Genomic DNA, 224,738 nt, shown 5'->3' with positions numbered 1-224,738 from the left:
CGGTCGGGAAGACCACCGACGTCGCCACGACCCCGCCCTGGTCGTTCCGGAGGACGTCGACGGAGACCGGCTTGCCCTGGTCCGTCGTCGCGGCGTCGTTCTGGGCCGCACCACGGTAGGTGACCGCGACCTGGCCCTGGGTGGTGTTCCGACGGGTGTCCTGCACCGTGTAGGTGACCGGGCTCGGGTTCTTCGTGAAGCCGTCCTCGGGGGTGAAGGTCACCACGCCGGTCTTCGGGTCGACGGTCCAGACGCCCTGCCCGGGGACGGTGAGGGTCTTGCCGCCGTCGCTCACGACGGAGCCGGGGACCCCCGCGTCGGTCAGTTGCACCGTGGTCGGGTCGATGTCGCCCTGGGAGCCCTGGAGGACGTCGACCGTCGCGGGCTTGCCGGGGGCATTGGCCGTCGAGGAGCTGTTCACGACCTTGGGCTTCAGGGGGTTCGAGAACGCGCAGCTCACGTCGCCGCCGGTGGCGGGCACGGTGAAGGGGGCGGTGGTCCCGGCGCCCTGGGAGACGATCGCCTTGCTGACGAGGTCGGTGCACACGTACGACGTGTCGTAGTCGTTCGGGTCTGTCGATCCGTTCCCGGGGCTCTGGGTCACGGTGTACGAGCTCCCCGGGAGCAGGATGATCGGTCCCGCGGTCACGCTGTCGTTGCCGTCCGAGGTCGTCGCGGTCGCCGGCTTCGGCACGTCACCGCCGCCGACGCTGATCGTGAGTTGGTCGCTCGGCTTGGCCTTGCCGCCGGTGAAGCCGCCCGTGGCGGACCCGGTGGACGGCACCGCACGGGAACCGAGGTCGGTGAGGGCCACGCTGGAGCCGCTCTGCATCACCGTTGACCGGCTGAGGATGTCACCGGTCACCGGGTTGACCTTGAGGAAGCCGTTCGTGCCGCCCCCGGCGACGTACAGGTAGCCGTCTGCTCCGAACGCGAGAGAGTTGAGGGTCGGGGTGTCCTCGATGGGCGGACCGACGGTCACCGCATCCGCCGTGGACTGCGTCAGGTCCGCGGCATCGACCCGGTACAACTGCGCCAGGTTCGTGCCGTCGTCGGCCTGCTTCGCGCTCGAGATGAAGTACATGTTGCCCTGCCGGTCGAAGGCGAGGTCTCCATTGCCTCCTGGTGCGTTCGTCGGCGTGCTCACGACGAGCTGATTCGCGCCGAGGGCACCCGTCGCCGGGTCGTAGGAGCGGAACCGGAAAACCTGCTCCCCCGTGGTCTGCCCACCGAAGTAGAAGCGCTGCGACTTGGGGTCGACCCCGCCCATCGTCGTCGTGACCTTGTTGGTGGTCGGGCGGTCGACGGTCGACCACTGGTCGGTGTCGGTGTCGTAGATGTACACCTTGTTCGGATCGGTGGCGTACACCTTGCGACCGTCACCGGAGATGCCGATCTGATTCAACACCGAGTTGCCGCTGGGTGCCGTCAAAGCCGTCGTCGCGGTACCCGAGGACGGATCGATCCTGACGATGTTCGGCGATCCGGTCCCGTCTGCTTGTCGCTGGGTGGCGAGCATGTCGGAGGCAGCGAACGGCTCTGCAGCCATCGCGCCGGCAGCGTCGACCAGGATCGCTCCGGTCGCGACGAGCGCAGCGGCCGTGACCCCTGCGAGGAGCTTGCGGGAGATCGATGGGAAGTGGGCGCGGTGTTTCGCAGACACGGTTGTCCTTCGGGTCGACAGGCGACCCACGGACAGCACGACGACACCTCGCGGGCAGGGGCCAGCGCGGGGAGGAAGGGCGGCGTTCGGGTCACCACACGGGACCGCTGTGGTCCCGCGACTCGACGGTATCGACGTGCGGGCAGCCGCAACACGCCCCGACAGGGGTACAGCGCGTCCCACCTTGTGGGGACAGGTCCCAGGCGGGTCACGCGGCGGACGGGAGGCGCCGCTCACGTGGTGAGCCGTGCCTCCCGTCCGGCGGGTGGTCGCGTGGGTGGGGCGCTACGCGCCCGTGCTGTCCCCGTTGTTCCCGATCTTGTCGTCGAGGTTCTCGGCGGTCTTGTCGATCTGCTCGTCGAAGCGACCGCCGGTCACCTTCTTCAGACCGTCGGCGAGACCGTGGATGATCTTGTCCGAGACCTCCTCGGCCTTGTCGCTCTTCAGCGCTTCCTCGATCTTGTCGCGATTCTCGTCCACGAAGGCCTTCGCCTTGTCGGTGACCTCCTCCGCCTTGGCGGAGACGTTCTTCTGCACGTCGTCGAAGCCGGCCATGGTGCTCTCCCTGTCCGGCCGGCACAAGCCGACCACTCGGTGGCCGGTCCCTCCGGCCGCGTGCCGTACATGGTGCACGAAACCTCACGTCCTGTCCGGTCTGCGCGGGAGAACGGCGGTTGAACACCACGTCGGAACGACCACAGCGGGGCCGGGCCCGAAGGCCCGACCCCGCTGCAGCAGGTAACCGGAGTTACTTGATGATCTTCTCGACCGTACCGGCGCCGACCGTACGACCACCCTCACGGATGGCGAAGCGGAGGCCCTCCTCCATGGCGATCGGCTGGATCAGCTCGACCGACATGTGCACGGTGTCACCGGGCATGACCATCTCGGTGCCCTCGTCCAGGGTGATGACACCCGTGACGTCGGTGGTGCGGAAGTAGAACTGCGGGCGGTAGTTCGCGTAGAACGGGTTGTGACGCCCACCCTCGTCCTTGGTCAGGATGTACGCGTTCGCCTCGAAGTTCGTGTGCGGCGTGACCGTACCCGGCTTGACGACGACCTGGCCGCGCTCCACGTCCTCACGCTTGAGGCCACGGAGGAGCAGACCCGCGTTGTCGCCGGCCTCAGCCGAGTCGAGCAGCTTGCGGAACATCTCGATGCCCGTGACGGTGGTCTTCTGCGTCGGGCGGATGCCGACGATCTCGACCTCAGCGTTGACGTTGAGCTGACCACGCTCGACACGGCCGGTGATGACGGTGCCACGACCGGTGATCGTGAAGACGTCCTCGATCGGCATGAGGAACGGCTGGTCGGTGGCGCGCACCGGGTCCGGGACGTTCTCGTCGACAGCGGCCATCAGGTCCTGGACGGACTTGACCCACTTCTCGTTGCCCTCGAGCGCGCCGACGGCCGAGACCTGCACGACCGGGGCGTCCTCGTCGAACTCCTGCGAGCCGAGGAGCTCACGGACCTCGAGCTCGACGAGCTCCAGGATCTCCTCGTCGTCCACCATGTCGGACTTGTTCAGCGCGACGACGATGTAGGGGACGCCGACCTGGCGGGCGAGCAGGACGTGCTCACGCGTCTGGGGCATCGGGCCGTCGGTGGCGGCGACCACGAGGATCGCGCCGTCCATCTGCGCCGCACCCGTGATCATGTTCTTCACGTAGTCGGCGTGACCGGGGGCGTCGACGTGCGCGTAGTGACGCTTCTCGGTCTGGTACTCGACGTGCGAGATGTTGATCGTGATGCCGCGCTGGCGCTCCTCGGGAGCGTTGTCGATCTGCGCGAAGTCGCGAGCCTCGTTGAGGTCCGGGTACTGGTCGTGCAGAACCTTGGTGATCGCCGCCGTGAGCGTGGTCTTGCCGTGGTCGACGTGACCGATGGTTCCGATGTTGACGTGCGGCTTGGTGCGCTCGAACTTGGCCTTGGCCACTGTGGGTCCTCCTCAGGACTCGGATCGCATGCCCCCGGTCGTGGACCGTTGGCCTGCAGGGTGTGTGTCTTTACTGTACTTGGTGACGAAGGGCCCGTCGCCGGGCACCCTCGCCTGTGGAGCAGCGCTGGAGCGCTACTCCCCCTTGCTCTTCGCGACGATCTCCTCGGCGACCTTGGCCGGGACCTGTGCGTAGGTCTCGAAGGTCATCGAGTAGACGGCGCGACCAGAGGTCTTCGACCGGAGGTCGCCGACGTAGCCGAACATCTCGGACAGCGGCACGCTCGCGCGGACCACCTTGACGCCCGAAGCGTCCTCCATCGAGGCGATCTGGCCACGACGGGAGTTCAGGTCACCGATCACGTCGCCCATGTACTCCTCGGGCGTACGGACCTCGACGGCCATGATCGGCTCGAGGATGACCGGGCCCGCCTTGCGGGCGGCTTCCTTGTAGGCCATCGAACCGGCGATCTTGAACGCCATCTCGGAGGAGTCGACGTCGTGCGACTGACCGTCCTTGAGGATGGCCTTCACGCCGACCGTCGGGTACCCGGCGAGGATGCCGACCTGCATGGCGTCCTGGATACCGGCGTCCACCGACGGGATGTACTCGCGCGGGACGCGGCCACCGGTGACGGCGTTCTCGAACTCGTAGACCTTCTCCGCCGTGACCTCCATGGGCTCGAGCGCGATCTGCACCTTCGCGAACTGACCGGAACCACCGGTCTGCTTCTTGTGGGTGTAGTCGTAGCGCTCGACCGGCTTGGTCAGGGTCTCGCGGTAGGCCACCTGCGGCTTGCCGACGGACGCCTCGACCTTGAACTCGCGCTTCATGCGGTCGACCAGGATGTCGAGGTGGAGCTCGCCCATGCCCTTGATCGTGGTCTGACCGGTCTCGGCGTTGAGCTCGACGCGGAACGTCGGGTCCTCTTCCGCGAGCTTCTGGATGGCCGTGGAGAGCTTCTCCTGGTCGGCCTTCGTGTTCGGCTCGATGGCGACCTCGATGACCGGCTCCGGGAACGTCATCGACTCGAGGACGACCTGGTTGCTCGGGTCACAGAGGGTGTCACCGGTGGTGGTGTCCTTGAGGCCGATGACCGCGTAGATGTGACCGGCGGTGACGTTGTCGACCGGGTTCTCCTTGTTGGAGTGCATCTGGAAGATCTTGCCGATGCGCTCCTTCTTGCCCTTGGTCGAGTTGATGACCTGGGCACCCGACTCGATCGAGCCCGAGTAGACGCGGACGTAGGTCAGGCGACCGAAGAAGGGGTGCACCGCGACCTTGAACGCCAGGGCCGAGAACGGCTCGGTGGCGTCGGGCTTGCGGATGATCTCCTTCTCCTCGTCCTTGACGTCGTGGCCGATCATCGGCGGGACGTCGAGCGGCGACGGGAGGTACGAGATGACAGCGTCGAGCATCGGCTGGACACCGCGGTTCTTGAACGCCGAGCCGCAGAGGACCGGGTAGACCTCGGACGCGATCGTGAGCTTGCGGATGCCAGCGCGGATCTCGTCCTTGGTGAGCTCCTGGCCGTCGAAGAACTTCTCGAGCAGGGCGTCGTCGGACTCGGCGACGCGCTCGATCAGCTTCGCGCGGTACTCCTCGGCACGGGCCTGGAGGTCCGCGGGGATCTCCTGGACCTCGTACTGGGCGCCCATGGTGACATCACCCTTGGCGTCGCCCGGCCAGACCTTGGCGTGCATCTCGATGAGGTCGACGACACCGACGAAGTCGTTCTCGGCACCGATCGGGAGCTGGAGCACGAGCGGCTCCGCACCGAGGCGGTTCACGATCGTGTCGACGGTGAAGTAGAAGTCAGCGCCGAGCTTGTCCATCTTGTTGACGAAGCAGATGCGCGGGACGTCGTACTTGTCCGCCTGACGCCACACGGTCTCGGACTGGGGCTCGACGCCCTCCTTGCCGTCGAAGACGGCGACCGCACCGTCGAGGACGCGGAGCGAGCGCTCCACCTCGACCGTGAAGTCCACGTGACCGGGGGTGTCGATGATGTTGATCTGGTTGTTGTCCCAGAAGCAGGTCGTCGCGGCCGACGTGATCGTGATGCCGCGCTCCTGCTCCTGCGCCATCCAGTCCATCGTCGCAGCGCCGTCGTGGACCTCACCGATCTTGTGCGTGATGCCCGTGTAGAACAGGATGCGCTCGGTCGTCGTGGTCTTGCCGGCATCGATGTGCGCCATGATGCCGATGTTGCGGACCTTGTTCAGGTCGGTGAGCACGTCCTGTGCCACAGGGTTCCTCCGGAAGAGTTGTAGGAGAGATGGGCGTCCGTTCCGGGGCGCCGGGGTTCTTGACCGCCGACGCCCCGGAACGGTGCCGGGACTACCAGCGGTAGTGGGCGAAGGCCTTGTTCGACTCGGCCATCTTGTGCGTGTCCTCACGGCGCTTGACCGCGGCACCGAGACCGTTCGACGCGTCGAGGATCTCGTTCATGAGACGCTCGGTCATCGTCTTCTCGCGACGGGCCTTGGCGTAGGAGGTCAGCCAGCGGAGCGCGAGGGTGTTCGCGCGGTGCGGCTTGACCTCGACCGGGACCTGGTAGGTCGAGCCACCGACACGGCGGCTGCGGACCTCGAGGGTCGGACGGACGTTGTCGAGCGCCTTCTTGAGCGTCGCGACGGCATCCTGCTGGTTCTTGGCGGAGACGCCCTCGAGTGCACCGTAGACGATGCGCTCGGCGAGGCCCTTCTTGCCGTCCAGCAGGATCTTGTTCACGAGCTGCGAGACGATCGGCGCGCCGTAGACCGGGTCTGCGACGACGGGACGCTTGGGAGCGGGACCCTTACGAGGCATTGACTCAACCCTTCTTCGCGCCGTAGCGGCTACGCGCCTGCTTACGGTTCTTCACGGCCTGCGTGTCGAGCGCACCGCGGATGATCTTGTAGCGGACACCGGGCAGGTCCTTCACACGACCGCCACGGACGAGCACCATCGAGTGCTCCTGGAGGTTGTGGCCCTCACCGGGGATGTAGGCCGTGACCTCGGTGCCGTTCGAGAGCTTGACACGAGCGACCTTGCGCAGTGCCGAGTTCGGCTTCTTGGGGGTGGTGGTGTAGACGCGGGTGCACACACCACGCTGCTGGGGGTTCGCCTTCAGGGCGGGCGCCTTGGTCTTGGTGACCTTCGGCGTACGACCCTTGCGAACCAGCTGCTGGATAGTAGGCAACTGTTCTCCTGGTTCTTCGCTCGTGCTCTCCGGCCGGCGCGGACCGCCGGCTTCCTCGTCCCACACCGAGGACCGCCTGTCGGCGGACGGTTCGGTGGGGGACGGAGTGGCCCGGATGCGGCCGTCGGCCGTCCGGACTTTCGGGCGCGCCCGAGGGCGCACACCCGGTAGAGCCTACCCGCGGCACCACGCGAAATCAATCCGGGCGCGTCGCCCTGGAGGCCCGTGGGGACCGCCCAGGGCGAACGCCGGTCCGGCGGGTCCTCCCGCGGGCGGCGGGGCCGCATCCGAGGTGGGCTGCCCGGTCGGGGCGCCCCGCATCGCGTCCGGAGCGGGCTGCCCGGCCAGGGCGCGACCCGCACCGCGTCCGGATCGGGCTGCCCGGCCAACCGCGCGACCCGCACCGCGTCCGACGTTGGCTGCCCGGTCAGGGCGACCCGCACCGTGTCCGACGTTGGCTGCCCGGTCAGGGCGACCCGCACCGCGTCCGACGTGGGCTGCCCGGTCGGGGGGCGACCCGTGCCTCCAGGCCGGACGCCGGGCGTCAGGAGCCGGACTCGGACGACGACGGGGCGACCGCGGAACGGAAGGTCGCCCCGTCACCGTCGAACCCCGTGATGTACCCGCTCGCATTGACGTTCATGGGGCCGGCGGAGGCCGTGCCGACGCCACCCGGACCGGAGATGTCCGCGGTGAAGGTCGCGCGACCGTAGGTGGTCGTCGTGACGAGCCAGCCGCCGGACGACCACTCGCCGACCGAGACGACCGGGCGGGTGCCGAGCGTCCAGCGCTCGTTGGTGTACGTGTAGGACGGGTCTTCGCCGTAGGCGTAGAAGCTGCACCCGGACGGCGCCGGGTCGTGCGACGCGATGCACCAGTCGACCCAGGTGTCCACTGCCTTCGTCGCCGCGCTCCTGCCCGCCGACGTGAGGGTGGCCGTCATCGCGACCGGGCTCGACGCGGTGCCGCCGAACCCGCTGACCGTGGCGGTCTCGCTGCCGGACTCGACCCACTTGCCGCCCCTGATCACGACGTCGTAGCTGCCGGGGAGGGCGGTGAGCGTCGCCGTGCCGTCCTTCGACGTCGTGACGGACCTGCCCGCGACATCGAGCGGGGTGCGGGCCGGGCCGCGGACCGACACGTCGACGGCGCCGAGCCGGGGCGGCTGCAGCTGCCAGACCGGGAACACGCCCCAGTCGGTGCCGGTCCGGCTCAGCTCGAACGTCGCCGGGACGTCCTGTCCGCCCTGTCGGAGTGCGGTCGTGACGGCAGCGCTGTCACCGCTCGTCCGGACCGCGGTGATGCGGTAGCCGGTGATCGTCCGCTTCGCCTTCGCGTAGGCGGCGTCGGTCAGCAGGGCGTCCCCCTTCTCACGCTCGATGCCGGCGGAATCGAGAGCGGCCTCGGCCTTGCCGGCCACGAGGTCGTCGAGGAAGGCACGGACCGGCCGGTCGGCCGCGTGCGTGCTCATGCCGTTCGCGTAGCCGATGCCGCCGCCCACCACGAGGAGGACGAGCGCAGCCGCGCCCGCGAGGATCCCGATGAGCGCGCCGCGCCGCAGGCGCCGACGGGGACGTGCGGGATCCGGGACCCGGGTGCCGCGGATGGAGTCGACGGGCGGGACCGCTCCCCAGCCGTGGTCGTGGTCGGTCATCGTGCCCCCGGTCGCCGTGCGTGGTCGTCGCACGGCGCGGCTCGCGGTGTCGCGTCGTGCGGGGCGATCCTACCGCGGACCGCCGTCACTCCCCCGGGCGTCGGGGGCCGGTGCGGACGTGCGGCCAGGGCCTCCCGGGACCGGGCCGGGGCCGCTGCCGGAGCCTTCCGGGGCCGCCCCCGCCGCTCGCGCCTGGTGTCGGACGACGGCGATCCCCCCGACGACGCAGACCAGGGCGACCACGACGGTCCCGACCACGAAGGGCCCGAGCGCAGAGCCCGCCGGGAAGACGAGGAGCTCCGTGGCGTCACCCCGGAGCAGTGCGTACCCGACGGCTCCGACACCGAGCATCACCAGGTACGAGGTCGCTGCGGCGACCAGGCCCGTGACGCCGGGGTTGCCCTCGCGGGCTCCGGCGGCGGTCGCGAGGAACACCACGATCGCGACCGAGACCACCATCGCGGGGCCGAGGTACGGGGTCGCGTCGGGCTGGGTGATCGGTTCGACGTCGGCGAGGAGCGCCTCGAAGCCGGACACCGCGACGACGAGCGCGATGAAGAGCACGGACGTCATCGTCGCGATCAGCCACCGGGACATGGAGCGATCGTATCGCCGGGGTCGGCTGCGCGGGCGGGTCCCGCGGGGTTCGGCTCGGTTCGGCTGTCAGCCGTCAGGCCAGTTCGGGCTGCTCGGGCACGTGGTCCTGCTGCTGGTGCTCATTGTCCTGCTGCTTGCGCTCGTTGCCCTGCCGCTGGCGCTCGTTGTCCTGCTGCTTGTGCTCGTTGCCCTGATGCTCCCGCTGTGCTGCCGCGACCAGGGCGAGGGCGATGGTCGCGGTGATCACCGGGACGGTCTCGGTCATGGGGGCCGGGGCAGTGGGCGCCCCGGCCGCGGTGTGGACGCGCGCCCCGTCGTGCGCCTCGGTGCCCACGTGCGATCCGGTGTCCGGCTCGGTCGTGTCGCCGTGGTCGGTCGTGTCGTCGTGGTCGCGGAGGGCCGGGCCGACGACCGGCAGGACCGCTGTCGTGGTCGGTGGCTCGACGAGGATCGGACCCGTCGTCGCCGCCACCGGCTCGCCGCGCCTGGCCGCCCGTCGCGTGCGCAGCATCTTCGTCAGGACCACCACGGCGACGATCGCCCAGATGCCGTTGACGATGAGCGACGGGATCGCGTGGTGAGCTCCGACGTTGACGGCGATCGCGAGGCCGCCGACGAGGTTGAGCAGCTGGTAGACCGGCCCGTTCGGTAGCTTGCCGGTCGAGAAGAGAATGTAACCAGCCAGGACGGTTACGGCTCCGAACCAGCCGAGGAACTCCACGATTCCGTTCAACACGCGCGACTCCGGGCACGACGAGGAACAGCCCGCGAGCGGGGCCGTTCGAGAGGGGGATGAGCAGCCACGAGCGCGGCGTCGCGAGCATCGTACGCAGACGAGGACCCCCGACGGAAGAGGGTGTGGCGTGGCGCGTCACACCCCAGTCTGCGGGGGTCCTGCGGAGGGGGTCGGTCAGCCGTTCGAGGGGCTGGCGGTCGCCGCCGCCGAGGGGGTCTCCATCGCACGATCGAGCACGTAGATCGAGCCGCCGAAGGTCCACGTCGAATCGGCCGTCGCAGCGCCGTCGTCCCCACTCTGCTCGGCGGAGGTGATCGAGGTGATCAGGAAGAGCCGTGTCCCGCCCTGCACGCCCTTGACGAACTGCAGCGCCTGGTCGAACGTGCCGTCGACCGCCACCGTGACCGGGATGACCGAGAAGTTCTGCCCCGTGATCGCCGCGTTCGTCACGACGCTCGGCGCAGTCGGGGTCGTGGGTGTCGGAGCAGCCGTGGCGGTCGGCGTCGCCTCGGGCGCCGCCGTGGCGGATGGGGACGTCTCCGCGCTCACGTTCGACGTGGCGGGCGGGTTGTACGCCGTGGCATCACTCGCGGTGAATGCCGACACCTGCATGCCCGCGCGCGCCGCGACCGCGTCGAGCTCGTCGATGAACGCTGAGGTGGACGCCGTTTCGGGTATCGAGCCGGTGAGCGTGCCGAGCTCGCGCTGCATCGCGGGCAGCTTCGCGGCCTGCTCGCGCAGACGCGCGAGTTCCGCGCGGCTCGTCGCGTTGGTCTGTTCGACCGTGGCGGTCTGTTCCCTCGCCGACGCCGCCAAGGCGAGCTGCGGTTGCACGGCGAGGAAGAACCCGCCGACGGCGACGATCGCCATCGCAACGAGGGCGAGCAGCATGCTCAGACGGTTCCTGGTCATCGCTCAGTCCTTCTTGGCGGCGTAGCGGTCGTCGAACGCCTTCTCGTCGAGGTGGATCGTCATGTTCACCGCGTAGCCGGAGCCGTCCTCCGACCGGGCGACCGAGTTGGCGTTCGCGTCCACGAACCCGGGTACTCCGCGGACAGCCGAGAGCCAGTCGGGAACTGACGGAAGCGTCGCGCTCCGCGCGTCGAAGGTCAGTGTGGCGATCCGCTGGCCTTGCAGCGGGTCGTCGGACTGCGCGTACGCCTCGGTCGCGGACGCGGAGTCGACGGTCACGCCGGTGATCTGCACGCCCGACGGCAACTTGCTCTGCACCGATCGCAACGTCGCCGACCAGTCCACCTCGGTGGCGCCGCCGACCTGCTGCGCTGCCTCGAGGAGCGTGGTGGCGGACTCCGTGGTCCGGACGTCCCGGAACTGGCCCTGCTGCTGCGCGAGGCTCGTCGTCTCGTCCTGCGCCGACCGCAGGTCCTGTTCCGCGGCGCTGCGGTCCATCACGGCCCAGCCCGTCACGATCCCGACACCGACCGCGACGACGACGACACCCGCCCAGACGCGTCGAACCACTGCACGCTGGCGCCGTGCGACGTGTACCTCACGCGGCAGGAGATCGACCCGCGGCGAACCGCCGACGACGAGTGCGCGTCGTTGGTCGTGACCGGCTTGGGTGGGGGTCGGTCCCGCGGGGCGACGAAGGGCGCCTGCACGCCGCTTGCTCGACGTGGTCGTGGGGTCGAGTGTCTCGGTCATGCCGCTCGACCTCCGACGGCCAGGCTCCAGGCGACGGCCATCGACGCGGATCGCTCACGGAGGACCTCCGGCGCGATGCCCCGGGAGGTCCGGGCGGTCACGAAGGGGTCCCCGATCGCGACGGGGAGACCCGTCACGTCACCGAGGCCCTCGCGGAGGCCGGGGAGCGCCGCGCCACCACCGACGATGAGGACGCTCCGCACCGGGTCCTCCGGACGGGTGTTCGCGTAGTAGTTGACGGTGTTGCGGATGCTCGTCATCAGCTCGCCCACGGTCTCACGGGTGACCGCGACGGCACGCACGTCGTCGGGGGTCTGCGTCCTGCCGACGAGGCCGAAGTGGCGCTTCACCGCCTCGGCTTCGGGCAGCGGCACCTCCAGCCGGGCGGCGATGGACTTCGTGACGTCGTCCCCACCGGTGGGGATGATCCGGACGAAGCGCGGCACGCCGTCATGGGCGATGACGACCGACGTCGTGTTGCCGCCGCAATCGACGATCGCGACGGTCCCGGCTCCGCGGACCCGCGGCGCGAGGACACGGGTGAGCGCGAACGGGATCAGGTCGACACCCACGGGCTTCAGCCCGGCGAGTTCGGCTGCACGGACGTTGGCGAGGACGGCGTCCTTGATGGCCGCGACGAGGAGGCCGTGCACGACGGGCCCGTTCTCCTCGACACCTTCGGACGTGGGGTAGAAGTCGAGGATCGCGTCTCCGACCGGCACCGGGAGCATGTCCTGGACCTGGAAGGGCAGCGATTCGCGGATCTGGGCGATGGGTGCCTTCGGCACCGTGAGGTCGCGGGAGAGCACGCGCTGGTTGCCCATCCCGAGGACGACGTCCCTACTCCGGAACCGACCGAGTGTCCACAGACTGCGGAGCGCCCCGGCAACGGTGTTCGCCTCGAGCACCTCGCCGTGCTTGGTGGCGTCCGGCGGGACGGGAACCTCGGCGACTCGGACGATCGTGGGCTGCGGTTTGTCCGCGTCCGCGACCTCCACCGCGCGGATGGCATCAGCACCGATGTCGATGCCGACGATGTTCTTCGCCATGTCGTGTTCCTTCGGATCGCTTCGGTCGGGCCCTGCTCAGAGCCCGAGCAGACGGAGGTAGGCGTCCCAGACGGGAGCACCGGCGAACGCGCCCACCCACGCGCCGAGGAGCATCCAGGGGCCGAACGGGATGCCGGTCGAACGACCAGCCCGTCGGACCAGCAGGAGGACGATGCCGAAGGTACCTCCGAGGAGGAAGGCGCCGAAAGCACCCACAGCGAGGGGTCCCCATCCGAGGTACGCCAGCACGAGGCCGAGCGCGCCAGCGAGCTTGACGTCGCCGAAGCCCATCCCGCGGGGTACCGCGACGGCGAGCGCAAGGTACGTGCCGCCGAGGACGACGAGGCCGACGGCACCGCGCACCAGAGCTGCCCAGTCACCGCTCGACGCGCTCGAGGCAGTCAGCATCACGGCGAGCACCGGGTAGAGCGGGAGCACGATGCGGTTCGGCAGGGTGTGGGTGTCCAGATCGATGAGCGCGAGCGCGACGCTGCAGGCCATCAGGACGAGGAGCGCGACGAGCAGCAGTACAGCGCCCGTGACTTCGCGTCCGGATGAACCGGCGGCTGGGAGGAAGCGGACGGCGACGAGCACGAACAGCACGGCGGTCGCCCCCTCGACGAGGGGGTACCGGGCCGAGATCGGCATCGCGCAGTCGCGGCAGCGCCCTCGGAGGACGAGCCACGAGAGGACCGGAACGTTGTCCCGACCGCGGATCGGACGATCGCAACCCGGGCAGGCCGACGCCGGCGCGACGACGGAGCGTCCAGCCGGTACGCGGTACACGACGACGTTGAGGAACGAGCCGATCGCGAGGCCGAGCGCCGCGCCGAACGCGGCGGCGAGGGTGGCGAGGGTCGGGAGCGCTGCGGTCACGATCGGGGAGCTCCGTTCGCGTCGTACGCGGTCTTCGACTCGACCTGGGTCGCGACGCGGTAGGTCGTGACGGTCGGCTGGGGGAACTTCGGTGGGGTGTAGGTCGCCAAGCTCGAGTCGAACTGGTACGACTTCGTGTACCCCTGACCGCTCGACAACCCCACGGCGCCACGGAAGTTCTGAGCGATCGAACCGTTCACGGTGAGCGTTCCGCGGCCGGACGTCGAGCCCCTCGTCCAGTTCTGGACGACGAAGGTCCCGGTGTTGGAGAGGATCGCGGCGTCGATCTCCCGGTTCGCGGCGAGGATCGTGGTCCCAGCCGACGTGATCGGGTTCCACACCCAGACCGCTCGCTGCCCGATGAGGCCGAGGACCGTCGACGCGGTCCGGGTCGCGGGGTAGGTCACGTCGCCCGTCACGTACAGGTAGTTCTCCGCGGCGATCGTGACCGCCTTGTCCACGATCCCCTGCACGAAGGCGTCACCTCGATCGCAACCGTACGGCGCGGCGACGGCCACGCCGTCGCCCGCGGTCGGGTCGGCCTCGGACGCGCTCTTCGTGGCGCCGATGAAGGGGTAGCCCACGCCGTTCTGCTTGAACGTCGAGGCGCTGGTCGACGGCGGGCCGGTGGCGGTGCACGCGGTTGCTACGTTCTTCAACGTCGCGTTCCCGTTCCAGTAGTTCGGGTCCTGTGTCGTCCCCGTCGGCCGCGCTGCAGGCTCGTTCTGGACGTAGACGATGTTGTTCTTGGGCACGGGGACGACCGCCCCGGAAGCGCTCCGGAGCGTCGCCGGATCCCCGCACTTGGCAGTCGAGTCCGCCGTCTGCACGGTCGGGCCGGTGAGCTGCGCACCCGCGGTCGGCGTCCCTCCGGTGACCTGGGTCACGATGGTCATCGGCGATCGGACGGTCATCGTGCCGTCCCCGTTGAAGACGATCTTCGTCGGTCCGGTGTACAGGCAGCCTGCCTTCTCGACCGTGTTCATCGTCGAGGGCAGGTCCGTCCGGGTGAAGTCCCGGAGGTCGCCGATGGTCGCCGGCGGAGTCAGGGTCGACGACGTGGTCGGGCTCGATGCGTACGTGCCGTTCGTGCACCCGCTGCTCGTGACGCCGTAGACGCTCTGGACCGTGCTCCGGAAGCGCGCGCCGCAGACCTTGATCTGGTCGTTGGACCGGACGGGGCCGGCCAGGACGTCTCCCGAACCGAACTGGATCTGGTCGCAGGACGTCGAGGTCGCGACGGGACGGTAGGCACTCGTGCAGGGCGTCGTTCCGCCGGAAACGGCCTTCTCGTTCGTCACGGTCGGGTCACCGGACTCGTAGTTCGTGAAGTAGAGGTAGTTCGAGAACCCGTCCGGCCGCACGTTGGCGATCACGGATCGGGTGGTGCTCCCGGATCTGCCGGTCGACTGCAGACGGATCACGCCCTGCGAGGACAAATTGCTGTTGTCGACTGCGTACCGGAAGGAGGCGCCGCTCGCGGAGCCGTCCCCGGTCGGCACCGTCACCCACGGCTGGCCCGCCTGGTAGTTGAAGGCCGGGTTGCTCCCGACTCCCTTGGAGAAGGTGCTGCTCGATGCGAGGCTGAACGGGGCGTACTGCTGCCCGTAGTTGCCGTAGGTGTTGTCGGCGTTGAGCCGCGACTGGTAGTCGGCGATCCCGGCGTACGCCGCGGCGATCGCACGGTTCCAGTCGCGGTCCGTCGACGTCACGCGTGCCCCCGAGGTCGCGATCGCGACCATCGTCGCCACGAGCAGCATGACGACCGTGCCGATGCCGATGACGGCGACGAGTGCGATGCCGCGTTCGTCGTCGTGCGACCGGATCGCCCTCAGGAGTCGGATCACGAGGAGGCCCCCATCACGATGTTCGGCATGCTGGCGGTGTTCGAGAGCGTGACGGCGTTCGCGTCGCTCGCGCTGGAGCCGACGGTAACGGTCACGCCGACCGATCGGATGTTCAGCAGATCGGTGGCGGCGACGGCCGACGTCGGGGTTCCGAGGACGTTCCCCGCGGCGTCCCTGAAGCTGAACAGCGACCCGTTCACCGCGGCCGACGTCAGGACTCGTGTCGACGTCGGAGCGGCACTCAGGGAAGGCGCACTCGAGAGCGGGAACGCGTAGTACGACGAGTTGCCCGCAACGGCCGTCCCGGCCCACTTCGTCTCGGTGATGCGCTTGGTCGACGGGTCGAGCGTGAGTTGCACCTCGACGGCCTGGGACAGCGTCGAGTCGAGGTTGACGTAGGCGAAGAACCGGACCGAGGTCGCACTCGCGTACTGGAACGCGTACTGCGGGTCGTCCCCGGTCGGCACCGGGTTGTCCGTGGCCGCGCGGAGCACACGACCGATCTCGTTCATCGCGGCGGACGCAGCTCGCGTGTTCTGACTGACGGAGCTCGCGGTCACGGAGGCCCTCTGCGAGGAGATGAGGAACGAGCCGGCGACCGTCAACACGATGAGGGAGAGGCTCATGGCCACGAGGAGCTCCACGAGCGTGAGCCCTGTCTGATCTGCGCGCAGCCGCTCGAGCAGCCGGTGCGCTCGGGCGATCACGAGGTGGGCACCGTTCGCGGGTCGAGGGTGACGACGTTGCCGCTGGTCGAGACCTTGAGGTTCGACGTGTCGGGGTTCGCCTTCACGTCCTGCGAGTTGCTGCTGAGCAGGCCACCGATGGTGGTCGTCCCACGGAGCGTCCAGGTCCCGAACGGCAGCGCGATGGTCGTCGCCTTCGACGGGGTCATGCCGGTGAAGTAGTAGGTCGTGGACGGAGAGCAGCCCGGATCACCGCCGACCACGGCGCTCGTGTTCTTCACCGTCGCGACGAGGACGGTGTCGATGCCGCCCATCTTCACGTCGATGACGCCCATCGGAGCACGGGCGGTCGCCGTCGTCGCCGTGGTGGGGAGGAACCCCGGCGTCGTGCCGTCCGCCGCGTTGAAGATGTTCGGCGAGGTCGCGAGGTTGTTCGCGGTCGGCCAGTTCGTCGGGTCGACGTCGGTGCAGTCCGTGGTCAGCGCACCCGCGATGACCGTCCACGGGTAGGGGAACAGCGTTGCGGTGCTCGTCGTCACGGTCTTGACCGTGTCGTTGTACTCGTACGAGATCGGGAGGCTGGTCGGCAGCTTCGCCGTCACGCCGTCCTTCAGGTTCAGCGGAGCACCAGCCGTCGCCGTGATCGCCTGGTCGTAGAGGAACGTCTTGTTACCCACGCCACCGGCGACCGTCGCGACGGAGTCGTACGGCGCCGCGACGCCCTTGGGATCGATGTTCCCCGCCTTGGCGATCGTGACCCTGTACGTCCCCGGGGTCACCCCGACCGCGTAGCTGCACCCGTTCGAGTCCGTCGCCGACGGCGGATTGGCCAAGCTGCTCGCGCCACCGGACACCGGGGTGATCGTCACCGACACACCGGAGTTCGGTCCGCCGTTCGCGGTCCTGACGCCGACGACGATGGTCGAGGCCGTGGCGCTCGACACCGCGGAGGACGGGGAGATGAGCGTGTCGAGGACGACGCTCTTCTGGCGCGGTGAGGTGCCGCTCGTCCAGGACACCGTGACGGAGACACGCTTGTAGGCGAGGACACCGGAGCCGGCTCCGCAGGAGTTCGGGGTGTCGGTGCCGTCGGAGTTGATCCAGTTCGTCGTCTGCTTGATCGTGAACGGCTGGTTCCCGACGGTCTGGTTCGAGGTGTCGTCGTCGAGGGTGAAGACGTCTTTGGTGCTGCGGGCCAGGTCGATCGCCTGGTTCGCGAGGTTGAGCGCGGCCTCGCGGGAGCGGTTGTCCTGCGTGAGGTACATCGTCGAGACGATGCCGGCCGCGACGCCGGCGGCGATCATCGCGAAGATCGTCATCGCGACCATCACCTCGATGATCGTGAAACCGTCTTCGGCTTCGCGTGCCGCGCGAAGGCGGTCGACGATGCGCAGCAGCACGACGTTCCTCTCAGTGTCGGACGAGTGACCGGCTGACGACGGAGTGAATCGTCATCAGCCGGTCCGAGGGTCACGGCGTGGTCGTAGGAGCGACGAACCCGCCGGAGGAATTGCAGGTTCCTGCAGCGACACCAGAGGTATCGGTTGCAGCGAACGTCTTGCTGGTGGCGGTGCTCGTGCCCTGGATGCAGAAGGCGGTCTTGGTCGAGTTGGTGGAGTACGTAAGCGTCGTGTCCCCGCCCTTCGTGGCTCCCGCAGCCTTGTAGTCGGACGTAGTGAAGTCGGCGACCGAAGCCGGGTAGGTGGACGTGCCGCCCGACGTGGTCATGCTCACGACGGCGGTCTTCGCGTTCGTGACGTCGGACTTCACGGCCGAGTCCTTCGCGTTGTTCTGCACCCCGATGTAGACCGGGATCGCGATCGCCGCGAGGATGCCGATGATGATCACGACGACGAGGAGCTCGATGAGCGTGAAGCCCTTCTCCTTGTCGGCGAGGAGACCCTTGCGGCGAGCGTCGAGCTTGCCCATGAGAGCGAAGTACATGTTGTTTCCGTTCTTCGAAAGAATGCGTGGGATTGAATTTCGGGGCTTGCTCGGCCGCCGCTGATCAGCGTATTCGCGGCTTTTCCGAGGTGTAATCCCGAGAACGGGGGCCAATCCGGGTACAACTCACCCCCAGTGCGAGGGGCGCAGCAATTGCGGAACACCCTCGCTCTGGGGGTGGATGATCAGGAGGCGTTCTGGACGACGTTGGTGATCTGGAAGATCGGCATGTAGAGCGCGATGATCATCCCACCGACCACCACCCCCAGGAACGCGATGAGCAACGGCTCGATCAGGGAGGTGAGGGCATCAGTGGTCGCTTCGACCTCGGCGTCGTAGAACACCGCGATCTTCTCGAGCATCGTCTCAAGGGATCCGGCATCTTCACCCACCGCGACCATCTGCGTCACCATTGCCGGGAAGACATTCTCGCGTTGAAGTGGGTCAGCGATCGACTCGCCTTTCCGCACCGATTCCGCGACATTGTCGAGAGCACGTTTCACGACGATGTTGTTCGACACTTCCCCGACGATCCGCAATGTCTGGAGAATCGGGACGCCCGCGCCGATCATGTTCGAGAAGTTGCGGGAGAACCGCGCGATGACGATCTTCTTCTGCAGGGGTCCGAACACCGGGAGACGCAGCACCAGTGGATCGACGACCGCTCGCACTCGCTCGGTGTTCTTGTTCACTCGCCACCAGAGCCAGAACACCAGGATCGCGATCGCCAACGGGATCGCGATGTACCGCATCGCGTGGGAGAGGTACACGAGCATCATCGTCGGGAGCGGGAGCTTGCCGCCGAGCGACGAGAACATGTCCTGGAAGATCGGCACGATGAAGATCAGCATGATCGCGACGGCCAGGAGCGACATGACGAGCACCACCACCGGGTACGTCATCGCCGACTTGATCGTCGACCGGAGCTTGTGCTCCTTCTCGAAGTTCGTCGCCACCGAGTCCATGGCCTGGTCCAGGAAGCCGCCCGTCTCCCCCGCCCGGATCATGTTGATCATGATCGGCGGGAAGTCCACCGGGTACTTCGCGACCGCGTCCGAGAACGAGACGCCCCGCTCGACGTCGTCCCGGACCTTGCCGAGGATGTCCTTGAGCTTCTTGTTCTCCGTCTGGTCCGCGAGGATCGTGAGCGCGCGGAGCAGGGAGAGCCCGGACGTGAGCATGGTGGAGGCCTGCCGCGACATGATCGCGAGGTCCTTCAGCCCGACGCCCTTCTCGAACCCGGGGATCTTGATCTCGGTCTGCAGGCCGGTGCCGGGCTTCGCCTCTGAGATGGCGATCGGCGAGACGCCCATGCCGCGGAGGCGCTGGACGACGGCTCCTTCGGACGCGGCGTCGAGCCGCCCCTTCACGAGCTTGCCACTGCCGTCGCGGCCGCGGTAGTCGAAGGCGAGCGACATCAGTGGCCTCCCGAGTACTTGTCGCCGAAGTCGATCTCGGACGCGGCGATCGCGGCGGCGGAGGAGTCGGAGGGCGACTCGACGCGCTGCACGAGCCGGTCGAAGCCGTCGTGGTCGTGGACCTTCTCCATCGCGGCACGGCGGGTGATGGTGCCGACGTTGACGAGCTCGGCGAGGTCCTGGTCCATGGTGTGCATGCCGGCGTCGCGGCCGGCCTGCATCGCCGAGGTGATCTGGTAGGTCTTGCCCTCGCGGATGAGGTTCCCGATCGCGGGGGTGGTCTTCATGATCTCGGTGGCGACGACGCGGCCGGCACCGTTCGCCTTCGGCACGAGGGTCTGGCAGACGACCCCTTCGAGCGTCGATGCGAGCTGCGTCCGGATCTGCCCCTGCTGGTGCGGCGGGAAGACGTCGATGACGCGGTCGATGGTGCCGGGTGCGCTCTGCGTGTGGAGGGTCGCGAACACGAGGTGGCCGGTCTCGGCGGCGGTGAGCGCGACGGAGATGGTCTCGAGGTCGCGGAGCTCGCCGATGAGGATGACGTCGGGGTCCTGCCGCAGCACGTGCTTGAGCGCGGCGGCGAAGGAGTGCGTGTCGGCCCCGACCTCACGCTGGTTGATGATCGCCTTCTTGTGGTCGTGCATGAACTCGATCGGGTCCTCGACCGTGACGATGTGGTCGGCACGGGTCTCGTTGACGAGGTCGATGAGCGCGGCGAGGGTGGTCGACTTGCCGGAGCCGGTGGGTCCGGTGACGAGGACGAGCCCGCGCGGCAGCTTCGCGAACTCACCGACGTGCTCGGGGATGCCGAGCTGCTTGAGGGTCTTGATCTTCGTCGGGATGATGCGGAACGCGGCGCCCCAGTTGCCACGCTGCTGGTAGAAGTTCACGCGGAACCGGAAGTCGGGCGAGAGGGAGTACGCGAAGTCGAGTTCCTGCTCGTGGTCGAACTGGCCGGCCTGTTCGACGGACAGCATCGTCTTGAGCGCTGCGATGACCTTGTTGCGCGACCACGGGCCTCCCGGCACGGCGGGGCGGAGCGACCCGTCGACGCGCACCGTCGGTGGTGCGTCGGCGGTGACGTGCAGGTCGGACGCCCCCTGGTAGACGACCTGCGCGAGCGCGGTGATCAGGTCGGGGTCCGCGACCTCGCGCGCGTGGCGGGTGAAGTTGATGACCTCGCTCCCGGCGGACGCGGCTCCGGCCTGGAGGCCCGTGGGGACTCCGCCGGGCACGACCGGCAGTTGCCGGGTCGCCTCTTCGGCGTACCCGTAGGACGCGGTCGACGGCGGGACGGCTGCGGGGGGCGTCGCGGGCGCAGCCTGCGGCTGCGCGACGGGCACGGCGACGGGGTCACCCGACGGGGCGGGCCACACGGCGGCCGTCCCCGGGGCGGCGTCGACGGGCGTGTCCCAGGCCGGAGCCGGGGTCGTGGCGGTGCCGAGGGGCGCGTCCCACGCAGGGGTCGGCGTCGGCGCGACGGGCGCGGGCCAGGCGGCGTCGTCGGTGAGGTCGTACACCGGCGACGCGGCGGGCGGCGGCACGACCGCTCCGGCGACGTCCGGGGAGGTCGGGTGGGATGCGGCGGCAGCCGCCGCGGCGGCCAGGCGGGCTGCTCGGCGTCCTCCGCCGACCTCGTTGCCGGGGGCACCGGGGTGCCAGCCGTGGACGGGGCCGTCGGCGGGGGTGATGTCGTACACGGAGTCGGTCATCGGTGTGCTCCCGGGCCTTCTACGCGACCACGCGCAGGATCTCGTCGACGCTCGTCATGCCGAGCTTGACCTTCTCCCACCCGTCCTGGCGGAGGGTGAGCATGCCCTGCTCCTGGGCGACGCGGCTGATCTCGGCGCTCGAGGCCCGAGCGACGGCGAGGCGCTCGATCTCCTCGGTCACGGTCATGACCTCGTGGAGGGCGATGCGCCCGCGGTACCCGGTGTTGGAGCAGACCGAGCAGCCGACCGGACCGAAGAACTCGGGGACCTGGTCGACATCGGACGGCAGGAACCCGAGCGCCTGCAACTGGGCCGGGGCGTACTGGGCCGGGGCCTTGCAGCGGTCGCAGAGCCGGCGCGCGAGACGCTGCGCGACCACCGAGTCGAGCGCGGACCCGACGAGGAACGGCTCGATGTCCATCTCGGTGAGCCGGGTCACGGCGGACGGGGCGTCGTTCGTGTGCAGCGTGGAGAGCACCAGGTGGCCGGTGAGGGACGCTTCGATGGCGATCTGCGCGGTCTCGTGGTCGCGGATCTCGCCGAGGAGGACGACGTCGGGGTCGGAGCGGAGGATCGACCGCAGCGCGGACGCGAACGTCAGCCCGGCCTTCGGGTTGACCTGTACCTGGTTGATGCCGGCCATCCGGTACTCGACCGGGTCCTCGACGGTGATGACGTTGATCTCGGGCTTCGCCACGGCGTTGAGCGTCGTGTACAGCGTGGTCGACTTGCCGGAGCCGGTGGGTCCGGTGACGAGGATCATGCCGTAGGGCTTCGAGTAGGAGCGCTGGTACGCCTGGAAGTTCTGCTCGAGGAGGTTGAGGTCCTTGAGGGACATCGACGTGTTCGTGTTGTCGAGGATCCGCATGACGACCTTCTCGCCCCACACGGTCGGCAGCGTCGCGACGCGGAGGTCGATCTGCCGACCGCCGTGGCGGACCGACATGCGACCGTCCTGCGGCTTCCGACGCTCGGCGATGTCGATGTCGCTCATGATCTTCAGACGGCTGATGACGCCGTTCTGGATGTTCTTGGGTGCCGGGGCCATCTCGTGCAGGACCCCGTCGATGCGGTACCGGACACGGACCTCGTGCTCGCCGGGCTCGATGTGGATGTCGGATGCGTGGTCCTGGATCGCCTGCGAGACGAGGAGGTTCACGAACCGGACGATCGGCACGTCGTCGAGCGAACCGTCGGTCAGGTCGGCCTGCTGCTGGGTGTGCTGCGAGGCTTCTTCCTCGAGGGACGACGTGAGGTCGTTCAGCTCGTCGTCGGCGCGCAGGTAGCGGTCGAGCGCCGCGGCGAGGTCGCGCTCCTCGACCTGGAGCGGCTTGACGCTCCGGCCGGACGCGGTGCGTGCGTCGTCGATCGCGAGGACGTTCGTCGGGTTCACCATCGCGAGGACGAGCACGTCGCCCTCGAACCCGATGCCGAGCACGCCGTGGCGCCGACAGAGCGCGGCCGGGAGCATCGACACCGCGGTGCCGTCGACCGGGTAGTCGGTCAGCGGCACCGTGCGGGAGTTGCTCGATGCGGCACGGGCGGTGATGTACTGTGCCTCGCTCACGATGCCCTGGTCGACGAGCGCTCGGATGGACCGGTCGTCGACGTCTTCGTCGCCGGTCATCGAATCGAGGTGCTCGATCGGCAGGGCGCCGTTGAGGATGAGGATCTCGGACAGCGTGGCCATGGGCTCCGAGCCTCCTTCGGTTCGCGCGCGGATCGGGGGTGGCGCCGTGCGGGGAACGACGCTCGACCACGCTACGGTCGCGCCGGAGGGCCGCCGCAGTCCCAGAAAGAGGGGGCGGACGGGCATCGGGTGCCCCCAGTGCGAGGGTGCCGTCCAGCGGACACGACCCGGACGACCCGCGTCAGAGGGACACCGACGACGTGACGTGCACCGCACCCGCGACGAAGCCGAGGCGCTGGTAGATCCGGCCTGCTCCGCTCGGGTTCTCCGCGTCGACGTCCAGCACCGCGGCCGCGAGCCCGTCGGCCCGGATCGCGTCGAGGGCGGCACCCAGCACGAGCGGCGCCAGGCCCCGGCCGCGCGCACCACGGACGACGCCGACCCAGTGCACGTACCCGAAGCCGTGGCCGCGGGCCTCGAATGCGGACGGTTCGACCTCGACGATCGCGAACGCGCGCACGGCGCCGGTGTCGTCGACGACGACCCGGGACAGGTCGAGCCGGCTCTTGGCCGAGGTGAGGAACCCGCGCCAGTCCGACGCGACCATCGGCTGGGAGCCCCAGTGGTCGCGGAAGGCGTCGTTCTTGGCCGCCCGCAGCGGCTCGATGTCGTCCTCCGTCGCGGGCCTGACCACGAGCCCGTCGGGCGGCACCGGGAGCGCTTCGCGGGGACCGTCGTCGAACACGAGCTCCATGTCGAGCCAGGTCCGCACGGGCGCGAACCCGGACCGTGCCGCCAGCCGCAGGACCGAGGAGCCCTCCGGCCCGCCCACGTCGAGCGTCGCCGGCAGGTCGACGTCGAGCTGCGCCAGTCGCTGCCGTGCCCGACCGACCTGCCACGCGAGGACCCTCCTGCCGACGCCGCGACCACGGACCTCGGGGTGGACCGCACCCTCGAGCACCGCCCGGGCCGCGGTGACCCGGGACGGGATGTCGATGACGATTCCGTACGCCTGCACATGCCCCTCAGCATCGACGCCCACGAGGGTGTCCCGCGCGACGTCGAGGCCCTCCGTGGACAACGTCCGCTCGATGTCCGCTGTGGAGGGACGGCTGCGCGGGTCGTCCACCGCCGCTGCGGCGACCGCCACCGCGAGCATCCCGGCGGTGTCGTCCGCGGTCGCCGGCCGGAACGTCAGTCCCCCGGTCCGCACCGGCGGCTCGAGGCGGGCCGGTGCCGTGATCCGTTCGCGCAGTGTCGCCATGTCCCCAGCCTGCCAGCACACCAGGAAACGCTCGACGCGCCCGACCCCGTCGGGCCATGATGAGTCATGGACATCACGAGCGTGACCGTGGGGCTGCCCGTCACCGACATCGAGGCGTCCTGCCTCTGGTACGGCGCGGTCTTCGAGCGCACCGAGCCGGACCTCGAACCCGAGGACGGCGTCGCCGAGTACGAGGTCGGCGGCATCTGGATCCAGCTCTACGAGGACGAGCACGCCGAGGAGAACCCCGTCACCGTCCGGTTCGGTGTCGACGACGTCACCGCCCAGCACAGCCGCATCGGTGCCCTCGGCATCGACATCGGCCCCGTCGAGTGCATCGACGGCGCCACGAACTGGTTCGACGTCCGCGACCCCGACGGCAACGTGCTCAGCCTGTACTCACTCGTCGACGAGAAGGGCCGCACCGCCTGACACTCAGGAGCGGACGACCCACGCGACCACGGCGACGGCCAGCACACCGACCACGATCAGGAACGTGTTCGGCGCTCGGCCACCGTCCCGGTCGATCCGGCCGATCGTCCCGGACAGGAGGACCGCACCGCCGCCAGCTGCCACTGCGAGCGGTCCGCCGGTCAGCACCAGGACCAGCGACGTCACCGCCAGTCCCACCGACGCGACCCCGACCGCCAGGGCGGCGCGACGCCGCCGCGGACTCAACTGCTCTGTTCCGGATCCCACCCGACCAACACATCGCGTACCAGTGACGAGACGGACGGGAGGCCCGTGGCGGGCCCGCCCCGCGCCTCCAGGCCGACCCGTGGTCGCGAACGCGACCCGCAACGGCGAAGGGCCCCGCATCCTGACGGATGCGGGGCCCTTCGTGGATCACTTCAGACTCAGTTGTAGGTACCCGGGGTGAAGTCGTCCGACGAGAAGCTGTCGAAGTCGACGAAGCTCAGATCGGCGTCCGAGAACGACGAGTCGTCCGCGAAGATGCGGTTGGGGTACCGCTCGGCCTTCGCTTCCTCGGTCGCGTTCACGTCCACGTCGCGGTACCGGCTGAGGCCCGTCCCGGCGGGGATGAGCTTACCGATGATGACGTTCTCCTTGAGGCCGACGAGGTGGTCCTGCTTGCCCTCCATGGCCGCCTGCGTGAGGACGCGGGTGGTCTCCTGGAAGGACGCGGCGGACAGCCACGACTCGGTCGCGAGGGACGCCTTGGTGATGCCCATGACCTCCTGGCGAGCGGAAGCGGTCTTGCGACCCTCCTGCAGCGCCGCACGGTTGAGCTCGTTGTACCGCGAACGGTCGACGAGCTCGCCCGGGAGCAGGTCGGTGTCGCCGTGGTCGACGACGGTGACCTTGCGGAGCATCTGGCGCACGATGACCTCGATGTGCTTGTCGTGGATCGGCACGCCCTGCGAGCCGTACACGTCCTGCACACCGTTGACGAGGTGCTTCTGGACCTCACGGACACCCTTGACGCGGAGGACTTCCTTCGGGTCGACGGTGCCAGCGATGAACTGCTCGCCGAGCTCGACGTGCTGGTTGTCCTCGATGAGGAGCGTCGCACGCTTGAGCACCGGGTAGATGAACGGCTCGTCGCCGTTGTCCGGCGTGAGGATGATCCGACGGCCCTTGTCCGTGTCCTCGATGACGACGCGGCCGGGGGCCTCGGCGATCGGGGACGCGCCCTTCGGGGTGCGGGCCTCGAAGAGCTCGGTCACGCGGGGCAGACCCTGCGTGATGTCGTCGGCCGACGCCGAACCACCCGTGTGGAAGGTACGCATCGTCAGCTGGGTACCGGGCTCACCGATGGACTGGGCGGCGATGATGCCGACCGCCTCGCCGATGTCGACCAGGTTGCCCGTGGCGAGCGAACGGCCGTAGCACTTCGCGCAGACACCGATGGCCGACTCACAGGTCAGGACCGAGCGCACCTTGATGCTCTCGACACCGGCCGCGATGAGCTTGTCGATCAGGACGTCACCGACGTCCTCACCGGCCTCGGCGACGACCGTGCCCTGCGCGTCCACGGCCGGGGTGGCCAGGGTGCGCGAGTACACGGTGTTCTCGACGCGCGGGTCGCGGACCAGGGCGCCGTCGGCACCCTTCGTCGCGATCGGCAGCTCGAGACCGCGGGTCGTGCCGCAGTCGTCCTCGCGGATGATGACGTCCTGTGAGACGTCCACGAGACGACGGGTCAGGTAGCCCGAGTCGGCGGTACGGAGAGCCGTGTCCGCCAGACCCTTGCGGGCACCGTGCGTGGCGATGAAGTACTCCGCCACGGTCAGGCCCTCGCGGTACGAGTTGATGATCGGGCGGGCGATGATCTCACCCTTCGGGTTGTTCACCAGACCACGCATACCGGCGATGTTGCGCACCTGCAGCCAGTTACCACGAGCACCCGACGAGACCATGCGGTTGATGGTGTTGTCGACCGGGAAGTTGTCGCGCATCTCCTGCGCGATCTCGTTCGTGGCCTCGGTCCAGATCTTGATCAGGTCGGCGCGGCGCTCCGCGTCGGTGATCAGGCCCTTGTCGAACTCGCCCTGGACCTTGGCGGCCTGGACCTCGTAGCCCGCGATGATCTCCTTCTTGCGAGGAGGCGTCACGACGTCCGAGAGCGCGACGGTCACACCGGAGCGGGTGCCCCAGTAGAAGCCGGCGTCCTTGATCCGGTCGAGCGCGGCGGCCGTCTCGGTCTTGGAGTAGCGCTCTGCGAGGTCGTTGACGATCGCGGAGAGCACGCCCTTGTCGGTGACCTTCTGGACGAACGGGTAGTTCGCCGGGAGGGTCTCGTTGAAGAGCGCACGGCCGAGCGTGGTCTCGAGCAGCACCGGCTCGCCCTGCACGTAGCCCTCCGGTGCCTCGCCCTCGGCGAAGTACACGTCGGACATGCGGATCTTGACGAGCGCGTTGAGGTGCAGCGTGCCCTGGTCCTTCGCGAGGATCGCCTCGGCGACGGACGAGAACGCACGGCCCTCACCCACGGCGCCCTCGCGGACGGTCGTGAGGTGGTGCAGACCGATGATCATGTCCTGTGCGGGCAGGGTCACCGGGCGGCCGTCGGACGGCTTGAGGATGTTGTTCGAGGCGAGCATGAGGATGCGGGCCTCGGCCTGGGCCTCCACCGAGAGCGGCAGGTGCACGGCCATCTGGTCACCGTCGAAGTCCGCGTTGAACGCAGCACACACGAGCGGGTGGAGCTGGATGGCCTTGCCCTCGACCAGTTGCGGCTCGAACGCCTGGATGCCCAGACGGTGCAGCGTCGGCGCACGGTTCAGCAGCACGGGGCGCTCGCGGATGATCTCCTCGAGGACGTCCCACACCTGCGGGCGCGAACGCTCGACCATGCGCTTGGCCGACTTGATGTTCTGCGCGTGCGACAGGTCGATGAGGCGCTTGATGACGAACGGCTTGAACAGCTCGAGGGCCATCTGCTTCGGCAGACCGCACTGGTGGAGCTTGAGCTGCGGGCCGACGATGATGACCGAACGGCCCGAGTAGTCGACGCGCTTGCCGAGCAGGTTCTGGCGGAAGCGACCCTGCTTGCCCTTGAGCATGTCGCTCAGGGACTTGAGGGCGCGGTTGCCGGTACCCGTGACCGGACGACCACGACGACCGTTGTCGAACAGCGCGTCGACGGCCTCCTGCAGCATGCGCTTCTCGTTGTTCACGATGATCTCGGGGGCACCGAGGTCGAGCAGGCGGCGGAGACGGTTGTTGCGGTTGATCACACGACGGTAGAGGTCGTTGAGGTCCGACGTGGCGAAGCGGCCACCGTCGAGCTGCACCATCGGGCGGAGCTCCGGCGGGATGACCGGGACGACGTCGAGCACCATCGCGGCCGGCGAGTTGCCGGTGGCGAGGAAGGAGGAGACCACACGCAGACGCTTGATCGCGCGGATCTTCTTCTGGCCCTTGCCCTCGGCGATCTGCAGGCGCAGCGACTCGGCCTCGGCGGCCAGGTCGAAGGCCTCGAGACGGAGCTTGATCGCCTCGGCGCCCATGTAGGCGTCGAAGTAGATGCCGAAGCGGTCCTGCAGCTCGTGGAAGACGGCGTCCTCGGGCTTGAGGTCGCCCACCTTGAGGTTGCGGAAGTCCTCCCACACGCGCTCGAGGCGGGTGATGTCCTCGTCGAACGACTTGCGGACCTGGGACATCTCCTTCTCGGCGGTGTCCTTGGTGCGGCGCTTGACGTCGGCCTTGGCGCCCTCCTCCTCGAGCGCTGCGAGGTCGTCCTCGAGCTTCTTGAGGCGGTCGGCGATGATCGAGTCGCGCTGGCCCTCGAGGGTCTTGATCTCGAGACGCATCTCGTTCTCGAGCCCCGGGAGGTCGGCGTGACGGCCCTCTTCATCGATGTCGATGATCATGTACGCGGCGAAGTAGATGACCTTCTCGAGGTCCTTCGGCGCCATGTCGAGCAGGTACCCGAGGCGCGACGGGACGCCCTTGAAGTACCAGATGTGCGTGACGGGCGCGGCGAGCTCGATGTGGCCCATGCGCTCACGGCGGACCGAGGACTTGGTGACCTCGACGCCGCAGCGCTCGCAGACGATGCCCTTGAACCGGACGCGCTTGTACTTGCCGCAGGCACACTCCCAGTCGCGGGACGGACCGAAGATCTGCTCGCCGAACAGACCGTCCTTCTCGGGCTTGAGGGTGCGGTAGTTGATGGTCTCCGGCTTCTTGACCTCGCCGTACGACCACTGGCGGATGTCCTCGGCCGTGGCGAGACCGATCCGCAGTGCGTCAAATGAAGTTGCTTCGAGCAATGTTCTTCTCTCTAGCTGGATTCGTTACGAGTACGGGCGGGATCAGATGTCGTCGACGGACGACGACTCGAACCGCGAGGAGATGTTGATGCCGAGCTCTTCGGCGGCACGGAAGACCTCGTCGTCCGTGTCGCGGAGGCTGACCGCCTGGCCGTCGGCCGAGAGGACCTCGACGTTCAGGCAGAGCGACTGCATCTCCTTCATGAGGACCTTGAACGACTCCGGGATGCCGGGCTCCTGGATGTTCTCGCCCTTGACGATCGCCTCGTAGACCTTCACGCGGCCGAGGATGTCGTCGGACTTGATCGTCAGGAGCTCCTGGAGGGCGTAGGCGGCGCCGTACGCCTCGAGCGCCCACACCTCCATCTCACCGAAGCGCTGTCCACCGAACTGCGCCTTACCACCCAGCGGCTGCTGCGTGATCATCGAGTACGGACCGGTCGAACGCGCGTGGATCTTGTCGTCGACCAGGTGGTGCAGCTTGAGGATGTACATGTAGCCAACCGAGACGGGCTCCGGGAACGGCTCGCCGGAGCGACCGTCGAAGAGCTGCGCCTTGCCGGACGAACCGATCAGGCGCTCACCGTCGCGGTTCGGGAGGGTGCTGTCGAGGAGGCCCTCGATCTCACGCTCGTACGCACCGTCGAACACCGGGGTGGCGACCTTCGTGCCGGGCTCCGCGTGGCGGGCGGCCTCGGGGAGGGCCTCGGCCCACTCCTGGATGCCCTCGACGTTCCAGCCCTGCTTCGCGAGCCACCCGAGGTGGATCTCGAGGACCTGGCCGAAGTTCATGCGGCCGGGGACGCCGAGCGGGTTCAGGACGATGTCGACCGGGGTGCCGTCCGCGAGGAACGGCATGTCCTCGACCGGCAGGATCGTCGAGATGACGCCCTTGTTGCCGTGACGACCGGCGAGCTTGTCACCCGCGGTGATCTTGCGCTTCTGGGCGATGTAGACGACCACGCGCTGGTTGACGCCGGAGCCGAGCTCGTCGTCGCCGTCCTGCGCGTCGAACACCTTGACGCCGATGATCGTGCCCTCTTCACCGTGGGGCACCTTCAGCGAGGTGTCGCGCACCTCGCGCGACTTCTCGTTGAAGATCGCGCGGAGCAGGCGCTCCTCGGCGGAGAGCTCGGTCTCGCCCTTCGGCGTGACCTTGCCGACCAGGATGTCGCCGGGGCGGACCTCGGCGCCGATGCGGATGATGCCGCGCTCGTCGAGGTCGGCCAGGAGGTCCGGGCTGACGTTCGGGAGGTCGCGGGTGATCTCTTCCTTGCCGAGCTTGGTGTCGCGGGCGTCGACCTCGTACTCCTCGATGTGGATCGAGGAGAGCGTGTCGTCCTTCACGAGGTTCTGCGACAGGATCATCGCGTCCTCGTAGTTGTAGCCCTCCCACGGCATGAACGCGACGAGGAGGTTCTTGCCGAGCGCGAGCTCGCCGTTCTCCGTCGCGGGGCCGTCGGCGATGACCTCGCCCTGCTCCACCCGCTCGCCTGCGGAGACGATGACGCGGTGGTTGTAGCTCGTGCCCTGGTTCGAGCGGTCGAACTTGCGCAGGTAGTAGGTCTGCGTGCCGCCCTCGTCGAGCTGCAGGGTCACGGCGTCGGCCGAGACCTCGGAGACAACACCGGCCTTGTCCGCGGTGACGACGTCACCGGCGTCGATCGCGGTGTAGCCCTCCATGCCGGTGCCGACGAGCGGCGACTCGGAACGGAGCAGCGGCACGGCCTGGCGCTGCATGTTCGCACCCATGAGGGCGCGGTTCGCGTCGTCGTGCTCGAGGAACGGGATGAGCGACGTCGCGACCGACACCATCTGGCGCGGGGAGACGTCCATGTAGTCGACCTCGTCCTTGCCGACGAGCTCGACCTCGCCGCCCTTCTTCCGGACGAGCACCTTGTCGTCCTGGAAGTGGAAGGAGTCGGTGAGCGGCGCGTTGGCCTGGGCGACGACGAAGTCGTCTTCCTCGGACGCGGTCAGGTAGTCGATCTGCGTCGTGACCTGGCCGTCGACGACGCGACGGTACGGGGTCTCGATGAAGCCGAAGGAGTTGATCCGACCGAACGACGCGAGCGAGCCGATCAGACCGATGTTCGGGCCTTCCGGGGTCTCGATCGGGCACATGCGGCCGTAGTGCGACGGGTGGACGTCGCGGACCTCGACGCCGGCACGCTCACGGGACAGACCACCCGGGCCGAGGGCGGAGAGACGACGCTTGTGCGTCAGGCCCGCCAGCGGGTTGTTCTGGTCCATGAACTGCGACAGCTGGGACGTCCCGAAGAACTCCTTGATCGCGGCGACGACGGGGCGCACGTTGATCAGGGTCTGCGGCGTGATCGCCTCGATGTCCTGCGTGGTCATGCGCTCGCGGACGACGCGCTCCATGCGGGACAGACCGGTGCGGACCTGGTTCTGGATGAGCTCACCGACGGCACGGATGCGACGGTTGCCGAAGTGGTCGATGTCGTCCACGTCGAGGCGGAGCTGCACCGGCTCGCCGTCGCGGACACCGTCGATGGTGGTGCGCTCGGCGTGCAGCGAGACGAGGTACTTGATCGTCGCGACGATGTCCTTGACGGTCAGCACCGAGTCGCTCAGCGGCGCGTCGATGCCGAGCTTGCGGTTGAGCTTGTACCGGCCCACCTTCGCCAGGTCGTAGCGCTTCGGGTTGAAGTAGAAGTTGTCGAGGAGCGCACGCGCCGCCTCGGCCGCCACCTGCTCGCCCGGACGGAGCTTGCGGTAGATGTCCTTGAGCGCCTCTTCCTTCGTGAGGATGGCGTCCTTCTCGAGGGTCGACTCGATCGAGGCGAAGCCCTGGAACTCGTCGAGGATCTCCTCGCTCGTCAGGCCGAGGGCCTTGAGGAAGACCGTGACGGACTGCTTGCGCTTGCGGTCGATGCGCACGCCCACCTGGTCGCGCTTGTCGATCTCGAACTCGAGCCAGGCACCGCGCGACGGGATGACGCGGGCGGAGTAGATGTCCTTGTCGGAGGTCTTCTCCTGCGCGCGCTCGAAGTACACGCCCGGGGAACGGACGAGCTGCGAGACGACGACGCGCTCGGTGCCGTTGATGATGAACGTGCCGCGCTCGGTCATGAGCGGGAAGTCGCCCATGAAGACGGTCTGCGTCTTGATCTCACCGGTCATGTGGTTCATGAACTCGGCGTTGACGTAGAGCGGCGCAGCGTAGGTCTTGCCACGCTCCTTGCACTCGTCGATCGAGTACTTCGGGTCCTCGAGCTCGGGCGACGTGAAGCCGAGCTGCATGGTCTCGCCGAGGTCCTCGATCGGGGAGATCTCCTCGAAGATCTCCTCGAGCCCGGAGTGCAGCGCGAGGTCGGTGCGACCCTGCTCCTGCCCCTCTGCGAGTCGGGCCTTCCACACGTCGTTGCCGACGAGCCAGTCGAAGCTCTCCGTCTGGAGGGCGAGCAGATCAGGAACCGTGAGGGTGTCCGTGATCTTGGCGAACGAGAGTCGCGAGTGGTTGCGACCGTTCTTGGGGTTGGTGGATGCGTTGGGCGCAGCAGCCAAGGGTGTGACCTCCGGTAGGCCCCGTCGGGCCGGTACTGACGAGCAGCACGTTGGTGGGTGGATTGACGCTTCAGCGCGACCTGGTGACCAACACACGGGGAACGGTGCGCATCCGTGGGATGCGACCTGTGCGATGATCGGAGTGAGCGGGACCCGCCGCCATATACGGGTCCGGCGTCACCAGGCGGGTTCGATGTGAACCGACGGTCGACCGCAATATGACGACACGACGAGCCAGGGAGCGCGAACTGTCATCATAGGTCGGCTTGTCCCCCGGTGTCCAGTCCTGGCTTGACCTTCTTCGTCGATGACGTGTATAAGCCGGTGGACCGGTCGTTCATTCCGCCGTGGTCAGGCCGCGAGCGCGCGGTACGTCGCCTCGGGGCGCGCGGTCCGGACGAACGTCACGCGGCCGCGTTCGTCGGTGATCTCGACGCCCAGTCCCGGCGTCAGGAGCAGGGCGCGCACGCCGTGCGCGCGGCGCAGCCCGATGCCGCCGAACGTCGACGCGTCCGCCTCGACGAGACGCACGTCCACGATCCGGGAGCGGTCGATCCGCCGTGCGGGCAACGGGCGGAAGCGCAGCACCACGTGGTCGTCGGTCACGGTGACGCCGGTCCGGGCGAGCACGAGCAGGAAGCCGGTGACGACCGCCACGACTCCCGGGACGAGGAGCGCGGCCTCGGGTGCGTCACCGGGCCAGGCCAGCACCGCGCTCGACAGCGCGAGGCCGCCGAGCAGCAGGACCGCACCGGTCGCGCGCATCCAGGCGGGTGCGACATCGTGGTCGCCGTGGACCGGCCGGGAGGCACGGGTCGCCGTGCGGGGTCGGGTCGCGGTGGTCAGTCCCAGGGTCGGGACGCTCAGGGTGTCGGTCATGCGGGGGCTCCTGCTGGCACGGGACGGCGTGCTCTGCGCACGCGGCGGGCGGCCCGGCACGCAGGGCGCACCGGACGGCGGCGCAGCGACGCGCCGACGACGTGCGGGCACCGGTCGGTGGGGTCGGCCGGGCGGGCACGTCGCGGTCACGGCGGAGGGTGGACGCGGGCGGTGTGGGGCCGCTGGCATCGACACGGTCCGGGTGACGACCGGGTGAACGGTACGTGACGTCCCTTGGCGCGGGCTGGGCGGACGGCGACGGTGGCCGGGGAGCGCGGTGCAGCGTCAGGAGCGCAGCACGAGGGCGACGGCCTCCGCTCGACTGCGGACCCCGATCTTCGCGAACACCTGGTTCACGTAGGACTTCACGGTCGGGACCGTCAGGAACAGCTCGGCGGCGATCTCCGGGTTCGACCGGCCCGCGGCGATCCGCTCGAGGACGTCCGCCTCACGTGGGGTCAGGTCCGGGAAGCGGTCGCGCACGCCCGGCGACGGCGCCGCCGATGCTGACGGAGGGCCTCCCAGCTGCGCGACGAGCCGCGCCCCGACCGAGGCGTCGAACGTGGCCTGGCCGGACGCGACCGCTCGGATGGCGGTGGCGATCTCGGTCCGACCCGCGTCCTTCGTCAGGTACCCGCGGGCTCCGGCCCGGAGCGCCGTCACGATCGAGTCGTCGTCGGCGAAGGTGGTGAGCACGAGCACGCCGACCTCCGGGTGCGCCGCCGTGATGCGTGCGGTCGCGGTCGGGCCGTCGACCCCGGGCATGCGGAGGTCCATCAGCACGACGTCCGGGCGGTCGCGCCCGACGGCCTCCACGGCCTCGGCACCGTCGGCGGCTTCGCCCACGACCTCGAGGTCGGGCACGAGCGACAGCACCGTCACCAGCCCGTCGCGGACGATCGCCTGGTCGTCCACGACGAGCACCCGGATCGTCACGACGACTCCCCCGCCCGGTCCGCGACGGGCACGCGCACCGCGACGACGAACGCCCCGTCGCGGATCCCGGCGTCGACCGTCGAGTCGTCGCCCAGCTCCGCGAGGCGCTCCCGCATGCCCGTGATCCCGTGGCCGTCGGAGCCGAGCGGGTTCGTGACCGTGACGGACACGGCGGAGCCGTCCCGGACCACCGACAGGGCCACGGGGCGGCCCGGGGCGTGCCTGCGGGCGTTGCTGAGGGCCTCCCGGCAGACCTGGACCACGGCGGCGCGGTGCGCCGCGTCGAGGTCGGCGAGCGCCTCGTCCCCCTGCGCGTGGACCGTGCCGCCGAACGACCGGTGGTCCTCGAGCAGCGTCTCCAGCCGGGAGGCGCGGCTCGGCGCCTCGACGTCGGCCTGCGGCTCGGTGTCCGCGTCGTCGCGGAGGGCGTGCACGGCCCGGCGGGCCTCGGCGAGGCCGTCCGCGGCGAGCGTCCGCGCCTCGCCCGCGCGGCGGGCGGCCTCGTCGACGCGGCCGGCCTCGAGGAGGGCCTCGACCGCGTCGAGTTGGAGCACGAGCCCGCCGAGGGAGTGCGCGAGGACGTCGTGGATGTCCCGCGCGGCGCGGGAGCGGTCCGCGAGGAGGGCGGCGCGCTGCTGCTCGGCGAGGGCCTCGCGGGAGCGCTGCTCGGCCACCCGGAACTGCCGGCGGCTGAATCCGATGAGGACGCCGAGGAGGAGGCCGGCGCTCGTGCCGAGGACGAACTGGACGGACGCGTGCAGCACCGTGGCGGACACGGCGATCACGGCGAGGGACACCACGGCCGCGACGGCACCGACCCAGACCGGGACGGTGAGGGTGGCGCCGAGCAGGACGATGCCGACGATGACCGGCACGATGAGGAGCGAGTCGGTCGGCACGACCACGACGGACCCCGCGAGGACCATGAGCGCGCCGGTAGCGAGGACCGTGCGGGTGGAGCGGCCGAACTCGCGGAGGACCCAGGCGGCGAGCGCCACACCCCCGACGACCCACACCCACGCGGGGTGGTGGAGGCCGGTGCCGTTCTTGACGAACCAGAAGCCGACGACGGCGACCCCGAGCGCGTTGAGCCCCCACGCGACACCGGAACGGGGCCGGCCGCCCCCGGCACCGCGGGGGAGGTCGGCCCGCTCGGGCTCGGCGAGCATGGTCACCGGACCATCATGCCGCTCGTGCGACGGGCGCTGCCGCCGGGGATCCGCTGGTCGACGACGACGGCCCGGGCGGCACGGTTCAGGGCGAGGACGAGCAGGATCGTGCCGGTCGAGGTGAGCAGGTGGGCGCCGAGGTGGCCGCCGAGGACGTCGAGGCCGATGCGCACGACGATGAGGACGACCCAGAGCGCGGCGCCGGTCCAACCGGTGCGGGACTGGAGCGTGCGGCCCTTGCTGTCCGGGGTCGACACGGTGCGGAACCGGGTGATGCTCCCCATGGTCAGGCCGACGCCGATCGTGACGAGGGCCTCGATCGCGAGGAACACGACGTCGGCCGTGGTGACGGTGACGCCGGAGTTCGCGAGGACCACGACGCCGACGACGCCCATGACCAGCGGCGTGCGCCAGATGCGGGTCGGGTCGAGGTACTGCCAGGTGGCCTGCCGGTAGGCGAGGAAGCCGACGAGGGCGAGACCGAGGAGGACGTTGACGACGAGCTGGGCGGACATCGGGTGGACCTTTCCGTTCGGGGTCCGGCGGGGGGTTCCCGTCGGCGTCCGGCGGGGTTCCCGTCGGGGTGTCCCCAGCCTCGTTCGCTGGCGTCCGCGGGCACACCAACCAGGGGTGGGGGTGCGGGTGGGGATCCGCGGTGGTGTTCCATTGGGGCATGGCTGATGCGTTCGACGGGTTCCGGATCGGTGCGGGGTACGCGGTCGTGGAGCCGGACAAGCACCGGCCCGGGTCGTACACGCTCGTGGTCGACGGGACGCCGCAGTCGCACGTCGACCTCGAGGACCCCACGCACCTGGCGTTCGAGTACATCCGGCGCATCGGGCACGCGATCGACCTGCTGCCGGCCGGCCCGATCACGGCGCTGCACCTCGGGGCGGGGGCGCTCACGCTCCCCCGGTACGTCGCGGTGACCCGGCCGGGCTCGCGGCAGCAGGTGATCGAGCTGGAGCGGGACCTCGTCGACCAGGTCCGGGCCGTGCTGCCGTTCCCCCGCGGCGCCTCCATCCGGGTGCGGTACGGCGATGCGCGCGAGGTCCTCTCGAAGCTGCCCGCTGGTCTGCGGGGTTCGGTCGACCTCGTCGTGGTGGACGTGTTCGGCGGGTCGCAGATCCCCGCGCACGTGACGAGCGTCGAGTTCTACCGCGCGGTGGCGGCGTTCCTCTCGCCGACGGGGATCGTCGCCGTGAACGTCGCGGACGGCGCGGGTCTCGCCTTCGCGCGAGGGCAGGCGTCGACGCTGCAGTCCGTGCTGCCGTCGGTCGCGGCCGTCGCGGACACCGGGATGCTCAAGGGCCGTCGGTTCGGGAACATCGTGCTGCTCGGCTCCCCGACGGACCTGCCCGTGGCGGACATGCCGCGGCGGTACTCCTCGGACCCGATGCCGGCGAAGGTCGTGCACGGCGCGGAGCTGCGGGCGTTCGTGGCCGGGGCGCCGATCGTCACCGACCAGACGGCGGTGGCGTCGCCCGAGCCGAACCGGAGCGTGTTCGGGGGCTGACGCCGGGGCGGTGCACCCTCCGGCGGCGTTGTCGGGCGTTCAGCGGACAGGACGGGCAGGATGGGCTGAACGACCGTGCAGGGCACGACCGAGCGAAGGGACCGCACGCCATGACGAACGACGACCGGAGCAACCAGGACCGGCCGGCCGACGGCCAGGCGCCGAGCTGGGGGTCCGCGCCGGACGCCTCCTCCGCTGACGCCCCGCGGTACGGCGAGCAGGGCGACACCACCCCGCGGTACGGGGAGCGCGCCGAACCCGCGTCCTCGCCGCAGTACGGGGAGCAGACGGCCGCGCCGCAGTACGGCAGCGAGCAGTACCGCGAGCAGCAGGGCCAGTACGGCCAGTCGCAGTACGGGCAGGGCCAGCACGACGACCGGTCGGGCGCACCCGCGTGGAACCACGACCACCAGCAACAGCCCTACGCCGCCGCGGCAGCGACGAACCACGGCGGACCCTCGTGGCAGCAGTACGACGAGCCGAAGCCCGCGAAGAAGAAGACCGTCGGCGTGGTCGCGTTCTTCCTCGGGCTGGTCTCGCTCATCGTGGGTGTCGTCGGCGGGTACCTGATCGGCGCGGCGCTGGCGAGCAGCGACGCGATCAAGGACCTCGTGCCGACCGACGGATCGACCCCGGACCAGTCGCAGCTCCAGCAGCAGCTCATGAACGACCCGACCGTGACCGGACAGTTCGCGGTCGGCGGCATCGTGATCGGCATCGCGGCGATCCTCGGCCTCTGGGCGCTCGTGCAGGGCATCATCGCGATCGTCACGAAGCGCGGGCGGGGCTGGGGCGTGTTCGCGGTGATCCTCGCGGTCGTCGCCACGATCGCAACCTTCGCGACGTACATCGGTGTCGCTGCAGCGGCTGCAGTCGGCGGTGGGAACTGACGTCGAGTGCGACGTCCGTCGACGGCCCGTCGTGCTCCGGCACGGCGGGCCGTTCCACGTCCGGGTGACCCCCGTGCGCGTGGCACCGCTCGCTCTCGGCGGAGCGCGGTTACCCTCGAACCGATGTCCCTCCCGCCCGAGAACCCGCAGCCGCACGACCGGACCGACCGCGCCCGTGACGGCCGCCACGCGGCGCCCGTCACCGCCGGGGTGAGCCCGGGTTCGACGTTCGCGCCGATCAGTCTGCGCCCCGCGGTCGACGCTGAGGCCGTGCAGCAGCGCCTCCGTGACCTCGGGCAGAGCCGCAGTACCGAGGCCCTCGCGGAGCGGGCCGAACTCCTGCGCCTGCTCGGTCGGTTGGACGAGTCGCTCGTCGTCGCGGAAGAGGTCTTCCGCCTGACGATGTTCACCGGGGAGCGTCAGGACAAGGTCGCCGCCCGGATCCGTCGCGCGCACGTGCTGCACGACCTCGGTCGCCACGAGCGCGCCGCCACCGAGGCCGCCCTCGCCCGGGACACCGCACGCACCGAGGAGTGGCCGGAGCTCGAGGGCGCCGCCGCCGAGCTCGAGGGCTGGTCGCTCTTCGAGAGCGGCCGCTTCGAGGAGGCCCGCTCGGCCCTGTCCCGCGCCTACCAGGCGTTCCGCCAGGCCGGGGCGCCGTCGGAGCGCACCGATGCCCTGCGCACCGCGGTCGAGGCAGCGATGCGCGCCGCCATCTCGACCACCGACGACCAGCCGGAGAAGCCCCGAACGGCCCGCGACGTTGCCGCCCGCCGGGCGGAGGACGACGTCGAGGCGGCGCCACGGGCCTCCCGTCCGGAACCGCAGGTCGCGGAGCAGGAGCCGCGGGTCCGACGTCGGGTGCTGGGTGCGCCGGACGCGGCCCGCACCGAGGCGGATGACATCTGGGGACGCATCGCGGCGCGTGCCGCGCGGAAGGGCCAGGCGGACCCGCGCCCGGAACGATGACGGAGCGGCTCGACGCCGTCCGTCAGCGCGCCGCCGGGCTCATGGCGGAGCACCTCGACCCGACCTGGACGTTCGCGTTCGACCACGCGAAGACGCGGGCCGGGCAGTGCGACTTCACGAAACGGCGCATCACGGTGAGCCGGCACCTGGCCGCGCGGTTCTCGGACGAGGACGCCGACCAGGTGCTGCTGCACGAGATCGCCCACGCGCTCGCCGGGGCACGGGCTGCCCACGGTCCGGTGTGGCGGCGGACGGCCGCGGCGATCGGGTACACGGGTTCGCGGCTCTACGACGGCCCCGTGGCGACCGAGCTCGCGCCGTGGGTCGGTGCGTGCCCGGCCGGGCACGAACACGTCCGGTACCGGACGCCCACCCGGCTGTTGTCGTGCGCGAAGTGCTCCCGGCGGTTCGACGCCCGGAACGTCATCACCTGGCAACGGCGGTCGACGGCTCCCGCTGGTGCGGAGGCGGTAACCCGTTAGCCTGGGCGGATGCACACGGGGCAGCACATCCGCACGGACGCCGGATCGTCCTGGTTCTTCGACGCCGGACGGATCGCCCTCGACTTCGCGCACACCGGGGGCTTCGCGGACGACCCGGACGGACGCCGCCCCCGCTCGCAGCTCGGTGAGCTCCTCGCGACGCCGGCCGACCTCGACGAGTGGCTCGGTGACCACACCGAGCCGATCGACGTCGGCGCCACAGCGCGCGAGCTGCAGGACGCCCGAGCACTGCGGGCGGCGATCGCCCGGCTCGCGGTGGCCGCTGCCCCGGCTCCCGCGTCGACGGCCGCCGAGCGGACCGCGGTGGCGGCGGGACTCCGCGCCGGGACCGGGCGGACCCGGCCGGCTCCCGACGACATCGACACGGTGAACCTGTTCGCGGCGCTGCCGGACGTGCCGCCGAGCCTCCCGGGTGGTCGCCGTCGCGCCGGGGCGAACCGGGTCCGCCTGGCGCAGGCGTTGTCGAGCGTCGCGCGGGACGCCGTCGCGCTCCTCACCGAGGTCGGGTTCGACGACGCCGAGGCCGACGGACGACCGACACGGCTGAGCCGGTGCTCGGCCGAGGACTGCGGGCTCGTGTTCTACGACTCGTCCCGCGGGGGCACCCGTCGGTGGTGCTCGATGCAGCGGTGCGGCAACCGGGCGAAGGTCCGGGCGCACCGGGCGCGGCGCGCGGCGGGCTGACGCGCGGCGGGCTGACGGGCGGCGGCGGGAGGGGCGACGGCCGCCGCACCCGCAGCACCGCGCAGGGGCGCACTGAGCTGTCGCTGCCACGCCGCGACGCGCCCGGTCAGCCGGCTCGGGTCAGCAGGCCCGGACGACGTCGTCCGGGTCCGGCAGCTCGAGGTCGGCTCCCCAGGACCGGAAGGACATCGACACCGTGCCCGTCCCGTCCGCGGCACTGAGCGTGTAGGGGACCGGCTCCCCCACCGCCGACACCTCGAGTGCGCCGACCGGTGACGATCCGCTCGCGACGACGACCTGCGCCCGGGCGTCCTCCCCGGTGCCGCTCACCGCGCCGGGGTGCAGCGTCACGTCACCGTCCGCCCCGAGGACGGTGCGGAGCAGGTCGTCGGGTTCGGTGAAGGGCGCGAAGGTCCGGAGGGTCGCCGACCCCGCCGGGACGCACACCCTGCCGGCGGTCGCCTCGTCGAGTCCGGTCCGTTCGGCGAACGCCGCGTTGCCGCGCACGTACACATCGTCCCCACGGCGTCGGGCATCGAGGGTGACCCCGCCGACGCTGAGCTGCAGCGAGGAGTCGTCGGGCACACCACGGTAGGTGAAGCGCACCGTGCGTCCGGGGACGGTGTCGCCGGAACCCTCCCGTGCCTCGGGGTCCGGGACGAGTTCCGTGACGGTGCCGGTCGCGACGACGGACGACGACCGGGCGGCCCGCAGGACCTCCCGCAGCGCGGTGCGGCCGTCGACGGTCTCGATGCCGTTGCGGCTGCCGTCGACGGGCGCCTGGCCGCCGAAGCCGGTCGCGGTCGGGGTGACCGCGACGTCCGCGGGGTCCGCACCCGAGCAGCCGGTCAGGGTGAGGACCGCGGCGAGCGCCGTCCCGACGAGCGCGACGGTCCCACCGCGCGGCCGCACGCCGGGGGACCGTCCACGGTCAGCCCGCATCGCCCAGGCAGACCTGGTCCGCTCCCTGCGACGACCGGGTCCCGGCGTCGGTCGGGACGGCCTTCCCCTGGTTCGCGGCGGTGGCACGGACGACGAAGCAGGAGTCGGCGTCGTACAGCCCGCCCGAGGTCGGCAACCACAGCTCGGTACCCCGTGCCTGCGCGGTCACGTCCACCGGCTTCGTGCCCGGTTCGACGACGTAGACCGACCACGCCACGTCCGGCCCGCTCCACGAGACGTGGACGTTGCCGGAACCGGACTCGATCGCGAGGTCCCGCACCTTCGGGGGCCCCTCCGCGGTCACGGCGTGGACGATCATCACGACCGCCATCGCGACGGCGACGAGGGCCAGCACGGCCGAGACGATGAACGCGGGGTGCTTCCACAGCGGCCGCCGGGTCGTCTCGGTCTGCTCGAGTTCGGGGAGCACCCCGATGTCCGATCCCATCGAGCGCTTCGGCGCCGGAGCGGGGACACCCCACTGCTCGTAGAGGGTGGGCTGACCGGGGTCCCAGCCGAGCCGGGCACCCGAGGAACGCTCCCGACGGTGCTCGGGCGACGGAGCCGACGGCACGGGCGGGATGACGGGGACGTCCGGCACGCCGGGACGCGACGACGTCGTGCTCATGCGGCGATCCTCCCCGTGGACGGTGCGCCGCCTATCATAAGGGCGTGTTCCGGGGGCAGCAGGAAGCAGGCGGTCGGGTGCGGCGCCGCGTCGTGGCCGGCTCGGTCGCGCTGGTCGCGCTGGCACTGGTGCTGCCGCAGACCCTGCCGGGAGGCACGTCCTCCCCCGCCGTCGCCGCCTCCGCCCGGCAGGCGGCCGGTCCGGACCAGGACTCCCGGTCGGGCCAGGGCGCCGACGACCCGGTCCGGATCGCGGTCCCGTACGTCGGGAAAGCCGAGGTGTCCCTCGGTGACGGCTGGTCGGTGTCGGACTGCGGCCGCGTGAACGTGCCGACGGGCCTCACCGCGGCGTGCTCGTCGGACTCCCTCAGCCTGACCTCGAAGGGGTTCCGGGCAGACTTCGGAACGGTGACGATGACCGTGCCCGAACGCAACGGAGCGATCGACCTCGACGTCACGTACCTGGTGTCGCTGGAGCCCCCGTCCGCTCCCTCGTTGCAGGAGCAGACCTACGACCACCCGTTCGAGCAGGGCACGACGGCGACCGTGCCGTACAGCGACCTCGGGATCCGGTGCGACGGCTGTGCAGCCGGTCCGGCGATGCAGGTCGTCTCCGCGAAGCCCGCCGGGGTCGTCGCCACCGTGACGAGCACCGGCCTCGTGGTCCGTCCGCCGTCTGAGTGGACCGGCACGGCGTCCGTCCGGCTGCGCGCGACCGACGACCAGGGCGGCAGCGGTTCCGCGACCGTCCGGCTCGTGTTCGTCGAGGCCGGTCGCAGCGACCTCGCCGCGCAGGACACCGTGCGGCGCCTCGGTGCGGACGGCACGCTCCGCATCGACCTGTCCTCCCTCGCCTCGGCCCGGAAGGGACGGGTGCTGTTCTCGGACTGCGGTTCCGCGGTCACGGGCACGGTCGTCTGCACCGACCGGGGCGTCGCGACCTACCGCCCCTCGGGCACCATGACCCGCGCCGACCAGTTCTCGTTCCACGTCCGCACCGCCTCGGGCGACCAGGCGACCGGCAGCGTCACGGTGCTGCCACGCTCCGGGAGCCGCACGGCGGCGACCGCGACCGGCACCCTCGCGCCGGAGGAGGGCGAGCCGACCGCGACCGGCGCGCGGTACCCGGCCACGGGCCTCCAGACCGGCCTCGGCACCCGGAGCACCCGGAGCGTCGTGGCGACCCTGCCGTCCGAGGACGACGCCGCCGACCGCGGGCAGACCGGCCTCCTCACCCCGCTCCTGACCGACCTCGACCGCATCACGGAAGGCAGCCGATGACGCTCCGCCTCAGCCTGCAGGACCCGACGCGCCGCGGCGCCGACACGACCTTCGTCGTGGACGCGACCGACGTGACGAGCGTCGGCGAGGTGGCGGCCGGGCTCGGCGTCGACCCCGCCGCGGTCGCACCCGGTGCGGGACCGTCGGCGTCGCTGGCCGAGGCGGGCATCCTCAACGGCTCGACCCTGCCCGCGCGGACACCGAGCGACCTGCCCCCCGGGCGCCCGCGGCTCGAGGTCGTCGGCGGCCCGTTCGCGGGCGAGACCGTGCCGCTGCCGCTCGACGGCCCGCTGCGCATCGGCAGCTCGGGCGACACGGAGCTGTGCGTCGCCGACCCGTACCTCCGACCGCACCACGCCACGGTCTCGGTCGACCAGGGAGCACCGGCCTCGACGCCCACCGGGATCGCGCCGGTCGGCGCTGGGCCCCTCCGCGCCGTCCTCACCGTCATCGACGACGCGCCCGGGGTCGCCGTGAACGGCCGCGACGTCACCGGCAGCACGGACATCGTGCCCGCCGACGTCGTCCAGATCGGCAGCTCGGTGTTCCGCATCGGGATCGAGCCGTTCGCGGACGCGGACCTCGCGCCGGACGAGGTCGGGATGCGCGGCTTCAACAGGACGTCACGGATCATGCCGCCCGCCGTGCCGCCGACCGTGGTGCTCCCGGGTGACCAGCCCGACGACGTCGACAAGACCCCGATGCCGTGGCTGTCCGCGGTGATCCCGGTCGTCCTCGGTGTCACGATGGCGATCGTCTTCGCCCGCCCGATCATGCTCATGATGGCGGCCGCGTCGCCCGTGATGGTCGTCGGGACCTTCCTCACGCAGCGGTCGCGGGCGAAGAAGAAGGGGATCAAGACGTTCGAGGAGTGGCGGCAGGACATCGCCGACACCCGGGTGCGGATCGCCGGGCTCGTGAAGGAGCAGCGCCTCGACTCCTGGTACCGCAGCGTCGACCCGGTGGTGGTGCGTGACATCGCCACGCGGCCGCTCGCGCGGCTGTGGGAGCGACGGAAGCGCGACGCCGACGCCCTCCACGTGCGCGTCGGCGTCGCCGAGGTGCCGCTCGCCGCGAACTTCCAGGGCGGAGTGTCGAAGCACACCGGTGCACACCACGTCGGCGTCGCTCCGGCGCCGGTGTCGATCGACCTCGGCGCCGGGGTCGTCGGGATCGCCGGACCCACGGACGTGACGCGCGCGGTCGTCCGGTCGGCGCTCGCCGCCGTCGCCACGCTGCGGTCCCCGCGCGACACCGCCGTCGTCGTGGTCTGCGGTGACGACGCGGCCCCGGAGTGGGCGTGGACGCAGTGGCTCCCGCACACGCAGCAGGCCGAGGACGGTGCGCTCACGCTCATCGGCAACACGGACGACTCGCGCCGGGAGCGACTGCGCGACCTCGCCGCACTCGTGCAGGTCCGCACCCGCGCCGGGTCGACCGTGAGCGCCGGCGACTTCGACACCGACGTCGTCGTCGTGGTCGACGGCGCGCGCGAGTACCGGACGCTGCCGGGCATGGTGCAGGTCCTCGAGCAGGGCGCCCGCGTCGGCGTGCACGTCATCGCGCTCGACACCGACCGTGCCCGACTGCCCGAGGAGTCCCGGACGGTGCTCGCCGTCGACCCCGACGACCGGTCGCTCGCCCGGCTGGAGTCCGACGCCGCGTACCACTCCTCCGTCCTGCTCGACGGCCTGTCGGTCCCGACCGCCGAGCGCATCGCCCGCAGCCTGTGCTCCATCCGCCACGTCTCGGGCGTCGGCGACGAGGGCATGCTCCCGACGAGCGTCCGCTACGTCGACCTGCTCGGCGTGGACCTCGAAGACCCCGCGCCGATCGTCGCCCGGTGGGAGCGGTCGCCCCGCCGGACGCACGTCGTCGTGGGCGCGAGCGCAGACGGCGAGTTCGCGATCGACATCGCCGCGGACGGGCCGCACGCCCTCGTCGCGGGGACCACGGGGTCCGGCAAGTCGGAGTTCCTGCAGGCGCTCGTCGTGTCGCTCGCGATGGCGAACCGACCGGACGCGCTGAACTTCGTGCTCGTCGACTACAAGGGCGCGTCGGCCTTCGCGGACTGCTCCCGCCTGCCGCACACCGTCGGCATGGTGACGAACCTGGACGCCCGCGAGACCGAGCGCGCCCTGACGTCGCTCGACGCCGAACTGAAGCGCCGGGAGACCGCGCTGCGGATCCCCGAGCTGAACGTGAAGGACGTCGACGCCGCGTGGGCGAAGGACCCCGACGCCGCGGCGCGGAACGGTCTCGCACGGCTCATGATCGTGATCGACGAGTTCGCCGAGCTGAAGACCGAGCACCCCGACTTCATCGACGGCCTCGTCCGCATCGCACGCGTCGGCCGGTCGCTCGGCGTGCACCTCGTCCTCGCCACCCAGCGTCCGAGCGGTGTCATCACGCCCGAGATGCAGTCGAACATCAACCTCCGCGTCGCGCTCCGCGTCACCGACCGTGCCGACTCCACCGACGTGCTCGGCTCCCCCGAAGCCGCGCTCATCAGCCAGTCGACGCCCGGCCGCGGGTTCGTCCGCGCCGGGCTCGGTGCGCTGCCGAGCGGCTTCCAGACCGCACGCGTCGCCGGCATCCGGCAGGGCGTCCAGCGGGTCCAGCGCCAGCTGCCGAAGGTCGCCTCCGTCGACTGGGAGGGGCTCGCCTACCCGCCGCGGTTCCCCGTGAAGCGGCACGCGGCGGCACCGGTCGACCACGACGACACCGACCTCCGTGCGCTGGTGGACGTCGTCACCCGCGCCACCGAGGCGATGGGCATCCCGAAGAACGCCTCGCCGTGGCTCATGCCGCTGCCCGCGCTGCTCCCCCTGGCACAGGTCGCCGGCGGCACCGGGGCGCCGACCACGATCACGCTCGGCATCGAGGACGTCCCCGGCCAGCAGACGCAGCGTCCCCTCGTCTGGGACCTCGAGGCCGGCACGCACCTGCTCTTCCTCGGAGCGGCGCTCTCCGGCCGCACCACCGCGCTCCGGACCGTGCTCGCGCAGGCCGTCGAGCGGATGAGCCCGGCCGACCTGCACCTCTACGTCATCGACCACGGCAACGGCGGGCTGCTCCCGCTCGCGCAGGCACCCCACACCGGCGCCGTCGTGACCCCGCTCGAGCCGTCCCGCCTGCCCCGGCTCACGGACCGCCTCGTCGCCGAACTCGCACGCCGCCAGTCGGTGCTGTCCCAGGCTGCTGTCGGCACCATCGTCGAGCAGCGTCGCGCCGCCGCGTCCGACGCCGAGCGGCTGCCCTACATCGTCGTCGGGGTGGACGGCTGGGACCGCGCCACGAGCTCGATGCAGCCCGAGGACCTCCTGCCGATCCGCGACCAGATGACCCGGGTCCTCCGCGAGGGCCCTGCGGCCGGCATCCGCGTGGCCGTCACCGGCGACCGGACCGTGTCAGCCGACAAGATCGCGGGCTTCATCAGCGAGCAGTACGTCCTGCCGATGCGTGACACGAACGACTACCGCGGTGCGGGCGTCATGGTCCGTGAGCTGCCCGAGAGCGTGCCACCCGGCCGGGTGTTCTTCGGACCGACCGTGCGCGAGGCGCAGCTCGCCGTGCTCGGCCAGGACGCCTCTGCCGAGACCCAGGCAGCCGCGCTCCGCGGGGCGGTCGAGACCGCGCGGCTGCGCTGGACGGAGCAGACCGACGCCTCGGGCACCACGGACGCCCGTGGCGTCGCCGGCCCTCGCCCGTTCCGCGTCGACGCCCTGCCGTCCCGCATCTCGCTCGCCGACTCGCAGGACCTCCCCGTCGCGGCGCGCTCGACCCCCGACGGTCCGACGATCGGCGTCGGCGGCGACGAGCTCGCGCGCATCACCCTGGACTGGCCGGCCGCGGGCGGGTTTCAGGTCGTCGGTGAACGCGGCACGGGCCGGTCGACGACGCTCACCGCGATCGCGCACCAGCTCGTGTGGACCGGCAGGCCGGTGATCGCCGTCGCCACGAAGGACTCGGTCTTCACGACCTGGGCGCGCGAGGTCGGCGTGCCGCTCCTCACCGACCCGATGGGGTTCATGGACCTCGCCCCGGCGCTCGGCCGGTACGACGACCCGTCCGTGCCCGTCACCGTGCTCGTCGACGACGCCGAACTGGTGTCGAACACCCCGCTCGAGAACTCGCTGATGGGCGAGAAGGCGCGGTTCGTGTTCGTCGTCGCGACGAACCCGGACGCCGCCGCGAAGACCTTCTCCGGCCCGTACGGCGAGGTCCGACGCACCCAGGAGGGCATGCTGCTCTCCCCGACGAGCGCCCTGATGGGGACGCAGCTGTTCGGACAGAAGGTGCCGAAGTGGATGGTCGGGCGCCAGCCCGCCGGCGGGGGCGCCCTGCACCGTCGCGGCGAGTGGACGCAGGTGCAGGTCCCCGACCCGGCCGCGTGACGGACGGTCGCCGGGAGCGCGCGGTGATCCGTGCCTCCCGGGCCACGTAGGGTGGTCCGCATGGCTGCACGCTGCTCGTACTGCGGGGCCGAGCTGCGCCCCAACAGCATGTTCTGCCTGGCGTGCGGGCAGCTCGCGACGGGTGGTCGACGCTCCACGCCGGTCGCCGTCGGCGACACCGAGGACGTCCCGTCGCGACCCTCCGCGGCCGTCCCGCCACCGCCGGCACGTCCGGGGCCGGTCCCGACCACCGGCCTGGAGGCACAGCGCGCGCCCGCCGCGCCGCAGCCCTCCGGCACCCTCCCGCAGTTGGTGTTCACCACGGGCCAGACGCTCCTCGTCGAGGAGGGCACGATCCTGGTCGGGCGACGGCCCGACGAGATCGCCGCGCGTGAGGGAGCCCGTGCCTTCACCGTCGACGACCCGGACCGTTCGATGTCCCGCGTGCACGCGACCCTGCAGTTCGGCACGGGAGGGCTGCGCATCGTCGACCGGGGGTCCGGGAACGGCACCGTGCTGCGCCGTGGCGACCGGGAGGACCGGTGCCCGGAGGGGCTCGCCGTCGAGCTCGTGCCGGGCGACGAGCTGTGGTTCGGATCGGTGGGGGCTCGGGTCCGGTGACGGGTCCGGTGGGGGCGTGCTGACGGACGACGCGACGCGGGAGAGCTGGCGGAGCTTCTTCGCGCAGGACGGACGCTTCGAGGTCCAGCACGACGCCGAACGCTTCCGTCGCATCGCGGCGCGGGACCTCCGTGGGGGTGTGCTGCTGCTCGTCGCCACCGCCACCGTGCTCGTGGGCGCCGTCGCCTGGGGCCGGACCGGCCCGATCGTCCTCGCTGCGCTGCTCTTCGTCGTCGGTGCGATCCTCGGCATCGTGCCCTCCGGCGGCGCCTCGCCCTGCTCCGCTCCGCCGGAGGGCAGCCAGGACTGCTGCTCGGGGTGTCCAACGCCGGACTCCACACGCCACTCGTCCCGCAGATCGGCTGGCCGGAGGTCCGAGCGGTGTTCGCGGTCGACGAGTCGGCGCAGGCAGCTCGGCGTCGGACGCGGCCGGGTCTGGCAGGGGCGGCCGACCGTTGGGCTGGTGGGAACGGCGGGGCCACGCGCCACCTGTGGTTCCTGCTCGAGGATGCTCCTGCGCTCCGCTCGCGCGTCGTCGACCAGCGCTGGGTGAAGGGCTTCGACACGTTCCCGAACGTTCACGGTCCCGCGTTCGCACAGTACGTCCTCGGCCTCGACACGGTCCTCTCGCCGCGGGACACGAACCGGATCACGGCAGCAGTCCTGGTCCAGGCCCAGGCCCGCGGCATCCATGCTGTCGAGTCGTTCGGCGCTGCCGACTTCGCGGAGTACGCGAGCATGCTCAGCGGCGTCACCGTCGACGGGGTCGCGCCGGATCGGCCGACGAACACGACCGGCAACCCGTTCGTGTCCTGACCTCGGGAGCATCGTCCGCTCGCCTGTAGGCTGCTGCGCGGATTCCGACGACGAGGGGCTGCGATCCGATGAACGTGAACGAGCCGATGGACCCGGGCGTACCGACCGGCGGGCTGACCGGGGGCGAACCGACCGGGCTCGACCCGCTGACCGTGAAGCCGGATCCCGCGCGCTGGGCGTCCGTCGTGCGACGCGAACGGCTGACCCTCGTCGGCACCGTGGTCGTCGTCGTCGCGCTCGAGGTCATCACGAGCCTGCTCGGTCGTCTCGGGCCGATCATCATCGCGCACGGCGTCACGATCGTCGCAGCCTTCTACTTCTTCGCCGTCCTGCGCTTCCGTCGCAACCGCCTGGCGCAGACGCTCGGCGACCCGGACCGCGGCATCACGATCTCCGACGCCGGCGTCGAGGTCCCGCTGCTCGGGCTGATCAGCTGGGACGACATCCCCGCGGTCTACACCGTGTACGACCAGGCACGTGCCGACCGGTACGCGCGGTCCGGTGGGATCAAGGGCTTCGCCGAGCGGTGGACACAGGCGGTCGGGTCGGCGAACCACTACCTCACGGTCGCGCTCCAGGACGGCCCGGCGATGCGGCAGCGGGCACGACCGCAGCAGTTCCGTCGCTGGGTGAAGCTCTGGGCACGCAGCGGTGCGCCGGACTTCGGGGCGATCCAGATCATCGGGGACGTCTACTACTCGGACGCCGACGCAGACCGGCTGGACCGGACGCTCCGGGCGCAGGCCACGCGGCGCGGGCTGCCGAACTCCCGCTCGGCGACCATGCTCGACCAGGGCGAGTTCTTCCGGACGAACTCCGGTATCGCGGTGTTCGACGGCAAGACGGGGGTCTGAGGTGACCGACGTCGACGCCACCGAGCTCTGCAGCCGCTACCGCGGCCCGGTGATGGAGGTCCTCACCGGCGCCGTCGGTGCGCAGGGTGCGGACGGGTTCCGACCGGTCAGCGCCGCGGTCGAGCGTCTCCGCGCGATCACCGAGGATGCGCGGGCGCTCGCACTCGACGAGGGCCTCACACGCTGGGTGACGGCGGCCCCGGTCTTCTTCGCGGAGGTCGACCGCGCACTGGACGCGCAGGATGCGCGGGCGCTGTGGGCCGCGGTCACCCACCCCGAGCACGGCGTCGACCTCCTGGGTCGGGCATGCACCGGACAGCCGGGTTGGTGACGAATACTTTCGTTGCAGGGTGCAGCATCGGTTATGCTGCTCCGGTCGGCCCCCGGACGGGGGTGGGCACTCATCGGGGGGTAGGTCGATGATCGACCCCAGGGACACGTGTGTTTCTTGGAGGGAACCATGGCGGACATCCGCGTCACTTCGGAGTCGCTCTCGGGCGTCTCGAACCAGCTGCAGTCGGGCTCGCAGTCCATCGAGTCGCAGCTGCAGAACCTCAAGTCGCTCGTCGACGGCCTCGTCGGCGGCGACTGGTCGGGCGCGGCGTCGTCGTCTTTCCAGGACCTCTACCAGCAGTGGGACCAGTCGGCCGTGCAGCTGAAGGAGTCGCTCGCCGGCATCAGCCAGCTGCTCTCGCGCGCAGCGCTGTCGTACGAGGAGTCGGAGAACTCGATCTCGGGCACGTTCCGCTGATCCGGCCCGGGCAGTCCCGCCGCGGACTGCCCGGTCCCATCCGCTCCAGCCGCTGACCGGCTCACCACCGGTCGCACGACGGCCGATCCACGGGGGAGAACATGGCGCAGTACCGAGTCCGCACCGAGACGCTCGGACAGGTGGCACAGACGTTGCAGTCCGTCGTCACGACGTTCGAGTCGCAGGTGGGGTCGACGAACTCGCACGTGCAGAGCGTCGTCGACGTGCTCTGGAAGGGCGAGGACGCCGCGACGTTCCAGAAGTCGTGGACCGACTTCCAGGCCGGTGCCGCTGCGCTCGCGGCGACGCTCCGCGACCTCGCCGAACGACTCCGTCAAGCGGGCGTCTCCTACGAGCTCAACGAGACCGGGCTCTCGGGCAACTTCCTCGAGAACAAGCAGGTCGTCCCGGTGCGCCGCATCGAGGGGACCGAGGGTACGACGAGCACACCGGACGCACCGGTCGGCGGCAACGTCGCCGTGGCGGGTGGCGTGACCGGCGGCAACGGCAACGCCGACGAATCGCGACGGACCCGACGGGTCGCCGCCGTGGACGCGACGGCGACGCTGCAGACCGGAGCCGGCGATGAGTGAGCAGCAGGCGGACATCGCCACCCTCACCCAGCTCGTGCAGTCGATGACCCAGCTGCACGAGTACTGCCTCCTGCTCCAGCAGGGCGCGCAGTCGTTCGCCGCGGTGCTGCCCGCCGAGTGGCAGGGCGCGGCCATGGCGTCGTTCCAGGCCGTCTTCCAGCAGTGGTCGGCGCAGGCGACCACGCTCGCCGAAGCGGCCGACGGCCTGACGCAGCACTCGCAGCTCGTGCTCCAGGCGTACCAACAGACCATCGACGCGCTCAACACGGCCTGGACCGACTTCAGCGCGCAGCTCGCATGACCCGCGGCGACGGACGAGGGGACCCCACCGCATGACCGACGTACGGCTCGACGCCTTCGGCATCGCCCGCGACGGCAACGACATGGCGACCGCGTCGCACGACCTGTCGACGGCGTGGACGTCACTCCAGAGCGTGCTCTCCGGGTCCGGCGGGATGGCTGGTCCGGACGAGGCGTCGAAGGAGTGGATCGACTCCTACGACAGCATCGCGAAGCAGGCGGGAGAGGCCAGCGAGGGCGTCGCCACGGCGCTCGCGGCCTTCGACTCGATCATGGGTGCGACCGGGCAGGCGTACAAGCGCGCCGAACTCGCCGGCGCCCTGCAGGACAGCGACGGCGGCATCTCGATCCCGACGCACGAGGTCAGCCTCGACACCTCCGTGCCGACAGCGATGGGCGAGGGGTGGCCCGGCGCACTCGGTGAGTTCCAGGGCTGGGTCGAGGAAGCACTCGCGTCGATGGGGCTCCACCTCCCCCTCGCCGACACCGACAAGATGGGCACCGCGGTCTCCGCCTGGAAGGCGTACGACGACCAGCTCCAGTCGATCAAGAGCAGCGTCGCTGCATCGCTCGCCGTCGCGAGTTCCTCCGACATCCCGCAGTGGGCGTCGATGTCCTCCGCACGGTCGTCCGTCGTGACGACGCTCGGCCAGATGTCCACCGCGGCCGGCGCGGCGGTCGAAGCCCTCGATGCGCTGATCGACCAGACGGTCACCGCCCGCAACGAGATCATGGACATCGTCAAGGAGCTCGCCATCGCGGTGGGCGTCGAGGTCGGTGTCAGCATCGCACTGAGCTTCTTCACGTTCGGAGCCTCCGCGGTCGTCGGTGCTGCCGCGACCTCGGCGACCGTCATGCGGTTCGTCGTGCGGATCGCCGAGGTCATCCAGCGACTCATCACCCTGTCGCGCATCCCCCGCGAGGCCATCGAGAACGGCGTCCGGCTGTTCCAGGCCGTCGGCCGCGGATCCCGATTCGCCCGCATCGCCGGCGAGACGTTCAAGGGCATGGCGACCGGTGTCGTCTCGCAGGGCTTCAGCAACATCCTCGTCGAGGGCAAGTCGTTCTCCGAGGGCTGGCAGGGCGCGCTGCTCGGCGGCGCGGTCGGTGGCACCATCGGCGGCGGGCTGGGGCTGGTCGGGCGGACCGGACGCGAAGCCGCGGCGACACGTTCGACGTTCACACACGTCGCGGTCTCGACCGGACGCGGTGCCGTGACGGGCGCGGCCTCCGGCGTCGGCGGTGACTACGTGACCGCGAAGGTCAACGGGCAGGACTTCAACGTCATCCAGTCCCTCGTGTTCGGGACCGTCGGTGGTGCGGCGTTCGACGGCGGCCACGGCGCCGTCGAGGCACACCACGTGCACGCCGGCGGCGGGTCCACCGGCGCTTCGTCGGGGCACGGCTCCTCGGACACCGGCGCGGCCACGAACATCGACGTGGACACGCACGTCGGTGACGTCGACGTCGAGGTCGATGTCACTGGCGTCACGTCCGCGACCGATGTCGACGTCGCCGCGACGACGGCCAGTGGTCCGGCACCGACGGCGCACACCGACGCGCCCGTCGTGAGCGGCGCCGCTGCCCACGGCTCGCCGACCGGTGCGCACGCCGGTGACCGGCCGAACGTCGACGGGTCCCAGACCCCCGTCGTCACGGGTGCAGCACACGCGGGCGGCTCGACGACGCACGCGGGCGGCGAGAACGTCGTGACGAACGTCGACCACGTGGACACGCGGGCACACGACCTCAGCGGTGGTGCGCACAGCGACGCTGCGGCGCACACAGACGGCCCCGTCCGTACCGAGGCCGCCGCGCACACGGGTCCTCCGACGACGCACGCCGACGCTCCGGCTGCGCACGCGGACGCGCCGGCCGCGCGTGCGGACACACCCGGCCCCCAGGTCGATGCTCCGGCTCACACCGAAACGTCCGTGCACGCCGAACACGCAACGCACTCCGACGCCCCCGCACACGTCGACGCCCGTGACGCGCAGGTGGATGCACCCGCGAGCCACGCCGACGCTCCGGTGCGCACCGAGGGCGCCGCGGCCACGAGCGCTCCCGAGCACGCCGGCACCAGCGAGGTGCAGGGGCACTCGGACGCGGCACACCACGAGGTCGCCACCACGGCGTCGCACCAGACCGGGACGACGCACGAAGCGGCCACCGTCCGCTCGGACCTGGACCACGCCCAGGCTCCGACCGCTACCGACATCCACGCGGCCGAGGCGCACGTCCTCGGCGGGTCCTCCCCCGGGACCGAACACGGTCGCACTCCGGGAACGGACCAGCCGAGCCAAGCACACGACACGTCATCGGGCCCGGCTCGATCGTCTGATGCGGAGCACACTACCTCGGCGCACAGCGATGCGTCCGGGCCCGCCGAGCACGTATCGCCCGAGCACGCAGCGGGCGCGGCAGCGGCCGGCACCGCGGTGGCGTCGCACCCCGCCGTTCTCCGGCCGGAAGCGCACACTTCGTCAGCGACCCGTCCCGAGGCCGCAGCCGACGGAACCCCCGCGCAGACCGACGGAACCCCCGCGCAGACCGACGAAGCCCCCGCAAGCGTCACGCGTCCGGAAGCCGGGGAGCAGAGCGGAGAAAACCACGGCGGTGGGGACGACCTCCGCACTCGGCACATCACGTCCTACACACGGGACGAGATCGACCGGCTCCTCACGCGCAACGATCTGGACCGGTTCATCGAGCCCGGAGAGCAGGTCAGGAAGGTGATGGACCCGAAGGACGTCCGTGCTGTGCTGTCCGAGCGCTTCGACGATGAGACGTTGGGGGTGTACGACCGCACCGAGAACGGTGTTCGCACGTCTGTGCAGAGCTCCCCGTACGGTCCGCCGGTGCAGTCTCGTGGCTTCCATGCTCGCAGCGCGGACTCCGGGGACCTCGCCGCCGATCGCTTCCGCGACGCGCTCGGCTTGAACTACCGAGGGACGCCCTACTCGGGCACACCGGATCAGCCGGTGTTCCTCCTCGATCAGCGCGTGGACACGGGCTCCGCCCCTGCGTTCCGCTCCGAGGACGAGCCGCTGCAGATCGCGCAAGACGTCGCTTCGCGTCACGATGACTGGGACGACCTCCCCGCCACCGAACGGGGGGCACTCCTGGAACAGGAGTACAGGGACACCGGGCTGTACCAGACCGCCGAGGGCGCTCAGCCAGACGGTTGGCGGCAGCACCTCGACGGCCGGATGACAGACGCGCTTGCACCGTTCCCGCAGAACGGTGCTGAAGCGACCGCAACGACGAATCCGTACCGCGGCAACGGTTGGGCCGGGGTCGACGACTGGGCCACTCGTGAGTTCACTCCCCGTGGCACCGACGGCACGCCAGGCACGGGACTGCCCTACCTCCGCGACGGAGCGACGATCACCATCAGGCGCGTCGGGGAGCCCGACCGCGTCCTCGCTGTCTTCCGCCGGACGTCGGCGACCTCGGGTGAATGGCAGCAGGTCTGGTGACCGCGAGGGCAACGCACCGATCGCAGAGTTTCACGCTCGCGGACGGCTCCGAGGCTCATTCGACGGTGACCGGATGGTGGCGGGGGTTACTCGTCGAGGTCGTCGACCTCAACGGTCGACTCGAAGGCCGGGGGTCGGCTTCGCCCGCTGACGTCGAGCGGGCAGGTGCCGAGCTCGTCGACCGCAGCGGTGCCTTCGTCGTCGCTCTGAGCGACACCGTCCACGATCTGCTCGGCGTCCGCGCACGTGTCAGCACCCGTCATCCGTCCGACGTGACGATCTCCCTGACGGAGATCGGGGAGCACCTGCCGGGACTCCCCCACGTATTCAGCAGCAGCCTCGACATCGCTGATCTCCTCGATCACGCGGAGCCGGTTGAGGTCATCGCACGCCACGGACAAGAAGCCCTCGTGCGAGGGACGAGACCGGCTCCGACCGGATCGATCCGCCTCGACCGCCTCGGGAACTGGGTCTCCTGGGTGGAGGAACCCGCCCTCGATGTCCGCTCCTCGGTGACCACGAGCTGGTTCGGCGCCGTACCGCCTCCCACGCCGGTCGGATCGTGGGTCGAGATCGACGGAGGTGCGTACCCGCTGTCCGGCGATCGCTCCGAGCCGCTCGTCGCGCTCGACCCGTCCTTCCCTGAAGTCCCCCGGCCGGCGACCGGTTCGCAGCGCCCGGGCTTCCCGATCGCGGTGCCGCGGACGGCTGTGCAGTGCAAGTCCGAGCCTCGCATCCAGGCTCGTGTCGGGGACGTAGTCGTCGAGGTCGAGCGCTCACTGTGGCCCTGGTCGACCTCCGGGATCCGGGTCCGATCAACCGATCCACTTCCGGAACGAGCGTCCGACGGATTCGCGTTCCGGTCGCGCGGGAGCGCCCCGACCACCGCGTTCGTCCGATGGGTCGATCTCCGCGACGTGAAGGGCTCGACGACCTCGACTGACATCAGATCCTCGCCGCAAGAGCCTCTCGCGGTGATCTGCTCTCGTATGCTGAAAGACGACGTCATCGATTCGGAGGCTGACCGTTGAGCGATCGTGCAATCGTCGAGAAAGCACTGACCCCGGCGATGTCGGCGGCGATCTACGAGCTCGGCTACGAGCGCGTGGCCGGATACGTCGTCCCCGTCGATGCGTTGCCCGCCGCTCCTTCTTTGGTGGACCTCATCGAGTCGCACTCATTGCGCTTTCCCGGCTCGCCCTTCGGCGAGCCGGTCGAGGTACTCGACGTCCTCCGTTTCCCGGCGAACTCGAACCTCTCGATCGAGCGGGCGATCGGGGGAGACGACGCCGAGTCGGCACAACGGAACGGTGGCACGTTCATCGAGCACCCGCCGTTCACGGGAACAGGGTTCGTCAACACCTCGTTCGGGAGCGTTCCGCTCTACTGGGTACCCACTCACCGACCACCCGTCGGCACGGAGTTGGCCCGTCACCGCGACGGCCGCCCCGTCGAGGTGCTCGCCCGCTACGGAGGAGCCGCCGTTGGTTGGGTGTTTCGGGACGACCTCGAGGCCGCGCGTCCTCCGCATCGACGGGACCTCAGCCGGTTCAACGGAGGGCTCGCCAGAGCGTGGGGTTCCGTCTACCTGGCGGACCTGGCAGACGACGGATACGTCGACGTCGTCACGCGCGACCAGGATGCGCCGGCGTCCTTCGTCCCGGGTGTCGACGGGTGGCGTTCGGCTCGACTCGATCCCGATGCCATCGACGAGTACTTCGAACTCGACGTCCGGGTGCCGTTCGATGGCCTGGAGTTCCGAGTCACCGGCCGTCGCGCCGCAGCGAGCGGCAGGGAGACACTCGAGGCCGTCAGTCTGTCGCACGACGTCCGGATCCTCGAAGGGCTCGGCCTTACGAAGGTCGACCGCGGTGTGTACGAGGCTGATCTGCCCGGCGAGCTCCTCGACATCGGGCGAACCGAGCAGGTGCAGCTCCCGGGGTGGCCAGGAGCGCCCGTCCACGTCTGACGGGGACCGAGGGGCAGTGGTGCCATATGTGCGATCGCAGTTGACCGCGCCGGAGACGGACGTTCGGGCGTTCCTCGGGAACGTGGCCGTCAGGGTGTGCCCGAGACCTGCCCGTTCCGGGCATCGAGCCACGCGATGCCTTCGGGGGCTTCGAGCTGTCTCTCGACTCGTGGGCCCCTCTGCGCGCCGTGACCACCAGAACGACCTCGAGTCGGTTGAAGACGCCAACGGCCGGCGGCGACCTTCGAGGACCTGCGATGACGCTGCGCCTGAGCGACGAACCAGCGGAGTTCTCCTCATCCGCCACGACGGACCGCACCGGTTGCATCGTTCACGTTCTGGCAGAGAAGGGCTCGCGTGTCCTCGGATGACGTCATCGTTCGACGCGCTCGATGCGCTTGTACGCGGTCCGGTTCGAGACGACGAACACCGCCGGAGTGCTCCGGAAGGACATGGTGTTCCAAGACGCAGGAACCTGGTTCCAGCAAGCTGACGCGAACGCTCTGAGCGGAATCGACAGACAGACATGGGACCAGGCCACTCCTGCCCAACGGGAGGCGCTCTACCGGGGTGCGATGCAGACGAAGCAGTACGGGAAGTACGAGCTCCGCGACGTGGAGAGCGCACTCGACCGGGCGAACCCGTTCCGAGGAAACGGCTGGGCCGGGCACTCCGGCTCGTACGCGCCGGAGGTGCTCGGACGCGACCTGACGCTCCGTGACGGTGCGGAGATCTGGCGGTACATGCCGAACGGGACCCAGGAAGTCCTGGCTCGGTACGACCTCGCGACATCGAGATGGAAGGTGCTCCCCTGAGGATGCACCTCGAGAACACGATCGACCAGCAACTGACGGTGCGTCGCCCCTACTCTGCATCGAACGACCGGCTGCTCCAAGGAGAGATCTCTCAAGCACTGGCCTCCAGACGCCCGCCGGCGCTGGTGCAACGTGACGTGGAGGCCTGGTGGCACGGTGTCAAGGTGTCGGTTCGAGCAGTCGCCGACCGCCTCACCATCAGTGGATTCGGAGATCCTGACTGGTTGCGGACGGTCGGTGTGGTCCCCTCCGATGAACGATCCGGCGTGTTCCAGCACCAGATCAGCAGCCTGACAGGGCTCAGCGGCCTGAGGGTCACGGAGTTCCGATCTGACTGGGATGCCCCGCAGAGCGCGTTCGGCCTGGTCACGCACGACGGAGTGCAGCTCGTCGACCTCGACCCGCATCCGTCGAGGACCGTCCCCTCGCAGGTGCTCTGGACCGCGGTCAGCGGTGAGGAAGTCGAAGGTCCGGTCGAATGGCGACGAGGACTCGGGTACGTGTCGGACGAGCCCGTAGACGTGTTGTGGTCTCAAGGCGACGACTGCTGGGTGACCGTAGCGGACACATCGCCCCTCGCTGGTCGCGGTCGACGCATCATCGACGCGCCGTTCGACGCGTTCTACCGGGGTCGGACAGCCTTCTGGGTGGCGCGATCGGAAATCGGGCAGATCGCTCCGTACAGGATGATGATCACGCCCGCGGGGCCGACCGAGATCCTCCGAGGCCGGTACGCGTGCGTGAACGGTCGATGGCGGCCGGTCGACGGCTCGAACGCGGCGGTCCTCGGTGACGACCGAGTCCCGCTCTTCATCCAGACGGTGTCCCCGCTGCCGGAACGCGCCGGAGACGAGTTCGTGTGGCCGTTGCGAGCCCCGCGCGGCGAGGACGAACTCGTCGGGTCCCGCGTCGCCCGGTCGATCGCCTCGGTGGAGGAGCAGGACGTCGAGATCGCCGAGCCGTACTCCGCGTGGAACGGGTCTGACGTCTTCCGGGTCTTCTCCGACGGCAGGCTCGGCGCCAGGGCGGACGACGGATACGACCGCGGCATCATCGAGCGAGCCGGCCGTGAACTCGCGTACGTGCGCAGCTTCGAGGCCGGAGCGGTCCGCACCGTCCTCGGCGAGTAGCTCAGAGCGAGGATCCAGTGCCGAGTTCATCGAGCAGTGAACCGCTCGGAGCACTGCAACCCCGGAGCGATCGAGACCACCTCGGCCGACGAGCACCTAGCCTGGGGACAGTAGGACGCGACGACGAGGGGACCCCACCGTGACCGGCACCATCATGCAGAAGGCGATCACGCCACAGTTGAGCGACGCGTTCTTCAACGGGCAGCTCGAGCGCTTCGGCGGGTACGTGGTCCCGATGACCGCGACGACCGGACTCGAACGGATCGCGGACCTGATCGAGGTGCACGGGCTCGGGTTCCCCGGCAGTCCCTTCGGCGCCGACATGCCTCACCTCGACGTCGTACGGTTCCAGGCAACGCCGGAGCTCTTCGTCCGCCCGGCCATCGGTGGCTCGGATGCACGGACCGCCGAAGCGCTCGGCGCCATGTGGGTTGATCGTGAACCGTTCACGGGCACCGGCTTCGTCCCGAACGACCTGGACCGCATCGTCGAGCTCAACTGGATGCCGTCGCACCGCGTCCCGTTCGGCGCCGAGATCTGGCGCTACACCGGAGAGGGTCCGGAGACCTGGGTGGCCCGGTACGCCGGCGTGCACATCGGATGGGTCTTCCGCGACGACCTGCAGGCGGGCCGGCCGGCCTTCCAGCGACCGATCTCGATGTTCGGGGGCGGGATCGCATCCGTCGGCGGGACGAAGTACGTCGCCGACTTGATCGACGGCACGCACGTTGCGATCGTTCGGCAGGACCCTGCCGCCGAACGGTCAGGGTTCATGCAGACCGGACCCGGTGTGTGGGCCACGGTGGTCCCGGTGGAGGACGTTCAGGAGTACTACGAACTGGACGTGCGACTGCGCTGGGCGGGTCTCGACCTGCGCGTCGTGGACGAGACCGTCGCCGAGTCCGGCGAGGCAGCGGTCATGGCGATGTCGCTGCAGCACGACTACCGCCTGAACGAGGGGTTGCAGCTCGTCAAGCTCGACGCCGACTGGTACGAGGCCATGCTCCCGAAGAGTGCGCTCGGATCCGCCGAGTTCCGCCAGACGATGCTCCCGACCTGGCCCGGCGCTGACACGACAGTCGCGTGAGTCAGCCCTCCGGCCCCCGGGAGGGATGACGTCCGGGCTGGACCGGGCCTGGGTCGGACGGGAGACGCCGAGTGGGCCCAGTCGGCCAGCCGCGCTCGACGTGGCGGACGCAATCCGCGCCTCCAGGCCGTCAGCCGCACCCCGCTGACGTCGGCCTCCTCGCGATTCGTACACGAGGCGAAAACAAGGATTCGGGATGCCGAATCCTCTGGCACACTGGTCCCCATGACCGACACCGCGACCCGCCCCGCCGAGGCGACCACCCCTCGGAAGCGCGCCGCCGGTCTGACACTCCTCGGCCCCGCCTTCGTCGCCGCCATCGCCTACGTCGACCCCGGCAACGTCGCCGCCAACCTCACGGCGGGTGCGAAGTACGGCTACCTGCTGCTCTGGGTCCTCGTCGCCGCCAACGCGAGTGCCGTCGTGGTGCAGTACCTCTCGGCGAAGCTCGGGGTGGTCACGGGCAAGTCCCTCCCGGAGCACCTCGGCCTCCGGATGCGGCGCACACCCCGGCTGCTCTTCTGGGCGCAGGCCGAGGTCGTCGCGGCCGCCACCGACATCGCCGAGGTCATCGGTGGGGCACTGGCGCTGCACCTGCTCTTCGGGCTGCCGCTGGTCGCCGGCGGGGTGATCACGGGCGTGGTGTCGATGGCGATCCTGCTCCTGCAGAACCGGCGGGGCACCCGGGCGTTCGAGGCGGTCGTCACGGCGATGCTCGCGATCCTGACGGTCGGCTTCTGCGCGGGTCTGCTCTTCGCGCAGGTGTCTCCGACGGAACTCGTCGCCGGGCTGGTCCCGCGCTTCGAGGGCTCCGGCTCGGTGCTGCTCGCGGCGTCGATGCTCGGCGCGACGGTGATGCCGCACGCCGTGTACCTGCACTCGGCCCTCGCGCGGGACCGCCACGGTGACGTCCCCGCGGGGCCGGAGCGCCGACGGGTCCTCGTCGCGACGCGGTGGGACGTGGCCCTCGCACTCGTCATCGCGGGCGGCGTGAACATCTGCATGCTCGTCCTCGCCGCGGCGACGCTGCCGGGGGCGGAGGGGACCGACACCATCCCGGGGGCGCAGGCGGCCATCGCGGCGAACGTCGGCCCGGTCGTGGGCGTGCTGTTCGCGGTGGGGCTGCTGGCGTCGGGGTTGGCGTCGACCTCGGTGGGCTGCATGGCCGGTGCCGAGATCATGAAGGGGCTCCTGCACGTGCGGATCCCGGTGGTCGTGCGGCGGCTCGTGACCCTCGTGCCGGCGATCGTGCTGCTCGCGGTGAACGCGGACGCGACGATGCTGCTCGTGGTCAGCCAGGTCGTGCTGAGCTTCGGGATCGCGTTCGCGATCGTGCCGCTGGTGGTCTACACCTCGCGGCGGAGCGTGATGGGGGACGACGTCAACGCGATGACCACCCGCGTGGTCGCGGGGGTCATCGCGCTGGTGATCGTGGCGCTCAACGTCGCGCTGGTCTGGCTGACGCTCGCGGGCTGACGCACGGCGCCGCGGGCACGGCCGGTGCACGCGCCGGCGCCCCGCCCACTGGTGCCCAGCCGGGTCTACTCGACGACCGTGACGTCCTTCCAGAACGCGACGTAGCCCGAGTAGTCCTTGCCGACGCGGTCGAACGAGGACGGGATCGGCGTCGGGTACGACCAGGCGCGGTCCGGCAGCTCCTGCCCGTCGACGTGCACGGTGTAGTACTGCGTGTCGCCCTTCCACGGGCAGTGGTACTGCGTCGGGCTCTCGGTCAGCAGCTCGGTCTTCACGCTCGACGGCGGGAAGTACCAGTTGCCCTCGATCTGGATGAGGTCGTCCTTGTCGCTCTCCGCGATCACGGTGTCGCCGACGACTGCCTTCATGACGTGCTCCTTCTCGGGTCCGTTGACCCTCCGGACGCTACGCCCGCAGGGTGACGAGTTCCCCACCGCGGGCCAGCGCCGCCTGCACGTCGGCCCGGTCGAGCTCCCGCGCCCCCTCGGACGCCGAGACGAGGTGCTTCGTGGCTCGTCGGAGGCCCGTGTACGCCGCGCAGGCGGCAGCGGCCTCCGGCGACGTGTGGTCGATCCCGACCGCGGCGAGCGCGTCGAGGACGGCCCCCGCGGCGAGGAGGTCCTCGACCGCGAAGTCCGGCGATCCGGGGACGTCCCACGCCTCACCGGCGGCGTCCGCCGCGTCCGAGCGGGCAGCGTGGTCGGCTCCGGCGGCGACGATCGCGACGACGCACCGGTCACCGCGTTCGGCCTGGAGGCGCGTCACGCGTTCCGCGACCGCGCTCGCGTTGCCGAGGTGGCCGAGCACGACCTCCGGGCCGTCCGGCAGGGCCGCGACGGTGCGGCGGAGTGCGTCGTCGTGGTCCCGCGGGGCGGGGAGGACGTCGACCCAGACGAGCAGGTGGGTGTCGTGCGCGATCCGTCCGGCGCCGGCGACGCCCCACGCGAAACGGACCTGGTACTGCTGCTGCGTGCGTGCTGCCACGAGCACAGGGTAGTCGTCCGCCGGCCCCTGTCCGTCTCCACAGGTCGGTCTCGTCCGGAGGTCCGGTGACGGTCGGTGACCGTAGGATTCCGTGTCATGGAGATCGCCCCCGTTCCCACCCTGACCGGCGACCGCGTGACGCTCGAACCCCTCGGGGCGGAGCACGCGGACGACCTGCGGGCGGCGGTCACGGACGGCGATCTGTGGCGCACCTGGTACACGTCGATCCCGGCTCCGGCGCAGGTCGACGCCGAGATCGAGCGGCGACTCGCCGAGCACGAGGCGGGTCGGATGGTGCCGTTCGCGGTGCGCGACCGCCCGACGGGCCGCGTGGTGGGCTCGACCACGTTCATGAACGTCGACCAGGCGAACCGCCGGGTCGAGGTCGGGTCGACGTTCCTCGCCCGGTCGGCGCAGCGCACGGGCATCAACACCGAGGCGAAGCTCCTGCAGCTCTCGCACGCGTTCGAGTCGTGGCAGTGCATCGCGGTCGAGTTCCGGACGCACTTCCACAACATGCAGTCCCGCGCGGCGATCGCGGCGCTCGGAGCGAAGCAGGACGGCGTGCTCCGGAACCACCAGATCGGTCGCGACGGCACGCTCCGCGACACCGTCGTCTTCTCGATCACCGCGTCCGAGTGGCCGACCGTGCGGATGTCCCTGGCCGAGCGGCTCCGTCGGCACGACCGCGCCGAGGGTTCGCGCCGCCGGTCCGCCCGGCACGCCTGAACACACCGGTGCCTCCGGGGAACGCACCCCGTCACAGTCGGTCCGCGTAGCGTCGGGCGCATGCACGTGGGTCTCCGCACCGTCCTCGACGCTCCGGTCGACGCGGTCCGCGACGCGCTCCTGTCACCGTCGGTGATGGTGGCGGTCACGAAGCCGTTCCTCCGGTACCGGTCGCGCTCCCCCGAGGGGTTCCCGGCGCGGTGGACGCCCGGCCAGCCGCACCCGATCGCCGCCGATGCGTTCGGGGTGTTCCCGAGCGGCGACACCCACGTGGACATCGACCGGTACGAGGTCGAGGGCGTCCCGGTGCAACGCGACAACGGTGGCGGGGTGTCGGGGCTCTTCGGCCGGATGACGATGGCGCACCGGATGGCCACGGTCGACCTCGGTGACGGCACGACGCTGCTGCTCGACCGGCTGACCTACCGGATGCGGCCACCGGTCCTCGGGGTGCTGCTCTGGCCGGGGATGTGGGTCATCTGGCAGTGGCGCGGGCTGCGGATGCGGCAGCTCGCACCCACGTGGCGCCGTCCCGCGTGACGCCGGCCGACCCGCGGTCCCGTGCTCGCTCCCGCGAGCGGCCCGGGCGTAGCCTGTACGGGTGAGCGACCTGCGAGCAGGAGACGAGCCCCGGACCGACGACGCGGCCACCGTGCCGAGCACCGACGCGACCGTCGCGAGCACGCTCGCGACCGTCGACTGGCGGCGGATGACGTTCGACCTGTACCGCCGGGTGCGTGCGACCCCCGACCCGCAGACCGCGCACGCGTTCTGGCGGGAGACCCGGGACGCGATGTTCGCCGACCACCCCGCGTCGCCACTGCTGGCCGAGGACGCGGCCGACTTCGAGTCGCTGCCCGTCCCGACCTACGACCCGGACTGGCGGTTCCACGCCCGGATCGAGCCCGCGGAGCCCCAGGCGATGGACGTCGAGACCGGGACCGACGGCATCGTGCACTTCGACCGGCTCGGCGTGGTGCGGCTGCCCGGCATCGGGACGCTCGACGTGTGGTCGCACGGTGGCTACGCGGGCGGGGTCTTCGTGCCGGTGAAGGACGCGAGCGCCGGCAAGGCCCGCGGTACCTACGGCGGCGGCCGCTACCTGCTGGACACGATCAAGGGCGCGGACCTCGGCGGTGAGGACGACGAGCTCGTGCTCGACTTCAACTTCGCGTACAACCCCTCGTGCGCGTACGACCCCGCGTGGGCGTGCCCGCTCGCACCGCCCGGCAACACCGTCCCCGTCCCGATCCCCGTCGGCGAGCAGTACGACTTCTAGCGAGGTGCAGATGAACGGTCTGGTGGCACTCGACCGCGGCGGCAGCGTCCCGCCGTTCGAGCAGGTCCGCGCGCAGATCGCCGCACAGATCCAGGCGGGCTACCTCGTCGACGGTGCACGGCTGCCGAGCGTCCGGGGGCTGGCGGACGAGCTCGGGCTGGCCGCGGGCACGGTCGCGAAGGCGTACCAGCTGCTCGAGGAGTCCGGGCTCGTGCACACCGCACGCGGTGCCGGCACCCGGGTGGTGCGTCCTGCCGACGTCCCGCCGGAGGTCGCCGAGGCAGCGCACGCGCTGGCCGTCGCCGCGCGGAGTGCCGGACTGTCCGCCGACCAGGCCGCCACGGCACTGCACGAGGCCTGGCCCGCCTGACGCGACGGGCGCGGCGGGCAGGACCCGCGCCTCCAGGCCGGATGGTCGCGCACGCGACGCGGTCCGTGTCAGCAGTGCTCGAACACGTAGGCGTCGTCGCCCGCCGGCACCAGGTCGCGGTCCCGGAGGATCGTCATCGCCGGCCGCTTCGTCGACGCGCACACGGACGACCACGGGCGCTTGCTGTTGTCGGTGTACTCGATGTCGATGACGCGCTTCCCGTACGCCTTCGTGTACGCGCCGCACTCCTGGTAGACGAAGCACTCCTCGGCGACCACGAAGTCGAACCCGGTCTGCTTCCGTCCCGACGCACCGAGCTGCGGGGTGTTCTTCTGCCCGACGGCGAGGCCCTTGCCGTGCCCGAGCCGCACGAGCGCCGCGGCGAGCGCGAGGTTCCCGGAGCGTGTGAGCTTCCCCTCCGAGCGCGTCCACGAGTCGAGGTTGTCGAACTCGACGGCGGCGAAGCCCCGGTCGGCGCACCGGGCGACGGACTTCGTCAGCACCCGGACGATCGTGGCGCGCTTGGCCGCGGTCGTGGTGTCGAGGAGCATCTCGTCCGGCCAGCCCGGATCGGACACGGGCTTGCCCTTCGCATCGCGGAGGATCGCGGTCGGGTGGTCCCGCTTCCACGTCGTCGCGTCCTCGGGCTGCGTCTGGAAACCGTTGACGTAGCAGATCGAGTACTTCCCCTTCGCGGGTCGCTCGGTACTGTCCCGTTCGACGATCGTGACGCCTGCCGGAGGCGTGTACGAGCCTCCGAGCTGGTAGTCGGGGACGCCGGAGGTCGGCAGGTTCCGGTACGAGGACGCCGGGGTCGCGGTGGCGCAGGCGGCGGTGCCGAGCACGGCCACCAGGGTCGTCGCGACGGTCATGGTCAGGGTCCTGGCGCGCACCCGGGCATCCTCGCACGCGCAGGGCGAACGGCCCCACCCCCGGTCCGCGGGGGAGCACCCGCTATGCTGGGGGTACTCGAGGCGCCGATCGCCTCGTGCGTCGTACGGACGCCCCCGACTCCCGACCACCCGTTGGTCGATGATCGAGCACCTCCCGAAGGTGCCCAGGCTCTCTGCTGCGGCGACTGCGCCAGCCACGATCGTTGGCGCGCATCCCGCCCGCGCGCTGCCTCATCGCGCGCCCACAACCGGTGCACTCCGGTTGGAAAGGTCAGACCATGACCAACGAAGACCTCCGTTTCTCCGACCTCGGCGTCCCCGCGCCGATGGTCGACGTCCTCGCCCAGCAGGGCAAGGAGACCGCGTTCCCGATCCAGGCCGACACCCTCCCGGACTCGCTCCGCGGCAAGGACGTCCTCGGCCGCGGCCGCACGGGCTCCGGCAAGACCATCGCGTTCGCGATCCCGCTGGCCGCCCGTCTCGCAGCCAGCGGTCGCAAGCGCCGCGCCGGACGCCCCCGCGCCCTGGTCCTCGCGCCGACCCGTGAGCTCGCGACGCAGATCGACGCCACCCTCGCACCGCTCGCGAAGGCCATGGGACTCAACACCACGACCATCTTCGGCGGCGTCGGACAGGGTCGTCAGGTCGACGCCCTGCGCGGCGGTGTCGACATCGTCGTGGCGTGCCCCGGTCGCCTCGCCGACCTCATGCAGCAGGGACACCTCACGCTCGCCGACATCGAGGTGACCGTCCTCGACGAGGCCGACCACATGGCCGACATGGGCTTCCTGCCCGGCGTGACGAAGATCATGCAGGCGACGCCCGAGCAGGGGCAGCGCCTCCTGTTCTCGGCGACGCTCGACAACGGCGTGGACAAGCTCGTCAAGCGGTTCCTGCACGACCCGGTGATGCACTCCGTCGACGAGGCGAACAGCCCCGTCGAGGCGATGACGCACCACCTGTTCGAGGTCGCCGACGCCGACGCCAAGAAGGACCTCGTCCGGACGCTGGCCTCGGGTTCGGGCCGTCGCATCATGTTCATGCGCACGAAGCACCACGCGAAGCGTCTCGCCAAGCAGCTCACGAGCCAGGGCATCCCGGCCGTCGACCTGCAGGGCAACCTGTCGCAGGGCGCCCGGGAGCGCAACCTCGCCAAGTTCTCCTCCGGCGAGGCCCTCGTCCTCGTCGCCACCGACGTCGCCGCCCGCGGGGTGCACGTCGACCACGTCGAGCTCGTCGTGCACGTCGACCCGCCGACCGAGCACAAGGCGTACCTGCACCGCTCGGGCCGTACCGCCCGTGCCGGTTCGTCCGGTGACGTCGTCACCGTCACGATGCCGGCCGAGCGTCGCGACGTCGCGCAGATGATGCGCGCTGCCGCGATCAAGGTCACCCCGCAGCAGGTCACGTCGACCTCGCCCGCCGTCACCGAGCTCGTCGGCGAGGTCGCTCCGATCCGCCACGTGGCACCGGAGCAGCCGGTGCAGCAGCAGCGCGCGCCGAAGCAGCGCACGGCCGAGTCCGACAGCGCGGGCGGCGGTCGTCGTCGTGGTCGCGGTGGACGCTCGGGAGGCACGGGTCAGGCCGCGCAGGCAGCCCCGGCCGCCGGGTCGGCCGGCTCCGGCAACCGTCGTGGTGGGCGTCCGGCGGACGCCGAGGGCGGTCGTGGCGGCCAGGCGACCGGTGGTCGTCGCGGCGGCCGCGGTGCCGACGCGGCAGCGTCGAACGGTCAGCGTCGCGGCTCCGACGCGGCGGCCTCCGGCGGACAGCGCCGCGGCGGGAGCCGTCGCGCGTCGAGCGACGTCGTCCGGGGCGGGTCCGCGCCGGTGTGGTCGTCGGAGGGCGGCTACGCGGCGGGTCGTGGAGCCGGCTCCGAGTCGGGCGCTGGACGTCGTCGTGGCTCGCGCCGTGCCTCCCGTCCGGCGGGTGCTGCCGACCGCCACTGAGGCTCGTCGTCCCCCGAACCTCGACGTCTCCTCCGAACGTGACCGGGCGTCGGGCGTAGGTTCTCCTGCACCGGATGCCGCGCGAGCGGCTGACGGGGAAACGTCCGTCGTTGGAAGGAGACCGTATGGCTGGCAGCGAAGAGAACCACACCGGCGAGAAGCTCGTCGGCAAGGTCAAGGAGGGCATCGGCAACCTCACCGGCAACGACAAGCTCAAGGCCGAGGGTCAGACCGACCAGGCCAAGGCGTCGGCCAAGCAGGGCGTCGATGACGTCAAGGACGCGGCGCACGGCGTCGCGGACAGCCTCCGCAACGAGAAGCACTGAAGCCGGTCGCACGACCGAGCTGCGAAGCCCCCGGGACCACGTGGTCCCGGGGGCTTCGTCGTGTGCGTGGCGGGTGTCGGGTGTCGGGGGCGTCCGGGCCTCGGTCTGAGGGCCGCACAACCAAAGTCGCTTCGCACCACGGTTTCGCGCGGTGCGAAGCGACTTTGGTCGTGCGCAGGCGATCGGGACCGCCGTGGTCGCCTGCGGGCGAACGGGCGGCCGGGCGTCCCGGCTAGTGCAGGGCGCCGACGGAGGCGAGGCCGGCGCGGAGCAGCGCGCCGCGGCCGCCCTCCATCTCGTCGGCGACGGCGTCGGACGCGGCCTCGATCGGGCTCATCCACGTGAGCTCGAGGGCGTCCTGGCGCGGCTCGCACGTCCCCGTCACCGGGACGACGTACGCGAGGGAGATCGCGTGCTGCCGCTCGTCGGTGTAGACCGAGGCGCCGGGCAGCGGGAAGTACTCGGCGACCGTGAAGGGCGTCGGGCTCGCGGGCAGCTGCGGGAACGCCATCGGCCCGAGGTCCTTCTCGAGGTGCCGGAACAGGGCCGTGCGGATCGACTCGCCGTACATCACCCGGCCGGAGACGAGCGTGCGGGCGATCGAGCCGCTCGGTGCCACGCGGAGCAGCACGCCGACCTCCGTGACGACGCCGAGGCCGTCCGTGCGGACCGGGATCGCCTCGACGTAGCAGATCGGCAGGCGACGGCGGATGTTCGCGAGTTCCTCGTCGGACAGCCAGCCGGAGTCGGGGTCGGGGGTGCGCAGCGAGGCCATGCACCGTGTCTACCAGGCACGGCAGCGAGTTCGGCGGACGCCACGGCTAGCGTTGGCCGCATGATCGACAGCGACCTGGTGCAGTGGACCCGCGACCCGTCCGAGCGTCCGGGCACCCCGCTCGTGGTCGCGATGCACGGGGTGGGGTCGAACGAGCGCGACCTGCTCGGCCTCGCGCCCGCGCTGCCGCCCGCCTGGACGGTCGCCTCGCTGCGGGCGCCGATGGAGTGGGGCCCGGGCTTCTCCTGGTACCCGCTCGGCACGCCGGGGTCGCCGTCGCCGGAGCTCGTCGACGTCGCCGTCGCCGAGGTCCTCGACTGGGTGGACTCGGTCGCCGCCGACCACCCGCGCATCGGGTTGCTCGGGTTCTCCCAGGGCGGCTCGATGGCGCTGCAGCTCCTCCGCGCCCGGCCGGCGGGCTTCGCGTTCGCGGTGTCGCTGTCCGGGTTCGTCGTGCCGGGGGTCACGGACTCGCGGGACGAGGCCGTCGCGGCGGTCCGGCCGCGGGTGTTCCTCGGGCACGGCGACCTCGACCCGGTGATCCCGGCCGAGGCCACCGCGCGGACGCAGGCGTGGGCCGCCGCGAACACGGACGTGACCGACCGGGAGTACCCGGGGCTGCCGCACGCGGTGTCCGCAGCGGAGCTGGCGGACGTCGCCGCGTTCGTCGGCGACGGTGCGTAGGGCGCCGGCGCCACGGCCGGGGTCGGTCGATGACGTGAAAGCGACAGAACCGTGCCTCGTGCGCGCGCCGAACTGTCGCTTTCGCGAAAGCGACACCGAGATCTGTCGCTTTCCGAGAACCCACGGTGACCGATGAGCGGACGGGAGGCCCGGTGCCAGCTGGCACCGTCCTCCCTCGCAGGCTCGGTCGGCGCGCCCCGCGCAACGCTTCGCGTCGCCGCTGAGCGGGGCGCGCCCATCCGTCGTGGGGTCGCGCGGTCAGTCCGCGAGGATCTGCAGGAGGTCCTTGCGGAGCTGGTCGACCTTGTCGGTCGCCGCCGCGATCTGCTCGTCCGTCGCCGTCGTCCGGTACATGTGCAGGACGCCCATGGTCTTCCGGAGCGACTCGACGAAGGCACGCTGCGCGTCCGGCATGCCGGGCGCCTCGAACGCCGCCGCGATCTCGTCCGCCTTGGACTCGGCCTCGGCCTTGCCGGCGTCGGTGAGCTCGAAGAGCGTCTTGCGGCCGTCGCCCGTCGAGACGACGAGGTCCTCGTCGACGAGCTGCTGGAGCGTCGGGTACACCGAGCCGGGGCTCGGCTTCCATGCGCCGCCGGTGCGCTCGGCGATGGTCTTGATCACCGCGTAGCCGTTCTGCGGCCCCTCGGCGAGGAGGCCGAGGATCGCGAGACGGACGTCGCCGCGGCGACGGCGCTCGCGGCCGCCGAAGCCCGGACCGCCGAACCCGGGACCGAAGCCGGGGCCGAAGCCGGGACCGAAGCCACGCCCGGGGCCGAAGCCGCCGCGCTGGTGGTCACCGCGGTCACGGCCGGGGAAGCCGGCGCCGTGGTGGTGTCGCGGGCCGCCGAAGCGGGGGCCACGCGGGTGCTGGTGCTGCTGGGGGTTCATGTCGTCGAAGCGCATGAGGTGTCCTTTCGTCGTGCTGAGTCGGCTCACGATCCGGTCTGACCGATCGGCCTTCGTCGTATCGCGATGTAGTAACGATAGATCGGTAACTATCGCTGTGTCAAGCACGTTCTTCCCTCGGCCCGTTGTCGGTGGCCGCGGGCAGGATGGGACGGACCATGACGGACGTCTTCGAGCGCTTCTCCCCCGCCACAGCGGAGTGGTTCCGCGGCGCGTTCCCGGCCCCGACCGCTGCGCAGGCCGGCGCGTGGGACGCCGTCTCGACCGGCCAGCACGCACTCGTGATCGCTCCGACCGGGTCCGGCAAGACCCTCGCGTCGTTCCTCTGGTCGATCGACCGGCTCATCAGCGCGACCGACCAGCCGCCCGCCAAGCAACGGACGCGCGTCCTCTACGTCTCGCCGCTCAAGGCGCTCGGTGTCGACGTGGAGCGGAACCTCCGCAGCCCGCTCGTCGGCATCACCCAGACCGCCAGGCGGCTCGGTCTCGAGCCACCCGACGTCACGGTCGGCGTGCGGAGCGGTGACACCCCGTCGTCCGATCGACAGCGACTCCTGCGCCAGCCGCCGGACATCCTCATCACGACGCCCGAGTCGCTGTACCTCATGCTCACGTCGAGCGCTCGAGAGACCCTGGTCAACGTCGACACCGTGATCGTCGACGAGGTGCACGCGGTCGCGTCGACCAAGCGCGGTGCGCACCTCGCGGTGTCGCTCGAGCGCCTCGACGACCTGCTCGAGAAGCCCGTCCAGCGCATCGGGCTCTCGGCGACCGTGCGGCCCCCGGAAGAGGTCGCACGCTTCCTCGGCGGCCGGGCCCCGGTGACGATCGTCGCGCCGCCGGCGCAGAAGACGTTCGACCTGCGGGTGGTCGTCCCCGTGGACGACATGACCGAGCTCGGCGCTCCGCCGGTCGGTGCGGACGCGACCGAGTCGCCGACGAACGGGTCGATCTGGCCGCACGTCGAGGAGCGTGTCGTCGACCTGATCGAAGAGCACCGCTCGACGATCGTGTTCGCGAACTCCCGACGGCTGGCGGAGCGGTTGACCGCGCGGCTGAACGAGATCCACGAGGAGCGGGTGCTCGCCGCCGCTGGTGACGGCGTGCTCGTCCCCGCCGGTGCCTCCCCGGCCGACGACGGAATGCCGGTCGCGCCGACCCGGCCGCGCGGGCAGTCCCCCGCGCGCGCCTCGGCCCATGCACCCGTCGCGCAGCCGAAGCGACCGCCGGCCGACGTCATCGGTGCGTCCGGACAGACCGGCGGCGGGGGGTCCGACGCCAGCGTGCCGGTGCTCGCCCGCGCCCACCACGGCTCGGTGTCGAAGGACCAGCGCGCGATCATCGAGGACGACCTCAAGTCCGGACGACTCCGGTGCGTGGTCGCGACGAGCTCTCTCGAACTCGGCATCGACATGGGCGAGGTCGACCTCGTCGTGCAGGTCGAGGCGCCGCCGTCGGTCGCGAGCGGTCTGCAGCGCGTCGGCCGCGCCGGGCACCAGGTGGGCGAGATCTCGCGCGGCGTGCTGTTCCCGAAGCACCGCGCGGACCTCGTCAACAGCGCGGTGACGGTCGAGCGCATGGTCGCGGGCGAGATCGAGTCGATCGGCGTCCCGGCGAACCCACTCGACGTGCTCGCCCAGCACACCGTCGCCGCCGGAGCGGTGGACACCGTCGACGTCGAGCACTGGTTCGAGCTCGTCCGGCGGAGCGCACCGTTCAGCAGCCTGCCGCGGTCGGCGTTCGAGGCGACGCTCGACCTCGTGACGGGGCGCTACCCGAGCGACGAGTTCGCCGAGCTGCGGCCCCGGCTGGTCTGGGACCGCGTGCACGGCACCCTGACGGGCCGTCCGGGCGCGCAGCGGCTCGCGGTGACCAGCGGGGGCACGATCCCCGACCGCGGGATGTTCGGCGTCTTCATGGTCGGTGAGCGGGCGTCGCGCGTCGGCGAGCTCGACGAGGAGATGGTCTACGAGTCCCGCGTCGGCGACGTGTTCGCGCTCGGGGCGACGAGCTGGCGGATCGAGGAGATCACCCACGACCGGGTGCTCGTGAGCCCGGCGTTCGGGCAGCCCGGGCGGGTGCCGTTCTGGAAGGGCGACGGACTCGGTCGTCCCGCGGAGCTCGGCCGGGCCACCGGCGCGTTCGTGCGCGAGGTCGAGTCGGCCTCCGACGACGACGCCCGCGCCCGGGTGTCCTCCGGCGGTCTCGACGAACGCGCCGTCACCAACCTGCTGACGTTCCTCCGCGACCAACGCGCCGCGACCGGGTACGTGCCCAACGACACGACCCTCGTGGTCGAGCGCTTCCGCGACGAGCTCGGCGACTGGCGCATGATCATGCACTCGCCGTACGGCATGCAGGTGCACGCGCCGTGGGCCCTCGCGGTCGGCGCGCGGCTGCGGGAGCGACACGGCATCGACGGCGACGCGATGGCGGCCGACGACGGCATCGTGGTGCGCATCCCCGAGACCGACGCGGAACCACCCGGCGCCGACCTCTTCGTGTTCGACCGCGACGAGCTCGAGGTCCTCGTGACGGACGAGGTCGGCGGCTCCGCGCTGTTCGCAGCCCGGTTCCGGGAGTGTGCGGCCCGAGCCCTGCTCCTGCCCCGCCGGAACCCCGGCCAGCGGTCGCCGCTCTGGCAGCAGCGGCAGCGGGCGTCCCAGCTGCTCGAGGTCGCGCAGAAGTACCCGACGTTCCCGATCGTCCTCGAGACCGTGCGCGAGGTCCTGCAGGACGTCTACGACGTGCCGTCGCTGCTCTCCATCGCCGACGACGTCGCCGGGCGGCGGATCAAGCTCGTCGAGACGGAGACCGAGCAGCCGTCGCCGTTCGCACGGACGCTGCTGTTCGGGTACGTCGCCGCGTTCATGTACGAGGGCGACTCGCCCCTCGCCGAGCGGCGGGCGGCGGCGCTGTCACTCGACTCGACCCTGCTCGGCGAGCTCCTCGGCCGCGCAGAGCTCCGGGAGTTGCTCGACCCGGCCGTGATCGCCTCGGTCGAGCAGGACCTGCAGCGGCTCTCCCCCGACCGCCGGGCGCGCGACGGAGAGGGGCTCGTGGACGTCCTGCGACTCGTGGGAGCGCTCGACCTCACCGAACTCACCGCGCGGAGCTGGGCCGCCGCCGAGGGCGACACCGCGCCGGTCGCCACCGCGCTGCAGGCGCTCGAGCGCGACCGCCGTGTCCTGTCGTTCTCGCACGCCGGGCAGACCCGGTACGCCGTGATCGAGGACGCCTCGCGGCTCCGTGACGCCCTCGGCGTCCCGCTGCCGATCGGCGTGCCGACGGCGTTCGTCGAGCCGGTCGCGGATCCGCTCGGTGACCTGGTCAGCCGGTACGCCCGGTCGCACGGCCCGTTCTCCGCGCAGGAGGCGGCTGCCCGACTCGGCCTCGGCATCGCGGTGGTGCAGGACACGCTGCGACGCCTCGCCGCCGACCGTCGGGTGGTCGAGGGCGAGTTCCGACCCGACCGCCAGGGTGCCGAGTGGTGCGACGCCGAGGTGCTCCGCCGAATCCGCACGAAGTCGCTCGCGGCGCTCCGGCACGAGGTCGAGCCGGTGTCGCCGGACACCCTGGCGCGGTTCCTCCCGGCGTGGCAGCACGTCCACACTCCGGGTACACGCGGTGGCCTGCGCGGGATCGACGGCGTCCTGCAGGTGCTCGACCAGTTGGCCGGCGTGGCCCTGCCCGCGAGCGCCTGGGAGTCCCTCGTGCTGCCGTCCCGCGTCACCGACTACCAGCCGAGCATGCTCGACGAGCTGACGGCCACGGGCGAGGTGCTGTGGTCCGGTGGTGGCACCCTGCCGGGCAACGACGGGTGGGTGCGGTTCCACCTCGCCGAGACCGCGGACACGACCCTGGTGGAGCCGGAGGGCGGTGAGACGACCGAGCTGCAACGGGACGTCCTCGGTGCCCTCGCCGGCGGCGGCGCGTACTTCTTCCGCCAGCTCGCCCAGGCCGTCGGCAGCACGGACGACGCCGCACTCACCACGGCGCTGTGGGACCTCGTGTGGGCAGGGCAGATCACCAACGACACCCTCGCGCCGCTGCGGGCGATGCTCGGCGGCAAGGCGAAGAGCTCCAGCACCCCGCGGGCCCGGGCGTACCGCGGACGTCGTCGCCCGACGCTGCCGACGCAGTCCGGGCCGCCGACGGTCGGCGGGCGCTGGTCGATCCTGCCACTGGCGCAGTCCGACGCCACGGTGCGGGCCGCGGCGACGGCGGAGCAGCTGCTCGAGCGCTACGGCGTCGTGACCCGCGGGGCCGTTCAGGTCGAGGGAGTGCGCGGCGGGTTCGCGGGCGTGTACCGGGTGCTCGCGCGGTTCGAGGAGACCGGCCGGGCCCGGCGCGGGTACTTCGTCGAGGGGCTCGGCGCAGCGCAGTTCGCCACCGGCCCGACGGTGGACCGGCTGCGGACGTTCGCGCGGGACCTCGACGACGACGAACAGAACGACCCGGAGCGGACCCGCCAGGCAATGACCCTCGCGGCGACCGACCCGGCGAACCCGTACGGGGCGGCGCTGGCGTGGCCGAACGACGGCGCTGCCACGGACGACGACCCGGACGGGGGCGGTGGCCCCGGCGAGTCCGCAGCGGCCGAGAACGCGACGAGCAGGAACGCGACAGCGGGCGGCTCGACCGTGGGTGGGGCAACGGGAGGCAAGCAGTCTGCCCGCGGACACCGTCCCGGGCGGAAGGCCGGCGCGCTCGTGGTGCTCGTCGACGGCGCGCTGACGGTCTACGTCGAGCGCGGCGGCAAGTCGGTCCTGACCTTCACCGACGACGCCGGGGACCTCGCGGCCGCCGCGGTGTCCATCGCCGCCACCGTCCGACGCGGGCTCGGGAAGCTCTCGGTGGAGCGGGTCGACGGTGCGTTCGTGCTCGAGTCCCCGCTCGGGCAGGCGCTGCGCGACGCAGGCTTCACCGCGACGCCGCAGGGGGTGCGCCTCCGTGCCTGAGGGCGACACCGTCCACCGAGCCGCACACCGGCTGCACGCGGCCCTCTCCGGCAAGGAACTCACCCGGAGCGACTTCCGCGTGCCCGCCTTCGCGACGCTCGACCTCGTGGGCCGCACCGTCGACGAGGTCGTCCCACGCGGGAAGCACCTGCTGCACCGCATCGGGGACCTCACCGTCCACTCGCACCTCAAGATGGAGGGCAGGTGGGACGTGTACGCCCCCGGTGAGCGGTGGCGCCGTCCGGCACACCAGGCGCGTGTCGTGCTCGACGCGGCCGACGTCTCGACGGTGGGGTTCACGCTCGGCATCCTCGAGGTGGTGCCGCGCGAGCAGGAGCCCGAGATCGTCGGGTACCTCGGGCCGGACCTCCTCGGCGAGGACTGGGACGCCGACCTGGCGCTCGCGAACCTCACGCGCGACCCGCAGCGTCCGATCGGGCTCGCCCTGCTCGACCAGCGCGTCCTCGCGGGCCTCGGCAACGTCTACCGCGCCGAGCTCTGCTTCCTCCGGGGCGTGCTCCCGACACGTCCCGTCGGGCAGGTGCCGGACCCGGCGCGGGTCATCGCGCTGGCGTCGCGGCTCATCACCGCGAACCGGGACCGCAACGCCCGGATCACGACCGGCGTCGACCGGCCCGGCCGCCGACTGTGGGTCTACGGGCGTGCGGGCAAGCCGTGCCTGCGCTGCGGGACCCCGGTGCGCCGCGGGGAGCTCGGTGAGTCCGAGCTCACACTGCGGGACACCTACTGGTGCCCGCGCTGCCAGACCTGACCAGCCGACGGATCAGCGGTTCGCGGCGTTCACCACGCACTGCTGGACGGAGCGCGCAGCGTCCGAGTCGTCCGTGAACGCCGAGGGCGCCGCCGACGCAGCACCGTCCTGGTCACCCGCGGCGTCCTTCGCGGCACGGTTGACCGGCCACAGGGGTCCGTCGAAGTCCTCTGACGTCGGGTCGGACGAGGTCGCCCAGACGGTCACGTCGTCGTCGTTCGGGTCGTCCGTCTCCGCCGGAGCGATCGACGCCCCGAGGTACCAGCCGCCGTCGCCCTCCCGGACGCTCGCGAAGTCGGTGTCGTCGTGGGCTCCGACGGCTTCGTCGATCACGTCGACGGCTTCCTTCGCCGCGACCGGGCAGGTCGTCCGCGCCGGGTCGTCGCTCGCCGGTCCCTTGCCGACCGGGTTGCCGTTCTGGGCACCGGCGCCGGTGCACCCGGCGAGGAGCACGGCGAGGGTGGCGGCCACGATCGTCGCGGCGGCGGTCCTGGATCTGCTCGACATGCCCTCGACGGTGCGCCGGGGCGCCTCCGGACAGCGCCAGGACCGTCCGGAGAGCGCGGCCGCCTCCTGCGGCAGGCTCGGGCCCGGTCACCCCGCGCGTCGGCTTCGGGCGCCGACGCGTGGGGTGGTGTCGACGACGTCGGCGACCCGGGTGGTGCGTGCGGCTGGGTGGGCCGCGGGTGTTCGGTGTTCTCGTGGTGATGGTGCGCTCGGCCGCCGGACAGAGTCCGTCGGCGCTCGGCCGGGAGGCACGTGGCAGCCCGGTGGAGCACTCCGGCCGGTGGGTGGCCGGCGGGGCGAGCACCCCGGCAGCGGGTGACCGTCGAGGTGGGTCGAGCCTACGGAGGCGCGCCGCGCACCAGGTGTCCAGAAGGTGAACTTGCGTCGATTCCGGGCGGGATTGCGGCTTACCGCTCGTCCGTTCCGCCGGTGCACGGGATGGTTGCGCGTTCGCGCAGTGACCGCCGCCGCGCGGAACGGATCACGGAGTCCGGCACGATGCGCGGTCGCCCCACGCAGCGGCCGTCAGCGGGGCGGGTGCAGCCGTTCGGCCGCGGTCGCCCGGACCGCTGCCGTCACCCGTTCGAGCAGCGGCGACGCCAGGTTCCACCGCTGCCACCAGAGCGCGACGTCCGCGTGCCGCCCGGGGACGAGTTCGACGAGCTCGCCGCGGGCCAGGAGCGCCGTGCACTGCGCCTCGGGGAGGAGCCCCCACCCGAAGCCGAGGCCGACCGCCCGGGCGAAGTCGGCCGACGTCGGGACGAAGTGCCGTGGGCCGTGCGGCGCGTGCCCGAGCACCGTGCGGAGGTAGCCCTGCTGCAGGTCGTCGTCACGGTCGTAGTCGACGAGCGGCACCCCGTCGAGGCGGTCGAGCACCCGCCGCTCGCTCGCGGCCCGCAGGTCGAGGTCGGCGAGGTACCGCTCGACGAACGCGGGCGCGGCGACGGCGCGGTACCGGTCGATGCCCAGGGCGACCGACGAGCACCCCTGGACGGGATCGGCCTCGGCGGTCACCGCGGCCATGACGGTGCCCGCGCGCAGCAGTTCCGCCGTCCGGTCCTGGTCCTCGCGGTGCAGGTCGAACACCACCTCGGTGTCGGCACGGACCCGTGCGAGCGCGTCGAGGAACCAGGTGCCGAGGGAGTCGGCGTTGACGGCGAGCGGGATCGACGGCACGGAGCCGGTGTCGCCGTCGAGGGCGCGCGCGGTCTCCTCGTCGAGCAGTCTGGCCTGGCGAGCGTGCCGGAGGACGACCTCGCCGGCGGCGGTCGGCACCACCGGGACGGTTCGGCGCACGAGGACCCGGCCCGCCTGCTGCTCCATCGCCTTGAGACGCTGCGACACCGCCGACGGCGTGATCGACAGCGCGCGGGCGGCGGCGTCGAGGGTGCCGTGGTCGACGACGGCCAGCAGGGTCTCGAGGTGCTCGCGCTGGAACCGTGCCATGCAGCAGAGCTTACGGTGCAGCAGGAAGGTGAACTGGGCTTCATCGACCGTCTGTCCTACGGTCGGAGACGTGCTCCTCCCCCTGCTCGCCGGCCTCGGCACCGGACTCGCGCTGATCGTGGCGATCGGCGTGCAGAACACGTACCTGCTGCGCCTCGCGGTGTCCGCGGGCCTCCGGGTGGTGACCGCCGCCGTGGTCGTCTGCGCCCTGTCCGATGCCGTCCTCATCGTGGCGGGGGTGCTCGGGGTCGGCGCGGTCGTGGAGCGGTTCCCGGTCGCGCTCGTCGTCGTACGCTTCGTCGGGGCGGCGTTCCTCGTGACCTACGGCGTGCTCGCGGCGCGTCGCGCCCTCCGCCCCTCGGGCGACACCATGCGGCTCGACGACGCGGCAGCGGACGACGGCGTCGCGGTGCCCGCCTCGGACGTCGCCGAGGTCGCGCCGTCGCGGGGACTCCGCGCCGCGTCACGCCGGAGCGCGGAGTCCACGGACGGGCGCGACGGCGCGGTGGCCGTCGCGCCCGGCGCACCCGCGGTGGCGGCGCGGACGACGCGCACCGTGCCTCCAGGGCGGATCCCGACCGTGCGCGGGGCGGTGGCGACCATGCTCGTCTTCACGTGGGCGAACCCGCACGTGTACCTGGACACGCTGGTGTTCCTCGGGTCCGTGGCGAACCAGCAGGGCGCCGTCGAGCGGTGGCCGTGGACGGTGGGGGCGGTCCTCGCGAGCTGCGTGTGGTTCGCCGCGGTGGGGTTCGGCGGACGGCTGCTCCGACCGTTGTTCGCGAAGCCGCTCACGTGGCGGGTGTTCGACGGCCTGGTCGCCGTCGTGATGCTCGGCTTCGGCATCGCGCTCGTCGTCGGCGCGTAGCGCGCGGCCCTGCCGCGAGCCGCTCGGAACCGAGGAGGCGACATCGAACCACTCCGGCGGAGTGGTTCGATGTCGCTTCCGTGGTTCGGGAGGGAGCGCGTTACTGCAGACGCTGCCCGACCCGGCTGTGGCGGCGGCTGTACCCGAAGTAGATCGCGAAGCCGATCGCCAGCCAGATCACGAAGCGCAGCCAGGTCTCGACCTCGAGGTTGAGCATCAGCCAGAAGCACAGCACCGCGGACAGGATCGGCAGCACGGGCGACCACGGCACCCGGAAGGCACGGGGTGCGTCCGGCCGCGACCGACGCAGCACGACGATGCCGATCGACACGAGGACGAACGCCGACAGTGTGCCGATGTTGATCATGCCCTCGAGCTTCTCGACCGGGAAGAAGCCAGCGAGCACCGCGACGACGACACCGGCGACCACCTGGACGCGGACCGGGGTCTGCGTCTTCGGGTTCGTCTGCGAGAACCAGCGCGGGAGCAGCCCGTCGCGGCTCATCGAGAACACGATGCGGGACAGGCCGAGGAGCAGCACCATCACGACCGTGGTCAGGCCGACGAGCGAGCCGATCGCGATGATCCCTGCGGCCCAGGGCAGCCCGACGATCGAGAAGGCCGAGGCGAGCGACGGCGAGTCCTCCTGCGCGAGCCGCTGGTACGACACCATGCCGGTGATGACGACGGACACGGCGACGTACAGGACGGTCACGATGCCGAGCCCGAGGAAGATGCCACGGGGCAGGGTCTTCTGCGGGTTCTCGGTCTCCTCGGCGCTCGTGGCGACGACGTCGAAGCCGATGAACGCGAAGAACACGAGGGACGCCGCGGCGAGCAGGCCGAACACGCCGTACTGCGCCGGGGCCGAGCCGGTCGCCCAGGACACGAGGGACTGCGTCCAGAAGCTGCCGTCGGCACCCTTCGACGGCGCGGCCGGCGGCACGAACGGCGTGAAGTTGGCGGCCTTGACGAAGAACGCGCCCGCGACGATGACGAACACCACGATGGCGACCTTGACGATCGTGATGACCGCGGAGACGCGCGACGACAGCCGCGTGCCGAAGGCCAGCAGCACGGTGAAGACCGCGACGATGAGGACCGGCCCCCACGCGAAGCCGATCGGACCGATGGCGATCGAGTCGGGCAGCTTCACCCCGAAGACGTCGAACGCGGTGCTGAGGTAGATGCCCCAGTACTTCGCGATCACGGCGCTGGCCGTCAGGGTCTCGAGGATGAGGTCCCACCCGACGATCCAGGCGAGCAGCTCGCCCATCGTGGCGTAGGTGAACGTGTACGCGGAGCCGGCGACGGGGATCGTCGAGGCGAACTCGGCGTAGCACATGATCGCCAGACCACACGTGACGGCGGCGAGGATGAACGACACGATGACGCTCGGCCCGGCGAAGTTCGCGGCGGCGTTCGCGCCCACCGAGAAGATGCCGGCGCCGACCGCGACCGCGATGCCCATCGCGGCGATGTCGAACGTCTTGAGGGACCGCTTCAGCGAGCGTCCCTGCTCTTCGGAGTCGGCGAGGGAGGCCTCGATCGACTTGACACGGAGCGGTGTTGCCATGGGGTGGTTCCCGTCATCGGCTGGGCGGCGGACCCCGTGAGGGTACTGGTGTACCACCCCGGCACGCAAAGCGTCTGTCCGGACGGTCCTTCCGTGGCGGAACGGTTCGGGCCGGCGGGCTCGCGGCGGCTCGCGTCGCGGCGGTCGCGATGACAGCCGGGAGGCACGGGTCGGCTCCGGTGCGCAGCCACCGGCCGGCGGCGGTCCGGTCAGGCGGCGCGGGTCCGGTCAGGCCGCGCGGGTCCAGTCGCGCAGGAAGCGGGCGCCGGCCTCGTCGTGGATGACGCCATCGGGAGCGGTGAGCACCGGGTACGGCGTCGCCGGCACCCCGTCGGCCGGACGGACGTCCACGTGCGCGACGTCGTGGCCGTTCGCGTGCAGCCAGTCCGCCATCGCGTAGTCGCTCCGGGAGTCGCCCATCGTCCGCCACGCGATCGGCAGCTCGCCGTCGGCCGCGAGGAGCTCCAGGGATCGCTCGGCACCGAGGTCCTTGCCGCTCCGGTCCGATTCGACGTCGGTCGAGATGATCGTCGGGTCGACCCGCCACGCGACGCTGCCGTCGGCCGCCGGTCGGACGTCGTCGAGCCGACGGACGCCGAGCCCGCGACGCACGAGCGCGGCCATCGCCTGCGCGTCGAACTCGGCCTGGCGCGCGAGGTACGTGGCGTTCGGCACCTCGACGCGCTGCTCGATCGACACCATCGCGCGCTTCGTCTCGTCGAAGAAGACCAGGTCGGCGTACTCGGTCCGGACCAGCTCGCGCATCTCGTCCGCGTAGTCGCTCGGCAGCGCGAGGTCGTCGGCCACCGTGAGCTCGCCCATCCCGCCCTCGTACTGCGGGCCGATCGAGCACCAGACGGCGCCCTTCTCGCAGACGGCGTGCACGCGGGTGTCCTCGGTCAGGCCGCCGGCGAGCAGCGGCGCCACGACCTCGGCGCGGATGAAGGCGTCGCTCCGGCCGGTGTTGAAGACGATGGGGATGCCTTCGGCGGCGAGGGCGACGAGGTCCTCGACGATGCTCGGGATCGCGATGGTCCGGGTCACCGGGCTGGCGATGGGGCCGTCGACGTCGAGCAGGAGTCCGAGACGGGGTGCGGTCACCCGTCCATCTTCGCAGGAGTACTGGACCCCGGAGGACGGGGTGCGGTCACCCGTCCGTCTTCGCAGCCTGCGCACTCCCCACGAACCGGTCGACCGTCCGCCGGACCACCGCGGGCTCCGGCCGGTGCCACTGCCCGGCGAGTTGGATGTGCACCGCCCCCGGGATCGCCTCGGCGAGCGCCCGTGCTGCCTGCCCCATGAACTCCGGTCCGGCGTCCCCGGAGGCGACGAGCACCGGCACCCCGACCGCCGCGGCGACGCGCTCGGGGATGACGAGGCCGTTGAGCACCCGGACGTCGCGCGGCAGCACGTGCGCGTCGCCGAGCAGGGCCGACCACACCGCCGGTCGGAGCCGGAGCAGTGCGACCTGCCCCATCGGGACGCCGAGGACGTGCGCGAGGAACGCCCGGACCGTCTGGGACCGCCGACCCACCCCGACGTGCTCGTCGAGCAGGTCCGCGAACACGACGTCGTCCACGTGGTGCTCGATGCTCGCCCGGAACGGCGGCTCGAAGAGGACCGCGCGGGTGATCGGGACGCCGGCCGCGAGCCCGTGCAGCAGCACCCCCGCGCCCACGCAGGCACCGAAGGCCGCGACGGGACCGGGCACCGACTCCACGACGGCGGACAGGTCCTCGACCTCGCGTTCGATCGCCCACGGCTCGGTGTCCCCCGAAGCGCCCCGGCCGCGGCGGTCGTAGGCGACGACGCGGTACCGGTCGGCGAGCGCCGCGACGAGTCGTTCGAGGTAGGGCGTGCCCCGGTGGTCGAACGCACCGCCGACCACCACGAGCGAGGGCCCGGTGCCGGTCTCGGTCACGGCGAGCTCGGTGCCGTCGGCGGAGCGGACCGTGCGGTCGACGGCGGGCGGGGGAGCGTGTGGGTGCATGCGGTCCTCGAGGGTCGTGCGACGGCGGTTCGCCGGGTCCTCGGGACGGACCGTGCGTGAGGTCCTGTCGAGCATGGCAGGGCCGCGAGCGCGCGCCAACACCCGCAACCAGGGGGAGGACGGCGCGGTGCAGCCCTCAGACGAGCGCCGTCGTCCCGACGGACTCGCGCTCGAGCAGGGACCGCTTGACGTCGAGCCCCCACGCGAACCCGCCGAGGGTCCCGTCGCTCCGGAGCACCCGGTGGCACGGCACGAAGAGCGCCGGGGCGTTCCGCGCGCAGACGCTCGCGGCGGCGCGCACGGCATCGGGCCGCCCCATCGCCGCGGCGAACTCCCGGTAGGTGAGGACCACGCCGGCCGGGATGAGCCGGAGCTGCCGCCACCCCTCGGTGAAGAGCTCGGTGCCGGACTGCCGGACCGGCACCTGCATCGCGTGCTCGACCTCGCCCGCGTAGAAGGCGTCGACGGCCTCGGCGGAGGCGACCCGCCCGTCGACCACCCGCTCGGGCCGGTTCCGCTCGGCGAGTCGGCCGAGGATCCGCTCGACGGAGTCGGTCCAGCCCGAGGCGAGGACCCGCCCCTCGGGGTCCTCGAGCACGGTGAAGGGACCGTCTGGGGTGTCCAGCGTCTGGATGGTCGCGTCGGTCATCGTTCGTCCTTCCGGGCGGCAGCAGCCGCGGTCGTCATGTGGCTGACGCCGGCCGTCGCCATCGCGCGATCGACGATCGGTCGCCAGCAGTGCATCGTCAGGTAGCTCCGCCACGGCGCTACCTGCTCCGACCGTAGGGAGAGCTCGCGCACGGCACCGGGCAACCCGAGTTCCTGTGCACCGTTCCGCACCGCGAGGTCGCTGTGCAGGAACACGTCGGGGTGGTGGCGTACGCGGAGTGCCACGTAGTCCGCCGTCCACGGCCCGATGCCCTTCACGGCGAGGAGTCCGGCGCGCAGCTCGTGCACCGACTGCCCGGCGTCGACCACGAGCGACCCGTCGGCGAGCGCGGCGGCGACGCGGAGGATCGTCTGCACCCGGGCACCGGGGCCGCGGAGCACCGTCCCGCCGCGCTCGGCGACCACGTCCGCCGTGGGGAAGAGCCGCCCGCCGGGGAGCACCGACTCCGGCGCCGGTTCTCCGAGGGCAGCGACGAGCCGGGTCTGCGCCGTGCGCGCCGCCGCGACCGAGACCTGCTGCCCGATGAGCGTGCGGATCAGGACCTCGTGCGCGTCCACGGTGCCGGGGAGCCGGATGCCGGGTACCCGTTCCACCGCCGGCGCGAGCTCGGGGAGGGTGGCGAGGACCGAGTCGACCGCGGTGGGGTCGGCGTCGAGGTCGAACAGCGCGCGCACGCGCGCGACCAGCGTGGGGAGGTCCGACAGGTCCTCGACCCGCACCTGCAGGTCGATGCCGACCGCCCGCCCGGCGGCGGCCGTCGCGCGGAACCAGCCCGTGCCTCCCGGCAGTGTGACCAGCCGCCCGTACGCGGTGACCCGACCGTCGGGGTCCACGTCCACCTGCTCGGCGCCGGGCAGCGCGTGCAGCGCGTGCCACTCGAGGAGTCCCTGCACGTCGAACGGCGCGCGGGCCGGCAGGTGGACGTGCAGCGTGCCGTCGGCGACCGGTCGGAGGGTGCGCCGGGCGCGGAGTTCGGACGGTGTGACGGCGAAGACCTCGCGCACGGTGTCGTTGAACTGGCGGACGCTCGCGAAGCCTGCTGCGAACGCGACGTCGGCGATCGGGAGGTCCGACGAGGTGAGGAGCGTCCGGGCGGTCTGCGCCCGGTGCGCGCGGCTGAGCGCCTTCGGCCCGGCGCCGAGCTCGGCGGTCATGATGCGGCCGAGCTGCCGCTCGGAGTAGCCGACGCGGGCCGCGAGGCCGGGCACGCCCTCGCGCTCGACGACGCCGTCGAGGACGAGGCGCATGGCTCGGCCGGCGACGTCCTCGCGGAGGTCCCACTCGGGGCTGCCGGGGGTCGCCTCGGGCAGGCAGCGCTTGCAGGCGCGGAAGCCCGCGAGGTGTGCGGCGGCGCTGGTCCGGAAGAACGTGACGCCGGTCTCGCGCGGGGTGCGCGCGGGGCACGACGGGCGGCAGTAGATGCCGGTGGAGTGCACGGCGGTGACGAACTGGCCGTCGAACCGCGCGTCGCGCGAGGCGACGGCGCGGTACCGCTCGGCGTGCAGCGTGTCGGCTGCGGTGGTGGACATGGGTCCAGCGTCGCACGGCTCACCGACATCGACTGGCGGGAATCGGACACGACAGTGACGGCCGGGAGGCACGGCTAGCGTTGGCCGCATGACATCCGCCGACGACCTGGTCGCGCCCGACGGGCTGCCCTGCCGGACCGACGTCGTGGTCGCGCTCCTGCTCGCGTCACCCCGGCACCGGTACGAGGGGCGTCCGGCCGACGGCGCGCTGCCGGCCGATCCGTCGACGCCCGAGCTGCGGGACCGCGTCGAGCTGCGGACGGGGCTCGGCATCGTCGGCGACCGCTACTTCGCCGCGCGGGCCCACGTGCACGCGAGCGTCACGGTGGTGGGGCTCGAGGGCCTGGAGGACGTGGCGCGTTCCCTCGGCGCCGTCGTCGACCCGGTGGCGACCCGGCGGAACGTGTTCCTCCGCGGTGCCGACGTCGAGGCGCTCCGCGGGCAGCCGTTCGCGCTCGACTCCGGCCAGGGGGTCGTACGGTTCCGGGGGTACCGGGCGGCGAACCCGTGCGCGTGGATGGACCACGAGGTGGCGCCGGGGGCGTTCCGGGCGATGCGGGGACGGGCGGGGGTCCGGTGCGACCCGGAGTCCGACGGGGTGCTCTCCGTCGGACCCGCGACGCTGTGGACCGCCGCGCCCGTCCCGCTGGGGGTCGCGCCCCTGCCGTGAGGCGACGGGGGCGGACCCCAGCCGGCCTACGCCGTGAGGGCGTGCTCGATGGCGTCGACGAACGCCGGCAGGTCGTCCGGGTTGCGGGACGTGATGAGGCCACCGTCGACCTGGACCTCCTGGTCGACCCACTCGCCGCCGGCGTTCCGGACGTCGGTCTGCAGCGACGGGAACGACGTGATCGTCTTCCCCGAGACGACGCCGGCTTCGATGAGGGTCCACGGGCCGTGGCAGATCGCCGCGACGGGCTTGCCGGCTTGGGCGAACGCCTGCACCAGCGCGACCGCGTCGGCGTCCTGGCGGATGGTGTCCGCGTTGATCGTGCCACCCGGGACGACCAGTGCGTCGTAGTCGTCGGCTCCGCTGACACTGCCGATGGAGGTGTCGGAGGACACCGACTTCCCCGGGTCCTTGTCGCCGACGAGGGTCTCGATCGAGCCGGACTCCTGCGCCGCCACGGTCACGTCCGCGCCGCGTTCCCGGAGCTGCTCGGTGGGGACGACGATCTCGTCCTGCTCCACGCCGTAGTTCGTCGCGATGACGAGGATCTTCTTGCCGTCGAGGGCTGCCATGGTCACTCCTTCCGCGGCCCGGTGGTTCCGGCCGCCGGGCTCCACGGTCGTCGGGCGGCGCTGGGCGTGCTCGCAGTCGGCAGGTCCCGCCCAGCTCCGCTCAGCCGCGGATGCGGAAACCGGATCCCTCGGGCTCGACGGTCAGTCCGTCGTACCCCGCGATGCGCGGCAGGCCGGCGGTGACGTCGGCCTCGAGGGTGCCCACGACGACCGTCGTCGCCCCGGAGGCGAGCGCGGCCTCGACCCCGGCGGGGGCGTCCTCGAACGCGAGGCACTCCTCGGCCGGCACCCCCAGCAGCTCGGCGCCGCGGAGGTAGCCCTCAGGGTGCGGCTTGCTGCGCTCGGCGTCCTCCGACGGCACGAGGGCGTCGGGGACGGGGACGTCGGCTGCGATCATGCGCTTGACCGCGAGCTCGCGCGGGGCGCTCGTCACGAGGGCGACCGGCACGCCGAGGTCCTGGAGGCGCCGGACGAACGCGCCGGCGCCGGGGACCTCGATGATCCCGTGGACGTAGTCGATCTCCGCGGCGATCATCGTGTCGACGATCACCTGCTGCTCGTCCCGGGGCAGGTCGGGCAGGTAGCGCTGGATCGTGTCGATCGTCTGGCGACCGTGCGAGAAGCCGAGGATCTCGACCGGGTCGAGCCCGTGCTCCTCACCGAACCGGGTCCACGCTGCCTCGACGACCGCGGTCGAGTCGACGAGCGTCCCGTCCATGTCGAACAGGACCCCGGACACCACGACGTCGATCACACCTCCGACCCTACCGGCGCAGCACCGGGACGCGGCAGGCCGCACGAGACTCGGCAGCCGCGCCCCGAGACTCGGCGTGGGCGACGTTTCCCGCGCTCCAGAGCGCAAGCGGCGTCGCCCACCACGGGACTCGGCCACACGCGGCGCGGCGTCAGGCGCGCACGTACCGCGTCAGGAGCACCCCGTCGGCGCCGAGGAGGACGTGCGCGGGACGCATGCGTCGCAGCCCTGCCGCGGCCGACGACCCGGACGGCGCCGTGGCGATCCGCGGCCCCTCCCCGCCCTCGAGCGTGGGGTCCACCGTCAGGGTCAGCTCGTCCACGAGGTCCGCCGCGATGAGCGCCCCGAAGAACGACGGCCCGCCCTCGCAGTGGATGCGTTCGAGTCCACGGTCGCCCAGCGCCCGCACGACGGCGGTGACGTCCACGGAGTCGTCCCCGCATGCCACGACGTCCGCGACCTCCGCGAGTGCCCGACCCCGCTCCGACGCCGCGCCGGACGCCGAGGTCAGCACGATCGGGCGCACCGGCGCCTCGGTGAACACCCGCGACGACGGGTCGAGGCCCGCCGAGCCCGTGACGATCGCGAACACCGGGTGGTCCGGCATCCCGTGCGCACGACGCCAGTCGACGTCGGCGTCGTGCAGGACCATCGGGCCGTACTCCTCGTCGCGGACGGTGCCGGCGGCGACGAGGACCACGTCGGCCGTGCGGCGGAGCAGGTCGAACACGCGCAGGTCGTCGTCGCCGCCGAGGTCGGCCGTGCGACCGGACGCCGAGGCGGACCCGTCGAGCGTCGTCACGAAGTTCACCCGGAGCCAGGGTCCGTCCGGCACGCCGGCCCGGTACAGCTCGAGGAGGTCGTCGTCGGCCAGGTCGGCGATCGAGGCGGGCAGTGCGTTCACGTGTTGTGCCTCGCTTCCACGGGTTCGCGCCAGCCGAGGACCGCCTCGACCATGCGCATCGCGTCGACGCTCTCGACGACGTCGTGCATCCGGACGATCCGCGCGCCGAGCATCGCACTGACGGTGGCGGCGGCCAGCGAGCCGGACAGCCGTTCTCCACGGGGACGCCCGAGGGACTCCCCCACGAAGTCCTTGTTCGACACCGCGGCGAGCACCGGGTAGCCGAGTGCGACGACCTCGGGCAGCCGGCGCGTCAGCTCGAGCGTGTGCACGGTGTTCTTGTTCAGGTCGTGTCCGGGGTCGACGATGATCCGCGACTCCGGGATGCCCGCCGCGAGCGCCCGGTCCACGCGCTCCCGGAGGAAGTCGACGACCTCGCGGCCGATGTCGTCGTAGTGCGGCGGCTCGGGCAGCTCCTGTCGGGGCGGGGCGGTCGAGTGCGTGATGACGATCGTCGCGTCGGAGTCGGCGACGACGGCGGCCATCCGCGGGTCCGACAACCCGGTCGTGTCGTTGACGACGCTGGCACCGGCAGCGATCGTGGCCTCGGCGACCTCGGGGCGGAAGGTGTCGACCGAGATCACGACGTCGGACTCCTGCGCGAGCTGGGCCACCACCGGCAGGACCCGGTCGAGCTCGTCGGCGGCGGAGAGCTCCGGCCCCGGCGCGAACTTCACGCCGCCGATGTCGACCCAGTCGGCGCCCTGCTCGGCGGCACGGACCGCGGCGGCCACGGCCTGGTCGAGCGCGAACGTCGCTCCCTGGTCGTGGAAGGAGTCGGGCGTGCGGTTCACGATCGCCATGACGGCGACGCGGTGGTCGAAGTCGAACGTGCGGCGGCCGATCGTGCGGACCGGGTCGCGCAGGTCGGGAACCACCCAACCGGGTCCGGTCGTGACGGCTCGGAGGCTCGGATCGCGCTGCTCGGTCGTCATGCGTCGGTCCCGTGGTCTGCTCCGGCTGCGGGTCCGCCGGCGGCGCCGACGCCCGCGCCGATGAGGGCGATCGCCTCGGCGCGGCCGGCCGACGTGGCGAGGGTCCCGGTGGCGGCGACCGTCACCGTGGTCGAGCCGGTCTGGCGTTCACCGCGCGTCGTCACGCACTGGTGCTGGGCGTCGAGGACGACGAGCACGCCGGTCGCGTCGAGGCCCTCGGCGATGGTGGCCGCGACCTGCTCACCGAGCCGCTCCTGGAGCTGCGGGCGCGAGGCCACGGCGTCGAGCACGCGCGAGAGCGTCCCGAGGCCGATGAGCTGGTCGCCGGGTGCGTAGGCGAGGTGCGCGACTCCGATGAAGGGCAGCAGGTGGTGTTCGCACATCGACCGGAACTTCACGTCGCGGACGATCACGAGCTGCCCGCGATCGCCGTCCTCGGCGTGCACGACGCCGTCCCGGGCGATCGCGACGGCGTCGGTCCCGATGCCGGAGAAGAACTCCGCGTAGGAGTCCGCGACGCGCCCCGGGGTGCGGGCGAGTTCGGGGCGGTCGGGGTCGTCGCCGACGGCGAGGAGGAGCTCGCGCACGGCGGCTTCGATCCGCGCGCGGTCCAGTCGTTCGTTCACGTCCTCATCCAACACCGTCGCTGGCCGCAGAACGCGAGCGGGCACCCGAGGTGACGTACCCCGCGGAGGCGAGCCGTGCCTCCCGGCCGACGCTCCCGGCGCGACGCGCCGCGCTCCCAGCGTTCTGTAAACTCGTCCGGTGAGCGCCCAGCAGACCGACACGCCGCCCCGGAACCGCTTCGCGTCCGGCCTCGACCGCTACTTCTCGATCACGAGCCGCGGGTCGACGATCCCCCGAGAGATCCGTGGTGGTCTCGTCTCCTTCGTGACGATGGCCTACATCGTCATCCTCAACCCGCTGATCCTCGGTGGGTTCAGCGCCGACCAGGCCGCGAAGGACGTCACCGGCGGCTGGCTCGAGAACGCCCAGGTCGCCGCGGCCACCGGTCTCGTCGCCGGCCTCATGACCATCGCGATGGGCGTCGTCGCGAACCTCCCGTTCGGCATCGCGGCGGGCCTCGGCATCAACTCGTTCCTCGCCGTGAGCGTCGTCAAGCAGGTCACGTGGGCCGAGGCGATGGGACTCGTCGTCATCAACGGCGTCATCATCGTGATCCTCGCGTTGACGGGCATCCGGACGATGATCTTCACGGCGGTGCCCGCCCAGCTCAAGGCCGCGATCACGGTCGGGATCGGCCTGTTCATCGCCTTCATCGGCCTCGTCGACTCCGGCTTCGTGCGGTCGTCCGGACTGGCCTCGCCCCCGCTGCAGCTCGGCGAGGACGGCTCGGTCGGGGCGCTCCCGACGATCGTGTTCCTCATCGGCCTCGTCATCATCGGCACGCTCATGGCCCGCCGCGTGAAGGGCGCCCTGCTCATCGGCATCGTGGCGACCACGATCATCGCGATCATCCTGCAGGCGATCTTCCAGGTGCCGACCTCGGTCGAGTCGAAGACCGGCTGGAACCTCAACGCCCCAGGCCTGCCCTCGGCGCTGTTCGCCGTGCCGGACCTGTCGCTCGTCGGGCACTTCGACTTCGGTGCCTTCAGCCGCATCGGCCCGCTCGCCGCGTCGATGCTCGTCTTCACCCTCGTCTTCACGAACTTCTTCGACGCGATGGGCACGATGACCGGTCTCGCGAAGGCCGCCGGGGTCGCACACCCCGACGGCACGTTCCCGCGGCTCAAGTCGGCGCTCGTCGTCGAGGGCGTCGGTGCGATCGCCGGTGGTGGCGCCTCGGTGTCGTCGAACACGGTGTTCATCGACTCGGCGGCCGGCATCGGCGAGGGCGCCCGCACGGGCATGGCCTCGGTCGTGACCGGCGTGCTGTTCCTGGCGTCGATGTTCCTCACGCCGCTGACGCAGGTCGTCCCGCTCGAGGTCGCCGCCGCCGGGCTCGTCGTCGTCGGCGCGCTCATGGTCGCGCAGGTGGCGGACATCTCGTGGACGGACTTCGGGTCGGCGCTGCCGGCGTTCCTCACGATCGTCGTCATGCCGCTGACCTACTCGATCGCGAACGGCATCGGCGCAGGCTTCATCAGCTGGGTGCTCATCAAGCTGCTGTCCGGCCGGGGCCGCGAGGTCTCGTGGCTCCTGTACGTCGTCGCGTTCGGCTTCCTGCTGTACTTCGCGCGCGGGCCGCTGGAGGCGCTGCTCGGCGTCGGCTGACGCGCGTCCGCGTCCGCGGGCGCGTTCGCGTCCACTGCGCGGTGCGTCTGGCTCCCGCACAACCGAAGTCACCCCGAACCACGGATCGCCGTGGTTCGGGGTGATTTCGGTTGTGCAGCGCTGGTCGCTCGGCGGGCGCCGCTCGGCGGTCGGCGGTCGGGCGGTCGGGCGCTCCGGCCTGGAGGCGCGGTGTCAGTCCGGCAGGTCGGACGGCTGGGCCTCGTGGTGGCGTCGACCTTGCGTGCGCCGGTCCTCCTTCATGCCCGCCTCGAAGAGGTGGCGCTTCCCGTCGACCAGCTCGTCGCGAGCAGCCTTCTCGAGTTCCTTGGCGAGTGCGTAGTAGCCGTCGTCGTAGTCCTCCATGATCTGGAAGGTCCACCGGCCCGCGATGACGTTGCGTCCGAGGAGCTCGGTGTCGATGCGGTCGGCGAGGTCGGTGTGCCCGGCCTTCCGGAGCTGCTCGACGGCGTCGCCGAGGTCGAGGTCGGCCTTGCCCGTGAGGCGGTGGAAGCCGTACAGCAGACCCCGCGCGTGCTCGATGACCTCGAGCGCCGCGGACAGCGTGCCGAGCGCCTCGACGGTCGCCTCGGACACCCCCTCCGGGACCTGGTGCGCTGTGTCCGGTCCCTGGTCGTCGGATCCGTGGTCGTCGTGTCGCTCGTCCGTCATGCGTCTCGTCTACCGGAGCGCCGCTGCGGCTGCTCCGAGGTCGGCGTCCCCCGGCCCGGAGCCGTCCGTCCGCACGCCGCACCGGGCCGTTGCCGAGCGGCCGGTCGTGGCCTACCATTCGAACACACGTTCGAACATCAGGAGGTCATCGTGGTGATCATCGACACGGCAGCGACGGTCTGGTGGACCGCCGGCGTGCCCGATCGGCTGGTGTGGTCGGGCCGTCGCTGGCGGGTCACGGACACACCGACACGGCTCACCGTCACGCGGGCGGAGCTTCCGACGGCGATCACGCACGCTCCCGAGCGGACCGTCGGGTGGCGCTTCCAGGCGACCGCGGAGGACGGCGAGACCCTCGTCGTCGACATCGTGCCCGAGGGCGGCGGCTGGGGTGTGGCCCGGACGTGGACGTGACCGCGACGGCGCGCTACGGTCCGGACATGACCAGGTGGATCGCGCTGCTCCGTGGCGTCAACGTGAACGGCATCACCATCCGGAGCGCGGACCTCGCCGAGACGTTCCGCGGGCTCGGCCACGAGGACGTCCGGACGGTGCTCGCCTCCGGCAACGTGGTCTTCACCGCGACCGGCGACGCGACCGCGATCAAGGCCGGTGTCGAGCACGCACTCCGGGACCGCTTCGGGTACGACGCCTGGATCGTGCTGCTCCGGCACGACGACCTGGCGGGCATCGTCGACGGGTTCCCCTTCCGCTCCGCGCCCGACCGGCACGACTACGTCGTCTTCGCGTCGGAGACTGCGGCCCTCGACGACCTGCTGGCCGACCGCACGCCCGACGATCCGGTGGAACGGGTCGCCCGGGGCGACGGCGTCGTGTACTGGTCGTGCCCGAAGGGGTCGAGCACGGACACGGCCTTCGCGAGGCGTGCGGCAGCGGCGCGGTTCAAGCGCACGACGACGACGCGGAACACGAACACGCTCCGGAAGCTCCTGTGACCCGCGTGTCCGACGGCGCCCGCCGTGGTGCGCTGCACCACGTCGAGCTGCGTGTCGCAGACCTCGATCGAGCCGTGCCGACGTGGGGGTGGCTGCTCGGCGAGCTCGGGTACGAGCCGTACCAGCGGTGGGACCGCGGACGGAGCTGGATCGCGGGCGGCACGTACGTCGTCCTCGAGGCGGCACCGCTCGACGGCACCCACGACCGGCGCCGACCCGGCCTGAGCCACCTGGCGTTCCACGCCGGCACCCCGGCCGACGTCGACCGCCTCTGGTACGCGGCCCCGGCGCACGGGTGGACGCACCTCTACGCCGACCGGCACCCGTACGCCGGTGGACCGGACCACCACGCGGCGTTCCTCGAGGACGCCGAGCGGGCGAAGGTGGAACTGGTGGCGACCACCCGCTGACGCGCGCCCGCACGGCGGACGCGCCCCGGGCCTGCAGGCCGAGCGCCGGTGCTACGCGGTCGTCTCGTCCACCTCGAACTGCCGCTCGAGCGAGATCGTCGGGATCGATGCCGTGATGACCGATCCGTCCGCACGCAGCGTGCCCTGGATGTCGCTCGTCGTCGGCGCCCGCCCGGTCATCCGCGGCCCCTGGTGCGGCAACGGCACGACCGTGGGCTCCGCGGCGGAGAGGTCCCACTGCTGGTTGTGCACCCACACCGTGAGGCCCTCGCCCTGCTCGACGGTGAACGTCAGGGTGTCCTGCTCGAGGTCGACCTTCACGCGGGAGCCCCGCACGTTGAGCCGGTAGGTGATGCGCTCCCACGTCCGCGGCAGCCGGGGGTTGAACGTCATGCGCCCGCCGTGGTCCCGCATGCCGCCGAACCCGTTGACGAGCGCTCCCCAGATGCCGCCCGTCGACGCGATGTGCACACCGTCCGCCGTGTTGCCGTGGAGGTCAGCCAGGTCGACGTACAGGGCGGTCTGGAAGTACTGCTCGGCGAGCTCGCAGTAGCCGACCTCGGCCGCCATGATCGACTGCACCACGGCGGACAGGGTCGAGTCGCCCGTGGTCAGCGCGTCGTAGTAGTCGAAGTCACGACGCTTCTCGGCAGCGGTGAACTCGTGGCCCTGCAGGAACAGCGCGAGCACGACGTCCGCCTGCTTGAGCACCTGGAACCGGTAGATCACCAGCGGGTGGTAGTGCAGCAGCAGCGGCCGCTTCGACTCCGGCGTGTTCTCGAGGTCCCAGAGCTCCTTGTCGAGGAACTGGGCGTCCTGCGGGTGGATGCCGCGGTGCGGGTCGAAGGGGATCTCCATCGACTCGGCGGCGTGCTCCCAGCCCTGGACCTCGTCCTCCTGGAGCCCGGTGCGCCGGACCATGCGGCCGTACTCCTCCGGGTCGTCGACGGCGAGCTCGCGGCAGGCCTGCACGGCGGACCAGAGGTTCGCCCGGGCCATGACGTTCGTGTAGAGGTTGTCGTCGACCACGGTCGTGTACTCGTCCGGCCCGGTGACGCCGTCGATGTGGAACTTCTTGTCGCCGTTGGACCGCCAGAACCCGAGGTCCTCCCACAGCCGAGCGGTCTCGACGAGGATGTCGATCGCGCCGCGCTTGAGGAACTCCTTGTCACCGGAGGCCCGCACGTACTGCATGAGGGCGTGGGCGATGTCCGCGTCGATGTGGTACTGCGCGGTGCCGGCGGCGTAGTAGGCCGAGGACTCCTCGCCGTTGATCGTCCGCCACGGGAAGAGCGCCCCGTGCTGGTTCAGCTCGCGCGCCCGGGAGCGGGCGGCGTCGAGCATGTTGTAGCGGAAGCGGAGGGCGTTCCGCGCGACGATCGGCGCCGTGTACGACAGGAACGGCAGGACGTAGATCTCCATGTCCCAGAAGTAGTGACCGCCGTACCCGGACCCGGTGACGCCCTTCGCAGCGATGCCGTGCCCGTCCGTGCGGGCCGTCGCCTGCGCGAGCATGAAGAGGTTCCAACGAACGGCCTGCTGCACGTCGGGCTTGCCGGGGATCTCGACGTCACTCCGGGCCCAGTAGTCGTTCATCCAGGCGCGCTGCGTGGCGAACACGTCGTCGACGGTCTCGGCGTGGGCACGGTCGAGCGTGCGGTCGCAGCGGTCGGCGAGTTCGCGCGCGGGGACGCCGCGGGACGTGTGGTAGACGATGCTCTTCACGAGGCGGATCGGGACACCGGCCCGCGCCTGCACCCGGTACACGTGCTTCGCGAGGTCGTCCTCGATCGACGACGACTCGTCCCACGAGTTGTCGGTCTCGAGGTGGTGCTCCACGCCCACGCAGATCGTCATGCCCGAGCTGGCGGCCTGGTAGCCGAGGAGCGACCGCGCACCCGTGCTGCGCTTGAGCTTCGGCTCGAGGACACGCTCGGTGAACGCTTCGGCCTTGCGCGGGTCGAAGGCGTTCGCGGCGGCGCGCATGCCCGCGTGGTACTCGTCCTGGACGTCCTGCCGGTTGAGGATCTGGCTGGAGAGGAGGATCGAGGCGTCGGCGTCGAGGACGGTGACCTCGTAGTCGATGACGGCGAGGTGCCGGTCGGTGAACGACACGAGGCGGCGCGAACGGATGAGGACCCGCTTGCCCGACGGTGTCGACCACTCGGTCTCGCGGAACAGGTAGCCGCCACGGAACTCGAGGCGGCGCGTGTGCCGGAGGATGTCGGCCTCGGCCAGGACGAGCGGCTCGTCGTCGACGTAGAGCCGGATCACCTTGGCGTCGGGCGCGTTGATGATCGTCTGCCCGGTCTTCGCGAAGCCGAAGGCGTCCTCGGCGTGCCGGATGGGCCAGGTCTCGTGGAACCCGTTGACGTACGTGCCGTACTGGACGCCGCCACGGCCCTCGTCGAGGTTGCCGCGGAGGCCCAGGTAGCCGTTGCCGACCGCGAAGTTCGTCTCTGCCACGCCCTGCTCGTCCGGCGTGTACTCGGTCTCGACGAGCGCCCACTCGTCGATCGGGTAGCGGACGCGGTCGAGCGGGTCCGAGGTGATGGGGTTCATGCTGCTCCGTGGGGGAGGGAGGTGCGGGGGCGGGTCGTGGCGGCCCGGGAACGGCCGCCGTCCGTCAGTTCGCGGGGGTGGGGACGGGGCGGAGGTCGTCGACGAGGTCGGCGAGGTCCTGCACGACGACGTCGGCACCGTGAGCGCGCAGTGCGTCCGCGCCGGCTCCGCGGTCGACGCCGATGACGAGTCCGAAGCCGCCGTTGCGGCCGGCCTCGACCCCGCTCGTGGCGTCCTCGACGACCACGCACTCGGCCGCGGTGAGACCGAAGCGGCTCGCGGCGTCGAGGTAGGTGTCCGGCGCGGGCTTGCCCTCGAGCGCGTCCTGCCGGGCGACGAGGCCGTCGACGATCACCGGGAAGCGTTCGAGGATGCCGGCCGTGCGGAGCACCGACACCGCGTTCGCCGAGCTCGACACGACGGCGACCGAGTAGCCGGCGTCGATCGCGGCGACGAGGAACCGGTGCGAGCCCGGGTACGGCTCGACCCCGTGCTCGTCCAGCTCGGCCGTGAACTCGGCGTTCTTCCGGTTGCCGAGGCCGCAGACGGTGTCGGCCGACGGGTCGTCGTCGGGGGTGCCCTCCGGCAGGTCGATGCCGCGCGACGCGAGCAGCGACCGGACCCCGTCGTAGCGGGGCTTGCCGTCGATGTGGTCGAAGTAGTCCTGCTCGGTGTACGGCGCGACGCCGTGCGCGGCGAGGTACGGCGTGAACAGGCGGCTCCACGCGCGCATGTGCACCTCGGCGGTCGGCGTGAGGACGCCGTCGAGGTCGAACAGCAGCGCGCGCTGATCCGCGAGGCGGGCAGGGGTGGGCCGGTCCGGTGCGGTCATGCGCCCACTCTAGGACCGCTCCCGCCGGTGCACTCAGGCGCGACGCCGATGTGTGGAGAGAGTTCACCGAGAGCGGAGTGTGCAGGACTCCGCGCGATGCGGACGGACCGGTGAGGCCGCTCGGGAGCACTCGGACACCCTGACGGGGACGGAAGGCACCACCATGACCAGCGACACCGCCGAACGCTCCGCTCCGGGACAGCCGGAGTCGAAGCTCCACCAGGCGATCACCGGTCCGCTCCTCTACCTGTTCATCCTCGGCGACGTCCTCGGCGCCGGCATCTACGCCCTGATGGGGACGCTGTCGGAGGACGTCGGTGGGGCGCTCTGGGCACCGCTCGTCCTCGCCCTGCTGCTGGCCCTGCTCACCGCGGGCTCCTACGCCGAGCTCGTCACGAAGTACCCGAAGGCCGGCGGCGCAGCGGTGTTCGCCGAGCGGGCGTACAAGGTGCCCCTCGTGTCGTTCCTCGTCGGGTTCAGCATGCTCGCCGCCGGGGTCACGAGCGCCGCCGGGCTGTCCCTCGCGTTCGCGGGCGACTACCTCGGCACGTTCGTCGACCTGCCGCCCGTGCCCACCGCGATCGTCTTCCTCGCGCTCATCGCCTGCCTCAACGCCCGCGGCATCTCGGACTCACTGAAGAGCAACGTCGTCATGACGATCATCGAGGTGTCGGGTCTCGTCATCGTGATCGTCGTCGTGGCCGTGATGCTCGGCGCCGGAGGCGGCGACGTGAGCCGCGTCGGGGCGTTCCCGGCGGACGCGAACCCGGCGCTCGCGACCCTGAGCGCCGCCATCGTCGCCTACTACTCCTTCGTCGGCTTCGAGACGAGCGCCAACGTCGCCGAGGAGGTCCGCGAACCCCGCCGTGTCTACCCGAAGGCCCTGTTCGGCGCCCTCGCGACCGCCGGCGTCGTCTACGTGCTCGTCGGCCTCGCCAGCGCGATCGCGCTGCCCGCCTCCGAGTTGGAGGGTTCGTCCGGTCCGCTCCTCGCCGTGGTCTCGGCCTCGGGCGTCCCGATCCCGGACTGGGTGTTCAGCCTGATCGCCCTCGTCGCGGTGGCGAACGGCGCCCTGCTCACGATGATCATGGCGAGCCGCGTCACGTACGGCATGGCCGAGCAGCGACTCCTGCCCGCCGTGCTGGCGAAGGTCCTCGCGAACCGGAAGACCCCGTGGACCGCCATCGTCGCGACCACCGTCGTGGCGATGCTCCTCACCCTCGTCGGTGACGTCGGCACCCTCGCCGAGACCGTCGTGCTCCTGCTCCTGTTCGTCTTCATCAGCACGAACGTCGCCGTCCTCGTCCTCCGCCGCGACCGCGTGGAGCACGACCACTTCCGGGTGTGGACGTTCGTCCCGGTGCTCGGCGTCGCGTCGTGCGTCCTGCTGCTCACGCAGCAGAGCGGGCAGGTGTGGCTGTACGCCGCACTGCTGCTCGCCGTCGGCGTCGTGCTGTACTTCATCGCACGGGCAACGCGACGGCGCCCGTCGCACACCCGGGAGACCGACGTCACCCGTTGACGGAGCCCGCCGCCACCGCGGCGAGGACCGCGTCGATCTCGTCGACGACGTCCGCGACGCCCTGGTCCGGACCGCCCACCCGCTGGACGCGGGTACGGGTGGCGAGGAATGCCTCCAGTCCGACGTGCACGTCCACCATCCGGTCGCCGCCGAGGTCACCGTGCACGCTCGGTCCCTCCGCGGCCCGCGTCGCGAAGCGACGGTCCGCCTCCGCCGCGTCGGCGCGCAACGCGAGCTCCACGAACACCGCTCCCGAGTCGGTGGCGAGCGCGGCGAGGTCGTCGACGAAGTCGGCCCGGCGGGCGTACTGGGGAACGATCACGTCGCGGCCGGACCGCAGGTGTGCCCCGATCGCCGCCGTGGCCATCACCCGCGCGGCCTCCCCGGCAGGACGCAGTGCCGTCCGCCACCCGCCGATCATGGCGCGCAGGACGTCGATGTCGAACGCCACCGGTAGGTCCGGAGCGTGCCGCTCGGCCCACGCGCGGGCGACCGTCGACTTGCCGCTCGCCGGGATGCCGTTGAGGAGGACGAGGAACGCCATGCGCCGATGCTGCCAGCCACCGGCTGCAGTCGCCAGGGCGAGTCATCGGCCGGGAGGCACGGCTCACCTCCTCGACGCGGCGTACGGTGACGACGTGTCTGCTCCCCGTCCGCTCCGCCTCCGCGCGGCCGCCGTCGCGGTCCGCGACGGCCGGGTGCTCGTCGTCCTCCGCGAGCGCGACGGACGGCGCTACGCCGTCCTGCCCGGCGGGGGCGTCGAGCAGGGCGAGACCCCGCAGCGGGCGTGTCTCCGCGAGCTCCGCGAGGAGACCGGACTCGACGGCGAGGTGGTCGCCCTCCTGCCGGTCGGCCTCGAGCGCGCTGCGCCCGCCGTGTACCTCCACGTCGAGGCCGGACCGGGTGTGCCCGCGCTGGCGACCGACGCGCCGGAGCGAGCCGGCGCTTCGCCGACGAACCGCTACCGGCCGGCGTGGGTGCCGATCGCGGACGTCGAAGCGGTCGGGCTGGTGCCGCCGCTCGCCGTCGACGCGGTGCGGATGGCCGTCAGCGCAGGTCGGTCCCCGGGGGCAGCGCCTGCACCCACCGTTCGACCGCCGCGCTGATCTCGCCGCGGGCCTCGGCCGGGGAGATCGTCGCCGTCCGGTCGCCGGGCTGGTCGCCGTACGCGCCGAACTCCGCGTGGTTCGAGCCCTGGACCTCGACCATCGTGGCGGTGGACGGCAGGAGGTGCCGGGCCGCGTCGACCTTCGCCGGGGTGGACAGCCCGTCGCGCGAGCCGGAGACGCTGAGGACCTGGATGTACGAGCGGCTGATGTCGTTCGCGCAGTAGCTCCCGAGGAGCAGCAGCCCGTCGGCGTCCTTCGCGAGCTGGCAGGCGCGGACACCGCCGAGGGAGTGTCCGCCGACGGCCCACGTCGTGACCTCCGGGGCGTGCGCCTCGAACGTCGAGAGCGGCCGGGTGTCGAAGAACGCGAGGTTGAGCGTCGGCTTCGTGATCACCACCGTCGTCCCGGTCGCGACCACCTGCCGGAACGTCGCCATGTACGCGTACGGGTCGACCTTCGCGCCGGGGATGAACACGATCCCCTTGCCGTCGGCCTGCCCGGTCGGCGTCATCACGATCGAGTCGCCGGCGTCACGGACGGCGACCCGGTCGTCACGCCAGACCTGCAGCGCGGCGCTCCGGGTCCCCTGCATGACGATGTTGGCGTACACGAGGAACACCACGGCGACCAGCACGACGGCTGCGACGATCCACGCGGTGATGCGCAGTGTTCGGTTCACGATCGTTCCTCCAGGTCGCGTCGCATGACGAGTTCGCGCCGGCCGTCCGGCAGCAGGTCCCCCGGCTCGTCCGTCACCGAGAACCCGGTGCGGGCGTAGGTCTCCTGCGCGTCGCGGTTGTCGGGCATCACGGAGAGCACGAGTTCGTGTGCGCCGCGCTCGGCCGCCCAGTCCGCGACGGCGTCGATCAGCAGACGGGCGACCCCGCGGCGACGGGCCACCGGGTCGACCCACATCGAGATGAGCTCGGCGCGGTGCGGGCCGTCGGCGTCCGGGACCCCGCTCGCCATCCCGATCGCTCGACCGTCGCCGCTGTCCGTGTCGACCGCCAGGAGGTCGATCGCTCCCGGGAGCGAGAGCCGGGTCCGCCAGCGGTGCTCCGGGGCGTCCCGCCAGTCGTCGAGCCGTGAGCCGAACGCGTCCGGGGCATCGGCGAGCGCCGCGAGTCGGACCGGGCGCCACGTTGCCCAGTCCTCGCCGGTCACCCGGCGCAGCTCGATCGTCACGAGGGGACGCTACAGCGGGCGGCTCCACGCGACCTCCCGGCCGAGCTGCCCTGTCCGACGGAAGAGGGCGACCTGGCTGGTGTCCGCGAGGACCGCCGCCAGGGTCTCGCGGTCCGCGGGGCGGAACCCGAGGCCCTGCCAGAACGGGCCGGACCGGCGGCTGAACAGCCACGCTCGATCGGCACCCGTCGAGACGGCCTGCTCCATCGCGAAGATCGCGAGCCGACCCCCGGCGCCGGAGCCGCGGCGCTGCGGACCGACGGCGACGCTGCGGAGGAGGGCGTGCCTCCCGTCCGACGAGGTCTCGAAGCCCGTGGAAGCGACGACCGAGCCGGCCACGTCCCGGACGACCCACAGGCGCACACCCGGTGTGCCGAGGCCTGCGACGGTGAGGTCGTTCGCCGTCAGGAACGCACGGACGTCCTCGACGTCCGCCGCCCCGACGGGCGCGATCGACGTGTCGGGTGGGGAGTCATCCCGCGGCACGCGACGACCCGTCGTCGTGGCGGGAGAGCGGGTACCGGCGGTCGAGCCGCGGCGCGAGGACGACGTCGACGACCACCCGTCCGACCAGTCGACCCAGGACCCAGTACGCCCCGACGGCGAGGAACACGAGGGGCGACCAGACGTGGAGCACCAGGAGCACGACGGTGACGATGCCGAATCCGATGCCGATCGCCGCGTACAGGGACCAGAAGCCCGCGACCGCCCGGTCCCGCGCGGCCTGGTCGGCGGCGGTCCGCTCGTCGAGGCCCCGCACGCCGGGATCGAGGTCCGCCCGCTCCTCCGACGCGAAGAGGTCCCGCACGGGGACGTCGAGCGCACGGGCGATCGCGCTGAGCGTCTCGAGGCTGGCGTCCTTGCCGGACTCGAGCCGCTGCACCGTCCGGACAGCGATCCCGCTCGTCTCGGCCAAGCGTTCCTGGGTCCAGCCTCGCTCGCGTCGGAGGGTTGCGATCCGCATCTCGTTCATGACCCCGAGCCTAGGAACCGCGCGGGTCCGGACACCACGACACGGACCCGACACCTGCCCGCCAGCGTGCCGACAGGGACCCGCCAGCCGGTCGGCAGCGCACGGCGACCGCCCGACGACTCACGCGTGGCCGGGGCTGAAGCGGTACCCCATGCCCGACTCGGTGACGAGGTAGCGCGGGTTCCCGGGGTCCGGCTCGAGCTTCCGCCGGAGCTGGGCCATGTACAGCCGGAGGTACCCGGAGTCGTTGCCGTGCGACGGTCCCCACACCTCGGTGAGGAGCATCTCGCGGGTCATCAGCCGGTCGGGGTTCGTCACGAGGACCTCGAGCAGCCGCCACTCCGTCGGGGTGAGGCGGATCGCGGGACCCGCGGGCGGGGTCACCTGCTTGGCGACGAGGTCGACGACGAGGTCGCCGATCGCCACGGTCGGTGCTCCCCCGGCGGACGCGGCGACCGCGGCCTGCCGACGGCCGAGCGCACGGAGCCGGGCGAGGAGCTCGTCCATCTGGAACGGCTTCGTCACGTAGTCGTCGGCGCCGGCGTCGAGTGCGTCGACCTTGTCGGACGAGTCGGTCCGGCCGGAGAGCACGAGCACCGGCACCTGCGTCCAGGCGCGGAGGCCCTCGAGCACGCCGATGCCGTCGAGGCGGGGCATGCCGAGGTCGAGCAGCACGAGGTCGGGGCGTTCGGTGATGACGGCGTCGAGCGCGGCGCGGCCGTCGCGGGCGGTGACGACGTCGTACCCGCGGGCGGCGAGGGTGACGGCGAGCGCGCGGACGAGCTGGGCGTCGTCGTCGGCGATGAGGACCTTGGTGCTCACAGGACCGACACCCCCACGTGTCCGGCGATCGGCAGCCGCACGACGACGGTGAGTCCGCCACCGGGGGTGTCGTCGACCTCGATGGTGCCGCCCATACCCTCGGTGAACCCGCGGGCGAGCGCGAGCCCGAGGCCGAGGCCGGTGTCGTTGTCGGTGTCGCCGAGCCGCTGGAACGGTTGGAACACCTCGCCGCGGCGGTCCTCGGGGATGCCGGGGCCGTGGTCGGCGACGCGGAGCTCGACCCCGCCGCCGAAGGCGCTCGCGGCGACGCGGACGCGGGTGCCCTCGGGGGCGTAGCGGCTGGCGTTGGCGAGCAGGTTCACGACGACGCGCTGGAGCAGCACGGGGTCGGCGAGGACGGGCGGCAGGTCGGCGGGGAGGTCGAGGTCGACGTCCTCCGGCCCGAGTTCGAGCTCGTCGAGGGCGGGCGCGACGACCGTCTCGAGCGCGGTGGGAACGGGCCGGGCGGCGAGCACCCCCGCCTGCACGCGGCTGACGTCGAGGAGGTCTGCCAACAGCACCGCGAGGTGTCCGAGGCTCTCGTCGGCGGTCGCGAGTAGTGCCTCCCGGTCGGCGTCGGACAGGGTGATGTCCGCGGCGCGGAGGGTCTGCACGGCCGCCGAGGCGGCCGCGATCGGCCGACGCACGTCGTGGCCGACAGCCGCGAGGATGGCGCTGCGCACGCGGTCCGCCGCGGCGATCCGCTCCGCGTCGACCGCCGTGCGGGTCAGTTCGCGGTGCTCGACCGCTGCGTCGAGCTGCTGCTCGACGACGCGCAGCAGCCGGCGCTGGGTCGGGTCGTCGGGTGCGCCCGCGAACTCCAGGACGGCGCCGGACGGGAGGCTCGTGGTGGCGTCCGGGACGTCGCCGAACTCCCCCGACGTGGCCGGGACCTCGTCGCCCTGCCGGATCCGGACACCCGCGAACCCGAAGGCCTCGCGGGTGCGGTCGAGCAGTGCCTGGAGGGCGTCGTCGCCGCGGAGGACGCTGCCGGCGATCCCGACGAGGAGTCCGGACTCGGCGGCGGCACGGCGGGCAGCGCGCGAGCGTCGTGCCGAGCGATCGACGACGAAGCTGACGAGCACGGCGCTGACGACGTACATCACGAGGGCCACGAGGTGCCACGGCTGCTGGACGGTGACCATGTAGAGGGGTTGCACGAAGAAGAAGTCGAGGCTCAGCCCGGACAGCACGGCGGCGAACACCGCTGGCCACATGCCGCCGACGAGCGCCACGACGAGCACGAGCAGCTGGTACGCGAGCACGTCGACCGTGATGGCGTCGGGATCGGTGCCGAGGGAGAGCAGCCACGTCAGGAGTGGCCCCGCCACGAGCGAGAGGACGAACGCGGCGACGATGCGGCCGCGCGACAGGCTGCCCCCGAGCTTCGGGAGCGCGAACCCGCCGCCGGCCCGCTCGTGCGTGACGACGTGCACGTCGATGTCGCCCGACTCGCGGACGACCGTGTTGCCGATGCCCGGACCGGTCAGTGCTGCGGCGAGGCGACTCCGCCGGCTGACCCCGATCACGATCTGGGTGGCGTCGATCGACTTCGCGAACCGCACGAGGGTCCCCGGGACGTCGTCTCCCACCACCTGGTGGTACGTCCCGCCGAGCTGCTCGAGCAGGGTCCGCTGCTTCCCGAGGGCGCCGGGGTGCCGGACGCGGAGACCGTCGTTCGTCGTGACGTGCACCGCGGCGAGCTCGCCGCCGGCGCTGCGTGCGGCGATGCGCGCCGCGCGCCGGAGCAGCGTCTCGCCCTCGGGCCCGCCGGTGAGGGCCACGAGGACCCGCTCCCGCGCCTCCCAGCGGTGGTCGATGCCGTGCTCGGCGCGGTAGGCGCGCAGGGCGTCGTCGACCTCGTCGGCGAGCCAGAGCAGGGCGATCTCACGGAGGGCGGTGAGGTTGCCGAGCCGGAAGTAGTTCGACAGTGCTGCGTCGATCCGGGCCGCCGGGTACACGAGGCCGTCGGAGAGCCGGTCGCGCAGGGCCGCCGGGGACAGGTCGACGACCTCGATCTGGTCGGCGGCGCGGACCACGGCGTCGGGGACGGTCTCGCGCTGCACGGTGCCGGTGATCTCGCGGACGACGTCGCCGAGGGACTGCATGTGCTGGACGTTCACGGTCGAGATGACACTGATCCCCGCGGCGAGCAGCGCCTCGACGTCCTGCCAGCGCTTCTCGTTCCGGCCGTCCGGGGCGTTCGTGTGGGCGAGCTCGTCGACGAGCGCGACGTCGGGACGCCGGGCGAGGACGGCGTCGAGGTCCATGTCGTCGAGGGTCACGCCGCGGTGCTCGACGATCCGCCGTGGGACGACCTCGAGGCCGTGCACCAGGGCGGCGGTGGCGGCGCGCTCGTGGGTCTCGACGACGGCGACGACCACGTCCCGGCCCTCGGCGGCCATCCGGTGCCCTTCCTCGAGCATCGTGTACGTCTTGCCGACGCCGGGCGCGGCGCCGAGCAGGACCCGCAGCTTGCCTCGCTTCACGTGCTCATCCTCTCGCGTCGGGGTCGTGGTGGTGGTGGTGGGGGTCGTGGTGCCGACGCGCCTCGCACGACCGAAGTCGGTCCGCACCACGGTTCGGCGCGGTTCGAGGTGACTTCGGTTGTGCGGACGCGACCGGCACCATCGTCAGGACGCCTTCGCGAGCGCCAGGTTCAGCTCGAGCACGTTCACGACCGGCTCGCCGAGGAACCCGAGCTGCCGCGACTCGGTGTGCTGCTCGACGAGCGCGCGGACCGTCGACTCCGGGAGCCCGCGGGCCTCCGCCACGCGCGAGACCTGCAGCATCGCGTACTCCGGGCTGATGTCCGGATCCAGCCCGGAGCCCGAGGCGGTGACCGCGTCCGCCGGGACCGATGACTCGGGAACCCCGTCGGCCTTCGCGATCGCGGCCTTGCGCTCCTCGATCGCCTTCAGCAGGTCCGGGTTGTTCGGGCCGAGGTTCGAGCCGCTGGACGCGTTCGCGTCGTAGCCCTGCTCGCCCGCGGCGCTCGGGCGGGACTGGAACCAGCGGGCGGAGCCGGACCCGTCGAACGACTGGCCGATGAGCGACGAGCCGACGACCTTCCCGGACGAGTCGGTGACCATCGAGCCGTTCGCCTGGTCGTGGAAGGCGGCCTGCCCGACGCCCCACACCGCGAGCGGGTAGGCGACCCCGAGGACGACGGTGCAGAGGAGGGTGAGGCGGACCGCCACCGAAGCGGAACGGAAGGTCGAACGTGCAGATGCCATGACTAGAACCCCGGGATGAGACCGACCACGAGGTCGATCAGCTTGATGCCGATGAAGGGGACGACCACGCCGCCGAGCCCGTAGACGAGCAGGTTGCGGCCGAGGATCGACGACGCCGAGGCGGCGCGGTACGTGACGCCGCGCAGCGACAGCGGGATGAGCGCCACGATGACGAGCGCGTTGAAGACGACGGCCGACAGGATCGCGGACGACGGGCTGTGCAGCCCCATGATGTTCAGTGCCGCGAGGCCCGGGAACGCCAGCTGGAACATGGCCGGGATGATCGCGAAGTACTTCGCGACGTCGTTGGCGATCGAGAACGTGGTGAGTGCGCCGCGGGTGATGAGCAGCTGCTTGCCGATCCGGACGACGTCGATGAGCTTGGTCGGGTCGGAGTCGAGGTCGACCATGTTGCCCGCCTCCTTCGCCGCCGTCGTGCCGGTGTTCATCGCGACGCCGACGTCCGCCTGGGCCAGGGCCGGGGCGTCGTTCGTGCCGTCGCCGGTCATCGCGACGAGGTTGCCGCCCTCCTGCTCCTTGCGGATCAGGGCGAGCTTGTCCTCCGGGGTGGCCTCGGCGAGGAAGTCGTCGACGCCGGCCTCGGCCGCGATGGCCTTCGCCGTACGGGGGTTGTCGCCCGTGATCATCACCGTGCGGATGCCCATCTCGCGGAGCTGCGCGAACCGGGCGGACATGCCGTCCTTCACGACGTCCTTGAGGTGCACGACACCGAGCAGGTCGACGGCACCACCGGGCGCGCGACGGGCGACGACGAGCGGGGTGCCGCCCTGGTCGGAGACCTCGGCAACGGTGGCGTCGATCGCGGCGGTGACGGCCAGGTCGGCTGCCCCGGCCCACGCGAGCACCGCGGCCGCGGCACCCTTCCGGACCTCGGTGCCGTCGGTGAGGTCGAGGCCCGACATGCGCGTCTGCGCGGTGAACGGCACCTCGACGGCGCCGGCGGGCAGCGCGGTGGCCACGCCGGCCGCCTCGGCGAGCGAGACGATCGAGCGCCCCTCGGGGGTGCTGTCGGCAGCGGAGGACAGTGCGGACGCCTCCATCAGGTCGGCCTCGCTGACGCCCGGCACCGGCACCACGCGGGAGGCCTGGCGGTTGCCGTACGTGATCGTCCCGGTCTTGTCGAGCAGCAGGGTCGTGATGTCCCCGGCGGCCTCGACCGCACGGCCGGACATCGCGAGCACGTTGTGCTGCACGAGACGGTCCATGCCGGCGATGCCGATCGCGGAGAGCAGCGCGCCGATGGTGGTCGGGATGAGGCAGACGAGCAGGGCGATGAGCACCGGGATGCTCACGGTCGCGCCGACGAGCCCGGCGATGGGCTGCATGGTGAGGCAGACGATCACGAACACGATCGACAGCGACGCGAGCAGGATGTTCAGCGCGATCTCGTTCGGCGTCTTCTGCCGGGCAGCACCCTCGACGAGCCGGATCATCCGGTCGATGAAGGTCTCACCCGGGGTCGAGGTGATGCGCACGACGATCCGGTCGGACAGCACCCGGGTCCCGCCGGTGACGGCACTGCGGTCGCCGCCGGACTCGCGGATCACCGGCGCCGACTCCCCCGTGACCGCGGACTCGTCGACGGAGGCGATGCCGTCGATGACGTCGCCGTCACCAGGGATGACCTCACCCGCGACGACCACGACGACGTCGCCCTTGGCGAGGTCGACGGACGCGACCTCCTCGGTCTGGTTGCCGGTGGCGGCCGGGTCGGCGGCGTCGTACCCGAGGACCCGGCGGGCGCTCGTGGTCGAGCGGGTCTTGCGGAGGGTGTCGGCCTGCGCCTTGCCGCGGCCTTCGGCCACGGACTCGGCGAGGTTCGCGAAGACCACCGTCAGCCACAGCCAGACCGCGATCGCGATCGTGAACGCGGACGGCTCGACGAACAGCGAGACGGTCGTGAGGGCTGCGCCCACCTCGACGATGAACATGACGGGGTTGCGCCACATGAGACGCGGGTCGAGCTTGCGCAGGGCGCCCGGGAGGCCCGCCACCAGTTGGCGGGGCCCGAACGCGGACGAGGTGGTCGGCCTGGAGGCGGTGGTCGCCTCCGGCACGGAGGTCGCGGTGGTCATGGCGTGGTCCTTGGACGTCGACGGTGCGTTCATCGTGCGAGCGCTTCTGCGAGGGGTCCCAGTGCGAGCACCGGGAAGTAGGTGAGGGCGGTGACGATGACCGCCACGCCACCGAGGAGGCCGATGAACAGCGGCCGGTGGGTCGGGAGGGTGCCGGCGGTCGCCGGGACCTTGTCCTGCTGGGCGAGGGAGCCGGCGAGCGCCAACACGAGGGCGATCGGCAGGAAGCGTCCGAGGAGCATCACGACGCCGAGCGAGGAGTTCATCCACGTCGTGTTCGCGGTGATCCCGCCGAACGCCGAGCCGTTGTTGTTCGCGCCGGACGTGTAGGCGTAGAGGAGCTCGGACAGGCCGTGGTTGCCCGGGTTGAAGATGCTCGTGCCGACGACCTGCTCGCGGACGCCGGGGATCACGAGGGACAGTCCGGTGGCGAGCAGCACGAGCGTCGGGGTGACGAGGATGTACAGCGCCGCGAAGGTCATCTCACGTGCGCGGATCTTCTTGCCGAGGTACTCCGGGGTACGTCCGACGAGCAGGCCACCGATGAAGACCGTGATCACGGCGAGGACGAGCATGCCGTAGAGGCCCGACCCGACGCCGCCGGGGCTGATCTCGCCGAGCATCATGTTGAGCATCGCCATCATCCCGCCGATCGGCGTGAAGCTGTCGAACATGCCGTTCACGGCGCCGGTCGAGGTCGCGGTCGACGTCGTGCCGAAGAGGGTCGTGCCGAGGATGCCGAAGCGCATCTCCTTGCCCTCCATCGCCGCTCCGGCCGCGTGGGTGGCGGTGCCGGCTCCCCCGAGTTCGGCGATCGACATCACCGAGAGCGACACGAGGAAGATCGCTCCCATGACGGCGAGGATCGCGTAGCCCTGGCGGTCGTCGCCGACGAGGCGGCCGAACGTGCGCGGCAGCGAGAACGGGATCACGAGCATGAGGAAGACCTCGACGAGGTTCGTCCACGCCTGGGGGTTCTCGAACGGGTGCGCCGAGTTCGCGTTGAAGTACCCGCCGCCGTTCGTCCCGAGTTCCTTGATGGCCTCCTGCGACGCGACGAAGCCGTCCGGGATGTGCTGGGTCCCACCGACCAGGGTGGTCACGTCCGTGCCGGCGCCCCACGACTGGATGACGCCTCCCGCGACCAGGACGATCGCGAAGACGAAGGCGCCCGGGAGCAGGAGCCGGACGGTGCCGCGCACGATGTCGACCCAGACGTTGCCGAGCGTGCCGGACTTCCGACGGGCGAAGCCGCGGACCAGTGCCACGGCGACCGCGAGGCCGACCGCTGCCGACAGGAAGTTCTGCACCGCGAGGCCCGCCATCTGCACGGAGTACCCGACGGTGGCCTCGGGCGAGTACGACTGCCAGTTCGTGTTCGCCACGAAGGACGCCGCCGTGTTGAACGCGAGCGACGGCCCGACGTTCGGCAGCCCGAGGTCACCCGGCAGCACGACCTGGATGCGCTGCAGGAGGTAGACGACGAGCAGGCCGACGACGCTGAAGAGCAGCACGCCGCGGAGGTACGCGGGCCAGGACTGCTCGGCGTCCGGGTCGACGCCGATGATCCGGTAGGCCCCGCGCTCCACCCGGCTGTGCCGCACGGGCGTGTAGACGCTCGCCATCCAGTCACCGACGGGTCGGTAGCAGACGACGAGGAGCAGGACGAGGAGTGCGACCTGGGCGATGCCCGCCCACGTGTCCCCCGCGCTCATCAGAACTTCTCCGGCCGGACGAGTGCCCAGACGAGGTAGACGACAGCGGCGACGCCGAGGACGGCCGCGGCGATGGTGATGCCGATCACAGCCGCTCCAGCCCCTTGGCGATGAGGGCGACCACGCCGAACACGGCGAGGACACCGGCGACGACGAACACGTCGAACACGAGGACTCCGTAGGTTGCACGGGCCCGGCACCGGACGGCGCGGACCGCACCATTCCTGGTGCGTCACCGATGGTGCGACCGGTGTCGTGCCTCCAGGCCGGTCCTAACGGATTCCTGACGCCGTCCTGACGGACGCATGCGCGGTCCTAACAGGACAGCGATCGTCGGTGAGGAGGTGATATCGTTCTGGTATCACGATCGGCCCGCTCGCCTTCACGGCTCGGGCCGATTTTCTTTTCGTCGGGGGAGGACGATGGAGTACGCGAAGCCGTGGCTCTCGATCGCGGACCAGATCGCGAGGCTCGAGCAACGCGGGTGCGGTGTCGGTGATGGTGAGGCCGCGGCAGAGATGCTGCGGGAGATCGGCTACTACCGACTGACGGGGTACCTGTACCCGTTCCGGCGCTCCTCCGTCGCCGTGGACGATGCCGGGCGGCAGCGCTTCCGGGTGCACAGCGACTACGTACCGGGGACCGACATCCTCCACGCGGGGGCGCTGGTCGACTTCGACCGATCGTTGCGACTGCTCGTGATCGATGCCGTCGAGCGGATCGAGGTCGCCGTTCGGACCCAGGTGGCTCACGTCCTCGGCGCGCACTCCCCGTTCGCGCACGAGGACGCGAGGTTCTTCACTCAGGCCTTCACCGGCGCCCGTGATGGTTTCGTGAGCCCCCACGAGGCGTGGCTCCGCCGGGTCGAGGAACGACGGAGCGCTTCTGACGAAGCCTTCGTCGGGCACTTCCGTGACAAGTACGACGACAGGATGCCCATCTGGGCGCTGACCGAGATCCTCGAGCTCGGCCACGTCACGCGCCTCTACGCCGGTCTCCGGAACGACCTCGCGACGGAGATCGCGAATGTGTTCGACGTGCCGACGAAGCGCCTGATGTCGAGCTGGCTCGCATCACTGAACTACGTGCGGAACGTCGCCGCCCATCACGCTCGGCTCTTCAACCGGAAACTGGTCGTCGCGCCGAAACGGCCCCGGGCTTCCGAGGTGCCGCTTCTTGGCCACATGTCGGACGGACGGGCTCCGAAGGTCTTCGGCGTGTACAACACACTGAGCGTGATGGCCTACCTCCTCCGGTCGATCCCTTCAGATCACGACTGGGCGCAGCGGGCTGTCGCACACCTCGCCGCGTTCCCGGCCACGGATGCCATCGACGTGTCGTCGATGGGCGTCGCCCCCGAGTGGCTGGATGAAGCACTGTGGACGGCCCGCTGATCACATCGGTGGCAGGACCGACGCACTGACGAGTCGCGTTGCGAGCTCATTGGTTGCCCCACGTAGGGCAGGCGGACCCAGCACGGTGAAGTCGACCGCGAAGCCCGCGACCCGCGCTGCGAGTGCCTCCCACGACCACGATCCGGTGGTCAGCCGACAGCGGTCCGGGCCGGTCGCGACGAGGTCGTCCGCCGCGTCGAGGTACGGCTCGACGACCCGCGCCGCGCAGTGCAGGTCCACGGTGCCGGTGCACGGCCAAGCGTCCTCCACGGCAGACCCCTTGAAGCGCGCCGCCACGAAGGCCAGCGGGTCGTTCCCCGGGACGTCGCGCGGGGCGAACCGGAGCCTCGTCGGCGGCCGCGGGGTGATGCGGTCGACCCGGAACGTCCGCCAGTCCGTGCGCTCGGGGTCCCAGGCGAGGAGGTACCAGCGGCCGGCCCGCGCGACCACGGCGTGCGGCTCGACCCGGCGGGGGTGCTCGTCCGGTCCGTAGCCGAAGCGGAGCACCTCGCGCGCGGACACCGCGCGGCTGACCTCGACCAGCACGTCCGGGTCGACGGTCGTCCGCGCGGCCGTGGTCACGACGTCGACCGCACCGACGCGGTTCCGGAGCCGCTCGGGCAGCACCTGCCGGATCGTCGCGAGCGCGCGCACGGCCCCCTCGGCGATGTCGGCGCCCGATGCCGGGGCCACCGCCAGTGCCACGGCGATCGCGACCGCCTGGTCGTCGTCGAACAGCAACGGCGGGAGATCGCCTCCCGCGGCGAGCCGGTAGCCACCGGCCGGTCCGCGCAGGGCATCGATGCGGTACCCGAGCTCACGGAGGCGGTCGACGTCGCGGCGGAGCGTCCGCGGGCTGACCTCGAGGCGGCCGGCGAGCTCGTCGCCCGGCCAGTCCCGGTGCACCTGCAGCAGGGACAGCAGCGTCAGCATGCGGGAGGACGGTCCGGGCATGGATCCAGTATCCGTCGAGAAGCGGTCACGATCTGACCGCATTGCCGGTCATGCTCGTCCCATGAGCATCGAGACCACGACCCACCTCAACTTCGACGGACAGGCCCGCGAGGCCCTCGACCACTACGCCCGCGTCTTCGGCGGCGAGGTCGCGTCCATGACCTACGGCGCGATGGGCGCCACCGACGAGCCCGCTTGGGCCGACCGGATCGTCTTCGGCCAGGTGACGACCGAGGCCGGCTTCCGCATCATGGCGTTCGACGTGTGGCCCGGCCAGCCGTACGACCAGGGCAGCAACGCCTTCTACGTGTACGTGCACGGCGACGACGCTGCCGAGGTCGAGCGGTACTGGGCGGGGCTCCTCGACGGCGCCGAGGTGCGGCAGCCGCTCGGACCGTCGGCGTGGGCACCACTCGCCGGGCAGCTCCGCGACCGCTTCGGCGTCGTCTGGGCGCTCGACGTCGCCGGGCCGCAGGGCTGACGCCTTTCCGGAGCACTTCTGCACGGAAACCCGGAGCGGGTACGGTGCGGGGATGCCCGAGTACCGACCGATGCCCGGCTACGAGCTCGGCGAGGGGTGGACCGCCGCGCGACGACGTCGTTCCCGGTTCGGCCGCGTCCGACCGTGGGCCGGGCCCCCGGTCGGACTGCTCGCCCTCGTCGCCGCGTGCCTGCTCGTCCACTGGTACGCGGGTGTGGCGCACACCGTCGTCTGGGAGTGCGCGGTGTCGTCCTGCGGGACGAACGACCCCCGGTCCTTCGCACCGTTCGGCTCGTGGGCGCTCGTCGTCCTCGCGGCGTTCGGCTTCTGGACCCTGCCCGGCCGCGGCTGGTGGGTCGGTGCGGCGGTCCTGCTGTTCGGGGTCGTCGCGGCGTGGACCATCGACTGGTGGCGGGCGCCCGGCATCGACCTCGAGCTCGTCGTCACCCCGATCGCGGCGGGCGTGGTCGGCACCGGGTTCCTGCTCGTCCAGCTCGGGCGCGCGGTGGACCGGGCACGGGGTCGGGCGTCCACGGCACGGCGGCGGGCAGCCCGGGGCGAGTGACGCTCAGCGCTCGACCGTGAAGGCCTGCGACGGGCCGGTGCAGCTCGCGTCCGCGGGGCACGGCGCGTAGTCCCAGTTCGCGATCGACACCGACGCGTCACCAGGCTCCAGGTCCGCGGGCAACGGGACGGACACCGACCACGATCCGTCGAACGGGTCGTCCGACCGCGCGACGTCCGCATGGCTGTACGCGCCGTGGTCGGTGACGGTGATCCGCCAGCCGCCGTCGGGCACGTCCACGTCGCACTCGTCCGTCGTGGCGAACGTCACCGTGTCGCCCGCCGCGGCCCGCTCCGGCGCCACCGTGAACCGCGGGACACAGCCGAACGCGCCCTCCGGAGACGCGGTACACCCCGTCAGCGCGCTGCTCGCAGCAACGGTCAGCGCGAGGACGGTCGCGACGCGGCGGGCACGAGAACGGATCGACACGTCGTCATCCTGCCGCACCGGCACCAGGGCGGCCGATCACCCGACGCGTGGCCAGTCACTCGTCAGGTACGCCTCCACGGCCCGGTTCCGGAACGAGTACGGCTTGCCGCGCTCGATCACGCCGCGGACCGTGTCCAGACGTTGGGCGGTCGGACCGACGGCTTGAGCGCTCGCCTCGCCCATCTCGCGAGCGATCCGGGTCAACGTGCGGTCTTCCGGGCGCATCGCCGCCATGACGTCGACGAACGTCCGCTCCTTCTGCGGGAGCCGTGCCAGGACGCGCTCGACGTGCGAGGACGCCTCCCCCTCGGCACCGCGCCACCCGGCGGTGACTTCGTCCGCAGTGACGACGTCGCCGGATCCCGCGTACCAGGCGCGCTCCCCCGCGAGCTGGAACAGGAAGGGCTCCCCGCAGCAGAGCTGGACGACCGCATCCGCGGCGAGGGCGTCGAGTGTGATCGACTTCGTCTCGCCTGCGCCGTCGGGCACCACCCAGCCGGACACGATGAGCGGCTGCAGCGCTGCACGCAGGTCGTCCTCGCCGAGTGCGGTGAGCGCTGACGTGCGGAAGCGCCGAGCGAACGTCGCTCCCTTCCGGGCACCGGCCATGTCCTCGAAGTCCGGGAGGCCGGTGAGGTAGACGGCGATCGGGAGGTGGCGTTCGACGAGGCGGCCGCCCGGCACCTCGACCTCGACGGTGTGGGTGAGCGCGTCGCCGAGCGCGATCAGGAGCTGCGACAGCGCTCGTTCGTCGGTGATGTTCTGGACCTCGTCGACGTGGATGAGCACCGCGTTGCCCTGGCGCACGGCCGCCCGTCCGACCTCGACGAGCAGCTCGTACAGGGCCGTGAACGGCTCGGGGCCGTCACCACCCCGGACGGTGAGCGAGAATCCGCTGGCCGCGACGGTCTCGACCCTGCGGAGGAGCTCGACGACACGGCCCGTCGCCCCGGACGCGATGCCCGCTTGCTCAACGAGTCGGAGCACTGCCCCCGCGACGAGCTTCAGCGGATCAGCACCGGACGGGATGCGCAGCTGGGGCGTCACCCAGTCACCGCTGGCGACGGCGTCCCGAGCGATGCGTCGCACGAGCGAGGACTTCCCGGTCCCGGGTTCTCCGAGGATCGTCCGGCCGCGTTCGTACAGCCCCGCCACGCGCCGAGGCCGGACGACGTCCCGCCAGTCACTGAGTTGCTCGACCCGGCCCGCCCAGATGTTCGGCACGACGTCCGAGCCCGGGCTGAACGGGTTGTCGACGGCACTCCGCATGGCGATAACTTTATCAGCGCGAAAGAATTCTGATAATGTTATCGCACATCACGCCGACCGAGGGTCGGAGTCGAGCATGCTCATCGCCACGGCATCGATCCACTGGTCGCCGTGCCGCAGTACCTCGCGGGCACGCCCCTCGACCACGAAGCCGATCTTCTCGTAGGACCGCTGCGCCGCGGGGTTGAACGCGTAGACCTCGAGCGAGACCCGGTGCAGGCCGACGACGTCGAATCCCCACGCCACCACGGCCCGACCGGCCTCGGTACCGAATCCACGCCCCCGGAGCGACGGACCCGCGAGGGCGATCCGGTAGTTCATCGAACGGTCGTCCTCCTCGAGTTCGTTGAGGACCACCTCGCCGAGGTACGCACCGTCAGGCCCGGTGATCGCGAAGTCCGCCCGGTCGTCGGCGCCGGGGAGCGCTGCGAGGTGCGCACCGACCTGTTCGCGGGTGAAGGTGGTTCGGGTGCCGGTGAGCCGCATCGCGTCCTCGTCCGCGAGGCCGGCCATCACCAGGTCGAGGTGGTCCGGGCCGAGCTGCGACAACGTCAGACGCTCGGTCCTGAGCACGGGTTGCGAGCGGAGGGCATGGCGGATGGTCACGGTACCGGGCTCCAGGTGCTGATCGTCACGGCAGCGGTGACCGCCGTCGGTCGGAACGCCGCGTCGGCGGCGACGTGGTGGTGGCTCGGACCCATGTGGACCACGTCGTGGACGTCCTCGGCGCTGAGGTCCATCGTCCACGTCAGGTCCTCGGACGACCGCCGTACGAACGACGGCGACAACGAGTCGTGCAGTCGGCGCTCCTTCTCAGGGTCGACCGAGATGGTCGCCTCCGCGAGCTCCGCCAGGTGTCCGACGCGCGGGGTCACCACGACGAGCACGCCGTCGGGGTGCAGGACTCGGGCGTACTCCGCCTGGTTGCGCGGCGCGAACACGTCGAGCAGGACCGCAGCGGCACCGTCGACGACCGGGAGGCGCTCGGTCACGTCACCGACGACGGCCCCGACCCGCTCGTGGACACGGGCCGCCCGCCGGATCGCGACCGGCGAGAGGTCCAGGGCGACCCCCAGCCGGACGCGCGGCGCCGCGTCGGACGCGGCCACGGGCCTCCCGTCCGACGCGCGCAGCGCATGCGCGAGGTAGGTCCCGGGCCCGGACCCGACGTCGAGGACGATGCCGGGCGCGGTCGATGCTCCGACCACTGCGGCGATCGCGCGTTCGACGGGCGCGTAGTGCCCGCGACCCAGGAACCGGACACGGGCGTCGACCATCTCCGGGGTGTCGGCCGTCAGGGCTCGACGGCGGGCGGGGAGGAGCGTGAGGTGTCCCTGCTTGGCCTCGTCGAACCGGTGCCCGGCCGCGCAGCCCACCTGTCCGCCGACACGGCCGAGCGGCTCGGCGCAGACGGGGCAGGCGAGCACGGGGAGCAGGTCGTCGCGCACCATCCCAGCGTAGGGGCGTCGGTAGCCTGGCCGGATGTCGCTGCAGCAGCTCTTCGGACTCGACGGCCGCACCGCACTCGTGACCGGCGGGAGCTCCGGGATCGGACGCGCCATCGCCGAGGCCCTCGCCGGCGCGGGAGCACACGTCGTCGTCGCGGCGCGCACGCGGAGCACGATCGACGCGACGGTCGACGGCATCCGGAGCGGCGGCGGCTCGGCCGAGGGCGTGGTGGCGGACCTCGCGACGCGTGCGGGCGCCCACGGCCTCGCGGACGTCGTGGGCGACGTCGACGTCCTCGTGCACTCGGCGGGCATCAACCTCCGGCCGCCGATGGCGGAACTCGACGAGGACACCTGGGACGCGACGATGCGCGTCAACCTCGACGCCCCGTTCGTCCTCGGGCAGCGGCTCGCGCCCGGCATGGCGGCGCGCGGCCACGGCCGCATCATCGGTATCAGTTCGCAGCAGGCGCACCGCCCCTTCGCGGCCAGCGGCGCGTACGGGGTGTCGAAAGCCGGTCTGGAGGCGCTCGCCAGGTCCCAGGCGGAGGCCTGGTCCGCGCAGGGGGTCACCTCGAACGTCCTCGTGCCCGGTTTCGTGCAGACCGCGTTGAACCGCCGGCTCAGCGCCGACCCCGGCACCGTCGAGCGGCTCGCGGCCCGCACGCTCGTCGGCCGCAACGGGGTCGCCGCCGACTTCGCCGCGGCGGCGGTGTTCCTGGCCGGGCCGGGCGCAGGCTACGTCACGGGGCAGTCGATCGCGGTCGACGGCGGGTTCTCGGTGCACTGAGCACTGCTCGGTAGGTTCGGGGCATGGCCATCATCCACCGCGCGGAACTCCGACCGTCCAAGGCCGAGGCGCTCGGCGCCTGGCTGCCGACCCAGCCCTGGAGCGGTGTCACGCCGGGTGAGGGCATCGAGGTCGTCGGGCGCTTCCGGTTCGACGACCCGGACGGCGAGGTCGGCATCGAGACGATCGTCGTCCGGACCGCATCGGGGCGCCTGCTGCACACGCCGCTCACCTACCGGGGTGCTCCGCTCGACCGGGCCGACGCGTTCCTCGTGACCGAGATGGACCACTCGGTGCTCGGTCGACGGTGGGTGTACGACGCGACCGGCGACCCCGTCTACGCCGACGTGGTCCGTCGCACGATCGCGACCGGCGGCCACGAGGCCGAGCTCGAGCAGGCCGACGGATCGGGTTCGTGGGAGAAGGAGTGCACGGCGGTCGGCAGCGGTTCCGCTCCCTCGTCACCGACGGTGACCGCGGTCGGCACCCGCACCGAGGAGGGCGAGACGACGATCGACACCGGGCACGGCGAGCTCGTCGTCCTGCGGGTGGTGGGGTCACCCGTGCCGGCGGGCGAGACCCTGCGGGCGACCTGGCCGACCGGTTCCGGGGTGCTCGTGGTGCTCGCCGACTGAGCCGTCGTCGCCGACGCGCCACGGCTCGCCGCGGCAGGAGGGCGCTCGACGCGGCGCGTGCCCGGGGTACTGCCAGGGCCTGCCGCGCGTCCGTGCCCGCTGGCAGGATCGACGTCGTGAAGACACTGGAGTTGCCACAGACCGACCTCACCGCGTCCGACGTCGTCGTCGGTCTCATGAGGATCAACGACATGAGCGACGAGGACATCCGCTCGCTGTACGCGGCGTCGCGTGACGCGGGTGTGACCATGTTCGACCACGCCGCGGTCTACGGCGGCTGGCACGGCTGCGAGGAACGGTTCGGCTCGGCCGTCACGCTCTCCCCCACCGAGCGCGCCGAGATCGTGCTGCAGACGAAGGTCGGCATCCGCCCGACCGCGAACGGCGCGTACTTCGACTTCTCGTACGAGCACATCCTGTCGTCCGTCGACGAGTCGCTCGCCGCCCTCCGCACCGACCACATCGACGTCCTGCTGCTGCACCGCCCGGACGCGCTCGTCGAGCCGGAGGAGGTGGCGAAGGCGTTCGACGAGCTGCACGCCGCGGGCAAGGTCCACCACTTCGGCGTCTCGAACCACACGCCGGGACAGGTCGACCTGCTGCGTCGCTCGGTGGCCCAGCCACTGGCGTTCAACCAGGTGCAGCTCAGCATCACGCACGCGAACGTCATCGCGCAGGGCGTGGCGGCGAACATGGGCGGGCTCGACCAGTCCGTCGACCGGGACAACGACATCCTCAACCACTCGCGCCTGAACGACATCACGCTGCAGGCCTGGTCGCCGTTCCAGAAGGGCTTCTTCGACGGGGTCTTCCTCGGCGACCGCGAGCAGTACGCCGAGCTGAACGACGTGCTCGACGAGGTCGCGGCGGCGCACGGCGTCACCCCGACCGGCATCGCGGTGGCGTGGATCACCCGGCACCCGGCGCACTTCCAGGTGGTCCTCGGGACGACGAACCCGCAGCGCGTGCGGGAGTCGGCGGCGGGCTCGGACGTCATGCTCTCGCGCGAGGAGTGGTACCGCATCTTCACGGCGGCGGGGCACACCGTCCCCTGAACTCGGTCGGTCGGTCGCGCCTGCCGAGCTGCGCACAACCGAAGTCACCTCGAATCACGGTTCCGCCCGGTTCGGCGCGACTTCGGTCGTGCGGAACCGAAGCGCGCCACCGCGGGCGCGGCACCCGACGGCGCGCTGCCGCGTCAGTCGGACGTCGGCGGGGTGGGGACGGCGACGTCCACCGGCGACACGCGCGCCGGGTCGGACGACGCTCCTCCGACGACGTCGAACGAGATGCCGAGCTCGGCAGCCGTGTCCTCGTCGAGTTCGAGTCCGTCTTCCTTCACCTGGTCCTCGGGGATGGCTCGGCCACCGGAGGGGTCCCAGGAGTTCGCGATCGACATGCGGCCGAGCATGCCCGACGCGCTTGGCAATCCGCCAAGAGGCGCGTCAGAGGTCGTCCGGGTGGAGCCGGTCGCCTGCCTGCGGCCGTCGGAAGACCGGACCGCCGCCGGCCTCGTCCTCGTCGTGGTGGTCGACCGGCGAGACGCTCGGGTCGGCAGCGGCGGGACCGGCGTCCGGCCCGACGTCGGCGCCACGCTCCTCCTCCACCTCGAGCTCGGTGGCGTCGGAGCCGTCCACGGGGACGGACGCGACGGGCTGCTCCGGATCGAACGGTGTGCTCATCGACATGGGGCGAGCATGCTCCGCACGGGTGAACGGCGGGTCAACGCTGTCCGTCCGCCGCGACGAGCTCGAGCTGGGTCAGCGCGACGTCCGTCACCGCGGAGAACGTGAACGCCGATCCGGTGCCCTCCAGCCGGAAGACCCGCGTCTGCCCGGCCCAGGCGAACTCGGCGTCGTGCACCGACGCCTCCGTCGCGCCGAGGGCGACGTCCCACGAGTACCTCCCCGGCGCCTCGACCGTGACCGTGTACAGCGACACGGGCGCCGACGGGACCTCGAACGTCACGGACGCACCGGCGGCGAGCGCCGTCGCGGTCCGCCCCGTGTCGTCGACGAGCGGGTGCGTCCCTCCTGGCAGGAGGTCGACCGGGGTGTCCCGGAACCCGTGCACGGCGGACGCCGAGACCGGCCGCGTGTCCGATGCCCACCCGGTGGGTTCCGGGGACAGGGTGAACGCGATGCGCGACGCCGCGGCCACGACCTCGTGCGGGATGCTGACCGCTTCCCAGGGCGTCCCGTCGACGGAGACCGACGCGACGAAGCCGCCGACCGGTCCGGACTCGACCTCGATCACGGTCGGCGTCGCACTGCCGTCCGACGAGGCGGGACGCAGCACGGTCCGCCGCACCGACGGCGGCACGAGCACGTACGTCCCCGTCGACGGCGCGAGCGGGTACAAGCCGATCGATGCGAAGACGTACCAGGCGCTCATCTCGCCGTTGTCCTCGTCGCCCGGGTACCCCTGCCCGAGGTCCGAGCCGACGAACAGGCGGTCCAGGGCCGAGCGGACGATCCGGTGGGCGTCGTCGTGTCGCCCCGTGAACATCGGGAAGAACGGGATGTGGTGCGCCGGCTGGTTCGAGAGCCCGAGCATGCCCATCCGGACGTCGCGGGCCTCGGTCATCTCGTGGATCGGGAAGCCGTAGGAGCCGGAGCGCGCCGTCGCCCCGGTCTCGGGTGTGGCGAAGAACGTGTCGAGGGCGGCGTCGAACCGTGCGGGTCCGCCGTGCAGTTCGACGATGCCGGCGCCGTCGTGCGGCGCGGTGAACGCGGTGCCCCAGGCGTTCGTCTCGGTGTAGTCGTCGCCCCAGTCGCGCGGGTCGAACTCGGTGCCGACCCGCCAGGTGCCGTCCTGGTCGCGCCCGATGAAGAACCCGCGCTCGGCGTCGAACACGTTCCGGTACTGCAGCGAGCGACGGGCGAACCACTCGTGCTCGGCGAGCAGACGCTCCCGTTCGGCGTCGGTCGACGCTCGACGCGCGAGCAGGTCCGCCATGACGGCGAGGCCCCAGTCGTTGATCGCGGCGTCGAGGGTCCAGCTCATCCCCTCGTGGGTCGCCGTGTCGACGTGGCCGCGGAAGGCGCCCGGGAGGCTCCCCTTCCGTCCGACGCGCTCGTCACGCGGCGGGACGGTCGCGTTGCGGACCGCGCTCCGGTACGCCGCCGCGAGGTCGAAGCCGTCGATGCCCTTCGCGGCGAGGTCGGCGAACACGGTGTCGCTCGTGGTGCCGGTCATGCAGTCCTCGGCGCCCGGGGCACTCCACCGGGGCGTCCAACCGCCGTCGTGGTGGTGCTCGACGAAGCCCTGCGCGAGCTCGCCCGCCGTGTCCGGGGTGAGGAGTCCGAGGAGCGGCCACGCCGTCCGGTACGTGTCCCAGAACCCGTTCGTCGTGGTGAACAGCCCCTCGACGACCTCGGGGCCGGGCTCGTCGCGGATCGGTGACGCCTGCACCGCTCCGTACGGGGACCGGTGGCGCGGCACGCCGTCCCGGGCGGTCTCGCCGGCACGGTTCGGGTAGAGGAACAGCCGGTAGAGCCCCGAGTACAGCGCGGTCAGCTGGTCCGGGGTCGCTCCCTCGAACGACATCGTGGACAGCTCCGCGGTCCACCGCTCCTCGGCGTGCGCGCGCATCGCGTCGTGGTCCCCCGCGGCCTCGAGGTTCGCCCGGGCGTCCGCCATCGACACCGTCGAGATGCCGAGCAGCACGTCCACGTCCCCGTCGACCGTGAGCCAGCCGCGCAGCTCGTCCTGCCCGGTGCTCGTGTGGTCGGCGGTGACCCGCGGGATCCGTACGTGCACGTGGTGCGGCGGCGTGCCCGGCCGGTCGTCGAGCACGCACTCGACCACGGCCGTCCCGTCGGTGATGGTCACCGACACGTCGGAGACGCGGCCGTGGTGGTCGAGCACGACGCTGCGGGTGCCCGTGAACCGGAACCCGAGGGCGAACTCCCCCGCGACCACCTCGGCCGTGACGTCGTGGTCGAGGGTCACGCGGTAGCGGTGCGGGCCGTCCTGCTCGTCGTCGTGGTCGAACCCGAGTGCGCGGGCGGTCCGGTCGGGATCGGGGGTGTCGAGCGGGGACGGCATGACCTGGAACACGCCGCGGTCCCCCATCCACGGCGACGGGATGTGGCTCGTCGCGAAGGCCTGGATCGCCGGACGGACCCGGTCCCCCTCCACCCGGGAGTGCTCGTGGTGTGCGTACGGCCACCGGTTGCTCGACGCGTCGGTCATCGGCAGCCCGAAGACCCCACCGTGCGGCAGTCCGACGAGCGGGGCGTTGTTGCCGCGGGAGAACCGGGAGGACGCCTGCGTGCCCCGAGTCGTGCGGACGTGGTCGAGCGGCGTCTCCGGTGCGGGCCGTGCCGGGCCGAGCCGGACGTCGTCGAGCCAGCCGCGGAGCGCCGGACGCTCGCCGTCGCCGGAGGGGTGCGGCGTGGCGGAGCCGAGCCGTGCCTCCAGGCGGTCGACCACCCGTCCCGCGAGCGGCGCGAGGTCCACCGCCCGGCGGTTCCACTGGTCGACCCACTGCTTGCGGGCGGCGTCCTGCGCCTCCGGTGCCAGGGCGTCGCCGTACTGGTCGCGTGCCGTGTCGCTGAGCCGGGTGCCGTCGGTGCAGACGAGGTCGAGCCCGAAGGCGGTGGCGTCCCAGAAGTGCGGGAGCTCGGCTTCGGTCGGTTCGGTCAGGCCCTCGGGCAGGGTCCGCTCGGGGAACCACACCCACGACAGCTCGTCACCGGGCGCGATCGTGCGGCCGGCGAACCCGGGCACGATCCCCTCGGTCGGGTCGGCTCCCGACGGTCGTTCGACCAGCCAGGCCTCCGTCGACGTGTACCCGACACCGTTGCGTGCCGCGACGGCCGTCGTCGGCCCGCCGCTCCGTTGCAGCTCATCCACACGACGAGCCTATTTGCTCCATCGACTGGATGAAACCTACTTGTTGTGCCCGGGCGCGTTGCCCGAGTTGCCGGGGCCGGCCCCCGGTCCCGTACCGGGGCCGCTGCCGGTCGTCGTGTCGACGGCACCCTGGGGGTCCTCGACCGGGTTCGACGCCGGGCTCGACGGCTGGGGGACCTCGGACGGCACGGGGTCCTCCGAGGGCTCCTCGCTCGGTTCGGCGGGCTCACTCGGTTCCTGCTCGGGCTCGGAGGGTTGCTGCTCGGGCTCGCTCGGCTGCTGTTCCGGCTGGCTCGGCTGCTCCTCGGGCTGGCTCGGCTCGCTGCTCGGCTGCTGGTCGCCGGGGCTCGTCGTGCTCGATTCGGTCGGTGCCGGAGTCGACCCGGGGCCGAGGGCGATCACCGCGGCCACGATGCCGGCGATGACGAGCACGGCGATCACCACCGCGAGGACGATCGGGCCACGCCGCCGGCGACGCGGCTCGTCGGGGCGCTCACCGGACGGTGTGGCGGGCACGCGCGGTGGCGTCCCGCCGCGCGCGGCGCCTGCTCCGGCACCTGCTCCCCCGGCAGCTCCGAGGACGGTGGTCGCGACGTCGTCCGACCGGGAGGCAGGGGTCGCCGACATCACGCGGGTCGCGTCGTCCGGTCGGTCGGACGGGTGCATCGGCGCGGTCGCGTCCATCCGAGCGGTGGCGGCCTGCGCGGCGTCCGGATGTGCCGCAGCAGCGGCTGCCGCTGCCCCGGCGGCTCCGGCAGCTCCGGCGGCTCCGGCTCGGGTCATCGCGCCGGGCGCACCCGGCAGGAGCTGCGTCGCCGGTGCCACGTCGTCCCGCCCGAGGGCACGGAGTCGTTCGGCCGCCTCCGCCGCGGTGGGACGCTCGTCGGGATCGGTGGCGGTCATCACGTGCAGGAGGGTGCGCCACGCGGTCGGGAGGTGCTGGTCGATCTCCGGGCTGCGGGCGAGCCGGGCGGTCGCGGACTCCACCGCGCTGCCCGGGAACGGCCGCTTGCCGCTCAGCGTCTCGAGGAGCACCAAGCCGAGCGCGTACACGTCCGCCTTGCCCGTGATCGGCTGCCCCATCACCTGCTCCGGCGCGATGTACGCGGCGGTGCCCATCACCGTGCCGGTGCCGGTGACCCGGGCGGAGTCGCGGAGCAGGGCGATGCCGAAGTCGGCGAGCTTGACGTGCGTGCCGTCGGACTCGAGCAGGACGTTCGCGGGCTTCACGTCGCGGTGGACGACACCCTGCACGTGCGCCGCGGCGAGACCCTCGGCGATCTGCGCACCGACGCGCGCGGTCGTGACGGTGTCGAGGGGCCCCTCGCGGAGCCGCGTCGCGAGGTCGCTGCCCGGGACGAGCTCCATGATCAGGTAGGAGTCGCCGTCGACGTCGTCGAGCGCTGCGTCGTAGAGCGTCACGAGCGCCGGACTGCGGAGTGACGCGAGGACCTGGATCTCCGCCTCGGCACGGGCTCGCTCCCCGTGGTCGACCGGGCCGATGCGGAACACCTTGACCGCGACCTCGCGTCCGAGCATCTCGTCGACCGCCCGGTAGACGGACGCCATGCCGCCGTGCCCGAGCGTGCCCGTGACGCGGTACCTGCCGCCGAAGACCCGTTCCTCCATGTCCGGCAACCTACCGGGGCGACCTGACGGGCCGCGCACCGCGACGGAGCGCCGTCAGGTACAACCGGTGCGCCGTGACGACGATCGCGAGCCACGCCAGTCCGAGCGCCCACGCCGCGAGGACGTCGGTCAGCCAGTGGTGACCGAGGAACACGCGCGAAGCCCCGATCGACAGCACGAACGCCGTCCCGACGGCGATCGTCCACACCCGCACGACCAGCCGGGACTGCCGCAGGACGAGCAGGTAGACGATCGTGCCGACCACCACGGTGGCGTTCAGGGTGTGTCCGGACGGGAACGACGCGGAGTGCTCGTACGGGGGCACCGCATCGGCGAGCGGCGGACGGGCCCGGCCGATCAGGTCCTTGCCCGCGACGGTCATGAGGAGCGATCCGCCGCTCGCCGCGACGAGCAGCACCAACGGGGTCCATGCCCGGCGCTGGACGGTGAAGCCGATCAGGAACCCGACGGCGACGATGGGCATCCCGACGGTGCCGGCCACGTCGGTCCACCACGTGACGAGGGTGTCCGTGGTCGGTGACCGGAGCGTGAGCACCCAGTCGAGCACCGGCCGGTCGAGCACGGCGACGTCGTCCCCGGCGCGGACGGCGTCGTAGACCTCGGACGCCGCCCAGGTCGCCGTGACGGCCACCGCGATGCCGATCGTCAACGTGAGCACGAGGACGGGGAGCGCCCCGTAGCGGTGACCCAGCGCTGCCCAGGTGTCGGCGACCGTCCGACCCGCCCGGGTCCGCCACCGGGTGAGGTCGACGTCGCCGACGTGCTCGTCGGGGGCCTCGGCGTGGGTGTGGTCCATCGACCCACCCTGCCCGGTCGTGGCTGATCGCGGCCCGGTCAGTCCTTCGCGTCGGCGTACGAGTCGACCACCGCGACGCTCAGCGGGAACGTCACCGGGAAGTCGCGGAAGAGCAGTCGGCCGGCGTCGACCGCTGCCGCACGCACCTGGTCGGCGACCCACTCGGCGTGCTCGGCCGGCGCGTGCACCACGATCTCGTCGTGCACGAAGAACACCAGGTGCGGCCCTGCCGTCACCGGCCCCGGAAAGCGTGCGGCGAGGCGCGTCCGCAGCGAGCCCATCCACGCGAGCGCCCACTCGGCGGCGGTGCCCTGCACGACGAAGTTCCGGGTGAACCGTCCCCAGCTCCGGGCCCGCGACTCCACGGCCCGCTGCATCGCCGGGGTGCCCTCCACCGCGTACGCGCGGTTGCGCGCCTCGAACCAGGACGGATCCGGCACGGGCGACGTCCGACCGAGCAGGGTCGTGACGGGTTCGCCGCGCTCCCCAGCCCGGGCAGCGCGCTCCACGAGTGCCAGCGCCTGCGGGAACGCCCGGGCCAGTCGGGGCACGAGCCGGCCGCCCTCGCCCTGGGTGGCACCGTACATCGCGCCGAGCATCGCGCCCTTCGCCTGCTGCCGGGTCTCGACCGCCCCCGAGGCGACGACGCCGTCGTAGAGGTCGCGTCCGTCGCCCGCCGCCGCCATCGCCCGGTCCCCCGCCATCGCGGCGAGCACCCGGGGTTCCAGCTGGGCGGCGTCGGCGACGACGAGCTTCCAGCCGTCGTCGGCGACCACGGCGCTCCTGATGCCCTTCGGCAGCTGCATCGCCCCGCCGCCGTCCGCGGCCCACCGTCCGGTCACGACCCCGCCGACGACGTACTTCGGGTGGAACCGACCGTCGCGGACCCAGTCGTCGAGCCACGTCCACCCGTTCGCGGTGAGGAGCCGGGCGAGCCGCTTGTACTCGAGCAGGGGCTCGATGACCGGGTGGTCGAGTTCGCGGAGCTCCCACTTCCGGGTGCTCGTCACGGTGAGACCGGCGCGCCGGAGCGACCGGAGGACGTCGGCGGGCGAGTCCGGGTTGAGGACGGGGTCGTCGAGACGCTCCCGCATCACCGTCGCGATCTCCTCGAGGCGTCGCGGTCGGACGCCGTACGGCACACGCGGCCCGAGCTCCTGCTCGAGCAGCCGCTCGTGGACGTCGACGCGCCACGGGAGTCCGGCGTGCAGCATCTCGGCCGCGACGAGCGCCCCGGCCGACTCCGCGGTCAGGAGCAGCCGGAGCGCGCTCGGCGCGGTCGACGACGCGACGGCGTCGAGCTGCGCCCGGAACTCGGCGATCGGGTCCAGCGCGTCGTCCGGCACCGGCGCGGCGAACAGCGCGTCGTCGAAGAGCCGGGCCTGCGTCGGCTGGGCGACCCGTGCCTCCAGGGCGGGTGGCGCGTCGAGCGCGTCGGGCGGGGACGCCTGCAGCGCCGTCCCGCGCGCCGCGAGCGCGCCCCGCAGGACGCGGCGGCCGAGCCGGAGGTCGACGCAGCGCGCGACCCGTCCGCCGGCCGCGAGCACGTCCGGGTACCAGCGTGTGGTGTCGTCCCAGACCCAGCGCACGTCGGCGGCGTCCTGGTCCGCGACGAAGGCCGGGAGGCCCGGCTCGGCCACCCGGATCGGCTCGCCCCCGGCGGTCCCCGCGTCGGTCAGGGGCGTCGCGGAGACGCCGCCGTCGACGCGGTGGAGGACGTAGTGCACGGGACGATCATGCCGTGGACCACCGCCCTTGGCGTCCGGTCACTCCCCCGGACGGACCGCAGCGGTGTCGGCGACGTCGATCCGGACGTCACCGTCCGGCGCCTCGGACACCTCGACCCGGGGCTCGGCGTCGTGCTCGTCGGACCCGGACATGCGGCGCAGGGTGTCCTGCCGACGCTCTTCGAAGGACATGTCGACGCCGTCGTCGAGGTGGTCGCGGTCGGGGTGCTGGTGTCCGTCGTGCTCGGTCATGGGGCCGACCGTACGCGCGGACGGTGAACGTGACGATGGTTCGACGATTCTGCGTCTTCCGGACATTCGAGGATGATGGAGCGGTGCAACAGACCATCGATGACCACGAAGCGTGGCGGGAGGTGCCCGCTGACGAGGTCCCCGTGAACGCGACCGTGCGCTACGACGACCGCGGCGAGCGACTCGTCGGCACCGTGGTCGACGAGCTCGCCACCCCCGGGGCGACCGCCCTCGTCGTGCTCGACGCCGACGGTGCGCCGAGGGTGGTCCCCACCGAGGCCCGGCTCGAGATGCGGGTCAGCGAGGGCCGGGTCGACGAGGTCTGGGTCAGCACAGCGGGACGTTGACCGCCAGCCCGCCCATCGCGGTCTCCTTGTACTTCGTCGACATGTCCGCCCCGGTCTGCCGCATGGTCTCGACGACCTGGTCGAGGGACACGTGGTGGACGCCGTCGCCGCGCAGCGCCATCCGTGCGGCGTTGATCGCCTTGTTCGCCGCGATCGCGTTCCGCTCGATGCAGGGGATCTGCACGAGGCCGCCGATCGGGTCACAGGTCAGCCCGAGGTTGTGCTCCATGGCGATCTCGGCCGCGTTCTCGACCTGCTCGGGCGTCCCACCGAGGACCTCCGCGAGGCCGGCGGCCGCCATCGACGCCGCCGAACCGACCTCGCCCTGGCAGCCGACCTCGGCGCCGGAGATCGACGCCCGCTCCTTGTAGATCGAGCCGACGGCACCGGCGGTGAGCAGGAACCGGACCACGGCGTCGTCCCGGCGATCGGGGGTGATCTCGGGCACGTAGGTGAGCGCGTACGACAGGACCGCGGGGATGATCCCGGCGGCGCCGTTCGTCGGCGCGGTGACGACCCGGCCGCCGGTGGCGTTCTCCTCGTTCACGGCCATCGCGACGAGGTTCACCCACTCCATCGCGAAGAGCGGGTCGTGGTCGGGGTCGTCGCGGACGAGCTGCTCGTACCAGGTGGCCGATCGGCGCCGGACGTCGAGTCCGCCGGGGAGCGTGCCGGTCCGGCGCACCGAACGGTCGACGCACTGCTCCATGACGGCGTGGATCGCGAGCAGTCGCTCGCGGACGGCGGCCTCCGAGGTGTCGAGTGCGACCTCGTTCGCGAGCGCGATGCCGCTCACGGGCAGGCCGGAGCGCGCGCACTCCGCGAGGAGCTCGGCGCCGCTGGAGAACGGGTGGGGAACGTGGTCGTCGACGGGGATGGCCGCGCCCGCGACCTCCGCGGCGTCGGTGTCGCCGTCACGGGTGATGAACCCGCCGCCGATCGAGTAGTAGGTCTCGTCGGCGAGCACGCTCCCGTCGGCGTCGGTGGCCCGCAGCCGCATGCCGTTCGGGTGGCGCGGCAGCATCGTCAGCGGGTGGAGGACGATGTCCGCGAGCCGGAACGGCACGGTCGCTCCGTTCGCCAGCCGGAGCGTCCCCGTGCGTTCGAGGTCGGCCAGGTCGAGCGCCATCCGGTCGGGGTCGACCGTCTCCGGGTCGGCGCCCGTCAGCCCGGCCGCGACGGCGCCGAGCGTGCCGTGGCCGTGGCCGGTCGAGGCCAGCGACCCGTAGAGGTCCACCCGGACGCCGGCGACACCCGACACGGGCAGGGCAGCGGCGAACGCGGCTCCGGCGCGCATCGGCCCCACCGTGTGGGAGCTCGACGGGCCGACACCGATGCTGAACAGATCGAAGACGGAGACCGGCACGCCGCCACACTAGCCCGTCCGGACGGACGGGAGTCCAGCAGCGGTCAGCGGCGACGGACGCGGCGCAGTCGCTGCGAGCCCTCGCCCGGCATGAGGATCCACAGCACGACGTAGAGGACCCAGAGCGGGCCGGGGAACAGGCTCAGGATCACCCACACGACGCGGACGAGGGTACGGGACCAGCCGAGCCGGTCGGCGATGCCGGCGCAGACCCCGGCGAGCAGGCGGCCGGAACGGGGACGGAGGAAGGTGCTCATGCCGACAACGCTACGGACCGACGGGCACCCGAGGACATCCGGGTGCCCCACGAGCGACGGTGGGGACAACCCCCGGGGCGCTCTACGGGACGAGGACGATCTTGCCGCGCGTGTGCCGCTGCTCGAGCTCGGCGTAGGCGTCCTGCACCCGGTCGAGCGGGTACGTCGCCGCGATCGGGACCTCGATCGCACCGTCGGCGACCTGCAGCGCGAGCGCCCCGAGGATCTCCGGGTCGGCGGTGTCCGCACTCCCCGCGGCCTTCGCCCCGAGCTCCGAGGCGGCCTCGAACGCGATGATCGTCTCGATGCGGTCGACCGGGACCCCGAGCGCGACGCCGAGGTGGACGTACTCGGGGCCGTACGTGTCGATGAGTGCGTCGATGCCGTTCGTCGCGGCCTCGGCGATCCGCTCCTGCAGTCCGTCGCCGTACGCCACGGGTCGAGCGCCCTTCGACCGGAGCCAGTCGTGGTTCGCCTCGGAGGCGATCGCGATGACGTCGATGCCCTCGTTGGTGAGCAGCTGCGTCACGAAGCCGCCGACACCACCGGCGGCGCCGGAGACCACGACGGTCTCCCCCGGTCGCGGATCGACGGCGCGGACGGCAGCCGCCGCGGTGGTCGCCACGATGTCGAGCCCACCCGCGACCTCCCAGGGGAGCAGGTGCGGCTTCTGCACGACCTGACCGGCCGGCACCGACACGTACTCGGCCTGGCTCGACCGCTCCCACGACCAGCCGAGGACCTCCTCGCCCTCGTCGACGCCGTCCACACCCTCGCCGACGGCCACGACGATGCCCGCGAAGTCCGTGCCCTGCCCCGACGGCAGCTTCGACGGGTCCTCACCGTCGAACAGACCCTGACGGATCGCGGACTCCCCCGGGTTGATGCCGGCGGCGCGGACCCGGACGAGCACCCGGCCCGCCTCGACCCCGGGGACCGGGACCTCCTCGACGCGGAGGACGGTTCGGTCACCCCACTCGGAGAACCGGACGGCGCGCATGGTGTCGGGGAGCTCTGCCATGCCGTCGACGGTACCCCGGTCACCGGACCGTCGGACATGGACCGCTCCATCAGCGCCAGCATGGGAGACTGACGGCATGCCCATCCTCAACAAGGACATGCAGGTCTGCATGTCGCTGGCGGCCCGCCCGAGCAACATCGGCACCCGGTTCCACAACTTCCTGTACGACGAGCTCGGGCTGAACTTCCTCTACAAGGCGTTCACGACCACCGACCTCCCCGGCGCCGTCGCGGGCATCCGGGCGCTCGGCATCCGTGGCTGCTCGGTATCGATGCCCTTCAAGGAGGCGATCATCCCGCTCGTCGACGTCATCGAGGAGTCCGCGGCGGCCATCCAGTCCGTCAACACGGTCGTGAACGACGACGGCGTGCTCACCGCGTCGAACACCGACTACGAGGCCGTCGCGTCCCTGCTCGCGAGCCACGACGTCGACCGCTCGTCACGGGTGCTGCTGCGCGGATCCGGTGGCATGGCCAAGGCCGTCACGGCGGCGTTCCGCGGTGCCGGCTTCGAGCACCTCACGGTGGTCGCCCGCAACGACGAGACCGGTCCGGCCCTCGCCGCGCAGTACGGCTACGAGCGGGTCGCGGACGAGCGCGACGCCGGCGACGCCGACGTCCTCGTGAACGTCACGCCGCTCGGGATGCGCGGTGACGACGAGGACGCGCTCGCCTTCGAGGACGCCCGGATCGCCGCCGCGCACACCGTCTTCGACGTCGTCGCGTTCCCCTCCGAGACGCCGCTCGTCCGCGCCGGTCGCACGGCCGACAAGCACGTCATCACCGGGGCCGAGGTCATCGCCCTGCAGGCAGCGCGGCAGTTCGAGCGGTACACGGGCGTCGCCCTGACGGACGACCAGGTGCGTCGCGCGAGCGCGTTCAGTCGCGCGGAGTAGCGACGTCCGTCGCACCGGACGGGAGGCCCGTGGCGGCGCCGCCACGGGCCTCCCGTCCGATCTTCAGTCGCGCCCGGCGCGACCCGCGGCGACCCAGCCGAGCCGCCGCAGCGTCTCGTGGTTCCGCACCCAGATCGCGGGCTGCATGAGGAAGTCCGGCACGTACGAACCCGGTCCCGCGATCGCGTTCTCGACGATCGTGACCTTGCAGCCGCGCCGGTGCTCCTCGACCGTGAGCGCGACCCGGGCCTCCCCGATGGGCCAGCCCTTCGGCCGGATCGTCATCGCGTGCGGCGGATCCCAGACCTCGACGGTCGTGGTGTCGTCGATGACGATCGGCCACACGCCGAACGAGTGGTGGATCCGGGTGCCGACCGCTGGCCACCCTGGGTCCTGTCCACGCATCCGGGACGCACCGACCACCCAGGTCGTGAAGAGCCAGCCGTCGCGCAGGACGTCGAAGACGTCCTCCGGGCGGCAGTGCAGGATGCGGACGTTCTTCGCCATGGGTCAGTCCTCCGGTGCGAGATCGACGTCGACGGACAGGCCGAACGTGTGGCGCAGGGCGCTCCTCGCGGCGTGCCAGCCGGCCATGCCGTGCACGCCGGGACCCGGTGCGGCGCTCTGCGACGCGAGGTACATGCCGCCGCCCGTGCGCCACGGGTCCGACGACAGCACCGGGCGCTTGACGAGCTGCCAGAAGCTCGCTGCCCCCGCCGCGATGTCGCCGCCCTGGTAGTTCGGGTTGTACTCGGCCATCTGGACCGCCGTGCGACTCGAGGCGTGGAGCACGAGGTCGCGGAACCCCGGGGCGAACCGCTCGATCTGCCGGGTGACGGCCTCGGTCTGGTCGACGTCGGAGCCGGCCGGCACGTGCGCGTACGCCCAGAAGACGTGCTTCCCCTCCGGAGCCCGGCTCGGGTCGACCACGGTGGGCTCCGAACCGAGGACGTAGGGCCGCTCGGCGTGCTGCCCGCGGGCCACCGCCCCCTCGGCCGCGGCGATCTCGGCGCGCGTCCCGCCGATGTGCACCGTGCCCGCCTTCCGGAGCAGCTCGTTCTCCCACGGCACCGGCCCGGACAGCGCGAAGTCGACCTTGGCGGCGGCGTTGCCGAACCGGAAGCGCCGGAGTGCCCCGCGCTTCGGGGTCGGGATCTGCTTCCCCGCGATCCGGAGCATGCCGGGGACGCTCGTGTCGAAGAGCACCGCCTTTGCCGGCGTGAGGTCTCCGAGGCTCGTGACCTCGCGGCCGGTCTCGATCGTGCCGCCGTGCGCGACGAGGTCGGCCGCGAGGGCGTCGACGATCGCCTGGCTGCCGCCGATCGGGACGGGCCAGCCGCGGGCGTGGGCGTAGGAGCCGAGCGACAGCGCCGCGGCCGCGGTCGCGAGCGAGGGCACGTGCTGGATCGAGTGCGCGGCGACGCCCGTGACCATCGCGGGCGCGACGTCCTCACGGAACCGGGCGTTCCACGCGCGCGTGCCCTGCTCGAGCGCGCGGAGGCCGAACTTCGCGACGGTCACCGGGTGCCGTGGGACGTGCAGGAGCGCATCGGTCGCGAAGTCCGCGACCTGGTCGGAGTGCCGCGCCAGCGGGGCCATGAGCTGGTGGAACGCCGGGCCGTCGGCGCCGAGCCCCGCCGCGGTCTCGGCGATGTCCCGGTACGCGATGCCCGCGCGGCCGCCGTCGAGCGGGTGGCCGTACTGGACCTCCGGCAGGCGCAGCTCGATGCGGTCCTCCAGGCGGAACGCGCGGAAGAACTCGGACTGCAGGGCCATGGGGTGCACGGCGGAGCAGACGTCGTGCAGGAAGCCGGGCAGCGTGAGCTCGGCCGTGCGGGCTCCCCCGCCGATCGTGTCGTTCCGTTCGACGACCTCGACGCTCAGCCCGGCGCGCGCGAGCGTCACCGCTGCCGCGAGTCCGTTCGGCCCTGCTCCGACCACCACCGCGTCCACCATGGGTCCGAGCCTAGGGACCCGGGCGTCCGCGAGCGCTCAGGGCTGGTCGTCAGGCGCGGGCGGTGTCGGCGTCGGCCGGGTCGGACCCGTCCTCGTCACCGTCGACGTCGTCGGGCTCGTCGGCATCGGGAGCGGTGGACCCGACCGGGTGTTCGGCGAGCAGGGTCGCGAAGTCCTCGTCGAGCATCTGCTGCAGACGCTCGTCCCGGCCGACCTCGTAGTCGTCGGTCGGACGCTGCGCCCAGCCGAGTCGCCCGACCACCGTCGTGCCGATGTCGTCCCACGCTCGCGCCCGGGCCTGCAGCACGATGCCGTCGACGAACTTCTGGTCGTCGCGTCGGCGGTCGAGCAGGGCGGCGAGCTCCTCGTACGTGGCCTCGCGCGTGCGCAGCTTGTGGTCGTCGCCGCGGCGGTAGTCGTGCTGGTGCCGCGAGCGACCCTTCTGCTTGCTCGACGTCGCACGGATCTCGCGCATCCGGGCGGCGTCCCCGCGCTGCTCCTCGGCCATCCGGTGGAGTTCCTGACGCGCGGCGTCGGCGATGAGGGCGTGGTCGAAGTACCCCTGGTCGCGGAGGGCGTTCGTGATGATGCGGTTCGCGACCGCCACGACGATCGCGGCCTTGGCGATGAGGAACCCCTCGTCGACGGCGCGCTTGAGTTCGACCTGACTCACGGGTCGGTCGCGCACGTCGTTCTTGCTGCGTCGTCCGAACAGGGCCATGCCACGACGATACCGGCGACGGGCGACCGTCAACCGCTCGACGGACCCGGATCAGCGCCCGGACGGACGACGCGCCACCACGGCGTCCGTAGTGTCGGAGCCATGACCACGTACCCGACTGCTCCCCGTACCGGCCTCGGGACGGCCAGCCTCGTCCTCGGCATCTGCTCGCTGCTCGCGGGCTGGACCTTCTTCGCCCCGATCGTCGGGCTCTGCCTCGGCATCGCATCGCGGTCGCGGGAGCCGATGGCACGCGGCCGGGCCGGTTGGGGCATCCTGCTCAACCTCGTCGCGCTCGCGATCTGGGTGCTCGTCGGCGCCCTGCTCGTCATCGGCGGCTCCTTCGCCGTCTGGCACGGGGTGACCACCGGCCGCTGACCGCTCGGAGCCGTGGAGCGAGGAGTCCCGCCCATCGACGATGGGTTGCACTTGTAAGTGCAACCCTCGTAGTGTGAGTCCCGACAGTGCGGCCGATCGACAGGAGAGCACGATGGCACCCGTACGCACCCTGGCTTCGCACGACGTGACCCCGGACCCGATCGTGCGCGATGAGGCCGCGGACATCGTGGGGCGCGCACGGGACCGCGACGTCGTGGACGTGTCGGTCACCCTCGACGATGGGACGTGCATGACGATGCCCGCACACCTCGCCACTTTCGTGATGAACACGATCCGCGCGACCGCGAACGGCTCGGCGCTCGTCACAGTCTCCGTACCCGAAGAACTCACGACGACGACGGCGGCCAAGGAACTCGGGATCTCGCGCCCGACGCTCATGAAGCTGATCCGAGCGGGCGAGGTCGCCTCGACGAAGGTCGGGAGCCACACGAGACTCCGTCGCCGTGACGTCGTCGAGTTCCGGGAGCGCCGAGATGCCGAGCGTCGGGCAGCGGCTCGCGAGGTCCGGACGGCCGGCGAAGCGTTCGAGTGAAGTTGGAACATCACCGGTAGTGTTCCGAAATGGTCCAACGGGTCTTCGTCGACGCCAACGTCTTCTTCAGCAGGACACTGCGGGACTGGCTCTGCCTGCTCCGCGCCGAAGTACCGCGGATGTTCCAGCTCCACACGACCGAGGACGTCCTGGCCGAGGTGGTGGCACGGTTGCGCGCGACCCATCCCGACCGCGACGGTGGCGCGACGACGCAGCTCGTGCGAAGTATCAGGGGCGCCGTCGACGAACTCGTGGAGGACTTCGACGGTCTCGCTCACTGGCCCGGCAGCGACCGGAAGGACCGGCACGTCCATGCCGCGGCGCTCGCCTGCCGGGCCGATGTACTGCTGACGGAGGACCGTGGTTTCGATGACCTCGACGCGCTGCCGTACGAGGTGTACGGGTGCGACGACTTCTTCGTACTGATCGACGACGCCGTTCCGTGGCTCGTCCGCAACGTCGTCCTCGACCAGAACCGGTACTGGAACGGACGGCCGAACCGGAAGGGCCTCGCGGTCGCGCTGCGGGACGCCGGCTGCCCGGTGTTCGCCGAGCGGGTCGCCGCGCACCTCCGCGCAGCGAGCGGCGTCGGTGACACGAAGCGCGCGACTCGATAGCGCCGTCAGCACTGGCGCGTCGGAGCGCCCACCGCTCAGAGCACCAGTCCGTACACCGCCACGTCCACGCGCCGCGACCCCAGCGGCATCGCGCTCCGCAGCGTCCCCTCGTGCACGAACCCGAGCCGCTCGGCGAGCCGGCGGCTGCGCTCGTTGTCGACCGCCGTCCGGATCTCGACCCGCGCGCACCCCCGCGCCCGGGCCACGCCGACGAGGACGGTGGCCGCGCGGCGGACGATGCCCCGTCCCTCCTGGCCGGCGTCGATCCAGTAACCGAGCGACGCCTGCCCCAGGTACGGGTCGAAGGCCAGTGACGCAGCCCCGACGATGCGGTCGTCCGACCGGATGACGCACGGGAGCGACCGGTCCATGGCGTACTGGCCGAGCAGGTGCTCGGTGTGCACGGCGATCGTGTCGGCGCTCTGCACCTGCCACGCCCAGGGTTCGGCGGCCCGGAGCCGGTCGAGGTTCGCGACGACGAGGTCGTGCAGCGGCCCGACGGTCGTGAGGTCGCGCAGCGTCAGCGTGCACCCGTCCCCGATGTCCCGTCCGAACGCCGCCACGGACCCGACACTATGCACGTCACCGCCGCGGTGCCCACCGACGGCTACAGTCGGTGCATGCCCGAGCCACTGGGTCTGCGCGACCGGAAGCGCATCGAGACGCGACGACGCATCGCCGAGTCGGCCCGGTCGCTGGCGCTCGAACACGAGATCGACCACACCACGATCGAGCAGATCGCCGCGCGGGCGGACATCTCGCCCCGGACGTTCTTCAACTACTTCGACTCGAAGGAGGACGCCGTCCTCGGGCACACCGAGCTCGACCTGTCGGCGGAGGCGTTGGCCGCGCACCTCGAGGCGGTCGCGGGGGAGCCGGCGGCACAGGCGGTCGTCGACCTCGCGTTCCTGGTGTTCGGCGACACGTTCGCGGACGAGACCGAGCGGACGGCCCGCAAGGAGCTCGTCGTGCGGTTCCCGCAGCTCATGCGGCGGCAGGTCACGCGGATGACGACGGTGTCGGAGGCGATGGTCGGCGCGGTCCGGACCGTGCTGGCACGCGACCCGGCGTGGGGGCCGGAGGCCGCCACCGCCCAGGCCGCCGAGATGCTGCTCGGCATGTGCATGACCGCGCTGCGGAGCGCGGCGCGCCAGGAGGGCGAGAGCGCGGACGAGGTGCGCGCCGAGGTGGTCGCGTTGATCCGCGACACGGCGTCGCGGATCGCGACCGTCTGACACGCGGACTGGAGGCCCCTGGCGGGGTCGCCACGGGCCTCCAGTCCGTCTCCTGGTCGCGTCAGCCCTTGCTGATGAAGCTTTCCTTCGTCATCCAGTCGAAGGCGACGTCGGCGGATCTGCCGAATTGCCGCAGTCATGTGGTTCCGACATCATTTCTGGCTTGGGGTTGCCGACTCTGCGAATGTGTACGAGGGTGGTCGAGGGGGTCAGAACGGCCCTGCCGTACAATCACGAAGGGGAAAGTGATGAACACACGCAAGGGAATGTTCGGGATCATCGGCGCGGTCGTCGTCGCAGCGGGGCTCATGATTGCACCCGCGCCGGCGAGTGCCGCCAAGCTCCCGAAGATCGAATGCAAGTACAGCGGCGGCGTCACGACCTGCAACGTCGTCGCTCTCGGAGGATACTGCGGCTCGTCACGACGAGTCGGGGTCGGGATCACGACCGGTAAGCGCGGAGGGATCCTCATCCAAGACGGGGGATCGGGTGCGTTGCAGTGGAAAGCAGGGAAGGTCAAGGATCACGTCCTCCCTGTCGGCACAACGTACTTCGCGGTGACCACGCTCTACGGCAAGGCCACGTCCGCGGAGAAGCCGTACGTCAGCTGCTCGCTCTGATGAGGCCGGAAGCCTGCCGCCGGTCGATCCGGGGCAGGCTTCCGTCCCGAGCCAGGAACGACAAGGCGAGCCGGACGTCAGCGCCGCTCGACGAACCCCTCGTTGACCATCCAGTCGAGCGCCACGTCGGCGGGCTCCCGTCCTTCGACGTCCACCTGACGGTTGAGTTCCTGCAGGACAGCGTCGGTGAGCTTCGGCGATATCTGGTCGTAAACGTCTTGCAGTTGCGGGTACTTCTTGAGTGTCGTGCTGTTCAGCACGGGCGAAACGTTGTAGTTCGGGAAGAACTGCTCGTCGTCCTCGAGCACGGAGAGTCCGAGTGCCTTGATTCTTCCGTCGGTCGTGAACACCTCGCCGAAATTGCACTTCCCCCGGTCGGTCGCGGTGTAGACGGTGCCGGTGTCAAGGATACTCACATTGTCGCGAGGAATTCCGTCAGCACCATCGCCGAGTTGCAATCCGTACTTCTCGAGCATCGGCTTGAACCCGTCAGGCCGGGAGTAGAACTCCGACTCGACGCAGAACGTCCGCTCGGATTTCGGTAGGTCCTTCACCTGGGACAGCCGCGTGATGCCATCGAGTTCGTCGACCGCTTCGGACCGGACCGCGAATGCGTACGTGTTGTTCATCGGTGCAGGTCGCAGCCAGGTGAGCCCGTTCTGCTCGTCTTGGTCCCGGACAGCAACGTACTGGTCCTCCGCGTCGCGGATCGGATCGGAGTGGCCCATGAACGAGAGCCAGGCGGTTCCGGTGTACTCGTAGGTCATGTCCGCTCCCCCGTCGAGCATCAGCTGCCGCACCGCGACACTGCCGGGGACGTTGGTCTCGTCCGTGACCTCGAAGCCCGCTGCCTTGGCCGCGATGACGCCGATCTTGCCGAGGACGAGCTGCTCCGTGAAGTCCTTCGAGGTCACGGTGACGTGGGCCCCGGCTGGGAGGTCCTCGATCCGTTCGATCGACGCCGGCTCGACGCCGGGGACGTAGGCCGTGGACGGCTGAAGTCCGCAGCCCGCGAGGGAGATCACTGCGAGGGCACCGAGGGCGACCGCAACGGTCCGTGGCCGTCGTCGGCTCCTCCGAGGGTCGAGCACCGTGTTGTCGGAGCATATGCGCTTCATCGAAGTCCCTTCGGTCGGGCAACCGTCTCGACGACGCGGCCGAGCCAGTCGATGGCGAGGGCGAGCAGTGCGACCAGAACCGCGCCCGAGATGAGGACCGACGGGAGGAACAGCTTCACGCCTGTCGTGATGAGGAGTCCGAGACCGCCTGCACCGATGAAGGTGGCGAGCGTCGCGGTCCCGACGAGGAGCACCAGCGCAGTACGGATGCCCGCGAGCATGACCGGTACGGCGAGGGGGAGCTCCACCCGGACGAGGACCGCGGAGGCACTCATCCCCATCCCTCGGCCGGCTTCGACGAGTCGCTGGTCGACGCTCTCGATGCCGATGATCGTGTTGCGGAGCACCGGGAGGATCGCGTAGAGGACGAGGGCGACGACAGCAGACCAGCTGTTGAGGCCCAACCACGCCGCGAGCAGCACGATGAGGCCGACCGCTGGCGCGGCCTGCCCGAAGTTTGCGACGGCCAGGACCACCCCGCTCGCCCTCCGGAGCCAGCCTCGGGTCAGCACGATCCCGAGCGGGATCCCCAGCACGAGGACGATCGCCGTCGCCTCGGCGGTGAGCGTCAGGTGCTGCCAGGTCAGGTCGAGGATGTCCGCCGGGTTGAGGGTGCTGCGCTCGGTGGCGGTCAGCTCGGCCGTGTTCAGCCAAACGGCGAACACGATCAGTGCCACGAGTATGACCACCGGCTGCACGACGAGGGAGCGCCGTGCGCTGCGTGCGGAACGATCGATCCCGGTCGCGACGACGTCAGCCATCGGCGCGCTCCGGGTCGGCGACCGGTGCCGCGGTGGGCGCCGGTGCGGACGGCATCGTCTCGATCGGGTTCGTGTTCGTGCCGACCGGGGTGTACGCCTGCTCCTCGGCCGCGGCGGCGCGCGACTTCGTGATGGCGTCCATGACGGTCTCGACGGTGATCACCCCGCGGAAGGCGTCACGACGTCCGGTGACGAGCGCGGCGCCGGCGCTCGACACGAGCATGGTGTCGAGCGCGTCGTTCAGGGTCGCGGCCTCGCCGACGACGGGCAGGTCGGGGTCGATGCCCTCCGGGATGCGGTCGAGCCGCTCGATCTGGCGGCGGGTCGGCCAACCGATCGGCCGCTGGCGACGGTCCACCACGACGGCGTGCCCGTGTCCACCGGCCTCGCGCATGCGCTGGAGGACGGCCTTCGCCTCCTCGCCGGGGGAGCAGGTCACGGCCGACTCGACCTCGACGTCCCGCACCCGGTTCAGCGTGAGCTGCTTGAGCCCGGCGCCCGACCCGATGAAGTTCTCCACGAACTCGTTCGCGGGCTCGGCGAGGATGCGCTCCGGGGTGTCGTACTGCACGATGTGGGCACCCTCGGAGAACACGACGATCCAGTCGCCGAGCTTCACGGCCTCGTCGAAGTCGTGCGTGACGATGACGATCGTCTTGTGCAGCTCCTCCTGGATGCGGAGCAGCTCGTCCTGCAGCCGCTGCCGGGTGATCGGGTCGACCGCGCCGAACGGTTCGTCCATCAGCAGGACGGGCGGGTCCGCGGCGAGCGCCCGGGCCACACCGACGCGCTGCTGCTGGCCGCCGGAGAGCTCACGGGGGTACCGGTCACGGTAGGTGTCCGGGTCGAGCGAGACCAGGTCGAGGAGCTCGTCGACGCGGGCGGCGATCTTGTCCTTCGACCAGCCGAGCATCTTCGGCACGATCGCGATGTTCGCCGCGACGGTCATGTGCGGGAAGAGGCCGCCGGCCTGGATCACGTAGCCCATGCGCCGACGGAGCTCGTCGCCGTCGATGTTCGTGACGTCGTCCTCGCCCACGACGATGCGGCCCTCGGTGGGCTCGATCAGGCGGTTGATCATCTTGAGCGTGGTGGTCTTGCCGCAGCCGGACGGGCCGACGAGCATGACGACCTTGCCGGCCGGGATCTCGAGCGTGATGCCGTCGACCGCGGGCTTCGCCTGGCCGGGGTAGCGCTTCGTGACCTCGTCGAGCAGGATCCCGCGCCCGGTGACGGACGGGTCGGCGGTGGCGGTGCCGGTGTGGGCAGCGCTGGCTTGGTCGGTGCTGCTGCGTTCAGTGCTGCTGCGTTCAGTGCTGGACACGGATACCTCGCGAGATGGTCAGACGGCCGAGGCCGAGGAGCAGAAGGTCGAGGACCAGGGCGAGGAGGACCACGCCCACGGTGCCGACGACCACGGAGTTGAGGGCGTTCGCGCCGCCGAGTCGGGACAGCCCGGAGAAGATGAAGCCACCGAGCCCCGGGCCGAGCGCGTACGCGGCGACCGCGGCGACGCCCATCACCATCTGCGCGGAGACCCGCACGCCGGTGAGGATGATCGGCCACGCCATCGGCAGCTCGACCTGCACGAGGGTGCGGAAGCGGCTCATGCCGATGCCACGGGCGGACTCGACGATGGTGTCCGGGATCTCACCGAGCCCGACGACCGCGTTCCGGAGGATCGGCAGGGCGGCGAAGAACGTCACGGTCACCACGGACGGGACGACACCGAAGCCGAGCGGGACGAGCAGCAGGCCGATCACGGCGAACGACGGCAGGGTCAACCCGACGGTCGACACCTCGTTCGCGGCGGCCCGGAGTCCGGGGATGCGGTAGACGAGTGCGGCGAGCACCACGGCGATGAGGGTGGCGAGGACGACGCACTGGACCACCAGCGAGAAGTGCTGCCACGAGGAGAACCAGATCTGGTCCCATCGCTCCACGACGTACTGGAACACGGGTGGGCGCTCCTTCCTGGTCGGTCGAAGTGCCCACAGATCGGGGCACGAACGCGGACCAAGCTACGCAGCGCGTCGCTTCTTGTACATCTGCAAATGTTCGGATCGACGGGTCAGGGCCGAGCAGGTGCGATGAAAACGCCTGGTCACCCGTGGTGCCGCACGTCCTCCCTGGGAGAACGGTAACGATACCGAGCGGGGGTCGGCTATGCGCGCAGGTCGCGGAGCCCGGCCCGCTCGGCGACGTCGACGAGGTGCTCGCGCCACGCGACCCAGTCGGTGGCGCTCTTCTCGGCGAGGTTGCCGTCCCCGTCGCCCGCGGTGCCGTCGAGCATCTCGCGGACGATGTCGGCGTGGCCGGCGTGCCGGGCGACCTCGTACCCGAGGTGCACGAGGACCTGGTGGAGGGTGACCTCGCGGCGCTCCTCGGGCCACCACGGGACGGCGCCGCGGGCGTCGAGGTCGAGCGCCTCGATCGTGGCGTCGGCGTGCGCGGCGGACCGGTGGTGGAACGCGATCACGTCGGCCATGGTCTCGTCGAGGGACGCGTACATGTCGTCGCCCTCCCACGACTCGAGCCAGGCGGGGGAGTCGGGCAGCGGGCGACCGAAGACCTCGCCGAGGTACCCGACCTGCACGCCCGCGACGTGCTTGACGAGCCCGAGCAGGTTGGTGCCCGTCGGGGTCAACGGCCAGCGCGCCTGCCGCTCGGCCAGCCCCTCGACCTTGGCGAGCAGTGCCGCCCGGTGCTTCTTGAGGTAGCGGTGCAGCGTCTCCTTCTCGGAGCCGGTCACCGCACGGTCGGCGACGGCCGTCCCCGGGGCCGCGGGGCGGACCTCGGGGACGTCGTCGTCGGGGACCTCGTCGTTCATGCTCCCGATCGTGCCAGGCCGTGGTCGCGGACGGTCGCCTGGACGCGCGCCGACTCGTGCACGGCGACGCGCTCGGCCGTCAGGAGCAGCCCGGCGACCTCCGCCGAGGTCCGGGAGGCCCGGTCGTTCCAGCTCGTCAGGTCGCGGACGCGCGCCATCCGCACGTCGGGCGCCGGGCACCAGAGCACGGGGGAGCCCTCCTCAACCGCGAGCGCGTTCCACACGAGGTCGAGGGCGCGCTGGACCCGCTGCGAGTGGACGGCCGTCGGACCGCCGGCCGCGTAGACGACCGAACCGACGAGGCAGGCGCCGACGAGCGGTCGGCCCTGCACGCCGACCGCGGAGGCGCTCGAGGCCTTGCGCACGCGGCCGTGGTCGTCGAGGTACGCGAACCAGGCGTGCTGGATCCAACCGCGCTCGATGACCGCGCGTGCGCTGGAGAGCAGCGCCTCGAGCTCGTGCAGCTCCTCGACGCGGGCTGTGGCACGGCGGGTCCGGACGGCCGCGCGGTGGACGGCGTACCGGTCGAGCAGGCCGCGGATCCCTCGGCGTGCGGGCGGACTGGGGACGGGTGAGGCGTCGGTGGCGACGTCGTGCTGGACGCGGAACTCGAGGGTCATCAGGCCCCTCCGATCTTCACGTGCACGGATGTGTGGGGGTCAGGGTAACCCCGGGTCCGTGCGCCGCAACAGCCCTCGGTCGTCGAGGAGGGCGTCGATCGCACGTCGGCCGACCGCGCGGAACGCGGGGTCGGAGGTGGTGTGCAGGGCCGAGGCGATCGAGACGGCCCAGCCGCGGGCCCGCTCCCACGTCTCGTCGTCGACGGCCAGCGCTGTCCGGAAGCCGCAGCGGGCCTCCCGGTCGAGCGTCAGCCAGGCGGTCGCGAGGTCGACGGCGCGGTCCCCCGAGGTCACGTCGCCGAAGTCGACGACCGCCGTCAGGCGGCCGCCGTCGGCGTCCGGCTCGACGAGCAGGTTGAAGGGGTGCAGGTCGCCGTGGACCCAGACGGGAGGCTCGGTGGACGCCGGCAGGGCGGCGGCGGTCCGCCAGACCGCGGCCAGCTCCAGGGCGCGGGGCACGTCCGCGGTCGCCAACCGGTGGAGCACCGCGTCGGAGCGCTGCGCGAGGGGGACGGCCCGGACCGGGTTCACGGGCGCGTCCGCGGGGGCGGGCACGTGCAGGAGGTCGAGGAAGGCGGCGAGCGCCGCACCGACCCGGCTGCCGCCGACCCGTTCGCCCGCGGCGACGCCCGGCAGCCACGGCACGACGCTCCACGCCCACGGGTAGCCGTCGGTCGGCACGCCGGTCCGCACGGGCGCGGGGACCGGGACCACCGGCGCGACCCGACGGGCGATCTCCGGCAACCAACGCTGCTCGTGCTCGATCAGCCGCGCGGCCGCCGCCCGTCGGGGGAGTCGGACCGCCAGGTCGTCGCCGAGCCGGACGAGCACGTTGTCCCAGCCGTTCGCGGCGACCTCGAGCGGCCGGTCGGCGAGGTCGGGGTGCTGGGCACGGAGGAGCGCCCGCACGAGCGGGACGTCGACGTGCACCTCGGCGGCGGGGGTGGGCACGGCTCGAGGCTACCGCCGTCGGCACCCGTGAACGGGGGCCGGAACGGGAACGTACCGGTTGGTATCCTCGTGCTGAGGTGACGTGGGTGTCCCTGGGGGGACCCGCGTCACCGAACCGGTCGTCCCTCGGCGTCGGGGGCGATGATCGCGACCAGGCGCGGGATCTCCGGCCGCGTCCGTTCCGTCACGAACGCGGCGAGGAGCACGGTCCAGAGCTCCCGGAGCCGCTCGAACAGGTCCGCCCGGTCCGCGAGGACGTCCGAGACCGCCTGCACGCCGGTGTACGCGGGGCTGACGACCCGGCCGATGAGCGCCGGGTCCCAGCGGTCGTCGACCTCGCCGGCAGCGATGGCCTCGCGGAAGATGTCGGCCGTCACGCGCATCCAGTCGGTGTAGGGGTCCTGGCGGGCGATCCCGTTGCCGGCGGGCTCGGTCGAGAGCCGGATCCCCGCGCTGACGACGACCTCGGTGGTCATCTGGACCGCGAGTCCCTGCGACATCCACATCATCGACTCGAGCGGCGTCCGACCCCGGGCGTGCGCGACCTCGGCGTAGGCGCGGGACACCTCGTGCTGGCGGGCGACGACGGCCCCGGCGAGGTCGGCCTTGGACGCGAAGTGGAAGTACAGCGCACCCTTCGTCACCCCGGCCCGTTCGGCGACCCCGTCCATCGACGCACCGACGTACCCGCGCTCGTCGAACTCCCTCGCGGCACCCTCGATGATCGCCGCCCGGGTCGCGACGGCCCGCCGCTGCCGGGAGGGTCCGTCCTCTGCCATGCACGACCTCCGGAGTGGATGCTACCGAGGTCCGGCGTCCGGCCGGGTCACAGCCCACCACCGGGCGTCGTCCAGCCCTCGTGCCCTACGGTCGTCGGCATGCAGGCGTGGACGAACCCGGCGCTCCTGGCCCGGACGGGTCGGTGGCTGCTGCTGCCCGTGGCGGTGCTCGACTGGTTCGCGCTCGCGCCGCAGGCCGTGGTCGTGACGGCGTTCCTCGTCGCCGTGGCCGGACTCGTCGCCATGGCGGCCGCCCTGGTCGTCCGCATGCTGCGGCGCTCCCGCGGCGCGATGGCCGGTGTCGGCATCGCGCTCCTGCTCGGCGGGCTCGTGGTGTTCGCGCTCGATCCGTTCCCGCCCACGGTCCCCGTCATCGACGCGTGGTGGCCGGACGCGATCACGCAGCCGCAGGTCGTCGGCAGCGCCTACTGGAAGGTCGCCGGCCTCGGTCTCGTGCTCGCGGGCGTCGGCATGCTCGCGACGCTGCTCGTGGTCGCCCTGACCGGGCCCACCGCACGCCCCCGGCAGCGCTGAGGGGTCAGTCCCGGCAGACGGTCGTGACGGTCGCCGCGAGCGTCGGTGCCGCGGCGTCGATCAGCGCCCGGACGGCTTCGTCCCCTCCGGCGGCGGTCCGTGCGAGGTCGGTCGGGCCGTCCACTCCGGGGAGCGCGAGCGCGCCGTCGGACGCGAGCACGAGGACGTCCCCGGACCCGAGGTCGACCGGGACCGGCGTCCGGTCGGAGCCCTGCGGCCGCAGACCGACCGGCAGACTCGCGCTCCGGAGTTCCTCGACCGGTCCGTCCGCGCGGACGACGGCCGCCAGGCCGTGCCCGAGGTCCACGACGTCCACGTGACCGGTCCGCGGGTCGACCCGCGCGTGCACCAGCGTGGCGACCGCTCCGGCGAGGGACAGGTCGGGGGCGAGCTGTGCCTCCAGGCCGGCCACCGCACGCTCGAGCGGGACGTCCGTCCGGGCGGCGACCGCCCCGCGGACCGCGGAGGCGAGGAGCGCCGACGCCCGACCGGCGGCCACGGTGCCGACCGTCAGGTGCAGGGCGCCGTCCGCTGCCACCCGCTGGTCCACGACGTCGCCACCGCCGCCGTCCGGCTGCGCCGAGGCCGTCGTGACCGTGTGCCCCGGGACCTCGACCGGCGCCGGCGCGAGGCCCTCGAGCACCCGACGGACCCGCCGCCGGTCGATCGCGTGCCCGAGTTCACGCTCCGCCCACCGCGCGAGGTCGCGGAGCAGGGCGACGTCCTCCGCACCGAACTCGCGCGGCTGGGCGTCCATGATGCAGAGCGTCCCGACGCGGGTGCCGTCCAGCATCGACAGCGGAGCGCCGGCGTAGAAGCGGATCCCGTGCTCGGCGACCGCTGCCGTGGTGGCGAAGCGGACGTCGAGCGTCGTGTCGGGGATCACCATCGGCTCGGGCGTCAGGACCGTCGTCGCGCAGAACTGCTCCGACGCGGGCACGCTCGAGCCCTGCTGCCACCCGAAGGTCGACTGCGTGGTGACGACGTCGTGGTGCACGAGGTTGAGGAACGTCAGCGGGACCCCGAAGGCCTCCTGCGTCATCCGGGTGATCCGGTCGAAGCGCTCCTCGGGACCGCTGCCGAGCACGCCGAGGGCCTCGACGACGGCGGTACGCCGTGCCGCGGGGTCGAGCGGGAGGGCGGTGGAGGACTGCGTCACACGCCCTGTCTACCCGCACCCTCCGCGGTGAACCAGTCCCGAGGGTGGGGGTCAGCCGTCAGCTCGCGGCGCTCGGACACCGGCGCGGCCCAGCGCGCGGCGTTCGCGAGGACCCGCTGCACGTCCGGGTGGTGGTACACCGGGTACTCCTGGTCGCCAGGGGAGAAGTAGAAGACCCGACCGAGGCCACGACGGTACGCGACGCCCGAACGGAACACCTCGCCGCCGGAGAACGTGGAGAGGAAGACCTCCTCGTCGGGGCGCGGGATGTCGAAGAACTCGCCGTACATCTCCTGCTGGTCGATGACGATCGGGTGCGGGACGCCCTCGGCGATGGGGTGGTCCGGGGCGATCGTCCAGACGAGCTCGCGGTCCTGCCCGTCGTTGCGCCACTTCAGCGAGCACGTGGTGCCCATCAGGCGCGTGAACGGCTTCGAGTAGTGGCCGGAGTGCAGGACCACGAGGCCCATGCCGGCGTGCACGGCGTCGACCACGCGCTGGACGACCTCGTCCGAGACCTCGTCGTGGGCGGCGTGGCCCCACCAGAACAGCACGTCCGTCTGCGCCAGGCGTTCGGCGGTGAGGCCGTGCTCGGGCTCCTGGAGCGTCGCGGTGGACACGTCGGCGCCCGGCACGAGCTCGCGGAGCGCGGCAGCGATCACCGCGTGCATGCCGTCGGGGTAGTGCCCGATGACCGTGGCGTCGCCGCGGCTCTCGTGCACGTTCTCGTTCCAGACGACGATCCTGGGTGCGTCCTTGCTCATGCGGCGACCTCCATCTCTCGACCCGCAGCAGCGGACGCGTAGATCGCGTCGACGACACGGCTGCGGTGCAGTGCGAACTCCCCGTGGTGCCCCTCGTGGGCCCCGGAGCGGATCGTGTCCAGGAACTCCTCGATGACGCGCTGGTGGTGCCCCGACGGGACGCGCACGCCCGGTCGGGTGACCGTCGGCACGCCCTGCTCGTCGGAGTACAGCGTCACGGTGCCCTCGGTGGCGTAGTCGCGGACGAACAGCCGGGCGCCGCCGGTCGAGCCGAGCAGCTCGACCTCGATGTCCTCGACGTCCTTCGAGTAGCTGGCCCAGCTCGCCTGGAGCTGCAGGCTCGACCCGTCCTCGAACCGGAGCAGGGCGCTCGCGAAGTCCTCGACGTCGAACGGCCGACCCGTGGCCGCGGACACCGGGTCCCGGTCGCTGCCGCCCCGACCGGCGCTGCCGAGCTCGTTGTACGCCACCGCGCTCGCGGTCACGACGCGCGGTTCGCCGAGCAGGTGCAGGGCGATGTCGAGCACGTGCGAGCCGAGGTCGATGAGCGGACCACCACCCGCGGTCTCCTTGTTCGCGAACCAGCTCCTGATGCCCGGGATCCCCGCTCGCCGCAGCCAGGAGGCGCGTGCGTGGTATACGTGTCCGAGCGGCCCGTTGCCGTCGGCGTCGCGCTGCGCGAGGTGGCCGCTGAGGAACTGCACGTCGGCACGCCGGCGGTGGTTGTAGGCGACCTCGAGCACGCGGTCGTTCCGCACGGCGGCGTCGACCATCTCCTGCGCCTGGTCGCCGGTCGTCGCGAGCGGCTTCTCGCAGAACACGTGCTTGCCGGACTCGAGCGCCGCCACGGCGATGGGGTGGTGCAGGGCGTTGGGGACGCCGATCGACACGATGTCGAGGTCGTCGCGGGCGACGAGGTCCTGCCAGTCCTCGTACCGGTGCGGCACGCCTCGGGAGTCGGCGAGCTCGTGCAGCCGGTCGGTCTCCTGGCCGGCGAGGGCGACCACCTCGACCCCGGGGACCGCGGTGTAGGCGTCGAGGTGCGTGGTGCCGGCGAAGCCGAGTCCGATCACCCCCACGCGCAGGGGTGGGGCGGTGTCCGTCGTGGCGGTCGTTGTCCTCGTCGACATGACGACAACGCTAGTCGGGGCGCGGGTCGAATCGATACGACCAGCGGCGTGTCGGGCTGTCGGTGTCGGGGTTCTGTCGGGAGGGGTACGCGACGATGTCCGCATGACTCCCCGATCCCTGTTCCGTGCGGCCGCGGTCGCCGAACTCGTGACCTGGACCCTGCTCATCGCCGGGATGGTGCTGAAGTACGGCTTCGACGCCGGCGACTGGGGCGTGCGCATCGGCGGCGGGGTGCACGGCTTCGTGTTCCTCGCCTACCTCGTCGTCACGACGGTCGTCGCCGTGAACCAGCGCTGGTCGTTCGGCGCGCTCGTGCTCGGGTGGGCGAGCGCCGTCGTGCCGTACGCGACGGTGCCGTTCGAGGTCGCGGTGGCCCGGCGCGGGATGCTCGACGGCCCGTGGCGGCGGTCGGCTGAGGGGCGGTCTGGCTTCTGGGACCGCCTGCTGTTCTTCGTGGTGCGGCGTCCGGTGCTCTCGGTCGCGATCGGTGTCGTGGCGGTGGCGCTCGTGTTCTCGGGCCTGCTCGTCGTCGGCCCGCCGGTGCCCGCGCGCAGCTGACGGCCGGGGCGCGTGCGCGCACTGGTCGCCGAGCCGAGTGGTCACGACACCCCGCTCAGGATCGTCGAACGGTCACGGAACGTCGTCCATCGGCGCCCGTTGCGACACCTTGCGACCACCGGACGCTGCAACCCCGCGTGTCGCCGGCCCGGGAGGCCGGCGCGCACCCCCGGCGCCGCCGCGCCCCGAGACGGACGGGAGGCCCGGTGCCAGCCGGCACCGGGCCTCCCGTCCGTCAGGGGGTCGCGCCTACAGCGCGGCCAGGATCCCGTTGAGCGTCGCGGACGGGCGCATCACCGCGCCGGTCTTGGCGTCGTCGGGACGGTAGTACCCGCCGATGTCCGCCGGGTGTCCCTGCACGCCGTTCAGCTCGTCGACGATCGTCTGCTCGTCCGCCCCGAGCGACTTCGCCACGTCCGCGAAGGCCGCCGCGAGCTCCGCGTCGTCGGTCTGTGCCGCGAGCTCCTCCGCCCAGTACTTCGCGAGGTAGTAGTGGCTGCCCCGGTTGTCGATCGAGCCGAGCTTGCGACCCGGCGACTTGTTCTCGTCGAGGAAGGTCCCGGTGGCACGATCGAGCGTCTCGCCGAGGACCTTCGCGCGCTGGTTGCCGGTCACGCCCGCGAGGTGCTCGAACGACACCGCGAGCGCGAGGAACTCGCCGAGCGAGTCCCACCGCAGGTAGTTCTGCTCGACGAGCTGCTGCACGTGCTTCGGGGCGGAGCCACCGGCACCGGTCTCGAACAGGCCGCCGCCGCCGAGGAGCGGGACGACGGAGAGCATCTTCGCCGAGGTGCCGAGCTCCATGATCGGGAACAGGTCGGTGAGGTAGTCGCGGAGCACGTTGCCCGTGACCGAGATGGTGTCCTCGCCGCGACGGATGCGCTCGAGCGAGAAGGCCATGGCGTCCTCGGGCGACATGATCTCGATCTGCAGGCCGTCGGTGTCGTGCTCGGCGAGGTAGGTCTCCACGAGGCCGATGAGGTTCGCGTCGTGCGCACGCGTCTCGTCGAGCCAGAACACGGCCGGGGTCGCCGAGGCCCGGGCGCGCGTCACGGCGAGCTTCACCCAGTCGCGGATCGCCACGTCCTTGGTCTGGCAGGCACGCCAGATGTCCCCGGCCTCGACCTCGTGCTCGATGACGGTCTCGCCGCCGCTCGTCACGACGCGCACACGACCGGCCGCCGGGACCTCAAAGGTCTTGTCGTGCGAGCCGTACTCCTCGGCCTTCTGCGCCATCAGGCCGACGTTCGGCACGGAGCCCATCGTCGCCGGGTCGAAGGCACCGTTCGCGCGGCAGTCCTCGATGACGGTCTGGTAGATGCCCGCGTAGCTCGAGTCCGGGATGACCGCGAGGGTGTCGTGCTCGTCGCCGTCCGGGCCCCACATGTGGCCGGACGTGCGGATCATCGCGGGCATCGAGGCGTCGACGATGACGTCGCTCGGGACGTGCAGGTTCGTGATGCCCTTGTCCGAGTCGACCATCGCGAGCTCGGGGCCGGCGTCGAGCCCCTCGTCGAACGCCTGCTTGATCGCTGCACCGTTCGGGACGGAGTCGAGCCCGGCGAGGATCGAACCGAGGCCGTCGTTCGGGTTCAGGCCGGCGGCCGCGAGGTCGGCGCCGAAGCGCTCGAACACGGTCGGGAAGAACGCGCGGATGACGTGGCCGAAGATGATCGGGTCGGAGACCTTCATCATCGTGGCCTTGAGGTGCACGGAGAACAGCACGCCCTGCTCCTGCGCGGCGGTGATCTGGTCCCGCAGGAAGGCCTCGAGCGCACGGACGTGCAGGACGGTGCCGTCGACGACCTCGCCGGCGAGGACCGGGATCGACTGCTTGAGCACGGTGCTCTCGCCGTCCGCACCCACGAACTCGATGGTCAGGGTGTCGTCTGCGGGGGCGATCCAGGACTGCTCGTTCGAGCGGAAGTCGTCCTTGCCCATGGTCACGACGTTCGTCTTCGAGTCGTGGCTCCAGGCGCCCATGCGGTGCGGGTGCTTCCTGGCGTAGTTCTTCACCGAGAGCGGCGCACGGCGGTCGGAGTTGCCCTCGCGCAGCACCGGGTTCACGGCGCTGCCCTTGGTGCGGTCGTAGCGGGCGCGGACGTCGCGCTCCTCGTCCGTGGCGGGCTCGTCCGGGTACGCCGGGAGGTCGTAGCCCTGCGACTGCAGTTCCTTGATCGCCGCCTTGAGCTGCGGGATCGACGCCGAGATGTTCGGCAGCTTGATGATGTTCGCTTCCGGGGTCCCCGCGAGCTCCCCGAGCTCGGTCAGGGCGTCGTCCAGGCGCTGCTCGTCGGTGAGCCGCTCCGGGAACTGCGCGATGATCCGGCCGGAGAGCGAGATGTCGCGGGTCTCCACGTCGACGCCGGCGGTGCCGGCGAAGGCCTGGATGATCGGGAGGAAGGAGTGGGTCGCCAGGAACGGCGCCTCGTCCGTGAGCGTGTAGATGATCTTGGCCATGCTGGCGGGTACTCCCTTGTTCATGCCGTCGGTACGCCCCACGCTACTCGCAGGCGCGGGATGTCTCGATGTCAAGATACCTGGTCGGGTCACCTCCCAGCGAACTTCCGCCCGACGCCCGGGAGGCACATGGCCGACGCATGGGGACCACGCGTGGACTGGTCTCCCGCGGCTCCCACGCCGCGGTGGGAGGAGCAGACCGTGACGACGACACGACGACGGACACCCGAGGACTTCGGGTGGACAGCCGAGGACCTCCGCTCCGCCTACGCGGTGGACGGCAGCGGTCCGTACCGGTACGCCCCGGACGGATCGGGCCCCTTCTCGTACGACGTCGACGGCTCGGGCCCGTGGCTCGTCGGACCGGAACCGGCGCGGGGGATCGCCCGGTTCGCACCCCGGCAGCGCGGGACCGGCTCGCGGCTGCGCCGGATCGGGACGGCGTGTGCTGCCGGGGCGCTCGCGCTCGTGCTCGCCGTGGGGAGCGTGGCGGCCGTCGCGCACACCGTCCCTGCACAGCACCGGGTGGACGCCTCCGCCGTCCACAGCACGGACCAGACCGGCGACTGACGGGGCGTTCGGTGCCACCCTGGGTGCGTGACCGAACTCCTCGTCGTGGGCGTCATCGCCCTGCTCGCCATCGCCGGTGCGGCCGTGCTCGGCCCGCGCATCGGCGTCGCGGCACCGCTCGTGCTCGTCGCGGTCGGCATCGCGGCGAGCCTCGTGCCGTGGGTGCCGGACGTCCGGATCGGCCCCGAGTGGATCCTCGCGGGGGTGCTCCCGCCGCTGCTGTACTCGTCAGCGGTGTCGATGCCGTCGATGAACTTCCGGCGCGAGTTCGGCGCGATCAGCGGTCTGTCGGTGCTGCTCGTCGTCGCGAGCTCGGTCGTCCTCGGGCTGTTCTTCGCGTGGGTGGTCCCGGGCATCGGGATCTGGTGGGGCATCGCGCTCGGGGCGATCGTGAGCCCCACCGACGCGGTGGCGACGTCGATCGTGAAGCAGACCTCGGTGTCGCGCCGCGTCGTGTCGATCCTCGACGGCGAGTCCCTGCTCAACGACGCGACCGCACTGGTGCTGCTCCGCACGGCGATCGCGGCCGCTGCGGCGTCGTTCTCGTTCTGGGGCGCGCTCGGCGACTTCGCGTGGGCCGTCGCACTCGCGGCGGTCGTCGGCTGGCTCGTCGGCTGGTCGAACGTGGCGGTGCGGCGACGCGTGTCGAGTCCGGCGATCAACACGGCGCTCTCGTTCGCCGTACCGTTCGTCGCGGCGGTCCCGACGGAGCACCTCGGCGGGTCCGGGCTCGTCGCGGCCGTCGTGGCGGGGTTGTTCACGGGCATCGTCGGTCCGCGGAGGCTCCCGCCCTCGCACCGGCTGTCCGACGCGCAGAACTGGCGGACGATCGAGCTCGTGCTCGAGGGCGCGGTCTTCCTGACGATGGGACTGCAGCTCTCCGGGATCCTCCGTGACGTGCGGGTCGAGCACGTCGGCATCGGTCCCGCGGTCCTCATCGCGGTCGGCGCCCTCGTCCTGACGCTCGTCGTCCGCGCGGCGTACGTGGTCCCGCTGCTCGCCGCACTGTCGGCGAGCGCACGTCGTGGCGCCCGGATGGAGGAACGCGTCGGCGAGATGGGCCGCACCGAGGACCGTGACGCCATCAGCGAGATGATCCGCGAGCACCGACCGGGCAACCGGCAGCCGTCGGAACGCGAGCTCGACCGCTTCACCGTGCGGCTCCGGCGACTGCTGGCCGACATCGCCTACTACCGTCGCGCCCCGCTCGGCTGGCGGGAGGGCACCACGGTCGTCTGGGCCGGCATGCGCGGCGCGGTGACCGTCGCGGCCGCGCAGACGCTCGAACCCGAGACCACGCCGCAGCACGCACTCCTCGTCCTCATCGCGTTCGCCGTCGCGGTGCTGTCGCTCGTCCTCCAGGGCGGCACCATCGGGCCACTCCTCCGGCGGATCGCGGAGCCGTCCCCGGACACGAGCGCCTCCGACGCCGCGGAACGACGACGGCTGATCGAGCTCATGCGCGCGGCGTCCGAGTCCGTCGAGTCGGTGCGTGAGGAGCCTCCGGCCCGGCGAGAGGAACTCGAGGCAGCGGACCCGACCGAACTCCGCGCGTGGATGGGTCGCGAGAAGGCCCGACGGCTCGCGGTGCTCGAGGCCCAGCGGCGTGCGATCCTCGACGCCCGCGACGACGGGACGTTCGACGCCGAGGTCCTCGAGGCGATGCTGCAGAACCTCGACGCCGAGCAGATCGCGCTCGAGCTCCGCGGAGCGCCGGCGTCCTAGTGTCCTAGCGTCCCGGCGTCCTAGTGCCCGATGGTGATCCGGAACACCCGGACACCGGAGGTCTTCAGCGCCGCGAGACCGAGACGCATCCGAAGGTTCCGGAACGGGCGGTTCCGTCCCGTCGGCGCGGCCGCGGCTCCGATCTGGTGGAGCACCTCGGACGTCAGCGTGCGCTCGATCTTCGGCGCGAGACGGGTCACGCCCGACACCGTCACGACGATGCGCACCGCGTTCGGCGCGAGCAGGGGGTCGATGAGCTCCGCGGCCTCGTGCGCCCGGTGGAACGCGGGGTCGTCGCCGGGTCGGCGGATCGCGATCACGGCGAGTTCGGCGTCCCCCGACTCGCTCGGGTCCGGGAGGTCATCGACGCCGACGACCCGCATCCTCGTGGCGTCGACCCCGGCCCGGACCGCGGCGGCACGCAGCACGGGCAGGAGCTCCTGGGTGCCGGCGAGGACGACCTCGGCGGAGCGCAGGTCGACGGGTCCGTGACGCTCGCGCGGCGTTCGGGCCATGGGCTTCGGTCCTTCCGGTCGCTCTCCTCGGACAGTACCGATCGACACGGAGGACCGTGCCGTCGGGGCGCGTCCGGTAACGGAATGATCACATTGGGGTCTGTACAAACGAACAGAGTCGTGCAGAATGGTAGGCGGCCATGACGACTGCACCCCACCCAGACCAGCACCCGGAGACCCCGGTCGTGCACCTGTCGCGCCGCGCAGCCCTCGAGGCCGAGCGCGCCGCGTCCCGCAAGCAACCCCGGCGGACCGGTCGCACGGCCGCCACCGCGGGGGCCACGACGGAGCACGCCAGTGCCGCGCACACCGAGACCCGCATCCGCCGCGTCGACCGCGACGTGACCGGGCCGACCACCGCCCGCCCGGCCGCCGTCGCGACGACCCCGCAGGGACGACGCCCGCTGCGCACCCGGGTCAACCCGCTGCGCCCGGCGAACCGCGCCAGCCGCGTGACGCTCACCAGCGCCCTCGCGGCCTTCGTGCTCTTCGCCGCCTCCGCGACCCCCGCGCACGCCGCGTCCGGCACCGCGGTCGCCACCGCGACCCTCGCCCCGAGCGTCGCCGGTCAGGACTACTCGGTCACGCAGCTCGCCGCCCTCGCCGACCCCGCGCGCGACGGCTTCACGATCGGCGGCGGCTCGACCACGAAGGAACAGGCCACCGCGAGCGGTTCCGTCTCCTTCGGGGGCGAGGTCCGCTCGCCGTTCCCGGGCCCGGTGCAGATGAGCTCCGGCTTCGGGTACCGCTCGGCACCGTGCGGGGCGTGCTCGTCGCTGCACGAGGGCCTCGACTTCACCCCTGGGCTCGGCACCCCGATCGGCGCGATCGCGAAGGGCACGGTCCGCGTCGCCGGCACGTACTTCAACTACGGCACGGCCGTGGTGATCGACCACGTCATCGACGGTCGCAAGGTCGCCACGCTGTACGGCCACATGATCCCCGGCTCCACGCCCCTGAAGGTCGGCGACACCGTCGAGGCGGGCGAGTTCATCGGCCAGGTGGGCAACTCGGGCGTCTCGACGGGCGCACACCTGCACCTCGAGGTCCTGCTCGACGGGGTCACCCCGATCGACCCCGCCGCGTGGCTCGAAGCTCGCACCGGACGCCCGATCACCGCCTAGGCAGCCGATCCACAGCACCCCCGCAGTCACCGCGGGGCACCTTCCCAGAACCCCTGTGCAGGCTCACAGGCATGGACGACTGTCACAGGCCCAGCGCCCGAACGCGACCGGTTCCGCCCCGACCTGAGCGGACCACCCGCTGATGGGCGCCGACACCTGGATCGCCTTCGGGCTCGTCATCCTCTTCGTGCTCGTCGGTGGCGTGTTCGCCGCCGCCGAGATCGCCCTCGTCTCCCTCCGCGAGTCGCAGCTCCAGCAGCTCGAACGCAAGGGGCCGCGCGGCGCACGGGTCGCCCAGCTCAGCCGTGACCCGAACCGCTTCCTCTCCGCGGTGCAGATCGGCGTCACGGTCGCCGGGTTCTTCTCGGCCGCGTACGGCGCCTCGTCGATCGCACCCGACATCGCGCCGCTGCTGCAGGGCCTCGGCCTCGACCGCGGCGCCGCCGAGGCCGTCGCCCTCGTGCTGCTCACCCTCGTCATCGCGTACCTGTCGCTCGTGTTCGGCGAGCTCGTCCCGAAGCGCCTCGCCCTCCAGCGCGCCGAGGGCTTCTCGATGCTCGTGGCCCCGCCGCTCGATCGGTTCGCTACGCTCATGCGTCCGGTCATCTGGGTGCTGTCCACCACGACGAACGCGATCGTGCGGTTGCTCGGCGGTGACCCGAACGCCCGCAGCGAGTCGATGAGCACCGAGGAACTCCGCGACCTCGTGGCCGAGCACGACGCCATCGACGCCCAGGGCCGGCAGATCGCCCGGAGCGCCCTCGACGCCGGTGACCGCACCCTCCGGGAGTCGATGCGCCCCTGGTACGACGTGTCCACGATGGACGCCGACCTCACCATCCGCCAGGCCACCGACCACGCGCTCGACGCGGGACACTCGCGCTACCTGGTGACCTCGGGCTCCCGCGACGCCGTCACGGGCTTCGTGCACCTCCGCGACCTCCTCCGCCCCGTCGATCCGGAGGCGCCGCTCGCGACCCTCGTCCGGCCGGTCCTCGCGATGCCGGAGACGAAGTCGCTCTCGAGCGCGATCGCCCAGATGCGCACGGACGGCCACCAGATCGCGCTCGTCGTGGACGAGTACGGCGGCAGTGCGGGCATGGTGACGCTCGAGGCCCTGCTCGAGGACCTCGTCGGCCGGATCAAGGACGAGTGGGACACCGCCGAGTCCGACACCGCGTCCGCCGCCGCCGAGGGGGTCGACGGATCGCTCGTGCTCGAGGACCTCGCGGCCGACGGCGGTCCGGTCCTGCCCGACGGCGACTACGAGACCGTCGGCGGCCTCGTGCAGGTGCACCTCGACCGCATCCCCGTCGTCGGCGACGTGGTCGAGCTCGACGACTGGTCGCTCGAGGTGACCGAGATGGACGGACACCGCGTGGCGCGGGTGCGCCTGGTCGCGCGGGAACGCGCGCTGTAGCGGCGACCTCCAGCGGACGGGAGGCCCGTGGCGGCGCCGCCACGGGCCTCCCGTCCGATCCGCGTGGACCCGGTACCGAGGCAGGCCCTCCCGGTACCTGTCCCGGTACCGGTCTCGCCACGTAGCCTTGCCGACATGGGTATCGACGTGCGCAAGGAGATCCAGGACTTCCTGTCCTCGAGACGGGCACGGCTCACCCCGGACCAGGTCGGCATGCCGACGTTCGGCGGGGGAGTCCGACGGGTCCCGGGTCTCCGCCGGCACGAGGTGGCGATGCTCGCCGGGGTGAGCGTCGACTACTACACGCGGCTCGAGCGGGGCACCCTCAAGGGCGTCTCGGACAGCGTGCTCGACGGCCTCGCGGCGGCGCTCCGGCTCGACGAGGACGAGCGCACGCACCTGTGGGACCTCGCGCGGCTGGCGAACGCCGGCGTGAAGACCATGCACCGCAACGTCCCGACCCGGGTGCGACCGGGGGTGCAGCAGCTCCTCGACGCGATCACCGGAGCGCCCGCGTGGGTGCGGAACGAGCGCGGCGACGTCGTCGCGACGAACGAGCTCGGTCGGGCGCTCTACTCGCCGATGTTCGCGGGACCAGGTCGTCCGGTGAACACCGCACGGTTCACGTTCCTCGACCCGGCCGCCCGCGAGTTCTTCCCCGACTGGGCCCAGACCGCGCGGGACGCCGTGGCGATCCTCCGTGCCGCGGCCGTCGCGAACCCGTGCGAACCCGGACTCGTGACGCTCGTCGGGGAGCTCTCGACCCGCAGCGAGGAGTTCCGCACGTGGTGGGCGGCGCACGACGTCCGGTCGCACCGAACCGGTCGGAAGCGCATCGAGCACCCGGTCGTCGGGCGGCTCGAGCTGACCTACGAGGCGCTCGACCTCGTCGCGGACCCCGGCCTGACGATGTTCACGTACGGGGCCGAGCCCGGCAGCGAGTCGGAGCGGAACCTGGCGCTGCTCGGGACCTGGGCGGCGACGGAGCGCTCGGAGCGGTCCGCCGCGGTGTAGCCCGCGGCGGGGGGGGGCGGCTTCGGCCACGAAACGCGCGCGTTTCGACGCCGCGCGCGTCGTTCGACGGGTGCAACGTCGAAACGCGCGCGTTTCGTGGACCTCGACCCCGGACTCCGGACCCCGAACCGGCTACGCCGCGGGCGGCCCCGGCTCGTCGTCGTCGAGTCCGTCGAACAGGTCGGCGTTCTGCAGCCGCAGCCGCTCGATGCGCAGCTCCCGCTCGACCGCGGAGAGCCGCAGCACCCGGATCCCCGCGAAGGCGAGCACGATGAGCGCGACACCCAGCACGAGTGCGGCGAGCACGACGAGCAGGTACACGACGGTCACGACGGCGAATCCCCCGGAGAACATCCGGCGAGCGTAGCAGCGGCGGTCCGTAGGCTGGAGCGGTGACGAGGACCTCGGACGGATCCGCCGGCGACGCCGACTACGCCGTGATCGGCCAGGAGTACCGCCGCTGGCGCCGCCCGGAGCCGTCGTTCGCCCGAGCGATCACCAAGGCGCTCGGCGACGCCCGGACCGTGCTGAACGTCGGGGCAGGCGCGGGCTCGTACGAGCCGACCGACCGCGAGGTCACCGCGGTCGAGCCCTCGGCCGCCATGCGCGCGCAGCGCCCCGACACCCTCGCGACGGCGATCGACGCGACCGCGGAGGACCTGCCGTTCGCGGACGACACGTTCGACGCCGCGATGACCACGTTCTCGGTGCACCAGTGGGGTGACCTCGAGCGCGGGCTGGCCGAGGTGCGACGCGTGACCCGAGGCCCCGTCGTCGTCCTGACGTGCGACCCCGACCGCGTGCAGGACTACTGGCTCGCCGAGTACGCCCCCGAGGTGATGGCGACCGAGGCACGCCGCTACCCCGCCCTCGACCGCATCGCGGCGGCTCTCGGCGGCGAGGTCGAGACCACCCGCCTGCCGATCCCCTTCACGTGCGTCGACGGCTTCTCGGAGGCGTACTACGCCCGACCCGAGCGGCTCCTCGACCCCGGGGCACGACTGGCGAACTCTGCGTGGTCGTTCGTGGACGAGGTCACGGCCCGGCGATCGGTCGCGGCGCTCCGGGACGCGCTCGACTCCGGCGAGTGGGACCGCCGCCACGGCTCGCTCCGGGTGCGGCCGTCCTACGACGGGTCCCTCGTGCTGCTGCAGGCGACACCGGCCTGACCGACGATCGCGACACGCCCGGCTTGACACGTCGTCGTAGGCTGGTCGGGTGAGCTTCCAGGAGGTGGTCGGCGCGCAGAGCGCCGGCATCAGGGCGTGACGCCCCCGGTCGCACCGTGCGGTGCGGCCGCCGTCACCGACCCCTGACCACCTCCGCCCGGTGCGGCGCGCATCCGCGTGCCCCGGGCCCCCGTCGAGAGCGACACACCATGCTGCCCATCAGCGAGAAGACCATCCGCACGTCCTTCGTCAACGCCTCCCGCAAGGAGACGGCCGACATCACCCTCCCCGACGCCTTCGAGGCGACCGACTGGGACGTGCTCGACTACCTCGGCTGGCGTGACCCGAAGATCGGCCGCCGTGCCTACGCCGTCGTCCCCACCCTCGAGGGCGACCTCGTCGGGATCCTGTTCCGGCAGGCCGAGGCGTCGCCCCGCAGCCGGGCGCAGTGCTCGTGGTGCCAGGACGTGAAGCTGCCGAACGACGTCGTGTTCTACAGCGCCAAGCGGTCCGGGAAGGCCGGTCGGAACGGCAACACCGTGGGGACGCTCGTCTGCCAGGACTTCGAGTGTTCACGGAACGTCCGGAAGCTGCCGCCGCCCGCCTACGAGGGCTACGACGTCGAGGCTGCGCGACTGCAGCGCATCGAGGACCTGCAGCTCCGCGCGGCCGCGTTCGCCGCGGAGGTCTAGTCCCAGCGCGACCACCGGACGGACGGGAGGCCCGTGGCGAGCGTGCCACGGGCCTCCAGGCCGTCAGGTGGTCACGTCAGGGACGCGCCCGTCGCGTCAGGGACGCGCGTCGCTCGCGTCAGCGACCGATCGAGGACATGTCGGGGTAGCGGTCACCCGTGGGCACGGGCAGCGACGAGAGCCGCGTGAGCTGGTCCGCCGAGAGCGTGATCGACGTCGCACCGACGTTCTCCTCGAGCCGGCTGACCCGCTTCGTCCCCGGGATCGGCACGACGTCGTCGCCCTGCGCGAGGAGCCAGGCCAGCGCGACCTGGGCCGGGGTCCCGCCGACCTCGTCGGCGATCTCCTTGACCGAGTCGACGATGCGCATGTTCTGTGCGAAGGCCTCCTCGGCGAAGCGCGGGTTCGCGCGGCGGAAGTCGTCGTCGTCCAGGTCGGACGGGCTCGTGATGGCACCCGTCAGGAAGCCGCGGCCGAGCGGGGAGTACGGCACGAGGCCGATGCCGAGTTCGCGGAGGGTGTCGAGGACCTCGCCCTCGGGGTCGCGCGTCCACAGCGAGTACTCGCTCTGCAGGGCGGTGATCGGGTGCACGGCGTGGGCCTTGCGGATCGTCGCCGCCGACGCCTCGGAGAGTCCGATGTGGCGGATCTTGCCCTCCTGGACGAAGCCGGCGAGCTGGCCGACGACGTCCTCGATCGGGACCGCCGGGTCGACGCGGTGCTGGTAGTAGAGGTCGATGTGGTCGGTGCCGAGTCGGCGGAGGGAACCCTCGAGCGCCTCGCGGACGGACTCGGGGGCGGAGCTGATGCCGCGCTCGGTCGCCGGGGTGGCCTCGCCCGCGGTGTGCGTGATCAAGCCGAACTTCGTGGCGATGACGACGTCGTCGCGGCGGTCGGCGAGTGCGCGGCGGAGGAGCTCCTCGTTCGTGTACGGGCCGTACGCCTCGGCGGTGTCGAACAGGGTGACGCCCAGGTCGATCGCGCGGTGGATCGTGCGGATCGACTCGTCGTCGTCGGAGCCGGCGCCGGAGTAGAAGGCGCTCATGCCCATGGTGCCGAGGCCGACCGGACCGACCTCGAGGTCTGCGAGCTTGCGTGTCTGCATGCGTCCGGTCTACTCGCCGATCCGCGATTGGAGGGAGGCTCTGACGGTGCCCGCCCAGGTGGGAATGCGATCGTGCGGTTCCTCCAACGCGCTCGCCGGGTGCACAGTGCAACTGGTGTGATCGATCCGTGAACCTGTACTTCCGGCTGCTCCTCCTGACCCTGCGCACCCGACTGGCCGCGACGCGTCGAGGCAGCGGCACCTCGCTGTGGGACGAGACGAGCACGCCGTTCCGGGTCACGCTCACCGACCTCGACCCGCTGCAGCACGTGAACAACGGCAAGTACCTGTCGCTGCTCGACCTCGGCCGGTACGACCTGCTCACCCGCTCCGGCTTCTGGCAGGCGGCGTCCGAGCGTGGGTGGTACGCCGTCGTCGCCGCGCAGACGATCACGTACAAGCGGTCGCTGACGCTCGGGCAGCGGTTCGTCCTGCGCACGCGGGTGCTCGGGATGGACGAGCGCTCGGTGTACATGGAGCAGACCTTCGTGCGGCGGGACGCCGTCATCGCCCGGGCGGTCGTGCAGGCCCGGTTCCTGCACCGGGACGGCGGGCACGTGTCGCCCACCGAGCTGCTCGCGGTCACCGGACCCGCGCCGCGGGACCTCACGGTGCCCGCGTGGGTGCACGAGTGGGCCGACGCTGTGCGGATCAGCAGCACCGCCCGCTGACTCCGGCCTCGTCGAGCGGTCGAGCATGGCGTAGACAGGAGCGATGCACCCCGACTCCACCGACCGCGCGTTCCACCGGACGAGCCGACGCGCGCTGATCGGGGGCGGCGTGGGCATCGGGCTCGCGGGTCTCCTCGCGGCGTGCTCCGGCTCGGCGCCGAAACCGGGTCGGTCGCCGTCGGGCCCGGCCTCCGCGACGGGTGCAGCGCCGGACCGGACGCCGACCTCGTCCCCGGCGCCGGGCGGCCCCGACTCGTGGGAAGCCCTCGCCGCAGCGGTGTCGGGACGGCTCCTGCGTTCCGGCTCACAGGGTTGGGACGACGCCCGGGTGCTCGAGAACCCGCGGTACGACGACGCCGACCCGCAGGGCATCCTGCTCGCCACGAGCGAGGCGGACGTGCAGGCCGGCCTCGCCTTCGCGCGGAACACGCACACACCGGTCGCCCTCCGCGCCGGCGGCCACTCGTACACGGGGTGGTCGGCCGGCGGCGCCCCCGGCACCGAGGTCCCGCGTTCGCTCGTCATCAGCACGAAGGAGCTCGACGGCATCGAGGTGCACGCCGACGGCACCGCGACGATCGGCCCCGGCGCGCAGCTCGCGAACGTGTACGCGACGCTGGCTGCCCAGGGCCGCGCGATCGGCGCCGGTTCCTGCCCGACGGTCGGCACCGGCGGCCTGACGCTCGGTGGCGGTGTCGGCGTGCTCACCCGCTCCTTCGGTCTGACCTGCGACCAGCTCACGGCCGTGCGACTCGTCACACCCGACGGCGCCGTGCACGACGTGTCGGAGCAGGCGGAGCCCGACCTCTTCTGGGCGTGCCGCGGCGGCGGGGGCGGGACCGTGGGCGTCGTGACCGCACTGACCTTCCGGACCCGCGCCGCGCCTGGCGTCCTGCTCTTCGAGCTCGCGTTCCCGGCGTCGGCCGCAGCCGACGTCGTGCGCGCGTGGCAGAACTGGGCCCCGACCGCCGACGACGAGCTGTGGTCGACGCTCAAGCTCCTCGGCGGCTCGCGGCACTCCTCGCTGTCGGTCACCGTGACCGGCGTGTGGACCGGCTCGAAGACCGGCGCCGACGCGTCCGTCGACGGCTTCATCGCGGCGACCGGAGTGAAGCCCACGCGTCACACGGCCGAGCAGCTGTCGTACGGCGCCGCGATGTCCGCGCTCGCCGGCAAGCCGCAGCGCGTGTCCGAGGCGGCGACGTCGTCGATCGGCGGGACGAAGCTCACGGACGCGCAGATCGACGTCCTCGTGCAGCACGCGGAAGCCGCCGGGGACGTGTCCGGGAACCTCGAGGGCGGTGTCTCGCTCGACGCCCTCGGCGGGGCGGTCGCGCGGGTCGGGCGGACGGACTCGGCGTTCCCGTGGCGGTCGGCGCTCATGACGGTGCAGTACACGGCGGTCTTCGCGGACGGAACGGACCCGGCGCCGTTCGACGCGTACGTGCGGTCGTTCCGGAAGGCGATGACGCCGGCGTGGGGGAGCGCTGCGTACGCGAACTACTGTGACGCGGCGATCACGGACCCGTCGGCCTACTTCGGCGTGAACACCTCGCGGCTGCACCGGATCGCCGAACAGGTCGACCCGGACGGGCTGCTGTCGCAGCCGCACTGGGTGTGAGCGGTCGGGTCGGGTTCCGGCGATCCGGCGATCCGGCCTGGAGGCACGGTGCGGGTCCGCCACGATCGTCGCCTCGTCGGCGGTGCGGCCTAGCATCGGCGGCATGGACCCCGAGGACCTGGTGCTCCCCGACGCCGCGGCCTGGCGCGCTTGGCTCGATGCGCACGAGGACGACCCCGACGGCGTATGGCTCGTCCTCGCCAAGAAGGGCACGACCGCGCCGACGTCCCTGACCTACGACCAGGCGCTCGACGAGGCGCTGTGCTCGGGGTGGATCGACGGGCAGAAGCGCGGGCGTGACGCCGCCACGTTCCGGCAGCGCTTCACGCCCCGGCGCCGGGCGTCCCTGTGGTCGCAGCGGAACATCGGCCTCGTCGCGGAACTCGTGGCCACCGGCCGGATGCGCGACCGGGGGCAGGCCGAGGTCGACCGCGCGAAGGACGACGGCCGGTGGGACCGTGCCTACGCGGGTGCCGCGACCGCCACGGTCCCGGACGACCTGCGGGCAGCGCTCGACGCCGCGCCGGCCGCCGCCGCACTGTTCGCCGAACTCGACGGCACGAACCGGTACGCGGTGTTGCACCGGGTGACCACGGCCCCGAGCGCGATGGCGCGGGCGAACCGGATCGCGAAGCTCGTCGGCGGACTCGAGCGCGGCGAGACCCCGTACCCGCGCAAGCCCACGGCCTGACCAGCGCGGGGGACGACCGCTCAGGGACGCGACACACGCGCGGCGTACAACGGCGTGCATGACCACTGGTACCGACACCACCCGTCCCGCAGCGTCCTCCGGCACCTTCCGCATCGGTGGCGACCTCGAGGTCCACCGCCTCGGCTACGGCACGATGCAGCTCACCGGCCCCGGCGTCTGGGGACCGCCGAAGGACCACGACGAGGCCGTCCGCGTCCTCAAGCGCGCCGTCGAGCTCGGCGTCGACTTCTTCGACACCGCCGACTCGTACGGCCCGTACGTCGCCGAGGACCTGCTCCGCGAGGCCCTGCACCCCTACGGCGACGACGTCGTCATCGCGACCAAGGCCGGGCTCACCCGCACCGGTCCGAACGAGTGGCCGCCGGTCGGCCGCCCGGAGTACCTGCGCCAGGAGTGCGAGATGAGCCTGCGCCGTCTCGGCCTCGAGCGCATCGACCTGTTCCAGCTGCACCGCATCGACCCGAAGGTGCCGCTCGAGGACCAGGTCGGGGAGCTGAAGAAGCTCCAGGACGAGGGCAAGATCCGCCACATCGGACTGTCCGAGGTCTCGGTCGACGACGTGAAGGCCGCCCAGGAGCACGCCACGATCGTCACCGTCCAGAACCTCTACAACCTGCAGAAGCGGGACGCCGAGGAGCTCCTCGACTGGTCCGAGGAGCAGGGCATCGGCTTCATCCCGTGGTTCCCGCTCGCGACCGGTGGACTCACCGGCGAGGACTCGCCGCTCACGGCGATCGCCGAGCGGAAGGGTGCGACGCCGGCGCAGCTCGCCCTGGCGTGGCTCCTGAAGCGCTCGCCCGTGATGCTCCCGATCCCCGGCACGTCGAGCGTCGACCACCTCGAGGACAACCTGCAGGGCGCCGTCGTCGAGCTCACCGACGAGGAGTTCGAGGAGCTCTCCGGCCTCGGCCGCTGAGCTCAGCCCGCACGCAGTTCCGCGAGCACGGCCCGGTGGTCGCTGCCGTTCGACGGCAGGACGCTGGTGGCCACCGTGCCGAGCCCGCGGACGAACACGTGGTCGAGCCGCACGACCGGCATCTGCGCCGGCCAGGTGAACCCGAACCCGCCGCCCTCGGACAGCTCGTCCCGCAGCGGCGCCATGAGCGGGTCCGACGCACCGCCGTTGAAGTCGCCGGCGACGACGAGCCGCTCGGCGGGGTCGTCGCGGACCTCCGAGGTGAGGGACCGGAGCATCGTCGGCCGCGCGTCCTCCGTCTCCAGTCGCAACGAGTCCACGTGCACCACGTAGAGCCGCACGTCGCCGATCGCGGTGTCGACCGTCACCCGGAGTGACCGCGCCCACCCGAGCCCGAGGGTCAGGGGCTGCCCGTCGCTGAGCGTCGTCCGGCTCCACACCCCGACGGAGCCGACGCGGTAGTGGTGCGGGTAGGCATCGGCGAGCGCCGACTGCACGGCCTCGCCGGAGTCGCCGGTGAGTTCCTCGAGGGCGATGACGTCGGGGTGCCGTGCGGCGATCGCCTCCGCGGTCGCGGTCGGGTCCTCGTTGGTGGCCTCGACGTTCTGCGTGACGACCGTGAGCTGGGGCTCGCCGGTCGCCGCAGGGGTGAGCACCCCGGGGAGCACCGCGACCGACCAGGCGGCAGCGTAGGCGACCGAGAGGACGGCGAGCCGCTTCGACCGGGTCCCGAGTGCGAGTCCGGCGACGGGGACGAGCAGGACGCCCATCCACGGCAGCAGTGACCCGATGGCGGACCCGGGCGTCCCGAGCACGTCGAGCACGCGCGGGGCGAGCAGGACGACGACCCCGACGACGAGCGCGGCGCCGACGACGGCGACGACGACCGTGCGACCGGGGTTCCGGCTGCGGGAACGGAGGGGCACGGTCCGAGGGTAGGGAGCCGGTCTGACAGCGGCCGGGGCGTCCCGTGCACGTTCGGTCCGTGACCACTGGGGGGGTCCGGGGCGTCGTGCTCTTGCGGATGCATACCGGGTATGGGCATACTCGGTATGCCCGACGACGGGCCGGACGAGGGGGAGTGTCATGAGCGTACGGATGGGCGTACTCGCGCTGCTGGTAGACGGACCCGGGTACGGGTACCAGCTCCGGGGGGAGTTCGAGCACCGCACCGGCGGGAGCTGGCCGGTGAACATCGGCCAGGTCTACACGACCCTCGACCGGCTCGAGCGCGACGGGCTCGTCGAGCGAGGCGACGCCGACGAGGACGGTCACGTCGTGTACACCGCCACTGCGGCCGGCCGGGACGCCGTGGTGCGGTGGTTCAGCGAGCCGGTCCCGGCGAAGCGCGGTCGCGACGAACTCGCGATCAAGTTCGCGCTCGCCGTCACGGTGGCGGGTGTCGACGTCGAGCGGCTCGTGCAGGTCCAGCGCGGCGCGGCCGTCCGGAACCTGCAGGACCTGACGCGGCTGAAGCGCACGGCGGACCCGGCCACGGACCTCGCGTGGTCGCTCGTGCTCGAGTCGATGGTGTTCCAGGCCGAGGCCGAGGTCCGCTGGCTCGACCACGTCGAGTCGAGCGTCTCCCGGTACCGACCGGACGACCGCGCCTCGGCCGCGTCCACGTCCACGTCCACGTCCACGCCCACGCCCTCCGACGAGACCGTCCGGAGCGCCCGGTGAACGCCGAGGCTCCGCTCCTCGAGCTCGACGCCGTGAGCGTGCAGTACGGCTCCGGTTCGAAGGCCGTGACCGCCCTGGCCGGTGTCGACCTGACCATCCGCCGCGGGGAGATGGTCGCCGTCATGGGCACCTCGGGGTCGGGGAAGTCGACGCTCCTGGCCTGTGCCGGCACGCTGCTGCCCCCGACGAGCGGTGAGGTCCGCATCGACGGAGAGTGGGTCGCCGACCGTCCGGCGAAGGAACTCGCGGCCCTCCGTCGACGTCTCGTCGGCTTCGTGTTCCAGGACTTCAACCTCATCCCCTCCCTGACCGCGATCGAGAACGTCGCGCTGCCGCTCGAGCTCGACGGCTGGAAGACCAGCCGTGCCCGTCGGGCCGCGCAGTTGGCACTCGACAACGTCGAGCTCGGGCACCGGGGCGACGCGTTCCCGGACGACCTGTCGGGCGGGCAGCAGCAGCGCGTGGCGATCGCACGCGGGGTCGTCGGCGAGCGCCGGCTGGTCCTGGCCGACGAGCCGACCGGTGCCCTCGACTCGCAGACCGGTGAGGTCGTGCTCCGGATGCTCCGTCGGCACGTCGACGCGGGCGCCGGGGCGCTCCTCGTCACCCACGACGCCCGACACGCTGCCTGGGCGGACCGCATCGTGTTCCTCCGGGACGGCCGGGTCGTCGACGAGACGGTGTACTCCGGCGTCGAGATGGCGCTCGCGGACCGGACCCGCTCGTGATCCGGCTCCGGCCGGCGCTCCGGCTGGGCAGACGGATGGCGTTCGCGAAGCCCGGACGCGCGGCGCTGATCGTCGCGCTGATCGGTCTGCCGACGTTGGGCTTCGCGGGGGTCTCGGTGCTGTTCGCCTCGACGCAGCCCACGACCGCCGAGCAGCTCCGGTACGACCTCGGGCACGCCCAGGCGCAGATGACGACCCAGCAGCCCGATGCCCGCGGCATGCGGCAGGACCCGGTGCAGTGGACCGCCACCGACACCGAGACGAACAGTCCCGCGGCGAAGGCCGACGACGACACCCCCTTCGCGGACGTCACGGAGTACGTGCCGAAGGGTGCGCTCGCGATCCCGGTGACGACCACCGACGTCGTGCTGCGCGGTGCGCACGGCCCGGTCGGCACCACGGCGACCCTCGGTGACACGTGGGATCCGGTGCTCGACGGGCACTGGCACGTCCTCGACGGCACGGCTCCGACGGCACGCGACCAGGCGATGATGACGCCGGCGATGCTCGCGAAGACCGGGCTCCACATCGGTGACACGGTCGACGTGACCGACCCGGTGACGAAGCGGTTCACCATCACGGGGACGATGCGCGACCTCGGGCAGGACCCGGACGAGACGGCGGTCTACCTGCCATGGGGGAGCATCGCCGCGGACGCCGCCCCGATCTCGACGGGCCGGTCCGATGCGGGCGCGGTCACGGTCTACCTGCCGACGGACGCCCCGACGTGGTCGGAGATCAAGCGGTTGAACGACCACGGCATCGTCGTGCAGTCGCGTCCGGTCGTGCTCGACCCGCCGGACGAACGGGTCGACGGCTCCTCGGGTCCGCAGAGCCTCGGGTGGTACATCGCCGGACTCGGACTCGTCGGGGTGTTCGCCCTGTTCGAGGTCGGCCTGCTCGCCGGTGCAGCGTTCCTCGTCGGCACCCGCGCCGACGCCCGCTCGTACGCGATCCTGACGAGCGTCGGCGCGGAGCGGGGAGTCGTGCGGTCGGTCGTCGCCGGGTCCGGACTCGTGCTCGGGACGGCCGGGGCGGTCCTCGGGACGGCGATCGGCGTGGGGATCGGCGCGCTCGCGTTCCACCTGCTCGACAACGGCAACGTGAACTCCTTCCCCGGGCTGCACGTCCCCGCGGTGATGCTCCTCTGCATCGCGGTCGCCGGGGTCCTCGCCGGTGTCCTGTCCTCCCTCGCCGCAGCCCGTGCCGCCACCCGGGTGAACGTGCTGGCCGGTCTCCGCGGGTCGCTCCGCCCGGAGACCCCGAGCCGGGCGGCGACCCGCCGTCGTCGTACGTGGGGACCGCTCCTCATCGTCGTCGGCGCCGTCATGACCCTCGCGTGCGGCATCGGTGTCCTGGTCCTGAACGACCGGCCGGAGCAGAGCGGGCAGCGGGACCACTGGGCGTGGGTGGTCGGTGCCGGTGTGGCGATCGGGCCGTGCCTCGTGCAGCTCGGGGTCGCGATCTGCTCGCCGTGGGTGCTCGACCTCGTCGCGCGCGTGTCGAGCCGGTTCGGTCTCGCCGCGCGGATGGCCGGACGCGATGCCCGCCGGAACCCGGTGCGGACGGTCCCGGTGCTCGCCAGTGTGATGAGCGTCGTGTTCGTCGCGTCCGTGGTGATCACGTGGAACGCGTCGCAGCACGCCCAGTACGTCCGCGACTACCAGTACAGCACCGCGGTCGGGGTGGCCACGGCAGACGTCCAGCGGCTCGACGGGCGCTCCTTCCCGCAGGGACACGACGCTGCGGTGACGGCACGGGCGGCCGAGGTCAGCGCGCGCGTGTTCGACCACGACCGCATCCGGGTGCTCGGGATCCTCGACGAACAGGCGACCGAGGACCCCAGCACCCTGACCCAGCTCCACCTCTGGGAGCGGCCCGAGGACTGCGGCGCCGCATTCTGCAGCTCTTGGCTCGAGCCCGGCGGCGGGAGCTCACACGTCCTCACCGGCACCGTCGACGACTACGCCGTGCTCACCGGGCACCGGCCGTCCGCGGCCGTCCGCGACGCCCTGGCGAACGGGAGGGCCGTCTCGCTCTGGCCCGAGTACGTGCACGACGACGCGGTCCGGCTCGACACCTTCCACGACCGCAGCTGGAAGGACGCGACGTCGCCCGACCCGGACCACCCCGACGCGACGACGAGCATCCCGGCGGTCCTCGACGAGCAGGACCCGCCGATCCAGGTCGGCGTCTTCATGACGAAGGCGACGGCCGAACTGTACCGGGTCCCCGCGGTGGACGGCCTCCTGGTCACGCGGCTCGACGGCGAGGTCTCGCCCGAGCAGTTCGGCGAGCTGGCCTCGGCGTGGCGGAGCTACGGGGGCTCGGCGCGTGCGGAGGCGTCAGCACCGAGCTTCTCCTACGAGGCCGGCCCGGTCGACGCCAGTGCACCGGTCCGGGCGCTGGCACTCGCCCTCGCTGCGGCCGTGACCATCGGCGCCACCGCGGTCGCGATCGGGCTCGCCCGTGCCGACGGCCGTCGGGACGACGAGGTGCTCGACGCGATCGGGGCCGCGCCACGCCTGCGTCGACGCTCCACGGCGTGGCAAGCCGCCATCCTCACCTCCGTCGGCGCGGTGATCGGCACCGTGCTCGGTCTCCTGCCGATCCGTGCGCTGACCCTGCGCTTCGGGGAGACACCGCCGGGGGTGAGTCACATGCCGTTCGTGGCGGACTGGCCCGTGCTGGGTCTGCTCGCGATCGGGCTGCCCGTCCTCGTGACCACGGCCACGTGGCTCACGTCCGGACGTGGTCGACGTCTGGCGGTACGCCGTGCACACTGAGGCGCTCCCAGCGACGGGTGCGAGAAGCCACAGTCACCGCGACGATTCCCCAGGTCTGGGGTCTGGTTCTCGCGGCGGATCCGAGGGATACCTGTAGTCGTGTCCCGCACCAGCCACCTCGTGGTCCTCATGAGCATCATCGCCTCCGCCGCCCTCGTCGGCACCGGCGCCGTCGTCATCGCCACCGCGCACACCGCGGCAGCCGACGGAGCCGTCGCCGCCCAGCAGGAGACGGTCATCCGGAAGGACGCCGTCCTCCGGCGGGACGCCGCGCTCCGACGGACGCCGGACCAGGTGGTCCGGGGCGCGCTCGACACGGCGCACGCCACGGACGCCGTCACCTTCGCGTACGCCGGGGACTCCATCACGGCGCGGCCCGACTCGTGGCTGCACCAGCTCGAGGGTGACCCAGACCTCCACGCGGTGGGCGGCTACGCGCACAGCGGGTACCGCTCCGACCAGGTCCTGCACGAGATCGGACCGGTCCCGGACGCCGACGTGCTCGTCGTCGAACTCGGGACGAACGACGTCAACCAGGCCGTCCCCGTCGGACGGATCACCGCGAACGTCGACGCCGTCGTCCACAAGGTCGACGCGCACCACGTGCTGATCGTCGCCGGGCCGCCGTCGGATCGCACGACGAGCCTGTGGGGCGCCGACCGACGGGCGGGCCAGCTCGTCCTCAGTCGGGAGCTCCGCGCCGAGGCCCAGGAGCACGGGTGGTCCTACGTCGACCCGTTCACGGCCATCCGGACGTCCGACGGCGCGTACGAGCCGGGGACGACGCCCGACGGGATCCACCCCACGGCCGCCGCGAACGTCCGGGTCGCCCAGGACATGGCAGACGCGATCGAGGCAGCCGCGCGCTGACCCGGGCCCGGGCCGGACCCAGCAGTGTTCACCGGCCGACGCAGCTCCCGGGGAACGGCTCACTCGGGCAGCGGCTCCGCGTAGGTGCGGAACTCCCCGCGCTCGGTGTGCATCGTCCACAGGCGATCGGCGACCGCTGCGCCCGAGTGGTCCTCCTGCCCGTCGTCGATCCCGAAGGGGATGATGAGCTGCCCGACGTGCACGTTCTCCTCGGCGACGGCGTCGTGCAGCAGTTGTGCGTAGGCGCTCTCGCCGGCGAACGCCACCGACGTCCCGGTCACCCGAGCACCGGGCCGGACCGCGCTGCCGCCGTTGACGAACAGGATGGTCCCCTTCCCGAGGGCCCGCATGCCGGGGAGCACCTGGCGGACGGCGTTCACGGAGCCGTACACGGAGAACTCGATCGGTCCGACGAGGTCCTCCGCGGTCGTCTCGAGCACGGGCCGCATGTACTCCTTGGCGGGCAGCGGGCTGTACTGCAGCACCTCGATCGGCCCGAGCTGCTCGGTCGCCCGCTCGAGGGCGGCACGGAGGGAGTCCCCGTCGCGGACGTTCGCGGCGAAGCCGGCGGCCGTGTGGCCCTGCTCGCGGAGCTGTGCGGCGAGGGAGTCGAGTCGGTCCTGGTTGCGCGAGATCAGCGCGACCGAGAACCCCTCGCGGGCGAAGCGGGCGGCGGTCTCGACGCCGAGGCCCTTGCCGGCACCGACGATGGCGATGGTGGTCATGGTGTGGTCCTTCCGGGACGACGGTGTCCGGGCTGCGGCCCGTCTGCGGGACCGTCCGGTCCCGCAGACGTCCACTGAACCAGCGGGCGCTCGGTGGAGGCGGGTCCTGTCGTACCCCCTCTCGGACGGGAGGCGCGGGGCGGCGCCGCCACGCGCCTCCCGGCAGACACGTGGCGGCACTGAGTGCCCGTACAGGCTCCTCACGACCGGAGCGTGTGCAATCGGGACACGACCCCGGGAGGCACACCGTGCACACGACCACCCGCCGCGCCTGGAGCGCCATCGGCGCGGCCGCCGCCACGGCCCTCGTCCTGTCGGCCTGCACCGGCGGCGGTGCACGGACGGCACCGGACACCGTCACGTCGAGTCCGGCGCCCTCGTCGACGGCGACCGTCGCGTCACTCGTGCCGGACGGGGAGCCCGCCGACGTCGTGACCGGCCTCGACGCACCGTGGTCGGTCGTCCGCACCGGCGACGGTCCCGAGGCACTCATCAGCGAACGCGACTCGGCGAAGGTGCTCGAACTCGCGGCGGACGGCAGCACGCGGGAGGTCGGCACGGTCCCTGGCGTCCGGTCCGGCGGCGAGGGCGGACTGCTCGGGCTCGCGCTCCACGACGGCGACCTGTACGTGTACTCGACCGCCGAGGACGGCAACCGCATCCAACGCTTCGCGCTCGCCGGCGACACGGGCTCGTACCGTCTCGGCGACGCCACCACGATCCTCGACGGGCTGCCGTCGAGCGGCATCCACAACGGTGGACGCATCGCGTTCGGTCCGGACGGCATGCTCTACGCGAGCGTGGGGGACGCCGGCAACGGGCCCGATGCGCAGGACCGCGACTCCCTCGCGGGGAAGATCCTGCGGATGACGGCCGACGGGGACGTCCCGGCCGCGAACCCGTTCCCTGACTCGTACGTGTGGAGCCTCGGACACCGCAACGTGCAGGGCATGGGCTGGGCCGAGGACGGCACGATGTTCGCCGCCGAGTTCGGGCAGAACACCTGGGACGAGCTCAACCTCGTCGAGAAGGGCTCGAACTACGGCTGGCCGGAGTTCGAGGGGAAGGGCGGGACGGACGAGGGGTTCGTCGACCCCGTGCAGCAGTGGGCCACGAGCGACGCCTCCCCGAGCGGCCTCGCGGTGATCGGTGACACGGTCTTCGTGGCGAACCTGCAGGGCGAGTCGGTCCGGGCGGTCCCCGTGTCCGACCCGTCGCAGTCGACCGAGTGGTTCGGCGGCGACTTCGGGCGCGTCCGCACCGTGCTGGAGGGCCCCGAGGGTGTGCTCTGGTTCGTGACGAACAACACCGACGGACGGGGTGACCCCCAGGACGACGACGACCGCATCGTCGCCGTCCCGCTGTCCCGGGGCTGAACAGGGGTTCCGGCAGCACCCCGCACGCCGCGCGGCCGCGGAAGTACGGTGACGGCATGGACCACCGTGACGAAGCCCGCGACTTCCTCTCGAGCCGCCGCGCCCGGATCACCCCCGAGCAGGCCGGCGTCGAGACCTTCGGCGGGCGCCGGCGCGTGTCGGGGCTCCGGCGGGAAGAGGTCGCACGGCTCGCGGGCGTGAGCATCGACTACTACACCCGACTCGAGCGGGGGAACCTCCAGGGCGTCTCGGACAGCGTGCTCGACGCGATCGCCGGGGCGCTGCAGCTCGACGGGGCCGAGCACGAACACCTCCGGGACCTCGCGAAGCACCAGAACGACTCCCCGAGGCGGGCCGGTCGGACCACCCCGGTCGCGGCGGTGCGCCCGGAGCTGCAGTACCTGCTCGACGTCATCACGGACGCGCCGGCGATGATCCTCAACAACCGGCAGGACATCGTCGCGGCGAACGACCTCGGGTACGCGATGCACTCCGTCCAGGTCGACTCCCCGGACCGGCCGATGAACTTCTCGCGCTTCATCTTCCTGCACCCCGTCGCCCGGGAGTTCTACCCGGACTGGCAACGGGCCGCGCACACGAACGTCGCGATCCTCCGCCGTGAGGCCGGACGGAACCCGCACGACAGGGACCTCGCGGCGCTCATCGGGGAGCTGTCGATGCGGAGCGACGGGTTCCGCGAACTCTGGGCCTCGCACGACGTCCGCCGGCACTACGCGGGCGTGAAGTCCTTCCGGCACCCGGTCGTCGGCCCCCTCGAGCTGCACTTCCAGACGCTGGAGCTCGCCGAGGACCCGGGGCTGTCCCTGACGATCTACCCGGCGACCCCGGGCAGCCCCACCGCCGACGCCCTCCGGGTGCTCGCCTCGTGGGCCGCGACGGAGCGCATCGGGGAGCGGGCCCGCGCGCTCGTTTGACGTGTGACGGAGGCCCTGCCGTGAGGGGTGTCGGCAGCCCCTGTCTCGGCCGTCGCGTCGGTCCTAGCGTGGAGGGACCCGAACCCGATCCGGAAGGACGCACGATGACCGACACCTCGTCCATCGAGACCCCCGCCGCGGCCTCCGGCACGACGTCGTCCTGGGGACGGCTGCGGTTCCGCTGGCAGGCCGAGCAGGAGCTCCACGAGCTGACCCGCGACCGTGCCCGGGAGGACCGGGTGCGCGCCGAGGCCGCCGTCCGGCTCGCTCCGAGCGCGGCCGCCTTCGCCGAGCTCTTCCGCCGGTGACCGACCATGGCCGAGCCGGGATGACGCCGGGCCGCACGCTGCTGTTCGCCGTCGCGGGCGGCGCGGCCGTCGGCAACCTCTACTGGGCGCAGCCCCTGCTCGACGACATCGCGTCGTCGCTCGGCACGTCCGCCGCGCTGGCCGGACTGCTCGTCACCCTCACCCAGGTCGGGTACGCCCTCGGCATCCTGCTCGTGGTGCCGCTCGGCGACGTCCTCGACCGCAAGCGGCTGATCCCCGGTGTGTTGATCGCCTCGGCCGCCGCGCTCCTGTTCGCCACCGTGGCCCCCTCGTTCGCGGTCCTGCTCGTCGCCCTCGCATTCGTGGGGCTCACGACGGTCGCCGGGCAGCTGCTCATCCCGCTCGCCGGCGACCTCGCCGATCCGGCGTCGCGGGGCCGGGTCGTCGGCACGATCGCCTCGGGTGTGCTCACGGGCATCCTCGTGTCCCGCACGGTGAGCGGACTCGTCGCGGAGGCCTTCGGGTGGCGCGCGATCTACGTCGTCGCCGCGGCCGCCGCGCTCGTCTTCGCCGTGCTGCTGCGCCGTGCGGTCCCCCAGCTCGACCGCCGCGAGCGGGTGCCGTACCCGACGCTCATCGTCTCGGTCTTCCGGGCCGTCGCCGCACACCGCTCCGTCCGCGTCACGCTCGTGATCAGCGCGACGGTGTTCGCGGTGTTCACGATGTTCTGGACGGCCCTGACGTTCCTGCTGAGCGGCGAGCCCTACGGGTACTCGACCTCGGCGATCGGCCTCGTCGGGCTGGCCGGACTCGCCGGTGCCGTGGCGGCCCAGCGCGTCGGACGACTCCACGACCGGGGCCTCTCCGTCCCGGTCACCGGTGGAGCGCTCGTCCTCGTGCTCCTGTCACTCGTGGTCGCCGGGCTCGGCGCCCGGTCGATCGTCGTCGTGCTCGTCGCGGTCGTGTTGCTCGACGTCGGGGTGCAGGCGGCGAACGTGCTCAACCAGACGCGGCTGTTCGCGATCGACCCGGCCGCGAGGAGCCGGCTCAACACGGCGTTCGTGACCGGGAACTTCGTCGGCGGTGCGATCGGTTCGACCGTGGCCTCGGTGCTGTGGAACGTCGGCGGGTGGACGGCGGTGACGGTCGGTGGCGCGGTGCTGCTCGGCTTCGCACTCACCGTGTGGGCGGTGCACCGGCGCCGCGGACTCGTCGTCACCGCCGGTCACTGACCCGGTCACACGACGAGCGGCCGCGCCACCTCGACCTCGCCGTTGTCGACGAGCCACCGCACCGCGTCGAGCACGGTCGCCTCGGCCGTGTACGCCGGCTCGTACCCGAGCACCCGCCGGGTCTCGTCGAGGCTGAAGACCTGCGACCGTGACAGGTGCTGCCAGCTGGCGTCGGCGTCGTCGGGAGCCGTGGTCTCCCGGAACCGGTCCCACGAGACGGACTCGAGCCGCGCCTCCTGGCCGAACCACGACGCGACGAGGTGGGCGTACCCACGGACGGTGAGCGCCGTCGGGGCCGTCACGAAGCAGGCCTCGCCGACGGCGGTGTGCCGGTGCTCGACGGCGAGCTGGAACGCCTGCGCGACGTCGTCCGCGTGGACGTGCGCCATCGACTCGGCACCGAGGCCGGGGACCTCGACCGGCTCGCCCGCGGAGAGGCGTGTGATGACCGAGGTGTCGAGGTTGCCCAGCGGACCGATCGGCACCCAGCCCGGCCCGCTGATGTGGCCCGGGTGCAGCGTCGTCGTCGCGACACCGCCTGACACGGTTTCCTCCTTGTACAGTCGGGCGATCGCGTCCTTCTGCTCGCCGTACTCGCCGAACGGCGGCGTCGCGTTCTGCTCGGTGATGGGCAGCACGTGCGAGACGCCCGCCCGCCAGATCGAGCCGCAGTGCACGAGGTGCGTGTCCGACCCGCGGAGCGCGTCGAGCATCGCCCGGGCGCTGTCGACGGTGAAGCACACGAGGTCGATCACCACGTCGGCGTGCAGTGCGGCGATGCGGGAGCCGAAGGTACCGTCGCGGTCCTCCTGCTCACGGTCGGCGGTGACCCGCTCGACCTGCTCCCACTCCGGGGCGTCGACGTAGGCGGAACGGGTCCCGCGGGTGACGATCACCACCTCGTGGCCGGACCGGACGAGACGCGGGACGAGGAAGGTGCCGATGTGGCCGGTGGCTCCGATGACGACGATGCGCATGCCGGCCACGCTAGGCCTGGTGTCCTGCGGACCGGAATGTTCCAGCGCGGAACGGACTTGCTGCCCGCATGGCTGCACGATCCGGTGGTGTGGGCCTGCGCTCCGAGCGCGGGCCGATCCTGCTCTCCCTCATGCTCGCGACCGCGCTGGTCGCCCTCGACTCGACGATCATCGCCACTGCGTCGACGTCGATCGCCCGGGACCTCGGGCACTTCCAGCAGCTCCCGTGGCTGTTCTCCGTGTACCTGCTCGCCCAAGCGGTGTCGGTGCCGATCTACGGCAGGCTCGCGGACGTCCTGGGCCGGAAGCGCCTGCTCCTCGTCGGGATCGGGCTGTTCCTGCTCGGGTCGGTTCTGTGCGGCGCCGCCTGGTCGATGCCGGCGCTCATCGCGGGCCGGGTCGTGCAGGGTCTCGGCGCCGGTGCCGTGCTGCCGGTCTCGATGACCATCACGAGCGACATCTACACGCTCGAGGAGCGGGCGAAGACCCAGGGGTACCTCGCGTCGGTGTGGGGCATCTCGTCCGTGGTCGGCCCGACGCTGGGCGGGGTGTTCAGCGAGCTCGGCGCCTGGCGGTGGATCTTCTGGATCAACGTCCCGCTGGCGGTCGTCGCGGGGTTCATGCTCGTCCGGGCATACACCGAGCAGCGCTCCACCGACGGGCCCCGCCAGCGCATCGACTACCCGGGTGCCGTGCTGCTGACGCTCGGGACGACCGCCCTGTTGCTCGGGCTGCTCGAGGGCGGGACGGCATGGGCGTGGGACTCGGGTGCCTCCATCGGCATCTTCGCCGCCGCGGTCGTCTTCCTTGCGGTGTTCATCGTCGTGGAGCTCCGGACCGCGCACCCGATCTTCTCGCTCGCACTCCTGCAGCGTCGGGTCGTGGCGGCCTCGACGATCGCGTCCCTCGTCATCGGTGTGATCGTGATGGGGCTCTCGACCTACGTCCCGATCTACGCGCAGGACGTCCTCGGCACGTCGGCGCTGATCGCCGGGTTCGCCCTCGCCGCCCTGACCCTCGGCTGGCCGATCTCCGCCTCGCAGGCCGGGCGGTTCTACCTGCGGTGGGGCTTCCGTGTGACGGCGCTCATCGGGTCGTCGCTGGTGCTGCTCGGCGCTGCGGCCACGATCGCGCTGGGGTCGTCCTCGTCGGTGTGGCTCGTCGCGGTGTCCTGCTTCGTCGTCGGTGCCGGCATGGGCCTCACGGCGGTCCCGACCCTGATCGCGGCGCAGTCGTCGGCAGCCCACGACGAGCGCGGAGCGGTGACGGGGACGAACATGTTCGCGCGGTCGATGGGGTCGGCGATCGGCGTCGCGGTGTTCGGCGCGGTCGTGAACGCTCATGTGCGGCTGGACGCGGCAGGTGCTCCCGAGGGACCCGGGCTCATGACGGCGATGCACGTCGTGTTCGTGTCGATCGCGGTCATCGCGCTGGTGCTGCTCGTGGCGGTGTCGTTCATGCCGGGGCACCGCCTGCGCGCGGAGGCGACCGCTCCCGCGGAGCCCGCAACCGCCTGAGGTGGTCACCACCCACCGGCCGGGAGGCGCGGTGCGGGCCCGCCCCGTGCCTCCCGGCCGACCGGTGGTCGCGCCCAGTGCGCCAAGACTCGGCTCCGCGGACACGTTCGTGGTGCGCACACCGCGGATCGGTCCGCCGAGCCGAGTCTCGGGGTCGCGGCGCACGCAGCGCGCAGCACGCAGTGCGGCGCGCGTCAGTCGGCGGTGACGGCCTTCACGGAACCGGCGATCACGGCGGCGTCCTCGGCGAGCGCCACCACGGGGTCCGGCAGGTGCGTGACGCCGCCGACGGCCTTCCGCGCCGCCCAGCCGACGAAGCTGCCGACGATCGCACCGACGCCGCCGAGGATCGCACCCTCGACCGCGAGGTTGCGGCGACCCGTCGTGCCGAGCGCCGCACCCGCGAGCGCACCCGATGCGACCCGGCCGAGGATCGCCGGGAAGCCGATCCGGCTCGGCGTCGCCGGGAGCTTGTCGCCGATGAGCTCGCCGACCGCACCCGCGACGAGCAGTCCGCGACCGAGCGGCGTCGCGAAGACCTTCCAGTCCTGCCACGCGCCGGAGAGCTTCTTGTTGCCGTGGTTCAGCGCGAGCACGGCAAGGGGTGTGGCGCTGCGGCCGCCGCTCAGGACGCCCAGCGCGAGGGTCCGGACGAGGGTTCGCTGTTCGTGGTCGGTGCTCATCGGTGTCTCCTCCTGGCTGACGCGTCGTGGTCCGCTCGTGACGGTACGCACCCCGTGCTGTGAGGGGTCGCCTCTCCACAGCCGACGCCCACCCCTACCGCGGGCGCCGCGGTGCTCCTACGATCGGCGCATGAGCACGATCACGGTCGAGCGGCGGGAGCACGTCGATGCCGCGCCCGCCGCCGTCCTGCCGCACCTGGCGGACCTCACCCGGTGGCAGGCGTGGTCCCCGTGGGAAGGTGCCGACCCGGACCTCCACCGCGAGTACACCGGCGAGCCGGGGACGGTCGGTGCGACGTACGCGTGGTCGGGCAACCGGAAGGCCGGAGCGGGCAGCATGCGGGTCACCGAGGTCACGCCCGACGGGGTCGTCGTCGCGCTGGAGTTCACGAAGCCGTTCCGGTCGAGCAGCGTCTCCCGGTTCGTGCTCGTCCCGACGGGCGACGGCACCGACGTCACCTGGCGGATGGAGAGTCCGCGGACGTTCATGACCCGGGTGTTCCCGCTCGACAAGCTCGTCGGACCGGACTTCGAGAAGGGACTGCGCCAGCTCCGCGCCGTCGTGGAGCGCGGCTGAGTCGCACGGAGGCCCGCCGGGTACCGTCCGGGTGATGAGCAACGTCATCCTCTTCGGCGGTCACGGGAAGGTCGCGCTCCTCGCGACGAAGATCCTCAGCGACCGCGGCCACACCGTCACGTCCGTCATCCGCGACGCCGACCAGTCCGACGAGGTCCGGGCGCACGGGGGCGAGCCCCGCGTCGCGGACATCCAGGAGCAGACCCTCGAGTCGTTCACGGACCTCGTGCGCGGGCACGACGCCGTCGTGTGGTCGGCGGGCGCCGGTGGCGGGTCCGCGGACCGGACCTACGCGATCGACCGTGACGCCGCGGTGCTGACCGTCCAGGCGGCCGCCCGTGCCGGTGTCGAGCGCTACGTGATGGTGTCGTGGTCCGGATCGGTCCTCGACCACGGGGTGCCCCAGGACGACGACTTCTTCGCGTACGCGCAGTCGAAGTACGTCGCCGACGCGGTGCTCCGCGACTCCGGGCTCGCGTGGACCGTGGTCGCGCCGAGCACCCTCACCGACGACGAGCCCACCGGCAGCGTCGACTGGGACGGCTCGTCGTCGGAGGTGCCCCGCGGTGACGTCGCGCACGTGGTCGCCGACGTCGTCGAGGCCCCCTCCACCGCCGGGCGCACGATCCGCTTCAACGGTGGGTCCACGGCGATCGCGACGTTCCTGCGGGCAGCGGCCGACTGAACAGGTTGACGACGGTGCCGTCGGGATCGCGGAACAGCGTCGAGCGGTTCCCCCACGGCATCGTCGTCGGTTCGAGGACGACGTCGTCGAGCAGGTCGCGCAGCCGCGCGAACTCGGCGTCCACGTCAGCGACCTCGAACTCCACGAGCACCGAGTCGTTCCTGCCGGGCTGCGGCGCGCGGTCGCCGAGCATCGCGACGGTGGCGGTGGAGCCGATCGCGAGCACGGGACCGTGGTCGCCCCGGAACTCCGCGAAGACGGGTGCCGGTCGGTGGGCCGTGGTCCCGGTGACCTGTTCGTAGAAGGCGACGAGTCGGTCGAGGTCGTCGGTGATGATGCGGATCGATGCGAATGCCATGTCGGCAGTGTGGGGGTGCTCCGCGACACCGTCCTGTCGGTGATTCCCGACGGCGCGACGGGCAGCGCGGTCAGTCCTCGACCGCGTGCCGGGTGACACCGTGCGGGATGTCGAGCTCGTCGGCGCGGAACGGTCGCAGGGGCGCGTGCTCGCCGGTGGGCTCGAGCGATTCGATCCTGCCGGCACGGAAGGCACGGACGGCCCGCCGCAGACGGCACCAGGCGACGAGGTACCAGACGCCGTCGCGGACGACGTACCCGAGGGGCTCGACCTCGCGGTCGCTCGGCTCGCCGTCCCGGTCACGGTACCGGAGCCGGAGGACCGCGCCGTCGCGCAGCGCTGCGGTCACGACGTCGCCGACCGGGGTGTCGTCGTCAGGTTCGAGGAACGCGATCCGCCGCGCGACGGCCAGTGACTCCGCGAGCCGCTCGTCCCGTGTCGCGGCGTGCACCTTCCCGAGGGCGCTCGCGGCGGCGGCTCGGAACGGCCCGGTCGTGAGGGCACCGAGGCCGACGGTGACGGCGAGCGCCTCGTCCACCGTCAGGCCGAGCGGCGCGAGGGTGTGCTCGCGGTCGAGGCAGTAGCCGCCGGTCCGGCCCGGCTCGGCCCAGATCGGCACACCCGACTGCTGCAGGGCGGAGAGGTCGCGCTCGACCGTGCGGACGCTCACCTCGAACCGTTCCGCGAGGCGGCGGGCACTCAGCGGTCGCGGCGCGACCGCGCGGAGTGCCTCCACCAGCGCGTAGAGCCGGTCGGTGCGGTTCACTGGGTGACCGGGAGGCGGACGGGAGGCACGGTGCGGCCCGGCCACGGGCCTCCCGGTCGACGGGCGGAGACCGCGGAGGGATCGCTGCGGCGGTCGGTCATCCCCCGATCGTAGGACGGTCCCCGGGCTGGACCACGCGCCGGTCGGAAGCCGCCCACCGGAGCAGTGATCCGCCCGCGAGCGCGCCGACGAAGTCGGCCGCCAGGTCGCCGATCGTGTCGTCGTAGCTCACGAAGATCGACGCGTCCAGGGAGGTGTGCCCCACCCACTCGCCGATCTCCCACACACCGCCGATCGCGAGGCCGGCCGCTCCGCAGACCACGACGAGGGCGGCGACCGACAGCGTCCGCACGTCCTGCAGCACGCCGAGGTCGGACGCGATCAGGCACAGCAGGATGCCGAGCAGGCCGACCAGCACGACGTGCACGGCCTTGTCCCACCCGTACACGGTCGTGTACCAGTCGAGCGTGCTGCTCCACGCGGCGACGGACGACAGCACCCCGACGGCGAGGTCGAACGCCGGCCGCAGCCCGAGCATCCGTGGGACGACCGCTCCGAGGAGCGCGAGCAGAGCGACGGCGAGGTCGATCGCGCCCCAGCCGATCGCCGCGACCGGGACGCTCAGCGCCACGAGGACGCGGACGACGTCGGCAGCCCACTCCGTACCGCGCGGCGGCCGGAGGAACGTCGGACCGAGCGTCCGGAGCAGGGCGCGGGTGCTCACACGGCCTCCCACCGGAGAACGGCCGAGACGGCGGCGTGGTCGGAGAACGCGGGGTCGCCGGGTGCGCCCGTGGTGATCGTCGCGGACCGCACCCGGGCACGGGTGCCGTGGCCCGGCCGCACCAGGACGCGGTCGAGGCGTGCGCCGCCGGGCTTCGGTGGCCGGTGGTTCGTGTACGTGCCCACCGCGGTGGATTCGGGCGCCTCCGCGAGGTCCCACGTGTCGAGGAGCCCTGCCGCGCCGAGCACCCGGGCGACCCCTGACCGTTCCGATGCGTTCCAGTCCGCCATGGCCACGACGGGCGTCCCGGCGTCCCGCGCGAGGGCACCGACGAGCCGGGCGCCGTTCCGGAGCGCGAGCGGCGAGAACGGGTCGAGGTGGGTCGCGATCGCGGTGAAGCGCACCCCGGTGGCCAGGTCGTCGAGGACCGCACTCACGGCGATCCGCGGGAAGAGGCTGCCCCAGGACCGGGAGCCGATCCGGTCCGGTCGTCGTGACAGCGCCATCGTGCGACGGTCGACCACGCGCAGCCGCTCAGCGTCGACGAAGAGTCCGACGTGCTCGGCGTCGCGGGCTCGGCTGCGGGGCGCGACGACGGCTCGCCAGCGGGTGCCGAGGGCTGCCCGGACGGTGTCGAGCTGGGCGGGGACGGCCTCCTGGACGGCCAGCACCGTCGGACGTTCGGCGTCGAGGAACGCGGCGAGCGCCCCACGGCGGTTGCGCCAGGCGTCCGGGTGGTCGCGCCGCAGGTGCGGGACGGGCCGCCGCACGTTGAGGGTCGTGCAGTGCAGGTCGGGGGCGTCGGTCACGCGGAGACCCCGGCGGCGGACTCCGGGGTCGAGGAGACCTCGGTGCCCCGTCGGGTTCGCGCAGGGCCGGTCGGTACCGGGAGAGTCCCGTCCCGGAAGCGTCGCAGCAGTCGCCCGGGCGGCACCGCGCGGAGCCCCGAGGCCGTGAAGGTGTGCTCGGCCTTGAGCGTCCGCCGGAGCAGACCCCGGGGATCCTGCACGGGGCCGCCCGACACGGTGACGACGAGCGTCCGGTCGAGAACGGTCCGCCATCGCGGGTCGAACTGCAGCGACAGGTCGACGTCGTCGTGCACGTTCGGGTCGGTGCGGTGCACGCGGTGCCGCACGGCTCGCCAGGCCGATCGACGGAACAGCGCGTTCGAGCCGTACAGCGGCGGCCGGCCGAGCGCGGCGGTCATCGTCACGAAGTAGGCGCGCATGTACATCGTCCGCCAGAACGCCGAGGCGATCGGCCCGAGGTCGCGGAACGCACCGGGGCCCGTGACCGCGGTGACGAGCGGGTCGTCGAACCACGGGAGCGCCCGCTCGAGCCAGTCGTCCGGGACGATCGTGTCCGCGTCGATCCGGGCGACCACGTCCCCGGTGCCGGCGTCGTACCCGGCGCTCGCGGCCGAGGCGATGCCGCGCAGGGGTTCGTGCACCACCCGGGCGCCGGCGGCGAGCGCGACCCGGACGCTGTCGTCGGTGCTGCCGTTGTCGACGACCACGACCTCGTCGGCCGGTCGGGTCTGCCTGGAGACGGCGGCGAGGCAGGCGCGGAGGTGCTCGGCGTCGTCGAGCACGGGGACGACGACCGTGACGGACGGGGGCGCTGCCATGGTCCCAACCAACCAGGAGCCGTCTGGGCGGTCGTGGCACTCCGCCGGCGAACGCGGCGGAGTGCGACCGCCGGTTCAGTACTTCGCCGCGATGCCCGTCATGTCCCCGAACCCGAGCGTGCGGCTCCCGAGGGCGCAGGGCCCCTCGGCCGCCTCCATCACCTGGCCGGTGCCGCTCGCGACGTGGCCGAGCCCGTAGAGGTGCCCCCACTCGTGCGTCGCGACGGCCTGCACGTCGAAGCGGTTCCCGGAGCACGACGCCGTGGACGACCACGCGTACTTCGTGGAGTACCGCTGGTCGGCCTCCTTCACGACGCCGTCCTGGTCGTACCAGACGCAGGTCACGCCGAGGGTCCCCGCCGGGAGCGCGCCCCAGCCGGTGACGCTGTACCCGCTGCTCGCCGAGCAGCCGCCCTTGGCGGTGACGTTCGGGGCCTGCGCGGCGGCGCGCACGTAAGTGTTCGCCGCGGTCGAGGTCACGGTCTTCCCGCACGACGAGATCTTGCCCGTCCAGGCGTTCGCGGCCTTCTGCAGGGCTGACTGCGCGTAGGTCCCCTTCGAGCCGGTGCCGTTGTAGTACCACTGCACCGTGCTCGACCACCGGTAGTCGTTCTGCTTGTTCGCGGTGCTCGTGCACTTCGTCGAGGCGGGGGCCTTCGTACCCGTCGTCGCGGCGCTGCCCGTCGCGCTGGCCGCGCTCTGTTGCTGCCGGACCGCGGTGGGTGCACCCTGCCAGGCGTCACCGACCCGCACCGCGACCCCGGCACGGCCGGTGTTCGCGACGACGACCTCGGGCGGCGCGGCTGCTCCCGGGGCGGCGACGCTCAGCGCGACGACGGACACACCGCGGGCCGGGATCGCGAAGGTGCGCCCGTCGGACAACCGGATGGTCCCGTCCGATGTCGTGCAGCCGGACCGGAGCGTCGAGAGGCTCAGCGTGCCGGACGGACACGAGGTCCCGGAAGCGTTCGCGGGCGCGGCGCTCGCAGGCGCGGCGTCTGCGGGCGCGGCGGTCCCGGCCGGCGCAGCGACGGCGATGAGCGCGGCGACGGCGGCGGATGCTCCGACCGCGGCGGTGCGCGGCGTGGTCCGGACGGACATGGTGGTTCCTCCCCGGGCGGAGGCCCTGTCCTCCGCCGTCCCTGATCGGCGCCCATGGTAAGCACGGGCACCCGCGTCCGTCAGGCCCTCGTTCGGGACCTGCGCGCTACGACTCGGGCACCGACACGATGCGGTTCTGGTACGCCCAGACCACGGCCTGCAACCGCGACTGGACCCCGAGCTTCGGGAGCATCCGCGCCAGGTGCGACTTCACCGTCGAGACCTCGACGACGAGGGCGGCCGCGATGTCCTCGTTGGACATCCCCTGCGCCAGGAGAAGCAGCACGTCGCGCTCCCGGGCGGTGAGCAACCCGTCGGCCCGGTCGCCCGTCACCGGCTGGAGGCTCCGGCGTGACACGAACTCGCGGAGCACCCGGCGGGTGAGCGCCTGGTCGAGCGTGCCGTTCCCCGCCGCAACCTGCCGGACCGCCCCGGTGATGACGTCGGGCTCGGCGTCCTTGAGCAGGAACCCGGACGCGCCGGCCTCGAGGGCGCCGAAGACGTAGTCGTCGAGGTCGAAGGTCGTGAGCATCAGCACCGCGACCTCCGGGTCGGCGCCGGGAGCGCAGAGCTCCCGCGCGACCTCGATGCCGTTCCGCACCGGCATCCGGATGTCGAGGCACGCGACGTCCGGACGGGTCCGTCGGGCGAGGTCGAGCGCTTCGCCGCCGTCGGCGGCGACCGCGACCACCTCGAGGTCGGGTTCCGCGTCCAGCAGTGCCGAGACGCCGGCGCGGACGAGCGGCTGGTCGTCCGCCACCAGGACCCGGATCACGGCTGCACCTCCGTGGCGGGCGGGAGCGGTGCCTCCCGGCCGAGCGTCAGCTCCACGAGCCATCCGCCTCCGTCCTGCGGACCAGCCTGGAGGCGCGCCCCGACCAGGTCCGCCCGCTCGCGCATGCCGCGGAGTCCGTTGCCGCCGGCGGCGGCCCCACCCCCGGTCGACGGCGTCGGGGCGTCGTTCGCGATGCGGACGACGAGCTGCTCCGCAGCGCGGTCGTCGAGGGTCACCGTGCACCGCGCACCCGGAGCGTGCAGCACCGCGTTCGCGAGCGACTCCTGCACCGCGCGGTAGGCGGCGAGCTGCGCGAGGGGTCCGATGCCGTCCGCGAGGGGGTGCTCGTCGGACGCGAGCACCTCGAGCTCGACCGGCATCCGCACGCGGGACCGTTCGACCAGGTCGACGATGCCCGCGATCGTCTCGACCGCGCGTTCGGCGGGGCCGTCCTCGCGGAGGAGCCCGACGAGGCGGCGGAGGTCCTCGAGGACGGCGGTGCTCTGCTCCCGGACCTGGCGGACACCCTCGTGGGCGCGGACCGGGTCGGTGTCGATCTGCCGGTCGATCGCCGCCGACATCAGGGCGATGCCGGACAGGTGGTGCGCGGCGATGTCGTGGAGTTCCCGGGCCATCGCGGCACGCTCCCGGCCGATCGCCGCCTCGACGCGGGCGTCCTGCTCCCGGTCGACGGCGGTCGCCTCGGCCGTGCGGGCGGCCCGGACGTCCCGCCGGGAGCGGACGAGCAGGGCGACCAGGAGCGGGAGGCCGACGGCACCGACGGCCTGCAGGGCACCGGCGCCTCCGGAGCTGGCCACGCCGTCGAGCGCGCCGGACCGGGTGGACCCGGACAGGACCGCGTCGTTGATCGCCGTGCCCGCCGCGACGAGCACCGCGGTGCCGACGAGGACCGGCCAGGTGCGGGCGAGGGGCTCACGGGAGCCGAGGAGGACGACCGCGACCGCCACGGGCAGCAGGACGAGGCTGTACGCGCCGCTCGGGGTCGATGCCGCAGCGGCCGCGATGATCGCGGTGCCGAGCGCGGTCGTCCGGGGCGCACGGCGCGCGAACAGCAGGAGCGCGGACGCGACGAGCAGGGAGATCAACAGGCTCACCCAGGCGGCGCTGCCGACCGGCGGCGTCCCCGAGGCGACCGCCGCCGACGACCCGAGCGACCCGGTCTCGTCGAGGCGGTCGAGGGCGTCGAGGCTCGGCAGGCCGCTGAGGAGCCCGACCGACACGAGCGCCGTCCCGGCCGCGACGACGAGGTCGGTGCGGGCGTCAGCGCGTGCCATCGTTCGATCCTACGAGGGTGCGGGCGGACGGCGTCGGCAGGCCGGTCGCTGCCGGTCGGACGTACCCGAGCCGACCGCGCGTCGCGACGAGCAGCACCGCGGCGGCCACGGTCGAGATCACGGTGAGTCCGAGCATCATCGTCCCGGCGGTCATGCCCGGGTACATGTCGGCCCAGAGCGTCGAGATCGTGTTGTTCACGCCGACGTGCAGGAGCAGGACCAGGGGCAGGCTCTCGCCCGTGCGGTTGAACGCCCAGATCATCACCACGTTGAACGTGATCGTGAAGGCGGCGAACACGAGCGGCTCGGTCCAGTGCGCGTCCGGCCAGCCGCCCCAGTCGCTGAGGTACAGCGGCATGTGCCAGAGCGCCCACAGCGGTCCGAGGATCCCGGCAGCGCCGAGCGGTCCGAAGCGGTCCTGCAGTCGGGGGAGGGCGAAGTCGCGCCAGCCGGGCTCTTCCGACAGCCCCGTCGTGAAGACCTGCACGACGAGCCCGGGGACGAGCATGAGCAGCGCCGCGGCACTCGGTGCCTGCACCTGTCCGCCGGACAGCGGCAGCCCGGACACCACGATGATCGCGGGGACCCCGACGAGCGCCAGGGCGTACCAGCGCCACGACACCCGCCAACGCCAGAGCCGGCCGACCCAGCGCCGGAGGCCCGGGCGGCCGTCCGTGACCGCGGTGACGAGGAACGCGCTGCCGAGCGGCCCCAGGAGTGCCCCGGGCAGGACGCCCGTGAACTGCGCGGTGCCGAGGAACTCGGGGAAGTGCACGTCCCACACCCCGAGGCCGTGCGGCGACAGGATGTAGGGCACCCACGCGACCCAGCTCAGGCCGAGGGCGAGCACGAAGAACGCGCGGAGGGGGTTCCGGGCGATGGTGCCCCGGATGCCCGGCCGGTCCGCGCCGGAGTGGATGTGGTTCGTCATGCCTCCGACGCTAGGAACGCGCCGCGCTCCGGACGACCGGCGGAGGGACGCACCTCCCGGACTTGCATCCTTCGGTGGAGGCCGCTGCGTGCAGCCGACCGTCCGTATGCTCGTGGACGACCCACCGCGGCGAGGGGCGCCCGGCGGGGACCACAGGGGGAACACACCATGACGCTGTCCAGGACGACCACCTCCGTCGCCGCGCTCGTCGTCGGCGCACTCGCGCTGACCGGGTGCAGCACCACCGACACCGACGCGGGCGACGCTGCGGGAGCCCCGCGCACGGCCGCACCGAGCCCGACGTCGACGCCCACACCGACGGCCGACGCCTCGGACGGGGTCGGCGGCACCGCTGCGGGAGCGCAGCCGGAGGACCTGACCTTCGAGGACGGCGCGGAGCTCTCGTCGACCCGCCTGCCCGCGTTCGGCGTCTCCGTGTCGTCACTGGATGAGTGGCAGCTCACCCGCTCCGACCCGAGCACCGGCTCGACCGAGTACACCCGGTCGGACGGCGCCGTGGCGACGGTCACGCAGCAGCGGGTCACCGGCCTCGATCCGACGATGGGCGACCGTGCCGCGACCGAACAGCTCTTCCGGGCGTCCGGCGCTCCGGTCGAGGGGCTCGAGGAGCAACTCCTGCCCACGGCCGGCGGCGGCACGGCGCAGTTCCTGTCGATCGCGGGACAGGCCGACGGCACCTGGACCGCGACGGTCGCCCGTGCGTTCGCTCGGCCCGGGGTCGCCCTGACCGTGCAGATCGACGTGCCGTCCCGCGAGGTGCTGCGCGACGACCTCCACGAGATCCTCGTCAACGCGCAGGTCGTCATCACCTGATCCGGAGCGGGCGCGCACCGGCCTGGAGGCACGTGGCGGCGCCGCCACGGGCCTCCAGGCCGTCAGACGGGGAGCGGCGCGACACCCCACCAGCCGACCCCGGCACGGTCGACGACCAGGTGGTCCGCCCTCGTTCCCAGCGGCTCTGCGACCGCGAAGTCGGCGATCTCCCACCCGAACTGCTCGGCGGTGGGCTCGCCACCGGCGAAGGGCTCCGAGTACGCACCGTCGATCCAGAGCGGTGCGTCGCGACTGCCCGCGAGGGCGGCCCGGAGGCCGACCGGTCCGAGTCCCGGCCAGGAGTAGACGACACAGAAGCCCTCCGCGTCCTGCAGGGGCCAGGCGTCGTGCACGGTGATCGACCGCCATTCGGTCGGGCCGCCGTCGCGCAGCTTGCGGAGGCAGGCCAGCACGGCACGTTCGCTCCACGTGGGGGAGACCACGGCCTCGGCGGCGGCGATCAGGACGTCGTGGTGGGGTCCGGACACCTGGTCATCGTGTCACGGGGTGCTCCGGAGCGAGGTCCTGGAGGCCCGTGACGCGGAGCAGGTCGAGCTTCGCGTCGTCGTCGGAACCCGGGACGGTCGTGTAGACGACGACGCGGAGGTCACCGCCGGGGACGGTGAGCACGTCGCAGTCGACCTCGATCGACCCGACCGGCGTGTGCACGCGCTTCCGGCTCGCCCGGTGCTCGGCGACCCGACCGGTGTCCCAACGCCGCTCGAACTCCGGCGAATCCCGACGCAACCGCGCCACGAGGGCGGCGAGGTCGCGGTCGGCAGGGTAACGACCGGTCGCGGCACGGAGGTCGGCCACGAGGTCGCTGGAGAACTCCTCCTGGTGCTCGTCGTCCCAGTCGGTGCCGTCGTGCCCGTGCATGAAGTGCCGCCACACGAGGTTGCCCTCGAGACCCGTCCAGTGACCGGGGTCGCCGTTCACCGCGGCCCAGAGGTCGTTCCACAGCACGATGTCGTGCGCGGCCGTGAACACCGCGAGCGGCACGTCCCCGAGCCGGTCGACCATCCGCTGGACGCCCGGTGTGACGTGCCGCGGCACCACCTGTCGCGACGGCGGTGCGACCCCGGCGATCCGGAAGAGGTGGTCGCGCTCGGCCGTCGAGAGCCGGAGTGCGGTCGCGAGCGCGCCGAGGAGCTGCGCGGAGGGGTTCCTCGCCCGCCCCTGTTCCAGCCGCACGACGTAGTCGACGCTGACCCCGGCGAGCGCTGCGAGCTCCTCGCGTCGGAGGCCGGGCGTCCGCCGTCCCGGACCGGCCGGCAGGCCGACCTCCTCGGGACGCACCCGGTCACGCCAGGAACGCAGCACACTCGCGAACTCGCTCATGCCCACCATCCTCGCCCCGCGCCTCCCGTCCGTCCTGGTACTGGCGGTCCCACCGTCACCCGGTGCCTGGGAGTCGCCACGTGCCGGGCGCACGCTGGTTGCATGACCACGACACTCATCACCGGAGCCAACCGCAGCCTCGGACTCGAGACCACCCGCCGCCTCGTCGAGGCCGGCCACACCGTGTACGCCGGCATGCGCGACCCGTCCCGCGGGGACGACGCCCGAGCGCTCGGCGCCCGCGTCGTGCAGCTCGACGTCACCGACCAGGCGTCCGTCGACCGCGCGGTCGCGGAGCTGCCGGAGCTCGACGTCCTCGTCAACAACGCCGGGGTCCTCGGGACGTCGTTCGGCGTCGACGACCTCGACGCCGCCGCGATGGCCTCCGTCCTCGACACCAACGTCACCGGCGTCGTCCGCGTGACCCAGGCCGCGCTGCCGAAGCTCCGGGCGTCTGCGAACCCGGTCATCGTGAACGTCGCCTCGGGCGTCGGCTTCCCGCGGTGGCTGACCACGCCCGGCCGCGATGAGTACCCCGTGCCGGCCGTGCCGTACGCCGCGTCGAAGGCGGCGCTCATCGCGTTGACCGTGCAGTACGCGAAGAACCTGCCGACGTTCCGGGTGAACGCGAGCGACCCGGGCTACACGGCGACCGAGTTCAACGGCTTCGGCGGCCACCAGACCGTGACCGAGGGGACGGACGCGACCGTCGCGCTGGCCCTGCTCGGACCGGACGGGCCGACGGGGGAGTTCCACGACCGGAACGGGCGGATCGAGTACTGACACGGGGGCCTGACCGAGCTGGTGCCCCGTCTGCCGCTGGTCAGCCGACGCGGGCGGACCGGGCGATCTCGGTCGCGGCGGCCACGAGCTGGGCGTTCGACGTCACCGCACTCCCGTCCTCGAGCGCGGTGGTGTCCTCGAGGCCCGTGCGCATGCCGTGTCCGCGCGCCGCGGCCCGCCGCATGATCGTCCACGACGCAGCGCCGACCCCGTGGTGGAGTTCCGGCAGCCCGACGTCCTCGGCCGCCAGCGCCTCCTCCATCTCCACCGCGAGCGCCACGGCGTCCTCGGGTCCGGGCTCGAGCGGCTCGACGACCAGTCGGGCGAACCGCGACCACCCGCCCCTGCGGAGGAACGTGTGGACGTCGTCCACGCTCAACACGCACGCCTCGATGCCGACGCCCCGACGGGCGAGCAACTCGCTCACGTCGTCGATCCCGTCCTCGCCCTGGTTCGCTGCCACGAGGTCGGGCAGGTCCGTCCACGAGTCGATGAGCCGGAGACGCTCAGCGGGGTCCGGCACGATCGCGGCGAAGGTCGTCAGGTTGACCGGGATGCCGGGACAGGCGGCACGGACCGCCCGCAGGAGTCGTGCGACCGGCGCCGGAGCGAGTGTCTCGACGCCGTCGTCGTCGAACGCGTGGAGGTGCAGCAGCGTCGCACCCGCCCGGACACAGGCAGCGGCATCGCGCGCGATCTCGTCCGGTGTCCTCGGCATCGCGGGGTGGTCGACGTCGCCGTTCGGTGCTGCCTGGAGGTGCGTGACCATGCCCCGAACGTACGCAGTGCACCCCCGACCCGCGCGGGTCACGATGCGGTGACGGTCCTGCTCTGGACCGTGCGGACCTGTCAGGCTGCGGGCATGGGGGAACGGCGGATCGTGGCGACGGTGTTCGGGATGCTGCTCGCGGTGGGCCTGGTGACGGGCTGCGCGGTGGGGGACGAGGGCGCACGGACGGCAGCGCACACGGCGACCTCCACCGCCCCGGGTGCCGGTCCCACCGCGGACCCGGGTCCCACCGGTGCCGCCGGGACGTACGCACCCTCGGGCGACGGAGCCGGACCCGGCGCGGACAGTCCGCCGCAGTACTCGCTCAACAAGCGGCACCACGAGCGCACGGAGCTCGGGGAGCAGGCGGCCGCCGAGCTGGCCGCTGTGCGTGCCGAAGCCCTCAGCGGGATCGCCGGGCTCCCCGCCCCGGTGACGCTCGCCGACGTCACGGAGGTCCTGCGTACCGTCGGAGCGGCCGACCCCTGGATCGTCGAGTACGACGGCCGCGTCGAGTTCGAGACACAGGTCGAGATGAGCGGGTGCCTGGTCGGGACGGTCCAGCGCGACGGCACTGCTGAGGTGTCGGCCGCCGGCTGGGTGCTCGACGGCGGGTGCCACGCCATCGACGGGCACTGATCCCGCCCGCGTCCGCGGAGCGGCCTATCCTTGGCGGATGCTCTCGCGACGTGAGGCCGCCGTCCGACTCGACATCCCCCTGGAGATGGCGACCCGTCACGGCATCCCGGCCCGGATGAGCGAGGACGACCTCGCCGCGATCGAGCAGGACCCGCCCGCCTGGCTCGTGCAGTCCCGGGCGAACCGCACCGGGAAGAAGCAGGTGTGGCAGCGCCTCGAGTGCGTCGTCTGCGGGTACTCGGAGGATGCACGTCCGAAGAAGTGGTGGCCGGACTGGGACCACCTCATGTGCGACTACCACGCCCCGTACCAGGCTCCCGAGGCCCCGGCCGGCTTCACCCGCCACGAGGTCGAGGGGATCGGCAGCCGGTTCGTCGCCCTCGTCGACGAGCGGCCCCAGCGGCCCTAGCCCGGTTGCGCGGCGGGCTCGACCGTCCTCGTCACGACCCACCGGTGCTTCCCGATCATCCGGTCGCGCGTGAACCCGGCCCGCTCGAACGTCGACAGCGCCCCGTGGAACAGGAACCCGGCCGGCACCGTGCCGGCGGGCTCCGGGTAGCCCTCGACCCGTCCGCCACCCGCAGCAGCGATGAGGTCGAGCGCACCCTCCAGCGCCGTCGTCGCGACGCCCTGACGCCGGTGCCCGGCCCGGGCGTGGGTGCAGCCGATGCGCCAGTCCGGCAACGGGCCGTCCTGCGTCTGGTCGTACCGGCGGCGGTTCTTGATGTGCACGATCTCGGACGCGGGGCCGTACTGGCACCAGCCGACGCACAGCGCTCCCTCGAAGACGAGTGCCGCGTGCGTCGTGCCCGCGAGGACCCGCGTCCGCTTGCGCTCCCGGTTGGCTGCGGCGTCACGGGTGAGGCCCTCGGCGTGCATGCCGTTGCACCAGCACCCGCTCGGGTACCCGGCGCTCGACGAACAGAGTTCCTCGAAGGCATCCCAGGTCGACTCGTCGAGTGGGCGCACCGTGTACGCGGCGGCGGTCGTGCGGAGCTCGTTGGCCATGCGTACCTCCCGCCCGCAACCTACCGCCGCCACGGACCACTCAGTCGTGCTCGGGGTCTTCCTCCGGGTTGAAGTGCGAGTCGGTCTCGGAGAACCCGGCAGCGACGCCGTCCGGGTGGTTCGGGATGGTGGCGTCGTCGCCGAGGCCGCCGGACTTGGCCGTGCCGTCCTCGTCGTTCGTGGGGACGGCGGTGTCCTCGGGGTTGCTGTTGCTGGTGTCCGACATGGCTGCTCCTTCGCGGTCGTCTGTCCGTGCGCTCATCCTGCGCGGCGGTCCTGGGGAGGCGCCCCGCAGGGCGCGAAGCGGCCATCCGCGTGCGCTGGGCGGTCGCGGCGGTCGCGACCACCCGCCGGACGGGAGGCCCGTGGCGACGCCGCCACGAGCCTCCCGTCCGATCGCCGGACACCTGCGGATCCGGCGCATCCGGGCGGGCCGGCGCAGGATGGGTGGTGTGGCACGCTTCCTGATCACCGGTTCCACCGACGGACTCGGGCGGGCGACCGCCGAGACGCTCCTCGACGACGGGCACGACGTCGTCGTGCACGCCCGCTCCGCCCCTCGCGCCGATGCCGTGGCGGACCTGACCGGACGGGGAGCGGACCTCGTCGTCGTGGACCTCGCCGACCGTGAGGCGGTCCTCGCAGCCGCACGCGGGCTCGACGCGGGTCCGCCGATCGACGGTGTCGTGCACAACGCCGGCGTCCTCTCCGGCCCCGCGGTGATCCCCGTGAACGTCGTCGCGCCCTACCTGTTCACGGCCCTCCTCGGCAGCCCGACCCGCCACGTCTACCTCAGCAGCGGCATGCACCGGGGCGGCTCGGCCCGACTGGCCGGCGTCGACTGGTCCGGCACGTCGGCGACGAACAGCTACTCGGACAGCAAGCTGTTCGTCACGACGCTCGCGGCGGCCGTCGCGGCTCGCTGGCCAGGGGTGCAGGCGAACGCGGTCGATCCGGGGTGGGTGCCGACGAAGATGGGCGGGGCGGGCGCGTCGGACGACCTCGAACTCGGGCACCGCACGCAGGAACGCCTGATCAGCGACCCGGCGGCGACGAGCAGCGGCGGGTACTGGTTCCACGACCGGCAGCGGGACCCGCACCCGGCCGTCCTCGACGCCGGCTTCCAGGACGAGCTGCTGCGTGCACTCGAGGACGCGACGGGGGTGGCGTTGCCGGTCAGGCCTCCGCGCGGCCGGTGAGCCACCGAACCGCATCGGACGCCGACCGGCCGCCGACGCAGTTCACGACGCTCGAGGAGCACCACCAGGTGCGGCTGGCTGCCGATTCCTGAGCCAGTCCCTGACGGCGCGCTCGTCCTCGTCGGTGATGCCGTGCCCGACGCCGAGGGTCACGTGCTCGACGCCGGCCCCGGCCCTACGCAACCGTTCGGCCGTCCGCGCGCCGTCCTCTGTGGAGCGCCGTGCGTCAAGCCGGCCGTCGATGACGAGCACGGGCAGTGCGAGCTCCGAGCGGCGTGGCGACGAGCGGAAGGGCGCCTGGGGCCGGAGCAGGACACCGCCGGTGAACAGCTCGGGGCGCCGCTCGAGGAGTGCGGCCGCCATGACGGCACCGTTCGAGAACCCGAGGACGGTGGTGTGCCGGGCTCGCCCGACGGTCTGCTGGCCCAGTTCGATCGCGTCCACGAGCGGAGCGATCCGTGCCGACACCGCGTCGTCGTCGAAGGTCCGGTCGGGTCGTCGGTCGAAGAAGGCATGCCCCAGCTCCGTCCTGACAGCACCCCGTAACGCGATGCACGCTCCTGCGGGGTCGACTCGGGCCGCGAACGGCAGGAGGTCCGTCTCACGACCGTCGGAGCCGTGCAGCACGACCAACGTCGAGTCGCCGGGTGTCGCCCCCGGCACCACCGTCAAGGTGAGTCCGAGCGGTGCGGTCATCGTCCGCGTCCGGTCCGCCATCACTCGATCATGTCCCCGGTGACGCGCTCACGAACGCTCCCCGGGGCTGGATCCGTGAGGAGCCGGTGCACGGAACGACCGAACGGCAGCGCTACTGCGGCATGTCGACGAACCGCGAGAACATCCCGTGGAACGCCACCGTGATCGTGTCCGTGGGGCCGTTGCGGTGCTTCGCCACGATGAGGTCGGCCTCGCCCTGACGCGGGTTGTCCTTCTCGTACGCCGACTCACGGTGCAGCAGGATCACCATGTCGGCGTCCTGCTCGATGGACCCCGACTCACGCAGGTCGGAGATCATCGGCTTCTTGTCGGCACGCTGCTCCGGACCACGGTTCAGCTGCGACAGCGCGATGACCGGCACGCCGAGCTCCTTCGCCATGAGCTTGAGGGCACGCGAGAACTCGGAGACCTCTTGCTGGCGGGACTCGACGCGCTTGCCCGAGGTCATCAGCTGCAGGTAGTCGATGACGACGAGCTTGAGGTTGTGCTGCTGCTTCAGACGGCGGCACTTCGCGCGGATCTCGACGAGCGTCATGTTGGGGGAGTCGTCGATGAAGAACGGGGCGTCGTTGATCCGCCCGCGGGTCTGCGCGATGGTCGTCCAGTCGCGGGAGTCGACGGTGCCCTTGCGCATGTTCTGCAGCGGCACGCTCGACTCGGCGGACAGCAGACGCATGGCGATCTCGGCCCGCCCCATCTCGAGCGAGAAGAACGCGGCGGTCTGGTTGTGCTTGAGCGCGGCCGCCCGGCACAGGTCGAGCGCGAGGGTGGACTTGCCGAGTGCGGGTCGGGCGGCGACGATGATGAGCTGTCCGGGGTGGAAGCCGTTGGTCAGCCCGTCGAGCCCGCTGAACCCGGTCGGCACGCCGGTCATCTGGCCGTCTCGGCCCTTCGCGGCCTCGATCTCGTCGATGGCGGCGCCGATGGCGTCGGTGAGCGGCACGTAGTCCTCGGTCTGGACGCCGCCCGCGACGTTGTAGACCTCGGCCTGCGCGCTGTTGACGAGGTCGGTGACCTCACCCTCGGACGCGTAGCCCATCTGCACGATGCGGGTGCCGGCATCGACCAGGCGGCGGAGCACGGCCTTCTCGGCGACGATCGCGGCGTAGTACCCGGCGTTGGCAGCGGTCGGCACCATGCTCGTCACGCTGTGCAGGTACTCGGCACCGCCGGCACGCGAGAGCAGCCCGGTCTTCGTGAGTTCGTCGGTGACGGCGATGACGTCCGTCGGCTCGCCGTGGGAGTACAGCGAGAGGATCGCGTCGAAGATGACCTCGTGCTTGGGGATGTAGAAGTCGACCCCGCGCGCGGTCTCGATGACGTCGGCGACGGCGTCCTTCGACAGGAGCATGCCGCCGATGGTCGACTGCTCGGCGAGGAGGTCGTGCGGCGGCGTCCGCTCCATGCCTCCGCGGTCGGCGACGTCGCGGGGGGACGGATCGAGATGCGCGATCGACACACGGACTCCTGTCGTTGGTACGGCCCGGGCCCCTGCCCGCACCGAAGTTCTACCCCGGACGACCGACATCGCCAGGTCGCCGGGCCACGCTAAGGGCCTCGGAGTTATCCCCACAAATGTGCCCTGTGGATAACTCTGTGGAGAGGCTGCGGAACACGCCGGAGTGCCGTGTGGACAACTGTGGAGAGATGTGTGGACAACCTGCTTCTAGAACACAGTTTCGACCGCTTGATCTGGGGTTTTCCGTTCCACACCGTGTGTGGAAAAGTGGGGTTCAAGTTCCCATTGAAGGTTGACGAACCGGCCGTTTCGGGTGTGTAAAACCAGTTGACAAACCGAAACCTGAGGACAACTTTCTCACGCTGCTTCCAGGTTCGGAGCGCTCACCTGAACGGTAACCAGCCAGGCGCGAACCGCCGCCTGCGAGAACGACGACGGGCGGGCCTCCCGAAGGAGACCCGCCCGTCGTGAGCGGTGTTCGCAGCCTTACTTGGCGGCGACGACCTTGAGCGAGATCACCGCGGTGATGTCCTCGCGCAGACGCACGGTGGCCTCGTGGTCACCGACGGTCTTGATGGTCGCGGGGACCTCGACCTTGCGCTTGTCGAGCGAGCCGACGCCCTGCGCCTCGACCGCAGCGGCAACGTCCGCCGGGCGGACCGAGCCGAACAGACGGCCGTCCTTGCCGGCCTTGACCGACAGCTGGATGGTGGCGTTCTCGAGCTTCATCTTGAGGTCCTGGGCCTCTTCGATGGTGGCGAGCTCGCGAGCGGTACGCGCGGCACGGATCGACTCGACCTGCTTCTCGCCGCCCTTGGACCACGCGACAGCGAAGCCCTGGGGGATGAGGTAGTTGCGGGCGTAGCCGTTCTTGACGTCGACGACGTCACCGGCGGAACCGAGGCCGGAGACCTCGTGGGTGAGGATGAGCTTCGACATGGGAGATCCTCCGATCAGCGGCCGGAGCCGGCGTAGGGGAGGAGCGCCATCTCACGGGCGTTCTTCACGGCACGGGCGATGAGGCGCTGCTCCTGGACGGAGACGCCGGTGATGCGACGGGCGCGGATCTTGCCACGCTCGGAGATGAACTTGCGAAGGGTCGCGACGTCCTTGTAGTCGATGACGCCGACCTTGATCGACTTCGCGGGAGCGGCGTTCTTGCCACCCTTGCCGCGAGGCTTCCGGCGGTCGCCGGTGCTCTTTCCAGCCATTGTTTTTCCTTAGAGATGAAGAAGTTGTGTCCGGTGGACCGGAGGGATCAGAACGGGGTCTCGTCGTCGTACGAGCCGCCGGGCGTCGACCACACGTCGTTCGACTGTGCGTTGCCGCCACCCTGCTGGCCACCCTGGGGGGACCAGGGCGCGTCCGACTGACCGCCGCCGTTGTTCCAGTTGCCGCCGCCGTTGCCGCCAGCGTTCGCGCCGCCGACCTGGCCACGACCGCCGCCGTTGCCACCCGAGGCACGGGTGACCTGCGCGGTCGCGTAGCGGAGCGAGGGGCCGATCTCGTCGACCTCGAGCTCGATGCTCGTGCGCTGCTGGCCCTCACGGTCCTGGTACGAGCGCTGACGCAGACGACCCTGCGCGATCACGCGCGAGCCCTTCGTCAGCGAGCCCGCCACGTGCTCGGCGAACTCGCGCCACACGCTCGCCCGGAGGAACAGCGCGTCGCCGTCCTTCCACTCGTTCGCCTGACGGTCGAACGTGCGAGGGGTGGAGGCGATGGTGAAGTTCGCCACCGCGAGCCCGTTCTGCGTGTAACGCAGCTCGGGGTCCGCGGTGAGGTTGCCCACCACCGTGATGACGGTTTCGCCGGCCATGACTTACTCGGCGCTCGCGGTCGCGTTCGCGGCCTTGCGGGCCGCGCGGGCCTCGTCGCGCTGCTTCTGGGCGGCGACCTGAGCGATCGCCTCCTCGGCGCGGAGGACCTTCGTGCGGAGGACGGCCTCGGAGAGACCGAGCTGACGGTCGAGCTCCTTGGCGGCTTCGGGGGAGGACGTGAAGTCGACGACGGCGTAGATGCCCTCGGACTTCTTCGCGATCTCGTAGGCGAGACGACGACGGCCCCAGACGTCCACGTTGTCGACGGTGCCACCGTCGTTGCGGATCACGGCCAGGAACTTGTCCAGGCTGGGAGCGACGGTGCGCTCGTCGATCTCGGGGTCGAGGATCGCCATCAGTTCGTACTGGTGCATGCGGAACCCACCTCCTTTGGTCTCGGCGGCTCCGGGCGGTTCCCGGAGCAGGAGGGTTGATGCATGTGTCAGCGCGCAGACGCGCGGAGACAACCTGAACAGCCTACCGGACCGCCTGGAGGCGCGCCACCACCTGTGGAAGCCGCCCCGGGCCTCTCCCCACCGGCACGGCCGGCCCGCCGCTGGCGCGTCGGGCCGGAACCGGCGGTGTGGGCCCAGGCCGTCGCGTCGGGCGCGGGGCGCACTCGTGGCGCGGCCGCTCAGTCGGCGTCGCGCGCCGCCCACCAGGCGCGCAGGCGCGCCTCGGCTTCCTCGTGCCCGAGCGGGCCCTCGTCCATCCGGGTCTCGAGCAGGAAGCGGTAGGCCTCACCGACGGCTCGTCCGGGCGCGATGTCGAGGATGCGCATGATGTCGTCGCCGGTGAGGTCGGGACGGATCGAGTCGAGTTCCTCCTGCTCGGCGAGGGTCGCGATGCGTGCCTCGAGGTCGTCGTACGCGAACCCGAGGCGGTCGGCCTTCCGGCGGTTCCGCGTCGTCACGTCGGAGCGGGTGAGCTCGTGGAGCCGCTCGAGCTCCGGACCGGCGTCGCGGACGTAGCGACGGACGGCGGAGTCCGTCCATGCACCGTCGGTGTAGCCGAAGAATCGGAGGTGCAGCTCGATGAGACGGGCCACGGAGCCGATCGTGTCGTTGTCGAACCGCAGGGCACGGAGCCGCTTCTTCGCGAGCTTCGACCCGACGAGGTCGTGGTGGTGGAAGGTCACCGCACCGCCGGGCTCGAGCTTCCGGGTCGCGGGCTTGCCGATGTCGTGCAGGAGCGCCGCGAGCCGGAGCACGGTGTCCGGGGCCTCGCCGGGGTGGCGCTCGGCCTCGTACCCGATGGCCTGCGTCAGCACCGTGAGCGAGTGCTCGTAGACGTCCTTGTGGTGGTGGTGCTCGTCGATCTCGAGCTTCATCGCGGGCAGCTCCGGCAGGAAGCGTTCGGCCAGCCCGGTGTCGACGAGCAGCCGGAGCCCGGGGACGGGGTCGGCGGTGTTCAGGAGCTTGACGAGTTCCTCGCGCACCCGCTCGGCGGAGACGATCTCGATCGAGTCGGCCAGCTCGGCCATCGCGTCGCGCACGTCGTCGGACACGGTGAACCCGAGCTGCGACGTGAACCGGGCCGCCCGCATCATGCGCAGCGGGTCGTCGCGGAACGACACCGTCGCCTGCTGCGGCGTGCGGAGGCGCCCGGCGAGGAGGTCCTCGACACCGCCGTGCACGTCGACGAGCTCGCGCTGGGGCAGTCGGAGCGCCATCGCGTTCACCGTGAAGTCGCGGCGGAGCAGGTCGTCCTCGATGGTCTCGCCGAACGCGACCTCGGGCTTCCGGGTCTCGCCGTCGTAGACGTCGCTCCGGTAGGTGGTGATCTCGACCTGCTCGTCGTGCACCCGCGCGGCGATGGTGCCGAACTGGCGGCCGACGTCCCACGTGGCGCTCGCGATCGGCTCGACGATCCGGAGCACGTCGTCCGGGGTGGCGTCGGTGGTGAAGTCGAGGTCGGTGACCGGACGGCCGAGGAACGCGTCGCGCACCGGGCCGCCGACGAGGGCCAGCTCGTGTCCGGCGTCGGCGAACGCCCGCGCGAGGGTGGCCACGGGGAGGGTTTCGGCGAGTGCGTCGAGTCGCTCGACGGCCTGGGCAACGGACTGCATGACGGACCAATCCTCCCAGATCGAGCCGACGAGTTCTCCACACCCTGCGCGCGCACGGGCGGTGTTCATGGTGGGGCCTCATACACTCGTGCACGGCCCGGGTCGATCCCCCGGGCACCCCTGTATGCAGCTCTTCCGCACCATGTTCGCCGCGGCCGCGTCGACACTCGTCGCGCTCGGCCTCGTCGTCGCGCCCGTCGACGCCCCGTCCGCGAGCGCCCTGACGACCGCGTCCTCCGTCGAGACCGCTCCCGCCGAGGTGTCGACCGCGACCGAGGGCACGACGAGCGTCACGGTGTCCCCGGCGAACCGCGGGATCGTGCACCGCGACGAGGACCTCACGCTCTCGGTCACGGTGACGAACGACACCGACGAGGCGCTCCCCGCGGGCTCGGCCGAGCTCGACATCTCCCGGGTGGTGAGCTCGCGCGACCAGCTCTCCGACTGGCTCGTCGACACCAGCACGACCGGTTACCCTGGCGCCCCGATGGACACCGTGGACGTCCCGGCCGTTCCGGCGCACCGTTCGGTCACCCTGCGCTCGGTGAAGATCGTCCCGGGCAACGTCGGACTCGGGGGCTACGGCTCGTTCGGTCCCCGACGCATCGCAGCCGTCTACACCGCGGGCGAGACGACCGCCGTCGCGCGCTCCGCCATCACGTGGGACCCGGCGTCGGCCGAGACCTCGGTGGGCGTCACCCCGGTCGGGGTCTCGGTCGCGATGCCGATCACCCTGCCCCACTCGTCGAGCATGTTCGTCGGGGCCGACGAACTCGCCGCCGCGACCGCGGTCGACGGGACGCTCACCCAGCAGCTCCGCGCAGCCGAGGGGCACAACGTCGCGGTCGGCATCGACCCGCGCATCATCGCGTCGATCCGGATCCTCGGCCAGAACGCACCGTCGAGTGCGATCGCGTGGCTGCAGGACCTCGAGGACATCCGCAACGAGACCTTCGCGCTGCCCTGGGCCGACGCCGACGTCACGGGGCTGCGGCAGGCGGGTGCGGACGGCGTCCTCGCGCCGACCTCGCTCGACGCGGGCATCCGTCCCGAGAACTTCCCCGGCGCCTCCACGCCGAGCCCGACCCCGTCGGCGACCGCCCCGACGGACGCGCCCTCCACCGCCGCACCGGGGGACTCCGCGACCGCCTCCCCGACCGACGGAGCCACCGGCGCGGCCGACGGCGCCGCCGACGGCACCGACCCGGACAGCACCGAGGTCCTCCCCACGACCTCGTCGCTCCTCGACTTCGACTACTCGATGGACGACGTCGCGTGGCCGGTCGAGGGCACCGTCGCCCAGGGTGACCTCCCGGCGCTCCGCGAAGCCGGCACCACGACGACGATCGTCGCGAGCGGGAACACCTCCGCTGGGGCCGACACCACCATCCCGGCGTCCGAGCGCATCGGCTCCGACAAGGTGCTCGTGGCCGACCAGGCGATGTCGTCGCTCCTCCGCCAGGCGGCGACCGCGACCGACCAGCGCACCTGGGACACGGCGATGTCCGAGCTCACCGCGACGCTCGCGAGCGCGGCCCGTGCCGGCACCGCGACGTCCCCGGTCCTCCTCACCCTCGGTCGGGACTGGCCGTCGGACTCCACCCGGCTGTCCCAGGCCCTCGACGCACTCGAGAGCACTCCGTGGGCCGCGCCGACCGACCTGTCGTCGACCGCGTCGGCGACCCCCGGTTCGCTGACGTTGACCAAGGCGTCGGACGGCGATGCCCGCATCGACCGTCTGGAGCGGCTGGTCCGCGCCTCGGAGGCCCTGTCCGGCTTCGCAACGGCGCTCGACACCCCCGAGGACGTCACCGCACCGGCACGACTCCAGCTCCTGGCCCTCGCGTCGAACTCCTGGCGCACGGACGACGACGCCCTCGACGCAGCGATCACGAACCGGGTGGCGGCCTGGGCGCGGACGACCGACTCGGTGACGATCACGGACTCGAGCAGCCTCACGCTGCTGGGCGACCGGTCGTCCCTGCCGATCTCGATCCGGAACGAGTCGAAGTACCCGGTGACCGTCCGGCTCTCCGTCCAGCCGTCGAACTCGGCGCTCCGTGTCGTCCGCAACGACATCGTGGTCAAGGTCCAGAGCGACTCCTCGACGCGCACCACGGTGCCGGTGCAGTCGGTGGCGAACGGCAAGGTGTCGCTCACCCTCGCGCTGACGACCCCCACCGGGCAGACCATCGCGCAGCCGGCCACCGTCGAGCTGAACGTGCAGGCGCAGTGGGAGACGGTCATCACCGCCGTCGCCGGCATCGCGCTCGTCGCGATCTTCGGCTTCGGCATCTTCCGGAGCATCCGCAAGCGGGCGCGACGTCGCCGCGGCGAGACCGACGACGAGGACGACGACCCCAACCGTCCGCTCGCCGAGCAGCCGGGTCTGGCGGGTCAGTCGGTCCAGGCGGGTCCGTCGGTCCAGGCGGGTCAGCCGGGAGGCCCGGTGCCCGTCCGCCACGCGGCAGCGGCCGCGCGGTCTGCCGCGGTCGCAGGGCCCCGCGTCGGTCCGCAGGGCGGCCCAGGCGGGCCGGCAGCCGCGGCTGCCGCATCGCGCCCTGACCGTGAGCACCTCGACGAGGCGAGCCTCGACGGCGGGGCCGGGGCGGGCCTCCAGGCAGGTTCCGGTGACCACGACGAACCGTCGGACGACCCCGCGAGCCGGCCCACCGATCGACCCGCCGAGCAGCCCGCACCCGAGGAGCCCCTCATCAGCGCCACCCAGCCGCAGTCCGTCGTCGACGCCGAACCCGTCGCCGAGCGCAGCCTCGGCCGAGCGAGCGCGATGCTCGCAGCCGGCACCATGGTGTCGCGCGTCCTCGGGTTCGCGAAGACGATCATCCTGGCCTACGCGATCGGCCAGCAGGGCTCCGTCGCTGCCGACGCGTTCGCCGTGTCGAACCAGCTGCCGAACAACATCTACGCGCTCATCGCGGGGGGTCTGCTGTCGGCCGTGCTCATCCCGCAGATCGTCCGGTCGATGCAGCAGCACACCGACGGCGGTACCGCGTACGTCAACAAGATCGTGACGCTCGGCGGGACGGTCTTCGTCGTCATCACGATCATCGCCACCGCGCTGGCACCGTTCCTCGTCTGGGCGTACAGCATCCAGGCCGGTGACGGATCGAAGGGCTTCACCCCGGCACAGACGGACCTCGCCGTGGCCTTCGCGTTCTGGTGCCTGCCGCAGATCCTCTTCTACGCGATGTACTCGCTCCTCGGCGAGGTCCTCAACGCCAAGCAGGTGTTCGGGCCGTTCACGTGGGCGCCCCTCATCAACAACGTCATCGCCGTCAGCGGGCTCATCGTCTTCATGGCGTTGTTCGGGGACCGCTCGGTGAACGCCGGCCTCGACGACTGGACCCCGGCGAAGATCGCGGTGCTCGCGGGCAGCGCGTCGTTCGGCGTCGTCGCGCAGGCCGCCTTCCTGCCGTTCTTCTGGCGTCGTGCCGGTCTCACCTACCGCCCGGACTTCCGGTGGCGGGGCGTGGGGCTCAAGGCGACGGGGACCGCTGCCGGGTGGCTCTTCGCGATGATCCTCGTCACGCAGCTCGCCGGCCTCGTCCAGTCACGTGTCTCGTCGCTCGGGACCGGGGCCGCGGGCAACGCGGTGCTGCAGAACGCCTGGCTGCTGTTCATGCTGCCGCACTCGATCATCACGGTGTCGATCGCGACGGCGTACTTCACGCGGATGAGCCACGATGCCGAACGCGGCGACCTCGACGCCGTGCGGCGGAACCTGTCCCTCAGCCTGCGGATCGTCGGACTCTTCACCGTGTTCGCCTCCGTGGCGCTCATGGTGGTGTCGGTGCCGTTCGGCCGGATCTTCGCGAGCACCTTCGACGGTGCACTGTCGATCGGTGCCGTGCTCCTCGCCTACATGCCCGGACTCGTCCTGTTCAGCATGCTGTTCGTGATCCAGCGGGTGTTCTGGGCGCTGCACGACCACCGCACGCCGTTCCTCATGCAGTGCGTCCAGTCGGTCCTCTTCGTGATCGGGGCCCTCTCGGTGTCGCTGCTCCCGGACACGGTCATCGGGTTCTCGATCGCGGCGTGCACGACGCTCGCCGGCTCGGCGCAGACCGTCCTCGCACTCGTGCTCGTGTCGCGGCGACTCAAGGGCATGGAGGGTGCGAACGTGACCCGGTCGCACCTGCAGTTCATCGTCGCGGCGCTCGTGGCCGGAGCGGTCGGCCTCCTGGTCGTCTGGTTCTTCGGAGCGTTCAGCGCGAGCGGGTTCGCGATGTCCGACGCGACCGGAGCGGTCCTGACGATCGTCCTCACCGGCGTCGTGATGGCGCTCGTCTACTTCGGTGTGCTGGCGCTCGCGCGGAACCAAGAGATCCGCGGGGCGGTCGACATCGTCCGGGCCCGGTTCGGTCGCTGACCCCGGGTCCGACCCGGTCGCTGTCCCCGGACCCGCTCGGTCGCTGACCCCCCGCGCGGCCCGGTCGCCGGTCCGCGTCCCGTCGGCCGCTGGCCGCGCTGCACGGGTGGCGTGGAATGTCGCGCCGGTAGCATGTGTTGACCCGGTCAGCACTCAACGGAAGGGCAGCGAGGCATGCGCCAGCTCATCATCATCGGTTCCGGTCCGGCCGGGTTCACCGCCGGCATCTACGCCGCGCGCGCGGAGCTCAAGCCCCTCATCGTCGCGTCCAGCGTCGAGACCGGTGGCGAACTCACCAAGACCACCGAGGTCGAGAACTTCCCGGGCTTCCCCGAGGGCATCCAGGGCCCCGACCTGATGATCAAGATGCAGGAGCAGGCCGAGAAGTTCGGCGCCGAGGTCCTGTACGACGACGCGGTGTGGGTCGACCTCACCGGCCAGGTGAAGAAGGTCACCGTCGGCTCCGGCGAGACGTACGAGGCCCTCGCGGTGATCTACGCGACGGGTTCCGCCTACCGTCACCTCGGCCTCCCGGACGAGGAGCGCCTGTCTGGTCACGGCGTCTCGTGGTGCGCGACCTGCGACGGCTTCTTCTTCCGTCAGAAGAACATCGCCGTCGTCGGCGGTGGCGACTCCGCGATGGAAGAGGCGACGTTCCTCACGCGCTTCGCCGACAAGGTCACGGTCATCCACCGCAAGGACACCCTGCGCGCGTCGAAGATCATGCAGGACCGCGCCCACAGCGACCCGAAGATCGAGTTCGCGTGGAACAAGGAGGTCATCGGCATCGACGGTGAGTCCTCCGTGACCGGCGTGCAGCTCCGCGACACCGTGACCGGCGAGACCTCCTCGCTCGAGCTCGACGGACTCTTCATCGCGATCGGCAACGACCCGCGGACCCACCTCATCCACGGGCAGATCGACATCGCGCCGGAGGGCACCATCGCCGTCCAGGGCCGCTCGTCGAAGACCAACCTGCCGGGCGTGTTCGCGGCCGGTGACGTCATCGACCCGACCTACCGTCAGGCGATCACCGCTGCCGGTTCGGGCACGGTGGCCGCGCTCGACGCGGAGAAGTACCTCGCCGAACTCGACGACGACCTCACCGTGCCGGCCGAGGGCGTCACCCCGGAGTCGCCCGTCACGGTCGACGTCGAGGCCGCACGCGCCTGAACCCGGGGAATGTCACAGCGGTTCGTCCGTTGTACCCACCGAACGACTTCTCGGCTGCGACCGGGATCCACGAAGGAGCACACATGTCCAACGCCAAGGCAGTCACCGACGCCACCTTCTCGGACGAGGTCCTGAAGTCCGACAAGACGATCCTCGTCGACTTCTGGGCCGAGTGGTGCGGTCCGTGTCGCGCGGTCTCGCCGATCCTCGACCAGATCGCCGCGGAGCACGCCGACAAGATCGAGATCGTCAAGCTCAACGTCGACGACAACCCGCAGTCGGCCATGAATTACCAGATCACCTCGATCCCGGCCATGAAGGTCTTCAAGGGCGGCGAGGTCGTCAAGACCGTCATCGGCGCCAAGCCGAAGCCGGCGCTCGAAGCCGACCTCGCCGAGTTCCTCGCGTAGTCGGCCCGACACGCTCGAACGCCCCGTCCCCGGTCCCGGGGGCGGGGCGTCCTGCTGTCGCTGGCCGGGCACCTGTGCGTCCGGTGGTGCGTTCTCTCACGATGCAGGCCACGGGAGGCCGATCGGACCCCGGATTTCCGCAGCACATGTCGTAGTGTGGCGGGAATGCCTCAGTGAACGGAGCACACGATGACGAACGGCACCAGCCTCGACCCCTGGTACGACTCCTACGCCCAGCGCACCGCCGGGCTGAGCGCCTCCGAGGTCCGAGCCCTGTTCGCCGTCGCATCGCGCCCCGAGGTGGTCTCCCTCGCCGGGGGCATGCCGTACGTCTCCGCCTTGCCCCGTGAGCTCGTGACGGGCTCGATCGACCGCGTGATGGCCGAGGACGCCGCCATGGCGCTCCAGTACGGCGGAGGGCAGGGCCTGCGGTCCCTGCGCGAGCACATCGTCGACGTGATGAGCCTCGAGGGCATCCGCGCCTCGGCGGACGACGTCGTCGTGACCACGGGCTCGCAGCACGCCCTGGACCTCGTCACGCGACTCTTCATCGATCCGGGTGACGTCGTCCTGGCCGAGTCACCGTCCTACGTCGGCGCGATCGGCGTCTTCCGCTCGTACCAGGCCGAGACCGTGCACGTGACCACCGATGAGCACGGCCTCGTCCCGGAGGCCCTGCGCGAGGCGATCGCGAACCTCCGGACGCAGGGCAAGCGGATCAAGTTCCTCTACACGATCCCGAACTTCCACAACCCCGCTGGCGTCACGATGAGCCGTGAGCGCCGGATCGAGGTCCTCGACATCTGCCGCTCGAACGGCATCCTCGTGCTCGAGGACAACCCGTACGGGCTCCTGTGGTTCGACGAGCCGGCACCTCAGGCGATCCGCTCGATCGACGACGAGGGCGTGGTGTACCTCGGCTCGTTCTCGAAGACCCTCGCGCCGGGCTTCCGGGTCGGTTGGGCACTGGCTCCGCACGCGATCCGCGAGAAGCTCGTCCTCGCCAACGAATCGGCCGTGCTCGCGCCGAACTCCTTCGGGCAGTACGTCGTCAACGCCTACCTCGACGCGGCCGACTGGAAGGGTCAGATCGACACCTTCCGTGGGCTCTACGCCGAGCGCCGCGACGCCATGCTCTCCGCGCTGGGGGAGTTCCTGCCCGACCTCACCTGGACCCGACCGAACGGTGGGTTCTTCGTGTGGCTCACCCTGCCGGACGTCCTCGACTCGAAGGGCATGCTGCCTCGCGCGGTGAAGGAACTCGTGGCCTACACGCCGGGGACCGCGTTCTACGCAGACGGTCGCGGCGGCGGGAACATCCGGCTGTCCTTCTGCTACCCGACCGCCGAGCAGATCCGGGTCGGGGTGAAGCGTCTCGCGACGGTCGTCAACGACGAGCTGGAACTCCTCGAGACGTTCGGTTCCGCCACGCGGCCGAACGCCGTCGTCCGGCCGTCGTCGTCGGTGTCCGCTCCGCCGCCGAACATCTCCTGATCAGCACTTTCGTTCGTACTCAGCACGGAGGACCATCCTCATGGCCGCGCCCGCACACCGTCACGTCGTCGTCGTCGCCGGAGGGATCTCACACGAGCGTGACGTCTCCCTCCGCTCCGGTCGACGGGTCGCCGACTCCCTGACAGGCTACGGCTGGAACGTCGACCTCCGGGATGCGGACGCCTCGCTGCTGCCGGCTCTCGCCGAATCACGCCCGGATGTCGTGTGGCCGGCTCTGCACGGCGCCTCCGGAGAAGACGGGGCCCTGCGGGGCATCCTGGAGGCACTCGACATCCCGTTCGTCGGCTCGCGTTCCACGTCGGCCCGGCTGGCATGGGACAAGCCCACCGCGTCCGCGCTCGTCGCGCGCGCCGGCGTCCGGACTCCCCGGTCGATCACCCTGTCGCACGACGTCTTCCGCGAGCTCGGTGCGGTCGGGGTACTCGCGGCCATCGCCGGTGAGCACCCTGTCCCGCTCGCGGTGAAGCCGGCCCGTGGCGGTAGCGCTCAGGGCGTCACCCTGGTGGACGACGTGAACGACCTGCCCCGTGCGATGGTCACGGCGTACACCTACTGTGACGACGTCGTCGTCGAGCAGCTCATCCGGGGCGTGGAGGTCGCCGTCGGCATCATCGACACCGGCGACGGCCCGGTCGCTCTCTCGGCGGTCGAGATCGTGCCGAGGAGCGGAACCTACGGGTTCGAGGCGCGGTACAACGCCGGTGAAACGACGTTCTACACCCCCGCGCGCCTCTCGGCAGTGCAGGCGGCTTCCGTGTCGGCGGCCGCCGTCGCCGCGCACGAAGCGCTCGGCCTCCGGCACCTGTCGCGTGTCGACCTCATCATCGACGGGGCCGGGACGCCGTGGTTCCTCGAAGCCAACGTCCTGCCGGGCCTCACTGAGACCTCGCTCGTCCCGCAGGCCCTCTCCGCATCGGGATTCGATCTCGGCTGGACCTACGCGGAACTCGCCGAGCAGGCGATCCGCGACGACGCGCACTGACCCCGCGATGCAGCCGAGGCGTGTTCCACGTGGAACATCCCTCCTGACCGCGGGTACCGGGATCGCTCTGGCGGTGATGATCGCCGCCGACGTTCTGCACGCTCACGCGAGTCGGCGCGGCCACGGACTCGCGGCCACGCCAGATGCGATGGCCGCCGGCTGCGTGGTGGTTCTCGGCTTCGCGAACGGCCACTCACGGATCAACATGATCAATCGTTGGCGCGCTCGGATCGCCCTTCGGAGTGCGCGCGGTCGACCCGGCACCACGATCATCTGTAGCGGGGGAGCGGTCCGCGGCTCCATCGCCGAGGCCGAACTCCTTCGTCGTCACCTCCGCGACGACCTCGGTTGGTCAGGCAGAGTCCTCGTCGAAACGGAGAGTCGCTCCACGTGGGAGAACGTCCGCAACGTCACGCCTCTTCTCGCCGACGCACAATGGATCATGTTCGCGTCCAACAGTCTGCATGCAGAGAAGGCACGGCGCTATCTCCGACGCCAACGTCCGGATCTCGCACGTCGGCTGGTACCTGGTCCGGACCATCGCTGGGGCGAGATGGCCGCGGTCAAGCCAGTGTTCGCCGCAATCGGACTCTGGAAGCTTGCACGCCTGCGACGTCCTACATGAGACAACTGTCGAGCCGGCGCTGGTCGCGGCGCCACGTCTCTGCCCTGACGTTGCACTGTTCCACGTGGAACATTGCGTCACGGGCTGCGCACGAACGCCACAGCCTTGAGGCGCGTCCGCTTGTGCGAGCGTGCCCGCGACCCGGCGCGACGATGAGTCAGAGAGGCATTGCGCGACCGAGCTCCGGTGTTCTCAGCGCTGCAGGCCTGCAACGTTCCACGTGAAACAGCGGTCAAGCAGGCGCCCGACGTCCCGGAACAGCCGCACCCTGCCGTTCCACGAGAAACGGTCGATCGTGAGGAGCCACCGCGACAGCCTCTAGGGCGTGACGGTTCGTCGACGCGTCCGCGGAACTCACCGCCACCACGCGCCAGATGAGCGTGCACGAACCACTCAACGGGCCCTGGCACCGCTGCGGGTGCCGGGGCACGCCGAGACCCAAGACGAGGACGTTCGGCCCGGACACAGCCGCACAGGCCGCTGCTGAGCCCATGCGCGCGTGACCTCGTGCGGCTGACGATCACCGCCTGACCAAAGAGGCTCCCGCCGCCCGTGGAGCGCTGTGCGGAGCGGTGCGGCGCACACTCCCGCAGCAGGAGACACCAGCGCCGCCGATGACCGCCTACTCGGCGATGTCGCGGATACCGAGCTCGGCGAGGATACGGTTCAGGTCTTCGCCGTTCGCGAAGTCGATCGTGACCGAGCTCTTCCGCGCGCCGACGGCGATCTTCACCCGGGTGTTCAGACGATCGCCCAGGCGTTCTGCGAGGTCGTCGAAGTGCGCCTGACGCTTCGTCGGCTGCTGCTTGGGCTTCGCCGGAGTTCCGGCGGCGAGCTGCTGCGCCAGTGCTTCAGCGGTGCGCACGGAGAGGTCTTCGTTCACGATCTTCTCGGCGAGGTACTCCATCGCCTCTGCGTCCGGGGCTGCCAGGATCGCCCGAGCGTGGCCCGCGGACAGAACGCCTGCTGCGACTCGCCGCTGCACGGGAGAGGGGAGACGCAGCAGACGGATCGTATTGGTGATCTGCGGCCGCGAGCGACCGATCTTCTGCGCGAGCTGCTCCTGCGTGATGCCGAAGTCGGCGAGGAGTTGCTGGTACGCCGACGCCTCTTCGAGCGGGTTCAGCTGTGCGCGATGCAGGTTCTCGAGCAGCGCATCGCGCAGCATCGCGTCATCGGGGGTTTCCTTGACAATGGCGGGAATCGTGCTGAGGCCCAGCTCCTTCGTCGCGCGGAGACGACGCTCACCCATGATGAGTTCGAACTGCGGCTCCGTACCGGAGGCGCCGGCGATGGGACGCACGACGATCGGCTGGAGGACGCCGATCTCCCGGATCGAGTGCACGAGCTCCTGGAGTTCCTCTTCACGGAACTCCTTGCGCGGCTGATGTGCGTTCGGGACGACGTCGAGTGGATTCAGGTTCGCCAGCCGGGCGCCGGGGACGGCCACGAGGTCTTCTGCCGTCGGCGCCGATGCCGGCGAGCCCCCTGTCGGGAAGAACACGTCGACGGGACGGTCCTGCTGCTCGGTCGCCGTCGGGATGAGGGCGCCGATGCCTCGGCCGAGTCCGGTTCGCTTCGGTGCCATCAGTTCTGCGCTCCTCGTGCTGCGATCTCGGAAGCCGCCTCCAGGTAGGAGAGCGAGCCGGTGGAGTTGACGTCGTACGCCACGACGCTCTGGCCGTAGCTCGGGGCTTCGCTGACACGGACCGAGCGGGGGATCATCGACTTCAACACCTGGTCGCCGAAGTGCTCTCGGACGTCCGCAGCCACCTGGTTCGCGAGGTTCGTCCGGCCGTCGTACATCGTCAACAGGATCGTCGAGACGCGCAGCTTCGGGTTCAGGTGCCGCTCGATGAGCTCGATGTTCCGCAGCAGCTGGCTCAGACCCTCGAGCGCGTAGTACTCGCACTGGATCGGGATCAGCACTTCCTCCGCAGCGACAAAGGCATTGATCGTCAGGAGGCCGAGCGACGGCGGGCAGTCGATGAAGACGTAGTGGTACGGCTCGTCGAGCGACTCCAAGTACTGGTCGAGTGCTGTCCGCAGCCGTTGTTCACGCGCCACGAGCGACACGAGTTCGATCTCCGCGCCCGCAAGGTGGATCGTCGCCGGCACGCACCAGAGCGTCTCTGACTCGGGGGAGCGCTGGACGCAGTCGGCGATGGGCGCCTCGTCGACGATGACGTCGTAGATGCTCGCAACCTCAGCCTGGTGATCGACTCCGAGGGCGGTCGATGCGTTCCCCTGCGGATCCAGGTCGATCACCAGAACGCGAGCGCCACCGTGCGCCAGGGCGGCAGCCAGGTTGACCGTCGTCGTGGTCTTCCCGACCCCACCCTTCTGGTTGGACACCGTCATGATGCGGGTCTTCTCCGGCAGCGGGAACTGCTGGGTCGCGATGGCCCGCCGGCGTCGATTCAGGTCAGCGATCTCACGAGCGAGCGGCGTCGAAGCGTCGTAGTCGGTGGATGAACTCAACGAGTGCCCTCTTCCCCGGTTCGTGTTTCACGTGGAACGCGGAGCGCTGCTGCCGGCGTCAATCAACTGTAGCCCGGAACACGCGCGTGGTCTCCTCGACCACACCGTCTCCGAGCTCGAGGACCTCGACGTCGCCGAGGCGTTTGCGCAGGATGACCTTGCGCGCCTTCTCGACCTCTTCGTCGACCCGCGCACCCTTCATCAGGATGAGCTGTCCGCCCGAACGTACGAGCGGAACGGTGAGGGGGATGAGCTTCGACAGCGCTGACACGGCACGGGCAGTCACCTGGTCGACGACGATGTCGTCAGCGACGTCCTCGGCGCGCGCCCGGACTACCGTCACGTTGTCGAGGGGAAGGCGCTCGACCTCGGCGTTCAGCCAGTCGACGCGGCGCTCCATCGGCTCGATGAGCGTGAAGTGCACGTCCGGACGCGCGATCGCGAGGACCAGGCCGGGCAGCCCGGCGCCGGAGCCGACGTCGGCGACCCGGCCACGGGCCTCCAGGAGGGGAGCAAGCAACGCGGAGTTGAGGATGTGTCGCGTCCACAGCCTGGGCAGTTCGAGGGGGCCGATCAGGCCCAGTTCCTCACCCCGCCGTGCGAGTTCGTTCGTGAACGACCGGGCGAGCTCCAGGCGGTCGCCGAAGAGCGCCGCGGCAGCGGCTGGTTCGACTTCGAGCTCCGGAGCGGAAGCCTCGGTCATCGCGTGACGACGGTGTGCCGGTCGCGGCCCTCACCCTCGGACTCCGAGTGGAAGCCCTTCTCGGCGACGAGGTCGTGGACCAGCTTGCGCTCGTAGGACGACATCGGGGGGAGCGCCGCCGAGGACGATCCGCCCTCGATCCGCTCGATCGCGGTGTCGACGAGGCGCTGCAGCTCCGACGCACGGGTGTCGCGCGAGCCAGCGACGTCGAGGATCAGGCGGCTGAACTCGCCCGTCTCCGCCTGCACCGCGATGCGGGTGAGCTCCTGGAGCGCCGTCACGGTCTCCGGCTTCGACAGGACGCGCAGGGAGTCACCGTCGTCCGTGACGGACAGGTACACCCGGCCGCCGCGCTCCTCGATCTCGATGTCTCCGTCGAGGTCGCAGATGTCGAGCAGCTCCTCGATGTAGTCACCGGCGATGTCGGCCTCGTCGCGCTCGACCTCGTCGTGATCGGTCTCGGGCGCCTCGGCGGTGGTGGTGTCGTCCGTCACTTACTTCTTCCCGTTCTTCTTCGACCGGTTCTTGCCGACCGGCTGCTGACGCTGCGTCGTGACCCGCACGGGCTCGACCTCGACCGCGGCTGCGCCGGCACCGGCCTCCGCGAGCACCGGGGTACCGCGGCGCTGGGCCTTCTTCGCGAGGCGGGCCTCGCGGGCGAGGGCGGCCTCGGAACCCGGGGTCGGCATGCTGCGGATGACGAAGTACTGCTGCGCCATCGTCCAGATGTTCGAGGCGAGCCAGTAGAACATGACGCCGAGGGGGAACGAGAGACCCGAGATGACGAAGACCAGCGGGAGGATGTACAGCATCATCTTCTGCTGGCGGTACATCGGAGACTCCTTGGTCTCCGGGGACATGTTCTTCGCGACGAGCTGCAGCTGCGTGATGAACTGCGACGCCGTCATCACGACGATCATGAAGCCCGCGATCACCCGGACTTCCCAGCCCGACGCGTTGGTGAAGGTCTCGTGCAGGGGGGCGCCGAAGAGCGACGCGTTGCCGAAGGAGCGAGCGAGGTCGCTGGAGAGCAGGCCGATGCCCGTCTTGTTGATCTGCGCCTCGTGCAGCACCGAGTACAGCGAGAAGAAGATCGGCATCTGGATGAGCAGCGGCAGGCAGGAGCTCAGCGGGTTCGTCCCGGTCTCCTTGTAGAGCGCCATGGTCTCGCGGCTCATGGCCTCACGCGAGAACTGGTCCTTCTTGCCCTTGTACTTGTCCTGGATCTTCTTGAGCTGCGGCGCGACCTCGAGCATGCGGCGCTGCGATTTGATCTGTCGGACGAAGATCGGGATCAGCGCGGCGCGGACCACGAAGGTCAGGAAGATGATCGACAGCACCCACGTGATGCCGGCACCCGGGTCCATGCCGAGGTTCTCGAAGATCCAGTGGAAGCCGACGAGGATGGCGGAGACCACCCACTTGAGCGGCCAGAGGATCGTTCCGATGAAGTCCATGGGGGCGGTCACGCCTTTCGCGTTCGCTGGGAGAGCAGCAGCGGGGCGATCGCAGGCTGCTGGGGCTGCGGTGTGGAGGTCGGGCCGGTGACGAACCCGAACCGGTTCACGGTGTAGGAACGACGTCGTTCCGGGACGTCGTCGATGCCGCCGGCTGCCCAGGGGTTGCAGCGGGCGATCCGCCACGCACCCATGGCCGAGCCACGGACCACCCCGTACTGCTGGATGGCCTCGAGCGCGTACCGGGAGCACGACGGGTGGTAGCGGCAGACGTTCCCGTAGAGCGGGGAGATGACCGCGCGGTAGGCACGGAGCACGACGACGCACGCGTTGCGCGGGAGCAACGCGATGACCCAAGCGATCCGGGTCAGCCGACTGCGGTTCATGCTGCCTTCTCCACTCCGCGCGCGAACGAGCGCGAAACGTCTCCGAGCAGGGTAGGCCATCCGGCCTGCGCAGCGGCTGGCAGTGCGCGGATCACCACGTCGTGCCCGGTCGGCATGCCGGCGAGCAGTTCGTGCGCGATCGCCTTCAGGCGTCGACGAACGAGGTTGCGGGTGACCGCGTTCCCGACGGTCTTCGCGACGATGAACCCGAAGCGCGTCGGTCCGACCGATCCGCCGGGGTGACGGACCACGGATACGACGACGTGCGCCGTGGCGCTCTTGCGTCCACGGCGCACGACGGACCGGTAGTCGTCCCCACGGACGATGCGGTTGGCGCGGGCCAGCATGCTCGCTACCGGAGAACGGTCCGCGAGCGGACCGATCGGCGGCCGATCAGGCGATGCCTGCTCAGGCGCTGAGCTCGGTGCGGCCCTTGGAACGGCGCGCGGCGAGGATGGCGCGGCCGGCACGGGTACGCATGCGGGCGCGGAAGCCGTGCTTCTTGGCGCGGCGGCGGTTGTTCGGCTGGAAGGTGCGCTTGCTCATGATGATCTCCACGCGGCTGCACCGATCACTGCGCCAGAGTGCACTGCGCGAGTGTCCGTGTGAGCCGTCACGTATGTATGTGTGTTGCCGCTCGGAGCACCGAACGACGCGTAACGGGCGCGACCAACTGGCCGCAGTCAACTGGTTAACGGTACGTGACAGCGGCAGAGAGGTCAAACGACGACCGGCACCGCAGTGCGCACGACCATTGTCCACACTGGGGAGAACTTCGGTTCGGTGCGACGCGCTGTGGTCCCGTACAGTGGTGTGATCGATCCGCCCTCGGCCCGGTACGACAGGGGATTCCCCCTCCAGAGCTCGGTCGGGCGGTCGTGGACAAGGCTGTGGACAACCCTGTGGACCGTACGGTTCGGCACAGTGTCCGCCTCCGGTGCCGAGGTTGCCGCCGACGCCGTCCTCGACCGAGCGGTACCGGGGGGTCCGCGGCGTGCAGCCGCCACCGCCGACGATGACCCGACGAGCACACGAGCACGAACGAACCTGGAGACGAGCGCGACATGACGATGCCGGCCGACCCCGTCGAGGACCTCTGGACGTCGGTGCTCGGACTCCTCGCCGAGGACGACCGCATCACCCCGCAGCTGCAGGGCTTCCTCAACCTGGTCGAGCCGAAGGGCGTGCTCGCCGGCACCCTCTACCTGGAGGTGCCGAACGACCTCACCCGCGGGATGCTCGAACAACGCATCCGCATCCCCATCACCGAGGCGATCGCCCGGATCGGTGACGACGCGGTCGCCAACTTCGCGATCACCGTCAACCCGGACATGGCCTCGGAACCGCGCGTGGACGTCGTGAGCGCGACGCACGTCCCCGACTACGCCGAAGCGTCGCAGGCGACCGTCGAGCAGAGCGCCGCGCCCCGGCAGTACATCGAGGCGCCGTTCGTCCCGAGCCAGATCGACGCCCCTGGTACCGGTGGCCGGCCGGAGTCCCGGCTCAACCCGAAGTACAACTTCGACAACTTCGTCATCGGGTCGTCGAACCGCTTCGCCCACGCCGCGGCGGTCGCGGTCGCCGAGGCTCCGGCCAAGGCGTACAACCCGCTGTTCATCTACGGTGACTCGGGCCTCGGCAAGACCCACCTCCTGCACGCGATCGGCCACTACGCCGAGAGCCTCTACCCGGGGATCCGGGTGCGGTACGTGTCGAGCGAGGAGTTCACGAACGACTTCATCAACTCGATCGCGAACAACCGGTCGAACCAGTTCCAGCAGCGGTACCGCGACATCGACATCCTGCTGATCGACGACATCCAGTTCCTCCAGGGGAAGGACTCCACGCAGGAGGCCTTCTTCCACACGTTCAACACCCTGCACGACCACAACAAGCAGGTCGTGATCACGTCGGACGTCGCACCGAAGCACCTCACCGGCTTCGAGGACCGGATGCGCTCGCGCTTCGAGTGGGGGCTCATCACCGACGTGCAGGCGCCCGACCTCGAGACGCGCATCGCGATCCTCCGCAAGAAGGCGCAGTCCGACCACCTGCAGGTGCCCGACGACATCCTCGAGTTCATGGCGTCGAAGGTGTCGAGCAACATCCGGGAGCTCGAGGGCACGCTCATCCGGGTGACCGCGTTCGCGAGCCTCAACCGGACCGCCGTCGACATGGCGCTCGTGCAGACCGTCCTGAAGGACCTGATCACGCTCGACGACGACAACGTGATCGCGCCGACGGACATCATCAACCACACCGCGGAGTACTTCAAGCTCTCCGTCGACGACCTCTACGGCTCCTCCCGCTCCCAGGCGATCGCGACCGCGCGGCAGATCGCGATGTACCTCTGCCGGGAGATGACGAGCCTGTCCCTCCCGAAGATCGGGCAGCTGTTCGGCAACCGTGACCACACCACGGTCATGTACGCCAACAAGAAGATCACCGAGCTCATGAAGGAGCGTCGGTCGATCTACAACCAGGTCACCGAGCTCACGAGCCGGATCAAGCAGGACCGCCGCTACCGCTGACCCCGGTGGGTACGGCGCGCGACGCACGTCGCGAGACGCGGACGGACTGGAGGCGCGGTGCGGGCTGGCACCCCTCCCTCGCCGGCCCGGTCGGCGCGCCCCGCGCGACGCCGGCGCGTCACCACTGAGCGGGGCGCGCCAGTCCGTCTCCTCGTCGCGTCAGCGACATGTCGGATGCGTGCGACACGCCTTCTGATCAGTGTGAATGCGCGTATGTCCACCATCTGAGACGGTTCCAGGCGGCGAGATTCCCACAGTGTGGAAAGCCTGTGGATAACTGTGGATGACACGCGGTCCGGTTGTACACAGATCTGACCCCACCTGTGGAGACTGGGGATGGAAGCGGATAGATGACGTTTACTCATCCAGAGCTCGTCAACACGCCACTCACAACTCACACCTGTGTAGTTCCCTGTGGACAAGCGGGATGCACAGAGTTATCCACATTGTGCACAGGCGTTAACACCATTGATCCTGGTTAACGATGAATCTCCGCGGGACAACCTTGTGGACGGCGGGATGACAAGAATCCGGCGGCCGCTGCGCTGTGCCACAATGGGGCGGCCGGACAGTCCAAACGATCGACAGGGGTCCCAGCTGTGAAGTTCGAGGTCAACCGGGACGTCTTCTCCGAAGCCGTCTCCTTCGCGGTGAAGCTCCTCCCACAGCGCACGACCCTCCCGATCCTGTCCGGTGTGCTGATCCACGCCGAAGGCGATCGTCTGACGCTGTCGTCCTTCGACTACGAGGTCTCCGCGCAGACGTCCATCACGGCGCAGATCGACGAGCCGGGCACTGTCCTGGTCTCCGGCCGACTGCTCAACGACATCGCGAGCCGGCTCCCGAACGCCCCCGTCACGTTCACCACCGAGGACACCAAGATCTCGGTGAGCTGCGGCTCGGCGCACTTCACGCTGCTGTCCATGCCGGTCGAGGAGTACCCGACCCTCCCGGAGATCGGTGCGCAGACCGGCGTCATCCCCGGCGACGCGTTCTCCGAGGCCGTGTCGCAGGTCGCCGTCGCCGCCAGCCGCGACGACGTCACGCCGGTCATCACGGGCGTGCAGCTCGAGGTCGGCGACAACGACCTCTCGCTCATCGCGACCGACCGGTACCGCGTCGCCGTCCGGACGATCGCGTGGGACTCCGGCCGTGTCGGCTCCGAGCCGCTCCACGCGCTCGTCCCGGCGCGCACCCTGCAGGAGGTCGGCCGCACGTTCGGCTCGGCGTCCACCGTGTCGGTCTCGATCAGCGGCACCTCGGACCGCGAGCTCATCGCGTTCCACGCCGACGACAAGACCGTGACCTCGCTGCTCATCAAGGGCAACTACCCGCCGGTCCGCCGGCTCTTCCCCGAGACCGTCGACGACCACGCGGTGATCAACACCGCGGAGCTCGTCGAGGCGGTCCGACGGGTCTCCCTCGTCCTGGAGCGCGAAGCGGCGCTCCGGTTCTCCTTCTCGGTCGACGGGCTCACGCTCGAGGCGATCGGGTCCGAACAAGCGCAGGCGTCAGAGTCGATCAGTGCGTTGCTGACCGGAGAGGAAACGGTGGTCTCGCTGAAGCCCGCCTTCCTCCTGGACGGGTTGAACGCGGTGCACTCCGAGTTCGTCCGCATCTCCTTCACCAAGACGGAGAACCCGAACAAGCCCGGCCCGGTGCTCCTCACCGGCCAGACTTCGCAGGACGCACCTGCCACGGACGGATACCGGTACCTGCTGCAGCCCAATCTCCTGCTGCGGTAAGCGCAACAGCCGAACACTGCGCTGACGCGCCACCCCTGCATCAGCGCGACGACGAACAGAAGAGGAAATCATGCACATCGGTCTTGTCGGCCTCGGTCGCATGGGCAACAACATGCGTGCCCGTCTCCGCAACGCAGGCATCGAGGTCACCGGCTACGACGCGAACCCCGAGGTCTCGGACGTCGCTGACCTCGGCGCGCTCGCAGCGGCGCTCCCCGAGGGCAAGAAGCTCGTGTGGGTCATGGTCCCGCACGGCAAGATCACCGACGACGTGATCACCGACCTGTCGAACGTCCTGGGCGAGGGTGACCTCGTCATCGACGGCGGCAACTCGAAGTGGCTCGACGACGAGGTGCACGCCAAGCAGCTCGACGCCAAGGGCATCCGCTACATGGACGCCGGTGTCTCCGGTGGCGTCTGGGGCAAGGACAACGGCTACGGCCTCATGGTGGGCGGTGCCCCCGAGGACGTCGAGTTCGCCATGCCGGTCTTCGACGCGCTCCGCCCCGAGGGCCCGCGCGAAGAGGGCTTCTCGCACGCCGGCGGCGTCGGCGCGGGCCACTACGCGAAGATGGTCCACAACGGCATCGAGTACGCGATCATGCAGGCGTACGGCGAGGGGTACGAGCTCCTCGAGGCGAAGGACATCATCCACGACGTCCCCGCCGTGTTCGCCGGGTGGCAGCGCGGCACCGTCGTGCGCTCCTGGCTGCTCGACCTCCTCGTGCTCGCGATCAACGAGGACCCGAAGCTCGACGAGCTCGAGGGATACGTGGACGACTCCGGCGAGGGTCGTTGGACCCTCGAAGAGGCGATCGAGCTCGCGGTGCCGATGCCCGCGCTCTCGGCCGCGATGTTCGCCCGCTTCGTCTCGCGTCAGGGCAGCGAGTCCCCGACGATGAAGGCCGTCGCGGCGCTCCGCAACCAGTTCGGCGGCCACGCCGTCAAGAAGGCGTAGCTCGGGTAACCACCTGAGCTCGTCTCGGCCCGCGTGCACGTCGACCACCTGCAACTCACCGACTTCCGGAACTACCGGGAGGCGGAGGTCGACCTCGCACGCGGGCCGAACCTGTTCGTCGGCCGGAACGGACAGGGCAAGACCAACCTCGTCGAGGCGATCGGCTACCTGTCGACGCTCGGCTCGCACCGGGTCCCGACCGACGCGGCGCTGGTCCGCCAGGGCTGCGACGCGGCGATCGTCCGCGCGAAGCTCGCGCACGAGGACCGCAGCATCCTCGCCGAGGTGCAGATCAACCGCTCGGGGTCGAACCGGGCGCAGGTGAACCGCGCGGCCATCAAGCCCCGGGAGCTCCCGCGCTACTGCACGAGCGTGCTCTTCGCCCCCGAGGACCTCGCGCTCGTCCGCGGCGAACCGGCCGGACGACGCCGTATGCTCGACGAACTCCTCGGACAGATCGCCCCGCGCATGCAGGGAGTCCTCGCCGACTACGACCGGACGCTCCGGCAGCGCAACACCCTGCTCAAGTCGGCGCGAGCCACCGGCTCCAAGGCGGGCGCCCTGTCGACGCTCGACGTCTGGGACGACCGACTCGTCCAGTTCGGCGCCGAGATCATCGCCGCGCGCGACCACCTCACCCGACGCCTCGCTCCGTTCGTGGCCGAGGCGTACGCGACCGTCGCCGGTGAACGCCACGAAGCGACCATCACCGGTGTGCTCAGCGTCCGCGGTGTCGACCCCGAGGACGCTGCTGCCACCGATCCGGTGCTCGGGACGCCGGACGAGCCGGTGAGCGTGCCCGCTGCGGCCGAGGCGTTCCGGAGCGCGCTCGAACGACGCCGTCGCGACGAACTCGACCGCGGGTTGACCCTCGTCGGTCCGCACCGCGACGACGTGCTCTTCCAACTGAACGGGTTACCCGCTCGCGGGTACGCCAGTCACGGCGAGTCCTGGTCGTTCGCGCTCGCCGTCCAGCTCGCGAGCGCCGCGGTGCTCCGGGCGGAGTCGACCCTGGGCGACCCCATCATCATCCTGGACGACGTGTTCGCCGAACTCGACGAGTCACGCCGTGAACGCCTGGCGAACTCGGTCGCCGACTACGAGCAGGTGCTCATCACGGCGGCCGTGTTCGGGGACGTGCCCGCGCAGTTGGCGGCGCACACCGTGCACATCGAGGCGGGGACGATCGTCGACCCGAGCAACGCGGCGGCCGTCGACCCGTCGACCGCGGACACGGCGTCCTGATGCCGAAGCCGTGGAAGCCGACCGAGCCCTCCCGGTTCTACCGGCACCTCAAGGCGGTCTTCGGCGACCCCTCGCTCCGGACCGTCGATGCTCGCCGACGTCGCGCCCGCGAGGTCGACGCCGATTCGGTGCCGTACGGTCGCGGTCGTGAGCCGAAGGGCCTCGGCGACGTCGTCGGGTCGCTCGCGGACGAACTCGGTTGGGTCGAGCCGCTCGCACGTTCCGAGCTGTTCGTCGACTGGTCCGGCGTCGTCGGGGAAGAGCTCGCGAAGCACTCCCGTCCGGTGACCATCGACGACGGTGCGCTGGTCATCCGGTGCGACTCGACGGCGTGGGCGACGCAGCTCCGACTCATGCGGTCGACCATCACCACGACCATCGCCGAACGGCACCCGCAGGCCGGGGTCCAGTCGATCCGGGTTTCCGGGCCCGACGCCCCCACCTGGAAACGCGGTCCCAGGACGGTCCAGGGGCGCGGTCCTCGCGACACCTACGGTTGAGCCGACAATTTCATCCTGCCGGGCGAAAAAAGGCCCGTCAGCGCCCGGATTCCGCCTCGAACGAACGCCCGACGCGGTAGACTGGGCAGTGCAGTGTGCGGGTGTTCCGCGCGCAGGCAGGAGCTCTCTCGACATGACATCAGGATCTGACGACGCACAGAAGAACGAACCGTCCTACGGTGCAGACCAGATCCAGGTGCTGGAGGGCCTCGAAGCCGTCCGCAAGCGCCCGGGCATGTACATCGGCTCGACGGGTCCGCGCGGTCTCCACCACCTGGTCTACGAGATCGTCGACAACTCTGTCGACGAAGCCCTCGCCGGCTACTGCGACACGATCGGCATCACCATCCGTGAAGACGGTGGCATCCGCGTGGTCGACAACGGCCGTGGCATCCCGGTCAGCACGCACCCGACCGAGGGTGTCTCCACCCTCCAGGTCGTCCTGACCGTCCTCCACGCCGGTGGCAAGTTCGGCGGTGGCGGCTACGCGGTCTCCGGTGGTCTGCACGGCGTCGGTTCGTCCGTCGTCAACGCGCTCAGCACCGAGCTCGACGTCGAGGTCGCCCGCGACGGGCACGTCTACCGGCAGAGCTACACCGACGGCGTCCCCGTCGCCCCGGTCGCCGAGGGTGAGGAGACCGACCGCACGGGCACGACGATCACGTTCTGGCCGAACGACCAGATCTTCGAGACGACCGAGTTCGACTACGAGACGCTGCGCACCCGGTTCCAGCAGACGGCCTTCCTCAACAAGGGCCTGAAGATCGAGCTCCGCGACGAGCGCACCCCGGACGAGGGCGAAGAGGCCCGGAAGGACACCTTCCACTACGAGCGCGGGCTCATCGACTACGTCGAGTACCTCAACGCGCAGAAGAAGTCCGACAAGGTCCACGAGGACGTCATCTCGATCGAGGCCGAGGACAAGGAGCGCCAGATCGCGCTCGAGATCGCGATGCAGTGGAACACCTCCTACCAGGAGAGCGTCCACACCTTCGCGAACACGATCAACACGCACGAGGGCGGCACCCACGAAGAGGGCTTCCGCGCCGCGCTGACCTGGCTCGTCAACAAGTACGCGCGTGAGAACAAGATCATCAAGGAGAAGGACGACAACCTCACGGGTGACGACATCCGTGAGGGTCTGACGGCCGTCATCTCCATCAAGCTCGGCGAACCGCAGTTCGAGGGCCAGACGAAGACCAAGCTCGGCAACACCGAGGCGAAGGGCTTCGTGCAGAAGGTCGTCGGCACCGAGCTCGCCGACTGGTTCGACCGCAACCCCACCCAGGCGCGCGACGTCATCCGCAAGGCGATCCAGGCGTCCCAGGCCCGACTCGCCGCCCGCAAGGCGCGCGAGACCACCCGCCGCAAGGGTCTCCTCGAGTCCGGTGGGATGCCCGGCAAGCTCAAGGACTGCCAGTCGAAGGACCCGACGATCTCCGAGATCTTCATGGTCGAGGGCGACTCCGCCGGTGGTTCGGCCGTGCAGGGGCGCAACCCGCTCACGCAGGCGATCCTCCCGCTGCGGGGCAAGATCCTGAACGTCGAGAAGGCGCGTCTCGACCGTGCCCTCGCCAACCAGGAGATCCAGTCGATGATCACGGCGTTCGGTGCCGGCATCGGCGAGGACTTCGACCCGGAGAAGGCGCGGTACCACAAGATCGTGCTCATGGCCGACGCCGACGTCGACGGCCAGCACATCACGACGCTCCTCCTCACCCTGCTGTTCCGCTACATGCGGCCGCTCATCGAGCGCGGCTACGTCTACCTCGCGCAGCCGCCGCTGTACCGACTGAAGTGGTCGAACTCGGCGCACGAGTACGTGTTCTCGGACCGTGAGCGCGACGCGCTGCTGCAGGCCGGCCTCGCGTCCGGCAAGCGGATCCCGAAGGACAACGGCATCCAGCGCTACAAGGGTCTCGGCGAGATGGACTACAAGGAGCTCTGGGACACCACCATGAACCCGGACACCCGCACGCTCCTGCAGGTCACCCTCGAGGACGCCGCCGCCGTCGACAGCGTCTTCGCGACGCTGATGGGCGAGGACGTCGACGCGCGTCGCCAGTTCATCCAGCAGAACGCCAAGGACGTCCGCTTCCTCGACATCTGAGCTCGTCACCAGCCGAGCCGGGAGGCACGGCGTGAGCAGCGAGCACCAGACCCGACCACCTGTGGTCGCGCCCGGCGCGACCAACGGAACCACAGCCTCCAGGCTGTCCAGAAAGGGAACGAAGCCACATGGCTGACGACAACGAGAACGGCGCCGACGAGCAGCCCGAGATCGTGCACGGCGACAGCGGAGACATCGTCGTCTCCGGTGACCGCATCTCGCAGGTCGACCTGCAGCTCGAGATGCAGCGCTCCTACCTCGACTACGCGATGTCGGTCATCGTCGGCCGCGCGCTGCCGGAGGTCCGTGACGGGCTGAAGCCGGTGCACCGCCGCGTCCTCTACGCGATGTACGACGGCGGCTACCGCCCCGACCGCGCGTTCTCGAAGTGCTCCCGCGTCGTCGGCGACGTCATGGGCCAGTTCCACCCGCACGGCGACTCGGCGATCTACGACGCGCTCGTCCGCCTCGTGCAGCCGTGGTCCCTGCGGTACCCGCTCGCGCTCGGCCAGGGCAACTTCGGCTCTGCCGGCAACGACGGCGCCGCCGCCCCGCGGTACACCGAGACCAAGATGGCCCCGCTCGCCCTCGAGATGGTGCGGGACATCGAGGAAGAGACCGTCGACTTCCAGGACAACTACGACGGTCGCACCCAGGAGCCGGCGATCCTGCCGTCGCGATTCCCGAACCTCCTCGTCAACGGCTCGGTCGGCATCGCCGTCGGCATGGCGACGAACATCCCGCCGCACAACCTCCGCGAGGTCGCGGACGGCGCGAAGTGGGCACTCGAGAACCCCGAGGCGACGCGTGAGGAACTCCTCGTCGCGCTCATGCAGCGGATCAAGGGCCCGGACTTCCCGACCGGCGCGCAGATCCTCGGCACCAAGGGCATCCAGGACGCCTACCGGACCGGCCGCGGCTCGATCACGATGCGCGCCGTCGTGAACGTCGAGGAGATCCAGGGCCGCACGTGCCTCGTCGTCACCGAGCTGCCGTACCAGGTGAACCCGGACAACCTCGCGATCAAGATCGCCGAGGGCGTGAAGGACGGCAAGCTCGCCGGCATCGCCGACATCCGCGACGAGACGTCGGGCCGCACCGGTCAGCGCCTCGTCATCGTGCTGAAGCGCGACGCGGTGGCGAAGGTCGTCCTCAACAACCTGTACAAGCACACGCAGCTGCAGGAGAACTTCGGCGCGAACATGCTCGCGATCGTCGACGGCGTGCCCCGCACCCTCGCGCTCGACGGGTTCATCTCCGCCTGGGTCGACCACCAGATCGACGTCATCGTCCGCCGCACCCAGTACCGGCTGCGCGAGGCCGAGAAGCGCGCGCACATCCTCCGCGGGTACCTCAAGGCCCTCGACGCGCTCGACGAGGTCATCGCGCTCATCCGTCGGTCGCCCGACGCCGAAGAGGCCCGCTCCGGTCTGATGGAGCTCCTCGACGTCGACGAGATCCAGGCGCGTGCGATCCTCGAGCTCCAGCTCCGTCGCCTCGCTGCCCTCGAGCGGCAGAAGATCCACGACGAGGCCGAGGAACTCGAGCGGAAGATCGCCGACTTCAACGACATCCTCGCGAAGCCCGAGCGGCAGCGTTCGATCATCATCGAGGAGCTCGACGAGATCGTCGCGCGCTTCGGGGACGACCGCCGCAGCGAGATCATGCTCGGCTTCGACGGCGACATGTCGATGGAAGACCTCATCCCCGAGGAGGAGATGGTCGTCACCATCACCCGCGGCGGGTACGTCAAGCGCACCCGGAGCGACAACTACCGGTCGCAGCACCGCGGTGGTCGCGGGGTGAAGGGCGCGCAGCTCCGCGCCGACGACGTCGTCGAGCACTTCTTCGTCACCACGACGCACCACTGGCTGCTGTTCCTGACGGACAAGGGCCGGGTCTACCGCGCGAAGACGTACGAGCTGCAGGAGGCCGGCCGCGACGCCAAGGGTCAGCACGTCGCGAACCTCCTCGCGATGCAGCCCGACGAGCAGATCCAGCAGGTGCTCGACATCCGCGACTACGAGGCCGCGCAGTACCTCGTGCTCGCGACGCAGCACGGGCTCGTCAAGAAGACCGCGCTCACCGAGTACGACACGAACCGCAGCGGCGGCATCATCGCGATCAACCTCCGCGACGGTGACACCCTCGTCCAGGCGCTGCTCGTCGACGAGACCGACGACCTGCTCCTCGTGTCGAAGCACGGCATGTCGCTGCGCTTCACCGCCTCGAACGACGCGCTCCGCCCGATGGGCCGATCGACGTCGGGCGTGAAGGGCATGTCCTTCCGGGACGACGACTCCCTGCTCGCGGCGCGGGTCGTCTCGGACGACGGCTACGTCTGGGTGATGACCGAGGGCGGGTACGCGAAGCGCACCTCCGTCGACCAGTACCGCGTACAGGGCCGTGGTGGTCTCGGCATCAAGGTGGCCAAGCTGGCCGCCGACCGGGGCGACCTTGTGGGGGCTCTCATCGTGGGCGAGGACGACGAGGTGCTCGTCGTGCTGCAATCGGGCAAGGTGGTAAGGTCTGCCGTGGCCGAGGTGCCCGCCAAGGGCCGCGACACGATGGGCGTCGTCTTCGCGAGGTTCGCGGACAACGACCGCATCATCGCAGTGGCCCGGAACAGTGAGCGGAACCTGGACGACCAGGACGACGCCGAGATCGAGCCCGCGGGCCCGGTGGAGACGGTCAGCCCGACCGAAGCAGCCGACGACCAGCCCGCCGACCGCGAGGCCGGAGAGGACCAGTCAAGCAATGAGTAGTGTCGCCGAGAAGCTCCAGAAGAAGGCGAAGCGGCCCGTCGGCACCCGGCAGGTCCGCCTGCGACTGGTGTACGTCGACTTCTGGTCGATGGTGAAGCTGAGCTTCCTCATCGCCCTCGCCGGTTCGATCGTGATCGTCGTCGCCACGGCGCTGGTGTGGGTCATCCTGAACCAGACGGGCGTCTTCACCCAGGTCGACGCCCTGCTGAAGGACGTCACCGGCCAGAACAACTACTCGATCATGGACCAGTTCTCGCTGGGCCAGGTGCTCGGGTTCTCGATCGTCGTGGGCATCCTCAACGTGGTCGTCGGCACCGTGCTCGGCGCGATCGTGAGTGTCCTCTACAACCTCAGTGTGCGCATCACCGGCGGCCTGCTCGTCGGCTTCACGAACAACTGACACACCCGGGCCGGGTGGGGTCGACCGCTCGATTTCGTTCTGCGAGATCGGTACGGTAGGCTCTCATCTGGTCTGAGGGGCTATAGCTCAGGCGGTTAGAGCGCTTCGCTGATAACGAAGAGGTCCAAGGTTCAAGTCCTTGTAGCCCCACCATCTCCTCCTCGGTCCAGTACGCTGGACCTCTCGGGGCCTTAGCTCAGTTGGTAGAGCGCCTGCTTTGCAAGCAGGATGTCAGGAGTTCGATTCTCCTAGGCTCCACTCGCAGAAGCCCCTGGTCGCGACTCCGTCGCTTCCCAGGGGCTTCGTCGCGTGCCCATGACGCGCCGCCGCTCCTGCGGCGCGTGCGTCGCAGGCGCCCCTGGTCGCGACTCCGTCGCTTCCCAGGGGCTTCGTCGTGTGCTGATGACGCGCCGCCGCTCCTGCGGCGCGTCAGTCGCCACCGAGGGTGGGGACGGACTGGAGGCGCAGGTCGGCGCCGCCACGGGCCTCCCGTCCGCTGGTCCGTGCGGAATGCACGCTGCGCCACCGGCGCAGGATGGGCCCATGGGAACGCTCGTGGTGGTGGAGAACGTCAGTCTCGACGGCGTGATGCAGGCACCGGCGTCACCCGACGAGGACACCCGCGGAGGGTTCCGGCTCGGCGGGTGGGCGGTCGCGCCCCTCGCGGCGGACCCCGAAGCAGCGATGGCGGCCTTCGGCGGCGGATCGGGATCGGCGGACGGGGCGATGCTGTTCGGTCGGCGGACCTACTCCGACGTCGTGGGGCACTGGCTCGGCGTGACCGAG

Annotated in this window: 224 protein-coding genes and 2 tRNA genes (2 of these 226 running past the window's edge); 98 read left to right on the top strand and 128 right to left on the bottom strand. The window is 71.5% G+C overall.

Annotated features, from left to right (window positions below; translation table 11 throughout):
* From QPJ90_RS06130 to QPJ90_RS06030, 21 genes are all read right to left on the bottom strand, one after another.
* Positions 1 to 1,663: the beginning of a tandem-95 repeat protein gene (locus QPJ90_RS06130; protein ID WP_290133573.1), read on the bottom strand. The gene continues 2,027 nt to the left of window position 1, outside the view; only the first 1,663 of its 3,690 coding nucleotides appear in the window; its start codon is at positions 1,661 to 1,663; its stop codon lies beyond the left edge, outside the window.
* Positions 1,664 to 1,948: 285 nt separating this feature from the next.
* On the bottom strand, positions 1,949 to 2,218 hold the full coding sequence (locus QPJ90_RS06125) for an Rv0909 family putative TA system antitoxin (RefSeq protein ID WP_290133572.1): 270 nt from the start codon (positions 2,216 to 2,218) through the stop codon (positions 1,949 to 1,951).
* A gap of 193 nt (positions 2,219 to 2,411) precedes the next feature.
* Positions 2,412 to 3,599 (bottom strand): elongation factor Tu, encoded by a 1,188-nt coding sequence (gene tuf / locus QPJ90_RS06120; protein WP_290133571.1) that lies wholly within the window; start codon positions 3,597 to 3,599, stop codon positions 2,412 to 2,414.
* Positions 3,600 to 3,734: 135 nt separating this feature from the next.
* The gene (fusA, locus tag QPJ90_RS06115) at positions 3,735 to 5,849 is read right to left on the bottom strand and encodes an elongation factor G (protein ID WP_290133570.1); all 2,115 of its coding nucleotides are present in this window, start codon (positions 5,847 to 5,849) and stop codon (positions 3,735 to 3,737) included.
* Positions 5,850 to 5,940: 91 nt separating this feature from the next.
* On the bottom strand, positions 5,941 to 6,411 hold the full coding sequence (gene rpsG, locus QPJ90_RS06110) for a 30S ribosomal protein S7 (protein ID WP_022903294.1): 471 nt from the start codon (positions 6,409 to 6,411) through the stop codon (positions 5,941 to 5,943).
* Between the two features lie 4 nt (positions 6,412 to 6,415).
* Positions 6,416 to 6,784, bottom strand: a complete 369-nt coding sequence (gene rpsL, locus QPJ90_RS06105) for a 30S ribosomal protein S12 (protein WP_017885540.1) — start codon at positions 6,782 to 6,784, stop codon at positions 6,416 to 6,418.
* Positions 6,785 to 7,328: 544 nt separating this feature from the next.
* Positions 7,329 to 8,438, bottom strand: a complete 1,110-nt coding sequence (locus tag QPJ90_RS06100; protein ID WP_290133569.1) for a hypothetical protein — start codon at positions 8,436 to 8,438, stop codon at positions 7,329 to 7,331.
* Positions 8,439 to 8,507: 69 nt separating this feature from the next.
* Positions 8,508 to 9,035 carry a DUF6121 family protein gene (locus tag QPJ90_RS06095; protein WP_290133568.1) on the bottom strand — a complete coding sequence of 176 codons (528 nt, stop codon included), beginning with the start codon at positions 9,033 to 9,035 and terminating at the stop codon, positions 8,508 to 8,510.
* A 73-nt stretch (positions 9,036 to 9,108) separates the two neighbouring features.
* On the bottom strand, positions 9,109 to 9,771 hold the full coding sequence (locus QPJ90_RS06090; RefSeq protein ID WP_290133567.1) for a hypothetical protein: 663 nt from the start codon (positions 9,769 to 9,771) through the stop codon (positions 9,109 to 9,111).
* Between the two features lie 174 nt (positions 9,772 to 9,945).
* On the bottom strand, positions 9,946 to 10,683 hold the full coding sequence (locus QPJ90_RS06085; RefSeq protein WP_290133566.1) for a hypothetical protein: 738 nt from the start codon (positions 10,681 to 10,683) through the stop codon (positions 9,946 to 9,948).
* A 3-nt stretch (positions 10,684 to 10,686) separates the two neighbouring features.
* Positions 10,687 to 11,253 carry a hypothetical protein gene (locus tag QPJ90_RS06080; protein ID WP_290133565.1) on the bottom strand — a complete coding sequence of 189 codons (567 nt, stop codon included), beginning with the start codon at positions 11,251 to 11,253 and terminating at the stop codon, positions 10,687 to 10,689.
* 179 nt (positions 11,254 to 11,432) lie between these two features.
* Positions 11,433 to 12,485 (bottom strand): type IV pilus assembly protein PilM, encoded by a 1,053-nt coding sequence (pilM, locus tag QPJ90_RS06075; RefSeq protein WP_290133564.1) that lies wholly within the window; start codon positions 12,483 to 12,485, stop codon positions 11,433 to 11,435.
* Between the two features lie 36 nt (positions 12,486 to 12,521).
* Positions 12,522 to 13,361, bottom strand: coding sequence for an A24 family peptidase (locus tag QPJ90_RS06070; protein ID WP_290133563.1), 840 nt, complete (start codon positions 13,359 to 13,361; stop codon positions 12,522 to 12,524).
* Positions 13,358 to 15,208 (bottom strand): hypothetical protein, encoded by a 1,851-nt coding sequence (locus tag QPJ90_RS06065; protein ID WP_290133562.1) that lies wholly within the window; start codon positions 15,206 to 15,208, stop codon positions 13,358 to 13,360. Before QPJ90_RS06065 ends, QPJ90_RS06070 begins: the two co-directional genes overlap by 4 nt.
* Complete coding sequence (locus QPJ90_RS06060; RefSeq protein ID WP_290133561.1) at positions 15,205 to 15,915, bottom strand: prepilin-type N-terminal cleavage/methylation domain-containing protein; 711 nt, start codon at positions 15,913 to 15,915, stop codon at positions 15,205 to 15,207. The genes QPJ90_RS06065 and QPJ90_RS06060 overlap by 4 nt, the downstream gene beginning before the upstream one ends.
* Positions 15,912 to 17,294 (bottom strand): prepilin-type N-terminal cleavage/methylation domain-containing protein, encoded by a 1,383-nt coding sequence (locus QPJ90_RS06055; RefSeq protein WP_290133560.1) that lies wholly within the window; start codon positions 17,292 to 17,294, stop codon positions 15,912 to 15,914. Before QPJ90_RS06055 ends, QPJ90_RS06060 begins: the two co-directional genes overlap by 4 nt.
* A 70-nt stretch (positions 17,295 to 17,364) precedes the next feature.
* Positions 17,365 to 17,838 (bottom strand): prepilin-type N-terminal cleavage/methylation domain-containing protein, encoded by a 474-nt coding sequence (locus tag QPJ90_RS17720; RefSeq protein WP_354670491.1) that lies wholly within the window; start codon positions 17,836 to 17,838, stop codon positions 17,365 to 17,367.
* Positions 17,839 to 18,023: 185 nt separating this feature from the next.
* Complete coding sequence (locus QPJ90_RS06045; RefSeq protein WP_290133559.1) at positions 18,024 to 19,256, bottom strand: type II secretion system F family protein; 1,233 nt, start codon at positions 19,254 to 19,256, stop codon at positions 18,024 to 18,026.
* On the bottom strand, positions 19,256 to 20,968 hold the full coding sequence (locus QPJ90_RS06040) for a type IV pilus twitching motility protein PilT (RefSeq protein ID WP_290133558.1): 1,713 nt from the start codon (positions 20,966 to 20,968) through the stop codon (positions 19,256 to 19,258). Before QPJ90_RS06040 ends, QPJ90_RS06045 begins: the two co-directional genes overlap by 1 nt.
* Positions 20,969 to 20,987: 19 nt before the next feature.
* Positions 20,988 to 22,658, bottom strand: a complete 1,671-nt coding sequence (locus tag QPJ90_RS06035; RefSeq protein ID WP_290133557.1) for an ATPase, T2SS/T4P/T4SS family — start codon at positions 22,656 to 22,658, stop codon at positions 20,988 to 20,990.
* A gap of 181 nt (positions 22,659 to 22,839) precedes the next feature.
* Positions 22,840 to 23,862, bottom strand: coding sequence for a GNAT family N-acetyltransferase (locus tag QPJ90_RS06030; RefSeq protein WP_290133556.1), 1,023 nt, complete (start codon positions 23,860 to 23,862; stop codon positions 22,840 to 22,842).
* A gap of 66 nt (positions 23,863 to 23,928) precedes the next feature.
* On the opposite strand from QPJ90_RS06030, the gene QPJ90_RS06025 reads away from it, so the two are divergent.
* Positions 23,929 to 24,294, top strand: coding sequence for a VOC family protein (locus tag QPJ90_RS06025; RefSeq protein WP_022904460.1), 366 nt, complete (start codon positions 23,929 to 23,931; stop codon positions 24,292 to 24,294).
* A 3-nt stretch (positions 24,295 to 24,297) separates the two neighbouring features.
* Here QPJ90_RS06025 and QPJ90_RS06020 read toward each other — a convergent pair whose 3' ends face one another.
* The 7 genes from QPJ90_RS06020 to QPJ90_RS05990 form a co-directional block, all read right to left on the bottom strand.
* Complete coding sequence (locus QPJ90_RS06020; RefSeq protein ID WP_290133555.1) at positions 24,298 to 24,480, bottom strand: hypothetical protein; 183 nt, start codon at positions 24,478 to 24,480, stop codon at positions 24,298 to 24,300.
* Between the two features lie 239 nt (positions 24,481 to 24,719).
* A complete protein-coding gene (gene rpoC, locus QPJ90_RS06015; protein WP_290133554.1) occupies positions 24,720 to 28,601 on the bottom strand; it encodes a DNA-directed RNA polymerase subunit beta' in 3,882 nt (1,293 codons plus the stop codon).
* Positions 28,602 to 28,643: 42 nt separating this feature from the next.
* Entirely contained in the window at positions 28,644 to 32,132 is a 3,489-nt protein-coding gene (gene rpoB / locus QPJ90_RS06010; protein ID WP_290133553.1) for a DNA-directed RNA polymerase subunit beta, read from the bottom strand.
* A gap of 351 nt (positions 32,133 to 32,483) precedes the next feature.
* A complete protein-coding gene (locus tag QPJ90_RS06005; protein ID WP_290133552.1) occupies positions 32,484 to 33,011 on the bottom strand; it encodes a hypothetical protein in 528 nt (175 codons plus the stop codon).
* 285 nt (positions 33,012 to 33,296) lie between these two features.
* Positions 33,297 to 33,947, bottom strand: a complete 651-nt coding sequence (locus tag QPJ90_RS06000) for a response regulator transcription factor (RefSeq protein WP_290133551.1) — start codon at positions 33,945 to 33,947, stop codon at positions 33,297 to 33,299.
* Positions 33,944 to 35,116, bottom strand: coding sequence for a histidine kinase (locus QPJ90_RS05995; protein ID WP_290134178.1), 1,173 nt, complete (start codon positions 35,114 to 35,116; stop codon positions 33,944 to 33,946). Before QPJ90_RS05995 ends, QPJ90_RS06000 begins: the two co-directional genes overlap by 4 nt.
* 2 nt (positions 35,117 to 35,118) lie before the next feature.
* On the bottom strand, positions 35,119 to 35,631 hold the full coding sequence (locus QPJ90_RS05990; RefSeq protein WP_290133550.1) for a hypothetical protein: 513 nt from the start codon (positions 35,629 to 35,631) through the stop codon (positions 35,119 to 35,121).
* Between the two features lie 158 nt (positions 35,632 to 35,789).
* Here QPJ90_RS05990 and QPJ90_RS05985 point away from each other — a divergent pair, with 158 nt between their 5' ends.
* The 5 genes from QPJ90_RS05985 to QPJ90_RS05965 all read left to right on the top strand — a co-directional run bounded on the left by QPJ90_RS05985 (position 35,790) and on the right by QPJ90_RS05965 (position 39,678).
* Positions 35,790 to 36,632, top strand: a complete 843-nt coding sequence (locus tag QPJ90_RS05985; protein ID WP_290133549.1) for a fused MFS/spermidine synthase — start codon at positions 35,790 to 35,792, stop codon at positions 36,630 to 36,632.
* Positions 36,633 to 36,742: 110 nt separating this feature from the next.
* Positions 36,743 to 37,522 (top strand): DUF308 domain-containing protein, encoded by a 780-nt coding sequence (locus QPJ90_RS05980; RefSeq protein ID WP_290133548.1) that lies wholly within the window; start codon positions 36,743 to 36,745, stop codon positions 37,520 to 37,522.
* A gap of 123 nt (positions 37,523 to 37,645) precedes the next feature.
* Positions 37,646 to 38,491, top strand: a complete 846-nt coding sequence (locus QPJ90_RS05975; RefSeq protein ID WP_290133547.1) for a hypothetical protein — start codon at positions 37,646 to 37,648, stop codon at positions 38,489 to 38,491.
* On the top strand, positions 38,488 to 38,973 hold the full coding sequence (locus tag QPJ90_RS05970; protein WP_290133546.1) for a SprT-like domain-containing protein: 486 nt from the start codon (positions 38,488 to 38,490) through the stop codon (positions 38,971 to 38,973). Before QPJ90_RS05975 ends, QPJ90_RS05970 begins: the two co-directional genes overlap by 4 nt.
* 9 nt (positions 38,974 to 38,982) lie before the next feature.
* Entirely contained in the window at positions 38,983 to 39,678 is a 696-nt protein-coding gene (locus QPJ90_RS05965) for a CGNR zinc finger domain-containing protein (RefSeq protein WP_290133545.1), read from the top strand.
* 120 nt (positions 39,679 to 39,798) lie between these two features.
* Here the strand turns inward: QPJ90_RS05965 and QPJ90_RS05960 are convergent, their stop codons facing one another.
* Positions 39,799 to 40,590, bottom strand: coding sequence for a hypothetical protein (locus QPJ90_RS05960; protein WP_290133544.1), 792 nt, complete (start codon positions 40,588 to 40,590; stop codon positions 39,799 to 39,801).
* Between the two features lie 19 nt (positions 40,591 to 40,609).
* Positions 40,610 to 41,248 carry a hypothetical protein gene (locus tag QPJ90_RS05955; protein ID WP_290133543.1) on the bottom strand — a complete coding sequence of 213 codons (639 nt, stop codon included), beginning with the start codon at positions 41,246 to 41,248 and terminating at the stop codon, positions 40,610 to 40,612.
* Positions 41,249 to 41,292: 44 nt separating this feature from the next.
* Between QPJ90_RS05955 and QPJ90_RS05950 the strand changes: the two genes are divergently transcribed.
* The 16 genes from QPJ90_RS05950 to QPJ90_RS05875 all read left to right on the top strand — a co-directional run bounded on the left by QPJ90_RS05950 (position 41,293) and on the right by QPJ90_RS05875 (position 60,816).
* Positions 41,293 to 42,528: a hypothetical protein gene (locus QPJ90_RS05950; protein ID WP_290133542.1), complete on the top strand. Its 1,236-nt coding sequence runs from the start codon at positions 41,293 to 41,295 to the stop codon at positions 42,526 to 42,528.
* A complete protein-coding gene (locus QPJ90_RS05945) occupies positions 42,525 to 46,925 on the top strand; it encodes an FtsK/SpoIIIE domain-containing protein (protein WP_290133541.1) in 4,401 nt (1,466 codons plus the stop codon). Before QPJ90_RS05950 ends, QPJ90_RS05945 begins: the two co-directional genes overlap by 4 nt.
* 60 nt (positions 46,926 to 46,985) lie before the next feature.
* A complete protein-coding gene (locus QPJ90_RS05940; protein ID WP_290133540.1) occupies positions 46,986 to 47,546 on the top strand; it encodes an FHA domain-containing protein in 561 nt (186 codons plus the stop codon).
* Positions 47,547 to 47,864: 318 nt separating this feature from the next.
* Entirely contained in the window at positions 47,865 to 48,362 is a 498-nt protein-coding gene (locus QPJ90_RS05935) for a hypothetical protein (protein ID WP_290133539.1), read from the top strand.
* 68 nt (positions 48,363 to 48,430) lie between these two features.
* On the top strand, positions 48,431 to 49,216 hold the full coding sequence (locus QPJ90_RS05930; protein ID WP_290133538.1) for a hypothetical protein: 786 nt from the start codon (positions 48,431 to 48,433) through the stop codon (positions 49,214 to 49,216).
* 1 nt (position 49,217) lies between these two features.
* Entirely contained in the window at positions 49,218 to 49,547 is a 330-nt protein-coding gene (locus QPJ90_RS05925) for a hypothetical protein (protein WP_290133537.1), read from the top strand.
* 129 nt (positions 49,548 to 49,676) lie between these two features.
* Positions 49,677 to 49,967 carry a WXG100 family type VII secretion target gene (locus tag QPJ90_RS05920; RefSeq protein WP_022903345.1) on the top strand — a complete coding sequence of 97 codons (291 nt, stop codon included), beginning with the start codon at positions 49,677 to 49,679 and terminating at the stop codon, positions 49,965 to 49,967.
* A 101-nt stretch (positions 49,968 to 50,068) separates the two neighbouring features.
* Positions 50,069 to 50,560, top strand: a complete 492-nt coding sequence (locus QPJ90_RS05915) for a WXG100 family type VII secretion target (protein ID WP_290133536.1) — start codon at positions 50,069 to 50,071, stop codon at positions 50,558 to 50,560.
* Entirely contained in the window at positions 50,553 to 50,861 is a 309-nt protein-coding gene (locus QPJ90_RS05910; RefSeq protein WP_290133535.1) for a hypothetical protein, read from the top strand. Before QPJ90_RS05915 ends, QPJ90_RS05910 begins: the two co-directional genes overlap by 8 nt.
* Before the next feature lie 31 nt (positions 50,862 to 50,892).
* Positions 50,893 to 54,339, top strand: a complete 3,447-nt coding sequence (locus QPJ90_RS05905; RefSeq protein ID WP_290133534.1) for a hypothetical protein — start codon at positions 50,893 to 50,895, stop codon at positions 54,337 to 54,339.
* Positions 54,336 to 55,370, top strand: a complete 1,035-nt coding sequence (locus QPJ90_RS05900) for a hypothetical protein (RefSeq protein WP_290133533.1) — start codon at positions 54,336 to 54,338, stop codon at positions 55,368 to 55,370. The genes QPJ90_RS05905 and QPJ90_RS05900 overlap by 4 nt, the downstream gene beginning before the upstream one ends.
* Entirely contained in the window at positions 55,367 to 56,308 is a 942-nt protein-coding gene (locus tag QPJ90_RS05895) for a hypothetical protein (protein ID WP_290133532.1), read from the top strand. The genes QPJ90_RS05900 and QPJ90_RS05895 overlap by 4 nt, the downstream gene beginning before the upstream one ends.
* A gap of 575 nt (positions 56,309 to 56,883) precedes the next feature.
* Positions 56,884 to 57,123, top strand: a complete 240-nt coding sequence (locus QPJ90_RS05890) for a hypothetical protein (RefSeq protein WP_290133531.1) — start codon at positions 56,884 to 56,886, stop codon at positions 57,121 to 57,123.
* Between the two features lie 647 nt (positions 57,124 to 57,770).
* Complete coding sequence (locus QPJ90_RS05885) at positions 57,771 to 58,253, top strand: hypothetical protein (protein WP_290133530.1); 483 nt, start codon at positions 57,771 to 57,773, stop codon at positions 58,251 to 58,253.
* A 139-nt stretch (positions 58,254 to 58,392) separates the two neighbouring features.
* Positions 58,393 to 59,340: a hypothetical protein gene (locus QPJ90_RS05880; protein ID WP_290133529.1), complete on the top strand. Its 948-nt coding sequence runs from the start codon at positions 58,393 to 58,395 to the stop codon at positions 59,338 to 59,340.
* 225 nt (positions 59,341 to 59,565) lie between these two features.
* Positions 59,566 to 60,816, top strand: coding sequence for an Nramp family divalent metal transporter (locus QPJ90_RS05875; RefSeq protein WP_290133528.1), 1,251 nt, complete (start codon positions 59,566 to 59,568; stop codon positions 60,814 to 60,816).
* A 65-nt stretch (positions 60,817 to 60,881) separates the two neighbouring features.
* Here the strand turns inward: QPJ90_RS05875 and QPJ90_RS05870 are convergent, their stop codons facing one another.
* Positions 60,882 to 61,184 carry a DUF427 domain-containing protein gene (locus QPJ90_RS05870; protein ID WP_290133527.1) on the bottom strand — a complete coding sequence of 101 codons (303 nt, stop codon included), beginning with the start codon at positions 61,182 to 61,184 and terminating at the stop codon, positions 60,882 to 60,884.
* Positions 61,185 to 61,221: 37 nt separating this feature from the next.
* On the bottom strand, positions 61,222 to 61,800 hold the full coding sequence (locus tag QPJ90_RS05865; RefSeq protein WP_290133526.1) for a 2-phosphosulfolactate phosphatase: 579 nt from the start codon (positions 61,798 to 61,800) through the stop codon (positions 61,222 to 61,224).
* 96 nt (positions 61,801 to 61,896) lie between these two features.
* Here QPJ90_RS05865 and QPJ90_RS05860 point away from each other — a divergent pair, with 96 nt between their 5' ends.
* From QPJ90_RS05860 to QPJ90_RS05845, 4 genes are all read left to right on the top strand, one after another.
* Positions 61,897 to 62,529 (top strand): GNAT family protein, encoded by a 633-nt coding sequence (locus tag QPJ90_RS05860; protein ID WP_290133525.1) that lies wholly within the window; start codon positions 61,897 to 61,899, stop codon positions 62,527 to 62,529.
* A gap of 60 nt (positions 62,530 to 62,589) precedes the next feature.
* Positions 62,590 to 63,069, top strand: coding sequence for a hypothetical protein (locus QPJ90_RS05855; protein WP_290133524.1), 480 nt, complete (start codon positions 62,590 to 62,592; stop codon positions 63,067 to 63,069).
* 169 nt (positions 63,070 to 63,238) lie between these two features.
* On the top strand, positions 63,239 to 63,808 hold the full coding sequence (locus QPJ90_RS05850; RefSeq protein WP_290134176.1) for a DUF1684 domain-containing protein: 570 nt from the start codon (positions 63,239 to 63,241) through the stop codon (positions 63,806 to 63,808).
* A gap of 10 nt (positions 63,809 to 63,818) precedes the next feature.
* Positions 63,819 to 64,178 carry a GntR family transcriptional regulator gene (locus tag QPJ90_RS05845; protein WP_290133523.1) on the top strand — a complete coding sequence of 120 codons (360 nt, stop codon included), beginning with the start codon at positions 63,819 to 63,821 and terminating at the stop codon, positions 64,176 to 64,178.
* A gap of 68 nt (positions 64,179 to 64,246) precedes the next feature.
* Here the strand turns inward: QPJ90_RS05845 and QPJ90_RS05840 are convergent, their stop codons facing one another.
* On the bottom strand, positions 64,247 to 65,071 hold the full coding sequence (locus QPJ90_RS05840; protein WP_290133522.1) for an endo alpha-1,4 polygalactosaminidase: 825 nt from the start codon (positions 65,069 to 65,071) through the stop codon (positions 64,247 to 64,249).
* Positions 65,072 to 65,349: 278 nt separating this feature from the next.
* Here QPJ90_RS05840 and QPJ90_RS05835 point away from each other — a divergent pair, with 278 nt between their 5' ends.
* Together QPJ90_RS05835 and QPJ90_RS05830 are read left to right on the top strand one after the other, a co-directional pair.
* Positions 65,350 to 67,017, top strand: coding sequence for a DEAD/DEAH box helicase (locus QPJ90_RS05835; RefSeq protein ID WP_290133521.1), 1,668 nt, complete (start codon positions 65,350 to 65,352; stop codon positions 67,015 to 67,017).
* A 125-nt stretch (positions 67,018 to 67,142) separates the two neighbouring features.
* Complete coding sequence (locus tag QPJ90_RS05830; RefSeq protein WP_290133520.1) at positions 67,143 to 67,343, top strand: CsbD family protein; 201 nt, start codon at positions 67,143 to 67,145, stop codon at positions 67,341 to 67,343.
* Between the two features lie 232 nt (positions 67,344 to 67,575).
* Here QPJ90_RS05830 and QPJ90_RS05825 read toward each other — a convergent pair whose 3' ends face one another.
* The gene (locus QPJ90_RS05825; protein WP_290133519.1) at positions 67,576 to 68,118 is read right to left on the bottom strand and encodes an NUDIX hydrolase family protein; all 543 of its coding nucleotides are present in this window, start codon (positions 68,116 to 68,118) and stop codon (positions 67,576 to 67,578) included.
* 60 nt (positions 68,119 to 68,178) lie between these two features.
* On the opposite strand from QPJ90_RS05825, the gene QPJ90_RS05820 reads away from it, so the two are divergent.
* Entirely contained in the window at positions 68,179 to 68,802 is a 624-nt protein-coding gene (locus QPJ90_RS05820) for an alpha/beta hydrolase-fold protein (protein WP_290133518.1), read from the top strand.
* Positions 68,803 to 69,060: 258 nt separating this feature from the next.
* Here QPJ90_RS05820 and QPJ90_RS05815 read toward each other — a convergent pair whose 3' ends face one another.
* Positions 69,061 to 69,738, bottom strand: coding sequence for a PadR family transcriptional regulator (locus QPJ90_RS05815; protein WP_290133517.1), 678 nt, complete (start codon positions 69,736 to 69,738; stop codon positions 69,061 to 69,063).
* A gap of 128 nt (positions 69,739 to 69,866) precedes the next feature.
* On the opposite strand from QPJ90_RS05815, the gene QPJ90_RS05810 reads away from it, so the two are divergent.
* Both QPJ90_RS05810 and QPJ90_RS05805 read left to right on the top strand, forming a co-directional pair.
* Complete coding sequence (locus QPJ90_RS05810) at positions 69,867 to 74,669, top strand: crosslink repair DNA glycosylase YcaQ family protein (RefSeq protein ID WP_290133516.1); 4,803 nt, start codon at positions 69,867 to 69,869, stop codon at positions 74,667 to 74,669.
* Positions 74,662 to 75,441 carry a DNA-formamidopyrimidine glycosylase family protein gene (locus QPJ90_RS05805; RefSeq protein WP_290133515.1) on the top strand — a complete coding sequence of 260 codons (780 nt, stop codon included), beginning with the start codon at positions 74,662 to 74,664 and terminating at the stop codon, positions 75,439 to 75,441. The genes QPJ90_RS05810 and QPJ90_RS05805 overlap by 8 nt, the downstream gene beginning before the upstream one ends.
* A 12-nt stretch (positions 75,442 to 75,453) precedes the next feature.
* Here QPJ90_RS05805 and QPJ90_RS05800 read toward each other — a convergent pair whose 3' ends face one another.
* Positions 75,454 to 75,948 (bottom strand): hypothetical protein, encoded by a 495-nt coding sequence (locus QPJ90_RS05800; RefSeq protein ID WP_290133514.1) that lies wholly within the window; start codon positions 75,946 to 75,948, stop codon positions 75,454 to 75,456.
* A gap of 525 nt (positions 75,949 to 76,473) precedes the next feature.
* Positions 76,474 to 77,394: a LysR family transcriptional regulator ArgP gene (locus tag QPJ90_RS05795; RefSeq protein WP_290133513.1), complete on the bottom strand. Its 921-nt coding sequence runs from the start codon at positions 77,392 to 77,394 to the stop codon at positions 76,474 to 76,476.
* A 70-nt stretch (positions 77,395 to 77,464) separates the two neighbouring features.
* Between QPJ90_RS05795 and QPJ90_RS05790 the strand changes: the two genes are divergently transcribed.
* The gene (locus tag QPJ90_RS05790; RefSeq protein WP_290133512.1) at positions 77,465 to 78,262 is read left to right on the top strand and encodes a LysE family transporter; all 798 of its coding nucleotides are present in this window, start codon (positions 77,465 to 77,467) and stop codon (positions 78,260 to 78,262) included.
* Between the two features lie 100 nt (positions 78,263 to 78,362).
* On the opposite strand, the gene QPJ90_RS05785 is transcribed toward QPJ90_RS05790, so the two are convergent.
* From QPJ90_RS05785 to QPJ90_RS05765, 5 genes are all read right to left on the bottom strand, one after another.
* The gene (locus QPJ90_RS05785; protein WP_290133511.1) at positions 78,363 to 79,838 is read right to left on the bottom strand and encodes an amino acid permease; all 1,476 of its coding nucleotides are present in this window, start codon (positions 79,836 to 79,838) and stop codon (positions 78,363 to 78,365) included.
* A 228-nt stretch (positions 79,839 to 80,066) separates the two neighbouring features.
* Positions 80,067 to 80,939: a hypothetical protein gene (locus QPJ90_RS05780; protein ID WP_290133510.1), complete on the bottom strand. Its 873-nt coding sequence runs from the start codon at positions 80,937 to 80,939 to the stop codon at positions 80,067 to 80,069.
* A gap of 46 nt (positions 80,940 to 80,985) precedes the next feature.
* Positions 80,986 to 81,903: an alpha/beta hydrolase gene (locus tag QPJ90_RS05775; RefSeq protein ID WP_290133509.1), complete on the bottom strand. Its 918-nt coding sequence runs from the start codon at positions 81,901 to 81,903 to the stop codon at positions 80,986 to 80,988.
* 61 nt (positions 81,904 to 81,964) lie between these two features.
* Positions 81,965 to 82,477, bottom strand: a complete 513-nt coding sequence (locus tag QPJ90_RS05770) for an MGMT family protein (RefSeq protein WP_290133508.1) — start codon at positions 82,475 to 82,477, stop codon at positions 81,965 to 81,967.
* On the bottom strand, positions 82,474 to 84,027 hold the full coding sequence (locus tag QPJ90_RS05765) for an AlkA N-terminal domain-containing protein (RefSeq protein WP_290133507.1): 1,554 nt from the start codon (positions 84,025 to 84,027) through the stop codon (positions 82,474 to 82,476). Before QPJ90_RS05765 ends, QPJ90_RS05770 begins: the two co-directional genes overlap by 4 nt.
* Positions 84,028 to 84,115: 88 nt before the next feature.
* Between QPJ90_RS05765 and QPJ90_RS05760 the strand changes: the two genes are divergently transcribed.
* The gene (locus QPJ90_RS05760) at positions 84,116 to 84,697 is read left to right on the top strand and encodes a molybdenum cofactor biosysynthesis protein (RefSeq protein ID WP_290133506.1); all 582 of its coding nucleotides are present in this window, start codon (positions 84,116 to 84,118) and stop codon (positions 84,695 to 84,697) included.
* Between the two features lie 26 nt (positions 84,698 to 84,723).
* On the opposite strand, the gene QPJ90_RS05755 is transcribed toward QPJ90_RS05760, so the two are convergent.
* The 5 genes from QPJ90_RS05755 to folE form a co-directional block, all read right to left on the bottom strand.
* Positions 84,724 to 85,269, bottom strand: coding sequence for a type 1 glutamine amidotransferase domain-containing protein (locus tag QPJ90_RS05755; protein ID WP_290133505.1), 546 nt, complete (start codon positions 85,267 to 85,269; stop codon positions 84,724 to 84,726).
* Positions 85,270 to 85,369: 100 nt separating this feature from the next.
* Positions 85,370 to 86,023: an HAD-IA family hydrolase gene (locus QPJ90_RS05750; RefSeq protein WP_290133504.1), complete on the bottom strand. Its 654-nt coding sequence runs from the start codon at positions 86,021 to 86,023 to the stop codon at positions 85,370 to 85,372.
* Between the two features lie 151 nt (positions 86,024 to 86,174).
* A complete protein-coding gene (locus QPJ90_RS05745; protein ID WP_290133503.1) occupies positions 86,175 to 86,927 on the bottom strand; it encodes a pyrimidine reductase family protein in 753 nt (250 codons plus the stop codon).
* Positions 86,924 to 87,862: a dihydropteroate synthase gene (gene folP / locus QPJ90_RS05740; protein WP_290133502.1), complete on the bottom strand. Its 939-nt coding sequence runs from the start codon at positions 87,860 to 87,862 to the stop codon at positions 86,924 to 86,926. Before folP ends, QPJ90_RS05745 begins: the two co-directional genes overlap by 4 nt.
* Positions 87,859 to 88,488, bottom strand: a complete 630-nt coding sequence (folE, locus tag QPJ90_RS05735; RefSeq protein ID WP_290133501.1) for a GTP cyclohydrolase I — start codon at positions 88,486 to 88,488, stop codon at positions 87,859 to 87,861. Before folE ends, folP begins: the two co-directional genes overlap by 4 nt.
* A 139-nt stretch (positions 88,489 to 88,627) precedes the next feature.
* On the opposite strand from folE, the gene QPJ90_RS05730 reads away from it, so the two are divergent.
* Positions 88,628 to 90,097: an NCS2 family permease gene (locus tag QPJ90_RS05730; RefSeq protein WP_290133500.1), complete on the top strand. Its 1,470-nt coding sequence runs from the start codon at positions 88,628 to 88,630 to the stop codon at positions 90,095 to 90,097.
* 192 nt (positions 90,098 to 90,289) lie between these two features.
* Here QPJ90_RS05730 and QPJ90_RS05725 read toward each other — a convergent pair whose 3' ends face one another.
* Positions 90,290 to 90,766 carry a hypothetical protein gene (locus tag QPJ90_RS05725; protein WP_290133499.1) on the bottom strand — a complete coding sequence of 159 codons (477 nt, stop codon included), beginning with the start codon at positions 90,764 to 90,766 and terminating at the stop codon, positions 90,290 to 90,292.
* A gap of 150 nt (positions 90,767 to 90,916) precedes the next feature.
* Here QPJ90_RS05725 and QPJ90_RS05720 point away from each other — a divergent pair, with 150 nt between their 5' ends.
* The 3 genes from QPJ90_RS05720 to QPJ90_RS05710 are packed head-to-tail and all read left to right on the top strand — an operon-like array spanning position 90,917 to position 92,132.
* Complete coding sequence (locus QPJ90_RS05720) at positions 90,917 to 91,180, top strand: hypothetical protein (RefSeq protein WP_290133498.1); 264 nt, start codon at positions 90,917 to 90,919, stop codon at positions 91,178 to 91,180.
* 26 nt (positions 91,181 to 91,206) lie between these two features.
* Positions 91,207 to 91,722 (top strand): DUF1697 domain-containing protein, encoded by a 516-nt coding sequence (locus tag QPJ90_RS05715; protein WP_290133497.1) that lies wholly within the window; start codon positions 91,207 to 91,209, stop codon positions 91,720 to 91,722.
* 5 nt (positions 91,723 to 91,727) lie between these two features.
* Entirely contained in the window at positions 91,728 to 92,132 is a 405-nt protein-coding gene (locus QPJ90_RS05710; RefSeq protein ID WP_290134175.1) for a VOC family protein, read from the top strand.
* Positions 92,133 to 92,183: 51 nt separating this feature from the next.
* Here QPJ90_RS05710 and QPJ90_RS05705 read toward each other — a convergent pair whose 3' ends face one another.
* Positions 92,184 to 94,694, bottom strand: a complete 2,511-nt coding sequence (locus QPJ90_RS05705) for a glycosyl hydrolase family 65 protein (RefSeq protein WP_290133496.1) — start codon at positions 94,692 to 94,694, stop codon at positions 92,184 to 92,186.
* A gap of 64 nt (positions 94,695 to 94,758) precedes the next feature.
* Positions 94,759 to 95,526, bottom strand: coding sequence for an HAD-IA family hydrolase (locus QPJ90_RS05700; RefSeq protein WP_290133495.1), 768 nt, complete (start codon positions 95,524 to 95,526; stop codon positions 94,759 to 94,761).
* A gap of 163 nt (positions 95,527 to 95,689) precedes the next feature.
* Between QPJ90_RS05700 and QPJ90_RS05695 the strand changes: the two genes are divergently transcribed.
* Positions 95,690 to 97,048 carry an APC family permease gene (locus QPJ90_RS05695; RefSeq protein ID WP_290133494.1) on the top strand — a complete coding sequence of 453 codons (1,359 nt, stop codon included), beginning with the start codon at positions 95,690 to 95,692 and terminating at the stop codon, positions 97,046 to 97,048.
* Here the strand turns inward: QPJ90_RS05695 and QPJ90_RS05690 are convergent.
* Positions 97,038 to 97,592: an AAA family ATPase gene (locus tag QPJ90_RS05690; protein WP_290133493.1), complete on the bottom strand. Its 555-nt coding sequence runs from the start codon at positions 97,590 to 97,592 to the stop codon at positions 97,038 to 97,040. The genes QPJ90_RS05695 and QPJ90_RS05690 overlap by 11 nt on opposite strands.
* 94 nt (positions 97,593 to 97,686) lie before the next feature.
* Between QPJ90_RS05690 and QPJ90_RS05685 the strand changes: the two genes are divergently transcribed.
* The gene (locus QPJ90_RS05685; RefSeq protein ID WP_290133492.1) at positions 97,687 to 98,154 is read left to right on the top strand and encodes an NUDIX domain-containing protein; all 468 of its coding nucleotides are present in this window, start codon (positions 97,687 to 97,689) and stop codon (positions 98,152 to 98,154) included.
* Here QPJ90_RS05685 and QPJ90_RS05680 read toward each other — a convergent pair.
* The 10 genes from QPJ90_RS05680 to kdpF form a co-directional block, all read right to left on the bottom strand.
* Positions 98,096 to 98,836, bottom strand: coding sequence for an alpha/beta hydrolase (locus QPJ90_RS05680; protein ID WP_290133491.1), 741 nt, complete (start codon positions 98,834 to 98,836; stop codon positions 98,096 to 98,098). The two genes, QPJ90_RS05685 and QPJ90_RS05680, sit on opposite strands and share 59 nt — an antisense overlap.
* Positions 98,833 to 99,342 carry a GNAT family N-acetyltransferase gene (locus QPJ90_RS05675; RefSeq protein WP_290133490.1) on the bottom strand — a complete coding sequence of 170 codons (510 nt, stop codon included), beginning with the start codon at positions 99,340 to 99,342 and terminating at the stop codon, positions 98,833 to 98,835. Before QPJ90_RS05675 ends, QPJ90_RS05680 begins: the two co-directional genes overlap by 4 nt.
* Positions 99,343 to 99,351: 9 nt before the next feature.
* Positions 99,352 to 99,828 (bottom strand): GNAT family N-acetyltransferase, encoded by a 477-nt coding sequence (locus tag QPJ90_RS05670; protein ID WP_290133489.1) that lies wholly within the window; start codon positions 99,826 to 99,828, stop codon positions 99,352 to 99,354.
* On the bottom strand, positions 99,815 to 100,315 hold the full coding sequence (locus QPJ90_RS05665) for a helix-turn-helix transcriptional regulator (RefSeq protein ID WP_290133488.1): 501 nt from the start codon (positions 100,313 to 100,315) through the stop codon (positions 99,815 to 99,817). Before QPJ90_RS05665 ends, QPJ90_RS05670 begins: the two co-directional genes overlap by 14 nt.
* A 120-nt stretch (positions 100,316 to 100,435) precedes the next feature.
* Complete coding sequence (locus QPJ90_RS05660) at positions 100,436 to 101,137, bottom strand: response regulator transcription factor (protein ID WP_290133487.1); 702 nt, start codon at positions 101,135 to 101,137, stop codon at positions 100,436 to 100,438.
* Positions 101,134 to 103,626 (bottom strand): ATP-binding protein, encoded by a 2,493-nt coding sequence (locus tag QPJ90_RS05655; protein WP_290133486.1) that lies wholly within the window; start codon positions 103,624 to 103,626, stop codon positions 101,134 to 101,136. The genes QPJ90_RS05660 and QPJ90_RS05655 overlap by 4 nt, the downstream gene beginning before the upstream one ends.
* A gap of 144 nt (positions 103,627 to 103,770) precedes the next feature.
* Complete coding sequence (kdpC, locus tag QPJ90_RS05650; protein WP_290133485.1) at positions 103,771 to 104,373, bottom strand: potassium-transporting ATPase subunit KdpC; 603 nt, start codon at positions 104,371 to 104,373, stop codon at positions 103,771 to 103,773.
* Positions 104,374 to 104,375: 2 nt separating this feature from the next.
* A complete protein-coding gene (gene kdpB / locus QPJ90_RS05645; RefSeq protein WP_290133484.1) occupies positions 104,376 to 106,469 on the bottom strand; it encodes a potassium-transporting ATPase subunit KdpB in 2,094 nt (697 codons plus the stop codon).
* Between the two features lie 29 nt (positions 106,470 to 106,498).
* Positions 106,499 to 108,184 carry a potassium-transporting ATPase subunit KdpA gene (gene kdpA, locus QPJ90_RS05640; RefSeq protein WP_290133483.1) on the bottom strand — a complete coding sequence of 562 codons (1,686 nt, stop codon included), beginning with the start codon at positions 108,182 to 108,184 and terminating at the stop codon, positions 106,499 to 106,501.
* Complete coding sequence (gene kdpF, locus QPJ90_RS05635) at positions 108,184 to 108,273, bottom strand: K(+)-transporting ATPase subunit F (RefSeq protein WP_042724093.1); 90 nt, start codon at positions 108,271 to 108,273, stop codon at positions 108,184 to 108,186. The genes kdpA and kdpF overlap by 1 nt, the downstream gene beginning before the upstream one ends.
* A 333-nt stretch (positions 108,274 to 108,606) precedes the next feature.
* Between kdpF and QPJ90_RS05630 the strand changes: the two genes are divergently transcribed.
* Positions 108,607 to 109,578: an Abi family protein gene (locus QPJ90_RS05630; protein ID WP_290133482.1), complete on the top strand. Its 972-nt coding sequence runs from the start codon at positions 108,607 to 108,609 to the stop codon at positions 109,576 to 109,578.
* Here the strand turns inward: QPJ90_RS05630 and QPJ90_RS05625 are convergent, their stop codons facing one another.
* Positions 109,579 to 110,532, bottom strand: a complete 954-nt coding sequence (locus tag QPJ90_RS05625) for a WYL domain-containing protein (RefSeq protein ID WP_290133481.1) — start codon at positions 110,530 to 110,532, stop codon at positions 109,579 to 109,581.
* Between the two features lie 61 nt (positions 110,533 to 110,593).
* On the opposite strand from QPJ90_RS05625, the gene QPJ90_RS05620 reads away from it, so the two are divergent.
* Both QPJ90_RS05620 and QPJ90_RS05615 read left to right on the top strand, forming a co-directional pair.
* A complete protein-coding gene (locus QPJ90_RS05620; RefSeq protein WP_290133480.1) occupies positions 110,594 to 111,013 on the top strand; it encodes a VOC family protein in 420 nt (139 codons plus the stop codon).
* A 52-nt stretch (positions 111,014 to 111,065) separates the two neighbouring features.
* Positions 111,066 to 111,578: a hypothetical protein gene (locus QPJ90_RS05615; RefSeq protein ID WP_290133479.1), complete on the top strand. Its 513-nt coding sequence runs from the start codon at positions 111,066 to 111,068 to the stop codon at positions 111,576 to 111,578.
* Between the two features lie 3 nt (positions 111,579 to 111,581).
* Here QPJ90_RS05615 and QPJ90_RS05610 read toward each other — a convergent pair whose 3' ends face one another.
* Genes QPJ90_RS05610 through QPJ90_RS05595 form a run of 4 tightly spaced genes read right to left on the bottom strand, consistent with a single transcriptional unit; the run spans position 111,582 to position 114,724 of the window.
* Positions 111,582 to 112,007: a hypothetical protein gene (locus QPJ90_RS05610; protein WP_290133478.1), complete on the bottom strand. Its 426-nt coding sequence runs from the start codon at positions 112,005 to 112,007 to the stop codon at positions 111,582 to 111,584.
* A 36-nt stretch (positions 112,008 to 112,043) separates the two neighbouring features.
* The gene (locus tag QPJ90_RS05605) at positions 112,044 to 113,276 is read right to left on the bottom strand and encodes an ATP-binding protein (RefSeq protein ID WP_290133477.1); all 1,233 of its coding nucleotides are present in this window, start codon (positions 113,274 to 113,276) and stop codon (positions 112,044 to 112,046) included.
* Positions 113,277 to 113,324: 48 nt separating this feature from the next.
* Positions 113,325 to 113,882, bottom strand: coding sequence for a GNAT family protein (locus QPJ90_RS05600; protein ID WP_290133476.1), 558 nt, complete (start codon positions 113,880 to 113,882; stop codon positions 113,325 to 113,327).
* Positions 113,879 to 114,724: a putative RNA methyltransferase gene (locus QPJ90_RS05595; RefSeq protein WP_290133475.1), complete on the bottom strand. Its 846-nt coding sequence runs from the start codon at positions 114,722 to 114,724 to the stop codon at positions 113,879 to 113,881. Before QPJ90_RS05595 ends, QPJ90_RS05600 begins: the two co-directional genes overlap by 4 nt.
* A 34-nt stretch (positions 114,725 to 114,758) precedes the next feature.
* Between QPJ90_RS05595 and QPJ90_RS05590 the strand changes: the two genes are divergently transcribed.
* The 3 genes from QPJ90_RS05590 (at position 114,759) to QPJ90_RS05580 (ending at position 117,204) form a co-directional block, all read left to right on the top strand.
* Positions 114,759 to 115,514, top strand: a complete 756-nt coding sequence (locus QPJ90_RS05590; protein ID WP_290133474.1) for an SDR family oxidoreductase — start codon at positions 114,759 to 114,761, stop codon at positions 115,512 to 115,514.
* A 23-nt stretch (positions 115,515 to 115,537) separates the two neighbouring features.
* A complete protein-coding gene (locus QPJ90_RS05585) occupies positions 115,538 to 116,149 on the top strand; it encodes a hypothetical protein (RefSeq protein WP_290133473.1) in 612 nt (203 codons plus the stop codon).
* A gap of 116 nt (positions 116,150 to 116,265) precedes the next feature.
* Positions 116,266 to 117,204, top strand: coding sequence for an aldo/keto reductase (locus QPJ90_RS05580; protein WP_290133472.1), 939 nt, complete (start codon positions 116,266 to 116,268; stop codon positions 117,202 to 117,204).
* Between the two features lie 143 nt (positions 117,205 to 117,347).
* On the opposite strand, the gene QPJ90_RS05575 is transcribed toward QPJ90_RS05580, so the two are convergent.
* The 7 genes from QPJ90_RS05575 to QPJ90_RS05545 are packed head-to-tail and all read right to left on the bottom strand — an operon-like array spanning position 117,348 to position 125,434.
* The gene (locus QPJ90_RS05575; RefSeq protein ID WP_290133471.1) at positions 117,348 to 117,548 is read right to left on the bottom strand and encodes a hypothetical protein; all 201 of its coding nucleotides are present in this window, start codon (positions 117,546 to 117,548) and stop codon (positions 117,348 to 117,350) included.
* 46 nt (positions 117,549 to 117,594) lie between these two features.
* Positions 117,595 to 117,837 (bottom strand): hypothetical protein, encoded by a 243-nt coding sequence (locus tag QPJ90_RS05570; protein ID WP_290133470.1) that lies wholly within the window; start codon positions 117,835 to 117,837, stop codon positions 117,595 to 117,597.
* A gap of 34 nt (positions 117,838 to 117,871) precedes the next feature.
* Positions 117,872 to 121,009, bottom strand: a complete 3,138-nt coding sequence (locus QPJ90_RS05565; RefSeq protein ID WP_290133469.1) for a GH92 family glycosyl hydrolase — start codon at positions 121,007 to 121,009, stop codon at positions 117,872 to 117,874.
* A 36-nt stretch (positions 121,010 to 121,045) separates the two neighbouring features.
* Positions 121,046 to 122,638, bottom strand: coding sequence for a serine/threonine-protein kinase (locus tag QPJ90_RS05560; RefSeq protein WP_290133468.1), 1,593 nt, complete (start codon positions 122,636 to 122,638; stop codon positions 121,046 to 121,048).
* A 10-nt stretch (positions 122,639 to 122,648) separates the two neighbouring features.
* Entirely contained in the window at positions 122,649 to 123,455 is an 807-nt protein-coding gene (locus tag QPJ90_RS05555) for a phosphatase PAP2 family protein (RefSeq protein ID WP_290133467.1), read from the bottom strand.
* Positions 123,456 to 123,493: 38 nt separating this feature from the next.
* Complete coding sequence (locus QPJ90_RS05550) at positions 123,494 to 125,182, bottom strand: bifunctional 3'-5' exonuclease/DNA polymerase (RefSeq protein WP_290133466.1); 1,689 nt, start codon at positions 125,180 to 125,182, stop codon at positions 123,494 to 123,496.
* 39 nt (positions 125,183 to 125,221) lie between these two features.
* Complete coding sequence (locus QPJ90_RS05545; RefSeq protein WP_290133465.1) at positions 125,222 to 125,434, bottom strand: hypothetical protein; 213 nt, start codon at positions 125,432 to 125,434, stop codon at positions 125,222 to 125,224.
* Positions 125,435 to 125,517: 83 nt separating this feature from the next.
* On the opposite strand from QPJ90_RS05545, the gene QPJ90_RS05540 reads away from it, so the two are divergent.
* On the top strand, positions 125,518 to 125,781 hold the full coding sequence (locus QPJ90_RS05540) for a hypothetical protein (protein ID WP_290133464.1): 264 nt from the start codon (positions 125,518 to 125,520) through the stop codon (positions 125,779 to 125,781).
* On the opposite strand, the gene QPJ90_RS05535 is transcribed toward QPJ90_RS05540, so the two are convergent.
* The 3 genes from QPJ90_RS05535 to QPJ90_RS05525 all read right to left on the bottom strand — a co-directional run bounded on the left by QPJ90_RS05535 (position 125,762) and on the right by QPJ90_RS05525 (position 128,425).
* Positions 125,762 to 127,147, bottom strand: coding sequence for an L-serine ammonia-lyase (locus QPJ90_RS05535; protein WP_290133463.1), 1,386 nt, complete (start codon positions 127,145 to 127,147; stop codon positions 125,762 to 125,764). The two genes, QPJ90_RS05540 and QPJ90_RS05535, sit on opposite strands and share 20 nt — an antisense overlap.
* A 44-nt stretch (positions 127,148 to 127,191) precedes the next feature.
* Complete coding sequence (locus QPJ90_RS05530; protein WP_290133462.1) at positions 127,192 to 127,404, bottom strand: PspC domain-containing protein; 213 nt, start codon at positions 127,402 to 127,404, stop codon at positions 127,192 to 127,194.
* Between the two features lie 82 nt (positions 127,405 to 127,486).
* Positions 127,487 to 128,425: an NADP-dependent oxidoreductase gene (locus QPJ90_RS05525; RefSeq protein ID WP_290133461.1), complete on the bottom strand. Its 939-nt coding sequence runs from the start codon at positions 128,423 to 128,425 to the stop codon at positions 127,487 to 127,489.
* 76 nt (positions 128,426 to 128,501) lie between these two features.
* Here QPJ90_RS05525 and QPJ90_RS05520 point away from each other — a divergent pair, with 76 nt between their 5' ends.
* Positions 128,502 to 129,320: a shikimate 5-dehydrogenase gene (locus QPJ90_RS05520; RefSeq protein WP_290133460.1), complete on the top strand. Its 819-nt coding sequence runs from the start codon at positions 128,502 to 128,504 to the stop codon at positions 129,318 to 129,320.
* A 63-nt stretch (positions 129,321 to 129,383) separates the two neighbouring features.
* Here QPJ90_RS05520 and QPJ90_RS05515 read toward each other — a convergent pair whose 3' ends face one another.
* From QPJ90_RS05515 to QPJ90_RS05505, 3 genes are read right to left on the bottom strand one after another with little or no spacing between them, the layout of a single operon-like run.
* The gene (locus tag QPJ90_RS05515) at positions 129,384 to 129,827 is read right to left on the bottom strand and encodes an SRPBCC family protein (protein WP_290133459.1); all 444 of its coding nucleotides are present in this window, start codon (positions 129,825 to 129,827) and stop codon (positions 129,384 to 129,386) included.
* Positions 129,828 to 129,830: 3 nt separating this feature from the next.
* Positions 129,831 to 131,276 (bottom strand): NAD(P)/FAD-dependent oxidoreductase, encoded by a 1,446-nt coding sequence (locus QPJ90_RS05510; RefSeq protein WP_290133458.1) that lies wholly within the window; start codon positions 131,274 to 131,276, stop codon positions 129,831 to 129,833.
* Positions 131,277 to 131,325: 49 nt separating this feature from the next.
* Positions 131,326 to 131,997 carry a hypothetical protein gene (locus QPJ90_RS05505; protein ID WP_290133457.1) on the bottom strand — a complete coding sequence of 224 codons (672 nt, stop codon included), beginning with the start codon at positions 131,995 to 131,997 and terminating at the stop codon, positions 131,326 to 131,328.
* Between the two features lie 102 nt (positions 131,998 to 132,099).
* Here QPJ90_RS05505 and QPJ90_RS05500 point away from each other — a divergent pair, with 102 nt between their 5' ends.
* The 3 genes from QPJ90_RS05500 to QPJ90_RS05490 all read left to right on the top strand — a co-directional run bounded on the left by QPJ90_RS05500 (position 132,100) and on the right by QPJ90_RS05490 (position 133,545).
* Complete coding sequence (locus tag QPJ90_RS05500) at positions 132,100 to 132,375, top strand: hypothetical protein (protein ID WP_290133456.1); 276 nt, start codon at positions 132,100 to 132,102, stop codon at positions 132,373 to 132,375.
* Between the two features lie 112 nt (positions 132,376 to 132,487).
* Positions 132,488 to 132,928: a helix-turn-helix domain-containing protein gene (locus QPJ90_RS05495; RefSeq protein ID WP_290133455.1), complete on the top strand. Its 441-nt coding sequence runs from the start codon at positions 132,488 to 132,490 to the stop codon at positions 132,926 to 132,928.
* Between the two features lie 29 nt (positions 132,929 to 132,957).
* The gene (locus tag QPJ90_RS05490) at positions 132,958 to 133,545 is read left to right on the top strand and encodes a PIN domain-containing protein (protein WP_290133454.1); all 588 of its coding nucleotides are present in this window, start codon (positions 132,958 to 132,960) and stop codon (positions 133,543 to 133,545) included.
* 35 nt (positions 133,546 to 133,580) lie between these two features.
* Here the strand turns inward: QPJ90_RS05490 and QPJ90_RS05485 are convergent, their stop codons facing one another.
* Positions 133,581 to 134,108, bottom strand: coding sequence for a GNAT family N-acetyltransferase (locus QPJ90_RS05485; protein ID WP_290133453.1), 528 nt, complete (start codon positions 134,106 to 134,108; stop codon positions 133,581 to 133,583).
* Positions 134,109 to 134,165: 57 nt separating this feature from the next.
* Between QPJ90_RS05485 and QPJ90_RS05480 the strand changes: the two genes are divergently transcribed.
* Together QPJ90_RS05480 and QPJ90_RS05475 are read left to right on the top strand one after the other, a co-directional pair.
* Complete coding sequence (locus tag QPJ90_RS05480) at positions 134,166 to 134,780, top strand: TetR/AcrR family transcriptional regulator (RefSeq protein WP_290133452.1); 615 nt, start codon at positions 134,166 to 134,168, stop codon at positions 134,778 to 134,780.
* 248 nt (positions 134,781 to 135,028) lie between these two features.
* Entirely contained in the window at positions 135,029 to 135,400 is a 372-nt protein-coding gene (locus tag QPJ90_RS05475; protein WP_290133451.1) for a hypothetical protein, read from the top strand.
* Between the two features lie 77 nt (positions 135,401 to 135,477).
* Here the strand turns inward: QPJ90_RS05475 and QPJ90_RS05470 are convergent, their stop codons facing one another.
* From QPJ90_RS05470 to QPJ90_RS05435, 8 genes are all read right to left on the bottom strand, one after another.
* Positions 135,478 to 136,314: a glycine betaine ABC transporter substrate-binding protein gene (locus QPJ90_RS05470; RefSeq protein WP_354670490.1), complete on the bottom strand. Its 837-nt coding sequence runs from the start codon at positions 136,312 to 136,314 to the stop codon at positions 135,478 to 135,480.
* Between the two features lie 200 nt (positions 136,315 to 136,514).
* Positions 136,515 to 137,279: an ABC transporter permease gene (locus QPJ90_RS05465; RefSeq protein WP_290133449.1), complete on the bottom strand. Its 765-nt coding sequence runs from the start codon at positions 137,277 to 137,279 to the stop codon at positions 136,515 to 136,517.
* Positions 137,272 to 138,498 carry an ABC transporter ATP-binding protein gene (locus tag QPJ90_RS05460; RefSeq protein WP_290134173.1) on the bottom strand — a complete coding sequence of 409 codons (1,227 nt, stop codon included), beginning with the start codon at positions 138,496 to 138,498 and terminating at the stop codon, positions 137,272 to 137,274. Before QPJ90_RS05460 ends, QPJ90_RS05465 begins: the two co-directional genes overlap by 8 nt.
* A gap of 91 nt (positions 138,499 to 138,589) precedes the next feature.
* Positions 138,590 to 139,237 (bottom strand): ABC transporter permease, encoded by a 648-nt coding sequence (locus QPJ90_RS05455; RefSeq protein ID WP_290133448.1) that lies wholly within the window; start codon positions 139,235 to 139,237, stop codon positions 138,590 to 138,592.
* A gap of 206 nt (positions 139,238 to 139,443) precedes the next feature.
* Positions 139,444 to 140,109: a DinB family protein gene (locus QPJ90_RS05450; RefSeq protein ID WP_290133447.1), complete on the bottom strand. Its 666-nt coding sequence runs from the start codon at positions 140,107 to 140,109 to the stop codon at positions 139,444 to 139,446.
* Positions 140,106 to 140,729, bottom strand: a complete 624-nt coding sequence (locus QPJ90_RS05445; protein ID WP_290133446.1) for a hypothetical protein — start codon at positions 140,727 to 140,729, stop codon at positions 140,106 to 140,108. Before QPJ90_RS05445 ends, QPJ90_RS05450 begins: the two co-directional genes overlap by 4 nt.
* A 39-nt stretch (positions 140,730 to 140,768) precedes the next feature.
* The gene (locus tag QPJ90_RS05440) at positions 140,769 to 141,680 is read right to left on the bottom strand and encodes a phosphotransferase (protein ID WP_290133445.1); all 912 of its coding nucleotides are present in this window, start codon (positions 141,678 to 141,680) and stop codon (positions 140,769 to 140,771) included.
* Between the two features lie 107 nt (positions 141,681 to 141,787).
* Positions 141,788 to 142,459 carry a ScbR family autoregulator-binding transcription factor gene (locus tag QPJ90_RS05435; protein ID WP_290133444.1) on the bottom strand — a complete coding sequence of 224 codons (672 nt, stop codon included), beginning with the start codon at positions 142,457 to 142,459 and terminating at the stop codon, positions 141,788 to 141,790.
* 99 nt (positions 142,460 to 142,558) lie between these two features.
* Here QPJ90_RS05435 and QPJ90_RS05430 point away from each other — a divergent pair, with 99 nt between their 5' ends.
* Entirely contained in the window at positions 142,559 to 142,993 is a 435-nt protein-coding gene (locus QPJ90_RS05430) for a hypothetical protein (protein ID WP_290133443.1), read from the top strand.
* 4 nt (positions 142,994 to 142,997) lie between these two features.
* On the opposite strand, the gene QPJ90_RS05425 is transcribed toward QPJ90_RS05430, so the two are convergent.
* The 3 genes from QPJ90_RS05425 to QPJ90_RS05415 are packed head-to-tail and all read right to left on the bottom strand — an operon-like array spanning position 142,998 to position 146,046.
* Complete coding sequence (locus QPJ90_RS05425) at positions 142,998 to 144,152, bottom strand: GAF domain-containing protein (RefSeq protein ID WP_290133442.1); 1,155 nt, start codon at positions 144,150 to 144,152, stop codon at positions 142,998 to 143,000.
* Positions 144,149 to 144,916, bottom strand: a complete 768-nt coding sequence (locus QPJ90_RS05420) for a ThuA domain-containing protein (RefSeq protein WP_290133441.1) — start codon at positions 144,914 to 144,916, stop codon at positions 144,149 to 144,151. Before QPJ90_RS05420 ends, QPJ90_RS05425 begins: the two co-directional genes overlap by 4 nt.
* Positions 144,913 to 146,046, bottom strand: a complete 1,134-nt coding sequence (locus QPJ90_RS05415; protein WP_290133440.1) for a Gfo/Idh/MocA family oxidoreductase — start codon at positions 146,044 to 146,046, stop codon at positions 144,913 to 144,915. The genes QPJ90_RS05420 and QPJ90_RS05415 overlap by 4 nt, the downstream gene beginning before the upstream one ends.
* A gap of 103 nt (positions 146,047 to 146,149) precedes the next feature.
* Here QPJ90_RS05415 and QPJ90_RS05410 point away from each other — a divergent pair, with 103 nt between their 5' ends.
* Positions 146,150 to 146,605 (top strand): DUF3817 domain-containing protein, encoded by a 456-nt coding sequence (locus QPJ90_RS05410; protein ID WP_290133439.1) that lies wholly within the window; start codon positions 146,150 to 146,152, stop codon positions 146,603 to 146,605.
* Between the two features lie 249 nt (positions 146,606 to 146,854).
* Here QPJ90_RS05410 and QPJ90_RS05405 read toward each other — a convergent pair whose 3' ends face one another.
* Positions 146,855 to 149,065, bottom strand: a complete 2,211-nt coding sequence (locus QPJ90_RS05405) for an NADP-dependent isocitrate dehydrogenase (RefSeq protein WP_290133438.1) — start codon at positions 149,063 to 149,065, stop codon at positions 146,855 to 146,857.
* 201 nt (positions 149,066 to 149,266) lie between these two features.
* On the opposite strand from QPJ90_RS05405, the gene QPJ90_RS05400 reads away from it, so the two are divergent.
* On the top strand, positions 149,267 to 149,635 hold the full coding sequence (locus QPJ90_RS05400) for a hypothetical protein (RefSeq protein WP_290133437.1): 369 nt from the start codon (positions 149,267 to 149,269) through the stop codon (positions 149,633 to 149,635).
* A 27-nt stretch (positions 149,636 to 149,662) separates the two neighbouring features.
* On the top strand, positions 149,663 to 151,360 hold the full coding sequence (locus QPJ90_RS05395) for a cation:proton antiporter (RefSeq protein WP_290133436.1): 1,698 nt from the start codon (positions 149,663 to 149,665) through the stop codon (positions 151,358 to 151,360).
* 20 nt (positions 151,361 to 151,380) lie between these two features.
* Here the strand turns inward: QPJ90_RS05395 and QPJ90_RS05390 are convergent, their stop codons facing one another.
* Positions 151,381 to 151,875, bottom strand: coding sequence for a hypothetical protein (locus tag QPJ90_RS05390; RefSeq protein WP_290133435.1), 495 nt, complete (start codon positions 151,873 to 151,875; stop codon positions 151,381 to 151,383).
* A 140-nt stretch (positions 151,876 to 152,015) separates the two neighbouring features.
* Here QPJ90_RS05390 and QPJ90_RS05385 point away from each other — a divergent pair, with 140 nt between their 5' ends.
* The 3 genes from QPJ90_RS05385 to QPJ90_RS05375 all read left to right on the top strand — a co-directional run bounded on the left by QPJ90_RS05385 (position 152,016) and on the right by QPJ90_RS05375 (position 155,433).
* Entirely contained in the window at positions 152,016 to 152,999 is a 984-nt protein-coding gene (locus QPJ90_RS05385) for a M23 family metallopeptidase (RefSeq protein WP_290133434.1), read from the top strand.
* A 142-nt stretch (positions 153,000 to 153,141) separates the two neighbouring features.
* A complete protein-coding gene (locus QPJ90_RS05380) occupies positions 153,142 to 154,419 on the top strand; it encodes a hemolysin family protein (protein ID WP_290133433.1) in 1,278 nt (425 codons plus the stop codon).
* 135 nt (positions 154,420 to 154,554) lie between these two features.
* A complete protein-coding gene (locus tag QPJ90_RS05375) occupies positions 154,555 to 155,433 on the top strand; it encodes a helix-turn-helix transcriptional regulator (protein WP_290133432.1) in 879 nt (292 codons plus the stop codon).
* Positions 155,434 to 155,565: 132 nt separating this feature from the next.
* Here QPJ90_RS05375 and QPJ90_RS05370 read toward each other — a convergent pair whose 3' ends face one another.
* On the bottom strand, positions 155,566 to 155,787 hold the full coding sequence (locus tag QPJ90_RS05370; RefSeq protein WP_290133431.1) for a hypothetical protein: 222 nt from the start codon (positions 155,785 to 155,787) through the stop codon (positions 155,566 to 155,568).
* 38 nt (positions 155,788 to 155,825) lie between these two features.
* Between QPJ90_RS05370 and QPJ90_RS05365 the strand changes: the two genes are divergently transcribed.
* Both QPJ90_RS05365 and QPJ90_RS05360 read left to right on the top strand, forming a co-directional pair.
* Complete coding sequence (locus QPJ90_RS05365; RefSeq protein WP_290133430.1) at positions 155,826 to 156,602, top strand: class I SAM-dependent methyltransferase; 777 nt, start codon at positions 155,826 to 155,828, stop codon at positions 156,600 to 156,602.
* Positions 156,603 to 156,811: 209 nt separating this feature from the next.
* Positions 156,812 to 157,294, top strand: a complete 483-nt coding sequence (locus QPJ90_RS05360; RefSeq protein WP_290133429.1) for an FBP domain-containing protein — start codon at positions 156,812 to 156,814, stop codon at positions 157,292 to 157,294.
* A gap of 118 nt (positions 157,295 to 157,412) precedes the next feature.
* Here the strand turns inward: QPJ90_RS05360 and QPJ90_RS05355 are convergent, their stop codons facing one another.
* Complete coding sequence (locus QPJ90_RS05355; protein ID WP_290133428.1) at positions 157,413 to 158,399, bottom strand: aldo/keto reductase; 987 nt, start codon at positions 158,397 to 158,399, stop codon at positions 157,413 to 157,415.
* 128 nt (positions 158,400 to 158,527) lie between these two features.
* Here QPJ90_RS05355 and QPJ90_RS05350 point away from each other — a divergent pair, with 128 nt between their 5' ends.
* From QPJ90_RS05350 to QPJ90_RS05335, 4 genes are all read left to right on the top strand, one after another.
* Entirely contained in the window at positions 158,528 to 159,070 is a 543-nt protein-coding gene (locus QPJ90_RS05350) for an acyl-CoA thioesterase (protein ID WP_290133427.1), read from the top strand.
* Positions 159,071 to 159,113: 43 nt separating this feature from the next.
* Positions 159,114 to 160,691 carry an FAD-binding protein gene (locus tag QPJ90_RS05345; protein WP_290133426.1) on the top strand — a complete coding sequence of 526 codons (1,578 nt, stop codon included), beginning with the start codon at positions 159,114 to 159,116 and terminating at the stop codon, positions 160,689 to 160,691.
* 103 nt (positions 160,692 to 160,794) lie between these two features.
* Entirely contained in the window at positions 160,795 to 161,382 is a 588-nt protein-coding gene (locus tag QPJ90_RS05340; RefSeq protein WP_290133425.1) for a YdeI/OmpD-associated family protein, read from the top strand.
* A 58-nt stretch (positions 161,383 to 161,440) separates the two neighbouring features.
* Positions 161,441 to 162,319, top strand: coding sequence for an aldo/keto reductase (locus QPJ90_RS05335; RefSeq protein ID WP_290133424.1), 879 nt, complete (start codon positions 161,441 to 161,443; stop codon positions 162,317 to 162,319).
* 2 nt (positions 162,320 to 162,321) lie between these two features.
* On the opposite strand, the gene QPJ90_RS05330 is transcribed toward QPJ90_RS05335, so the two are convergent.
* Positions 162,322 to 163,245 (bottom strand): endonuclease/exonuclease/phosphatase family protein, encoded by a 924-nt coding sequence (locus tag QPJ90_RS05330; RefSeq protein WP_290133423.1) that lies wholly within the window; start codon positions 163,243 to 163,245, stop codon positions 162,322 to 162,324.
* Between the two features lie 160 nt (positions 163,246 to 163,405).
* On the opposite strand from QPJ90_RS05330, the gene QPJ90_RS05325 reads away from it, so the two are divergent.
* The 4 genes from QPJ90_RS05325 (at position 163,406) to QPJ90_RS05310 (ending at position 168,386) form a co-directional block, all read left to right on the top strand.
* Complete coding sequence (locus QPJ90_RS05325; RefSeq protein WP_290133422.1) at positions 163,406 to 164,002, top strand: PadR family transcriptional regulator; 597 nt, start codon at positions 163,406 to 163,408, stop codon at positions 164,000 to 164,002.
* Entirely contained in the window at positions 163,999 to 164,730 is a 732-nt protein-coding gene (locus tag QPJ90_RS05320; RefSeq protein WP_290133421.1) for an ABC transporter ATP-binding protein, read from the top strand. The genes QPJ90_RS05325 and QPJ90_RS05320 overlap by 4 nt, the downstream gene beginning before the upstream one ends.
* Positions 164,731 to 164,765: 35 nt before the next feature.
* The gene (locus QPJ90_RS05315; RefSeq protein ID WP_290133420.1) at positions 164,766 to 167,516 is read left to right on the top strand and encodes an ABC transporter permease; all 2,751 of its coding nucleotides are present in this window, start codon (positions 164,766 to 164,768) and stop codon (positions 167,514 to 167,516) included.
* A 99-nt stretch (positions 167,517 to 167,615) separates the two neighbouring features.
* Positions 167,616 to 168,386: an SGNH/GDSL hydrolase family protein gene (locus QPJ90_RS05310; protein WP_290133419.1), complete on the top strand. Its 771-nt coding sequence runs from the start codon at positions 167,616 to 167,618 to the stop codon at positions 168,384 to 168,386.
* A 59-nt stretch (positions 168,387 to 168,445) separates the two neighbouring features.
* On the opposite strand, the gene QPJ90_RS05305 is transcribed toward QPJ90_RS05310, so the two are convergent.
* A complete protein-coding gene (locus tag QPJ90_RS05305; RefSeq protein ID WP_290133418.1) occupies positions 168,446 to 169,111 on the bottom strand; it encodes an SDR family NAD(P)-dependent oxidoreductase in 666 nt (221 codons plus the stop codon).
* A 248-nt stretch (positions 169,112 to 169,359) separates the two neighbouring features.
* Here QPJ90_RS05305 and QPJ90_RS05300 point away from each other — a divergent pair, with 248 nt between their 5' ends.
* The 4 genes from QPJ90_RS05300 (at position 169,360) to QPJ90_RS05285 (ending at position 172,923) form a co-directional block, all read left to right on the top strand.
* A complete protein-coding gene (locus tag QPJ90_RS05300) occupies positions 169,360 to 170,487 on the top strand; it encodes a PQQ-dependent sugar dehydrogenase (RefSeq protein WP_290133417.1) in 1,128 nt (375 codons plus the stop codon).
* A 56-nt stretch (positions 170,488 to 170,543) separates the two neighbouring features.
* On the top strand, positions 170,544 to 171,422 hold the full coding sequence (locus tag QPJ90_RS05295) for a helix-turn-helix transcriptional regulator (RefSeq protein ID WP_290133416.1): 879 nt from the start codon (positions 170,544 to 170,546) through the stop codon (positions 171,420 to 171,422).
* Between the two features lie 104 nt (positions 171,423 to 171,526).
* Positions 171,527 to 171,730 (top strand): hypothetical protein, encoded by a 204-nt coding sequence (locus QPJ90_RS05290; protein ID WP_290133415.1) that lies wholly within the window; start codon positions 171,527 to 171,529, stop codon positions 171,728 to 171,730.
* Positions 171,727 to 172,923, top strand: coding sequence for an MFS transporter (locus QPJ90_RS05285; RefSeq protein WP_290133414.1), 1,197 nt, complete (start codon positions 171,727 to 171,729; stop codon positions 172,921 to 172,923). Before QPJ90_RS05290 ends, QPJ90_RS05285 begins: the two co-directional genes overlap by 4 nt.
* A 5-nt stretch (positions 172,924 to 172,928) precedes the next feature.
* Here QPJ90_RS05285 and QPJ90_RS05280 read toward each other — a convergent pair whose 3' ends face one another.
* Positions 172,929 to 173,900: an NAD(P)-dependent oxidoreductase gene (locus QPJ90_RS05280; protein ID WP_290133413.1), complete on the bottom strand. Its 972-nt coding sequence runs from the start codon at positions 173,898 to 173,900 to the stop codon at positions 172,929 to 172,931.
* 68 nt (positions 173,901 to 173,968) lie between these two features.
* On the opposite strand from QPJ90_RS05280, the gene QPJ90_RS05275 reads away from it, so the two are divergent.
* Positions 173,969 to 175,417, top strand: a complete 1,449-nt coding sequence (locus QPJ90_RS05275; protein ID WP_290133412.1) for an MDR family MFS transporter — start codon at positions 173,969 to 173,971, stop codon at positions 175,415 to 175,417.
* A 194-nt stretch (positions 175,418 to 175,611) separates the two neighbouring features.
* Here QPJ90_RS05275 and QPJ90_RS05270 read toward each other — a convergent pair whose 3' ends face one another.
* Positions 175,612 to 176,100, bottom strand: a complete 489-nt coding sequence (locus QPJ90_RS05270) for a DUF4126 family protein (RefSeq protein WP_290133411.1) — start codon at positions 176,098 to 176,100, stop codon at positions 175,612 to 175,614.
* A gap of 130 nt (positions 176,101 to 176,230) precedes the next feature.
* Between QPJ90_RS05270 and QPJ90_RS05265 the strand changes: the two genes are divergently transcribed.
* Both QPJ90_RS05265 and QPJ90_RS05260 read left to right on the top strand, forming a co-directional pair.
* Complete coding sequence (locus QPJ90_RS05265; RefSeq protein WP_290133410.1) at positions 176,231 to 176,677, top strand: SRPBCC family protein; 447 nt, start codon at positions 176,231 to 176,233, stop codon at positions 176,675 to 176,677.
* Between the two features lie 34 nt (positions 176,678 to 176,711).
* Positions 176,712 to 177,362 carry an NAD(P)H-binding protein gene (locus QPJ90_RS05260; protein WP_290133409.1) on the top strand — a complete coding sequence of 217 codons (651 nt, stop codon included), beginning with the start codon at positions 176,712 to 176,714 and terminating at the stop codon, positions 177,360 to 177,362.
* On the opposite strand, the gene QPJ90_RS05255 is transcribed toward QPJ90_RS05260, so the two are convergent.
* The 9 genes from QPJ90_RS05255 to QPJ90_RS05215 form a co-directional block, all read right to left on the bottom strand.
* The gene (locus QPJ90_RS05255; protein WP_290133408.1) at positions 177,310 to 177,720 is read right to left on the bottom strand and encodes a VOC family protein; all 411 of its coding nucleotides are present in this window, start codon (positions 177,718 to 177,720) and stop codon (positions 177,310 to 177,312) included. The genes QPJ90_RS05260 and QPJ90_RS05255 overlap by 53 nt on opposite strands.
* A 70-nt stretch (positions 177,721 to 177,790) precedes the next feature.
* The gene (locus QPJ90_RS05250) at positions 177,791 to 178,486 is read right to left on the bottom strand and encodes a YafY family protein (RefSeq protein ID WP_290133407.1); all 696 of its coding nucleotides are present in this window, start codon (positions 178,484 to 178,486) and stop codon (positions 177,791 to 177,793) included.
* Positions 178,487 to 178,583: 97 nt separating this feature from the next.
* A complete protein-coding gene (locus QPJ90_RS05245) occupies positions 178,584 to 179,210 on the bottom strand; it encodes a hypothetical protein (protein ID WP_290133406.1) in 627 nt (208 codons plus the stop codon).
* On the bottom strand, positions 179,207 to 180,019 hold the full coding sequence (locus QPJ90_RS05240; protein ID WP_290133405.1) for an endonuclease/exonuclease/phosphatase family protein: 813 nt from the start codon (positions 180,017 to 180,019) through the stop codon (positions 179,207 to 179,209). Before QPJ90_RS05240 ends, QPJ90_RS05245 begins: the two co-directional genes overlap by 4 nt.
* On the bottom strand, positions 180,016 to 180,837 hold the full coding sequence (locus QPJ90_RS05235; RefSeq protein WP_290133404.1) for a glycosyltransferase family 2 protein: 822 nt from the start codon (positions 180,835 to 180,837) through the stop codon (positions 180,016 to 180,018). The genes QPJ90_RS05240 and QPJ90_RS05235 overlap by 4 nt, the downstream gene beginning before the upstream one ends.
* Positions 180,838 to 180,912: 75 nt before the next feature.
* The gene (locus QPJ90_RS05230; RefSeq protein WP_290133403.1) at positions 180,913 to 181,938 is read right to left on the bottom strand and encodes a hypothetical protein; all 1,026 of its coding nucleotides are present in this window, start codon (positions 181,936 to 181,938) and stop codon (positions 180,913 to 180,915) included.
* Positions 181,939 to 182,044: 106 nt separating this feature from the next.
* On the bottom strand, positions 182,045 to 182,713 hold the full coding sequence (locus QPJ90_RS05225; protein WP_290133402.1) for a response regulator transcription factor: 669 nt from the start codon (positions 182,711 to 182,713) through the stop codon (positions 182,045 to 182,047).
* The gene (locus QPJ90_RS05220; RefSeq protein WP_290133401.1) at positions 182,710 to 184,008 is read right to left on the bottom strand and encodes a histidine kinase; all 1,299 of its coding nucleotides are present in this window, start codon (positions 184,006 to 184,008) and stop codon (positions 182,710 to 182,712) included. The genes QPJ90_RS05225 and QPJ90_RS05220 overlap by 4 nt, the downstream gene beginning before the upstream one ends.
* Positions 183,995 to 184,939 carry a type II CAAX endopeptidase family protein gene (locus tag QPJ90_RS05215; protein ID WP_290133400.1) on the bottom strand — a complete coding sequence of 315 codons (945 nt, stop codon included), beginning with the start codon at positions 184,937 to 184,939 and terminating at the stop codon, positions 183,995 to 183,997. Before QPJ90_RS05215 ends, QPJ90_RS05220 begins: the two co-directional genes overlap by 14 nt.
* Positions 184,940 to 185,107: 168 nt before the next feature.
* Here QPJ90_RS05215 and QPJ90_RS05210 point away from each other — a divergent pair, with 168 nt between their 5' ends.
* Entirely contained in the window at positions 185,108 to 185,773 is a 666-nt protein-coding gene (locus QPJ90_RS05210; protein ID WP_290133399.1) for a hypothetical protein, read from the top strand.
* Between the two features lie 62 nt (positions 185,774 to 185,835).
* Here QPJ90_RS05210 and QPJ90_RS05205 read toward each other — a convergent pair whose 3' ends face one another.
* Positions 185,836 to 186,261, bottom strand: coding sequence for a hypothetical protein (locus QPJ90_RS05205; protein WP_290133398.1), 426 nt, complete (start codon positions 186,259 to 186,261; stop codon positions 185,836 to 185,838).
* A 4-nt stretch (positions 186,262 to 186,265) separates the two neighbouring features.
* Positions 186,266 to 187,114: a helix-turn-helix transcriptional regulator gene (locus QPJ90_RS05200; protein WP_290133397.1), complete on the bottom strand. Its 849-nt coding sequence runs from the start codon at positions 187,112 to 187,114 to the stop codon at positions 186,266 to 186,268.
* Positions 187,115 to 187,216: 102 nt separating this feature from the next.
* Here QPJ90_RS05200 and QPJ90_RS05195 point away from each other — a divergent pair, with 102 nt between their 5' ends.
* Positions 187,217 to 187,897 (top strand): SDR family NAD(P)-dependent oxidoreductase, encoded by a 681-nt coding sequence (locus tag QPJ90_RS05195; RefSeq protein ID WP_290133396.1) that lies wholly within the window; start codon positions 187,217 to 187,219, stop codon positions 187,895 to 187,897.
* A gap of 40 nt (positions 187,898 to 187,937) precedes the next feature.
* Here QPJ90_RS05195 and QPJ90_RS05190 read toward each other — a convergent pair whose 3' ends face one another.
* Complete coding sequence (locus QPJ90_RS05190; RefSeq protein WP_290133395.1) at positions 187,938 to 188,666, bottom strand: 3-keto-5-aminohexanoate cleavage protein; 729 nt, start codon at positions 188,664 to 188,666, stop codon at positions 187,938 to 187,940.
* A gap of 93 nt (positions 188,667 to 188,759) precedes the next feature.
* Between QPJ90_RS05190 and QPJ90_RS05185 the strand changes: the two genes are divergently transcribed.
* Complete coding sequence (locus QPJ90_RS05185) at positions 188,760 to 189,305, top strand: hypothetical protein (protein WP_290133394.1); 546 nt, start codon at positions 188,760 to 188,762, stop codon at positions 189,303 to 189,305.
* 37 nt (positions 189,306 to 189,342) lie between these two features.
* Entirely contained in the window at positions 189,343 to 189,714 is a 372-nt protein-coding gene (locus tag QPJ90_RS05180) for a hypothetical protein (protein WP_290133393.1), read from the top strand.
* Here QPJ90_RS05180 and QPJ90_RS05175 read toward each other — a convergent pair.
* Complete coding sequence (locus QPJ90_RS05175; protein WP_290133392.1) at positions 189,711 to 190,313, bottom strand: GNAT family N-acetyltransferase; 603 nt, start codon at positions 190,311 to 190,313, stop codon at positions 189,711 to 189,713. The genes QPJ90_RS05180 and QPJ90_RS05175 overlap by 4 nt on opposite strands.
* A gap of 40 nt (positions 190,314 to 190,353) precedes the next feature.
* Positions 190,354 to 190,539 carry a hypothetical protein gene (locus tag QPJ90_RS05170; RefSeq protein ID WP_290133391.1) on the bottom strand — a complete coding sequence of 62 codons (186 nt, stop codon included), beginning with the start codon at positions 190,537 to 190,539 and terminating at the stop codon, positions 190,354 to 190,356.
* A 226-nt stretch (positions 190,540 to 190,765) separates the two neighbouring features.
* On the opposite strand from QPJ90_RS05170, the gene QPJ90_RS05165 reads away from it, so the two are divergent.
* Positions 190,766 to 191,512, top strand: a complete 747-nt coding sequence (locus QPJ90_RS05165; RefSeq protein ID WP_290133390.1) for an SDR family NAD(P)-dependent oxidoreductase — start codon at positions 190,766 to 190,768, stop codon at positions 191,510 to 191,512.
* A gap of 42 nt (positions 191,513 to 191,554) precedes the next feature.
* Here QPJ90_RS05165 and QPJ90_RS05160 read toward each other — a convergent pair whose 3' ends face one another.
* The 7 genes from QPJ90_RS05160 to QPJ90_RS05130 all read right to left on the bottom strand — a co-directional run bounded on the left by QPJ90_RS05160 (position 191,555) and on the right by QPJ90_RS05130 (position 197,576).
* Positions 191,555 to 192,229, bottom strand: coding sequence for a hypothetical protein (locus tag QPJ90_RS05160; RefSeq protein ID WP_290133389.1), 675 nt, complete (start codon positions 192,227 to 192,229; stop codon positions 191,555 to 191,557).
* A gap of 91 nt (positions 192,230 to 192,320) precedes the next feature.
* On the bottom strand, positions 192,321 to 193,634 hold the full coding sequence (gene dnaB / locus QPJ90_RS05155; RefSeq protein WP_152998015.1) for a replicative DNA helicase: 1,314 nt from the start codon (positions 193,632 to 193,634) through the stop codon (positions 192,321 to 192,323).
* 540 nt (positions 193,635 to 194,174) lie between these two features.
* Positions 194,175 to 194,627: a 50S ribosomal protein L9 gene (rplI, locus tag QPJ90_RS05150; RefSeq protein ID WP_290133388.1), complete on the bottom strand. Its 453-nt coding sequence runs from the start codon at positions 194,625 to 194,627 to the stop codon at positions 194,175 to 194,177.
* 14 nt (positions 194,628 to 194,641) lie between these two features.
* Positions 194,642 to 194,899, bottom strand: coding sequence for a 30S ribosomal protein S18 (gene rpsR, locus QPJ90_RS05145; protein ID WP_017887834.1), 258 nt, complete (start codon positions 194,897 to 194,899; stop codon positions 194,642 to 194,644).
* A 47-nt stretch (positions 194,900 to 194,946) separates the two neighbouring features.
* Entirely contained in the window at positions 194,947 to 195,507 is a 561-nt protein-coding gene (locus QPJ90_RS05140; RefSeq protein WP_290133387.1) for a single-stranded DNA-binding protein, read from the bottom strand.
* A 3-nt stretch (positions 195,508 to 195,510) separates the two neighbouring features.
* On the bottom strand, positions 195,511 to 195,882 hold the full coding sequence (rpsF, locus tag QPJ90_RS05135) for a 30S ribosomal protein S6 (protein ID WP_058724526.1): 372 nt from the start codon (positions 195,880 to 195,882) through the stop codon (positions 195,511 to 195,513).
* 260 nt (positions 195,883 to 196,142) lie between these two features.
* A complete protein-coding gene (locus tag QPJ90_RS05130; protein WP_290133386.1) occupies positions 196,143 to 197,576 on the bottom strand; it encodes a CCA tRNA nucleotidyltransferase in 1,434 nt (477 codons plus the stop codon).
* A 124-nt stretch (positions 197,577 to 197,700) separates the two neighbouring features.
* Between QPJ90_RS05130 and QPJ90_RS05125 the strand changes: the two genes are divergently transcribed.
* The 6 genes from QPJ90_RS05125 to QPJ90_RS05100 all read left to right on the top strand — a co-directional run bounded on the left by QPJ90_RS05125 (position 197,701) and on the right by QPJ90_RS05100 (position 206,671).
* Positions 197,701 to 201,966, top strand: coding sequence for a DUF6049 family protein (locus QPJ90_RS05125; RefSeq protein ID WP_290133385.1), 4,266 nt, complete (start codon positions 197,701 to 197,703; stop codon positions 201,964 to 201,966).
* 174 nt (positions 201,967 to 202,140) lie between these two features.
* On the top strand, positions 202,141 to 203,139 hold the full coding sequence (gene trxB / locus QPJ90_RS05120) for a thioredoxin-disulfide reductase (protein WP_290133384.1): 999 nt from the start codon (positions 202,141 to 202,143) through the stop codon (positions 203,137 to 203,139).
* A gap of 83 nt (positions 203,140 to 203,222) precedes the next feature.
* Positions 203,223 to 203,549 carry a thioredoxin gene (trxA, locus tag QPJ90_RS05115; protein WP_022832611.1) on the top strand — a complete coding sequence of 109 codons (327 nt, stop codon included), beginning with the start codon at positions 203,223 to 203,225 and terminating at the stop codon, positions 203,547 to 203,549.
* Between the two features lie 189 nt (positions 203,550 to 203,738).
* Positions 203,739 to 205,043, top strand: coding sequence for a PLP-dependent aminotransferase family protein (locus QPJ90_RS05110; RefSeq protein WP_290133383.1), 1,305 nt, complete (start codon positions 203,739 to 203,741; stop codon positions 205,041 to 205,043).
* A gap of 40 nt (positions 205,044 to 205,083) precedes the next feature.
* Positions 205,084 to 206,046 (top strand): D-alanine--D-alanine ligase, encoded by a 963-nt coding sequence (locus QPJ90_RS05105; RefSeq protein ID WP_290133382.1) that lies wholly within the window; start codon positions 205,084 to 205,086, stop codon positions 206,044 to 206,046.
* Between the two features lie 7 nt (positions 206,047 to 206,053).
* A complete protein-coding gene (locus QPJ90_RS05100) occupies positions 206,054 to 206,671 on the top strand; it encodes a YdcF family protein (RefSeq protein ID WP_354670489.1) in 618 nt (205 codons plus the stop codon).
* Between the two features lie 622 nt (positions 206,672 to 207,293).
* Here the strand turns inward: QPJ90_RS05100 and QPJ90_RS05095 are convergent.
* From QPJ90_RS05095 to rpmH, 8 genes are all read right to left on the bottom strand, one after another.
* Positions 207,294 to 208,259, bottom strand: coding sequence for a ParB/RepB/Spo0J family partition protein (locus QPJ90_RS05095; RefSeq protein ID WP_290133381.1), 966 nt, complete (start codon positions 208,257 to 208,259; stop codon positions 207,294 to 207,296).
* Positions 208,259 to 209,152 carry a ParA family protein gene (locus QPJ90_RS05090; RefSeq protein ID WP_290133380.1) on the bottom strand — a complete coding sequence of 298 codons (894 nt, stop codon included), beginning with the start codon at positions 209,150 to 209,152 and terminating at the stop codon, positions 208,259 to 208,261. Before QPJ90_RS05090 ends, QPJ90_RS05095 begins: the two co-directional genes overlap by 1 nt.
* Positions 209,153 to 209,210: 58 nt before the next feature.
* Complete coding sequence (rsmG, locus tag QPJ90_RS05085; RefSeq protein ID WP_290133379.1) at positions 209,211 to 209,855, bottom strand: 16S rRNA (guanine(527)-N(7))-methyltransferase RsmG; 645 nt, start codon at positions 209,853 to 209,855, stop codon at positions 209,211 to 209,213.
* Positions 209,852 to 210,349 (bottom strand): R3H domain-containing nucleic acid-binding protein, encoded by a 498-nt coding sequence (locus tag QPJ90_RS05080; RefSeq protein WP_058724812.1) that lies wholly within the window; start codon positions 210,347 to 210,349, stop codon positions 209,852 to 209,854. Before QPJ90_RS05080 ends, rsmG begins: the two co-directional genes overlap by 4 nt.
* Positions 210,350 to 211,312, bottom strand: coding sequence for a membrane protein insertase YidC (gene yidC, locus QPJ90_RS05075; RefSeq protein WP_290134168.1), 963 nt, complete (start codon positions 211,310 to 211,312; stop codon positions 210,350 to 210,352).
* A gap of 8 nt (positions 211,313 to 211,320) precedes the next feature.
* A complete protein-coding gene (yidD, locus tag QPJ90_RS05070) occupies positions 211,321 to 211,698 on the bottom strand; it encodes a membrane protein insertion efficiency factor YidD (RefSeq protein WP_290133378.1) in 378 nt (125 codons plus the stop codon).
* Positions 211,695 to 212,045: a ribonuclease P protein component gene (gene rnpA / locus QPJ90_RS05065; protein ID WP_290133377.1), complete on the bottom strand. Its 351-nt coding sequence runs from the start codon at positions 212,043 to 212,045 to the stop codon at positions 211,695 to 211,697. The genes yidD and rnpA overlap by 4 nt, the downstream gene beginning before the upstream one ends.
* Positions 212,046 to 212,106: 61 nt before the next feature.
* The gene (gene rpmH / locus QPJ90_RS05060) at positions 212,107 to 212,244 is read right to left on the bottom strand and encodes a 50S ribosomal protein L34 (RefSeq protein WP_019181680.1); all 138 of its coding nucleotides are present in this window, start codon (positions 212,242 to 212,244) and stop codon (positions 212,107 to 212,109) included.
* Positions 212,245 to 212,762: 518 nt separating this feature from the next.
* Here rpmH and dnaA point away from each other — a divergent pair.
* From dnaA to QPJ90_RS05005, 11 genes are all read left to right on the top strand, one after another.
* On the top strand, positions 212,763 to 214,229 hold the full coding sequence (dnaA, locus tag QPJ90_RS05055) for a chromosomal replication initiator protein DnaA (protein WP_290133376.1): 1,467 nt from the start codon (positions 212,763 to 212,765) through the stop codon (positions 214,227 to 214,229).
* Between the two features lie 599 nt (positions 214,230 to 214,828).
* Complete coding sequence (gene dnaN, locus QPJ90_RS05050; RefSeq protein ID WP_290133375.1) at positions 214,829 to 215,974, top strand: DNA polymerase III subunit beta; 1,146 nt, start codon at positions 214,829 to 214,831, stop codon at positions 215,972 to 215,974.
* 70 nt (positions 215,975 to 216,044) lie between these two features.
* Positions 216,045 to 216,932 carry a phosphogluconate dehydrogenase (NAD(+)-dependent, decarboxylating) gene (gnd, locus tag QPJ90_RS05045; protein WP_290133374.1) on the top strand — a complete coding sequence of 296 codons (888 nt, stop codon included), beginning with the start codon at positions 216,045 to 216,047 and terminating at the stop codon, positions 216,930 to 216,932.
* Between the two features lie 33 nt (positions 216,933 to 216,965).
* Entirely contained in the window at positions 216,966 to 218,177 is a 1,212-nt protein-coding gene (recF, locus tag QPJ90_RS05040; protein ID WP_290133373.1) for a DNA replication/repair protein RecF, read from the top strand.
* Positions 218,177 to 218,677, top strand: a complete 501-nt coding sequence (locus QPJ90_RS05035) for a DciA family protein (protein WP_290133372.1) — start codon at positions 218,177 to 218,179, stop codon at positions 218,675 to 218,677. Before recF ends, QPJ90_RS05035 begins: the two co-directional genes overlap by 1 nt.
* A 133-nt stretch (positions 218,678 to 218,810) precedes the next feature.
* Entirely contained in the window at positions 218,811 to 220,787 is a 1,977-nt protein-coding gene (gyrB, locus tag QPJ90_RS05030; protein WP_058724804.1) for a DNA topoisomerase (ATP-hydrolyzing) subunit B, read from the top strand.
* A 128-nt stretch (positions 220,788 to 220,915) separates the two neighbouring features.
* Positions 220,916 to 223,552: a DNA gyrase subunit A gene (gene gyrA / locus QPJ90_RS05025; protein ID WP_290133371.1), complete on the top strand. Its 2,637-nt coding sequence runs from the start codon at positions 220,916 to 220,918 to the stop codon at positions 223,550 to 223,552.
* Positions 223,545 to 223,952, top strand: a complete 408-nt coding sequence (locus tag QPJ90_RS05020) for a DUF3566 domain-containing protein (RefSeq protein ID WP_022904049.1) — start codon at positions 223,545 to 223,547, stop codon at positions 223,950 to 223,952. The genes gyrA and QPJ90_RS05020 overlap by 8 nt, the downstream gene beginning before the upstream one ends.
* 76 nt (positions 223,953 to 224,028) lie before the next feature.
* Positions 224,029 to 224,105, top strand: a tRNA-Ile gene (locus tag QPJ90_RS05015).
* Between the two features lie 32 nt (positions 224,106 to 224,137).
* Positions 224,138 to 224,210: transfer RNA gene (locus QPJ90_RS05010), tRNA-Ala, on the top strand.
* A 285-nt stretch (positions 224,211 to 224,495) separates the two neighbouring features.
* Positions 224,496 to 224,738 carry the 5' portion of a dihydrofolate reductase family protein gene (locus QPJ90_RS05005; RefSeq protein WP_290133370.1) on the top strand. 351 nt of this gene lie beyond the right edge of the window, so the window shows 243 of its 594 coding nt (coding positions 1-243); its start codon is at positions 224,496 to 224,498; its stop codon lies off the right edge, out of view.

Origin of the sequence: Curtobacterium sp. 458, assembly GCF_030406605.1 — a bacterium.
Classification (GTDB): Bacteria; Actinomycetota; Actinomycetes; order Actinomycetales; family Microbacteriaceae; genus Curtobacterium.
The sequence above is the reverse complement of the archived record's forward strand: the minus strand, read 5'-3'. Positions and strand labels throughout refer to the sequence as shown.

Bases quoted from the DNA above. Each gene is read 5' to 3' on its own strand.
- QPJ90_RS05095 (WP_290133381.1), bottom strand. From the start codon at position 208,259: ATGGCACCGAAGCGAACCGGACTCGGCCGAGGCATCGGCGCCCTCATC.
- QPJ90_RS05255 (WP_290133408.1), bottom strand. From the start codon at position 177,720: ATGGCATTCGCATCGATCCGCATCATCACCGACGACCTCGACCGACTC.
- QPJ90_RS05230 (WP_290133403.1), bottom strand. From the start codon at position 181,938: ATGTCCGTCCGGACCACGCCGCGCACCGCCGCGGTCGGAGCATCCGCC.
- QPJ90_RS05160 (WP_290133389.1), bottom strand. From the start codon at position 192,229: ATGGCGGACCGGACGCGGACGATGACCGCACCGCTCGGACTCACCTTG.
- QPJ90_RS05385 (WP_290133434.1), top strand. From the start codon at position 152,016: ATGACGACTGCACCCCACCCAGACCAGCACCCGGAGACCCCGGTCGTG.
- QPJ90_RS05930 (WP_290133538.1), top strand. From the start codon at position 48,431: ATGAACGTGAACGAGCCGATGGACCCGGGCGTACCGACCGGCGGGCTG.
- QPJ90_RS05825 (WP_290133519.1), bottom strand. From the start codon at position 68,118: ATGGCCTCGCTGCGCACCCCCGACCCCGACTCCGGCTGGCTGTCCGAC.
- QPJ90_RS05215 (WP_290133400.1), bottom strand. From the start codon at position 184,939: ATGACGAACCACATCCACTCCGGCGCGGACCGGCCGGGCATCCGGGGC.
- kdpA (WP_290133483.1), bottom strand. From the start codon at position 108,184: ATGAGCGCGGGGGACACGTGGGCGGGCATCGCCCAGGTCGCACTCCTC.
- QPJ90_RS05290 (WP_290133415.1), top strand. From the start codon at position 171,527: ATGACCGACACCTCGTCCATCGAGACCCCCGCCGCGGCCTCCGGCACG.
- QPJ90_RS05195 (WP_290133396.1), top strand. From the start codon at position 187,217: ATGACCACGACACTCATCACCGGAGCCAACCGCAGCCTCGGACTCGAG.
- QPJ90_RS05175 (WP_290133392.1), bottom strand. From the start codon at position 190,313: ATGGCCAACGAGCTCCGCACGACCGCCGCCGCGTACACGGTGCGCCCA.
- QPJ90_RS05850 (WP_290134176.1), top strand. From the start codon at position 63,239: ATGACGTTCGACCTGTACCGCCGGGTGCGTGCGACCCCCGACCCGCAG.
- kdpB (WP_290133484.1), bottom strand. From the start codon at position 106,469: ATGACCACCGCGACCTCCGTGCCGGAGGCGACCACCGCCTCCAGGCCG.
- rpsR (WP_017887834.1), bottom strand. From the start codon at position 194,899: ATGGCTGGAAAGAGCACCGGCGACCGCCGGAAGCCTCGCGGCAAGGGT.
- QPJ90_RS05585 (WP_290133473.1), top strand. From the start codon at position 115,538: ATGGCCATCATCCACCGCGCGGAACTCCGACCGTCCAAGGCCGAGGCG.
- QPJ90_RS05415 (WP_290133440.1), bottom strand. From the start codon at position 146,046: ATGTCGACGAGGACAACGACCGCCACGACGGACACCGCCCCACCCCTG.
- QPJ90_RS05295 (WP_290133416.1), top strand. From the start codon at position 170,544: ATGGACCACCGTGACGAAGCCCGCGACTTCCTCTCGAGCCGCCGCGCC.
- QPJ90_RS05785 (WP_290133511.1), bottom strand. From the start codon at position 79,838: ATGGCAACACCGCTCCGTGTCAAGTCGATCGAGGCCTCCCTCGCCGAC.
- QPJ90_RS05890 (WP_290133531.1), top strand. From the start codon at position 56,884: ATGCAGACGAAGCAGTACGGGAAGTACGAGCTCCGCGACGTGGAGAGC.
- QPJ90_RS05515 (WP_290133459.1), bottom strand. From the start codon at position 129,827: ATGGCGAAGAACGTCCGCATCCTGCACTGCCGCCCGGAGGACGTCTTC.
- QPJ90_RS05140 (WP_290133387.1), bottom strand. From the start codon at position 195,507: ATGGCCGGCGAAACCGTCATCACGGTGGTGGGCAACCTCACCGCGGAC.
- QPJ90_RS06030 (WP_290133556.1), bottom strand. From the start codon at position 23,862: ATGGCGACACTGCGCGAACGGATCACGGCACCGGCCCGCCTCGAGCCG.
- QPJ90_RS06045 (WP_290133559.1), bottom strand. From the start codon at position 19,256: ATGTCGCTCGCCTTCGACTACCGCGGCCGCGACGGCAGTGGCAAGCTC.
- QPJ90_RS05525 (WP_290133461.1), bottom strand. From the start codon at position 128,425: ATGGCAGAGCTCCCCGACACCATGCGCGCCGTCCGGTTCTCCGAGTGG.
- gyrB (WP_058724804.1), top strand. From the start codon at position 218,811: ATGACATCAGGATCTGACGACGCACAGAAGAACGAACCGTCCTACGGT.
- QPJ90_RS05360 (WP_290133429.1), top strand. From the start codon at position 156,812: ATGCTGCCCATCAGCGAGAAGACCATCCGCACGTCCTTCGTCAACGCC.
- QPJ90_RS05180 (WP_290133393.1), top strand. From the start codon at position 189,343: ATGCTCTCGCGACGTGAGGCCGCCGTCCGACTCGACATCCCCCTGGAG.
- QPJ90_RS05210 (WP_290133399.1), top strand. From the start codon at position 185,108: ATGACGCTGTCCAGGACGACCACCTCCGTCGCCGCGCTCGTCGTCGGC.
- QPJ90_RS05940 (WP_290133540.1), top strand. From the start codon at position 46,986: ATGGCTGCACGCTGCTCGTACTGCGGGGCCGAGCTGCGCCCCAACAGC.
- QPJ90_RS06005 (WP_290133552.1), bottom strand. From the start codon at position 33,011: ATGACCGACACCCTGAGCGTCCCGACCCTGGGACTGACCACCGCGACC.
- QPJ90_RS05955 (WP_290133543.1), bottom strand. From the start codon at position 41,248: ATGAGCACGACGTCGTCGCGTCCCGGCGTGCCGGACGTCCCCGTCATC.
- yidD (WP_290133378.1), bottom strand. From the start codon at position 211,698: ATGAACCGCAGTCGGCTGACCCGGATCGCTTGGGTCATCGCGTTGCTC.
- QPJ90_RS05820 (WP_290133518.1), top strand. From the start codon at position 68,179: ATGATCGACAGCGACCTGGTGCAGTGGACCCGCGACCCGTCCGAGCGT.
- QPJ90_RS05760 (WP_290133506.1), top strand. From the start codon at position 84,116: ATGACATCCGCCGACGACCTGGTCGCGCCCGACGGGCTGCCCTGCCGG.
- QPJ90_RS05125 (WP_290133385.1), top strand. From the start codon at position 197,701: ATGCAGCTCTTCCGCACCATGTTCGCCGCGGCCGCGTCGACACTCGTC.
- rsmG (WP_290133379.1), bottom strand. From the start codon at position 209,855: ATGACCGAGGCTTCCGCTCCGGAGCTCGAAGTCGAACCAGCCGCTGCC.
- QPJ90_RS05630 (WP_290133482.1), top strand. From the start codon at position 108,607: ATGGAGTACGCGAAGCCGTGGCTCTCGATCGCGGACCAGATCGCGAGG.
- QPJ90_RS05505 (WP_290133457.1), bottom strand. From the start codon at position 131,997: ATGGCCCTGTTCGGACGACGCAGCAAGAACGACGTGCGCGACCGACCC.
- QPJ90_RS05105 (WP_290133382.1), top strand. From the start codon at position 205,084: ATGGCCGCGCCCGCACACCGTCACGTCGTCGTCGTCGCCGGAGGGATC.
- QPJ90_RS05975 (WP_290133547.1), top strand. From the start codon at position 37,646: ATGTCCCTCCCGCCCGAGAACCCGCAGCCGCACGACCGGACCGACCGC.
- dnaB (WP_152998015.1), bottom strand. From the start codon at position 193,634: ATGGAGCGGACGCCGCCGCACGACCTCCTCGCCGAGCAGTCGACCATC.
- QPJ90_RS17720 (WP_354670491.1), bottom strand. From the start codon at position 17,838: ATGTACTTCGCTCTCATGGGCAAGCTCGACGCTCGCCGCAAGGGTCTC.
- QPJ90_RS05725 (WP_290133499.1), bottom strand. From the start codon at position 90,766: ATGACGGACGAGCGACACGACGACCACGGATCCGACGACCAGGGACCG.
- QPJ90_RS05715 (WP_290133497.1), top strand. From the start codon at position 91,207: ATGACCAGGTGGATCGCGCTGCTCCGTGGCGTCAACGTGAACGGCATC.
- QPJ90_RS05755 (WP_290133505.1), bottom strand. From the start codon at position 85,269: ATGGCAGCCCTCGACGGCAAGAAGATCCTCGTCATCGCGACGAACTAC.
- QPJ90_RS05110 (WP_290133383.1), top strand. From the start codon at position 203,739: ATGACGAACGGCACCAGCCTCGACCCCTGGTACGACTCCTACGCCCAG.
- QPJ90_RS05265 (WP_290133410.1), top strand. From the start codon at position 176,231: ATGAGCACGATCACGGTCGAGCGGCGGGAGCACGTCGATGCCGCGCCC.
- QPJ90_RS05575 (WP_290133471.1), bottom strand. From the start codon at position 117,548: ATGTCGATCGCGAACTCCTGGGACCCCTCCGGTGGCCGAGCCATCCCC.
- QPJ90_RS05555 (WP_290133467.1), bottom strand. From the start codon at position 123,455: ATGGACCACACCCACGCCGAGGCCCCCGACGAGCACGTCGGCGACGTC.
- QPJ90_RS05355 (WP_290133428.1), bottom strand. From the start codon at position 158,399: ATGCAGACACGCAAGCTCGCAGACCTCGAGGTCGGTCCGGTCGGCCTC.
- QPJ90_RS05620 (WP_290133480.1), top strand. From the start codon at position 110,594: ATGAGCATCGAGACCACGACCCACCTCAACTTCGACGGACAGGCCCGC.
- QPJ90_RS05270 (WP_290133411.1), bottom strand. From the start codon at position 176,100: ATGAGCACCGACCACGAACAGCGAACCCTCGTCCGGACCCTCGCGCTG.
- QPJ90_RS05845 (WP_290133523.1), top strand. From the start codon at position 63,819: ATGAACGGTCTGGTGGCACTCGACCGCGGCGGCAGCGTCCCGCCGTTC.
- QPJ90_RS05605 (WP_290133477.1), bottom strand. From the start codon at position 113,276: ATGCGGAGTGCCGTCGACAACCCGTTCAGCCCGGGCTCGGACGTCGTG.
- gnd (WP_290133374.1), top strand. From the start codon at position 216,045: ATGCACATCGGTCTTGTCGGCCTCGGTCGCATGGGCAACAACATGCGT.
- QPJ90_RS05220 (WP_290133401.1), bottom strand. From the start codon at position 184,008: ATGGCACGCGCTGACGCCCGCACCGACCTCGTCGTCGCGGCCGGGACG.
- trxA (WP_022832611.1), top strand. From the start codon at position 203,223: ATGTCCAACGCCAAGGCAGTCACCGACGCCACCTTCTCGGACGAGGTC.
- QPJ90_RS05035 (WP_290133372.1), top strand. From the start codon at position 218,177: ATGCCGAAGCCGTGGAAGCCGACCGAGCCCTCCCGGTTCTACCGGCAC.
- QPJ90_RS05795 (WP_290133513.1), bottom strand. From the start codon at position 77,394: ATGGCACGGTTCCAGCGCGAGCACCTCGAGACCCTGCTGGCCGTCGTC.
- QPJ90_RS05765 (WP_290133507.1), bottom strand. From the start codon at position 84,027: ATGTCCACCACCGCAGCCGACACGCTGCACGCCGAGCGGTACCGCGCC.
- rnpA (WP_290133377.1), bottom strand. From the start codon at position 212,045: ATGCTGGCCCGCGCCAACCGCATCGTCCGTGGGGACGACTACCGGTCC.
- QPJ90_RS05435 (WP_290133444.1), bottom strand. From the start codon at position 142,459: ATGGCAGAGGACGGACCCTCCCGGCAGCGGCGGGCCGTCGCGACCCGG.
- QPJ90_RS05570 (WP_290133470.1), bottom strand. From the start codon at position 117,837: ATGTCGATGAGCACACCGTTCGATCCGGAGCAGCCCGTCGCGTCCGTC.
- QPJ90_RS05200 (WP_290133397.1), bottom strand. From the start codon at position 187,114: ATGAGCGAGTTCGCGAGTGTGCTGCGTTCCTGGCGTGACCGGGTGCGT.
- QPJ90_RS05430 (WP_290133443.1), top strand. From the start codon at position 142,559: ATGCAGGCGTGGACGAACCCGGCGCTCCTGGCCCGGACGGGTCGGTGG.
- QPJ90_RS05480 (WP_290133452.1), top strand. From the start codon at position 134,166: ATGCCCGAGCCACTGGGTCTGCGCGACCGGAAGCGCATCGAGACGCGA.
- QPJ90_RS05190 (WP_290133395.1), bottom strand. From the start codon at position 188,666: ATGGTCACGCACCTCCAGGCAGCACCGAACGGCGACGTCGACCACCCC.
- QPJ90_RS06035 (WP_290133557.1), bottom strand. From the start codon at position 22,658: ATGGCCACGCTGTCCGAGATCCTCATCCTCAACGGCGCCCTGCCGATC.
- QPJ90_RS05170 (WP_290133391.1), bottom strand. From the start codon at position 190,539: ATGTCGGACACCAGCAACAGCAACCCCGAGGACACCGCCGTCCCCACG.
- QPJ90_RS05870 (WP_290133527.1), bottom strand. From the start codon at position 61,184: ATGAAGGCAGTCGTCGGCGACACCGTGATCGCGGAGAGCGACAAGGAC.
- QPJ90_RS05275 (WP_290133412.1), top strand. From the start codon at position 173,969: ATGGCTGCACGATCCGGTGGTGTGGGCCTGCGCTCCGAGCGCGGGCCG.
- QPJ90_RS05625 (WP_290133481.1), bottom strand. From the start codon at position 110,532: ATGCCCGGACCGTCCTCCCGCATGCTGACGCTGCTGTCCCTGCTGCAG.
- gyrA (WP_290133371.1), top strand. From the start codon at position 220,916: ATGGCTGACGACAACGAGAACGGCGCCGACGAGCAGCCCGAGATCGTG.
- QPJ90_RS05450 (WP_290133447.1), bottom strand. From the start codon at position 140,109: ATGAACGACGAGGTCCCCGACGACGACGTCCCCGAGGTCCGCCCCGCG.
- trxB (WP_290133384.1), top strand. From the start codon at position 202,141: ATGCGCCAGCTCATCATCATCGGTTCCGGTCCGGCCGGGTTCACCGCC.
- QPJ90_RS05100 (WP_354670489.1), top strand. From the start codon at position 206,054: ATGCAGCCGAGGCGTGTTCCACGTGGAACATCCCTCCTGACCGCGGGT.
- QPJ90_RS05665 (WP_290133488.1), bottom strand. From the start codon at position 100,315: ATGAACGAGATGCGGATCGCAACCCTCCGACGCGAGCGAGGCTGGACC.
- QPJ90_RS05590 (WP_290133474.1), top strand. From the start codon at position 114,759: ATGTCGCTGCAGCAGCTCTTCGGACTCGACGGCCGCACCGCACTCGTG.
- QPJ90_RS05520 (WP_290133460.1), top strand. From the start codon at position 128,502: ATGCCCATCCTCAACAAGGACATGCAGGTCTGCATGTCGCTGGCGGCC.
- QPJ90_RS05530 (WP_290133462.1), bottom strand. From the start codon at position 127,404: ATGAGCACCTTCCTCCGTCCCCGTTCCGGCCGCCTGCTCGCCGGGGTC.
- QPJ90_RS05905 (WP_290133534.1), top strand. From the start codon at position 50,893: ATGACCGACGTACGGCTCGACGCCTTCGGCATCGCCCGCGACGGCAAC.
- QPJ90_RS05770 (WP_290133508.1), bottom strand. From the start codon at position 82,477: ATGACCGACGCGACCATCCAGACGCTGGACACCCCAGACGGTCCCTTC.
- QPJ90_RS05280 (WP_290133413.1), bottom strand. From the start codon at position 173,900: ATGCGCATCGTCGTCATCGGAGCCACCGGCCACATCGGCACCTTCCTC.
- QPJ90_RS05855 (WP_290133524.1), top strand. From the start codon at position 62,590: ATGCACGTGGGTCTCCGCACCGTCCTCGACGCTCCGGTCGACGCGGTC.
- QPJ90_RS05995 (WP_290134178.1), bottom strand. From the start codon at position 35,116: ATGCTCGCCGAGCCCGAGCGGGCCGACCTCCCCCGCGGTGCCGGGGGC.
- QPJ90_RS05800 (WP_290133514.1), bottom strand. From the start codon at position 75,948: ATGTCGAGCAGATCCAGGACCGCCGCCGCGACGATCGTGGCCGCCACC.
- QPJ90_RS05335 (WP_290133424.1), top strand. From the start codon at position 161,441: ATGACCACTGGTACCGACACCACCCGTCCCGCAGCGTCCTCCGGCACC.
- pilM (WP_290133564.1), bottom strand. From the start codon at position 12,485: ATGGCGAAGAACATCGTCGGCATCGACATCGGTGCTGATGCCATCCGC.
- QPJ90_RS05325 (WP_290133422.1), top strand. From the start codon at position 163,406: ATGAGCGTACGGATGGGCGTACTCGCGCTGCTGGTAGACGGACCCGGG.
- QPJ90_RS05945 (WP_290133541.1), top strand. From the start codon at position 42,525: ATGACGCTCCGCCTCAGCCTGCAGGACCCGACGCGCCGCGGCGCCGAC.
- dnaA (WP_290133376.1), top strand. From the start codon at position 212,763: ATGACGATGCCGGCCGACCCCGTCGAGGACCTCTGGACGTCGGTGCTC.
- QPJ90_RS05700 (WP_290133495.1), bottom strand. From the start codon at position 95,526: ATGACCGCACCGGACCGGCCCACCCCTGCCCGCCTCGCGGATCAGCGC.
- rpsG (WP_022903294.1), bottom strand. From the start codon at position 6,411: ATGCCTCGTAAGGGTCCCGCTCCCAAGCGTCCCGTCGTCGCAGACCCG.
- QPJ90_RS05345 (WP_290133426.1), top strand. From the start codon at position 159,114: ATGCACCCCGACTCCACCGACCGCGCGTTCCACCGGACGAGCCGACGC.
- QPJ90_RS05970 (WP_290133546.1), top strand. From the start codon at position 38,488: ATGACGGAGCGGCTCGACGCCGTCCGTCAGCGCGCCGCCGGGCTCATG.
- QPJ90_RS05915 (WP_290133536.1), top strand. From the start codon at position 50,069: ATGGCGCAGTACCGAGTCCGCACCGAGACGCTCGGACAGGTGGCACAG.
- QPJ90_RS05020 (WP_022904049.1), top strand. From the start codon at position 223,545: ATGAGTAGTGTCGCCGAGAAGCTCCAGAAGAAGGCGAAGCGGCCCGTC.
- QPJ90_RS05475 (WP_290133451.1), top strand. From the start codon at position 135,029: ATGAACACACGCAAGGGAATGTTCGGGATCATCGGCGCGGTCGTCGTC.
- QPJ90_RS05860 (WP_290133525.1), top strand. From the start codon at position 61,897: ATGGAGATCGCCCCCGTTCCCACCCTGACCGGCGACCGCGTGACGCTC.
- QPJ90_RS05835 (WP_290133521.1), top strand. From the start codon at position 65,350: ATGACCAACGAAGACCTCCGTTTCTCCGACCTCGGCGTCCCCGCGCCG.
- QPJ90_RS05775 (WP_290133509.1), bottom strand. From the start codon at position 81,903: ATGCTCGACAGGACCTCACGCACGGTCCGTCCCGAGGACCCGGCGAAC.
- QPJ90_RS05340 (WP_290133425.1), top strand. From the start codon at position 160,795: ATGGACCCCGAGGACCTGGTGCTCCCCGACGCCGCGGCCTGGCGCGCT.
- rpsF (WP_058724526.1), bottom strand. From the start codon at position 195,882: ATGCACCAGTACGAACTGATGGCGATCCTCGACCCCGAGATCGACGAG.
- rplI (WP_290133388.1), bottom strand. From the start codon at position 194,627: ATGTCGAAGCTCATCCTCACCCACGAGGTCTCCGGCCTCGGTTCCGCC.
- QPJ90_RS05410 (WP_290133439.1), top strand. From the start codon at position 146,150: ATGACTCCCCGATCCCTGTTCCGTGCGGCCGCGGTCGCCGAACTCGTG.
- QPJ90_RS05185 (WP_290133394.1), top strand. From the start codon at position 188,760: ATGGGGGAACGGCGGATCGTGGCGACGGTGTTCGGGATGCTGCTCGCG.
- QPJ90_RS06100 (WP_290133569.1), bottom strand. From the start codon at position 8,438: ATGACCGACCACGACCACGGCTGGGGAGCGGTCCCGCCCGTCGACTCC.
- QPJ90_RS06095 (WP_290133568.1), bottom strand. From the start codon at position 9,035: ATGTCCCGGTGGCTGATCGCGACGATGACGTCCGTGCTCTTCATCGCG.
- QPJ90_RS05920 (WP_022903345.1), top strand. From the start codon at position 49,677: ATGGCGGACATCCGCGTCACTTCGGAGTCGCTCTCGGGCGTCTCGAAC.
- QPJ90_RS05965 (WP_290133545.1), top strand. From the start codon at position 38,983: ATGCACACGGGGCAGCACATCCGCACGGACGCCGGATCGTCCTGGTTC.
- QPJ90_RS05695 (WP_290133494.1), top strand. From the start codon at position 95,690: ATGACCAGCGACACCGCCGAACGCTCCGCTCCGGGACAGCCGGAGTCG.
- QPJ90_RS05615 (WP_290133479.1), top strand. From the start codon at position 111,066: ATGCCCGAGTACCGACCGATGCCCGGCTACGAGCTCGGCGAGGGGTGG.
- QPJ90_RS05380 (WP_290133433.1), top strand. From the start codon at position 153,142: ATGGGCGCCGACACCTGGATCGCCTTCGGGCTCGTCATCCTCTTCGTG.
- QPJ90_RS05390 (WP_290133435.1), bottom strand. From the start codon at position 151,875: ATGGCCCGAACGCCGCGCGAGCGTCACGGACCCGTCGACCTGCGCTCC.
- QPJ90_RS05510 (WP_290133458.1), bottom strand. From the start codon at position 131,276: ATGGTGGACGCGGTGGTGGTCGGAGCAGGGCCGAACGGACTCGCGGCA.
- QPJ90_RS05445 (WP_290133446.1), bottom strand. From the start codon at position 140,729: ATGACCCTCGAGTTCCGCGTCCAGCACGACGTCGCCACCGACGCCTCA.
- QPJ90_RS05810 (WP_290133516.1), top strand. From the start codon at position 69,867: ATGACGGACGTCTTCGAGCGCTTCTCCCCCGCCACAGCGGAGTGGTTC.
- QPJ90_RS06025 (WP_022904460.1), top strand. From the start codon at position 23,929: ATGGACATCACGAGCGTGACCGTGGGGCTGCCCGTCACCGACATCGAG.
- QPJ90_RS05705 (WP_290133496.1), bottom strand. From the start codon at position 94,694: ATGAACCCCATCACCTCGGACCCGCTCGACCGCGTCCGCTACCCGATC.
- yidC (WP_290134168.1), bottom strand. From the start codon at position 211,312: ATGGACTTCATCGGAACGATCCTCTGGCCGCTCAAGTGGGTGGTCTCC.
- kdpC (WP_290133485.1), bottom strand. From the start codon at position 104,373: ATGGCATCTGCACGTTCGACCTTCCGTTCCGCTTCGGTGGCGGTCCGC.
- folP (WP_290133502.1), bottom strand. From the start codon at position 87,862: ATGACGACCGAGCAGCGCGATCCGAGCCTCCGAGCCGTCACGACCGGA.
- QPJ90_RS05500 (WP_290133456.1), top strand. From the start codon at position 132,100: ATGACCACGTACCCGACTGCTCCCCGTACCGGCCTCGGGACGGCCAGC.
- QPJ90_RS05375 (WP_290133432.1), top strand. From the start codon at position 154,555: ATGGGTATCGACGTGCGCAAGGAGATCCAGGACTTCCTGTCCTCGAGA.
- QPJ90_RS05560 (WP_290133468.1), bottom strand. From the start codon at position 122,638: ATGGAGGAACGGGTCTTCGGCGGCAGGTACCGCGTCACGGGCACGCTC.
- QPJ90_RS05260 (WP_290133409.1), top strand. From the start codon at position 176,712: ATGAGCAACGTCATCCTCTTCGGCGGTCACGGGAAGGTCGCGCTCCTC.
- QPJ90_RS05130 (WP_290133386.1), bottom strand. From the start codon at position 197,576: ATGCAGTCCGTTGCCCAGGCCGTCGAGCGACTCGACGCACTCGCCGAA.
- QPJ90_RS05690 (WP_290133493.1), bottom strand. From the start codon at position 97,592: ATGGCGTTCCTCGTCCTCCTCAACGGCATCCCGGCGAGCGGCAAGTCG.
- QPJ90_RS05545 (WP_290133465.1), bottom strand. From the start codon at position 125,434: ATGACCGAGCACGACGGACACCAGCACCCCGACCGCGACCACCTCGAC.
- QPJ90_RS05370 (WP_290133431.1), bottom strand. From the start codon at position 155,787: ATGTTCTCCGGGGGATTCGCCGTCGTGACCGTCGTGTACCTGCTCGTC.
- QPJ90_RS05315 (WP_290133420.1), top strand. From the start codon at position 164,766: ATGGCGTTCGCGAAGCCCGGACGCGCGGCGCTGATCGTCGCGCTGATC.
- QPJ90_RS05985 (WP_290133549.1), top strand. From the start codon at position 35,790: ATGGCTGATGCGTTCGACGGGTTCCGGATCGGTGCGGGGTACGCGGTC.
- QPJ90_RS05420 (WP_290133441.1), bottom strand. From the start codon at position 144,916: ATGAGCAAGGACGCACCCAGGATCGTCGTCTGGAACGAGAACGTGCAC.
- QPJ90_RS05405 (WP_290133438.1), bottom strand. From the start codon at position 149,065: ATGGCCAAGATCATCTACACGCTCACGGACGAGGCGCCGTTCCTGGCG.
- QPJ90_RS05495 (WP_290133455.1), top strand. From the start codon at position 132,488: ATGGCACCCGTACGCACCCTGGCTTCGCACGACGTGACCCCGGACCCG.
- QPJ90_RS05465 (WP_290133449.1), bottom strand. From the start codon at position 137,279: ATGGCTGACGTCGTCGCGACCGGGATCGATCGTTCCGCACGCAGCGCA.
- QPJ90_RS06040 (WP_290133558.1), bottom strand. From the start codon at position 20,968: ATGACCGACTCCGTGTACGACATCACCCCCGCCGACGGCCCCGTCCAC.
- QPJ90_RS05875 (WP_290133528.1), top strand. From the start codon at position 59,566: ATGACCGACACCGCGACCCGCCCCGCCGAGGCGACCACCCCTCGGAAG.
- QPJ90_RS06125 (WP_290133572.1), bottom strand. From the start codon at position 2,218: ATGGCCGGCTTCGACGACGTGCAGAAGAACGTCTCCGCCAAGGCGGAG.
- QPJ90_RS05235 (WP_290133404.1), bottom strand. From the start codon at position 180,837: ATGGCAGCGCCCCCGTCCGTCACGGTCGTCGTCCCCGTGCTCGACGAC.
- QPJ90_RS05305 (WP_290133418.1), bottom strand. From the start codon at position 169,111: ATGACCACCATCGCCATCGTCGGTGCCGGCAAGGGCCTCGGCGTCGAG.
- QPJ90_RS05830 (WP_290133520.1), top strand. From the start codon at position 67,143: ATGGCTGGCAGCGAAGAGAACCACACCGGCGAGAAGCTCGTCGGCAAG.
- rpmH (WP_019181680.1), bottom strand. From the start codon at position 212,244: ATGAGCAAGCGCACCTTCCAGCCGAACAACCGCCGCCGCGCCAAGAAG.
- QPJ90_RS05990 (WP_290133550.1), bottom strand. From the start codon at position 35,631: ATGTCCGCCCAGCTCGTCGTCAACGTCCTCCTCGGTCTCGCCCTCGTC.
- QPJ90_RS06085 (WP_290133566.1), bottom strand. From the start codon at position 10,683: ATGACCAGGAACCGTCTGAGCATGCTGCTCGCCCTCGTTGCGATGGCG.
- QPJ90_RS05490 (WP_290133454.1), top strand. From the start codon at position 132,958: ATGGTCCAACGGGTCTTCGTCGACGCCAACGTCTTCTTCAGCAGGACA.
- QPJ90_RS05980 (WP_290133548.1), top strand. From the start codon at position 36,743: ATGACGAACGACGACCGGAGCAACCAGGACCGGCCGGCCGACGGCCAG.
- QPJ90_RS05910 (WP_290133535.1), top strand. From the start codon at position 50,553: ATGAGTGAGCAGCAGGCGGACATCGCCACCCTCACCCAGCTCGTGCAG.